221 protein-coding genes, 2 tRNA genes and 5 pseudogenes (1 of these 228 running past the window's edge) are annotated in these 230,686 nt (G+C 40.6%); 118 read left to right on the top strand and 110 right to left on the bottom strand.

From position 1 onward, the window contains the following. Positions 1 to 151: the 3' end of an LPO_1073/Vpar_1526 family protein gene (locus TOL2_RS10905; protein WP_232508126.1), read on the top strand. It extends 926 nt beyond the left edge of the window; only the last 151 of its 1,077 coding nucleotides appear in the window; its start codon lies off the left edge, out of view; it ends in the stop codon at positions 149 to 151. Between the two features lie 93 nt (positions 152 to 244). Here TOL2_RS10905 and ltrA (TOL2_RS10910) read toward each other — a convergent pair whose 3' ends face one another. The 3 genes from ltrA (TOL2_RS10910) to TOL2_RS10920 all read right to left on the bottom strand — a co-directional run bounded on the left by ltrA (TOL2_RS10910) (position 245) and on the right by TOL2_RS10920 (position 4,356). After that, positions 245 to 1,585 carry a group II intron reverse transcriptase/maturase gene (gene ltrA, locus TOL2_RS10910; protein ID WP_014957509.1) on the bottom strand — a complete coding sequence of 447 codons (1,341 nt, stop codon included), beginning with the start codon at positions 1,583 to 1,585 and terminating at the stop codon, positions 245 to 247. 813 nt (positions 1,586 to 2,398) lie between these two features. Further along, positions 2,399 to 3,484, bottom strand: coding sequence for an IS91 family transposase (locus tag TOL2_RS10915; RefSeq protein WP_014957514.1), 1,086 nt, complete (start codon positions 3,482 to 3,484; stop codon positions 2,399 to 2,401). Then, positions 3,481 to 4,356, bottom strand: coding sequence for a tyrosine-type recombinase/integrase (locus TOL2_RS10920; RefSeq protein ID WP_014957515.1), 876 nt, complete (start codon positions 4,354 to 4,356; stop codon positions 3,481 to 3,483). The genes TOL2_RS10915 and TOL2_RS10920 overlap by 4 nt, the downstream gene beginning before the upstream one ends. 1,592 nt (positions 4,357 to 5,948) lie before the next feature. Here TOL2_RS10920 and TOL2_RS10925 point away from each other — a divergent pair. Next, a complete protein-coding gene (locus TOL2_RS10925) occupies positions 5,949 to 6,422 on the top strand; it encodes a hypothetical protein (protein WP_051012347.1) in 474 nt (157 codons plus the stop codon). 288 nt (positions 6,423 to 6,710) lie between these two features. Here TOL2_RS10925 and ltrA (TOL2_RS10930) read toward each other — a convergent pair whose 3' ends face one another. Then, positions 6,711 to 8,051, bottom strand: a complete 1,341-nt coding sequence (gene ltrA / locus TOL2_RS10930) for a group II intron reverse transcriptase/maturase (RefSeq protein ID WP_014957521.1) — start codon at positions 8,049 to 8,051, stop codon at positions 6,711 to 6,713. 402 nt (positions 8,052 to 8,453) lie between these two features. Here ltrA (TOL2_RS10930) and TOL2_RS24875 point away from each other — a divergent pair, with 402 nt between their 5' ends. Next, positions 8,454 to 8,618, top strand: coding sequence for a hypothetical protein (locus TOL2_RS24875; RefSeq protein ID WP_158406100.1), 165 nt, complete (start codon positions 8,454 to 8,456; stop codon positions 8,616 to 8,618). Beyond that, on the top strand, positions 8,611 to 9,564 hold the full coding sequence (locus TOL2_RS10935; RefSeq protein WP_014957522.1) for a hypothetical protein: 954 nt from the start codon (positions 8,611 to 8,613) through the stop codon (positions 9,562 to 9,564). Before TOL2_RS24875 ends, TOL2_RS10935 begins: the two co-directional genes overlap by 8 nt. A 249-nt stretch (positions 9,565 to 9,813) precedes the next feature. Here the strand turns inward: TOL2_RS10935 and ltrA (TOL2_RS10940) are convergent, their stop codons facing one another. The 3 genes from ltrA (TOL2_RS10940) to TOL2_RS10950 all read right to left on the bottom strand — a co-directional run bounded on the left by ltrA (TOL2_RS10940) (position 9,814) and on the right by TOL2_RS10950 (position 13,925). Then, complete coding sequence (gene ltrA / locus TOL2_RS10940; protein ID WP_014957523.1) at positions 9,814 to 11,154, bottom strand: group II intron reverse transcriptase/maturase; 1,341 nt, start codon at positions 11,152 to 11,154, stop codon at positions 9,814 to 9,816. Positions 11,155 to 11,967: 813 nt separating this feature from the next. Next, a complete protein-coding gene (locus TOL2_RS10945; RefSeq protein WP_014957524.1) occupies positions 11,968 to 13,053 on the bottom strand; it encodes an IS91 family transposase in 1,086 nt (361 codons plus the stop codon). After that, complete coding sequence (locus TOL2_RS10950) at positions 13,050 to 13,925, bottom strand: tyrosine-type recombinase/integrase (protein ID WP_014957525.1); 876 nt, start codon at positions 13,923 to 13,925, stop codon at positions 13,050 to 13,052. The genes TOL2_RS10945 and TOL2_RS10950 overlap by 4 nt, the downstream gene beginning before the upstream one ends. A gap of 286 nt (positions 13,926 to 14,211) precedes the next feature. Here TOL2_RS10950 and TOL2_RS10955 point away from each other — a divergent pair, with 286 nt between their 5' ends. Continuing rightward, a complete protein-coding gene (locus TOL2_RS10955; RefSeq protein WP_041279433.1) occupies positions 14,212 to 14,511 on the top strand; it encodes a hypothetical protein in 300 nt (99 codons plus the stop codon). 349 nt (positions 14,512 to 14,860) lie between these two features. Here the strand turns inward: TOL2_RS10955 and TOL2_RS10960 are convergent, their stop codons facing one another. Further along, positions 14,861 to 15,946 (bottom strand): IS91 family transposase, encoded by a 1,086-nt coding sequence (locus TOL2_RS10960; protein WP_014957526.1) that lies wholly within the window; start codon positions 15,944 to 15,946, stop codon positions 14,861 to 14,863. After that, the gene (locus TOL2_RS10965) at positions 15,943 to 16,818 is read right to left on the bottom strand and encodes a tyrosine-type recombinase/integrase (RefSeq protein ID WP_014957527.1); all 876 of its coding nucleotides are present in this window, start codon (positions 16,816 to 16,818) and stop codon (positions 15,943 to 15,945) included. The genes TOL2_RS10960 and TOL2_RS10965 overlap by 4 nt, the downstream gene beginning before the upstream one ends. Before the next feature lie 334 nt (positions 16,819 to 17,152). On the opposite strand from TOL2_RS10965, the gene TOL2_RS10970 reads away from it, so the two are divergent. Further along, the gene (locus TOL2_RS10970) at positions 17,153 to 17,407 is read left to right on the top strand and encodes a type II toxin-antitoxin system HicA family toxin (RefSeq protein WP_014957528.1); all 255 of its coding nucleotides are present in this window, start codon (positions 17,153 to 17,155) and stop codon (positions 17,405 to 17,407) included. After that, complete coding sequence (locus TOL2_RS10975; protein WP_014957529.1) at positions 17,404 to 17,739, top strand: type II toxin-antitoxin system HicB family antitoxin; 336 nt, start codon at positions 17,404 to 17,406, stop codon at positions 17,737 to 17,739. Before TOL2_RS10970 ends, TOL2_RS10975 begins: the two co-directional genes overlap by 4 nt. 241 nt (positions 17,740 to 17,980) lie before the next feature. On the opposite strand, the gene ltrA (TOL2_RS10980) is transcribed toward TOL2_RS10975, so the two are convergent. Beyond that, entirely contained in the window at positions 17,981 to 19,321 is a 1,341-nt protein-coding gene (ltrA, locus tag TOL2_RS10980) for a group II intron reverse transcriptase/maturase (RefSeq protein ID WP_014957509.1), read from the bottom strand. Between the two features lie 402 nt (positions 19,322 to 19,723). Between ltrA (TOL2_RS10980) and TOL2_RS24125 the strand changes: the two genes are divergently transcribed. Next, entirely contained in the window at positions 19,724 to 20,089 is a 366-nt protein-coding gene (locus tag TOL2_RS24125) for a hypothetical protein (protein ID WP_014957530.1), read from the top strand. 338 nt (positions 20,090 to 20,427) lie between these two features. Here TOL2_RS24125 and ltrA (TOL2_RS10990) read toward each other — a convergent pair whose 3' ends face one another. After that, positions 20,428 to 21,768 (bottom strand): group II intron reverse transcriptase/maturase, encoded by a 1,341-nt coding sequence (gene ltrA / locus TOL2_RS10990; RefSeq protein ID WP_014957509.1) that lies wholly within the window; start codon positions 21,766 to 21,768, stop codon positions 20,428 to 20,430. Between the two features lie 402 nt (positions 21,769 to 22,170). Here ltrA (TOL2_RS10990) and TOL2_RS10995 point away from each other — a divergent pair, with 402 nt between their 5' ends. Beyond that, the gene (locus TOL2_RS10995; RefSeq protein WP_014957532.1) at positions 22,171 to 22,362 is read left to right on the top strand and encodes a hypothetical protein; all 192 of its coding nucleotides are present in this window, start codon (positions 22,171 to 22,173) and stop codon (positions 22,360 to 22,362) included. Here the strand turns inward: TOL2_RS10995 and ltrA (TOL2_RS11000) are convergent. After that, entirely contained in the window at positions 22,359 to 23,699 is a 1,341-nt protein-coding gene (gene ltrA, locus TOL2_RS11000) for a group II intron reverse transcriptase/maturase (protein WP_014957531.1), read from the bottom strand. The genes TOL2_RS10995 and ltrA (TOL2_RS11000) overlap by 4 nt on opposite strands. 402 nt (positions 23,700 to 24,101) lie before the next feature. Here ltrA (TOL2_RS11000) and TOL2_RS11005 point away from each other — a divergent pair, with 402 nt between their 5' ends. After that, positions 24,102 to 24,293 carry a hypothetical protein gene (locus TOL2_RS11005; RefSeq protein WP_014957532.1) on the top strand — a complete coding sequence of 64 codons (192 nt, stop codon included), beginning with the start codon at positions 24,102 to 24,104 and terminating at the stop codon, positions 24,291 to 24,293. Here the strand turns inward: TOL2_RS11005 and ltrA (TOL2_RS11010) are convergent. Next, a complete protein-coding gene (gene ltrA, locus TOL2_RS11010) occupies positions 24,290 to 25,630 on the bottom strand; it encodes a group II intron reverse transcriptase/maturase (protein ID WP_014957533.1) in 1,341 nt (446 codons plus the stop codon). The genes TOL2_RS11005 and ltrA (TOL2_RS11010) overlap by 4 nt on opposite strands. Before the next feature lie 402 nt (positions 25,631 to 26,032). Here ltrA (TOL2_RS11010) and TOL2_RS24880 point away from each other — a divergent pair, with 402 nt between their 5' ends. The 3 genes from TOL2_RS24880 (at position 26,033) to TOL2_RS11020 (ending at position 26,894) form a co-directional block, all read left to right on the top strand. Then, positions 26,033 to 26,197 carry a hypothetical protein gene (locus tag TOL2_RS24880; RefSeq protein ID WP_158406100.1) on the top strand — a complete coding sequence of 55 codons (165 nt, stop codon included), beginning with the start codon at positions 26,033 to 26,035 and terminating at the stop codon, positions 26,195 to 26,197. 171 nt (positions 26,198 to 26,368) lie between these two features. Then, positions 26,369 to 26,620 (top strand): type II toxin-antitoxin system Phd/YefM family antitoxin, encoded by a 252-nt coding sequence (locus TOL2_RS11015; protein ID WP_014957534.1) that lies wholly within the window; start codon positions 26,369 to 26,371, stop codon positions 26,618 to 26,620. Then, the gene (locus TOL2_RS11020; RefSeq protein WP_041279436.1) at positions 26,610 to 26,894 is read left to right on the top strand and encodes a type II toxin-antitoxin system RelE family toxin; all 285 of its coding nucleotides are present in this window, start codon (positions 26,610 to 26,612) and stop codon (positions 26,892 to 26,894) included. The genes TOL2_RS11015 and TOL2_RS11020 overlap by 11 nt, the downstream gene beginning before the upstream one ends. A gap of 748 nt (positions 26,895 to 27,642) precedes the next feature. Here the strand turns inward: TOL2_RS11020 and TOL2_RS11025 are convergent. Together TOL2_RS11025 and TOL2_RS11030 are read right to left on the bottom strand one after the other, a co-directional pair. Next, positions 27,643 to 28,728 carry an IS91 family transposase gene (locus TOL2_RS11025; RefSeq protein ID WP_014957526.1) on the bottom strand — a complete coding sequence of 362 codons (1,086 nt, stop codon included), beginning with the start codon at positions 28,726 to 28,728 and terminating at the stop codon, positions 27,643 to 27,645. Next, a complete protein-coding gene (locus TOL2_RS11030) occupies positions 28,725 to 29,600 on the bottom strand; it encodes a tyrosine-type recombinase/integrase (RefSeq protein WP_014957527.1) in 876 nt (291 codons plus the stop codon). Before TOL2_RS11030 ends, TOL2_RS11025 begins: the two co-directional genes overlap by 4 nt. Positions 29,601 to 29,832: 232 nt before the next feature. Between TOL2_RS11030 and TOL2_RS11035 the strand changes: the two genes are divergently transcribed. Both TOL2_RS11035 and TOL2_RS11040 read left to right on the top strand, forming a co-directional pair. Further along, on the top strand, positions 29,833 to 30,027 hold the full coding sequence (locus TOL2_RS11035; RefSeq protein WP_014957536.1) for a type II toxin-antitoxin system HicA family toxin: 195 nt from the start codon (positions 29,833 to 29,835) through the stop codon (positions 30,025 to 30,027). Further along, the gene (locus TOL2_RS11040) at positions 30,024 to 30,359 is read left to right on the top strand and encodes a type II toxin-antitoxin system HicB family antitoxin (protein ID WP_014957537.1); all 336 of its coding nucleotides are present in this window, start codon (positions 30,024 to 30,026) and stop codon (positions 30,357 to 30,359) included. The genes TOL2_RS11035 and TOL2_RS11040 overlap by 4 nt, the downstream gene beginning before the upstream one ends. 106 nt (positions 30,360 to 30,465) lie before the next feature. Here the strand turns inward: TOL2_RS11040 and ltrA (TOL2_RS11045) are convergent, their stop codons facing one another. After that, positions 30,466 to 31,806 (bottom strand): group II intron reverse transcriptase/maturase, encoded by a 1,341-nt coding sequence (gene ltrA / locus TOL2_RS11045; protein ID WP_014957509.1) that lies wholly within the window; start codon positions 31,804 to 31,806, stop codon positions 30,466 to 30,468. 402 nt (positions 31,807 to 32,208) lie between these two features. Between ltrA (TOL2_RS11045) and TOL2_RS24885 the strand changes: the two genes are divergently transcribed. The 3 genes from TOL2_RS24885 (at position 32,209) to TOL2_RS11060 (ending at position 33,111) form a co-directional block, all read left to right on the top strand. Continuing rightward, the gene (locus TOL2_RS24885) at positions 32,209 to 32,373 is read left to right on the top strand and encodes a hypothetical protein (RefSeq protein WP_158406100.1); all 165 of its coding nucleotides are present in this window, start codon (positions 32,209 to 32,211) and stop codon (positions 32,371 to 32,373) included. A 115-nt stretch (positions 32,374 to 32,488) separates the two neighbouring features. Beyond that, complete coding sequence (locus TOL2_RS11055; RefSeq protein WP_041279438.1) at positions 32,489 to 32,833, top strand: type II toxin-antitoxin system RelE/ParE family toxin; 345 nt, start codon at positions 32,489 to 32,491, stop codon at positions 32,831 to 32,833. A 2-nt stretch (positions 32,834 to 32,835) separates the two neighbouring features. Further along, entirely contained in the window at positions 32,836 to 33,111 is a 276-nt protein-coding gene (locus TOL2_RS11060) for a helix-turn-helix domain-containing protein (protein WP_014957538.1), read from the top strand. A 304-nt stretch (positions 33,112 to 33,415) separates the two neighbouring features. Here the strand turns inward: TOL2_RS11060 and TOL2_RS25980 are convergent, their stop codons facing one another. The 3 genes from TOL2_RS25980 to ltrA (TOL2_RS11075) form a co-directional block, all read right to left on the bottom strand. Then, positions 33,416 to 33,679, bottom strand: a complete 264-nt coding sequence (locus TOL2_RS25980; protein ID WP_014957539.1) for a type II toxin-antitoxin system RelE family toxin — start codon at positions 33,677 to 33,679, stop codon at positions 33,416 to 33,418. A 3-nt stretch (positions 33,680 to 33,682) separates the two neighbouring features. Next, on the bottom strand, positions 33,683 to 33,934 hold the full coding sequence (locus TOL2_RS11070) for a type II toxin-antitoxin system Phd/YefM family antitoxin (RefSeq protein WP_014957540.1): 252 nt from the start codon (positions 33,932 to 33,934) through the stop codon (positions 33,683 to 33,685). A gap of 180 nt (positions 33,935 to 34,114) precedes the next feature. After that, positions 34,115 to 35,455 carry a group II intron reverse transcriptase/maturase gene (gene ltrA / locus TOL2_RS11075; RefSeq protein WP_014957541.1) on the bottom strand — a complete coding sequence of 447 codons (1,341 nt, stop codon included), beginning with the start codon at positions 35,453 to 35,455 and terminating at the stop codon, positions 34,115 to 34,117. A 402-nt stretch (positions 35,456 to 35,857) separates the two neighbouring features. Between ltrA (TOL2_RS11075) and TOL2_RS11080 the strand changes: the two genes are divergently transcribed. Continuing rightward, entirely contained in the window at positions 35,858 to 36,049 is a 192-nt protein-coding gene (locus TOL2_RS11080; RefSeq protein WP_014957532.1) for a hypothetical protein, read from the top strand. Here the strand turns inward: TOL2_RS11080 and ltrA (TOL2_RS11085) are convergent. Next, positions 36,046 to 37,386 (bottom strand): group II intron reverse transcriptase/maturase, encoded by a 1,341-nt coding sequence (gene ltrA / locus TOL2_RS11085; protein WP_014957509.1) that lies wholly within the window; start codon positions 37,384 to 37,386, stop codon positions 36,046 to 36,048. The genes TOL2_RS11080 and ltrA (TOL2_RS11085) overlap by 4 nt on opposite strands. Positions 37,387 to 37,788: 402 nt before the next feature. On the opposite strand from ltrA (TOL2_RS11085), the gene TOL2_RS25160 reads away from it, so the two are divergent. The 12 genes and pseudogenes from TOL2_RS25160 to TOL2_RS25985 all read left to right on the top strand — a co-directional run bounded on the left by TOL2_RS25160 (position 37,789) and on the right by TOL2_RS25985 (position 46,797). Beyond that, positions 37,789 to 37,929: a hypothetical protein gene (locus TOL2_RS25160; RefSeq protein ID WP_173391125.1), complete on the top strand. Its 141-nt coding sequence runs from the start codon at positions 37,789 to 37,791 to the stop codon at positions 37,927 to 37,929. Between the two features lie 241 nt (positions 37,930 to 38,170). Continuing rightward, complete coding sequence (locus tag TOL2_RS11095) at positions 38,171 to 38,425, top strand: type II toxin-antitoxin system Phd/YefM family antitoxin (RefSeq protein WP_014957542.1); 255 nt, start codon at positions 38,171 to 38,173, stop codon at positions 38,423 to 38,425. Then, complete coding sequence (locus tag TOL2_RS11100; RefSeq protein WP_014957543.1) at positions 38,422 to 38,841, top strand: type II toxin-antitoxin system VapC family toxin; 420 nt, start codon at positions 38,422 to 38,424, stop codon at positions 38,839 to 38,841. Before TOL2_RS11095 ends, TOL2_RS11100 begins: the two co-directional genes overlap by 4 nt. Before the next feature lie 61 nt (positions 38,842 to 38,902). Next, positions 38,903 to 40,068: pseudogene (locus TOL2_RS11110) on the top strand (IS3 family transposase). A gap of 551 nt (positions 40,069 to 40,619) precedes the next feature. Next, entirely contained in the window at positions 40,620 to 42,227 is a 1,608-nt protein-coding gene (locus TOL2_RS11115) for an IS1634 family transposase (RefSeq protein ID WP_014957546.1), read from the top strand. A gap of 75 nt (positions 42,228 to 42,302) precedes the next feature. Further along, positions 42,303 to 42,635 (top strand): IS66 family insertion sequence element accessory protein TnpA, encoded by a 333-nt coding sequence (gene tnpA / locus TOL2_RS11120; RefSeq protein ID WP_014957547.1) that lies wholly within the window; start codon positions 42,303 to 42,305, stop codon positions 42,633 to 42,635. Next, on the top strand, positions 42,632 to 42,988 hold the full coding sequence (gene tnpB / locus TOL2_RS11125; protein WP_083863578.1) for an IS66 family insertion sequence element accessory protein TnpB: 357 nt from the start codon (positions 42,632 to 42,634) through the stop codon (positions 42,986 to 42,988). The genes tnpA (TOL2_RS11120) and tnpB (TOL2_RS11125) overlap by 4 nt, the downstream gene beginning before the upstream one ends. A 45-nt stretch (positions 42,989 to 43,033) precedes the next feature. Next, complete coding sequence (gene tnpC / locus TOL2_RS11130; protein WP_014957549.1) at positions 43,034 to 44,617, top strand: IS66 family transposase; 1,584 nt, start codon at positions 43,034 to 43,036, stop codon at positions 44,615 to 44,617. A 143-nt stretch (positions 44,618 to 44,760) separates the two neighbouring features. Then, entirely contained in the window at positions 44,761 to 44,964 is a 204-nt protein-coding gene (locus TOL2_RS11135) for a hypothetical protein (protein WP_014957550.1), read from the top strand. A 122-nt stretch (positions 44,965 to 45,086) separates the two neighbouring features. Then, positions 45,087 to 46,085 carry a hypothetical protein gene (locus TOL2_RS11140; protein WP_014957551.1) on the top strand — a complete coding sequence of 333 codons (999 nt, stop codon included), beginning with the start codon at positions 45,087 to 45,089 and terminating at the stop codon, positions 46,083 to 46,085. Between the two features lie 175 nt (positions 46,086 to 46,260). After that, positions 46,261 to 46,527 carry a DUF4160 domain-containing protein gene (locus tag TOL2_RS11145; RefSeq protein ID WP_014957552.1) on the top strand — a complete coding sequence of 89 codons (267 nt, stop codon included), beginning with the start codon at positions 46,261 to 46,263 and terminating at the stop codon, positions 46,525 to 46,527. A gap of 12 nt (positions 46,528 to 46,539) precedes the next feature. After that, positions 46,540 to 46,797 carry a DUF2442 domain-containing protein gene (locus TOL2_RS25985; protein ID WP_041279440.1) on the top strand — a complete coding sequence of 86 codons (258 nt, stop codon included), beginning with the start codon at positions 46,540 to 46,542 and terminating at the stop codon, positions 46,795 to 46,797. Positions 46,798 to 46,925: 128 nt separating this feature from the next. Here the strand turns inward: TOL2_RS25985 and ltrA (TOL2_RS11155) are convergent, their stop codons facing one another. Continuing rightward, complete coding sequence (gene ltrA / locus TOL2_RS11155; RefSeq protein ID WP_014957509.1) at positions 46,926 to 48,266, bottom strand: group II intron reverse transcriptase/maturase; 1,341 nt, start codon at positions 48,264 to 48,266, stop codon at positions 46,926 to 46,928. Between the two features lie 402 nt (positions 48,267 to 48,668). On the opposite strand from ltrA (TOL2_RS11155), the gene TOL2_RS24135 reads away from it, so the two are divergent. The 7 genes and pseudogenes from TOL2_RS24135 to TOL2_RS11185 all read left to right on the top strand — a co-directional run bounded on the left by TOL2_RS24135 (position 48,669) and on the right by TOL2_RS11185 (position 52,467). Next, positions 48,669 to 48,929, top strand: coding sequence for a hypothetical protein (locus tag TOL2_RS24135; protein ID WP_014957553.1), 261 nt, complete (start codon positions 48,669 to 48,671; stop codon positions 48,927 to 48,929). A gap of 108 nt (positions 48,930 to 49,037) precedes the next feature. After that, the gene (locus tag TOL2_RS11165; protein ID WP_014957554.1) at positions 49,038 to 49,436 is read left to right on the top strand and encodes a hypothetical protein; all 399 of its coding nucleotides are present in this window, start codon (positions 49,038 to 49,040) and stop codon (positions 49,434 to 49,436) included. A 17-nt stretch (positions 49,437 to 49,453) separates the two neighbouring features. Next, positions 49,454 to 49,603 (top strand): annotated as a pseudogene (gene tnpB, locus TOL2_RS25990) (IS66 family insertion sequence element accessory protein TnpB); the annotation flags it as partial. Continuing rightward, a complete protein-coding gene (gene tnpB, locus TOL2_RS25490; protein WP_408605416.1) occupies positions 49,539 to 49,790 on the top strand; it encodes an IS66 family insertion sequence element accessory protein TnpB in 252 nt (83 codons plus the stop codon). The pseudogene tnpB (TOL2_RS25990) and the gene tnpB (TOL2_RS25490), both read left to right, overlap by 65 nt. 156 nt (positions 49,791 to 49,946) lie before the next feature. Then, complete coding sequence (gene tnpC, locus TOL2_RS11175) at positions 49,947 to 51,569, top strand: IS66 family transposase (RefSeq protein WP_014957556.1); 1,623 nt, start codon at positions 49,947 to 49,949, stop codon at positions 51,567 to 51,569. A gap of 273 nt (positions 51,570 to 51,842) precedes the next feature. After that, complete coding sequence (locus TOL2_RS11180) at positions 51,843 to 52,196, top strand: type II toxin-antitoxin system RelE/ParE family toxin (RefSeq protein WP_014957557.1); 354 nt, start codon at positions 51,843 to 51,845, stop codon at positions 52,194 to 52,196. Continuing rightward, positions 52,189 to 52,467, top strand: a complete 279-nt coding sequence (locus TOL2_RS11185; RefSeq protein WP_014957558.1) for a helix-turn-helix domain-containing protein — start codon at positions 52,189 to 52,191, stop codon at positions 52,465 to 52,467. The genes TOL2_RS11180 and TOL2_RS11185 overlap by 8 nt, the downstream gene beginning before the upstream one ends. Before the next feature lie 98 nt (positions 52,468 to 52,565). Here the strand turns inward: TOL2_RS11185 and ltrA (TOL2_RS11190) are convergent, their stop codons facing one another. After that, positions 52,566 to 53,771: a group II intron reverse transcriptase/maturase gene (ltrA, locus tag TOL2_RS11190; RefSeq protein ID WP_014957559.1), complete on the bottom strand. Its 1,206-nt coding sequence runs from the start codon at positions 53,769 to 53,771 to the stop codon at positions 52,566 to 52,568. Positions 53,772 to 53,869: 98 nt separating this feature from the next. Between ltrA (TOL2_RS11190) and tnpA (TOL2_RS11195) the strand changes: the two genes are divergently transcribed. The 4 genes from tnpA (TOL2_RS11195) (at position 53,870) to TOL2_RS24890 (ending at position 56,836) form a co-directional block, all read left to right on the top strand. Next, positions 53,870 to 54,190 (top strand): IS66 family insertion sequence element accessory protein TnpA, encoded by a 321-nt coding sequence (gene tnpA, locus TOL2_RS11195; RefSeq protein WP_014956142.1) that lies wholly within the window; start codon positions 53,870 to 53,872, stop codon positions 54,188 to 54,190. Continuing rightward, the gene (gene tnpB, locus TOL2_RS11200) at positions 54,187 to 54,534 is read left to right on the top strand and encodes an IS66 family insertion sequence element accessory protein TnpB (protein WP_014956143.1); all 348 of its coding nucleotides are present in this window, start codon (positions 54,187 to 54,189) and stop codon (positions 54,532 to 54,534) included. The genes tnpA (TOL2_RS11195) and tnpB (TOL2_RS11200) overlap by 4 nt, the downstream gene beginning before the upstream one ends. Before the next feature lie 44 nt (positions 54,535 to 54,578). Next, entirely contained in the window at positions 54,579 to 56,111 is a 1,533-nt protein-coding gene (tnpC, locus tag TOL2_RS11205) for an IS66 family transposase (RefSeq protein WP_014956144.1), read from the top strand. 560 nt (positions 56,112 to 56,671) lie between these two features. Next, positions 56,672 to 56,836 (top strand): hypothetical protein, encoded by a 165-nt coding sequence (locus TOL2_RS24890; protein ID WP_158406101.1) that lies wholly within the window; start codon positions 56,672 to 56,674, stop codon positions 56,834 to 56,836. 78 nt (positions 56,837 to 56,914) lie between these two features. Here TOL2_RS24890 and TOL2_RS11215 read toward each other — a convergent pair whose 3' ends face one another. The 3 genes from TOL2_RS11215 to ltrA (TOL2_RS11225) all read right to left on the bottom strand — a co-directional run bounded on the left by TOL2_RS11215 (position 56,915) and on the right by ltrA (TOL2_RS11225) (position 59,071). Beyond that, entirely contained in the window at positions 56,915 to 57,250 is a 336-nt protein-coding gene (locus TOL2_RS11215; RefSeq protein ID WP_083863581.1) for a type II toxin-antitoxin system PemK/MazF family toxin, read from the bottom strand. Beyond that, positions 57,231 to 57,503, bottom strand: coding sequence for an AbrB/MazE/SpoVT family DNA-binding domain-containing protein (locus tag TOL2_RS11220; protein WP_014957561.1), 273 nt, complete (start codon positions 57,501 to 57,503; stop codon positions 57,231 to 57,233). Before TOL2_RS11220 ends, TOL2_RS11215 begins: the two co-directional genes overlap by 20 nt. A 227-nt stretch (positions 57,504 to 57,730) precedes the next feature. Beyond that, the gene (gene ltrA / locus TOL2_RS11225) at positions 57,731 to 59,071 is read right to left on the bottom strand and encodes a group II intron reverse transcriptase/maturase (RefSeq protein WP_014957509.1); all 1,341 of its coding nucleotides are present in this window, start codon (positions 59,069 to 59,071) and stop codon (positions 57,731 to 57,733) included. A 402-nt stretch (positions 59,072 to 59,473) separates the two neighbouring features. Between ltrA (TOL2_RS11225) and TOL2_RS24140 the strand changes: the two genes are divergently transcribed. Continuing rightward, on the top strand, positions 59,474 to 59,728 hold the full coding sequence (locus tag TOL2_RS24140; protein WP_014957562.1) for a hypothetical protein: 255 nt from the start codon (positions 59,474 to 59,476) through the stop codon (positions 59,726 to 59,728). 415 nt (positions 59,729 to 60,143) lie between these two features. Here TOL2_RS24140 and TOL2_RS11235 read toward each other — a convergent pair whose 3' ends face one another. Together TOL2_RS11235 and TOL2_RS11240 are read right to left on the bottom strand one after the other, a co-directional pair. Further along, on the bottom strand, positions 60,144 to 61,229 hold the full coding sequence (locus TOL2_RS11235) for an IS91 family transposase (RefSeq protein ID WP_014957514.1): 1,086 nt from the start codon (positions 61,227 to 61,229) through the stop codon (positions 60,144 to 60,146). After that, positions 61,226 to 62,101 (bottom strand): tyrosine-type recombinase/integrase, encoded by an 876-nt coding sequence (locus TOL2_RS11240; RefSeq protein ID WP_014957515.1) that lies wholly within the window; start codon positions 62,099 to 62,101, stop codon positions 61,226 to 61,228. The genes TOL2_RS11235 and TOL2_RS11240 overlap by 4 nt, the downstream gene beginning before the upstream one ends. 772 nt (positions 62,102 to 62,873) lie before the next feature. Here TOL2_RS11240 and TOL2_RS11250 point away from each other — a divergent pair. Both TOL2_RS11250 and TOL2_RS11255 read left to right on the top strand, forming a co-directional pair. Further along, complete coding sequence (locus tag TOL2_RS11250; protein WP_014957563.1) at positions 62,874 to 63,422, top strand: transposase; 549 nt, start codon at positions 62,874 to 62,876, stop codon at positions 63,420 to 63,422. Next, positions 63,394 to 63,747: a COG3415 family protein gene (locus tag TOL2_RS11255; protein ID WP_232508128.1), complete on the top strand. Its 354-nt coding sequence runs from the start codon at positions 63,394 to 63,396 to the stop codon at positions 63,745 to 63,747. The genes TOL2_RS11250 and TOL2_RS11255 overlap by 29 nt, the downstream gene beginning before the upstream one ends. Here TOL2_RS11255 and TOL2_RS25495 read toward each other — a convergent pair. The 3 genes and pseudogenes from TOL2_RS25495 to TOL2_RS11270 all read right to left on the bottom strand — a co-directional run. Further along, positions 63,736 to 64,854: pseudogene (locus TOL2_RS25495) on the bottom strand (IS1634 family transposase); the annotation flags it as partial. The gene TOL2_RS11255 and the pseudogene TOL2_RS25495 overlap by 12 nt on opposite strands. Positions 64,855 to 65,459: 605 nt before the next feature. Then, the gene (locus TOL2_RS11265) at positions 65,460 to 66,716 is read right to left on the bottom strand and encodes an IS110 family RNA-guided transposase (RefSeq protein WP_014957566.1); all 1,257 of its coding nucleotides are present in this window, start codon (positions 66,714 to 66,716) and stop codon (positions 65,460 to 65,462) included. Between the two features lie 95 nt (positions 66,717 to 66,811). Next, the gene (locus TOL2_RS11270) at positions 66,812 to 68,119 is read right to left on the bottom strand and encodes a transposase (RefSeq protein WP_014957567.1); all 1,308 of its coding nucleotides are present in this window, start codon (positions 68,117 to 68,119) and stop codon (positions 66,812 to 66,814) included. 154 nt (positions 68,120 to 68,273) lie between these two features. Between TOL2_RS11270 and TOL2_RS11275 the strand changes: the two genes are divergently transcribed. The 7 genes from TOL2_RS11275 (at position 68,274) to lipA (ending at position 74,585) form a co-directional block, all read left to right on the top strand. After that, entirely contained in the window at positions 68,274 to 68,483 is a 210-nt protein-coding gene (locus tag TOL2_RS11275) for a hypothetical protein (protein WP_041279448.1), read from the top strand. Between the two features lie 169 nt (positions 68,484 to 68,652). Next, on the top strand, positions 68,653 to 69,390 hold the full coding sequence (locus TOL2_RS11280) for a hypothetical protein (protein WP_148278101.1): 738 nt from the start codon (positions 68,653 to 68,655) through the stop codon (positions 69,388 to 69,390). A gap of 296 nt (positions 69,391 to 69,686) precedes the next feature. After that, the gene (gene gcvH, locus TOL2_RS11285; protein WP_014957569.1) at positions 69,687 to 70,085 is read left to right on the top strand and encodes a glycine cleavage system protein GcvH; all 399 of its coding nucleotides are present in this window, start codon (positions 69,687 to 69,689) and stop codon (positions 70,083 to 70,085) included. A 6-nt stretch (positions 70,086 to 70,091) separates the two neighbouring features. Continuing rightward, positions 70,092 to 71,426 (top strand): aminomethyl-transferring glycine dehydrogenase subunit GcvPA, encoded by a 1,335-nt coding sequence (gcvPA, locus tag TOL2_RS11290; protein ID WP_014957570.1) that lies wholly within the window; start codon positions 70,092 to 70,094, stop codon positions 71,424 to 71,426. After that, on the top strand, positions 71,426 to 72,910 hold the full coding sequence (gcvPB, locus tag TOL2_RS11295) for an aminomethyl-transferring glycine dehydrogenase subunit GcvPB (RefSeq protein ID WP_014957571.1): 1,485 nt from the start codon (positions 71,426 to 71,428) through the stop codon (positions 72,908 to 72,910). Before gcvPA ends, gcvPB begins: the two co-directional genes overlap by 1 nt. Then, entirely contained in the window at positions 72,895 to 73,677 is a 783-nt protein-coding gene (lipB, locus tag TOL2_RS11300) for a lipoyl(octanoyl) transferase LipB (protein WP_014957572.1), read from the top strand. Before gcvPB ends, lipB begins: the two co-directional genes overlap by 16 nt. A gap of 41 nt (positions 73,678 to 73,718) precedes the next feature. Next, complete coding sequence (lipA, locus tag TOL2_RS11305; RefSeq protein WP_014957573.1) at positions 73,719 to 74,585, top strand: lipoyl synthase; 867 nt, start codon at positions 73,719 to 73,721, stop codon at positions 74,583 to 74,585. Between the two features lie 103 nt (positions 74,586 to 74,688). Here lipA and lpdA read toward each other — a convergent pair whose 3' ends face one another. The 7 genes from lpdA to rsmG all read right to left on the bottom strand — a co-directional run bounded on the left by lpdA (position 74,689) and on the right by rsmG (position 83,845). Beyond that, positions 74,689 to 76,122, bottom strand: coding sequence for a dihydrolipoyl dehydrogenase (lpdA, locus tag TOL2_RS11310; RefSeq protein WP_014957574.1), 1,434 nt, complete (start codon positions 76,120 to 76,122; stop codon positions 74,689 to 74,691). A gap of 146 nt (positions 76,123 to 76,268) precedes the next feature. Continuing rightward, positions 76,269 to 77,690, bottom strand: coding sequence for a pyruvate kinase (pyk, locus tag TOL2_RS11315; RefSeq protein WP_014957575.1), 1,422 nt, complete (start codon positions 77,688 to 77,690; stop codon positions 76,269 to 76,271). Next, positions 77,653 to 78,963: a DNA polymerase III subunit delta gene (gene holA, locus TOL2_RS11320; protein ID WP_014957576.1), complete on the bottom strand. Its 1,311-nt coding sequence runs from the start codon at positions 78,961 to 78,963 to the stop codon at positions 77,653 to 77,655. The genes pyk and holA overlap by 38 nt, the downstream gene beginning before the upstream one ends. Further along, the gene (lgt, locus tag TOL2_RS11325) at positions 78,944 to 79,720 is read right to left on the bottom strand and encodes a prolipoprotein diacylglyceryl transferase (protein ID WP_014957577.1); all 777 of its coding nucleotides are present in this window, start codon (positions 79,718 to 79,720) and stop codon (positions 78,944 to 78,946) included. Before lgt ends, holA begins: the two co-directional genes overlap by 20 nt. Before the next feature lie 4 nt (positions 79,721 to 79,724). Continuing rightward, positions 79,725 to 80,210: a signal peptidase II gene (lspA, locus tag TOL2_RS11330; RefSeq protein ID WP_014957578.1), complete on the bottom strand. Its 486-nt coding sequence runs from the start codon at positions 80,208 to 80,210 to the stop codon at positions 79,725 to 79,727. Between the two features lie 40 nt (positions 80,211 to 80,250). Then, the gene (gene ileS / locus TOL2_RS11335; protein ID WP_014957579.1) at positions 80,251 to 83,046 is read right to left on the bottom strand and encodes an isoleucine--tRNA ligase; all 2,796 of its coding nucleotides are present in this window, start codon (positions 83,044 to 83,046) and stop codon (positions 80,251 to 80,253) included. A gap of 130 nt (positions 83,047 to 83,176) precedes the next feature. Then, positions 83,177 to 83,845: a 16S rRNA (guanine(527)-N(7))-methyltransferase RsmG gene (rsmG, locus tag TOL2_RS11340; RefSeq protein WP_014957580.1), complete on the bottom strand. Its 669-nt coding sequence runs from the start codon at positions 83,843 to 83,845 to the stop codon at positions 83,177 to 83,179. 196 nt (positions 83,846 to 84,041) lie between these two features. On the opposite strand from rsmG, the gene fusA reads away from it, so the two are divergent. The 3 genes from fusA (at position 84,042) to TOL2_RS11355 (ending at position 88,584) form a co-directional block, all read left to right on the top strand. Continuing rightward, entirely contained in the window at positions 84,042 to 86,126 is a 2,085-nt protein-coding gene (gene fusA / locus TOL2_RS11345) for an elongation factor G (RefSeq protein WP_014957581.1), read from the top strand. Positions 86,127 to 86,249: 123 nt separating this feature from the next. Beyond that, positions 86,250 to 87,506 carry an IS110 family RNA-guided transposase gene (locus TOL2_RS11350; RefSeq protein ID WP_014957566.1) on the top strand — a complete coding sequence of 419 codons (1,257 nt, stop codon included), beginning with the start codon at positions 86,250 to 86,252 and terminating at the stop codon, positions 87,504 to 87,506. A 385-nt stretch (positions 87,507 to 87,891) separates the two neighbouring features. After that, positions 87,892 to 88,584: a hypothetical protein gene (locus tag TOL2_RS11355; protein ID WP_014957582.1), complete on the top strand. Its 693-nt coding sequence runs from the start codon at positions 87,892 to 87,894 to the stop codon at positions 88,582 to 88,584. 61 nt (positions 88,585 to 88,645) lie between these two features. On the opposite strand, the gene TOL2_RS25775 is transcribed toward TOL2_RS11355, so the two are convergent. Beyond that, on the bottom strand, positions 88,646 to 88,768 hold the full coding sequence (locus tag TOL2_RS25775; protein ID WP_269764196.1) for a hypothetical protein: 123 nt from the start codon (positions 88,766 to 88,768) through the stop codon (positions 88,646 to 88,648). 8 nt (positions 88,769 to 88,776) lie between these two features. Further along, on the bottom strand, positions 88,777 to 90,942 hold the full coding sequence (locus TOL2_RS11360) for an alpha/beta fold hydrolase (RefSeq protein ID WP_014957583.1): 2,166 nt from the start codon (positions 90,940 to 90,942) through the stop codon (positions 88,777 to 88,779). A 335-nt stretch (positions 90,943 to 91,277) separates the two neighbouring features. On the opposite strand from TOL2_RS11360, the gene TOL2_RS11365 reads away from it, so the two are divergent. From TOL2_RS11365 to mtaB, 3 genes are read left to right on the top strand one after another with little or no spacing between them, the layout of a single operon-like run. Beyond that, complete coding sequence (locus TOL2_RS11365; protein ID WP_014957584.1) at positions 91,278 to 91,709, top strand: 4Fe-4S dicluster domain-containing protein; 432 nt, start codon at positions 91,278 to 91,280, stop codon at positions 91,707 to 91,709. Continuing rightward, positions 91,709 to 92,776, top strand: a complete 1,068-nt coding sequence (gene mnmA, locus TOL2_RS11370) for a tRNA 2-thiouridine(34) synthase MnmA (RefSeq protein WP_014957585.1) — start codon at positions 91,709 to 91,711, stop codon at positions 92,774 to 92,776. The genes TOL2_RS11365 and mnmA overlap by 1 nt, the downstream gene beginning before the upstream one ends. Next, complete coding sequence (gene mtaB / locus TOL2_RS11375; protein ID WP_014957586.1) at positions 92,773 to 94,101, top strand: tRNA (N(6)-L-threonylcarbamoyladenosine(37)-C(2))-methylthiotransferase MtaB; 1,329 nt, start codon at positions 92,773 to 92,775, stop codon at positions 94,099 to 94,101. The genes mnmA and mtaB overlap by 4 nt, the downstream gene beginning before the upstream one ends. Positions 94,102 to 94,111: 10 nt before the next feature. Here mtaB and TOL2_RS11380 read toward each other — a convergent pair whose 3' ends face one another. After that, positions 94,112 to 94,921 carry a TerB family tellurite resistance protein gene (locus tag TOL2_RS11380; RefSeq protein WP_014957587.1) on the bottom strand — a complete coding sequence of 270 codons (810 nt, stop codon included), beginning with the start codon at positions 94,919 to 94,921 and terminating at the stop codon, positions 94,112 to 94,114. Positions 94,922 to 95,122: 201 nt separating this feature from the next. On the opposite strand from TOL2_RS11380, the gene TOL2_RS11385 reads away from it, so the two are divergent. Both TOL2_RS11385 and TOL2_RS11390 read left to right on the top strand, forming a co-directional pair. Further along, entirely contained in the window at positions 95,123 to 95,380 is a 258-nt protein-coding gene (locus TOL2_RS11385) for a hypothetical protein (RefSeq protein ID WP_014957588.1), read from the top strand. A gap of 11 nt (positions 95,381 to 95,391) precedes the next feature. Further along, positions 95,392 to 95,970, top strand: a complete 579-nt coding sequence (locus tag TOL2_RS11390) for a BON domain-containing protein (RefSeq protein WP_014957589.1) — start codon at positions 95,392 to 95,394, stop codon at positions 95,968 to 95,970. Positions 95,971 to 95,973: 3 nt separating this feature from the next. Here TOL2_RS11390 and dnaE read toward each other — a convergent pair whose 3' ends face one another. The 4 genes from dnaE to TOL2_RS11410 all read right to left on the bottom strand — a co-directional run bounded on the left by dnaE (position 95,974) and on the right by TOL2_RS11410 (position 104,022). Continuing rightward, a complete protein-coding gene (dnaE, locus tag TOL2_RS11395) occupies positions 95,974 to 99,495 on the bottom strand; it encodes a DNA polymerase III subunit alpha (RefSeq protein WP_014957590.1) in 3,522 nt (1,173 codons plus the stop codon). 6 nt (positions 99,496 to 99,501) lie between these two features. Further along, positions 99,502 to 100,971, bottom strand: a complete 1,470-nt coding sequence (gene guaB, locus TOL2_RS11400) for an IMP dehydrogenase (protein ID WP_014957591.1) — start codon at positions 100,969 to 100,971, stop codon at positions 99,502 to 99,504. A gap of 252 nt (positions 100,972 to 101,223) precedes the next feature. Next, positions 101,224 to 103,473, bottom strand: coding sequence for a dynamin family protein (locus TOL2_RS11405; RefSeq protein WP_014957592.1), 2,250 nt, complete (start codon positions 103,471 to 103,473; stop codon positions 101,224 to 101,226). Between the two features lie 18 nt (positions 103,474 to 103,491). Further along, positions 103,492 to 104,022: a YqgE/AlgH family protein gene (locus TOL2_RS11410; protein ID WP_014957593.1), complete on the bottom strand. Its 531-nt coding sequence runs from the start codon at positions 104,020 to 104,022 to the stop codon at positions 103,492 to 103,494. A gap of 119 nt (positions 104,023 to 104,141) precedes the next feature. On the opposite strand from TOL2_RS11410, the gene TOL2_RS11415 reads away from it, so the two are divergent. Continuing rightward, complete coding sequence (locus tag TOL2_RS11415; protein WP_014957594.1) at positions 104,142 to 104,621, top strand: hypothetical protein; 480 nt, start codon at positions 104,142 to 104,144, stop codon at positions 104,619 to 104,621. Between the two features lie 50 nt (positions 104,622 to 104,671). On the opposite strand, the gene TOL2_RS11420 is transcribed toward TOL2_RS11415, so the two are convergent. Both TOL2_RS11420 and TOL2_RS11425 read right to left on the bottom strand, forming a co-directional pair. Then, entirely contained in the window at positions 104,672 to 106,093 is a 1,422-nt protein-coding gene (locus tag TOL2_RS11420) for a mannose-1-phosphate guanylyltransferase/mannose-6-phosphate isomerase (protein ID WP_014957595.1), read from the bottom strand. Beyond that, positions 106,090 to 107,022, bottom strand: coding sequence for an ArsR/SmtB family transcription factor (locus tag TOL2_RS11425; protein WP_014957596.1), 933 nt, complete (start codon positions 107,020 to 107,022; stop codon positions 106,090 to 106,092). The genes TOL2_RS11420 and TOL2_RS11425 overlap by 4 nt, the downstream gene beginning before the upstream one ends. A gap of 336 nt (positions 107,023 to 107,358) precedes the next feature. Here TOL2_RS11425 and TOL2_RS11430 point away from each other — a divergent pair, with 336 nt between their 5' ends. Both TOL2_RS11430 and TOL2_RS11435 read left to right on the top strand, forming a co-directional pair. Then, entirely contained in the window at positions 107,359 to 107,790 is a 432-nt protein-coding gene (locus TOL2_RS11430) for a hypothetical protein (RefSeq protein WP_014957597.1), read from the top strand. A 91-nt stretch (positions 107,791 to 107,881) separates the two neighbouring features. After that, a complete protein-coding gene (locus tag TOL2_RS11435; protein WP_041279449.1) occupies positions 107,882 to 108,169 on the top strand; it encodes a DUF503 domain-containing protein in 288 nt (95 codons plus the stop codon). On the opposite strand, the gene TOL2_RS11440 is transcribed toward TOL2_RS11435, so the two are convergent. Then, the gene (locus TOL2_RS11440) at positions 108,156 to 108,512 is read right to left on the bottom strand and encodes a peptide chain release factor family protein (protein ID WP_014957598.1); all 357 of its coding nucleotides are present in this window, start codon (positions 108,510 to 108,512) and stop codon (positions 108,156 to 108,158) included. The genes TOL2_RS11435 and TOL2_RS11440 overlap by 14 nt on opposite strands. Before the next feature lie 132 nt (positions 108,513 to 108,644). On the opposite strand from TOL2_RS11440, the gene TOL2_RS11445 reads away from it, so the two are divergent. Next, entirely contained in the window at positions 108,645 to 108,983 is a 339-nt protein-coding gene (locus tag TOL2_RS11445; RefSeq protein WP_232508129.1) for a phage holin family protein, read from the top strand. Positions 108,984 to 109,117: 134 nt separating this feature from the next. Here the strand turns inward: TOL2_RS11445 and TOL2_RS11450 are convergent, their stop codons facing one another. From TOL2_RS11450 to TOL2_RS25780, 10 genes are all read right to left on the bottom strand, one after another. Then, positions 109,118 to 109,579, bottom strand: a complete 462-nt coding sequence (locus TOL2_RS11450) for a tautomerase family protein (RefSeq protein ID WP_014957600.1) — start codon at positions 109,577 to 109,579, stop codon at positions 109,118 to 109,120. A gap of 128 nt (positions 109,580 to 109,707) precedes the next feature. Beyond that, on the bottom strand, positions 109,708 to 110,142 hold the full coding sequence (locus TOL2_RS11455; protein ID WP_014957601.1) for a PaaI family thioesterase: 435 nt from the start codon (positions 110,140 to 110,142) through the stop codon (positions 109,708 to 109,710). 19 nt (positions 110,143 to 110,161) lie between these two features. Continuing rightward, positions 110,162 to 111,364, bottom strand: coding sequence for a bifunctional phosphopantothenoylcysteine decarboxylase/phosphopantothenate--cysteine ligase CoaBC (gene coaBC / locus TOL2_RS11460; protein ID WP_041279451.1), 1,203 nt, complete (start codon positions 111,362 to 111,364; stop codon positions 110,162 to 110,164). After that, positions 111,364 to 111,867 carry a hypothetical protein gene (locus TOL2_RS11465; RefSeq protein WP_014957603.1) on the bottom strand — a complete coding sequence of 168 codons (504 nt, stop codon included), beginning with the start codon at positions 111,865 to 111,867 and terminating at the stop codon, positions 111,364 to 111,366. Before TOL2_RS11465 ends, coaBC begins: the two co-directional genes overlap by 1 nt. A 115-nt stretch (positions 111,868 to 111,982) precedes the next feature. Then, the gene (locus tag TOL2_RS11470) at positions 111,983 to 113,710 is read right to left on the bottom strand and encodes a hypothetical protein (RefSeq protein WP_014957604.1); all 1,728 of its coding nucleotides are present in this window, start codon (positions 113,708 to 113,710) and stop codon (positions 111,983 to 111,985) included. A gap of 14 nt (positions 113,711 to 113,724) precedes the next feature. Further along, on the bottom strand, positions 113,725 to 114,570 hold the full coding sequence (locus TOL2_RS11475; protein ID WP_014957605.1) for a hypothetical protein: 846 nt from the start codon (positions 114,568 to 114,570) through the stop codon (positions 113,725 to 113,727). After that, positions 114,567 to 115,382, bottom strand: coding sequence for an ABC transporter permease (locus TOL2_RS11480; protein WP_014957606.1), 816 nt, complete (start codon positions 115,380 to 115,382; stop codon positions 114,567 to 114,569). Before TOL2_RS11480 ends, TOL2_RS11475 begins: the two co-directional genes overlap by 4 nt. A gap of 35 nt (positions 115,383 to 115,417) precedes the next feature. Then, positions 115,418 to 116,338, bottom strand: coding sequence for an ABC transporter ATP-binding protein (locus TOL2_RS11485; RefSeq protein WP_158406103.1), 921 nt, complete (start codon positions 116,336 to 116,338; stop codon positions 115,418 to 115,420). A 142-nt stretch (positions 116,339 to 116,480) separates the two neighbouring features. Further along, complete coding sequence (locus TOL2_RS11490) at positions 116,481 to 116,906, bottom strand: hypothetical protein (protein ID WP_041279452.1); 426 nt, start codon at positions 116,904 to 116,906, stop codon at positions 116,481 to 116,483. 65 nt (positions 116,907 to 116,971) lie between these two features. Further along, positions 116,972 to 117,187, bottom strand: coding sequence for a prepilin-type N-terminal cleavage/methylation domain-containing protein (locus tag TOL2_RS25780; protein ID WP_014957608.1), 216 nt, complete (start codon positions 117,185 to 117,187; stop codon positions 116,972 to 116,974). 387 nt (positions 117,188 to 117,574) lie between these two features. On the opposite strand from TOL2_RS25780, the gene TOL2_RS11500 reads away from it, so the two are divergent. From TOL2_RS11500 to glf, 5 genes and pseudogenes are all read left to right on the top strand, one after another. After that, positions 117,575 to 118,462 carry a UbiA prenyltransferase family protein gene (locus TOL2_RS11500; RefSeq protein ID WP_148278103.1) on the top strand — a complete coding sequence of 296 codons (888 nt, stop codon included), beginning with the start codon at positions 117,575 to 117,577 and terminating at the stop codon, positions 118,460 to 118,462. After that, positions 118,459 to 119,544 carry a glycosyltransferase family 9 protein gene (locus TOL2_RS11505; RefSeq protein WP_014957610.1) on the top strand — a complete coding sequence of 362 codons (1,086 nt, stop codon included), beginning with the start codon at positions 118,459 to 118,461 and terminating at the stop codon, positions 119,542 to 119,544. Before TOL2_RS11500 ends, TOL2_RS11505 begins: the two co-directional genes overlap by 4 nt. Positions 119,545 to 119,584: 40 nt before the next feature. Next, positions 119,585 to 120,469 carry a glycosyltransferase gene (locus TOL2_RS11510; protein WP_014957611.1) on the top strand — a complete coding sequence of 295 codons (885 nt, stop codon included), beginning with the start codon at positions 119,585 to 119,587 and terminating at the stop codon, positions 120,467 to 120,469. Positions 120,470 to 120,643: 174 nt separating this feature from the next. Then, on the top strand, positions 120,644 to 120,793 hold the full coding sequence (locus TOL2_RS25505) for a DUF2442 domain-containing protein (RefSeq protein ID WP_232508157.1): 150 nt from the start codon (positions 120,644 to 120,646) through the stop codon (positions 120,791 to 120,793). Positions 120,794 to 120,904: 111 nt separating this feature from the next. Next, a pseudogene (gene glf, locus TOL2_RS11520) lies at positions 120,905 to 122,008 on the top strand (UDP-galactopyranose mutase); the annotation flags it as partial. 23 nt (positions 122,009 to 122,031) lie between these two features. Here glf and TOL2_RS23615 read toward each other — a convergent pair. The 7 genes from TOL2_RS23615 to TOL2_RS23625 all read right to left on the bottom strand — a co-directional run bounded on the left by TOL2_RS23615 (position 122,032) and on the right by TOL2_RS23625 (position 129,628). Next, a complete protein-coding gene (locus tag TOL2_RS23615; protein ID WP_014957613.1) occupies positions 122,032 to 123,444 on the bottom strand; it encodes a glycosyltransferase family 2 protein in 1,413 nt (470 codons plus the stop codon). Next, positions 123,441 to 124,607: a glycosyltransferase gene (locus TOL2_RS23620; protein WP_014957614.1), complete on the bottom strand. Its 1,167-nt coding sequence runs from the start codon at positions 124,605 to 124,607 to the stop codon at positions 123,441 to 123,443. The genes TOL2_RS23615 and TOL2_RS23620 overlap by 4 nt, the downstream gene beginning before the upstream one ends. A 35-nt stretch (positions 124,608 to 124,642) precedes the next feature. After that, positions 124,643 to 125,665: a radical SAM/SPASM domain-containing protein gene (locus TOL2_RS11535; protein WP_014957615.1), complete on the bottom strand. Its 1,023-nt coding sequence runs from the start codon at positions 125,663 to 125,665 to the stop codon at positions 124,643 to 124,645. 15 nt (positions 125,666 to 125,680) lie between these two features. Beyond that, positions 125,681 to 126,475, bottom strand: coding sequence for a 6-hydroxymethylpterin diphosphokinase MptE-like protein (locus TOL2_RS11540; protein ID WP_014957616.1), 795 nt, complete (start codon positions 126,473 to 126,475; stop codon positions 125,681 to 125,683). Next, the gene (locus TOL2_RS11545) at positions 126,472 to 127,167 is read right to left on the bottom strand and encodes an acylneuraminate cytidylyltransferase family protein (protein WP_014957617.1); all 696 of its coding nucleotides are present in this window, start codon (positions 127,165 to 127,167) and stop codon (positions 126,472 to 126,474) included. The genes TOL2_RS11540 and TOL2_RS11545 overlap by 4 nt, the downstream gene beginning before the upstream one ends. Next, positions 127,160 to 128,233: a glycosyltransferase family 2 protein gene (locus TOL2_RS11550; protein ID WP_158406104.1), complete on the bottom strand. Its 1,074-nt coding sequence runs from the start codon at positions 128,231 to 128,233 to the stop codon at positions 127,160 to 127,162. The genes TOL2_RS11545 and TOL2_RS11550 overlap by 8 nt, the downstream gene beginning before the upstream one ends. 171 nt (positions 128,234 to 128,404) lie before the next feature. Further along, positions 128,405 to 129,628 (bottom strand): ABC transporter ATP-binding protein, encoded by a 1,224-nt coding sequence (locus tag TOL2_RS23625; protein ID WP_014957619.1) that lies wholly within the window; start codon positions 129,626 to 129,628, stop codon positions 128,405 to 128,407. Between the two features lie 93 nt (positions 129,629 to 129,721). On the opposite strand from TOL2_RS23625, the gene TOL2_RS25510 reads away from it, so the two are divergent. After that, complete coding sequence (locus TOL2_RS25510; RefSeq protein WP_232508131.1) at positions 129,722 to 130,036, top strand: hypothetical protein; 315 nt, start codon at positions 129,722 to 129,724, stop codon at positions 130,034 to 130,036. A gap of 489 nt (positions 130,037 to 130,525) precedes the next feature. On the opposite strand, the gene TOL2_RS11565 is transcribed toward TOL2_RS25510, so the two are convergent. Genes TOL2_RS11565 through TOL2_RS23630 form a run of 6 tightly spaced genes read right to left on the bottom strand, consistent with a single transcriptional unit; the run spans position 130,526 to position 135,111 of the window. After that, positions 130,526 to 131,194: a cyclase family protein gene (locus TOL2_RS11565; RefSeq protein WP_041279455.1), complete on the bottom strand. Its 669-nt coding sequence runs from the start codon at positions 131,192 to 131,194 to the stop codon at positions 130,526 to 130,528. Positions 131,195 to 131,223: 29 nt separating this feature from the next. Beyond that, positions 131,224 to 132,120 carry an NAD-dependent epimerase/dehydratase family protein gene (locus tag TOL2_RS11570; RefSeq protein WP_014957622.1) on the bottom strand — a complete coding sequence of 299 codons (897 nt, stop codon included), beginning with the start codon at positions 132,118 to 132,120 and terminating at the stop codon, positions 131,224 to 131,226. A gap of 7 nt (positions 132,121 to 132,127) precedes the next feature. Continuing rightward, positions 132,128 to 132,880 (bottom strand): HpcH/HpaI aldolase family protein, encoded by a 753-nt coding sequence (locus tag TOL2_RS11575; protein WP_014957623.1) that lies wholly within the window; start codon positions 132,878 to 132,880, stop codon positions 132,128 to 132,130. Next, positions 132,877 to 133,554 carry an HAD family hydrolase gene (locus TOL2_RS11580; protein ID WP_051012361.1) on the bottom strand — a complete coding sequence of 226 codons (678 nt, stop codon included), beginning with the start codon at positions 133,552 to 133,554 and terminating at the stop codon, positions 132,877 to 132,879. The genes TOL2_RS11575 and TOL2_RS11580 overlap by 4 nt, the downstream gene beginning before the upstream one ends. Further along, on the bottom strand, positions 133,538 to 134,524 hold the full coding sequence (locus tag TOL2_RS11585) for a phosphoglycerate dehydrogenase (protein ID WP_014957625.1): 987 nt from the start codon (positions 134,522 to 134,524) through the stop codon (positions 133,538 to 133,540). The genes TOL2_RS11580 and TOL2_RS11585 overlap by 17 nt, the downstream gene beginning before the upstream one ends. Before the next feature lie 23 nt (positions 134,525 to 134,547). Continuing rightward, positions 134,548 to 135,111: an ABC transporter permease gene (locus TOL2_RS23630; protein ID WP_014957626.1), complete on the bottom strand. Its 564-nt coding sequence runs from the start codon at positions 135,109 to 135,111 to the stop codon at positions 134,548 to 134,550. Between the two features lie 333 nt (positions 135,112 to 135,444). Here TOL2_RS23630 and TOL2_RS11595 point away from each other — a divergent pair, with 333 nt between their 5' ends. Continuing rightward, positions 135,445 to 136,164 carry a Fic family protein gene (locus tag TOL2_RS11595; protein WP_014957627.1) on the top strand — a complete coding sequence of 240 codons (720 nt, stop codon included), beginning with the start codon at positions 135,445 to 135,447 and terminating at the stop codon, positions 136,162 to 136,164. Positions 136,165 to 136,223: 59 nt separating this feature from the next. Here TOL2_RS11595 and TOL2_RS11600 read toward each other — a convergent pair whose 3' ends face one another. Further along, a complete protein-coding gene (locus TOL2_RS11600; protein ID WP_014957628.1) occupies positions 136,224 to 137,552 on the bottom strand; it encodes an ATP-binding protein in 1,329 nt (442 codons plus the stop codon). Between the two features lie 477 nt (positions 137,553 to 138,029). Between TOL2_RS11600 and TOL2_RS23635 the strand changes: the two genes are divergently transcribed. The 7 genes from TOL2_RS23635 to TOL2_RS11635 all read left to right on the top strand — a co-directional run bounded on the left by TOL2_RS23635 (position 138,030) and on the right by TOL2_RS11635 (position 146,240). Then, positions 138,030 to 138,596 (top strand): GspH/FimT family pseudopilin, encoded by a 567-nt coding sequence (locus TOL2_RS23635; RefSeq protein WP_014957629.1) that lies wholly within the window; start codon positions 138,030 to 138,032, stop codon positions 138,594 to 138,596. A 10-nt stretch (positions 138,597 to 138,606) separates the two neighbouring features. Next, the gene (locus tag TOL2_RS11610) at positions 138,607 to 139,314 is read left to right on the top strand and encodes a prepilin-type N-terminal cleavage/methylation domain-containing protein (RefSeq protein WP_014957630.1); all 708 of its coding nucleotides are present in this window, start codon (positions 138,607 to 138,609) and stop codon (positions 139,312 to 139,314) included. A 1-nt stretch (position 139,315) separates the two neighbouring features. Then, positions 139,316 to 139,882, top strand: coding sequence for a type IV pilus modification PilV family protein (locus tag TOL2_RS11615; RefSeq protein ID WP_014957631.1), 567 nt, complete (start codon positions 139,316 to 139,318; stop codon positions 139,880 to 139,882). A 5-nt stretch (positions 139,883 to 139,887) separates the two neighbouring features. Then, a complete protein-coding gene (locus TOL2_RS11620; RefSeq protein ID WP_041279456.1) occupies positions 139,888 to 140,454 on the top strand; it encodes a pilus assembly PilX N-terminal domain-containing protein in 567 nt (188 codons plus the stop codon). Positions 140,455 to 140,489: 35 nt separating this feature from the next. Further along, complete coding sequence (locus TOL2_RS11625; RefSeq protein WP_041279457.1) at positions 140,490 to 145,016, top strand: pilus assembly protein; 4,527 nt, start codon at positions 140,490 to 140,492, stop codon at positions 145,014 to 145,016. A 30-nt stretch (positions 145,017 to 145,046) separates the two neighbouring features. Then, positions 145,047 to 145,394: a hypothetical protein gene (locus TOL2_RS11630; protein ID WP_014957634.1), complete on the top strand. Its 348-nt coding sequence runs from the start codon at positions 145,047 to 145,049 to the stop codon at positions 145,392 to 145,394. Positions 145,395 to 145,532: 138 nt separating this feature from the next. Then, complete coding sequence (locus TOL2_RS11635) at positions 145,533 to 146,240, top strand: Bax inhibitor-1/YccA family protein (protein WP_014957635.1); 708 nt, start codon at positions 145,533 to 145,535, stop codon at positions 146,238 to 146,240. 127 nt (positions 146,241 to 146,367) lie between these two features. On the opposite strand, the gene glmM is transcribed toward TOL2_RS11635, so the two are convergent. Both glmM and TOL2_RS11645 read right to left on the bottom strand, forming a co-directional pair. After that, a complete protein-coding gene (gene glmM, locus TOL2_RS11640; protein ID WP_014957636.1) occupies positions 146,368 to 147,705 on the bottom strand; it encodes a phosphoglucosamine mutase in 1,338 nt (445 codons plus the stop codon). Between the two features lie 41 nt (positions 147,706 to 147,746). Then, positions 147,747 to 148,967, bottom strand: a complete 1,221-nt coding sequence (locus TOL2_RS11645; RefSeq protein WP_014957637.1) for a UDP-N-acetylglucosamine pyrophosphorylase — start codon at positions 148,965 to 148,967, stop codon at positions 147,747 to 147,749. A gap of 141 nt (positions 148,968 to 149,108) precedes the next feature. On the opposite strand from TOL2_RS11645, the gene pgi reads away from it, so the two are divergent. Continuing rightward, the gene (pgi, locus tag TOL2_RS11650) at positions 149,109 to 150,737 is read left to right on the top strand and encodes a glucose-6-phosphate isomerase (RefSeq protein ID WP_014957638.1); all 1,629 of its coding nucleotides are present in this window, start codon (positions 149,109 to 149,111) and stop codon (positions 150,735 to 150,737) included. Here the strand turns inward: pgi and TOL2_RS11655 are convergent. Next, on the bottom strand, positions 150,732 to 151,745 hold the full coding sequence (locus TOL2_RS11655; RefSeq protein ID WP_014957639.1) for a 3-oxoacyl-ACP synthase III family protein: 1,014 nt from the start codon (positions 151,743 to 151,745) through the stop codon (positions 150,732 to 150,734). The genes pgi and TOL2_RS11655 overlap by 6 nt on opposite strands. A 141-nt stretch (positions 151,746 to 151,886) precedes the next feature. On the opposite strand from TOL2_RS11655, the gene TOL2_RS11660 reads away from it, so the two are divergent. The 10 genes from TOL2_RS11660 (at position 151,887) to TOL2_RS23640 (ending at position 160,784) form a co-directional block, all read left to right on the top strand. Continuing rightward, positions 151,887 to 152,819 carry a calcium/sodium antiporter gene (locus TOL2_RS11660; RefSeq protein WP_014957640.1) on the top strand — a complete coding sequence of 311 codons (933 nt, stop codon included), beginning with the start codon at positions 151,887 to 151,889 and terminating at the stop codon, positions 152,817 to 152,819. 107 nt (positions 152,820 to 152,926) lie between these two features. After that, complete coding sequence (locus TOL2_RS11665) at positions 152,927 to 153,310, top strand: response regulator (RefSeq protein WP_014957641.1); 384 nt, start codon at positions 152,927 to 152,929, stop codon at positions 153,308 to 153,310. A gap of 53 nt (positions 153,311 to 153,363) precedes the next feature. Next, positions 153,364 to 154,434 carry a sigma-54 interaction domain-containing protein gene (locus TOL2_RS11670; RefSeq protein ID WP_014957642.1) on the top strand — a complete coding sequence of 357 codons (1,071 nt, stop codon included), beginning with the start codon at positions 153,364 to 153,366 and terminating at the stop codon, positions 154,432 to 154,434. Between the two features lie 117 nt (positions 154,435 to 154,551). Further along, positions 154,552 to 155,727: an ABC transporter substrate-binding protein gene (locus TOL2_RS11675; protein WP_014957643.1), complete on the top strand. Its 1,176-nt coding sequence runs from the start codon at positions 154,552 to 154,554 to the stop codon at positions 155,725 to 155,727. Between the two features lie 98 nt (positions 155,728 to 155,825). After that, positions 155,826 to 156,761, top strand: a complete 936-nt coding sequence (locus tag TOL2_RS11680; RefSeq protein ID WP_041279459.1) for a branched-chain amino acid ABC transporter permease — start codon at positions 155,826 to 155,828, stop codon at positions 156,759 to 156,761. Positions 156,762 to 156,792: 31 nt separating this feature from the next. Then, entirely contained in the window at positions 156,793 to 158,067 is a 1,275-nt protein-coding gene (locus TOL2_RS11685; protein WP_014957645.1) for a branched-chain amino acid ABC transporter permease, read from the top strand. 2 nt (positions 158,068 to 158,069) lie between these two features. Further along, complete coding sequence (locus TOL2_RS11690) at positions 158,070 to 158,843, top strand: ABC transporter ATP-binding protein (RefSeq protein ID WP_014957646.1); 774 nt, start codon at positions 158,070 to 158,072, stop codon at positions 158,841 to 158,843. After that, the gene (locus tag TOL2_RS11695) at positions 158,843 to 159,559 is read left to right on the top strand and encodes an ABC transporter ATP-binding protein (RefSeq protein ID WP_014957647.1); all 717 of its coding nucleotides are present in this window, start codon (positions 158,843 to 158,845) and stop codon (positions 159,557 to 159,559) included. The genes TOL2_RS11690 and TOL2_RS11695 overlap by 1 nt, the downstream gene beginning before the upstream one ends. A 49-nt stretch (positions 159,560 to 159,608) precedes the next feature. Next, the gene (locus TOL2_RS11700; protein ID WP_014957648.1) at positions 159,609 to 159,800 is read left to right on the top strand and encodes an FmdB family zinc ribbon protein; all 192 of its coding nucleotides are present in this window, start codon (positions 159,609 to 159,611) and stop codon (positions 159,798 to 159,800) included. A 72-nt stretch (positions 159,801 to 159,872) separates the two neighbouring features. Next, the gene (locus TOL2_RS23640; protein WP_014957649.1) at positions 159,873 to 160,784 is read left to right on the top strand and encodes a chemotaxis protein CheV; all 912 of its coding nucleotides are present in this window, start codon (positions 159,873 to 159,875) and stop codon (positions 160,782 to 160,784) included. Positions 160,785 to 160,820: 36 nt separating this feature from the next. Here TOL2_RS23640 and TOL2_RS11710 read toward each other — a convergent pair whose 3' ends face one another. Further along, positions 160,821 to 162,230, bottom strand: a complete 1,410-nt coding sequence (locus TOL2_RS11710; RefSeq protein WP_014957650.1) for a sigma-54 interaction domain-containing protein — start codon at positions 162,228 to 162,230, stop codon at positions 160,821 to 160,823. 458 nt (positions 162,231 to 162,688) lie between these two features. On the opposite strand from TOL2_RS11710, the gene trxA reads away from it, so the two are divergent. The 4 genes from trxA to TOL2_RS11730 all read left to right on the top strand — a co-directional run bounded on the left by trxA (position 162,689) and on the right by TOL2_RS11730 (position 168,543). Beyond that, on the top strand, positions 162,689 to 163,072 hold the full coding sequence (trxA, locus tag TOL2_RS11715; protein ID WP_269764197.1) for a thioredoxin: 384 nt from the start codon (positions 162,689 to 162,691) through the stop codon (positions 163,070 to 163,072). Positions 163,073 to 163,103: 31 nt separating this feature from the next. After that, entirely contained in the window at positions 163,104 to 165,206 is a 2,103-nt protein-coding gene (locus TOL2_RS11720; protein ID WP_014957652.1) for an ASKHA domain-containing protein, read from the top strand. After that, positions 165,200 to 166,234, top strand: coding sequence for an arsenic resistance protein (locus tag TOL2_RS11725; protein ID WP_014957653.1), 1,035 nt, complete (start codon positions 165,200 to 165,202; stop codon positions 166,232 to 166,234). Before TOL2_RS11720 ends, TOL2_RS11725 begins: the two co-directional genes overlap by 7 nt. 389 nt (positions 166,235 to 166,623) lie before the next feature. Then, positions 166,624 to 168,543 (top strand): tetratricopeptide repeat protein, encoded by a 1,920-nt coding sequence (locus TOL2_RS11730; protein ID WP_014957654.1) that lies wholly within the window; start codon positions 166,624 to 166,626, stop codon positions 168,541 to 168,543. Positions 168,544 to 168,643: 100 nt separating this feature from the next. On the opposite strand, the gene TOL2_RS11735 is transcribed toward TOL2_RS11730, so the two are convergent. The 9 genes and pseudogenes from TOL2_RS11735 to TOL2_RS11770 form a co-directional block, all read right to left on the bottom strand. Beyond that, positions 168,644 to 169,927 carry an MFS transporter gene (locus TOL2_RS11735; RefSeq protein WP_014957655.1) on the bottom strand — a complete coding sequence of 428 codons (1,284 nt, stop codon included), beginning with the start codon at positions 169,925 to 169,927 and terminating at the stop codon, positions 168,644 to 168,646. A 260-nt stretch (positions 169,928 to 170,187) separates the two neighbouring features. Further along, positions 170,188 to 170,531: pseudogene (gene tnpA / locus TOL2_RS25995) on the bottom strand (IS200/IS605 family transposase). Beyond that, positions 170,532 to 171,782, bottom strand: a complete 1,251-nt coding sequence (locus TOL2_RS11740) for a sensor histidine kinase (protein WP_014957656.1) — start codon at positions 171,780 to 171,782, stop codon at positions 170,532 to 170,534. A gap of 5 nt (positions 171,783 to 171,787) precedes the next feature. After that, on the bottom strand, positions 171,788 to 172,516 hold the full coding sequence (locus tag TOL2_RS11745) for a response regulator transcription factor (protein WP_014957657.1): 729 nt from the start codon (positions 172,514 to 172,516) through the stop codon (positions 171,788 to 171,790). A 100-nt stretch (positions 172,517 to 172,616) separates the two neighbouring features. Further along, positions 172,617 to 175,745 carry an efflux RND transporter permease subunit gene (locus TOL2_RS11750; protein WP_014957658.1) on the bottom strand — a complete coding sequence of 1,043 codons (3,129 nt, stop codon included), beginning with the start codon at positions 175,743 to 175,745 and terminating at the stop codon, positions 172,617 to 172,619. Next, positions 175,742 to 176,890, bottom strand: coding sequence for an efflux RND transporter periplasmic adaptor subunit (locus tag TOL2_RS11755; RefSeq protein ID WP_041279461.1), 1,149 nt, complete (start codon positions 176,888 to 176,890; stop codon positions 175,742 to 175,744). The genes TOL2_RS11750 and TOL2_RS11755 overlap by 4 nt, the downstream gene beginning before the upstream one ends. Then, positions 176,877 to 178,286 carry a TolC family protein gene (locus TOL2_RS11760; protein WP_014957660.1) on the bottom strand — a complete coding sequence of 470 codons (1,410 nt, stop codon included), beginning with the start codon at positions 178,284 to 178,286 and terminating at the stop codon, positions 176,877 to 176,879. The genes TOL2_RS11755 and TOL2_RS11760 overlap by 14 nt, the downstream gene beginning before the upstream one ends. Positions 178,287 to 178,342: 56 nt before the next feature. Further along, entirely contained in the window at positions 178,343 to 179,320 is a 978-nt protein-coding gene (locus tag TOL2_RS11765) for a MipA/OmpV family protein (protein WP_014957661.1), read from the bottom strand. A gap of 30 nt (positions 179,321 to 179,350) precedes the next feature. Then, positions 179,351 to 179,644 (bottom strand): PepSY domain-containing protein, encoded by a 294-nt coding sequence (locus TOL2_RS11770; RefSeq protein ID WP_014957662.1) that lies wholly within the window; start codon positions 179,642 to 179,644, stop codon positions 179,351 to 179,353. A gap of 418 nt (positions 179,645 to 180,062) precedes the next feature. Between TOL2_RS11770 and TOL2_RS11775 the strand changes: the two genes are divergently transcribed. Beyond that, a tRNA-Ala gene (locus tag TOL2_RS11775) sits at positions 180,063 to 180,138 on the top strand. 30 nt (positions 180,139 to 180,168) lie between these two features. On the opposite strand, the gene TOL2_RS11780 is transcribed toward TOL2_RS11775, so the two are convergent. From TOL2_RS11780 to TOL2_RS11805, 6 genes are all read right to left on the bottom strand, one after another. Further along, positions 180,169 to 181,563: a sigma-54-dependent transcriptional regulator gene (locus tag TOL2_RS11780; RefSeq protein ID WP_014957663.1), complete on the bottom strand. Its 1,395-nt coding sequence runs from the start codon at positions 181,561 to 181,563 to the stop codon at positions 180,169 to 180,171. Positions 181,564 to 181,607: 44 nt separating this feature from the next. Next, complete coding sequence (locus TOL2_RS11785) at positions 181,608 to 182,921, bottom strand: dihydroorotase (protein ID WP_014957664.1); 1,314 nt, start codon at positions 182,919 to 182,921, stop codon at positions 181,608 to 181,610. Then, positions 182,905 to 183,843, bottom strand: coding sequence for an aspartate carbamoyltransferase catalytic subunit (locus tag TOL2_RS11790; protein ID WP_014957665.1), 939 nt, complete (start codon positions 183,841 to 183,843; stop codon positions 182,905 to 182,907). The genes TOL2_RS11785 and TOL2_RS11790 overlap by 17 nt, the downstream gene beginning before the upstream one ends. 8 nt (positions 183,844 to 183,851) lie before the next feature. Further along, on the bottom strand, positions 183,852 to 184,475 hold the full coding sequence (gene lepB, locus TOL2_RS11795) for a signal peptidase I (RefSeq protein WP_014957666.1): 624 nt from the start codon (positions 184,473 to 184,475) through the stop codon (positions 183,852 to 183,854). A 25-nt stretch (positions 184,476 to 184,500) separates the two neighbouring features. Further along, positions 184,501 to 185,664, bottom strand: coding sequence for a homocysteine biosynthesis protein (locus TOL2_RS11800; RefSeq protein ID WP_014957667.1), 1,164 nt, complete (start codon positions 185,662 to 185,664; stop codon positions 184,501 to 184,503). A gap of 101 nt (positions 185,665 to 185,765) precedes the next feature. Continuing rightward, the gene (locus TOL2_RS11805) at positions 185,766 to 187,142 is read right to left on the bottom strand and encodes a M23 family metallopeptidase (protein ID WP_014957668.1); all 1,377 of its coding nucleotides are present in this window, start codon (positions 187,140 to 187,142) and stop codon (positions 185,766 to 185,768) included. Positions 187,143 to 187,298: 156 nt separating this feature from the next. Here TOL2_RS11805 and kdsA point away from each other — a divergent pair, with 156 nt between their 5' ends. The 18 genes from kdsA (at position 187,299) to ahbD (ending at position 201,829) form a co-directional block, all read left to right on the top strand. Next, positions 187,299 to 188,111 (top strand): 3-deoxy-8-phosphooctulonate synthase, encoded by an 813-nt coding sequence (gene kdsA / locus TOL2_RS11810; protein WP_014957669.1) that lies wholly within the window; start codon positions 187,299 to 187,301, stop codon positions 188,109 to 188,111. Positions 188,112 to 188,116: 5 nt separating this feature from the next. Next, a complete protein-coding gene (locus TOL2_RS11815; protein ID WP_014957670.1) occupies positions 188,117 to 188,632 on the top strand; it encodes a KdsC family phosphatase in 516 nt (171 codons plus the stop codon). Further along, complete coding sequence (lptC, locus tag TOL2_RS11820) at positions 188,629 to 189,207, top strand: LPS export ABC transporter periplasmic protein LptC (RefSeq protein ID WP_014957671.1); 579 nt, start codon at positions 188,629 to 188,631, stop codon at positions 189,205 to 189,207. The genes TOL2_RS11815 and lptC overlap by 4 nt, the downstream gene beginning before the upstream one ends. Further along, positions 189,167 to 189,736 carry an LptA/OstA family protein gene (locus TOL2_RS11825; RefSeq protein WP_148278217.1) on the top strand — a complete coding sequence of 190 codons (570 nt, stop codon included), beginning with the start codon at positions 189,167 to 189,169 and terminating at the stop codon, positions 189,734 to 189,736. Before lptC ends, TOL2_RS11825 begins: the two co-directional genes overlap by 41 nt. Further along, the gene (gene lptB / locus TOL2_RS11830) at positions 189,736 to 190,458 is read left to right on the top strand and encodes an LPS export ABC transporter ATP-binding protein (protein WP_014957673.1); all 723 of its coding nucleotides are present in this window, start codon (positions 189,736 to 189,738) and stop codon (positions 190,456 to 190,458) included. Before TOL2_RS11825 ends, lptB begins: the two co-directional genes overlap by 1 nt. A 2-nt stretch (positions 190,459 to 190,460) precedes the next feature. Further along, positions 190,461 to 191,903 carry an RNA polymerase factor sigma-54 gene (rpoN, locus tag TOL2_RS11835; protein ID WP_014957674.1) on the top strand — a complete coding sequence of 481 codons (1,443 nt, stop codon included), beginning with the start codon at positions 190,461 to 190,463 and terminating at the stop codon, positions 191,901 to 191,903. Positions 191,904 to 191,915: 12 nt separating this feature from the next. Then, positions 191,916 to 192,470, top strand: a complete 555-nt coding sequence (gene hpf / locus TOL2_RS11840; protein ID WP_014957675.1) for a ribosome hibernation-promoting factor, HPF/YfiA family — start codon at positions 191,916 to 191,918, stop codon at positions 192,468 to 192,470. 8 nt (positions 192,471 to 192,478) lie between these two features. Continuing rightward, positions 192,479 to 192,937 carry a PTS sugar transporter subunit IIA gene (locus tag TOL2_RS11845; protein WP_014957676.1) on the top strand — a complete coding sequence of 153 codons (459 nt, stop codon included), beginning with the start codon at positions 192,479 to 192,481 and terminating at the stop codon, positions 192,935 to 192,937. Between the two features lie 59 nt (positions 192,938 to 192,996). Continuing rightward, positions 192,997 to 193,875 carry an RNase adapter RapZ gene (gene rapZ, locus TOL2_RS11850; RefSeq protein WP_014957677.1) on the top strand — a complete coding sequence of 293 codons (879 nt, stop codon included), beginning with the start codon at positions 192,997 to 192,999 and terminating at the stop codon, positions 193,873 to 193,875. Then, positions 193,872 to 194,285 carry a PTS sugar transporter subunit IIA gene (locus TOL2_RS11855; protein ID WP_014957678.1) on the top strand — a complete coding sequence of 138 codons (414 nt, stop codon included), beginning with the start codon at positions 193,872 to 193,874 and terminating at the stop codon, positions 194,283 to 194,285. The genes rapZ and TOL2_RS11855 overlap by 4 nt, the downstream gene beginning before the upstream one ends. A gap of 49 nt (positions 194,286 to 194,334) precedes the next feature. After that, the gene (gene gap / locus TOL2_RS11860) at positions 194,335 to 195,342 is read left to right on the top strand and encodes a type I glyceraldehyde-3-phosphate dehydrogenase (RefSeq protein ID WP_014957679.1); all 1,008 of its coding nucleotides are present in this window, start codon (positions 194,335 to 194,337) and stop codon (positions 195,340 to 195,342) included. A gap of 21 nt (positions 195,343 to 195,363) precedes the next feature. Further along, entirely contained in the window at positions 195,364 to 196,122 is a 759-nt protein-coding gene (tpiA, locus tag TOL2_RS11865) for a triose-phosphate isomerase (protein ID WP_014957680.1), read from the top strand. A 6-nt stretch (positions 196,123 to 196,128) separates the two neighbouring features. Then, complete coding sequence (gene secG / locus TOL2_RS11870; RefSeq protein WP_014957681.1) at positions 196,129 to 196,416, top strand: preprotein translocase subunit SecG; 288 nt, start codon at positions 196,129 to 196,131, stop codon at positions 196,414 to 196,416. Positions 196,417 to 196,434: 18 nt separating this feature from the next. Continuing rightward, positions 196,435 to 196,519: transfer RNA gene (locus tag TOL2_RS11875), tRNA-Leu, on the top strand. A gap of 315 nt (positions 196,520 to 196,834) precedes the next feature. Then, positions 196,835 to 198,580 (top strand): AAA family ATPase, encoded by a 1,746-nt coding sequence (locus TOL2_RS11880; protein WP_014957682.1) that lies wholly within the window; start codon positions 196,835 to 196,837, stop codon positions 198,578 to 198,580. Further along, entirely contained in the window at positions 198,577 to 199,767 is a 1,191-nt protein-coding gene (ahbC, locus tag TOL2_RS11885; protein WP_014957683.1) for a 12,18-didecarboxysiroheme deacetylase, read from the top strand. The genes TOL2_RS11880 and ahbC overlap by 4 nt, the downstream gene beginning before the upstream one ends. Continuing rightward, on the top strand, positions 199,767 to 200,741 hold the full coding sequence (gene hemB, locus TOL2_RS11890) for a porphobilinogen synthase (RefSeq protein WP_014957684.1): 975 nt from the start codon (positions 199,767 to 199,769) through the stop codon (positions 200,739 to 200,741). Before ahbC ends, hemB begins: the two co-directional genes overlap by 1 nt. Further along, a complete protein-coding gene (gene ahbD / locus TOL2_RS11895) occupies positions 200,741 to 201,829 on the top strand; it encodes a heme b synthase (protein WP_014957685.1) in 1,089 nt (362 codons plus the stop codon). The genes hemB and ahbD overlap by 1 nt, the downstream gene beginning before the upstream one ends. 142 nt (positions 201,830 to 201,971) lie before the next feature. On the opposite strand, the gene TOL2_RS11900 is transcribed toward ahbD, so the two are convergent. From TOL2_RS11900 to TOL2_RS11910, 3 genes are all read right to left on the bottom strand, one after another. After that, positions 201,972 to 204,056 carry a 6-phosphofructokinase gene (locus tag TOL2_RS11900; protein ID WP_014957686.1) on the bottom strand — a complete coding sequence of 695 codons (2,085 nt, stop codon included), beginning with the start codon at positions 204,054 to 204,056 and terminating at the stop codon, positions 201,972 to 201,974. Between the two features lie 24 nt (positions 204,057 to 204,080). After that, complete coding sequence (locus TOL2_RS11905; protein WP_014957687.1) at positions 204,081 to 205,496, bottom strand: GGDEF domain-containing protein; 1,416 nt, start codon at positions 205,494 to 205,496, stop codon at positions 204,081 to 204,083. A 175-nt stretch (positions 205,497 to 205,671) separates the two neighbouring features. Then, on the bottom strand, positions 205,672 to 206,646 hold the full coding sequence (locus TOL2_RS11910) for a bile acid:sodium symporter (RefSeq protein WP_148278105.1): 975 nt from the start codon (positions 206,644 to 206,646) through the stop codon (positions 205,672 to 205,674). Positions 206,647 to 206,862: 216 nt separating this feature from the next. Here TOL2_RS11910 and ftsY point away from each other — a divergent pair, with 216 nt between their 5' ends. Further along, positions 206,863 to 207,819, top strand: a complete 957-nt coding sequence (ftsY, locus tag TOL2_RS11915) for a signal recognition particle-docking protein FtsY (protein WP_014957689.1) — start codon at positions 206,863 to 206,865, stop codon at positions 207,817 to 207,819. Positions 207,820 to 208,125: 306 nt separating this feature from the next. Continuing rightward, the gene (locus TOL2_RS11920) at positions 208,126 to 208,542 is read left to right on the top strand and encodes a YybH family protein (RefSeq protein WP_014957690.1); all 417 of its coding nucleotides are present in this window, start codon (positions 208,126 to 208,128) and stop codon (positions 208,540 to 208,542) included. Here TOL2_RS11920 and ligA read toward each other — a convergent pair. The 15 genes from ligA to TOL2_RS11995 all read right to left on the bottom strand — a co-directional run bounded on the left by ligA (position 208,537) and on the right by TOL2_RS11995 (position 223,453). Further along, the gene (gene ligA, locus TOL2_RS11925) at positions 208,537 to 210,564 is read right to left on the bottom strand and encodes an NAD-dependent DNA ligase LigA (protein WP_014957691.1); all 2,028 of its coding nucleotides are present in this window, start codon (positions 210,562 to 210,564) and stop codon (positions 208,537 to 208,539) included. The genes TOL2_RS11920 and ligA overlap by 6 nt on opposite strands. After that, a complete protein-coding gene (locus TOL2_RS11930) occupies positions 210,557 to 211,324 on the bottom strand; it encodes a nucleoside phosphorylase (RefSeq protein ID WP_014957692.1) in 768 nt (255 codons plus the stop codon). The genes ligA and TOL2_RS11930 overlap by 8 nt, the downstream gene beginning before the upstream one ends. Continuing rightward, positions 211,293 to 211,550, bottom strand: a complete 258-nt coding sequence (locus tag TOL2_RS11935; protein ID WP_014957693.1) for a hypothetical protein — start codon at positions 211,548 to 211,550, stop codon at positions 211,293 to 211,295. The genes TOL2_RS11930 and TOL2_RS11935 overlap by 32 nt, the downstream gene beginning before the upstream one ends. 88 nt (positions 211,551 to 211,638) lie before the next feature. Then, positions 211,639 to 213,714, bottom strand: coding sequence for a glycine--tRNA ligase subunit beta (gene glyS, locus TOL2_RS11940; RefSeq protein ID WP_014957694.1), 2,076 nt, complete (start codon positions 213,712 to 213,714; stop codon positions 211,639 to 211,641). A 1-nt stretch (position 213,715) separates the two neighbouring features. Continuing rightward, on the bottom strand, positions 213,716 to 214,597 hold the full coding sequence (gene glyQ, locus TOL2_RS11945; protein WP_014957695.1) for a glycine--tRNA ligase subunit alpha: 882 nt from the start codon (positions 214,595 to 214,597) through the stop codon (positions 213,716 to 213,718). Between the two features lie 25 nt (positions 214,598 to 214,622). Beyond that, positions 214,623 to 215,669: a GHMP family kinase ATP-binding protein gene (locus TOL2_RS11950; RefSeq protein ID WP_014957696.1), complete on the bottom strand. Its 1,047-nt coding sequence runs from the start codon at positions 215,667 to 215,669 to the stop codon at positions 214,623 to 214,625. After that, positions 215,659 to 216,444, bottom strand: coding sequence for a DNA repair protein RecO (recO, locus tag TOL2_RS11955; protein WP_014957697.1), 786 nt, complete (start codon positions 216,442 to 216,444; stop codon positions 215,659 to 215,661). Before recO ends, TOL2_RS11950 begins: the two co-directional genes overlap by 11 nt. An 11-nt stretch (positions 216,445 to 216,455) precedes the next feature. Then, entirely contained in the window at positions 216,456 to 217,820 is a 1,365-nt protein-coding gene (gene mgtE, locus TOL2_RS11960; protein ID WP_014957698.1) for a magnesium transporter, read from the bottom strand. 32 nt (positions 217,821 to 217,852) lie between these two features. Next, positions 217,853 to 218,794, bottom strand: coding sequence for a SurA N-terminal domain-containing protein (locus TOL2_RS11965; RefSeq protein WP_014957699.1), 942 nt, complete (start codon positions 218,792 to 218,794; stop codon positions 217,853 to 217,855). After that, the gene (locus tag TOL2_RS11970; RefSeq protein WP_014957700.1) at positions 218,775 to 219,530 is read right to left on the bottom strand and encodes a hypothetical protein; all 756 of its coding nucleotides are present in this window, start codon (positions 219,528 to 219,530) and stop codon (positions 218,775 to 218,777) included. The genes TOL2_RS11965 and TOL2_RS11970 overlap by 20 nt, the downstream gene beginning before the upstream one ends. Before the next feature lie 229 nt (positions 219,531 to 219,759). Continuing rightward, entirely contained in the window at positions 219,760 to 220,050 is a 291-nt protein-coding gene (locus tag TOL2_RS11975) for a hypothetical protein (protein WP_014957701.1), read from the bottom strand. Between the two features lie 91 nt (positions 220,051 to 220,141). Further along, on the bottom strand, positions 220,142 to 221,608 hold the full coding sequence (dinB, locus tag TOL2_RS11980) for a DNA polymerase IV (RefSeq protein WP_014957702.1): 1,467 nt from the start codon (positions 221,606 to 221,608) through the stop codon (positions 220,142 to 220,144). Then, positions 221,592 to 221,975 (bottom strand): PilZ domain-containing protein, encoded by a 384-nt coding sequence (locus TOL2_RS11985; RefSeq protein ID WP_041279463.1) that lies wholly within the window; start codon positions 221,973 to 221,975, stop codon positions 221,592 to 221,594. Before TOL2_RS11985 ends, dinB begins: the two co-directional genes overlap by 17 nt. Continuing rightward, complete coding sequence (locus TOL2_RS11990; RefSeq protein WP_014957704.1) at positions 221,944 to 222,678, bottom strand: OmpA/MotB family protein; 735 nt, start codon at positions 222,676 to 222,678, stop codon at positions 221,944 to 221,946. Before TOL2_RS11990 ends, TOL2_RS11985 begins: the two co-directional genes overlap by 32 nt. Further along, on the bottom strand, positions 222,668 to 223,453 hold the full coding sequence (locus tag TOL2_RS11995) for a motility protein A (RefSeq protein WP_014957705.1): 786 nt from the start codon (positions 223,451 to 223,453) through the stop codon (positions 222,668 to 222,670). Before TOL2_RS11995 ends, TOL2_RS11990 begins: the two co-directional genes overlap by 11 nt. 260 nt (positions 223,454 to 223,713) lie before the next feature. On the opposite strand from TOL2_RS11995, the gene TOL2_RS12000 reads away from it, so the two are divergent. The 4 genes from TOL2_RS12000 to TOL2_RS12015 all read left to right on the top strand — a co-directional run bounded on the left by TOL2_RS12000 (position 223,714) and on the right by TOL2_RS12015 (position 228,130). Beyond that, positions 223,714 to 225,603: an extracellular solute-binding protein gene (locus TOL2_RS12000; protein ID WP_014957706.1), complete on the top strand. Its 1,890-nt coding sequence runs from the start codon at positions 223,714 to 223,716 to the stop codon at positions 225,601 to 225,603. 54 nt (positions 225,604 to 225,657) lie between these two features. Further along, positions 225,658 to 226,638 (top strand): ABC transporter ATP-binding protein, encoded by a 981-nt coding sequence (locus TOL2_RS12005; protein ID WP_014957707.1) that lies wholly within the window; start codon positions 225,658 to 225,660, stop codon positions 226,636 to 226,638. Positions 226,639 to 226,828: 190 nt separating this feature from the next. Then, complete coding sequence (locus tag TOL2_RS12010) at positions 226,829 to 227,029, top strand: cold-shock protein (protein ID WP_014957708.1); 201 nt, start codon at positions 226,829 to 226,831, stop codon at positions 227,027 to 227,029. A 135-nt stretch (positions 227,030 to 227,164) separates the two neighbouring features. Further along, a complete protein-coding gene (locus tag TOL2_RS12015) occupies positions 227,165 to 228,130 on the top strand; it encodes an ABC transporter ATP-binding protein (RefSeq protein ID WP_014957709.1) in 966 nt (321 codons plus the stop codon). Between the two features lie 330 nt (positions 228,131 to 228,460). Here the strand turns inward: TOL2_RS12015 and TOL2_RS12020 are convergent, their stop codons facing one another. Next, positions 228,461 to 228,850 carry a hypothetical protein gene (locus TOL2_RS12020; RefSeq protein WP_014957710.1) on the bottom strand — a complete coding sequence of 130 codons (390 nt, stop codon included), beginning with the start codon at positions 228,848 to 228,850 and terminating at the stop codon, positions 228,461 to 228,463. A gap of 184 nt (positions 228,851 to 229,034) precedes the next feature. Continuing rightward, positions 229,035 to 230,606 carry an AAA family ATPase gene (locus tag TOL2_RS12025; protein ID WP_232507931.1) on the bottom strand — a complete coding sequence of 524 codons (1,572 nt, stop codon included), beginning with the start codon at positions 230,604 to 230,606 and terminating at the stop codon, positions 229,035 to 229,037. Positions 230,607 to 230,686: the final 80 nt, after the last annotated feature.

Here is a 230,686-nt window from a genome sequence, read left to right on the forward strand (position 1 = left end):
GGCAATACCAGAGATGGAAAAGATTTTCGATGTTTGGGGCAAAGCATCTTTTAATCGACTTGAACTGACCAGCGTAGGCATCGCAATTGCTCATGCCAATTACAGAAGAAAGACCGGGGACACAATGGATCTTTCTATATGGATAAAATAATTCTATCGGGATAGGACCCCCCATCACTGAGGAGCCCTCCCACACCACCGGACATACGGATCGCGTATCCGGCGGTTCGGCTGATCAGGCAGATTAGTTCCCGGGCAGAAATAATCCAAGAGAAAGGAAATATTTGTTTGGCAGAGCCATGACAACCCATTTAACCCTGCTCATGCGCCAGTGTTTCTTGCGGGAATTTCCGCAAGTGACGGCATATTGAAACGGTATGCCTCGTTTAAGCAGGTTCCGGATTTTCGTTCCGGGATTTTTCCACTGTTTCCATACAACACATCTCAAGCGGCGGATAATCCAGCCGTTCAAGGACTTGAATATGTGTCTTGCTTCGGTGAGACAGTAATAATTCCACCATCCCCTGATGTACATATTCAATTTATCAATGATCTGGGGAAGACTTAGACCACAGTTCCGGTTTGTTAATTCTCGAACCCTTTCTTTGAAGCGCTCGATTGTTTTCCGGTGTATGCGGATCTTGGTCTTGCCGCACATACTGATAAATGTGTAGCCGAGAAATTTGTCCAGCCATGGTCGGCTGACCTTGCTTTTCTCTTCATTGACCTTGAGCCTGAGCTTTACGGTTATAAACCGTGTAACACTTTTCATAACACGTTCGGCCGCTTTCTTGCTCTTGAGATATATGACAAAGTCATCAGCGTATCTGACAAATTTATGCCCTCTTTTCTCCAACTCTTTATCCAGTTCATCCAAAACGATATTTGAGATCACTGGTGAAAGAGGGCCGCCTTGAGGAGTTCCTTCAGCGGCAGATACAACCACCCCGTCGATCATGACACCGGCTGTTAAGTAACTTCGGATAAGCTTGAGAACCCGCTTATCCTTTATTCTTTCAGCCAGACGGCTCATGAGGCGGTCATGGTTCACTCTGTCGAAAAATTTGGAAAGATCCATATTAACAGAGTGTGTATATCCTGAGAGCAGATAAACTTTGCCTTGGAGTATGGCATCATGCTGGGATCTTCCAGGTCTGAATCCATGACTGGACTCAGAAAAATGCGGGTCCCATATTTGCTGCAATATCTCGCTGACGGCTTGCTGGATCAAACGATCCAAAACTGTTGGAATGCCGAGCAGTCTTACTCCGCCATCGGGTTTAGGAATTTCTTTCCTTTTCACCGGTAATGGCTTGTAGTTTCCCTGCAGCAACTTTCCCTTAACTTTGGGCCAGTGGCGTCTGAGGTAACCCGGTAGTTGATCAACGGTCATGTTGTCGATTCCAGGTGCCCCTTTGTTGCTACGGACCCTTTTTAATGCTCTGAACATGTTTCCCCTTTCAAGGATAAACTCCATGAGTCGGGAACTTTCTGTCGGACTTTCGGTGATCTGTAACGCTGTGAACATTTCCATCTGCTGTGGCAATATGTCCATAAGTATACACCTCCTATTTGTCTCTATCATTTACCCGTACCATTCGGTCCGGGCACCGTTCGGGCCTTCACCGGGGTGAGTCCTCCGTGGAATTCACGGCTCGTTTTCCTGCGGCTACTATGCCCTCTGCTGACTTCTTCCATGCGGTCGGAGCAGGTTACCCTGCCCTCAGCCAATTTCTGCCGCACGCGGCATCCCAGGGCAGCATGGAAGATCTCCCGGGGTAAAACACACGTCTTTCAATACGTGGGTGCCGAGTATACGGACATTGCCTATAATGGATAGAGGACTTTACCTTGTGTTGCAGGCTCGTCCCGCAAATGCACGCCTAACTCGATTTCTGTACGTCACCCCGTACTTTTGTGCCACTCCGCCTCGGCGAAGCCACTGCCTTCCGGAGTACCGTCACCGGGACCCCGTTGTGATAACACTATGCCCTTCGCCTCCATCTGGCTGGGCTTGGGACTTGCCTTGACTTCCATAAAGGAAGATGCAGGCTCACCCTTAAGACGTGTGCCGTGCCCGGCACACAACAAATAAAGGATTAGTAACCGTGCCGAGGCACGAGGCTCGGTACTAATCCTATGGTTCAAGAAGCCGCGGATCAATAGGGGGAAAGGTTAACGATTTGCTGGATGTGTTTATGACAAGATGTGATTAAAATATCAAAAGATGGCCTTTATCCTGATGTAAAAATCAAAATTCAGGTCGTTTTCAGCCCTTAAAACCCAGGTCAAAAATTAAAATACCGTCAATTTGGCGTACGGATACTGAAGCATGTCGATAGTCATTTATCAGGCTGTTTTTAAAGTCGAGCAACACCGGGTAGTCAGTTTTGTGAAGTTATCCGGGCCTGCCTCTTGGTTCCGGCTTTGCAAAGAAAATAAATTTCAAATCATGCCCGCAATGGCTGCATTTAATACCCGGTATTTCAAGTTCCGGGATTTTAATAAAAAGAGCAATAATGTCATGGATGAATGAGATGAGTTCACGGATTTTTTCTATGGACAATGCGCTGTTGGGATTGAGAAATCCATAATGTCTAATTTTCATAAACCCTTTGGGAAGAACATGCTGCAAGAATCGTCGGATAAACTCCATGGCATCCAATGCCATAGTTTTCCACTTCTTTTTTTCACGGTCTTTATACAAAAATTTGATGACGCCATTTTCAATGCTTTTAATACGATTATTGGAGATGGCAACCCGGAACACATATCTTGAAAGATAGCGCAGGGAATTTTGTCCCTGCCCCACGGCCTGGCTGTCAATCACCCATTGCTGTTTCCATACTGCGGAATCAATTTTATCGAGCAGCCCGGCTTTTTTTATGGCATCTTTGAATTTGGCTTTAAAAATGACCGCCAGAGGTTTTGTGTGAACAAACAGATCCTGTCTGGAAGAAAGCCATTGGTCATTATCAGATAAAGCACCTCCGGGAATTATTATATGCAAATGTGGATGATACTGAAGCATGCCGCCCCATGTGTGGAGGGCTGCCAGATATCCGATTCGATCAGATCCGATAAACCGTGTATCTTGTGCCAGTTTTTTCAGGGCTTCATTGGTGCATGAAAACAGGGCACCATAAGATAATTTTTGATGAGACCTTACAACATCCCGCAGGCCCTGGGGAAGTGTAATGGTTAACAGGAAATAATAGGTCGGCAGCAGCTTTTTCATCTGCTGATCCAGCCATTGGTCCGCTTTACTCTGCTGACAGTTGGGACAATGACGATTGCCGCAGCAGCAGTGAATAAAATGCAGATTACGGCAGTCATCACATTCATACACCATTGTTCCAAAGGAACCCTTTCTGCAGGCACTGATATCCCGTATGGTTTTTTTATGAGACTTCGGCATTCGATCTCCATAAAGTGTCAGATATTTCGGCCCATACATTTGGAAGATTTTTTGAACAGCACTCATGACAACACCCCCTGCATGACTTTGGAAACTTTGTCATTGGAATCAACTTGGGCCTGTGTGGTCACATGCAGATAAATCATGGTGCTTTTAAGGGTTTTATGGCCTAATATTTTTTGCACATGGCGTATGGGGATATTAGCTTCCAGCAAATGCGTCGCATAGGCATGGCGGAAGACATGAGGGTGAACATGTTTTTTAAACTTCAGGCGTTTCAAAGTAGATCGCAAAACGCCTTGAACCCCACTGTCACTGACATGATTTTTGGCATATTGAGCGTCCTTACCGCCATTGCGGCCCAAAGCAGGGAATATCCATTTTGAATTGCGATGGGTTTTATAGTATTTGCGCAACGTCAACAGGGTTATTTTGGGTAAAGGCACCGTCCTGTCCATGGCACCCTTTCCACCGTGAATATGCACAAGTCCCCTGTCGGAAAGAATATCTTTGACCTGAAGTGTTGTTGCCTCCCTTAAACGCAGTCCCATGGAATATAATGTCAAATAAAATGCATGACTTTGCACAGTGGGAAGGGCATAAATAATCTTTCTGACTTCCTCCAGACTCAGAATAGTCGGTAAGGTCTGCTCACGCTTCCATTTGATGTCGTTGAAAATGTTCCAGGACCGGACCAGCGTTTTGGTAAAAAAATGCTGAATACCAGAGTAACTGATCCGCAGAGTAGCAGCGCTCCAGCCGAATTCATTCTGGCAGCAAAGCCAGTATTGACGGAGCTGTTCTTCAGTGATATCTTCTAATGGTTTATTGTAAAAGCGCTGTAGTCTTAAAACCGAACTGGTATAGGATTGAATGCTCCTTTTTGCATAACCGGCAAGTTGGAGATCTTCTTTAAAACGTTTGATTAAATTGCTCATGGTATCTTCCTTTTTTCTTTAACCTTGTCGGGTGAAGATACCGACCTGCAAGCCGGTAACAAGATACCATGAGCAATGGAATTGAACAATGATGATACGGCTTAATCTGCCGCGCAGCGGCTTACTTGAACAGGCGGGTGAACCGGACAGCAAGGGTCTCCTTCTTTTTAACGGTTGAAAAAACTTTTGAATGATGTGCTTTCAATTAACTTTTTTGGTAACCCTTGCTGCCCGTTACCCAAGCGTTGGGGGCAACCTACAAGCCAGTTGTATCGTTGTAGTTTAATTTTACTGTTTGTGGAACGTGTATAATCACTGGCCACCGACATAAGGCGGAACAATTTGAACCGATTGATGCGAGTCTTCCAGAAGCACCTTATTATACGGAGTGTCTTGGCCTAAAATGGCAGCCTAATCACTAAAATAAGATTATTGATTTTGTAGTAAATTTAGCAGGGCTATTCCTCAAAAAAATAGTTCCAGATCAATTTTCTGGAAGAGGTTTTCTGTCTGTAAATCTTCAAAATAGAGTTTTCCAGAATAGGCTGTGTTTTACAGGATGTCCCGAGTTAAATCAGCAATAATTTTATGCAGATATGCTATTGACCTTTGTAAAAAAAAATAGAACCCTCGGTGCCCCAACCAGCGGGTGAACCGGACAGCAAGGGTCTCCTTCTTTTTAAAGATTGAAAAAACTTTTAAATGGTGTGCTTTCAATTAACTTTATTGGAAACCCTTGCTGCCCGTTACCCAAACGTTGGGGGCAACCTACAAGCCAGTAGTATTGTTGTAGTTTGATTTTACTGTTTGTGGAACGTGTATAATCACTGGCAACCGACATAAGGCGGAACAATTTGAACCGATTGACGTGAGTCTTCCAGAAGAACCTTGTTATACGGAGTGTCTTGGCCTAAAATGGCAGCCTAATCACTAAAATAAGATTATTGATTTTGTAGTAAATTTAGCAGGGCTATTCCTCAAAAAATAGTTCCAGATCAATTTTCTGGAAGAGGTTTTCTGTCTGTAAATCTTCAAAATAGAGTTTTCCAGAATATGCTGTGTTTTACAGGATGTCCCGAGTTAAATCAGCAATAATTTTATGCAGATATGCTATTGACCTTTGTAAAAAAATAGAACCCTCGGTGCCCCAACCAGCGGGTGAACCGGACAGCAAGGGTCTCCTTCTTTTCAACGGTTAAAAAACTTTTAAATGGTGTGATTCCAATTAACTTTATTGGAAACCCTTGCTGCCCGTTACCCCAACGTTATCTTAAAAAACACAAACACATGAAAAATCAGGCTACCGGCGTAAGGCGAGACAGTTTGCACTGGTTGATGAGAGTCTTCCAGCATATAAATCTCAAAAATAGGACCTTCCAGAAGAAGCTTATTCTACGGGGTGTCCCGGCTTAAGAGACGCAGAAAAAAATAACACCACAAAAATTTAATCTGTACAAATGGGGGTATTGACAGTCCATTTTTCAATGCCATAATTTGTGCTGAGACACAGAGCTTATTTTTGTGTAGGTCAAATCATACCCATATGGATGTATTTATTTCTATGTCCCTTACCGTTATGTGATAGGAATGGAATGGAACAAATATTACAAAACATAGCCGACCCTTCATGGTGGTTTACAGGAACCTTCTTTGTCGTTTTCGGAATTGCATTGATAAATCTTCCGAAAGTATGGCGCAAAGCTATGGTCATCATGCCGGCACTAAATCAACAAATTTATAGGTGGAAAGAACTAAAAATTTTATTAATCATAAAAAGAAACAGACAGCATGAAGTTAAAATAATTTGGCTCATTGGGCGGTATTGGTGCCTATCAACTGTCACAATAATCTACATGGGTTTCCTTATAATTTCTTACATCTTATCAGAGCCCCCTTCCGAGGTAATCAATTTTATAAAATTTCACTACAAAACACTAATAAAATATTTCCCAATTGTTGTCCCTGCCTATCTGCTTGCACTATTCACAATGTGGGAAAAAGAATTGTTACGACGAATTATTGAAGAACACATAAAGTGGAAAAATCGTATAAAAACTCACTTGTAAAGGACAGCAAGGGGCCAGTGGTTTTGGTTTTAAAATTATTTTTTTGCAACAGAGGCTTTCAAGGTGTTCTAAAAAGACTTGTTCCACTTGCTCTCTCACAGCTCAAGCGTTAGGGATTCGTTTTTGTGTTGTGGCATCACTAATGGAAAAGTATCGCTCGTAGTTGTTAACAATATGATAAAAATAGAACTAATCAGATATCGGGATAGGACCCCCCATCACTGAGGAGCCCTCCCACACCACCGGACATACGGATCGCGTATCCGGCGGTTCGGCTGATCAGGCAGATTAGTTCCCGGGCAGAAATAATCCAAGAGAAAGGAAATATTTGTTTGGCAGAGCCATGACAACCCATTTAACCCTGCTCATGCGCCAGTGTTTCTTGCGGGAATTTCCGCAAGTGACGGCATATTGAAACGGTATGCCTCGTTTAAGCAGGTTCCGGATTTTCGTTCCGGGATTTTTCCACTGTTTCCATACAACACATCTCAAGCGGCGGATAATCCAGCCGTTCAAGGACTTGAATATGTGTCTTGCTTCGGTGAGACAGTAATAATTCCACCATCCCCTGATGTACATATTCAATTTATCAATGATCTGGGGAAGACTTAGACCACAGTTCCGGTTTGTTAATTCTCGAACCCTTTCTTTGAAGCGCTCGATTGTTTTCCGGTGTATGCGGATCTTGGTCTTGCCGCACATACTGATAAATGTGTAGCCGAGAAATTTGTCCAGCCATGGTCGGCTGACCTTGCTTTTCTCTTCATTGACCTTGAGCCTGAGCTTTACGGTTATAAACCGTGTAACACTTTTCATAACACGTTTGGCCGCTTTCTTGCTCTTGAGATATATGACAAAGTCATCAGCGTATCTGACAAATTTATGCCCTCTTTTCTCCAACTCTTTATCCAGTTCATCCAAAACGATATTTGAAATCACTGGTGAAAGAGGGCCGCCTTGAGGAGTTCCTTCAGCGGCAGATACAACCACCCCGTCGATCATGACACCGGCTGTTAAGTAACTTCGGATAAGCTTGAGAACCCGCTTATCCTTTATTCTTTCAGCCAGACGGCTCATGAGGCGGTCATGGTTCACTCTGTCGAAAAATTTGGAAAGATCCATATTAACAGAGTGTGTATATCCTGAGAGCAGATAAACTTTGCCTTGGAGTATGGCATCATGCTGGGATCTTCCAGGTCTGAATCCATGACTGGACTCAGAAAAATGCGGGTCCCATATTTGCTGCAATATCTCGCTGACGGCTTGCTGGATCAAACGATCCAAAACTGTTGGAATGCCGAGCAGTCTTACTCCGCCATCGGGTTTAGGAATTTCTTTCCTTTTCACCGGTAATGGCTTGTAGTTTCCCTGCAGCAACTTTCCCTTAACTTTGGGCCAGTGGCGTCTGAGGTAACCCGGTAGTTGATCAACGGTCATGTTGTCGATTCCAGGTGCCCCTTTGTTGCTACGGACCCTTTTTAATGCTCTGAACATGTTTCCCCTTTCAAGGATAAACTCCATGAGTCGGGAACTTTCTGTCGGACTTTCGGTGATCTGTAACGCTGTGAACATTTCCATCTGCTGTGGCAATATGTCCATAAGTATACACCTCCTATTTGTCTCTATCATTTACCCGTACCATTCGGTCCGGGCACCGTTCGGGCCTTCACCGGGGTGAGTCCTCCGTGGAATTCACGGCTCGTTTTCCTGCGGCTACTATGCCCTCTGCTGACTTCTTCCATGCGGTCGGAGCAGGTTACCCTGCCCTCAGTCAATTTCTGCCGCACGCGGCATCCCAGGGCAGCATGGAAGATCTCCCGGGGTAAAACACACGTCTTTCAATACGTGGGTGCCGAGTATACGGACATTGCCTATAATGGATAGAGGACTTTACCTTGTGTTGCAGGCTCGTCCCGCAAATGCACGCCTAACTCGATTTCTGTACGTCACCCCGTACTTTTGTGCCACTCCGCCTCGGCGAAGCCACTGCCTTCCGGAGTACCGTCACCGGGACCCCGTTGTGATAACACTATGCCCTTCGCCTCCATCTGGCTGGGCTTGGGACTTGCCTTGACTTCCATAAAGGAAGATGCAGGCTCACCCTTAAGACGTGTGCCGTGCCCGGCACACAACAGGCGGGTGAACCGGACAGCAAGGGTCTCATTCTTTTTAAAGGTTGAAAAAACTTTTGAATGATGTGCTTTTAATCAACTTTTTTTGGAAACCCTTGCTGCCCGTTACCCAAGCGTTAGGGGTTAAAATGAATATACCTGCTCATACATACAGAAAATTAACTGGTTTTGACAATCCAGATACTGCTCCATATATAAGAGCAAAATTGTTTTTATATTTTGTAACCTGTATTGTTGAAATGAGAGGTGAAATGACTCCATCTGTCATAAAGGACAGATTATACGATTGGGGCTATGAAGACATAACTGTTGATGAAATCCAAAATCAATTCGAAAATGATCCAGATGTGCGTCACTCTAGAAACAGACGTGGTACATACGAAATAAATCCTGCATCAACACATGATATATCAGAAAAATATAAATTAAAATCTTATGAATTAAGTGATTGGAGATTCAAAGTACTATCAGTTCCTATGGTTATTACGTCACTTGCCATGTTAATTGTGTTAGCTATAACTGGTTACCATATTGTAATTAAAAGCGTTGAAATACGTGATATCTCATGGGGAGAGTTCAAAGGCAAGACTAAATTTAACGACAATAAAGTATCTGATGAAACAAGGGCAAAACTCATACTATATTTCATAACAGAACATATAAAACTTAGGTATGATATGACCCCTGATGTATTAATTAATCGTTTACACGATCAAGGGTACACAAAAGCAGAGCTGAACAAGTTGATTTCATCTATAAAAAAAGATGACGATTTTTTGCCATCAACCCAGAGACAAGGGGCTTATAGGATAAATCCAAAATCTGTTAGTAAATATAGAGAAATGCTTAGTATTCAATTTCCAAAAAATAATCATCTTACTATTAATTGGTTTATGAAACATATACCTTTAAGTGGTTGGATTAAATTTATTTGCATTTTTGCTTCAATCATATCAGCCTCTTTTGGTGTTGGTTTGGTAGTTGGGTATTTAAAATCAAAAGAATCATAGAAAAACGGCCTCTTTTGTATTTTGGTTTACACTTTCCAGAACAAGACTCCCTCTTTGAGGGACACTATCTCAAAAAAATGTAAAGCACTTTGAGGGTCATATGAAGGATGCCGAAAAACCTCTAAAATAACACGGTTAAGATTGATGCCATAAAAAACCTATCGGGATAGGACCCCCCATCACTGAGGAGCCCTCCCACACCACCGGACATACGGATCGCGTATCCGGCGGTTCGGCTGATCAGGCAGATTAGTTCCCGGGCAGAAATAATCCAAGAGAAAGGAAATATTTGTTTGGCAGAGCCATGACAACCCATTTAACCCTGCTCATGCGCCAGTGTTTCTTGCGGGAATTTCCGCAAGTGATGGCATATTGAAACGGTATGCCTCGTTTAAGCAGGTTCCGGATTTTCGTTCCGGGATTTTTCCACTGTTTCCATACAACACATCTCAAGCGGCGGATAATCCAGCCGTTCAAGGACTTGAATATGTGTCTTGCTTCGGTGAGACAGTAATAATTCCACCATCCCCTGATGTACATATTCAATTTATCAATGATCTGGGGAAGACTTAGACCACAGTTCCGGTTTGTTAATTCTCGAACCCTTTCTTTGAAGCGCTCGATTGTTTTCCGGTGTATGCGGATCTTGGTCTTGCCGCACATACTGATAAATGTGTAGCCGAGAAATTTGTCCAGCCATGGTCGGCTGGCCTTGCTTTTCTCTTCATTGACCTTGAGCCTGAGCTTTACGGTTATAAACCGTGTAACACTTTTCATAACACGTTCGGCCGCTTTCTTGCTCTTGAGATATATGACAAAGTCATCAGCGTATCTGACAAATTTATGCCCTCTTTTCTCCAACTCTTTATCCAGTTCATCCAAAACGATATTTGAAATCACTGGTGAAAGAGGGCCGCCTTGAGGAGTTCCTTCAGCGGCAGATACAACCACCCCGTCGATCATGACACCGGCTGTTAAGTAACTTCGGATAAGCTTGAGAACCCGCTTATCCTTTATTCTTTCAGCCAGACGGCTCATGAGGCGGTCATGGTTCACTCTGTCGAAAAATTTGGAAAGATCCATATTAACAGAGTGTGTATATCCTGAGAGCAGATAAACTTTGCCTTGGAGTATGGCATCATGCTGGGATCTTCCAGGTCTGAATCCATGACTGGACTCAGAAAAATGCGGGTCCCATATTTGCTGCAATATCTCGCTGACGGCTTGCTGGATCAAACGATCCAAAACTGTTGGAATGCCGAGCAGTCTTACTCCGCCATCGGGTTTAGGAATTTCTTTCCTTTTCACCGGTAATGGCTTGTAGTTTCCCTGCAGCAACTTTCCCTTAACTTTGGGCCAGTGGCGTCTGAGGTAACCCGGTAGTTGATCAACGGTCATGTTGTCGATTCCAGGTGCCCCTTTGTTGCTACGGACCCTTTTTAATGCTCTGAACATGTTTCCCCTTTCAAGGATAAATTCCATGAGTCGGGAACTTTCTGTCGGACTTTCGGTGATCTGTAACGCTGTGAACATTTCCATCTGCTGTGGCAATATGTCCATAAGTATACACCTCCTATTTGTCTCTATCATTTACCCGTACCATTCGGTCCGGGCACCGTTCGGGCCTTCACCGGGGTGAGTCCTCCGTGGAATTCACGGCTCGTTTTCCTGCGGCTACTATGCCCTCTGCTGACTTCTTCCATGCGGTCGGAGCAGGTTACCCTGCCCTCAGCCAATTTCTGCCGCACGCGGCATCCCAGGGCAGCATGGAAGATCTCCCGGGGTAAAACACACGTCTTTCAATACGTGGGTGCCGAGTATACGGACATTGCCTATAATGGATAGAGGACTTTACCTTGTGTTGCAGGCTCGTCCCGCAAATGCACGCCTAACTCGATTTCTGTACGTCACCCCGTACTTTTGTGCCACTCCGCCTCGGCGAAGCCACTGCCTTCCGGAGTACCGTCACCGGGACCCCGTTGTGATAACACTATGCCCTTCGCCTCCATCTGGCTGGGCTTGGGACTTGCCTTGACTTCCATAAAGGAAGATGCAGGCTCACCCTTAAGACGTGTACCGTGCCCGGCACACAACAAATAAAGGATTAGTAACCGTGCCGAGGCACGAGGCTCGGTACTAATCCTATGGTTCAAGAAGCCGCGGATCAATAGGGGGAAAGGTTAACGATTTGCTGGATGTGTTTATGACAAGATGTGATTAAAATATCAAAAGATGGCCTTTATCCTGATGTAAAAATCAAAATTCAGGTCGTTTTCAGCCCTTAAAACCCAGGTCAAAAATTAAAATACCGTCAATTTGGCGTACGGATACTGAAGCATGTCGATAGTCATTTATCAGGCTGTTTTTAAAGTCGAGCAACACCGGGTAGTCAGTTTTGTGAAGTTATCCGGGCCTGCCTCTTGGTTCCGGCTTTGCAAAGAAAATAAATTTCAAATCATGCCCGCAATGGCTGCATTTAATACCCGGTATTTCAAGTTCCGGGATTTTAATAAAAAGAGCAATAATGTCATGGATGAATGAGATGAGTTCACGGATTTTTTCTATGGACAATGCGCTGTTGGGATTGAGAAATCCATAATGTCTAATTTTCATAAACCCTTTGGGAAGAACATGCTGCAAGAACCGTCGGATAAACTCCATGGCATCCAATGCCATAGTTTTCCACTTCTTTTTTTCACGGTCTTTATATAAAAATTTGATGACGCCATTTTCAATGCTTTTAATACGATTATTGGAGATGGCAACCCGGAACAAATATCTTGAAAGATAGCGCAGGGAATTTTGTCCCTGCGCCACGGCCTGGCTGTCAATCACCCATTGCTGTTTCCATACTGCGGAATCAATTTTATCGAGCAGCCCGGCTTTTTTTATGGCATCTTTGAATTTGGCTTTAAAAATGACCGCCAGAGGTTTTGTGTGAACAAACAGATCCTGTCTGGAAGAAAGCCATTGGTCATTATCAGATAAAGCACCTCCGGGAATTATTATATGCAAATGTGGATGATACTGAAGCATGCCGCCCCATGTGTGGAGGGCTGCCAGATATCCGATTCGATCAGATCCGATAAACCGTGTATCTTGTGCCAGTTTTTTCAGGGCTTCATTGGTGCATGAAAACAGGGCACCATAAGATAATTTTTGATGAGACCTTACAACATCCCGCAGGCCCTGGGGAAGTGTAATGGTTAACAGGAAATAATAGGTCGGCAGCAGCTTTTTCATCTGCTGATCCAGCCATTGGTCCGCTTTACTCTGCTGACAGTTGGGACAATGACGATTGCCGCAGCAGCAGTGAATAAAATGCAGATTACGGCAGTCATCACATTCATACACCATTGTTCCAAAGGAACCCTTTCTGCAGGCACTGATATCCCGTATGGTTTTTTTATGAGACTTCGGCATTCGATCTCCATAAAGTGTCAGATATTTCGGCCCATACATTTGGAAGATTTTTTGAACAGCACTCATGACAACACCCCCTGCATGACTTTGGAAACTTTGTCATTGGAATCAACTTGGGCCTGTGTGGTTACATGCAGATAAATCATGGTGCTTTTAAGGGTTTTATGGCCTAATATTTTTTGCACATGGCGTATGGGGATATTAGCTTCCAGCAAATGCGTCGCATAGGCATGGCGGAAGATATGAGGGTGAACATGTTTTTTAAACTTCAGGCGTTTCAAAGTAGATCGCAAAACGCCTTGAACCCCACTGTCACTGACATGATTTTTGGCATATTGAGCGTCCTTACCGCCATTGCGGCCCAAAGCAGGGAATATCCATTTTGAATTACGATGGGTTTTATAGTATTTGCGCAACGTCAACAGGGTTATTTTGGGTAAAGGCACCGTCCTGTCCATGGCACCCTTTCCACCGTGAATATGCACAAGTCCCCTGTCGGAAAGAATATCTTTGACCTGAAGTGTTGTTGCCTCCCTTAAACGCAGTCCCATGGAATATAATGTCAAATAAAATGCATGACTTTGCACAGTGGGAAGGGCATAAATAATCTTTCTGACTTCCTCCAGACTCAGAATAGTCGGTAAGGTCTGCTCACGCTTCCATTTGATGTCGTTGAAAATGTTCCAGGACCGGACCAGCGTTTTGGTAAAAAAATGCTGAATACCAGAGTAACTGATCCGCAGAGTAGCAGCGCTCCAGCCGAATTCATTCTGGCAGCAAAGCCAGTATTGACGGAGCTGTTCTTCAGTGATATCTTCTAATGGTTTATTGTAAAAGCGATGTAGTCTTAAAACCGAACTGGTATAGGATTGAATGCTCCTTTTTGCATAACCGGCAAGTTGGAGATCTTCTTTAAAACGTTTGATTAAATTGCTCATGGTATCTTCCTTTTTTCTTTAACCTTGTCGGGTGAAGATACCGACCTGCAAGCCGGTAACAAGATACCATGAGCAATGGAATTGAACAATGATGATACGGCTTAATCTGCCGCGTAGCGGCTTACTTGAACAAAACGCTGCAGCTGACCGGGGGGAGCTAGCGGCTCTTTGAACGTGCTTGGTTTTAGAAAAAACTTGGCTTTTAGAAAGTGCTCGGCTATATGCCCCCCGGCCAGCTGAGCTCCCCGTTATATTCAGATTCAACAACCTTAGAAATGGAGAAACAATGTCAAATCGAATTACACCTATAAAAAAAACCGTTTATGGGTTTGTAATTGCTGCAATTTTAGTTTTAGTCAATTCTGGTGTAGCCATTACAAGCCTCTCCAAATCAAGTAAAGTTATTTCAAAACTGGCAACTATTCAGAATATCGATGAAAGAAATGAAATCACAATGAATCTGATTCAGTTCCAAGCAAACGCAAATAAGAAATTAATCATTTCTTCGATAACATCTGTTGCTGTAATTTTATTAACTGGCACAATGATTGGGCGTGCATTAATTGCGACAGAGAAGAAAAGTTAAATGAGATATGAGATAATTCATCAGCCATTTTGAATATAACAAATAAAGGATTAGTAACCGTGCCGAGGCACGAGGCTCGGTACTAATCCTATGGTTCAAGAAGCTGCGGATCAATAGGGGGAAAGGTTAACGATTTGCTGGATGTGTTTATGACAAGATGTGATTAAAATATCAAAAGATGGCCTTTATCCTGATGTAAAAATCAAAATTCAGGTCGTTTTCAGCCCTTAAAACCCAGGTCAAAAATTAAAATACCGTCAATTTGGCGTACGGATACTGAAGCATGTCGATAGTCATTTATCAGGCTGTTTTTAAAGTCGAGCAACACCGGGTAGTCAGTTTTGTGAAGTTATCCGGGCCTGCCTCTTGGTTCCGGCTTTGCAAAGAAAATAAATTTCAAATCATGCCCGCAATGGCTGCATTTAATACCCGGTATTTCAAGTTCCGGGATTTTAATAAAAAGAGCAATAATGTCATGGATGAATGAGATGAGTTCACGGATTTTTTCTATGGACAATGCGCTGTTGGGATTGAGAAATCCATAATGTCTAATTTTCATAAACCCTTTGGGAAGAACATGCTGCAAGAACCGTCGGATAAACTCCATGGCATCCAATGCCATAGTTTTCCACTTCTTTTTTTCACGGTCTTTATATAAAAATTTGATGACGCCATTTTCAATGCTTTTAATACGATTATTGGAGATGGCAACCCGGAACACATATCTTGAAAGATAGCGCAGGGAATTTTGTCCCTGCGCCACGGCCTGGCTGTCAATCACCCATTGCTGTTTCCATACTGCGGAATCAATTTTATCGAGCAGCCCGGCTTTTTTTATGGCATCTTTGAATTTGGCTTTAAAAATGACCGCCAGAGGTTTTGTGTGAACAAACAGATCCTGTCTGGAAGAAAGCCATTGGTCATTATCAGATAAAGCACCTCCGGGAATTATTATATGCAAATGTGGATGATACTGAAGCATGCCGCCCCATGTGTGGAGGGCTGCCAGATATCCGATTCGATCAGATCCGATAAACCGTGTATCTTGTGCCAGTTTTTTCAGGGCTTCATTGGTGCATGAAAACAGGGCACCATAAGATAATTTTTGATGAGACCTTACAACATCCCGCAGGCCCTGGGGAAGTGTAATGGTTAACAGGAAATAATAGGTCGGCAGCAGCTTTTTCATCTGCTGATCCAGCCACTGGTCCGCTTTACTCTGCTGACAGTTGGGACAATGACGATTGCCGCAGCAGCAGTGAATAAAATGCAGATTACGGCAGTCATCACATTCATACACCATTGTTCCAAAGGAACCCTTTCTGCAGGCACTGATATCCCGTATGGTTTTTTTATGAGACTTCGGCATTCGATCTCCATAAAGTGTCAGATATTTCGGCCCATACATTTGGAAGATTTTTTGAACAGCACTCATGACAACACCCCCTGCATGACTTTGGAAACTTTGTCATTGGAATCAACTTGGGCCTGTGTGGTCACATGCAGATAAATCATGGTGCTTTTAAGGGTTTTATGGCCTAATATTTTTTGCACATGGCGTATGGGGATATTAGCTTCCAGCAAATGCGTCGCATAGGCATGGCGGAAGACATGAGGGTGAACATGTTTTTTAAACTTCAGGCGTTTCAAAGTAGATCGCAAAACGCCTTGAACCCCACTGTCACTGACATGATTTTTGGCATATTGAGCGTCCTTACCGCCATTGCGGCCCAAAGCAGGGAATATCCATTTTGAATTACGATGGGTTTTATAGTATTTGCGCAACGTCAACAGGGTTATTTTGGGTAAAGGCACCGTCCTGTCCATGGCACCCTTTCCACCGTGAATATGCACAAGTCCCCTGTCGGAAAGAATATCTTTGACCTGAAGTGTTGTTGCCTCCCTTAAACGCAGTCCCATGGAATATAATGTCAAATAAAATGCATGACTTTGCACAGTGGGAAGGGCATAAATAATCTTTCTGACTTCCTCCAGACTCAGAATAGTCGGTAAGGTCTGCTCACGCTTCCATTTGATGTCGTTGAAAATGTTCCAGGACCGGACCAGCGTTTTGGTAAAAAAATGCTGAATACCAGAGTAACTGATCCGCAGAGTAGCAGCGCTCCAGCCGAATTCATTCTGGCAGCAAAGCCAGTATTGACGGAGCTGTTCTTCAGTGATATCTTCTAATGGTTTATTGTAAAAGCGATGTAGTCTTAAAACCGAACTGGTATAGGATTGAATGCTCCTTTTTGCATAACCGGCAAGTTGGAGATCTTCTTTAAAACGTTTGATTAAATTGCTCATGGTATCTTCCTTTTTTCTTTAACCTTGTCGGGTGAAGATACCGACCTGCAAGCCGGTAACAAGATACCATGAGCAATGGAATTGAACAATGATGATACGGCTTAATCTGCCGCGTAGCGGCTTACTTGAACAGGCGTGTGAACCGGACAGCAAGGGTCTCATTCTTTTTAAAGGTTGGAAAACTTTTAAATGATGTGCTTTCAATCGACTTTTTTTGGAAACCCTTGCTGCCCGTTACCCAAGCGTTGGAAAGCCTCCTTGCCGATTTTGAGCTATTGTACTATGCAATCATTTTTAGCTTGCACATGCAATCATTATGCGCTATCATATTAGCATGAAAACAAAACACCAAAAAACTTTGGCAACAATTTTCACTGACCCTGTAAATGGGAATATGGAATGGAACAAGATTGAGGCGCTTCTTATCGCACTTGGTTGCCGAGTTATTGAGGGAGCAGGATCAAGCGTTACCTTTGAGAAAAAAGGCATTCGAGCATATTTTCACAGACCACATCCTGAGAAGGAAGCTTTGAGGTATCGCATTAAGGATGCTCGTGAATTCATAAAGAAAATAGGAGAGACACCATGAAAGGGATGAATCATAAAGGCTATTTCGCCAAAGTTGAATTTGACTCTGAGGATCATATCTTTGTCGGCCATATTATTGGCATCCGTGATATTGTTGGTTTTCATGGTGAATCTGTCACCGAGTTGGAAACAGCCTTTCAAGAGGCAGTTGACAACTACCTTGCTGCCTGTAACGAACTTGGCCAAGAGCCTAACAAGCCATATTCCGGCAATCTTATGCTAAGAATTCCTTCCGAGATACATGCGGCAGTGGCTTCTGCAGCAGAAGCCAGCGGTAAAAGCATTAACCAGTGGGCGGCTGGAGTTCTGGAGAAAGAAAGTCACGCCCATTAATTTTCCAAGAGACTCAAGCTTATAGCTTCTAAGTACTCGAACATAAGTTCCGTCCTCTACATAGCAAGGGATTCCGCCGATTGAGAGGCCTTCTTCCAAGCTGAAATCGGAAAAAATTTTAGTCCAGGTGCTTAAGTGGTTCCTGCATTTCCATCGGGATAGGACCCCCCATCACTGAGGAGCCCTCCCACACCACCGGACATACGGATCGCGTATCCGGCGGTTCGGCTGATCAGGCAGATTAGTTCCCGGGCAGAAATAATCCAAGAGAAAGGAAATATTTGTTTGGCAGAGCCATGACAACCCATTTAACCCTGCTCATGCGCCAGTGTTTCTTGCGGGAATTTCCGCAAGTGACGGCATATTGAAACGGTATGCCTCGTTTAAGCAGGTTCCGGATTTTCGTTCCGGGATTTTTCCACTGTTTCCATACAACACATCTCAAGCGGCGGATAATCCAGCCGTTCAAGGACTTGAATATGTGTCTTGCTTCGGTGAGACAGTAATAATTCCACCATCCCCTGATGTACATATTCAATTTATCAATGATCTGGGGAAGACTTAGACCACAGTTCCGGTTTGTTAATTCTCGAACCCTTTCTTTGAAGCGCTCGATTGTTTTCCGGTGTATGCGGATCTTGGTCTTGCCGCACATACTGATAAATGTGTAGCCGAGAAATTTGTCCAGCCATGGTCGGCTGACCTTGCTTTTCTCTTCATTGACCTTGAGCCTGAGCTTTACGGTTATAAACCGTGTAACACTTTTCATAACACGTTCGGCCGCTTTCTTGCTCTTGAGATATATGACAAAGTCATCAGCGTATCTGACAAATTTATGCCCTCTTTTCTCCAACTCTTTATCCAGTTCATCCAAAACGATATTTGAGATCACTGGTGAAAGAGGGCCGCCTTGAGGAGTTCCTTCAGCGGCAGATACAACCACCCCGTCGATCATGACACCGGCTGTTAAGTAACTTCGGATAAGCTTGAGAACCCGCTTATCCTTTATTCTTTCAGCCAGACGGCTCATGAGGCGGTCATGGTTCACTCTGTCGAAAAATTTGGAAAGATCCATATTAACAGAGTGTGTATATCCTGAGAGCAGATAAACTTTGCCTTGGAGTATGGCATCATGCTGGGATCTTCCAGGTCTGAATCCATGACTGGACTCAGAAAAATGCGGGTCCCATATTTGCTGCAATATCTCGCTGACGGCTTGCTGGATCAAACGATCCAAAACTGTTGGAATGCCGAGCAGTCTTACTCCGCCATCGGGTTTAGGAATTTCTTTCCTTTTCACCGGTAATGGCTTGTAGTTTCCCTGCAGCAACTTTCCCTTAACTTTGGGCCAGTGGCGTCTGAGGTAACCCGGTAGTTGATCAACGGTCATGTTGTCGATTCCAGGTGCCCCTTTGTTGCTACGGACCCTTTTTAATGCTCTGAACATGTTTCCCCTTTCAAGGATAAACTCCATGAGTCGGGAACTTTCTGTCGGACTTTCGGTGATCTGTAACGCTGTGAACATTTCCATCTGCTGTGGCAATATGTCCATAAGTATACACCTCCTATTTGTCTCTATCATTTACCCGTACCATTCGGTCCGGGCACCGTTCGGGCCTTCACCGGGGTGAGTCCTCCGTGGAATTCACGGCTCGTTTTCCTGCGGCTACTATGCCCTCTGCTGACTTCTTCCATGCGGTCGGAGCAGGTTACCCTGCCCTCAGCCAATTTCTGCCGCACGCGGCATCCCAGGGCAGCATGGAAGATCTCCCGGGGTAAAACACACGTCTTTCAATACGTGGGTGCCGAGTATACGGACATTGCCTATAATGGATAGAGGACTTTACCTTGTGTTGCAGGCTCGTCCCGCAAATGCACGCCTAACTCGATTTCTGTACGTCACCCCGTACTTTTGTGCCACTCCGCCTCGGCGAAGCCACTGCCTTCCGGAGTACCGTCACCGGGACCCCGTTGTGATAACACTATGCCCTTCGCCTCCATCTGGCTGGGCTTGGGACTTGCCTTGACTTCCATAAAGGAAGATGCAGGCTCACCCTTAAGACGTGTGCCGTGCCCGGCACACAACAGGCGGGTGAACCGGACAGCAAGGGTCTCATTCTTTTTAAAGGTTGAAAAACTTTTCAATGGTGTGCTTTCAATCGACTTTTTTGGAAACCCTTGCTGCCCGTTACCCAAACGTTGGGGGCAACCTACTATCAATTTTAAAGCGACCGACGTAAAAACAGACAGATTGAACCGTTTGAAGATTTTTCAGCATGTAGGATTCAAAATGCAATTTCATAGAAAATCCTTATCCTACCGGGTGTTTCAGTTTAAAAAGGATCATTGATTTTGTTTTGAATTTAACGAGGTTATTCAGTTCAAGGAATTTACCGATAGCACCCTACCCTGCTTTGCCTATCTTTTCTTCAACAATTCCAAATAAATTTGCGAGGGAGAGTTCTTCCGAACGCAAGCCTCAAAAATAGAATCTTCCAAAAGAGTCATATTTTACAGAATATCACAGCTTCAATCAGCAACCATCCGATGAATATATGCCCATTGACCTTTTTAAAAAAAATAGAAACATCGGTGCCCCATCGGGATAGGACCCCCCATCACTGAGGAGCCCTCCCACACCACCGGACATACGGATCGCGTATCCGGCGGTTCGGCTGATCAGGCAGATTAGTTCCCGGGCAGAAATAATCCAAGAGAAAGGAAATATTTGTTTGGCAGAGCCATGACAACCCATTTAACCCTGCTCATGCGCCAGTGTTTCTTGCGGGAATTTCCGCAAGTGACGGCATATTGAAACGGTATGCCTCGTTTAAGCAGGTTCCGGATTTTCGTTCCGGGATTTTTCCACTGTTTCCATACAACACATCTCAAGCGGCGGATAATCCAGCCGTTCAAGGACTTGAATATGTGTCTTGCTTCGGTGAGACAGTAATAATTCCACCATCCCCTGATGTACATATTCAATTTATCAATGATCTGGGGAAGACTTAGACCACAGTTCCGGTTTGTTAATTCTCGAACCCTTTCTTTGAAGCGCTCGATTGTTTTCCGGTGTATGCGGATCTTGGTCTTGCCGCACATACTGATAAATGTGTAGCCGAGAAATTTGTCCAGCCATGGTCGGCTGACCTTGCTTTTCTCTTCATTGACCTTGAGCCTGAGCTTTACGGTTATAAACCGTGTAACACTTTTCATAACACGTTCGGCCGCTTTCTTGCTCTTGAGATATATGACAAAGTCATCAGCGTATCTGACAAATTTATGCCCTCTTTTCTCCAACTCTTTATCCAGTTCATCCAAAACGATATTTGAGATCACTGGTGAAAGAGGGCCGCCTTGAGGAGTTCCTTCAGCGGCAGATACAACCACCCCGTCGATCATGACACCGGCTGTTAAGTAACTTCGGATAAGCTTGAGAACCCGCTTATCCTTTATTCTTTCAGCCAGACGGCTCATGAGGCGGTCATGGTTCACTCTGTCGAAAAATTTGGAAAGATCCATATTAACAGAGTGTGTATATCCTGAGAGCAGATAAACTTTGCCTTGGAGTATGGCATCATGCTGGGATCTTCCAGGTCTGAATCCATGACTGGACTCAGAAAAATGCGGGTCCCATATTTGCTGCAATATCTCGCTGACGGCTTGCTGGATCAAACGATCCAAAACTGTTGGAATGCCGAGCAGTCTTACTCCGCCATCGGGTTTAGGAATTTCTTTCCTTTTCACCGGTAATGGCTTGTAGTTTCCCTGCAGCAACTTTCCCTTAACTTTGGGCCAGTGGCGTCTGAGGTAACCCGGTAGTTGATCAACGGTCATGTTGTCGATTCCAGGTGCCCCTTTGTTGCTACGGACCCTTTTTAATGCTCTGAACATGTTTCCCCTTTCAAGGATAAACTCCATGAGTCGGGAACTTTCTGTCGGACTTTCGGTGATCTGTAACGCTGTGAACATTTCCATCTGCTGTGGCAATATGTCCATAAGTATACACCTCCTATTTGTCTCTATCATTTACCCGTACCATTCGGTCCGGGCACCGTTCGGGCCTTCACCGGGGTGAGTCCTCCGTGGAATTCACGGCTCGTTTTCCTGCGGCTACTATGCCCTCTGCTGACTTCTTCCATGCGGTCGGAGCAGGTTACCCTGCCCTCAGCCAATTTCTGCCGCACGCGGCATCCCAGGGCAGCATGGAAGATCTCCCGGGGTAAAACACACGTCTTTCAATACGTGGGTGCCGAGTATACGGACATTGCCTATAATGGATAGAGGACTTTACCTTGTGTTGCAGGCTCGTCCCGCAAATGCACGCCTAACTCGATTTCTGTACGTCACCCCGTACTTTTGTGCCACTCCGCCTCGGCGAAGCCACTGCCTTCCGGAGTACCGTCACCGGGACCCCGTTGTGATAACACTATGCCCTTCGCCTCCATCTGGCTGGGCTTGGGACTTGCCTTGACTTCCATAAAGGAAGATGCAGGCTCACCCTTAAGACGTGTGCCGTGCCCGGCACACATCGGGATAGGACCCCCCATCACTGAGGAGCCCTCCCACACCACCGGACATACGGATCGCGTATCCGGCGGTTCGGCTGATCAGGCAGATTAGTTCCCGGGCAGAAATAATCCAAGAGAAAGGAAATATTTGTTTGGCAGAGCCATGACAACCCATTTAACCCTGCTCATGCGCCAGTGTTTCTTGCGGGAATTTCCGCAAGTGATGGCATATTGAAACGGTATGCCTCGTTTAAGCAGGTTCCGGATTTTCGTTCCGGGATTTTTCCACTGTTTCCATACAACACATCTCAAGCGGCGGATAATCCAGCCGTTCAAGGACTTGAATATGTGTCTTGCTTCGGTGAGACAGTAATAATTCCACCATCCCCTGATGTACATATTCAATTTATCAATGATCTGGGGAAGACTTAGACCACAGTTCCGGTTTGTTAATTCTCGAACCCTTTCTTTGAAGCGCTCGATTGTTTTCCGGTGTATGCGGATCTTGGTCTTGCCGCACATACTGATAAATGTGTAGCCGAGAAATTTGTCCAGCCATGGTCGGCTGACCTTGCTTTTCTCTTCATTGACCTTGAGCCTGAGCTTTACGGTTATAAACCGTGTAACACTTTTCATAACACGTTCGGCCGCTTTCTTGCTCTTGAGATATATGACAAAGTCATCAGCGTATCTGACAAATTTATGCCCTCTTTTCTCCAACTCTTTATCCAGTTCATCCAAAACGATATTTGAAATCACTGGTGAAAGAGGGCCGCCTTGAGGAGTTCCTTCAGCGGCAGATACAACCACCCCGTCGATCATGACACCGGCTGTTAAGTAACTTCGGATAAGCTTGAGAACCCGCTTATCCTTTATTCTTTCAGCCAGACGGCTCATGAGGCGGTCATGGTTCACTCTGTCGAAAAATTTGGAAAGATCCATATTAACAGAGTGTGTATATCCTGAGAGCAGATAAACTTTGCCTTGGAGTATGGCATCATGCTGGGATCTTCCAGGTCTGAATCCATGACTGGACTCAGAAAAATGCGGGTCCCATATTTGCTGCAATATCTCGCTGACGGCTTGCTGGATCAAACGATCCAAAACTGTTGGAATGCCAAGCAGTCTTACTCCGCCATCGGGTTTAGGAATTTCTTTCCTTTTCGCCGGTAATGGCTTGTAGTTTCCCTGCAGCAACTTTCCCTTAACTTTGGGCCAGTGGCGTCTGAGGTAACCCGGTAGTTGATCAACGGTCATGTTGTCGATTCCAGGTGCCCCTTTGTTGCTACGGACCCTTTTTAATGCTCTGAACATGTTTCCCCTTTCAAGGATAAACTCCATGAGTCGGGAACTTTCTGTCGGACTTTCGGTGATCTGTAACGCTGTGAACATTTCCATCTGCTGTGGCAATATGTCCATAAGTATACACCTCCTATTTGTCTCTATCATTTACCCGTACCATTCGGTCCGGGCACCGTTCGGGCCTTCACCGGGGTGAGTCCTCCGTGGAATTCACGGCTCGTTTTCCTGCGGCTACTATGCCCTCTGCTGACTTCTTCCATGCGGTCGGAGCAGGTTACCCTGCCCTCAGCCAATTTCTGCCGCACGCGGCATCCCAGGGCAGCATGGAAGATCTCCCGGGGTAAAACACACGTCTTTCAATACGTGGGTGCCGAGTATACGGACATTGCCTATAATGGATAGAGGACTTTACCTTGTGTTGCAGGCTCGTCCCGCAAATGCACGCCTAACTCGATTTCTGTACGTCACCCCGTACTTTTGTGCCACTCCGCCTCGGCGAAGCCACTGCCTTCCGGAGTACCGTCACCGGGACCCCGTTGTGATAACACTATGCCCTTCGCCTCCATCTGGCTGGGCTTGGGACTTGCCTTGACTTCCATAAAGGAAGATGCAGGCTCACCCTTAAGACGTGTGCCGTGCCCGGCACACATCGGGATAGGACCCCCCATCACTGAGGAGCCCTCCCACACCACCGGACATACGGATCGCGTATCCGGCGGTTCGGCTGATCAGGCAGATTAGTTCCCGGGCAGAAATAATCCAAGAGAAAGGAAATATTTGTTTGGCAGAGCCATGACAACCCATTTAACCCTGCTCATGCGCCAGTGTTTCTTGCGGGAATTTCCGCAAGTGATGGCATATTGAAACGGTATGCCTCGTTTAAGCAGGTTCCGGATTTTCGTTCCGGGATTTTTCCACTGTTTCCATACAACACATCTCAAGCGGCGGATAATCCAGCCGTTCAAGGACTTGAATATGTGTCTTGCTTCGGTGAGACAGTAATAATTCCACCATCCCCTGATGTACATATTCAATTTATCAATGATCTGGGGAAGACTTAGACCACAGTTCCGGTTTGTTAATTCTCGAACCCTTTCTTTGAAGCGCTCGATTGTTTTCCGGTGTATGCGGATCTTGGTCTTGCCGCACATACTGATAAATGTGTAGCCGAGAAATTTGTCCAGCCATGGTCGGCTGACCTTGCTTTTCTCTTCATTGACCTTGAGCCTGAGCTTTACGGTTATAAACCGTGTAACACTTTTCATAACACGTTCGGCCGCTTTCTTGCTCTTGAGATATATGACAAAGTCATCAGCGTATCTGACAAATTTATGCCCTCTTTTCTCCAACTCTTTATCCAGTTCATCCAAAACGATATTTGAGATCACTGGTGAAAGAGGGCCGCCTTGAGGAGTTCCTTCAGCGGCAGATACAACCACCCCGTCGATCATGACACCGGCTGTTAAGTAACTTCGGATAAGCTTGAGAACCCGCTTATCCTTTATTCTTTCAGCCAGACGGCTCATGAGGCGGTCATGGTTCACTCTGTCGAAAAATTTGGAAAGATCCATATTAACAGAGTGTGTATATCCTGAGAGCAGATAAACTTTGCCTTGGAGTATGGCATCATGCTGGGATCTTCCAGGTCTGAATCCATGACTGGACTCAGAAAAATGCGGGTCCCATATTTGCTGCAATATCTCGCTGACGGCTTGCTGGATCAAACGATCCAAAACTGTTGGAATGCCGAGCAGTCTTACTCCGCCATCGGGTTTAGGAATTTCTTTCCTTTTCACCGGTAATGGCTTGTAGTTTCCCTGCAGCAACTTTCCCTTAACTTTGGGCCAGTGGCGTCTGAGGTAACCCGGTAGTTGATCAACGGTCATGTTGTCGATTCCAGGTGCCCCTTTGTTGCTACGGACCCTTTTTAATGCTCTGAACATGTTTCCCCTTTCAAGGATAAACTCCATGAGTCGGGAACTTTCTGTCGGACTTTCGGTGATCTGTAACGCTGTGAACATTTCCATCTGCTGTGGCAATATGTCCATAAGTATACACCTCCTATTTGTCTCTATCATTTACCCGTACCATTCGGTCCGGGCACCGTTCGGGCCTTCACCGGGGTGAGTCCTCCGTGGAATTCACGGCTCGTTTTCCTGCGGCTACTATGCCCTCTGCTGACTTCTTCCATGCGGTCGGAGCAGGTTACCCTGCCCTCAGCCAATTTCTGCCGCACGCGGCATCCCAGGGCAGCATGGAAGATCTCCCGGGGTAAAACACACGTCTTTCAATACGTGGGTGCCGAGTATACGGACATTGCCTATAATGGATAGAGGACTTTACCTTGTGTTGCAGGCTCGTCCCGCAAATGCACGCCTAACTCGATTTCTGTACGTCACCCCGTACTTTTGTGCCACTCCGCCTCGGCGAAGCCACTGCCTTCCGGAGTACCGTCACCGGGACCCCGTTGTGATAACACTATGCCCTTCGCCTCCATCTGGCTGGGCTTGGGACTTGCCTTGACTTCCATAAAGGAAGATGCAGGCTCACCCTTAAGACGTGTGCCGTGCCCGGCACACAACAGGCGGGTGAACCGGACAGCAAGGGTCTCCTTCTTTTTAAAGGTTGAAAAAACTTTTGAATGATGTGCTTTCAATCAATTTTTTTGGAAACCCTTGCTGCCCGTTACCCAAGCGTTGTACCCCAATTACACATGGCAGCCAGTGTGGAGATATGTCAAGATTTTTTGCTTGAAACGGTTACAAAAAAGACCTATAATAAGACCTAAATATCAACCATTATTAATGGAGGTCTTTATGGAGGCCGTATTAGCTAACTGTTCAGCAAGTATTTCTGAGTTAAAGAAAAACCCCTCAGCATTGATTGACGCATCAGGCGGAGAACCCATTGCTATCTTAAACCACAACAAACCAACCGCTTACTTGATCCCAGCCGACACCTATCAGCAAATCCTTGATAGGTTGGAGGATTATGAACTCGGACTGATCGTTAAAGAGCGTGAACATGAGAAAGCCCAGGCCATTGAGGTAGATATCAATGAGCTATAAACTAAAGTTTCTCCCAACGGCTCTGAAGGAATGGAAGAAGCTGGATAATTCTATTTTGGCGCAATTCAGGAAGAAACTGAAAGAGTGTTTGGAGGTACCTCATGTACCCTCCGGTAAGCTTTCCGGCTTTGAGAATCATTACAAAATCAAACTTAGGGCCAGTGGGTATCGACTTGTGTATGAAGTGATCGATCAAGAATTGTTCGTCCTTGTTGTTGCTGTTGGAAAAAGAGAAAAAGGTGCTGTGTATGAAAAAGCACGAGACAGATCATGAACTCAAATAAAGCCTCCCGAGAGAAGCTAATAAAAAACCTTGGTGGATACGATGGTAGCACCGGACCCTCTTAAGCTGCAAAAGCCGAAATTTTTGCAAGTTGCGTTGAAGATCTTATAAACTCTATTGACAAAAATTCCGAAAAAAGTAGTCTGCTAAGCAGGATCCTTATTTGGCTGAATGTCATTTTGGCTATTGCGACACTGGCATTGGCAATTATTGCCGGAACAGATCTGTATTTGTGCATTCAGGGGGTTGGCAGCTTTCACCAAAGCACTCAGATTTCTACAGATGTGAGCAAATAGTGGTCTATTTGCTTGATACCGTTCTGCTTCAACTTTTTGGTATTCCTCTGCAAGTCTTGGTCGATTAATGAAAAATTGAACTTAAATCAATGAGTTGTTGAATTATTTAATTTCTCCTTATGCGAGGGTACAACAAATAAAGGATTAGTAACCGTGCCGAGGCACGAGGCTCGGTACTAATCCTATGGTTCAAGAAGCTGCGGATCAATAGGGGGAAAGGTTAACGATTTGCTGGATGTGTTTATGACAAGATGTGATTAAAATATCAAAAGATGGCCTTTATCCTGATGTAAAAATCAAAATTCAGGTCGTTTTCAGCCCTTAAAACCCAGGTCAAAAATTAAAATACCGTCAATTTGGCGTACGGATACTGAAGCATGTCGATAGTCATTTATCAGGCTGTTTTTAAAGTCGAGCAACACCGGGTAGTCAGTTTTGTGAAGTTATCCGGGCCTGCCTCTTGGTTCCGGCTTTGCAAAGAAAATAAATTTCAAATCATGCCCGCAATGGCTGCATTTAATACCCGGTATTTCAAGTTCCGGGATTTTAATAAAAAGAGCAATAATGTCATGGATGAATGAGATGAGTTCACGGATTTTTTCTATGGACAATGCGCTGTTGGGATTGAGAAATCCATAATGTCTAATTTTCATAAACCCTTTGGGAAGAACATGCTGCAAGAACCGTCGGATAAACTCCATGGCATCCAATGCCATAGTTTTCCATTTCTTTTTTTCACGGTCTTTATACAAAAATTTGATGACGCCATTTTCAATGCTTTTAATACGATTATTGGAGATGGCAACCCGGAACACATATCTTGAAAGATAGCGCAGGGAATTTTGTCCCTGCGCCACGGCCTGGCTGTCAATCACCCATTGCTGTTTCCATACTGCGGAATCAATTTTATCGAGCAGCCCGGCTTTTTTTATGGCATCTTTGAATTTGGCTTTAAAAATGACCGCCAGAGGTTTTGTGTGAACAAACAGATCCTGTCTGGAAGAAAGCCATTGGTCATTATCAGATAAAGCACCTCCGGGAATTATTATATGCAAATGTGGATGATACTGAAGCATGCCGCCCCATGTGTGGAGGGCTGCCAGATATCCGATTCGATCAGATCCGATAAACCGTGTATCTTGTGCCAGTTTTTTCAGGGCTTCATTGGTGCATGAAAACAGGGCACCATAAGATAATTTTTGATGAGACCTTACAACATCCCGCAGGCCCTGGGGAAGTGTAATGGTTAACAGGAAATAATAGGTCGGCAGCAGCTTTTTCATCTGCTGATCCAGCCACTGGTCCGCTTTACTCTGCTGACAGTTGGGACAATGACGATTGCCGCAGCAGCAGTGAATAAAATGCAGATTACGGCAGTCATCACATTCATACACCATTGTTCCAAAGGAACCCTTTCTGCAGGCACTGATATCCCGTATGGTTTTTTTATGAGACTTCGGCATTCGATCTCCATAAAGTGTCAGATATTTCGGCCCATACATTTGGAAGATTTTTTGAACAGCACTCATGACAACACCCCCTGCATGACTTTGGAAACTTTGTCATTGGAATCAACTTGGGCCTGTGTGGTCACATGCAGATAAATCATGGTGCTTTTAAGGGTTTTATGGCCTAATATTTTTTGCACATGGCGTATGGGGATATTAGCTTCCAGCAAATGCGTCGCATAGGCATGGCGGAAGACATGAGGGTGAACATGTTTTTTAAACTTCAGGCGTTTCAAAGTAGATCGCAAAACGCCTTGAACCCCACTGTCACTGACATGATTTTTGGCATATTGAGCGTCCTTACCGCCATTGCGGCCCAAAGCAGGGAATATCCATTTTGAATTACGATGGGTTTTATAGTATTTGCGCAACGTCAACAGGGTTATTTTGGGTAAAGGCACCGTCCTGTCCATGGCACCCTTTCCACCGTGAATATGCACAAGTCCCCTGTCGGAAAGAATATCTTTGACCTGAAGTGTTGTTGCCTCCCTTAAACGCAGTCCCATGGAATATAATGTCAAATAAAATGCATGACTTTGCACAGTGGGAAGGGCATAAATAATCTTTCTGACTTCCTCCAGACTCAGAATAGTCGGTAAGGTCTGCTCACGCTTCCATTTGATGTCGTTGAAAATGTTCCAGGACCGGACCAGCGTTTTGGTAAAAAAATGCTGAATACCAGAGTAACTGATCCGCAGAGTAGCAGCGCTCCAGCCGAATTCATTCTGGCAGCAAAGCCAGTATTGACGGAGCTGTTCTTCAGTGATATCTTCTAATGGTTTATTGTAAAAGCGATGTAGTCTTAAAACCGAACTGGTATAGGATTGAATGCTCCTTTTTGCATAACCGGCAAGTTGGAGATCTTCTTTAAAACGTTTGATTAAATTGCTCATGGTATCTTCCTTTTTTCTTTAACCTTGTCGGGTGAAGATACCGACCTGCAAGCCGGTAACAAGATACCATGAGCAATGGAATTGAACAATGATGATACGGCTTAATCTGCCGCGTAGCGGCTTACTTGAACCAGTCGTTCCACCGGACTCGCTGAGGCTCGCCGGTGAACTTAACGTTCGCCTCCCAAAGCACATATTGACATTTTAGTATCATATTGATACCATTTTAATTATGCCAAAAAAAATCAGACAACTTATAAAAGATCTTGAAAAAGCTGGTTTTATCAACCGAGGAGGGAAAGGCAGCCATCGGAATTTAATTCATCCCAAAGGAGTAGCCATAACAATTTCCGGAAACCTTGGTGATGATGCTAAGCATTATCAGGAAAAAGAAGTTCAACTTAAAATAAAAAGGTCTAAAAAATGAAGAAAAAAGACCATTATTTAAAAATTGTTGAGTGGTCAGAAGAAGATCAATGCTATATCGGTTCCATTCCCGGTTGGATTGGCAAATGCTGTCATGGTGACAATGAAGAGGATGTTTATCAGCAATTGTGCCAAATATTGGATGAATGGATTGAAATTTATGAAAAGGACAATATTCCTTTGCCTGCAAGCATTTCCGGTAAAAAGTTTTCAGGGAAATTTCAATTGAGAGTTGACAGCGATTTGCATAAAGCTCTAACCATCAAAGCAATGCAAGCGAATGAAAGCTTAAACAGTTTTTGTGGAAAAATATTGCGGAAAACAATCGCATAAACAAACCATTAAAGGCGATCGGGATAGGACCCCCCATCACTGAGGAGCCCTCCCACACCACCGGACATACGGATCGCGTATCCGGCGGTTCGGCTGATCAGGCAGATTAGTTCCCGGGCAGAAATAATCCAAGAGAAAGGAAATATTTGTTTGGCAGAGCCATGACAACCCATTTAACCCTGCTCATGCGCCAGTGTTTCTTGCGGGAATTTCCGCAAGTGACGGCATATTGAAACGGTATGCCTCGTTTAAGCAGGTTCCGGATTTTCGTTCCGGGATTTTTCCACTGTTTCCATACAACACATCTCAAGCGGCGGATAATCCAGCCGTTCAAGGACTTGAATATGTGTCTTGCTTCGGTGAGACAGTAATAATTCCACCATCCCCTGATGTACATATTCAATTTATCAATGATCTGGGGAAGACTTAGACCACAGTTCCGGTTTGTTAATTCTCGAACCCTTTCTTTGAAGCGCTCGATTGTTTTCCGGTGTATGCGGATCTTGGTCTTGCCGCACATACTGATAAATGTGTAGCCGAGAAATTTGTCCAGCCATGGTCGGCTGACCTTGCTTTTCTCTTCATTGACCTTGAGCCTGAGCTTTACGGTTATAAACCGTGTAACACTTTTCATAACACGTTCGGCCGCTTTCTTGCTCTTGAGATATATGACAAAGTCATCAGCGTATCTGACAAATTTATGCCCTCTTTTCTCCAACTCTTTATCCAGTTCATCCAAAACGATATTTGAGATCACTGGTGAAAGAGGGCCGCCTTGAGGAGTTCCTTCAGCGGCAGATACAACCACCCCGTCGATCATGACACCGGCTGTTAAGTAACTTCGGATAAGCTTGAGAACCCGCTTATCCTTTATTCTTTCAGCCAGACGGCTCATGAGGCGGTCATGGTTCACTCTGTCGAAAAATTTGGAAAGATCCATATTAACAGAGTGTGTATATCCTGAGAGCAGATAAACTTTGCCTTGGAGTATGGCATCATGCTGGGATCTTCCAGGTCTGAATCCATGACTGGACTCAGAAAAATGCGGGTCCCATATTTGCTGCAATATCTCGCTGACGGCTTGCTGGATCAAACGATCCAAAACTGTTGGAATGCCGAGCAGTCTTACTCCGCCATCGGGTTTAGGAATTTCTTTCCTTTTCACCGGTAATGGCTTGTAGTTTCCCTGCAGCAACTTTCCCTTAACTTTGGGCCAGTGGCGTCTGAGGTAACCCGGTAGTTGATCAACGGTCATGTTGTCGATTCCAGGTGCCCCTTTGTTGCTACGGACCCTTTTTAATGCTCTGAACATGTTTCCCCTTTCAAGGATAAACTCCATGAGTCGGGAACTTTCTGTCGGACTTTCGGTGATCTGTAACGCTGTGAACATTTCCATCTGCTGTGGCAATATGTCCATAAGTATACACCTCCTATTTGTCTCTATCATTTACCCGTACCATTCGGTCCGGGCACCGTTCGGGCCTTCACCGGGGTGAGTCCTCCGTGGAATTCACGGCTCGTTTTCCTGCGGCTACTATGCCCTCTGCTGACTTCTTCCATGCGGTCGGAGCAGGTTACCCTGCCCTCAGCCAATTTCTGCCGCACGCGGCATCCCAGGGCAGCATGGAAGATCTCCCGGGGTAAAACACACGTCTTTCAATACGTGGGTGCCGAGTATACGGACATTGCCTATAATGGATAGAGGACTTTACCTTGTGTTGCAGGCTCGTCCCGCAAATGCACGCCTAACTCGATTTCTGTACGTCACCCCGTACTTTTGTGCCACTCCGCCTCGGCGAAGCCACTGCCTTCCGGAGTACCGTCACCGGGACCCCGTTGTGATAACACTATGCCCTTCGCCTCCATCTGGCTGGGCTTGGGACTTGCCTTGACTTCCATAAAGGAAGATGCAGGCTCACCCTTAAGACGTGTGCCGTGCCCGGCACACAACAGGCGGGTGAACCGGACAGCAAGGGTCTCCTTCTTTTTAAAGGTTGAAAAAACTTTTGAATGATGTGTTTTTAATCAACTTTTTGGAAACCCTTGCTGCCCGTTACCCAAGCGTTCTCTTTTAATCGTCAAATTTTAATATGCTTGACTAAGTTCACATATTTGTATACTTTATATTTATGAGATTGATATCATTTTACAAGACCACCTCAGGCAAATGTCCCGTTGAAGATCACTTGGAATCACTCTCAGATACTCAGGTCACCAAAATTACTTGGGTTCTGAAATTAATACGAGAAACACAAAACATCTCAACCAAATATTTTAAGAAACTGGTCAACACAGATGATATATGGGAAGTAAGAGTTAGTGTTGGAAAGAATATTTTCCGCCTTCTTGGTTTTATACAGGATCAAGAATTAATAATTTTGACAAATTCTTTTCAAAAGAAAACTCAGAAAACCCCAAGGAAAGAAATTAAATTGGCAGAAAATAGAAAGAAAGATTATTTGAGCAGGAGGTAATTATGGATGACCTTGATAAATATATTGAGAAAAGAAAAAAAGAGAGTCCTGCATTTGCTCAAAACTATGATAAGGGCTATGAGCAGTTCAAAATTGGCGCTCTTCTTAAACAGGCTCGACTTGATGCAGGGCTTACTCAAGCACAAGTAGCAAATAAATTAAAAACTGGCAAATCTGCAATTTCAAGAATTGAGAATCATGCTGAAGATATTCGTCTGTCAACTCTTGTAAACTATGCACAAGCTTTGGGAAAGAGCCTAAAATTAGAAGTGGCATAATCAAACACAAGAGAACAGGCGGGTGAACCGGACAGCAAGGGTCTCCTTCTTTTTAAAGGTTAAAAAACTTTTAAATGATGTGCTTTCAATCGACTTTTTTGGAAACCCTTGCTGCCCGTTACCCAAGCGTTATAATACTTGACGTTTGGAAAAAACAGCTACCGACATAAAGCGGGACAGTTTGAACAGATTGATGAGAATCTTCCAGCGAGTAAGCCTCAGAAACAAGGATTCCAGAAAATCCTTATTCTACGGAGTGTACCGGCTTAAAATGGTAGACGAAAAAACTACCAAGCTCAATGCATCAAAGACCTTTGTAAATATCTTTTCTGTGCCCAACTTTTACAATCAGAATGACTAATTTGTCATCATGAATCTCATATATTATACGATAATCTCCGCTTCGAATCTTATGAAAAGAATTATTCCCTTTCATCTTTGTGGTATTTGGCTCCGGCAAATTCTGACCAAGAGCCTCTATCTTTTTTTTTATGCGGACCAAATCCCTTTTGGGAAATTTCTTCATATTTTTCAATACCACAGGTCGAAACTCTATAGAATATGTCATAAATCAAAGCCCCAATTGCTTCCAGACTTCTTCGGCGGGAATATTATTTCCAGGTTCTGCAAGAGCCCGTTTGGCATCTTCAATATCAATATGGTCTTCAATTTGTTGAAGCAGTTCAAGCTCATCAATAGAAATCAAAGCAGCAACATCTTGGCCTCTGCGTGTCAGAACTATAGGTTCATTTCCATAAGCTACTTTGTTAACAATATCAGCAAAATTTTTTCTTGCATCGGCTGTAGAAACTTTAGTGGTCATTTTACACCTCCAATTGTGTACTTTATGTATATAGCGTACAACAGGTACTTCACAATGTCAATCATAGGCGAAAAAGTAAAAACCGTATTATATCGGGATAGGACCCCCCATCACTGAGGAGCCCTCCCACACCACCGGACATACGGATCGCGTATCCGGCGGTTCGGCTGATCAGGCAGATTAGTTCCCGGGCAGAAATAATCCAAGAGAAAGGAAATATTTGTTTGGCAGAGCCATGACAACCCATTTAACCCTGCTCATGCGCCAGTGTTTCTTGCGGGAATTTCCGCAAGTGACGGCATATTGAAACGGTATGCCTCGTTTAAGCAGGTTCCGGATTTTCGTTCCGGGATTTTTCCACTGTTTCCATACAACACATCTCAAGCGGCGGATAATCCAGCCGTTCAAGGACTTGAATATGTGTCTTGCTTCGGTGAGACAGTAATAATTCCACCATCCCCTGATGTACATATTCAATTTATCAATGATCTGGGGAAGACTTAGACCACAGTTCCGGTTTGTTAATTCTCGAACCCTTTCTTTGAAGCTCTCGATTGTTTTCCGGTGTATGCGGATCTTGGTCTTGCCGCACATACTGATAAATGTGTAGCCGAGAAATTTGTCCAGCCATGGTCGGCTGACCTTGCTTTTCTCTTCATTGACCTTGAGCCTGAGCTTTACGGTTATAAACCGTGTAACACTTTTCATAACACGTTCGGCCGCTTTCTTGCTCTTGAGATATATGACAAAGTCATCAGCGTATCTGACAAATTTATGCCCTCTTTTCTCCAACTCTTTATCCAGTTCATCCAAAACGATATTTGAAATCACTGGTGAAAGAGGGCCGCCTTGAGGAGTTCCTTCAGCGGCAGATACAACCACCCCGTCGATCATGACACCGGCTGTTAAGTAACTTCGGATAAGCTTGAGAACCCGCTTATCCTTTATTCTTTCAGCCAGACGGCTCATGAGGCGGTCATGGTTCACTCTGTCGAAAAATTTGGAAAGATCCATATTAACAGAGTGTGTATATCCTGAGAGCAGATAAACTTTGCCTTGGAGTATGGCATCATGCTGGGATCTTCCAGGTCTGAATCCATGACTGGACTCAGAAAAATGCGGGTCCCATATTTGCTGCAATATCTCGCTGACGGCTTGCTGGATCAAACGATCCAAAACTGTTGGAATGCCGAGCAGTCTTACTCCGCCATCGGGTTTAGGAATTTCTTTCCTTTTCACCGGTAATGGCTTGTAGTTTCCCTGCAGCAACTTTCCCTTAACTTTGGGCCAGTGGCGTCTGAGGTAACCCGGTAGTTGATCAACGGTCATGTTGTCGATTCCAGGTGCCCCTTTGTTGCTACGGACCCTTTTTAATGCTCTGAACATGTTTCCCCTTTCAAGGATAAATTCCATGAGTCGGGAACTTTCTGTCGGACTTTCGGTGATCTGTAACGCTGTGAACATTTCCATCTGCTGTGGCAATATGTCCATAAGTATACACCTCCTATTTGTCTCTATCATTTACCCGTACCATTCGGTCCGGGCACCGTTCGGGCCTTCACCGGGGTGAGTCCTCCGTGGAATTCACGGCTCGTTTTCCTGCGGCTACTATGCCCTCTGCTGACTTCTTCCATGCGGTCGGAGCAGGTTACCCTGCCCTCAGCCAATTTCTGCCGCACGCGGCATCCCAGGGCAGCATGGAAGATCTCCCGGGGTAAAACACACGTCTTTCAATACGTGGGTGCCGAGTATACGGACATTGCCTATAATGGATAGAGGACTTTACCTTGTGTTGCAGGCTCGTCCCGCAAATGCACGCCTAACTCGATTTCTGTACGTCACCCCGTACTTTTGTGCCACTCCGCCTCGGCGAAGCCACTGCCTTCCGGAGTACCGTCACCGGGACCCCGTTGTGATAACACTATGCCCTTCGCCTCCATCTGGCTGGGCTTGGGACTTGCCTTGACTTCCATAAAGGAAGATGCAGGCTCACCCTTAAGACGTGTGCCGTGCCCGGCACACATCGGGATAGGACCCCCCATCACTGAGGAGCCCTCCCACACCACCGGACATACGGATCGCGTATCCGGCGGTTCGGCTGATCAGGCAGATTAGTTCCCGGGCAGAAATAATCCAAGAGAAAGGAAATATTTGTTTGGCAGAGCCATGACAACCCATTTAACCCTGCTCATGCGCCAGTGTTTCTTGCGGGAATTTCCGCAAGTGACGGCATATTGAAACGGTATGCCTCGTTTAAGCAGGTTCCGGATTTTCGTTCCGGGATTTTTCCACTGTTTCCATACAACACATCTCAAGCGGCGGATAATCCAGCCGTTCAAGGACTTGAATATGTGTCTTGCTTCGGTGAGACAGTAATAATTCCACCATCCCCTGATGTACATATTCAATTTATCAATGATCTGGGGAAGACTTAGACCACAGTTCCGGTTTGTTAATTCTCGAACCCTTTCTTTGAAGCGCTCGATTGTTTTCCGGTGTATGCGGATCTTGGTCTTGCCGCACATACTGATAAATGTGTAGCCGAGAAATTTGTCCAGCCATGGTCGGCTGACCTTGCTTTTCTCTTCATTGACCTTGAGCCTGAGCTTTACGGTTATAAACCGTGTAACACTTTTCATAACACGTTCGGCCGCTTTCTTGCTCTTGAGATATATGACAAAGTCATCAGCGTATCTGACAAATTTATGCCCTCTTTTCTCCAACTCTTTATCCAGTTCATCCAAAACGATATTTGAGATCACTGGTGAAAGAGGGCCGCCTTGAGGAGTTCCTTCAGCGGCAGATACAACCACCCCGTCGATCATGACACCGGCTGTTAAGTAACTTCGGATAAGCTTGAGAACCCGCTTATCCTTTATTCTTTCAGCCAGACGGCTCATGAGGCGGTCATGGTTCACTCTGTCGAAAAATTTGGAAAGATCCATATTAACAGAGTGTGTATATCCTGAGAGCAGATAAACTTTGCCTTGGAGTATGGCATCATGCTGGGATCTTCCAGGTCTGAATCCATGACTGGACTCAGAAAAATGCGGGTCCCATATTTGCTGCAATATCTCGCTGACGGCTTGCTGGATCAAACGATCCAAAACTGTTGGAATGCCGAGCAGTCTTACTCCGCCATCGGGTTTAGGAATTTCTTTCCTTTTCACCGGTAATGGCTTGTAGTTTCCCTGCAGCAACTTTCCCTTAACTTTGGGCCAGTGGCGTCTGAGGTAACCCGGTAGTTGATCAACGGTCATGTTGTCGATTCCAGGTGCCCCTTTGTTGCTACGGACCCTTTTTAATGCTCTGAACATGTTTCCCCTTTCAAGGATAAACTCCATGAGTCGGGAACTTTCTGTCGGACTTTCGGTGATCTGTAACGCTGTGAACATTTCCATCTGCTGTGGCAATATGTCCATAAGTATACACCTCCTATTTGTCTCTATCATTTACCCGTACCATTCGGTCCGGGCACCGTTCGGGCCTTCACCGGGGTGAGTCCTCCGTGGAATTCACGGCTCGTTTTCCTGCGGCTACTATGCCCTCTGCTGACTTCTTCCATGCGGTCGGAGCAGGTTACCCTGCCCTCAGCCAATTTCTGCCGCACGCGGCATCCCAGGGCAGCATGGAAGATCTCCCGGGGTAAAACACACGTCTTTCAATACGTGGGTGCCGAGTATACGGACATTGCCTATAATGGATAGAGGACTTTACCTTGTGTTGCAGGCTCGTCCCGCAAATGCACGCCTAACTCGATTTCTGTACGTCACCCCGTACTTTTGTGCCACTCCGCCTCGGCGAAGCCACTGCCTTCCGGAGTACCGTCACCGGGACCCCGTTGTGATAACACTATGCCCTTCGCCTCCATCTGGCTGGGCTTGGGACTTGCCTTGACTTCCATAAAGGAAGATGCAGGCTCACCCTTAAGACGTGTGCCGTGCCCGGCACACAACCAGCGGGTGAACCGGACGTCAAGGGTCTCCTTTTTTTAAAGGTTAAAAAAATTTTGAAGCGATGTGTTTTTATTTAACTTTTTTGGCAACCCTTGGCGCCCGTTACCCCAACGTTGGCAAGTGACAATCTTCATCTCACCTTGTCCAAGCTATTGAACAATAAGATTTGTTGCCATTCCAAGTCTTTTTATTCAAAGCTCAACAATGTTGTTGACACAATAACGTTTGTCAGTTATTGTTTAGACAGTCTAGCCTAAAAATAACAAATAGAGGTGTGATCATGATTGAAAACTATTGGCAACTTCAAGATGCAAAAAACAAATTTAGCAATCTTGTTGAAACTGCGCAGCAGAAAGGTCCTCAAATTGTAACCAAACATGGTAAAGAGGCTGTAGTTATTCTTTCAATTAAAGAATATAAAAGGTTAACCAAACCCAAAATAAATTTGGTTCAATTTTTTAAAAATTCTCCTCTTGCAGAAGAAATGATTGAATTTTCGAGAAACAAAGATATTCCGAGAGATGTCGACTTATGAACTACTTATTAGACACATGTGTTATCTCAGAATTAATAAAAAAACAGCCAAACCCAAAAGTGGTTCAATGGATATCAAATATTGAAGAAGCAAGCTTATTCATAAGTGTACTCACAATAGGTGAACTTCATAAAGGAATAGAGAAATTACCAGAGAGCAAGAAAAAAAATAGACTTCACAAATGGGTTACTTATGACCTAAAAAAACGGTTTGAAAATAAAATTATTGACTTTGATCTCCAAACAGCAACTATTTGGGGTAAAATTCAAGCCAATTCAGAATTATTGGGCCAGACATTACCCGCTATTGATGCTCTTATTGCTTCTACAGGAATATCGCATGGCCTTATTGTTGTAACAAGGAATACTAAGGACATGGAAATCAGTGGGGTAGACTTGCTTAATCCCTGGTTATGAAATATTCATTGTCACTGTTTATAGTGGACCCCGAAAACTGGACAATGTGTTAAGATAAAATATAACAGTCCAGAAAGGGGATATTTTGAAACGAAAAAACTACAGTAAAGAATTAAAAAGCAAGGTCGCATTGGCAGCCATAAAAGGAAATCAAACTGTCAATGAGATAGCCTCTGAGTTCGGCATTCATGCTAGTCTTGTAAATCGGTGGAAAAAGGAAGCCATAGAAGCCCTGCCATTGGTTTTTGGCAATAGCAAGGCAAAACAAACCAAAGAAGCCGAAATTGAGCGAGACCGTCTTTATCAAACGGTTGGTAAACTCCAGGTTGAACTGGATTGGTTAAAAAAAAACACCGGACACCTTTAATGAGTATTGAAGAAAAAAAACAGCGAATTCAATCCAAGCACTCTAAAATCAGTATTCAAAGGCAATGTGAGTTGATAGGACTGCCTCGTTCCAGCTATTACCGTGAAAGCCGGGGGGAACAGGAAACGCCTGAAAATCTTGAGCTAATGAAACTCATTGACATTGAATATACTGATCATCCGTTCTATGGTACCCGCCAAATGCGCAATATTATGAGACGCAAAGGATATAAGATTAACCGAAAACGGGTTCAGCGATTGATGCGGAAAATGGGAATTCAATCCATTGCACCGAAGCCGAATACCAGTAAGGCTCATCCCCAAAATAAAGTGTATCCATATCTTTTGAGAACTTTTGATGTAACCAGATCAAATCAGGTGTGGTCTACGGATATAACCTATATCCCACTTTCTGGTGGTTTCGTTTATTTGACGGCGGTCATGGACTGGCATAGTCGTTATGTCCTCTCTTGGGAACTTTCTATAACCATGGACAAGGAATTTTGTATATCCTCTCTGGAAATGGCACTGCGATGTCATGGGACCCCCTATATATTCAACACGGATCAAGGATCTCAATACACAAGTCACGAGTTTACAAAAGTATTGAAATATAAGGACATTAAAATCAGTATGGATGGGAAAGGCCGGTGTATGGACAATATTTTCATAGAACGGCTATGGCGCAGCGTGAAATATGAAGAAATTTATGTAAACGAATTTCAATCCGTTGAGCAGCTGCGCAAGTCCTTGAAAAAATATTTCAATTTTTACAACCATGAACGACCTCACCAGAGTTTTAACGGGCAAACGCCAGCCGAAATATATTATGGTAAAAATCAGTTGAGGTTGGTGGGATGATGAAAACGATGTACCGAAAAACCCGCTCCAGCGGAAACCAACACCTTCCGACGGGCAGATTTTGGGGTGCCCATTCTCAGGGCCTGGTTTCCACTTCCGCTAGTCGCCGAAGCAAATCTGAACGCCGAACCGTGACACAGAATTACGAACATTTTCAAAATGGAAAATGACGCTTAAATTGAATGAAAAACTGTCTTGACATTGGGGTCCACTATAGTTATTCGATAAAAAAAACTCATACAGTCATGGAAATTGCCAACCAGCGTGTGAACCGGACAGCAAGGGTCTCCTTCTTTTAAAGGTTAAAAAAACTTTTGAATGATGTGCTTTCAATTAGCTTTTTTGACAACCCTTGCTGCCCGTTACCCCAACGTGGGTGTAAATCACGGTTGTTGTGTAAGCGATCAGTAAACCCTATCTTTTAACCTGAGTTCCCGGAAAGTTGTAACGAGCATTACTCATAAGTAGTTAAAAATAAATAATATATATGATTTTCCTTGCATTTTTACTCGTTACGTTTTATGTTGTTGTAACGAGGAAGGAGAAATTATATGACAGCCATCGTGTATCAAACCAATAAAAAGACCGGGGTCACCTACGCTTACGAGTCGATCTCATACTGGGATAAAGAAAAGCAACAGTCCCGGGCAAAACGCAAATGCATTGGCCGGGTAGACCCAGAGACAAAAAAGGTCGTTCCCACCCGTAAAAAGAAACAACGTGTAGTTGAAGAAAAGGCCAAACGGGGTCCAGCGCCTATCACAGCGTCAGCCCGTAGTTTTTATGGGGCTACTTATCTTTTTGACCGCATCGGAAAGAACACAGGAGTGATTGAAGATCTTAAGGCTTGCTTTCCTGATAGCTACCGTCAGATTTTATCCATTGCCTATTATCTGACCCTGGAGGATAAAAGTCCCCTGAGCCGTTTCCCCCGGTGGGCATCCATTCATCGGCATCCCTATGGTGATGTCATATCTTCCCAGAGAAGCAGTGAGTTGTTCGCATCTATCACCGAGGAAGCCAAGCAGCGTTTTTTTCGGCTTCAAGGAAAACGCAGGCTTGAGAAGGAGTTTATGGCCTATGACACCACGTCAGTTTCCAGCTATTCAAAATGCCTCCGACAAGTCCGCTACGGTAAAAACAAAGACCATGAGCATCTACCACAAATCAATTTGGCCCTGCTGTTCGGGCAACAATCCCGTCTGCCTTTTTATTATCGAAAGCTGGCTGGCAACATTTCCGACGTTAAAACTCTGAAAAAGCTACTGGCTGACATGAACACGCTTGGCTATAAAAAATTCAAGGTAGTTCTGGACCGTGGTTTCTACAGCGCTACTAACATCAATGACTTGTACAAACACCATATGAAATTCCTGATCGGAGCCAAATTGTCGTTAAAAGTTGTGAAAACACACCTTGATACTGTTCGGGATACGATGTGCAATTGGACCTATTACAGCCAGGATTACCAGCTTTATGCCTATTCATTGCCTATTGCCTGGAACTATGTCCAGGACCGTCCGTATAAAGGAGATAAAATCAAAGCAAATCGGCGAATGTATCTTCACCTGTACTATTCTCCGGAAAGAGCTTTAGAGGATGAAATAGCCTTCAACAATCGAATGGCCGATTTACAGAAAGAATTGGAAAGCGGCCAACGACATCCAGACCATGAAAAACAGTACGCCAAATATTTTGAGGTTAAAATCACTCCAATCCGAGGTACTAAAGTTGTTGCAATAGAAGAAGCGATGGCAGAGGCAAAACACAATTACGGTTATTTTACCCTTTTGAGCAATGAGATAAAGGATGCTGTCACGGCTCTGGAGATCTATCGGAATAAGGATTTGGTAGAAAAGGCCTTCGATAACCTTAAAGAGCGACTCAGCTTGCGCCGAGTAGCTGTTTCGTCAGAAAAAAGCCTGGATGGAAAAATCTTTGTGCAGTTCATAGCGCTCATCTTTTTATCTTATATCACAAAGAAAATGCAGGAGACCAACCTGTTCAAGAAGCATACACTACAGGGCGTTTTGGATGAGTTCGATATGATTGAATGCTTTGAGGTTCCAGGTCAGCAACTACAGGTCGGGGAAACAACTAAGCGCCAGATGGACCTATACACGAAATTAGACGTCACGCCACCCACCTCGTTACAATAAATCGGGAATTCAGGTTTTAATTGGATTCAGGACATGGGAAGATAACCCAAATCCAAATTCGAGGAGGGTTATAAAATGTCAGACAGGTCCAAAGAAGCCAACCGGAAGCGTACCCAATTCTGGAAGCACCATATAGAAGAATGGTCCAAATCAGAATTATCCCAGAATGCTTATTGTCGAGAAAATGGTTTAAAACCCAACCAGCTCACCTATTGGAAAAATAAATTCAAGCGCCAAAATCTCCCGGCAGAGTTTGCCCAGGTGTCGCCGGTGCAAATTGCTGAGCTGCTCAATTCCCGCAGAGAAAGACTTTTGCTGAATATCGACTCAGGATATCAGATTGAAATACCGGACGGTTTTTCCCATACGACATTGGCGCAGGTACTCCAGGTATTAAGAGGGGAATGATGTTTTCCCCTAAGCAGAATTTAAAAATCCATATTGCCCTTGGAAGTACGGATATGCGCAAATCCATTGACGGACTGTCCATTCTGGTCAGTGAAAAATTCAATCTGGACCCTTTTTCAGGGCACCTGTTTGTCTTCTGCAACCGGAAGCAGACCATATTGAAAATCCTGTATTGGGATCGCAATGGATTTTGCCTTTGGCACAAGCGATTGGAAAAGGATCGTTTTCAATGGCCCCGGTCAAAAGATGCGGTAATGACCATAGGGGCTCATGAACTTGCCTGGCTGATCGACGGCCTTTCAATTCATCAGAAAAAAGCTTATAAACCATTAAGATTTACTAGTGTTTTTTGATAGAAAAAAATATGAAAAACCGAGTGTTTATGCTATGTACAGTGCATGAATATCGAGGTTTTTGCAGACATAAATGATGTTGAAAAATTAAAAGAGAAAATCTTTTCTTTTGCCAAAGATTTTTCCAACAAAGAGCAGAATTATAAAGCGGAAATCAAAATTCTCAATGAGCAGATCAAAAGCCTTCAGGATAGACTTTTTGGTAAAAAAACAGAAAAAATTCATCGGGATGACGACCAGATTTATCTTTTTGAGATTCCCGAGCCTGAATGTTCAGTATCGGAAGAACCCGAGGAAATAACGGTTCCATCCCACAACCGGAAAAAAAAGGGGCGTAAGCCGCTGCCTGAAAACCTGCCGCAGGTTGAAGTTATCCATGACCTTACAGAAGAAGAAAAACTGTGCGGATGCGGGTGCATCAAATCCCGTTGTGGTCAGGAAATATCGGAACAACTTGAGATTATCCCTGCACAAATGAAGGTCATTAAAAATATCCGCTATAAATACGTCTGTAAAAATTGTGAGGGGGTTGAAGATGACGGTCCCACAATATCCATTGCCAGAATGCCAGAGCAGATGATTCCCAAAAGCATGGCAACACCGGGGCTGCTTGCTCATATTCTGACAGCCAAATTTGCAGATGCCCTGCCGTTTTACCGGCAGGAAAAACAATTCAACAGGATAGGCGTTGAACTTCCTCGGTCAACCATGTGCAGCTGGGCAATGAAGGTGGCCCAACAGTGTGAAATCCTAATGGAATTTATGCAGACTCAAATTCTCAAGAGCCCTGTGATTAATATTGATGAGACTACGGTTCAAGTGTTGAAAGTGACGAATCGGTCAAAATGCTATATGTGGGTGTTCAAGGGAGGGACACCGGATAAGCAGATTATCCTGTTCCAGTATCACCCCACACGATCCGGAGATGTTGCATCAGACTTTTTGAATGGATACCAGGGTATTGTTCAGACCGACGGCTATGGAGGATATGACTTCCTTGACAAGGCTTCCGGCATTATTCATGTTGGTTGCTGGATTCATTCTCGAAGAAAATTCGTGGCGGTGACCAAAGCCGCCGGTATCAAAAAAGGTGATCCTCCCACCGGTAATGCTTGCACTGCTTTGAAGTATATCAGCAAGCTCTACAAGATTGAAAAAGAAGCACGAGAGCTGGATTTGTCTGCTGAAGACCTTTACAAAAAAAGGCAGGAAGAAGCAGTGCCCATCCTCGATGAATTTAAAAAATGGTTGGATGCAAGAGTTGAAAAAATTCCGCCTAAAAGTCTTCTTGGCAAAGCAATCGGCTATACCCTTAACCAATGGCATCGTCTGATCCAGTATACTAAAGACGGTCGGGTCGGACCTGATAATAATGTGGTTGAAAATGCCATCAGACCTTTTGTTGTGGGTCGAAAAAACTGGTTGTTCAATTGCACCCCTGAAGGTGCAAGCGCTAGCGCCTGCATCTACAGCCTGATCGAAACCGCCAAGGCAAACGGTCTTGAACCTTACTGGTATCTTAAATACCTGTTTGAAAATTTACCTGAAGCCATGACGGCTGATGAATTTATTGCCTTGATGCCCCAGAATGTTGATAAAACCCTGCTTGAAGGTCCTCCGGCTAAATAATACCCTGTTTTTGCGTTATCGAAAAGGTGCGGTTAACTGATCGCTTACGTTGTTGTAGCAACAGTTAAAAAATCAAAAAGTCCGGGACATTCTCATTCCATTCTGTTAGGGAAAAATAGTATCCTTAACATAAAGAGGGCATCATGGAAAAAAACTGTTATAAAAAGATTATTGAAGAAGTCAGCAACAAATTGGCTCAAGAATTCATATCAAAAGAAAACAACTTGGAAAAACGAGCTACATTAATAGATAGAGATATCGCTGATATTGTTCAAGAGATTGGATTAAAAACATGTAAACAGGTTTTAGAAAAAACACGAGATGAAATAGTCAAAAAAAAAAGATAAATGGATTTTTCATTCATAGAAATCCAACCATAATATTCAACACAATCTTTGGCCGCACAGAGATATCGTCCCCTTATTTATGGAGACCTGGAAAAGATGCATCAAAGCCTGTAAATGATATTATGAAAATTTATCATCAAAGCAGGAGTGAAACCGTCATCCGAGCGTTAAGTGATTTTGGTATTGAAGAATCGTTTGCCCAAGCGGCGATTAGATTCAAAGAACACTATCATTACCACATCAGCCCAAGCACTGCTGCAAGATCGACTAAAAATACGGCTCAGCAAGCGATGGAGTACATAGAAGAAAAATTATCAAACGAACATGCCGAAAATCAAAAGGATAAGGAGCCTGTGGATAAAATGGTTGTAGAATTAGATGGCTGCGAGATTCGAACAGCTCGGTTTGTTCCTGGTGAAGACCTGAAAACTACATCTGTTTACAATAATCCTGTAAAAACCAAAAATATAAAATGGCGTGATGTTAGATTGGGTTTCGTAAAACCATTGAATTCAGAATCAAAGACATATACAGGCAAAATGGATTCATACCAGGCTGTTGTTGCTCAGATGCATAGCGCGGCAGTTCTAAATAATATGACATCAGCAACCCAGATAATAGGGATTGCAGATGGCGGTAATGGGCTCAGTGAAGAGTTGAAAAGACAATTTCCAACGATGCAATTCATTTTGGATAAATCACATCTCAAAGACCATTTTTATGAAACGGTCGAAGAACTCGGATTAAACCAAAAGGATCGACCGGGCTGGGTTAAACCAAGGATTAAAGCTATTTCTGAGGGAGATGTCGAAACTGTCATGAAAAAACTTGAAGAACAATATGAAAAAAATCAGAATGATCGTTTGAAACGTCTAATAGGGTACATCAAGCGATTCTATGACTCATTAAATTACGAAAATTTTAAATCTATGGGCTATCCGATAGGGTCTGGAGAAATAGAGAGTGCCCATAAATCAATTCCACAAAAAAGATTGAAATTTCCTGGGGCAACTTGGAACCCGAATTCAATAAATCCAATGCTTGCCTTGAGAATTTTGAGAGCCAATGATTGGTGGAATGAATTTTGGATGCAACGCGAAGATCAATTAATGGCGGCTTAACGAATAACTACAACAGGAGTGATTTACACCCCCCCAACGTTGTGCGATGCAATTATATGCTCAAATCAATAATGATCGGGCGACTACCGAATTGCATAAAGTTAAAAAAACTGCTATTCTTAATAAAATTAACTGATGTAAAAATTAAGAACAAAAAAAATTTAAAAAGATAATAATGCCTACGATATCAATGTTTTATGGAATCATTATACGAATGTATTTTGCTCCCGACGAGCATCCACCACCGCACTTTCATGTTTATTACGCTGAATACAAAGCAACAGTCGATATCCGCACATGTGAAATCATCGAAAGCAATCTTCCCAGAAAACAGAAGAGGCTTGTCATAGCATGGGCTGAATTGCACCAGGAAGAACTAATTGCAAACTGGCAATTGGTTATGAATGGAGAAAAACCATTCAATATTGAACCTCTTAAATAAGGAAATTATGTTGTGTATCCATCAGTAAAACAAGTTAAGCCCGGTAAAAATTACATTCTTTCAATAGTTTTTGATAACGGTGAGACTGGAATACTGGACATGAAACCGTTTCTTGACTTTGGAGTTTTTCGTAGCCTCAAGGATCATGAAATATTCCAACAAGTCAAAGTAAACTTTGATACAATTGAATGGCCATTCTCTATTGATCTTGATCCCGAATTTGTTTATCAGAAATGCCACAAAAGCCACTCAAATACGAGTTGCCAATAAAGGTAAAAAGTTCAAAAGAAAACACAGCCGTGGACGCACATCGGGATAGGACCCCCCATCACTGAGGAGCCCTCCCACACCACCGGACATACGGATCGCGTATCCGGCGGTTCGGCTGATCAGGCAGATTAGTTCCCGGGCAGAAATAATCCAAGAGAAAGGAAATATTTGTTTGGCAGAGCCATGACAACCCATTTAACCCTGCTCATGCGCCAGTGTTTCTTGCGGGAATTTCCGCAAGTGACGGCATATTGAAACGGTATGCCTCGTTTAAGCAGGTTCCGGATTTTCGTTCCGGGATTTTTCCACTGTTTCCATACAACACATCTCAAGCGGCGGATAATCCAGCCGTTCAAGGACTTGAATATGTGTCTTGCTTCGGTGAGACAGTAATAATTCCACCATCCCCTGATGTACATATTCAATTTATCAATGATCTGGGGAAGACTTAGACCACAGTTCCGGTTTGTTAATTCTCGAACCCTTTCTTTGAAGCGCTCGATTGTTTTCCGGTGTATGCGGATCTTGGTCTTGCCGCACATACTGATAAATGTGTAGCCGAGAAATTTGTCCAGCCATGGTCGGCTGACCTTGCTTTTCTCTTCATTGACCTTGAGCCTGAGCTTTACGGTTATAAACCGTGTAACACTTTTCATAACACGTTCGGCCGCTTTCTTGCTCTTGAGATATATGACAAAGTCATCAGCGTATCTGACAAATTTATGCCCTCTTTTCTCCAACTCTTTATCCAGTTCATCCAAAACGATATTTGAAATCACTGGTGAAAGAGGGCCGCCTTGAGGAGTTCCTTCAGCGGCAGATACAACCACCCCGTCGATCATGACACCGGCTGTTAAGTAACTTCGGATAAGCTTGAGAACCCGCTTATCCTTTATTCTTTCAGCCAGACGGCTCATGAGGCGGTCATGGTTCACTCTGTCGAAAAATTTGGAAAGATCCATATTAACAGAGTGTGTATATCCTGAGAGCAGATAAACTTTGCCTTGGAGTATGGCATCATGCTGGGATCTTCCAGGTCTGAATCCATGACTGGACTCAGAAAAATGCGGGTCCCATATTTGCTGCAATATCTCGCTGACGGCTTGCTGGATCAAACGATCCAAAACTGTTGGAATGCCGAGCAGTCTTACTCCGCCATCGGGTTTAGGAATTTCTTTCCTTTTCACCGGTAATGGCTTGTAGTTTCCCTGCAGCAACTTTCCCTTAACTTTGGGCCAGTGGCGTCTGAGGTAACCCGGTAGTTGATCAACGGTCATGTTGTCGATTCCAGGTGCCCCTTTGTTGCTACGGACCCTTTTTAATGCTCTGAACATGTTTCCCCTTTCAAGGATAAACTCCATGAGTCGGGAACTTTCTGTCGGACTTTCGGTGATCTGTAACGCTGTGAACATTTCCATCTGCTGTGGCAATATGTCCATAAGTATACACCTCCTATTTGTCTCTATCATTTACCCGTACCATTCGGTCCGGGCACCGTTCGGGCCTTCACCGGGGTGAGTCCTCCGTGGAATTCACGGCTCGTTTTCCTGCGGCTACTATGCCCTCTGCTGACTTCTTCCATGCGGTCGGAGCAGGTTACCCTGCCCTCAGCCAATTTCTGCCGCACGCGGCATCCCAGGGCAGCATGGAAGATCTCCCGGGGTAAAACACACGTCTTTCAATACGTGGGTGCCGAGTATACGGACATTGCCTATAATGGATAGAGGACTTTACCTTGTGTTGCAGGCTCGTCCCGCAAATGCACGCCTAACTCGATTTCTGTACGTCACCCCGTACTTTTGTGCCACTCCGCCTCGGCGAAGCCACTGCCTTCCGGAGTACCGTCACCGGGACCCCGTTGTGATAACACTATGCCCTTCGCCTCCATCTGGCTGGGCTTGGGACTTGCCTTGACTTCCATAAAGGAAGATGCAGGCTCACCCTTAAGACGTGTGCCGTGCCCGGCACACAACCAGCGGGTGAACCGGACAGCAAGGGTCTCCTTCTTTTTAAAGGTTGAAAAAACTTTTGAACGATGTGCTTTTAATCAACTTTATTGGAAACCCATGCTGCCCGTTACCCAAACGTTAGGTGTCAGGTGTAGTTTTATAAAAATTTGGAGTAAGGTTTGAGTGATAAAATAACTTGTTTGAATTGTGTCCTTTCGGTTGGCCTGCGTGAATTAATTTTAACAGGATGATAAATTTCGGTTCTAAACTTTATTATACGAGGAGGAACCGATGAAACCAGCGACATCATCAACCACAGATTCTGCACTGGAAGAAGTCAGACAACAGTTCAGTGAATGGCGCAGGACAAAAATTGGAAGAGAACGTATCCCGGAATTTTTATGGCAGTCAGCCATAGGTCTGTTTAATACCGGAGGGTACAGCCTGCATAAAATTTCCAAAACATTAAGATTGAACCACACAGATTTAAAAAAACATGTAAACAAAAACCTTGCCGTCCCACAAGAAAAGACACCTGCCTTTATTGATCTGGAACCGCCGGTATCTGATTCAGAATGTGTCATAGAGATGGAAAATATTTCCGGATCAAAGATGAGGATGTGCTTTCGGGGAAAGCCTGATCCGAATTTGATTGAACTGGGCAAATCCTTCTGGAGGAAACCGGCATGATTCAGGTCACCCCTCATATGAGGATATTTTTAGCCGTGGAACCGGTAGATTTCAGAAAAGGCATTGACACCTTGGCGGCATTATGCCGAACCACTTTAAAGTGTGATCCGTTTTCAGGATGTATGTTTGTGTTTCTTAATCGTCGAAGAACCGCCATCAAAATTTTATGCTACGACGGCCAGGGGATTCTGGATCTGTCAGAAACGTTTGTCCCAGGGGCGTTTCAAATGGTGGCCGAAAAAGGGCTGCGATACGACTCTGACCCTTGATGCCCATGAACTCCAGATGCTGCTGTGGAATGGAAATCCTTTTAATACCCAGACAGCTCCCATGTGGAGAAAAATTCCAGCATAATTTTTTTATTCAATCTGGATTTTTTTGCATACGCTTCAATTGAAAGTGTGCTATATGCAGTTGTCATGGAAAACGACAGCATACTTACATACTGTGGCAAAAATGTAATAAAAAAGATATTGGGTTTACCACACCCATCAACGGAATGACTTGGTCATGAAAAAGATCCAGTTAACTCAGGAGGAGGTTGATGCCCTTTTGGAAAGGGTAAAGGCTAATAATCTCACCAACGGAGATTATGATATCATTAAATCCATGGCTGATGCTGTCACGATTTTAAGCCAGGCTCTTAATAAAAAAGCAACCTCTATAAAACGGCTGTTGACCATGCTGCTTGGTGCAAAGACTGAAAAAAAGGATAAGGTGTTGAAAAACACCACCACTACGAATAACAATAACACCACCGCCAACAATAATGATAAATCTAAAAAGGGTACTGCAGCAAAACCCGGTTCAAATAAGAAAAAAGCGGGACATGGCCGAATACCGGCTTGTGACTACACAGGAGCCGACAGGGTCTCCATATCCCATGATAAGCTCAAGCACAAAGATCCATGTCCCTTATGTCCAAATGGTAAACTTTACAAAATCAAAGATCCCGGTGTTGCGATCAGGATCAACGGTCAGGCACTCTTGAATGCAACCGTGTATGAACTGGAGAAACTGCGCTGTAACCTGTGTGGAGAAGTCTTTACAGCAGCAGCTCCGGATAACACCACCGGAAAACAGTATGATGAAACTGCCAAAGCCATGATCGCCCTTTTAAAGTACGGCTGCGGTTTTCCCTGGTACCGCCTGGCAGGTCTTCAGAAAAGCCTGGGTATTCCTGTTCCGGCATCCATCCTGTGGGAAAATGCAGAATCATCAGCAGACCACATCTATCCTGCATTTGATGAACTCATGCGGCAAGCGGCCCAGGGCAACGTCTTCCAAAATGATGACACCACCATGAAAATCCTGGATTTGATCAAGGAAAACCAGTTTTTGGATAAAAAGGAACGTACTGGAATTTTTACCTCCGGCATCATCTCAGTTTTAGATGATGATAAATGGATCGCCCTTTTTTTCACGGGCCGCTGCCATGCCGGTGAAAATATTGCATCCCTTTATGACCTGAGGAATAAAGAAAAGCCTCCACCGCTTCAGATGTGCGATACCCTCTCCAGGAACATGTCTTCCGAGTTTAAAATTATTCTCATCCATTGCATGGTCCATGCCCGCCGAAATTTTGTCGATGTGGTGACAGCCTTTCCGGATGAATGCCGTCATGTCATTGAAATCCTGGCCAAGGTCTATGAAACTGATGCCATTGCAAAAACCGAACGGATGAGCCCGGAAGAGCGGCTGACATATCACCAGACTCACAGCGGTCCCAAAATGAAAGCGTTACGAACTTGGCTGGACAAGCAGATTAATGAAAAGCTGGTTGAACCCAATTCCGGTATAGGCAATGCCATTGCCTATATGCGAAAACACTGGACAGAACTCACCCAATTTCTAAGGGTTCCCGGCGCACCGCTTGATAATAATATCTGCGAACAGGCCTTGAAACGCAGTATTCTTAACCGAAAAAATGCTCTGTTTTACAAAACTCAGCACGGAGCTTACATCGGAGATATGTTCATGAGCCTTATTCATACCTGCAGTTTAATGAAGGTCAATCCCTTTAATTATCTGGTGGCCCTTCAAAAATATTCTGCCCGGGTGTTTAAAAATCCCTCCCAATGGATGCCCTGGAACTATGAGACAGCTGCAACTCTTGCGGCACAGTCGGCCTGAATTCAGCTGGCTTCTAATCAATTTGGGGTTCATGGTTCACAGCCTCTGGACAAATTCATGCTGAAGGTCATGCTGTATTTAGAACCATTGGTAACATACCCGTAAATAAATTTCACGCAGGCTCACCGAAAGGACACAAACCCTTGCTGCCCGTTACCCAAGCGTTGGCTGTGCGAGTGAGCTTTATTTTGGGCTGTAGAATGAAAATAGTGTCAAAAAACCTCTTAAATTTATTGCGCTTGATATTTGTACCAATTATGGTACACTTTAGACATGAATTTAAATATCATCTTACAGGTTGTATTTTATCGAACTAACGCAGGTTCAGAACCGGTAAGGGAATGGTTAAAAGGTTTGGACAAAGAGGAACGTAAAATAATCGGAGAGGATATTAAAACTGTTCAACTTGGTTGGCCTTTGGGTATGCCCTTGGTTCGAAAGCTTGATAAAGGATTGTGGGAAGTTCGCATCCAACTGAACAGAAAAATAGCAAGAGTTCTCTTTACTACCTACGAGGGAATGATGATTTTGTTGCATGGGTTTGTTAAGAAATCACAAAAAACCCCGACCAATGATTTAAAACTTGCCAAGCAACGTATGGCGACATTAGGAGGTCGAAATGGATAAACATATCGGAAGCAATTTTGATGATTTTTTGGAAGACGAAGGGATTTTGCCTGAAACTGAGGCTGTGGCTGTAAAGCGCGTAATTGCATATCAAGTCTCTCTGATAATGGAAAAAAAACAAATATCAAAAGCGGCTATGGCAAGGCAAATGAAAACTAGTCGGTCAGCGCTGGAAAGACTCCTTGATCCTAAAAACACATCTATTACTCTTCAAACATTAGAGCGTGCTGCGCATGTGATCGGTAAACGGTTGCGCATTGAATTTGCATAGCATATAGCCATCGGGATAGGACCCCCCATCACTGAGGAGCCCTCCCACACCACCGGACATACGGATCGCGTATCCGGCGGTTCGGCTGATCAGGCAGATTAGTTCCCGGGCAGAAATAATCCAAGAGAAAGGAAATATTTGTTTGGCAGAGCCATGACAACCCATTTAACCCTGCTCATGCGCCAGTGTTTCTTGCGGGAATTTCCGCAAGTGACGGCATATTGAAACGGTATGCCTCGTTTAAGCAGGTTCCGGATTTTCGTTCCGGGATTTTTCCACTGTTTCCATACAACACATCTCAAGCGGCGGATAATCCAGCCGTTCAAGGACTTGAATATGTGTCTTGCTTCGGTGAGACAGTAATAATTCCACCATCCCCTGATGTACATATTCAATTTATCAATGATCTGGGGAAGACTTAGACCACAGTTCCGGTTTGTTAATTCTCGAACCCTTTCTTTGAAGCGCTCGATTGTTTTCCGGTGTATGCGGATCTTGGTCTTGCCGCACATACTGATAAATGTGTAGCCGAGAAATTTGTCCAGCCATGGTCGGCTGACCTTGCTTTTCTCTTCATTGACCTTGAGCCTGAGCTTTACGGTTATAAACCGTGTAACACTTTTCATAACACGTTCGGCCGCTTTCTTGCTCTTGAGATATATGACAAAGTCATCAGCGTATCTGACAAATTTATGCCCTCTTTTCTCCAACTCTTTATCCAGTTCATCCAAAACGATATTTGAGATCACTGGTGAAAGAGGGCCGCCTTGAGGAGTTCCTTCAGCGGCAGATACAACCACCCCGTCGATCATGACACCGGCTGTTAAGTAACTTCGGATAAGCTTGAGAACCCGCTTATCCTTTATTCTTTCAGCCAGACGGCTCATGAGGCGGTCATGGTTCACTCTGTCGAAAAATTTGGAAAGATCCATATTAACAGAGTGTGTATATCCTGAGAGCAGATAAACTTTGCCTTGGAGTATGGCATCATGCTGGGATCTTCCAGGTCTGAATCCATGACTGGACTCAGAAAAATGCGGGTCCCATATTTGCTGCAATATCTCGCTGACGGCTTGCTGGATCAAACGATCCAAAACTGTTGGAATGCCGAGCAGTCTTACTCCGCCATCGGGTTTAGGAATTTCTTTCCTTTTCACCGGTAATGGCTTGTAGTTTCCCTGCAGCAACTTTCCCTTAACTTTGGGCCAGTGGCGTCTGAGGTAACCCGGTAGTTGATCAACGGTCATGTTGTCGATTCCAGGTGCCCCTTTGTTGCTACGGACCCTTTTTAATGCTCTGAACATGTTTCCCCTTTCAAGGATAAACGTAAGCGGTAATTAAACCCCATCTACTAAGGCCTCCAGATTTCGCTTAATATCTCTTCTCAAAAAGGAGGTGTGTATTGAGCAAATCGTGGAAGAAAATAAACGAAGAAAAGGCAATATTCTGGAAAACACATATCGATCAATGGACTGAATCCCGCCTGTCCCAAATAGAGTACTGCCGCCAGAATGGCCTGAGGCCGAACAGGTTCACCTATTGGAAGATTAAATTCGGTAAACCAAATCAGCCCACAGGACTGGTTCAGGTTCCTGTGCCGACTCACTTTTGTCAAGCAGGGCTAAAACTGAATATAGGCCGGGAACTGCAAGTGGAAATCCCTGACGGTTTTAAGAAAGAAACCCTTGAGCAGGTGCTTTCTGTATTGAAGGCTGTCCAATGATGAATTTTCCGTCAGACACCAAGGTCTATCTATTCTTAGGCGCAACGGATATGCGCAAAGCTATTAACGGATTGTCCGTCATTGTCAGTGAACAGATGCAACTTGACATATTTTCCTCCAACTTGTTTGTATTCTGCAACCGGACGCAGACCATTTTAAAAATTTTATACTGGGATAAAAATGGCTTCTGTATGTGGCAGAAACGTCTTGAAAAAGACCGTTTCAAGTGGCCGAAAACATCTGACGATGTCATGAATATTACCAGTCGAGAGTTGTCCTGGTTAGTTGACGGCCTGAATATAAATCAGGCACATAAACCCTTGAAATATTCCATGATTTATTGATGTTAAAACTATGAAAAAGCCCGTGGTTATGGTATATACAGTCCATGACTAAAGGCAAGGTAAAAGGTAATCGGAATCTGGATGAAGTGAAGAAAATTGCTTGTGATTTGATTGATGAGAATCAAATCCTTAAAGAGCAGGTTAAATCACTTCAGAATATGATCTTTGGTCGCAAATCAGAGAAAACGCCTAAAGATGACGGGCAAATGTCTCTGTTCGATATGCCTGAACCCGAACTTCCTATCCTGGAAAAAGAGGAGGAAGACGTAACGATTGGTGAACATACCCGTAAAAAACGTGGCCGCAAGCCTTTACCCGCCGATCTTCCCCGTATAGATGTTATACATGAACTCAGCGAGGATGAAAGACAGTGCAACTGCGGTTGCCTTAAGGAACGCATCGGCCAGGAAGAGTCAGAACAACTGGACTATATCCCTGCCAAAGTAAGGGTACTTCGAAACATCCGGTATAAATACGCCTGCAAAAATTGTGAAGGTGTGGAAGACGACGGCCCCACCGTGTCAATTGCCAGGATGCCTGAACAGATTATCCCCAAAAGCATTGCTACCCCGGGCCTTCTGGCACATATTCTGACCGCAAAATTTGCAGATGCCCTGCCGTTTTACCGTCAGGAAAAGCAATTTACCAGGATCGGTATTGAACTTGGCCGGTCGACCATGTGTACATGGGCCATGAAAGTCGCTGACGCCTGTGATATTCTAATCGACATGATGCAAAAGGACATACTGGCAAGCCCGATGATTGGTGCTGATGAAACACCTCTTCTGGTCTTAAAGGGCCCCCGGAAATCAAAATCATATATGTGGATTTTTAGAGGTGGTCCGCCTGATATGCCAATTATTCAATTCCAATATCATCCGACACGATCCGGAGATGTTGCCGCATCATTTTTGAATGGATACAAAGGCATTGTTCAGACGGATGGCTATAAAGGATATGATTTTCTGGACAAAATAACAGATATCATTCATGTGGCATGCTGGACTCACGCCCGCAGGGGATTTAAAAATGTAACAAAAGCTGCAGGGAATAAAAAGAGTTCGTCGGGCAATGCCGGCACCGCTTTAAAGTATATCAGTCTGCTTTATAAAATTGAAAAAGAAGCCCGGGTGCAGGAATTAACGCCTGACCAATTATATGCTCGGAGGCAAAAAGAAGCGGTTCCAATTTTAGAAGAGTTCAAGAAATGGCTTGATGCAAGAGTGGAAAAAGTTCCTCCCAAAAGTCTGCTTGGCAAGGCGATCCATTATACTCTCAACCAATGGCACAGGCTCATCCAATACACGACCGACGGAATCATCAGGCCTGATAACAATCTGGTTGAAAATGCCATCCGACCTTTTGTGGTCGGACGAAAGAATTGGCTTTTCTCGGACACCGTTAAGGGTGCCCGGGCCAGTGCACTGATTTACAGCTTGATTGAAACAGCCAAATCAAATGGGCTGGAGCCATATTGGTATCTCAAATATCTGTTTGAACACTTGCCTGAGGCTATGACGGAAGATGATTTTAAGGCGTTGCTTCCATACAATGTCGATAAAAAACAGTTGGCTTGACCTTCCGCCCCCTGAGTGGGGTTAAAACATCGCTTACGGATAAACTCCATGAGTCGGGAACTTTCTGTCGGACTTTCGGTGATCTGTAACGCTGTGAACATTTCCATCTGCTGTGGCAATATGTCCATAAGTATACACCTCCTATTTGTCTCTATCATTTACCCGTACCATTCGGTCCGGGCACCGTTCGGGCCTTCACCGGGGTGAGTCCTCCGTGGAATTCACGGCTCGTTTTCCTGCGGCTACTATGCCCTCTGCTGACTTCTTCCATGCGGTCGGAGCAGGTTACCCTGCCCTCAGCCAATTTCTGCCGCACGCGGCATCCCAGGGCAGCATGGAAGATCTCCCGGGGTAAAACACACGTCTTTCAATACGTGGGTGCCGAGTATACGGACATTGCCTATAATGGATAGAGGACTTTACCTTGTGTTGCAGGCTCGTCCCGCAAATGCACGCCTAACTCGATTTCTGTACGTCACCCCGTACTTTTGTGCCACTCCGCCTCGGCGAAGCCACTGCCTTCCGGAGTACCGTCACCGGGACCCCGTTGTGATAACACTATGCCCTTCGCCTCCATCTGGCTGGGCTTGGGACTTGCCTTGACTTCCATAAAGGAAGATGCAGGCTCACCCTTAAGACGTGTGCCGTGCCCGGCACACAACCAGCGGGTGAACCGGACAGCAAGGGTCTCCTTCTTTTTAAAGGTTGAAAAAACTTTTGAATGATGTGCTTTCAATCAACTTTATTGGAAACCCTTGCTGCCCGTTACCCAAACGTTGGGAGAAATTCAACAAAGGAAAGGATTATTCCCCATACATATCAGTTATGAGCTTTCGCAATTGAGCGGATTTGGTATTAGACAATTTGTCAATTTTCTTTTTAAGTCGTTGCTTGCTAATAGTTCGGATTTGGTCAACCGCAATTTCAGATTTTTTATTCACGCATTTAATCTGAAGCCGGGTTCTCCATTGTGGATGCAATTTTGAGGTTAATGGGCATACGACAACAGTTTCTAAATGCGTATTCATTTCATCTTGGCTAATTATGACAACAGGACGTACTTTTTTTATTTCACTACCTATAGTTTGATTGAGATCAGCAAAATATATTTCATACCTTTTAATATTCAAAGTCCTCATCCTCCAAGCCGTCAAAAACTGTAGTGTCAAAATCGTCCCAGTCTTCCTTTTCATTAGCCATGGCTTTATATGTATCTTCCCAAGAAAGTTTACAGTCATCTTTTTTGCGGAGAAGCAGCCCTCTGTCTGTTTCTTCAAGCAACAGAGTATTCGAAAGATCATATTTCTGCAGGAGTGCTTTTGGTATGCGAACTCCCTTTGAGTTCCCGATCGGAACCAGTTTAATATCTCTTGAGCGTATTTGCTTTTCCATCCTATCAACTCCTTAATTTACAGTTATTTATGTATGTATTGTAATTACATTGCTCCAAGAAATCAAGAGCGTAAAAAAATAATCATATCGTGTGACATTATGTATATTATTTGCATGATACGAGACCACCAGTACCCCATCGGGATAGGACCCCCCATCACTGAGGAGCCCTCCCACACCACCGGACATACGGATCGCGTATCCGGCGGTTCGGCTGATCAGGCAGATTAGTTCCCGGGCAGAAATAATCCAAGAGAAAGGAAATATTTGTTTGGCAGAGCCATGACAACCCATTTAACCCTGCTCATGCGCCAGTGTTTCTTGCGGGAATTTCCGCAAGTGACGGCATATTGAAACGGTATGCCTCGTTTAAGCAGGTTCCGGATTTTCGTTCCGGGATTTTTCCACTGTTTCCATACAACACATCTCAAGCGGCGGATAATCCAGCCGTTCAAGGACTTGAATATGTGTCTTGCTTCGGTGAGACAGTAATAATTCCACCATCCCCTGATGTACATATTCAATTTATCAATGATCTGGGGAAGACTTAGACCACAGTTCCGGTTTGTTAATTCTCGAACCCTTTCTTTGAAGCGCTCGATTGTTTTCCGGTGTATGCGGATCTTGGTCTTGCCGCACATACTGATAAATGTGTAGCCGAGAAATTTGTCCAGCCATGGTCGGCTGACCTTGCTTTTCTCTTCATTGACCTTGAGCCTGAGCTTTACGGTTATAAACCGTGTAACACTTTTCATAACACGTTCGGCCGCTTTCTTGCTCTTGAGATATATGACAAAGTCATCAGCGTATCTGACAAATTTATGCCCTCTTTTCTCCAACTCTTTATCCAGTTCATCCAAAACGATATTTGAAATCACTGGTGAAAGAGGGCCGCCTTGAGGAGTTCCTTCAGCGGCAGATACAACCACCCCGTCGATCATGACACCGGCTGTTAAGTAACTTCGGATAAGCTTGAGAACCCGCTTATCCTTTATTCTTTCAGCCAGACGGCTCATGAGGCGGTCATGGTTCACTCTGTCGAAAAATTTGGAAAGATCCATATTAACAGAGTGTGTATATCCTGAGAGCAGATAAACTTTGCCTTGGAGTATGGCATCATGCTGGGATCTTCCAGGTCTGAATCCATGACTGGACTCAGAAAAATGCGGGTCCCATATTTGCTGCAATATCTCGCTGACGGCTTGCTGGATCAAACGATCCAAAACTGTTGGAATGCCGAGCAGTCTTACTCCGCCATCGGGTTTAGGAATTTCTTTCCTTTTCACCGGTAATGGCTTGTAGTTTCCCTGCAGCAACTTTCCCTTAACTTTGGGCCAGTGGCGTCTGAGGTAACCCGGTAGTTGATCAACGGTCATGTTGTCGATTCCAGGTGCCCCTTTGTTGCTACGGACCCTTTTTAATGCTCTGAACATGTTTCCCCTTTCAAGGATAAATTCCATGAGTCGGGAACTTTCTGTCGGACTTTCGGTGATCTGTAACGCTGTGAACATTTCCATCTGCTGTGGCAATATGTCCATAAGTATACACCTCCTATTTGTCTCTATCATTTACCCGTACCATTCGGTCCGGGCACCGTTCGGGCCTTCACCGGGGTGAGTCCTCCGTGGAATTCACGGCTCGTTTTCCTGCGGCTACTATGCCCTCTGCTGACTTCTTCCATGCGGTCGGAGCAGGTTACCCTGCCCTCAGCCAATTTCTGCCGCACGCGGCATCCCAGGGCAGCATGGAAGATCTCCCGGGGTAAAACACACGTCTTTCAATACGTGGGTGCCGAGTATACGGACATTGCCTATAATGGATAGAGGACTTTACCTTGTGTTGCAGGCTCGTCCCGCAAATGCACGCCTAACTCGATTTCTGTACGTCACCCCGTACTTTTGTGCCACTCCGCCTCGGCGAAGCCACTGCCTTCCAGAGTACCGTCACCGGGACCCCGTTGTGATAACACTATGCCCTTCGCCTCCATCTGGCTGGGCTTGGGACTTGCCTTGACTTCCATAAAGGAAGATGCAGGCTCACCCTTAAGACGTGTGCCGTGCCCGGCACACAACAGGCGGGTGAACCGGACAGCAAGGGTCTCCTTCTTTTTAAAGGTTAAAAAACTTTTAAATGATGCGCTTTCAATGAACTTTATTGGAAACCCTTGCTGCCCGTTACCCAAACGTTGTCGCGCCGAGGAAAGCTTGGCGTATCTTGCAGGGTGAAAGTCCCTGTCGGGAGGAAATCAGTAATGATTTCTGTAAGGATTAGCCACCCACCCGTATCGAGCCTTGGACCCATGGCGGAGTTGTATGAATGAATGCAGCGAACAAATAAAGGATTAGTAACCGTGCCGAGGCACGAGGCTCGGTACTAATCCTATGGTTCAAGAAGCCGCGGATCAATAGGGGGAAAGGTTAACGATTTGCTGGATGTGTTTATGACAAGATGTGATTAAAATATCAAAAGATGGCCTTTATCCTGATGTAAAAATCAAAATTCAGGTCGTTTTCAGCCCTTAAAACCCAGGTCAAAAATTAAAATACCGTCAATTTGGCGTACGGATACTGAAGCATGTCGATAGTCATTTATCAGGCTGTTTTTAAAGTCGAGCAACACCGGGTAGTCAGTTTTGTGAAGTTATCCGGGCCTGCCTCTTGGTTCCGGCTTTGCAAAGAAAATAAATTTCAAATCATGCCCGCAATGGCTGCATTTAATACCCGGTATTTCAAGTTCCGGGATTTTAATAAAAAGAGCAATAATGTCATGGATGAATGAGATGAGTTCACGGATTTTTTCTATGGACAATGCGCTGTTGGGATTGAGAAATCCATAATGTCTAATTTTCATAAACCCTTTGGGAAGAACATGCTGCAAGAACCGTCGGATAAACTCCATGGCATCCAATGCCATAGTTTTCCACTTCTTTTTTTCACGGTCTTTATATAAAAATTTGATGACGCCATTTTCAATGCTTTTAATACGATTATTGGAGATGGCAACCCGGAACACATATCTTGAAAGATAGCGCAGGGAATTTTGTCCCTGCCCCACGGCCTGGCTGTCAATCACCCATTGCTGTTTCCATACTGCGGAATCAATTTTATCGAGCAGCCCGGCTTTTTTTATGGCATCTTTGAATTTGGCTTTAAAAATGACCGCCAGAGGTTTTGTGTGAACAAACAGATCCTGTCTGGAAGAAAGCCATTGGTCATTATCAGATAAAGCACCTCCGGGAATTATTATATGCAAATGTGGATGATACTGAAGCATGCCGCCCCATGTGTGGAGGGCTGCCAGATATCCGATTCGATCAGATCCGATAAACCGTGTATCTTGTGCCAGTTTTTTCAGGGCTTCATTGGTGCATGAAAACAGGGCACCATAAGATAATTTTTGATGAGACCTTACAACATCCCGCAGGCCCTGGGGAAGTGTAATGGTTAACAGGAAATAATAGGTCGGCAGTAGCTTTTTCATCTGCTGATCCAGCCATTGGTCCGCTTTACTCTGCTGACAGTTGGGACAATGACGATTGCCGCAGCAGCAGTGAATAAAATGCAGATTACGGCAGTCATCACATTCATACACCATTGTTCCAAAGGAACCCTTTCTGCAGGCACTGATATCCCGTATGGTTTTTTTATGAGACTTCGGCATTCGATCTCCATAAAGTGTCAGATATTTCGGCCCATACATTTGGAAGATTTTTTGAACAGCACTCATGACAACACCCCCTGCATGACTTTGGAAACTTTGTCATTGGAATCAACTTGGGCCTGTGTGGTCACATGCAGATAAATCATGGTGCTTTTAAGGGTTTTATGGCCTAATATTTTTTGCACATGGCGTATGGGGATATTAGCTTCCAGCAAATGCGTCGCATAGGCATGGCGGAAGACATGAGGGTGAACATGTTTTTTAAACTTCAGGCGTTTCAAAGTAGATCGCAAAACGCCTTGAACCCCACTGTCACTGACATGATTTTTGGCATATTGAGCGTCCTTACCGCCATTGCGGCCCAAAGCAGGGAATATCCATTTTGAATTGCGATGGGTTTTATAGTATTTGCGCAACGTCAACAGGGTTATTTTGGGTAAAGGCACCGTCCTGTCCATGGCACCCTTTCCACCGTGAATATGCACAAGTCCCCTGTCGGAAAGAATATCTTTGACCTGAAGTGTTGTTGCCTCCCTTAAACGCAGTCCCATGGAATATAATGTCAAATAAAATGCATGACTTTGCACAGTGGGAAGGGCATAAATAATCTTTCTGACTTCCTCCAGACTCAGAATAGTCGGTAAGGTCTGCTCACGCTTCCATTTGATGTCGTTGAAAATGTTCCAGGACCGGACCAGCGTTTTGGTAAAAAAATGCTGAATACCAGAGTAACTGATCCGCAGAGTAGCAGCGCTCCAGCCGAATTCATTCTGGCAGCAAAGCCAGTATTGACGGAGCTGTTCTTCAGTGATATCTTCTAATGGTTTATTGTAAAAGCGCTGTAGTCTTAAAACCGAACTGGTATAGGATTGAATGCTCCTTTTTGCATAACCGGCAAGTTGGAGATCTTCTTTAAAACGTTTGATTAAATTGCTCATGGTATCTTCCTTTTTTCTTTAACCTTGTCGGGTGAAGATACCGACCTGCAAGCCGGTAACAAGATACCATGAGCAATGGAATTGAACAATGATGATACGGCTTAATCTGCCGCGTAGCGGCTTACTTGAACAAGATGGGTTAAGCGTAGGCAGAGAATTTTGTAGGCCGTAGTGGTGGTCGCGCACCCTGAAGTGCTGGTACAGCTTCGAAATGGTAATTACGGATGCCGAGGGTTTTAACGTACACCGAAGGCAACACAGAAGCATTCGTTTAATGGCAAGAATGTGGAGGTCCGCCGGAGTCCACAGGCCGTGGCATGCAAAAAGAGATACGCTTTAGAACTCGGGAAGCCCCAAAGGTTCCAGGAGATTATGGCACATTATACCAGTGAAATGTTGGAAAATAATTTCTGGTGGGAGGAAAGTCGGGATGCCGACGGACCTCTACACGCCGATGGGGTGTCTTATCAGGCATACTACTCAGAGGTGGGGAAAGCCCACTACACGGGGAAGGACCTGACGGAAGTATGTAGCCCGCAAAGGAAACTCGTACCGGACAATGTAGGGCTGGAACAATGCGAGCAAACCTCACTACGGGGAATAGCAATTAAAGCAAAAGCAGATGGAAAACACCGTTTTCAAGACCTGTACCGATGTCTGAATGCCCCATTTTTACACACCTGTTGGAAGGACTTGAACAAGAAGGCCGCCAGTGGCCCCCTGTGTCAGGATAGATGTCGCCTCAATTAAAAATTAAATTTGGGGCATTGAGGTGATAAATATAGGATATTCTATTCAATTAAAAGAAGCTGTGTTAAAAAAGGTGTTACAGGGAAACAAACCCCACCATGAAATTGCAAAAGAATTAGGTGTTGGCCGGTCTACAATCGGTAAATGGTTAAGAGAATACAAACAAAACGGAAGCATAAAATTGAAATCAAAAGAAAAACGCCCCAAAGACTGGACAGCCGAAGAACGTATTTCAGCAATAATTAAAATAGGTTCCATGACTGCTGACGAACGCACTGCCTGGTGCCTCAAAAATGGTATTTTTATACATAATTTGGACCAGTGGAAAAAAGATGCCATATCAGCAATAATCCCGAAGGCGAATAAAGAACAAATTGAAGAACACAAAAATCTTAAAAAAGAAATCGTTGCTCTAAAAAAAGACCTGTCCCGTAAAGACAAAGCTCTGGCAGAAACAGCAGCCTTGCTGGTTCTTAAAAAAAAGCCCAGGAAATCTGGGTGGAGTCAGAGGACGATTGATCAGTCAAGAAGACAAAAAAACTGTGCTGAAATTGATTTCAGAGGCCTGTAAATCAGGGGCACGAAAAAGCAAGGCAGCCCAATTATTGGGACTGACCATTCGAACCCTTCAGCGGTGGAGTAAAAATGGCCTATTGGACAGCCGAAAAGGCTCCCGAGCCGACCCTGGTAACAAATTGTCTGATGATGAAAAGACCCGGATAGCCAATGTATTAGAGTCGCCTGAATTTGCTGAGTCCAATCCAAATCAGATCGTACCAATACTTGCTTACCAGGGAATTTATCTGGGTTCTGAATCAACCATGTACAGAATTCTTAGCCCATCTTTTCGACCTAATGTTAAAATCTACTATAATTACAGCTTGTTATATTTTTAATTTGTTCGTTATGGCACTACTTTTATTGATTACTCTTTTAACCGTTTCTCCCGGATGAAAACTGATCCCCAAGGCAGAATAAATTTCCTGTTGCCTTGGTTCGGGGCGGCTACTCTTTCTAACATGCACGATATCATCATTTTTACAGCGCATTGAAACGGTGGTTCTATTTTGGCCTGCCAGCTGTTCTCTCAATCCAGACCAACCAGTGTCAATATCGACCTTTTTAAGCCGGTATCGGATACAATGAACCAAATGATAGGCCAAGACGCTTATAAAAAGATGACCTGTTATACGTTCTGTCACCTGATGAAAAACAGGCCTCATTCCCAGTTCAGATTTTAATGAACGAAAAACAGATTCCAGGTCCGTCAACATTGTATAGGTTCGCCAAAGCGTATTTTCATCCAGATCCTTGTGACTCGTTCTAAGGCAATATACTCCGGGAAATCCATCCTTTGTATCTGGCTCGGCTTTGCGGGTCCAACTGAGTTTTACTGCATTACCACTTTTGTCGTCTTTGGAAATATCTATTTTATAGAGCTTGGAAGCTTTGGAATATTTTTGCTTCAACCGACCTGTTTTTTCCAAAACTTTATCGTATTTCTTCAGCCGGTCCTTGATATGCAGCCCAGCCTCAAGGTGTTTGAGGGCCTCTTCAAATCGTTCGGTAAAACGATTATTTATAGCCAGCTCCTTTTTTGCTCGCTGTGTTGAGTGACAATACAGCAGCACTTCATTTTTTTCTGAATCAATTACCTTTTGCGCTTTTACGGTGTATCCATGGTCTTGCTTGACCACAACAGCCTCGTCTTCATCGAACTGCCGATGGCGCTTACGGCTGACAACAATATATGGATATTTATTCTCCTTGAGCCACTCAATATTGTCATCGGAGGCAATTCCGGCATCCATCACAATCGTTGCTTTTTTCGGCTCAAATATATTTGGATTTCGGCCTTTTCTTTCCAGCCCTTTGATCATTTTTTTTAAAGTTGACGACTCGCTTACATTACCCTCAAATACTTGGCTTGATTTTGGGAAACCGCTGCTATCAAGCATTAAAGCCAACGTCACCAGAGGGCAATCCGTCCTTTTTTCTTTGGAACGACCATATTTATCACCTCAATGCCCCAAATTTAATTTTTAATTGAGGCGACATCTATCCTGACACAGGGGGGTATTGGCACACGCTGATTTTATATCGAGTACCTTTTTAGTTGGGTGTGTCCCACCTTTTACATATCTATATAGAGGTTTTTTCCATAATGTTTTGTTCTGTACCTGAATTTATGAACTCAGTAACATCAGCCGACAAATATTTTATTGCCTGATAAATTTTTTATATGTAACACTACCCCCGAAAAAGGGAATAACGCTCCATCGGTTTATGGTTTTACTCCAAAAACACTTTGATTGATTTCCAAGTTTGAATTATCCAATCGATAAAGTATTTTCCGTCAAGTTAATAATTCAAGCACAGAAGGTAATTTCTTAAATTATCAGTAATGGCCAGCTTATTTAAATAAGTTTTATATACGTAGTTCCCTTGGCAGGGACTAACAGTTCGTTGTGCAAAAAACCGACCAGTCATGTTATATTCGCGCTCTAAGGCTTCACTTTAACATCCGACTTTTTTTACTGAATCAATAATCTCTTTATCTGCTGTACTCCTTTAAACAATATCTGCATAAAGCCCTTTGCTAAGTCAATTAACCTTCACAAGGCACGAGTTTCATTCCTAATCCATCCGCCTTTTTGGCCAAATTTTTCAACATTCTTTGCTTATTGGGCTTGCTTAAATACTCTTCTCCAAGGTCTTTATACCTGTCGCCATTTTTGATGATGCTGTAAATGGCTTTTGCCATCCTATGGGCTATGGCAACAATTGCTTTTCTGGCACCCCGTCTGGACTTCAGTTTATAATATTTGGCCTTGTAGTATGATCCCTTTTTCTTAATCGCTGCCCATGCAGCCTGGACTAAAATCGTTTTAAATGGATGATTTCGAACCGCGTTTCGGCCACTTTTCCTTTTACCTGCGCTTTCATTGTTTCCAGGGCACAATCCCGCCCATGAAACAAAGGCTGACATGGTTTTGAATTCAGCCAGTGTAATCCCGACTTCTCCAATAATGGATTGTGCTGATTTTTTATCGATTCCGGGAACTTCATCTAATCTTTCCAGCAAATCATTGTGGTCTCGTGTCAGCAATTCCAGCCTGGCATTAATTTGGTCAATCTGCCGTTGAAACATATTAATGGCCTCCATCATGCCAATCAGTTGAAATTGATGGTGATCTTTAAAATACCCATGGAGGCTTCTATACAATTCAGGAATCTTCTTTTTAAGGCTTCCTTTTGTGCATTCCTGAACCTTTTCCAGAGTCAGTTCATCGTTTTTACATAACAACTCAATGAGATTCAGGCCGGTAAGGCCAAATAGATCAGAAACGATTGAATCAATTTTAATATTTGCCGTAATAAACAACTTATGAACACGTCGCTTATAATCCGCGAGAGATTCGGTATATGTCTTTCTTAATCGGGATAATTCACGCCATTCCCGGACATGTTCAGGAGGAATAAAACTACCTTTTACCAATCCGTGACGAAGAAGCCCGGCAAGCCATTTACTGTCACAAATGTCTGTTTTCCTGCCAGGGACATTTTTAATATGCCTGGCATTCACCAAAACAACCTCCATCGTATCTTCAATGGTATTATAAACCGGATGCCAATATACTCCGGTACTTTCCATTGCCACGATAGGACAGTTATTTTCAATTAACCAGGTTTTCATTTTCTGAAGATCTTGAGTAAATGATGAATACTCTTGTATCTCGTGTTGTTCTTTTCCATTATCATCTACAGTGATTAAACAAACCGAAATTTTATCTTTATGAACATCTAAACCGCAACAAATTGGGTGAACAATTTGGATTAATGTGCTATTTGATCTCTTGGTCATGGCTCTCCTCTTTCTAATTTCTTGGTCGAAAAAAAAATTGGATAGTTATGACCATTTTTCAAATTTTGCAAGTGTTTCATGCTTCGTTGTGTCCTCTAGGACATGGGTGTTATATAGTGTTTTCGTGTTGCCGCCGACCTTATGCCGTCATGATTTTTTTCCAGACGTCTGAGAAGCCTCATACCCGATTCCGAATTTGAGGCGCGCCGATATTTGGCCAACCCTCTTTTCTTCAGGTACTGCATGGCAGCATCCCAGTGATCAGAAAAAAACTTTGTTATCTTACCCAGATAACTGTTTTCGAGTTTTTCAATCTGATTTTTCAAATTTTTCAGTTTGATTTTTGCCTGAATTTCCGTATTTGAATGATCAAAAATATTTGCAATTTGACCGATTATGGAACGAAATTTTGAAATAAAGCCGCTGTCTTTCTTTTCAAGCGCCTCTATCTTTTCACGTTCATTTTCAGTCAGGTTGGAAGGCTTTTTCAGCAGTATCCATAGCAGTTTCCAAAGCTCTGAGGCAATTTCCAGCATATCTTCATCCTTATTTTTTTCACCTTCCGCTTTCAGGTTCCTTCTGTATTCCAGAAGGCATTTCTTTAAATTTTTCCATATATTTTTCGCCGTATAAAAATGATCAGCCTGAAATTTAGCATCAGGAAATACTTCTCTTATTGCTTTTACATAGCTGTCTGAATAATCTGAGAATGCCGAAGTAACTGTCATTCCACATTTTTTTATCTTTTGTAAAAATTTAATGGCATCATCACCGTTTTCCGAAGCGGCCTCATGAGTAATAAGAATCCGATCCGATTCATCTTTTATAACCATCACGCAGTTGTCTGTCCCCATGGGATAATAACCGTCAATATGACACTGATACGGTTTTTTCAGTTCTATCAGCTGTTTCAAAATCCCTTCTTCCGAAGGAAGGCTGCTTCCGATTGTGTCAATCCACCTTTTTACAGACGATTTGCTTACAGGAATCCGAAACAGAACTGTGAATATTGTTGTAATATTCCTCAGAGTCACCCCGCAAACAACTGCCAGAAAACATGCCAAATGCAACACACATTTGCTCACATGCTGTTGTGCTGATACCTCTCTGAGCTTCGGGGTAAAACAGATTTGTCTGTTATGGTCATCATAATACCAGGCCTGAGCTAATATGAACCGGTAAATAATCGGATTATGAAATACTGAAAATTCGTGTATATCTACATTATATGTCTTTTCCGGCCAGTAAACTTCATGGTTTATCCCGGCTTCTTTCTGCCAATCCCGCTTCCTCATATCAAATTCGATAATTGTATTCTCTCCTTCTGTATATGAACGGGTGAATACATCCAGATTTGCTTCCAAAACGGCAGAATTGAACTGACTTTGAATTATTACAGGCATTTTTTATCATCCTTCCCTCTTAATTTGATATTGCGCCTTATGTAAAAGGTGGGACACACCCACATTTGTTCTTTCTCAAAATGAAACAGTGGTGTCCCATGGAAGAGCGGTTTTACTGGGTGATCATACCTGTGTCCCTAAGGATGGACGTCAAATGCCATGCGTGGTTACCATGCATCAGCATTCTGAAACTCAGAGCAAACCATCTTATTTCCGAGGTCACTATTGGGGGGCAGTCGGTATGCTGATTGGCTCCATGACATCACCTTTTTGCATACCACTATCCCTTGGGATTCATCAGGGCCTTGTTCATGTAAATGAAAAGGATAAAAAGGAAGAGACCAACGAAACTATGGGCACATGAATTGTGCAAATGGGGTTAGACTTTGCCATATAACACGATATACCGAGCATCCTTGTACTGGATGCTTTTTTCCCCTGGGAAGTTGATTTTCAAACTGGCTAAATCGGTGTGGTCCATCAGGCACCGTTGCCATCTGCTTACGCTGATCATAAGAGCAAAAAAGAACTGTGTGGGTTATTTTGAAGCGGAAGAGCCACGAAGAAAAAGTCCAGGACGTCCGCGTAAATATGGTGAACAAATAAAGATATATGAGTGGTTTGAGCATCTGGAGCTTTTTGAAAGGTTGGAGTGTACCATTTATGGAAAAGTAGAGGTGGTTTCAATTACTTCTCTGGATTTACTATGGAAACCAACAGCAGGCCTGATCCGTTTTGTGCTGGCGGTTACCAAACGTGGACTTGTTATATTGATGTGCAGCGATCTAAATCAGGATACTGTTGGCGCTCTTGAGCTTTATTGCGCCAGGGTCCGCATCGAAACCATGTTTGATATGCTCAAAAATCTCATGGGTGTTTTTCGATATCGCTTCTGGACCGAAGGCCTACCACGCCACTCCAGGAAGCCCCGAAAGAACAAATTTTTAAAAAAACCGATGAGCAGTAATCAGATAAAAAAAGTAAAGTGTTGTTTTGCTCTATATGAACGTTTTGTGATGACTGGTGCCATTGCATTGGGCTTACTGCAATTGGTGTCAGTTAAATATGAAATTTCCGTATGGAAGGAATTTAAAGGCTATCTGAGGACAAAATCTCGGAATTTACCGTCGGAGCGGACGGTTAAATTCGTTGTTGCCAATTTACTTGTCCGAGATTTATTCAGTCTCACTCCTGGCGCGGTAATACATAAAATTCAAGAATACGTTTTTAAGAAAAACGCGGTTGAACCAGAATGTCAAGAACCAATTTAAAGCCGGAACTGGAAACAACTGACATTGATACCTGTGAGAGCTTCTTTGAAGAGTCTTAAATGACTATTGAAATGAAATTTCAGGGAGACATACGCTTAGTCCTCCCAATAAAACTTATGACTCACAAGTAAATTATGCCATTTTTAATGGTTTCAAAAAAAAATAAATCTGATATGCTGTTGACTAATAAAAAAAAGATATAGATCACCATTATGTGGCCTATATCAGACCGGATCAAAAGGTAAAAAACGGTAAGAAAAAATATTTAATATTTTTATTTAACACTGGAGGTTCTTATGAAGGAAATAAATGATCTTAACTTAGCAGATGACGTAAAATATACAAAAGACCATGAATGGGCAACATTATCAGGCGATACGGTAACCATAGGAATTAACGATTACGCCCAGGATCAGCTTGGGGAAATTGTGTTTGTTGAACTTCCTGAAATCGGTGACACTTTTTCCATAGGAGATGAATTTGGAAGCGTGGAATCGGTAAAAGCGGTTTCAGAAATTTACATTCCAATCTCAGGGGAGGTTGTGCAGATCAACGAAAGCCTTGAAGATGCACCTGAACTGGTAAATGAATCCTGTTATGATAACGGGTGGATTATCAAAATTAAACCCGATGATGTTTCACAACTGGATAACCTTATGGACAAAGCTGCATACCTTGAAATGCTGAAAGGATAAAATCCTATGCGCTATCTTCCCCATACCAAAGAAGATATTGAAAGTATGCTCAAGGTAACAGGCAATTCTTCGCTTGATGACCTGTTTGACTGCATACCGGATAATCTGAGGACAAAGGACAAGATTGATATTCCGGAAAGCCTGTCAGAGTGGGAACTCAATACCCATATGGAAGCGCTTGCATCCGCCAATATCGCCTGTAAAAACTACAAATGTTTCATCGGTGCCGGCAGCTATGACCATTATATCCCGGCCATTGTCCCCTATTTGATTTCCCGGTCCGAATTCATGACCGCCTACACACCCTACCAGCCTGAAATCAGCCAGGGAACATTGCAGGGTATTTATGAATTCCAGACCATGGTTACAAGGTTGCTGGGAATGGACATTGCCACGGCATCCCATTATGATTGCGGAACTGCTCTTGCGGAATCCGCCTTGATCGCCTTGAAAAAAAACAAAAAAACAAAAAAAATAGCCGTATCTTCCCTGGTTCATCCCAGTCACCGGCAGATAGTTCACACCTATCTTGCCCCTGCAGGCTATGAAATGGTTGAGATCTCCTATACAAAAGAGGGACTCACTGACATCACCGCTATTGAAGCCATGGGAGATCTTGCAGGCATTGCTGTTCAGTCTCCGAATTTTTTCGGCAACATAGAAGATTTAAGCGCCTTTAAAGCAATTGCAGATGCAAAAAAAGGGTTGTTCATTGTCTCTTTTACTGAGGCCATGGCCTATGGTCTTTTGAAAAGTCCCGGCAGTTTTGGTGCAGACCTGGTTGCAGGTGAGGGCCAGAGCCTGGGAATCCCCAAATCATTTGGCGGCCCAGGCCTGGGATTGCTTGCCGGAACCAAAAAGCAGATGAGAAACCTTCCCGGTCGTTTTGTAGGGAAAACAAAGGATACAAACGGAAAGGACGGATTTGTTTTGACCCTTGCTACCCGGGAACAACATATCAGAAGAGAAAAAGCATCTTCCAATATCTGTTCCAATAACGGGCTAAATGCCATGACCGCCGGGATTTACCTTGCCACGGTTGGAAAAATCGGCATACAAGAAATTGCACAGCAAAATCATGACAAAGCCCAGTATATGAAAAACAGCCTGCTGAAATCAGGGTTTGAACCCGGATTTAACTCCCCGTTTTTCAATGAATTTGTTTTAAAAGCACCAAAAGGATTTGAACAGAAAAGATCCGCCATGATTCAGGACAGCTGTATTTTTGCAGGGCTGAACCTTGAAACCTTCTATCCTGAACTCAAACAGCATTATCTGTTTTGTGCAACCGAAACAATTTCAAAAGATGACATTGATCAATTGGCAAAGGAGGTGCAATAATGAGCCAGCAACCTGGAACAAGCGGTCTTGTGTTTAATGAACCGCTGCTGTGGGATAAAAGCCGTGAAGGAAGGTGTGCCGTATCTCTGCCAAAGCAGGATGTTGAACGTGCCGTTCTGGATAAAAGCCTCACAGGTGATGCACCAGAACTGCCCCAGCTGTCTGAACTGGATGTGGTCAGGCATTACACCCGCCTTTCCCAGTGGAACTTTGGAGTGGATTCAGGCATGTACCCTTTGGGGTCCTGCACCATGAAGTACAATCCCAAAACCAATGAAGTTCAGGCGGCTCGCCAGGGATTTGCCGGTGCCCACCCCTTTGCAGGGGAAGAATTTTCCCAGGGCGCTTTGGAGATGATGTATAACCTTGAGCAATATCTTATCCGAATAACAGGATTTGATGCTGCAACCCTTCAACCGGCTGCCGGTGCCCATGGGGAATTTGCCGGCATACTCATGATCCATGCCTATCATGCAAAAAATGGAAAACAGCGTTCCAAAATAATCGTCCCGGACACGGCACACGGCACCAACCCTGCCAGTGCAAGTCTTTGCGGGTATAAATCCGTTAATATCAAATCCGGAAAAGACGGCATCCTTGAGCCGGAAGCGGTTGCAGCCGTCATGGATGAAGATACGGCCGGTATAATGGTAACCAATCCCAATACTTTGGGACTTTTTGAATCCAATATCAAGGAAATTGCAGAGATCGTACATTCCAAGGGCGGACTTGTGTATGGAGACGGTGCCAACATGAATGCCATCATGGGGATTGTAAAACCGGGGCAAATCGGTATTGATGTCCTTCATTTTAATCTTCACAAGACCTTTTCAACCCCCCATGGCGGTGGCGGACCAGGATCTGGACCAGTAGCGGTTGTCAAAGCCCTTGAACCCTTTTTGCCCATACCAAGAGTGGTCAAAGAACTTGATTCCTACAGGTTTGAGACAAACTGCCCGGATACCATCGGCAGGCTCCATACCTTTTACGGACATGTCGGCGTCATGATCAGAGCCTATTCCTACATTCTTTCCATGGGAGGCAAAGGACTCAAGGATGCCAGCACACTTGCCGTTCTCAATGCCAATTATATCAAGGAAAGCTTGAAAGGCACGCTAAACCTGCCCTATGACAGGCCCTGCATGCACGAATGCGTGTTTAATGACGAGAAGCAGCAAGAAAATCAATATTCCGGTTCAATACCCCAAGTTCACATTACCACCATGGATATGGCAAAACGACTTCTGGATTACGGATTTCATCCCCCCACGGTCTATTTCCCACTTGTGGTGGAAGGCGCGTTTATGGTGGAACCCACGGAAACCGAATCAAAAGAGGATATTGACCAGTTTATTGACGCTGTCAAATCCATTGCCAAAGAAGCTGTGGAGGAGCCTGAACAATTGAAAACCGCTCCTCATCTGTCCAAGGTTACAAGGATGGATGAAGTGACGGCAGCAAGGAAACCATGCCTGAAAGGATAAACTCATCAAAGCGCTCTGCCGTATTTACAGATCTTGGTCTGATGGATTACAACAGGGCGCTTGATCTTCAGATAAAAACCTTGGAATCAAAGGTTGATAACCATCTTATTGAAGACAGGATTTTTTTTGTGGAACATCCTTGTGTATTCACACTTGGAAAAAGGGGTGGAGAAGAAAATTTAACTGTTTCAAGAAAATTTTTAACTTTGAAAAATATTGACGTTGTTCAAACCGATCGAGGCGGGAACATAACCTATCATGGTCCCGGCCAGGCCGTCATGTATCCCGTTATTGACCTTGAGAAAAATAAAATCGGTGTAAAGGATTTTGTCCACGGTCTTGAAGAGATCATGAAGCTTACTGCAATGGAGTTTAACATTGCTGCAGACAGAAATCCGAGAAATCATGGTATCTGGGTGGGAAATTCAAAAATCGGCAGCGTCGGGTTATCCGTCAAAAAAGGTATCTGCTTTCATGGACTTGCCATGAATATCAATACGGATCTTGAACCTTTTTCATGGATTAATCCTTGTGGGCTTACCAATGTATCCATGACATCCATTAAAAAAGAAATGGACATGTCCAATACAAGACTTGGTGAAAGTTCCAATAACAGCTCCAACAAAAAAAATGGTACTATTCTTGGTACAAGCCCTGGTAAAAATCATGATGATATCTCCATGGACCGGATAAAGAAAGCTTTTGTAAAATATTTTTCATTTGTATTTGATTATTCAATTACAATTGGGCAAGAGGACAGATTTTAAACCTGTTCCCGTCATAATCCATTATCTTAAAAGGAGGAGCGATGCAGTCTCGAAAAAGACAAAAAAAACCTTCGTGGCTTAAGAAAAGCCTTCCCAAAGGCTCAGATTATCAACGAGTCAAAGGCCTTCTGTCAAATGCGGGTTTGCATACGGTGTGCCAGGAAGCCAACTGTCCCAATATGTTTGAATGTTTTTCCAAAAACACCTCCACATTTATGATTTTAGGATCTGAATGTACTCGAAACTGCAGGTTCTGTAATGTTGCCTGCGGCATCCCCTTGCCGGTTGACCCGGATGAACCGGCAAGGGTTGCCAGGGCCGCCCTTGATTTAAACTTAACCTATGTCGTGGTGACATCCGTAACAAGAGATGATCTTGAAGATGGCGGTGCCGCCCATTTTGCAGAGACTATCCACGCCTTAAAATCCACACTTCCGGGCAACCCGAAAGTGGAAGTTTTAATCCCTGATTTTCAGGGAAATGTTGAAGCATTAAAAATTGTATTATCTGCAAACCCGGACGTGTTGAACCACAATATTGAAACGGTTCCCTCACTGTATTATCGTGCAAGGCCAGAAGCCGATTATCAGCAGTCCCTTGATCTTTTACGCAATGCCAAAGCCATAAACATTTCAATACCAGCAAAATCCGGTATAATGGTAGGGCTTGGAGAAACAATCAAAGAACTTGAGCAAACCATGAAGGATCTTTTTCATCATGGCTGTGATATCATCACCATAGGACAATATCTTCAGCCCACAAGAGAGCATCTGGAGGTTCAAAAATATTATTCTCCCGAAGAATTCAAACTGCTTGAACAAAAAGCCAGGCAAATCGGGTTTAAAAAAGTAGCTGCCGGGCCTTTTGTTCGAAGTTCCTATAATGCACAGGATTTATTTGAAGCCTGAACAGTTCTAATAAGTCATATTAAGACCACGGACAGGGGACAGGCCCTGGATTTTATACGGGTTAGACCGCAACACAGGAAACACAATACCCATAAACCCAAATCTATCCGTGAATCGGTATACCGGCAGCCTTTAAAGATACTTCTCCCATAATTTCAGCCAGGGTGGGATGGGCATGGATGGTATGGGCGATATCCTCGGCACTCAACCCTTTTTGGATTGCAAGGGTTGCTTCGGCAATAAGATCGGTTGCATGGGCACCGATCAAATGAACACCCAGCACCTTGTTGGATTTTTTTTCAACAATCATTTTTGCTATTCCTGCCAGTTCATCTATGGCCTGGGCTTTGCCAAGAGTCCTGAAATTAACACTGAAAGCTTCCACCTCATACCCTTTTTTCTTGGCTTCAACCTCACTCAATCCAACCGTACCTATTTCCGGCATGGTAAAGATACCTCCCGGAATGACATCATAATTCATGACACTGTCTTTGCCCATGGCATTTTGGGCAGCAACAATCCCTTCATGAGATGCCACATGGGCCAGCATTACTTTTTGAGGCCCAAGGATATCTCCTATGGCATACACTCCTTTGATATTGGTTTCCAGGCGCTCATTAACATCAATCCATCCTTGTGCTGTTGTATTCAGATCAATATTTTCCAGCCCCAAATCAGAAGAGAGTGCAGACCTTCCTATGCAGACCGCCATTTTTTCAGATTGGATAACACTTGTTTTTAATTTCTTGGGTTTTGGGTTGTCTGTAAACGGGGATATGTCAAGATGGATAAAAATTTGATCATCTTTTGTTTCTGAAGATTTGACAATGGTATCACAGAATACAGAAATTTTTCTTTTTTTCATTTCTCTGAGCAGCAATTTGGAGCAGTCTTCATCAACTGAAGGCAAGGGAAGCAATCGTGACATGGCCTCAACAATGGTCACCTTGGACCCTAAAGCTGAAAACATGAACGCAAACTCGCATCCAATCACCCCGCCCCCGACAATTACCATGGATTCAGGGATGTGATCAATCTGCAACAGATCATTGGATGATATAACCCGGTCATGATCAAAAGGAAAATCCGGCACATTTAATGGCGTTGTTCCTGTGGCAATAATCAGCTTGTCATATTCAAGCTCTTTTTTATTGCCGTCATCAAAAATAATTTCAACGCTTTTTAATGATTTTATAACCGCCCTGCCCATTTCCACGTCAACACCATTTTGTTTTAACAAGCCGGCTATCCCTTTTCTCTGGGTGTCCAGAATTTTATTCTTTTTTTTCATCAAGGCCGGCATATCAGGGATTATTTTGCCTTGAACGTTGATGCCAAATTGTTCTGCTTTGAGAAATTTAAGAAAAATATCTGCTGAATTTTTTATAATCTTTGATGGAATACACCCCCAGTTCAAGCAGGTGCCGCCCAGATTTTCTTGTTCAATGAGTGTGACATTTGCTCCAAGAGCAGCTGCCCGAAGTGCAGCAACATATCCGCCGGGACCTGCCCCGATGACAATAAGTTTTGTTGTCATAAAAACCTCCAGTTAAATCATGATTATTTTAAATCAAAATTAAATCAGAAGCATCCTACGATTTTATAGCTTTCAATTAAAGAAAAAAATCAGGTTTGGTCACAATGTCAGCCACCCGTCACATTTGGTGAACCTTCCTTATATCTTTAACTGCATTTTTCCTTAAAATTTTTGGCAGTACTGATTTCCATATAGGAGGCACCCTTCTCAACACCGAAACTACCAGCAAGAACAATAATCAAATCGTCCGCTTTAAACTGTTTTTCATCCAGCAACCGGCAAGTGGCTGTCTTTAAAGGTTCCGTACTGGTCATACCCATAACAATAGGAATATGATCGGCAAACACCCCGAAGGAAATAGACAATTGCCGCATTAACCGTTTGTCGTATACCTGGGCATATATGGGGCTATCCCCCCTGTAAGCGGCAAGGGAAAGAATGGTTTTTCCCGATAGAGAATCCGCTACAATCGCTTTTGTATTCAGCCTCAAAGAGGCTTTAACTGCGGATTTGGCAAGATAAGCGGTTATCTTATTTTCAAGGGTATAAGGGACATTCAGAAAACTGCTTTTTTTACTCTCCACTTCCTGCGCAATCTTTGCCATGGTTTCGACAGCTGTTTTTGGATATTTTCCATTGGCAGTTTCCCCGGAAAGCATTAGGGCATCCGTATGATCCAGGCAGGCATTAGCCACATCCGACACTTCTGCCCTTGTGGGCCTGGGTGATTCAATCATGGAATGCAGCATCTGGGTGGCAACAATCACTGGTTTGCGTTTTTCAATGCAGGTACTGACGATTTGTTTTTGAATCAGCGGGATCTGCTCTGTTGGAATTTCAACGGCCAGATCCCCTCTTGCAATCATCACCCCATAAGCATGATCAAGAATTTCATCCAGATTTTCTACCCCTTCGGCATTTTCTATTTTTGCAATGATTTTTATGGCGCAATTTTTTGTATCCAATATCTTTTGAACTGCCAGTACATCATTTTTATTTCTCACAAAAGAGTGGGCAATAAAATCCAGATTATTATCAGCTGCAAATTCAATAAATTTTTTATCTTTTTCACTTAAAGCCGGCAGTTTTACATGAACCGAAGGAATATTGATGCTTTTCCTGGCATTGATCACCCCGTCATTTTCCACATGGCAGCTCAAATATTCATCATCTTTTTTCATGACCGTCAAGGCGATATATCCGTCATCAATGAGTATAAAACTGCCTACGGGAATATCTTTGACAAAATCCTCATAAGACACACAGATGATATCATCCATTGATGTTTCACCAGGAGCCCCCTTGATTTTTACCATGTCACCGTATTTTACGGCCAGGGGGGTGTTATTTTTACAGGTCCGAATTTCAGGGCCTTTGGTGTCCAGTAAAATTGCTATTTTATCCGACACCTTTCGTGTGTTTTCAATCACTTCCAGCGCATCATCATGTGTCATGTGGGCCGTGTTCAGTCGGACAACATTCATGCCTGCCTTATAAAGCCCTTCAATAAATTTTGGTGAACAATTTAGATTAGATATGGTGGCGACGATTTTTGTTTTCCTGGGCATATTCAAATCCTCCTTTACTGCAACTTTTGATGATAAAGCATTCAATTTTTGTTACTGCGTCAACCGATGAAGATTTTAGCTGGTAATCCAGGTCGCTTAAAAAAAACAGTGCGTGATTGAGTTCAATAAAAGAAAAATTTTCAGACTTTTGAAATACCTGGAAAACAGGATATGGATTTTTGGAATTGGGTGCAAGGAAAAGATCGTTGGATGTCTCTTTTTTTTTCTTTAAGGGCTTTTTATCGTTTGGATCTTGTTTTGATAAATACTCATTTCTGGCTGTAATGTCTGACTTTGTCCGTTCATCATGCTGGATGACTTTTGGCATAACAGTTTGTTTGAATGAATTAAAATTGATGTTTTTAAAATTAATGGTATGATTTTGAGAAAATTGCCGGGTAAAAGATTTTACAAGGATAAGCTTGCGAATCAGGTTTTCAAAGGATTTCAGGATCTGTAGAGGATGAAAACCCTCATTAAAAAGTGAATTTAAATAAAAAAGTGTTTTTGTAACATTTTTTTCCATAAAAGCATTTGTTAAATTAAAAATCGGATCTTTTTTATCTCTTATAATCACAGCTTTTACATCTGTGATTGAAACTGTTCTGTTGTTCCCGGAATAAACAACCAGCTTTTCAAGATTTTGAGCAAAAAGTTCCATGTTAAACCCTGTCAACTCCACCAGAGAGTTGAAGGCCTGATTATCCATGGTTTTTTTATAGCGCGTTAAAATCTTGCCGGCAACAGTTTGCAAAACAGATCTTTGCTCATCAACATCTGCTTTTCTTGCTCCTGTTGCAACAGAACCGTCTATAACCAAGCCCATGTCAGCAATAGTTTTATAGATCTTTTTTCTTTTATCAATATGGGGAGTTGTCAAAATCAAAAAATGATTTTCAGGTATCCCTTTTTCAATAAAATTCATGAAATGATCAAGGTCTGCCGGAGAAAAACCTATTTCCGGGCCACCCTGCTGTGCCTGAAACAAAGGAATATTTTTGACTGCCACAATTTTTTTGGAAACAAGGAATGAAAACGTGGACACCTGCTCAATGATATCACCCATGGAAACAGATCCGCCTTCAAGGGTTTCTATAGCAAACCGGTTCTGTTCAGATCCAAGCAAAAAGGCAGATATTATTTTGAATGACTCACGGATCAGATAAGGCTCCCCGTAAATAAGAACCAGAGGGGGGATATCATTTTGATTAACAGAACTTAGAAAGGATTCCAGTTCATAAAATTTAACATTATTATTTTTCTTTTGGGCCATAAAACAGGTTTGACCGTTTAAGTATAATAATAAGGGCAATCACAAAGACAAAAAATCCTATTCCCTGTGACATGGATATAAAATTAAAAAAGAAGGTTCCCCGAAAATCCCCCCGGAAAAATTCAATAATAGACCGGAACAAAGAATAGAGCATAATATAGCTTAAAAATACCATGCCGTTGAATTTTTTTCTTTTTTGCAGCCACAGGAGAATAAAAAACAAAATCATGTTTGAAAGCACCGAATAAAGCTGGGTCGGATGCAGATAGACCCCAATGGGAGCCAATGATTCCGGGTTTGTAAATTTAACAGCTATGGGCAGATCGCACTCTTTTCCATAGCAGCATCCGGCAAAAAAACAGCCGATTCTTCCCATGGCATGGCCAAAGGCTGCGCCCGGTGAAATGATATCTGCAATTTTCCAGATGTTAAGATTTCTCATTTTAAGATAAACAGCCGTAACTATTACGGCGGCAAGAAATCCACCAAAAAAAACCAGCCCCCCGTTCCAGATCTTAAAAATATCCAGCCAATTGTTTTTATATGCGTCAAAATTGATCAATACATATAAAAACCGTGCGCCGACAAGTGCGGACACCAGGATAATAAAAAAGACATCTGTAATGGTCTGATCGGATATGTCATGGGATCTTGCATTTTTCTTTGAAATCCAGATAGCAGTCATGAAGCCGATGGCAACAAAAAGCCCATAGGTGTAAAGTTTAAAACCGTAGATTTGAATTAAAATAGGATGCATAAGTTTAAAAATCAGGAATTTTGTTAAACAGAATATGATAAATTAATATGCCCATCCCAATGCTGATGGCACTGTCGGCAATATTAAATGCCGGCCAATGGGCGGACCCAATATAAAAATCAAGAAAATCCAAAACCTTTCCATATCGGAACCGGTCTATCAGATTTCCAATGGCACCACCGAAAATCAAGGCCAGTCCATAGGACAGGAAGACAAAGTTTGCGGCACACCGTTTGTAAAACCACAAAACAAAAAGCGCAACCAGGGATGACATGAACAGAAAAATAAATTTTCTGATTCCAGGGGACTGGGATGCAAAAAAGCCAAAAGCACCCCCCGGATTAAGTATATGCGTCAGGTTGAAAAATTTTTCAATAACAACGATATGATCATAAAAAGCTAAATTCAGCTTGATCATATACTTGGTGACCTGGTCAGCGACAACAATGCCACCACTGACCAGAATCAATCTAAGCCATATGTTTTTCAAGGCTTTATCACCTGTTTTGTTTGAAAAGCTGATATTCAATTTACACTATCTTTTTTAATGCTGCAGAACACCGTTCGCAGGCAGTTGGATAATCCGCATCAGAGCCGATACCTTCGGCAAACCGCCAGCATCTCTCACACTTGACGCCGGTTGCCTTATTGACCTTGATGGCAAGACCGTCAATCTCCTGTCCCTGATATGAGGCATCATCAAGGGACTCTACCAGCACTGCATGTGAGACAATAAAGATATCACTGAGATTTTCATTTAATTTTTGAATTTGCGCTTTCAATTGTGTATCAGGCAGTTTGATTTCAAGAGCTGCATCCAGGGGATGACCTATCAGCTTATTTTTCCTTGCTTCTTCCAGGGCTTTTGTCACTTCCCCTCTAAGGGTTCTGATGTTTTCCCAAATATCTGCCAGCTCTTTGTCTTCCCACTCATCATTGAGTTCAACCATGGAATCAAGGTGAATACTCTCTTTATGATCCAAGCCTTTAGGAATATGCTGATAAATTTCATCGGCTGTAAACGGCAGAATCGGGGCCATGATTTTTACAACGGCATCCAGAATAATAAACATGACCGTCTGGGCATCACGCCTTAACGGGTCAGACGCAGGGGAGGTATACAGTCTGTCCTTAATAATATCCAGGTAAAAAGAAGACAGATCCACCACACAAAAATTATGCAGAGTGTGATAAATTGTATGAAATTCATAATTATCATAGGATGAAAGAGTTCTCTTTACCACATGATGAAGCCGGTGAAGAATAAACCTGTCAAGCCCGGACATCTCTTTGATTGGTCTCAAATCCTTTGCAATATCAAAATCAGAAAAATTGCCCAGCATGAACCTGCAGGTATTTCTGATTCGCCGGTATGCGTCTGACAATTGTTTGATAATGTTATTGGAGATGCTCACATCTCCCCGATAGTCGGCCGAAGCTGCCCATAGTCTTAATACATCCGCACCATACTGCTTGATAACCGAATCCGGTGCCACAACATTTCCCACGGATTTGGACATTTTATGCCCTTTTTCATCCACAACAAATCCATGGGTGAGAACAGCCTTATACGGTGCTTTTCCGGTTCTTCCAACGCTGGTCAGCAACGAAGAGTGAAACCATCCTCTGTGCTGGTCACTTCCCTCAAGATACATGTCAGCAGGTCTTTGAAGGCCTTGCCTTTCATCCAGAACAGCCGCATGACTGACGCCGGAATCAAACCAAACATCAAGAATATTATGATCTTTTGTAAACTCAGTCGATCCGCATTTTTCACATTTTGCACCCTGGGGCATCAAAAATTTTGCATCCTTATCAAACCAGATATCAGAAGAGTGTTCAGTGAACAATTCATGTATTTTATCCACAGATTCTCGTGTAACATAAACTTGCTTGCAGTCTTTGCAATGAAATACCGGAATGGGAACTCCCCATGACCGCTGCCGTGACAGACACCAGTCCGGTCGGTTTTCGATCATGGCATAAATTCTTTCACGGCCCCATGACGGAATCCAGTGAACATTGTTTATTTCATCAAGGCTTTTTTGCCGAAGGGCCATTTTATCCATGGAGATAAACCATTGAGGCGTTGCCCGGTATATTACCGGTTTTTTACACCGCCAGCAATGTGGATAAGAATGAGATAGGTTTTCATTTTTCAGCAAAAGATTCAAGCTTTCAAGCTTTTCATTGATGCTTTTATTAGCCTTGAAAATAAATTCACCGCCAAAATATTCTACATCTGTTGAAAACACCCCATTGTCTTCAACAGGTGAATAGCATTCCAGTCCGTATTTGTTGCCTGCAACATGATCATCTGCGCCATGGCCGGGTGCAGTATGAACACAGCCAGTTCCGGCTTCAAGCGTTACATGGTCACCCAGAATAATCAACGAATCTCTGTCATAGATCGGGTGTTTGCATTTTTTGTTTTCAAGTTCTCTGGAAGAAATCTCTTTTATAATGGTATAATTTTCAACTCCAACTGTTTTCATCACCTGGTCTGCCAGTTCCCTGGCAACGATCAGAACCCCGTGATTTTGAGTTTGGACTGCCGCATACACAAAATCAGGATGAAGGCACACCCCTAAATTGGCTGGAATGGTCCAGGGAGTTGTAGTCCAGATCACAACAAATATATCATCTTCAACATCCGGGAGAAGGGCTGACAGATCATCTTTGACTGGAAATTTTACATAAATGGACGCAGAGGTATGATCATGATATTCAATCTCGGCTTCGGCAAGGGCAGTCTGACAATTGCAGCACCAGTAAATGGGTTTTTTGCCTAAAAACATATCCCCGGACAATGCAAACTCTCCGCACTCTTTGGCAATCCTGGCTTCATAAGGGTAGTTCATGGTAAGATAAGGATTATCCCATTCTCCCATAACACCAAATCGCTTGAATTCATCTCTTTGAATATCAACAAATTTAGCTGCATAAGATCTGCATTCTTGTCGAACCTGGACGTCTGTCATATCTTTTTTCTTTTTGCCCAGTTTTTTGTCCACGTTATGTTCAATGGGCAGGCCATGGCAATCCCAACCCGGAACATATGGGGCATTAAATCCGGCCATCTGCCTGGATCTGATTATAATATCTTTTAAAATTTTATTGATTGCATGTCCCATGTGCAAATGACCGTTTGCATACGGAGGGCCGTCATGGAGAATAAAAGGAGGTTTGTCTTTGGATTGTTCCCTTAATTTCTGATAAATTTTCTTTTCTTCCCATTCTTTTAATTGCTGGGGTTCGCGTTGTGGCAGATTGGCCTTCATGGCAAATTTTGTTGAAGGCAGATTCAAAGTTTTTTTATAATCCATTATTCCTCCGATATTCGGATCAGTTGATTTTCAATAATTGAACTTTTCTTTGTATGGCTAAACCGGTAAAATGTCAAGAAATAACACGCGAACGCAGCATGAGAAAGGATATTTTTATAAATTTTGGGTGTCAGGATTTTGCAGATAATTTAATAACATAACGATTTGATTTTTCAAAAGGCAGCCGGTAATGATCCGTTGTTAAGTTGTATTGTTCTAATATTTCGGGAGTAATCTCCTGATCTGCATTTTTTCCCTTCATGGCATAGATTGCACCCTTTTTATTTAAAAAAGGAGCCGCTAATTTCACAAACTTTGAAAGGTCTGTGAAAGCTCTTGATATAACAGCATCAAATTTATTTTTATAAACATTGTTTTCATGGAGATCTTCAACTCTTGAATGGATCGCATCAATCGTATCAAGATCCAACATGCGTATGATATGCTTGAGGAAATTTATTTTTTTTCGGGAAGAATCTATGAGGACAACATTCACAGAGGGATTCATAATCTTAATTGGAATGCCTGGAAATCCCCCGCCTGACCCCAGGTCAATAACGGACTGTTCATTTCCAAGAAAAGAGGCGGCGGCAATGGAATCAATAAAATGCTTTTCTGCAATTTGCAAAGGTTTCTTAATGGCTGTCAGATTTATCTTTTTGTTCCACACCATCAGCTCTTTTGAATGCACCAGCATCTGTTCTGATTGATGATCGGACACCTTGATTCCCAAAGCATTTGATCCGTTTATTAAATGATGTTTAAATTCCCGGACGGATTGTTCTGATAAAATAGTCACGATTAATAATTTTCACTTGACAATTTAGTAGGTTAAATATATAATACGCGCTTTCATGAGCTAAGTTGAACTTCGGATTCACATTAACAAAATCGTAATAATTTAGCAATATAAAAAATATGGCAAAGCCTTTGCCAATAATTGCGTTTTTAATTTATGCAAAGGCAAATTTTATATTCATAAGGATGACTTTAAAATGATCAGAGATCTAGAAAGAGTAAGAAATATCGGAATCAGTGCCCATATTGATTCCGGTAAAACCACATTGACCGAACGAATCCTTTTTTACACTGACAAAATCCACAAGATCAATGAAGTCAGGGGTAAAGACGGTGCAGGTGCGATAATGGATTCCATGGAACTTGAAAGAGAAAGGGGCATTACCATTGCATCGGCTGCCACCTATTGCGAATGGAACAAACATAACATCAACATCATTGACACCCCGGGCCATGTGGATTTTACCGTTGAGGTTGAGCGATCTTTAAGGGTTCTGGACGGGGTTGTACTGATTCTTTGTTCCGTATCCGGTGTTCAGTCCCAGTCCATTACGGTTGATCAGCAGATGAAACGCTATCAAGTTCCATGCATTGCATTTGTGAATAAATGTGACCGATCCGGTGCCAATCCCGTCAAGGTAAGTGGGCAATTAAGGGATAAGCTGGGTCATAATTCCGTCATGATGCAGCTTCCAATAGGACTTGAGGATAAACATGAGGGCGTTATTGATCTTGTTGCCATGAAAGCCTATTATTTTGAAGGTGATAATGGTGAGAAGGTTGTCACTAAAGATATTCCGGCAGATATGATGGATGATGCCCAAACAGCAAGGGAAGAGATGATTGATGCAGTCTCTCTTTTTTCAGACGAATTGACTGATGCCATTCTGGAAGAAAAAGAGATAACCAAAGAATTAATCATGCCTGCAGTTCGAACAGGAACCATTTCAAGACAGATGACCCCCGTATTCCTGGGATCTGCGTATAAAAACAAAGCTGTTCAGCCTTTGCTGAATGCGGTAATCGACTATCTTCCAACCCCGCTTGACATTGAAAATGAAGCCATTGATCTTGATAATAATGAAGAAACCGTTATCCTTGAAAGCACTTTTGACAAACCCACCGTTGCGCTTGCTTTTAAACTGGAAGACGGTCAATACGGCCAGTTGACCTATATCAGGGTCTATCAGGGATGCATTAATAAAGGCGATACGCTTGTAAACTCAAGGGATGGCAGAAAATTCAAAGCAGGCCGTCTGATCAGAATGCATTCTTCCCAGATGGAAGAAGTAGAATCTATTCCGGCCGGACATATTGGTGCCATGTTTGGAATTGACTGTGCGTCTGGAGACACATTTGTATCTCCAACAATCAATTACTCTATGATTGCCATGCACATCATGGAACCGGTTATCTCCCTTTCCATAGTCCCCAAGGACAATAAGGCCCAGATCAATATGTCAAAGGCATTAAACCGCTTCACCAAGGAAGATCCTACATTTAAAACCTACGTTGATCATGAAACCGGTGATACCATTATCCAGGGCATGGGTGAGCTTCATCTTGAAGTCTATGTGGAGAGAATGAAAAGAGAATATGGTGCAGAAGTGGAAACCGGTCAGCCAAGGGTTGCCTACAGGGAAACCATTACCAAAAAAGCTGTTTTTAATTATACTCATAAAAAACAGACTGGTGGTGCCGGGCAATTCGGCCGCATATCCGGGTTCATGGAACCGGGTGAAGAAGAATTTGAATTTGTAAACAAGATTACCGGCGGCAGAATACCCACACAATATATCCCGGCATGTGAAAAGGGTTTTGAAGCGTGTATGGATAAAGGTCCCAAGCTTGAGTTCCCTGTAACCGGCATTAAAATTACAATTGATGACGGTGCGTTTCATGCTGTCGATTCGTCGGAGATGGCTTTTAAAGCCGCAGCCAGAGGAGCTTTTCTTGAAGCATATGCAAAGGCAAAACCGGTTATCAATGAGCCAATCATGAAAGTTGTGATTGAAACTCCCAATGAATTCCAAGGTGCCTGCATGGGCCTGATCAACCAGAGAAGAGGTATTATTCAGGGGTCTCAGGAAGAAGGCGTGATGTCTGTTATTGAATCCCAGGTACCCCTATCTGATATGTTTGGATTTTCCACCGTCCTTAGATCCGCCACACAGGGAAAAGCTCAGTTTACAATGGAATTTTCAACATACAAGCAGGTGCCGCAGTCCATTGCAGAAGAGATTGCCAAGACAAAACAGGAAGAAAAAACAAAAAAACAATAAGACCTTTTATATAACACCCATGTCCTAGAGGACACAACGAAGCATGAAACACTTGCAAAATTTGAAAAATGGTCATAACTATCCAATTTTTTTTTCGACCAAGAAATTAGAAAGAGGAGAGCCATGACCAAGAGATCAAATAGCACATTAATCCAAATTGTTCACCCAATTTGTTGCGGTTTAGATGTTCATAAAGATAAAATTTCGGTTTGTTTAATCACTGTAGATGATAATGGAAAAGAACAACACGAGATACAAGAGTATTCATCATTTACTCAAGATCTTCAGAAAATGAAAACCTGGTTAATTGAAAATAACTGTCCTATCGTGGCAATGGAAAGTACCGGAGTATATTGGCATCCGGTTTATAATACCATTGAAGATACGATGGAGGTTGTTTTGGTGAATGCCAGGCATATTAAAAATGTCCCTGGCAGGAAAACAGACATTTGTGACAGTAAATGGCTTGCCGGGCTTCTTCGTCACGGATTGGTAAAAGGTAGTTTTATTCCTCCTGAACATGTCCGGGAATGGCGTGAATTATCCCGATTAAGAAAGACATATACCGAATCTCTCGCGGATTATAAGCGACGTGTTCATAAGTTGTTTATTACGGCAAATATTAAAATTGATTCAATCGTTTCTGATCTATTTGGCCTTACCGGCCTGAATCTCATTGAGTTGTTATGTAAAAACGATGAACTGACTCTGGAAAAGGTTCAGGAATGCACAAAAGGAAGCCTTAAAAAGAAGATTCCTGAATTGTATAGAAGCCTCCATGGGTATTTTAAAGATCACCATCAATTTCAACTGATTGGCATGATGGAGGCCATTAATATGTTTCAACGGCAGATTGACCAAATTAATGCCAGGCTGGAATTGCTGACACGAGACCACAATGATTTGCTGGAAAGATTAGATGAAGTTCCCGGAATCGATAAAAAATCAGCACAATCCATTATTGGAGAAGTCGGGATTACACTGGCTGAATTCAAAACCATGTCAGCCTTTGTTTCATGGGCGGGATTGTGCCCTGGAAACAATGAAAGCGCAGGTAAAAGGAAAAGTGGCCGAAACGCGGTTCGAAATCATCCATTTAAAACGATTTTAGTCCAGGCTGCATGGGCAGCGATTAAGAAAAAGGGATCATACTACAAGGCCAAATATTATAAACTGAAGTCCAGACGGGGTGCCAGAAAAGCAATTGTTGCCATAGCCCATAGGATGGCAAAAGCCATTTACAGCATCATCAAAAATGGCGACAGGTATAAAGACCTTGGAGAAGAGTATTTAAGCAAGCCCAATAAGCAAAGAATGTTGAAAAATTTGGCCAAAAAGGCGGATGGATTAGGAATGAAACTCGTGCCTTGTGAAGGTTAATTGACTTAGCAAAGGGCTTTATGCAGATATTGTTTAAAGGAGTACAGCAGATAAAGAGATTATTGATTCAGTAAAAAAAGTCGGATGTTAAAGTGAAGCCTTAGAGCGCGAATATAACATGACTGGTCGGTTTTTTGCACAACGAACTGTTAGTCCCTGCCAAGGGAACTACGTATATAAAACTTATTTAAATAAGCTGGCCATTACTGATAATTTAAGAAATTACCTTCTGTGCTTGAATTATTAACTTGACGGAAAATACTTTATCGATTGGATAATTCAAACTTGGAAATCAATCAAAGTGTTTTTGGAGTAAAACCATAAACCGATGGAGCGTTATTCCCTTTTTCGGGGGTAGTGTTACATATAAAAAGAGAGAGGAAACATGCTAAAAAAAGATCTCATGCTTAAAAGTCCGGTTTCAAAAACCATTGGGATTGAAAATTTAAAAGACGGCGGGTTCGGTGCTGTTCTTTCACGAGCCGGTGTTGGAAAGACCAGGTTTCTTGTGCAAATAGCACTCACACAACTTTTAAGCGATGAAAAGATACTCCATGTAAGCCTTGATGACCCGATAGAAAAAATAAATTTAAGATATAGCGAGGGATACACTAACCTTGTGGACAGTATCGGGTATGTTGATCCCCAGAAAGCTGTCAGGCTCTGGGAAGATATCAATCTCAACAAGGTGGGAATCAGCTACAATGAATCCACCTTTGATACGAACAAGATCAGGGATTATCTGAAAAGTTTTAAAAAAGCCGACATTCCCCTGCCCTCGATCATGATCATTGACGGTCTTGATTTTGATACTGATATTTCAGACACCCTTGAAAAACTTGAAGCCCTGCACCGTGAATTTTCCGTTTTCATCTGGTTTTCCATGAAATGTCACAGGGAAGAAAACCTGTGTGAAGACGGATTTCCAATCCAGCTTGAAACTTATAAAGACAGTTTTGACAAAGCTGTCTTTCTTCAACCGGTTGAAGATAAAATAGAGGCGGTTATTTTAAAAGACGGCGACAGAACTGATCAAAGATACAGAATGTATCCTGCCACAATGACTATAATTGAATAACGGCCATGCCAGATTAAGCTGCCACAACAAACTTGGACTTAGCAGATCCGGATTTAGAGAATTAAATCAGGCTTGTTTTATTGTAATTTTTATCAAAAAATATCACCAAACAGATAAAAGCATACAATAATGCAAGCCTGATACCCACCATAATAACCACATCAACTTCAATAAAAATCTTCATTTCCTCCATTATTCAATAAATTGTTCAATAAATTGTTCAATAGCCTTATAAATTCTTTGAACGTCATCACCTGTTAAGATCCCGTGCCTATCATAATCAAAGATATAATATTCTTTATTATCAGATCCCAATTGTTCAAATAATTTAAGGGTTCCCTTTGGATTTACAACAGGATCTTTTCTGGATTGGATCACCAATGTCGGCTTTGTGATGGTTTTTAATTTCGGCTCAAGATATTCCATGAGTTTTTCAAGCTGATGGATACCCGAGACAGGATTTCTTTGATAGTTGATATGGGAATTCTCAGGATGATTTTCAATAAACTCTTTTGCAATGGTGTTCAGATGAATCTTTTTTATCATGGCATTCCATGCATCAATAGCAGGGACAAAATATGATCCTAAATCCTGAAGTCTCATAGGCGGTGCAACGGCAAATACCGCAACAATATCCTCTACCCTTGCGGACAATTCCAGAGCAAGTCCGGCACCGGTTGAAAAACCGCCGACAATTATTTTTTCACAAGAATGCCTTAAAATGATAAATGCCTCTTCCACCGATTCTATCCATTGTTCATAAGTTGTTTGGGCAAGATCTTCAGGCGCTGTACCATGCCCTTTTAGCCTGGGTACATAAACCGTAAAAGAATTTTCATACAGATAGTTTGCAAAGGGTTTCATCTCTTCAGGAGCTGCCATATATCCATGAATAAGCAGAACCCCTGCGATTTCACTTTCATGCTTTAAAAATATGGGGCTTCCTATTTTTTTTCTTTTAGACTCCCCTACAATATAATGGTCATTATAATCCCGGGAAAAATCATTTGCAGTCTTTTCAATAATCTTATCTTTTACACGGCTGATGATTTCATCATAAGAGGTCTGAGCAATTTTTTTTAAAACCGCCTCAACCTCTTTAAGGGGTTCAACCTCATTGACCATGACAAGAATGGGATTTTCAATCCGTATGTTATGAAAATTTGACCTGGTCAAAAATTTGGTCTGATCTTTAAAAATTTTGTTGTTTTTTAGGTTGATAACTCCTGTATTTTCAGCAATAGTTAAAAAATTTACAAATCGGTTGAACCTGTCGTCAATTAAAAGATGAATCTGGTTCTTATAAAATTCCTCAGATACAAAATATGTTTTATCCGAAACCAGTCGGCAAATAGCAATATACACCTTGCATTTAAATTCATAGATATCAATACCCTGTTTTCTATAAGGAAAATGTTTCAAGATGCATGCCAGAACATGGTCATAATTCAAGCATGTCATGGCGTATACGGCCGACATATATTCTTCCATGATGATGTTGGAAAATTTTCTTGTAAGCTGTTTTGAAATGATATCATCATCGAATTTAACTTTGCGTTTGACTGTAAGCATGCTTTCAATATAGGGATCATTTAAATACCCTTTTACCTTAATTGGTTCTCCGAATCGAATATTGATACTCACATCGGAAAACAGCATGCTGCCTTCTGTCATCAATTCCTCCATCACCCTTTTTGAGGGGGCTTTCATTATAATCTGGGCAATTTTACTTAAAATATTTTCCTTTGGGCTTGCTGGATAATATGTAATGTTAACCGGAACAATATAGGTTTGCCCGGAGAGAACCTTGTCGATGTTTTTGATTTCAAATTCATGAATCAGCCGGTCAAATTCAGTCACCCCCATGTCTTTCATCCTTCTGAGGCGCTCCCGGTAAAATTCACATCGCAAAGCTGTTATGGCGGCACCAGTGTGTGGTCGGCTTACGGACGCATCATCAATCAATGCAAACCGATTTTTTCTGATCAGTTTTTTGTTTTTTACCATCATGCCTTCGGGAAATATGACCCATTGCACGTTTCCGGAAAACAATGTTTTTAAAATAAGATCATCCCTGTTCGGATCTTTGGTTGATACCGCCCCTAATTTATCTAAAACACCTTGTAAAATTGGTACATTGAATAATTCTTCACTGGCAAGGGACCAGACCTCTTTTTTGGTGATATTATGAATATGATAGGGCAAAAAAACAGTTTCTATCCTTGTAAAATGGTTGGCTGTAAAGATAACGGAACCATTCGGGATATGATGTTCTCCAAAAATTTTAATCTGTGATTTTGAAAATCCGGAAACCGTTTTAAAAGTGTAGCCGGATAATGCAAATGCAAATTTATTCATGGATTATCACCTTTAAAACAACATTGTTTATCTGTTTAAATTATTATATAACTGCCATGGGCAGACTTGGCCATTTTATACTACAATCTGGTCACCCGGGTTTGCCCATAAAAAAAGGTTGAAAGTCTGTGCGTGAATTTTTAAAGACTTTCATATAAAAGATTTAAGCGATACTAAAACAAATGGGCATGCACACAACATGGGGCCAATGCCCCTCCCAAATGCCCGACATTGTGATCAAGCTCAAATAAATCTTGACCTGATAAAAATAATACTTAGTATGAAGGTTTTGTCAAAGAGAATTATTTGTATCGGTTAAAAATCGGAGGTTTAAATTGTATTCAAAGATAATCATACTGAATTTCCCTGCAGAGGTTACTCAAAAAGCGATAGTATGCCAGTTAACAAAAAAATATGACCTTTTGTTTAATATTTTGCGTGCCCAGATATCCAATAAAAAAGAGGGATACATGGTTATGCAGATTTCATCAGAGTCCAAAGCTGCGTTCAACAAAGGGGTGAAATTCCTTAAAGATCAGGGAGTCTCAATTTCCAGCCCGGAACATCAAATTTATAAAAACGAGGAAATCTGTACCCATTGCGGGGCTTGCACAGCAGTCTGCCCGACTGACGCTCTTTATATCAAACGACCTGAGATGGAAGTTATTTTTGATAAAGAAAAATGCAGCGTATGCGAGCTTTGTATTGTAACCTGCCCAACACGGGCAATGGGACTTTTCTCTGAAGAAACCCAAGCACTTGTCTGATGAAGCATCCTGTTATTGCAATTGCTGTAAGCGGCGGGATTGATTCTCTTGTTTCCGGCTATCTTTTAAAACAAAAATACAAGCATGTTTTCGGCATTCATTTTACAACCGGATATGAAAAAGACTTGGCAGATATGGCACGGCTTGAAAAACAGCTTGGGTTTCCAGTGACCTGCATTGATCTTTCAGATGCGTTTGAAAAAAAAGTTGTTGATTATTTTATCCGGACATATCTTGAGGGCAAAACGCCAAATCCCTGCATTATCTGCAACAAAGAAATAAAATTCGGGGAACTGCTTAAGCACGCCCAAAATATGGGAGCGGATTTTCTGGCCACAGGACACTATGCCACCATAATCAACCCCATCTGTTTTCCAGATAAAACGATTTGTCATTGTTATCTTAAAAAAGGGATGGATTCGTTAAAAGACCAAAGTTATTTTCTTTCCCTTTTATCTGCAAGCCAACTTGAAAAAATTATTTTTCCATTGGCAGGAATGACAAAAAAAGAGGTTAAACAATTTGCCGACTCAAAGCATCTGATCCCCATTCACCCCAGTGAAAGCCAGGATATCTGTTTTATTCATGACAACGATTTTTCCGGTTTTATAACTGATAAAACCGGTCATCATCCCAAACCCGGCAATATTATAAACCACCACGGAAAAATAGTGGGCCGTCACAAGGGACTGCATAAATTTACCATAGGACAAAGACGCGGCATAGACTGCCCTGCAAAAGAACCCTATTATGTCAAAAAGATTGATGTTAAAAATAATATTCTCGAGGTCTGTTTTAAAGAAGATCTGTCTGAAAAAAAAATGATTGTTGACCAGATAAACTGGAATGTTTCAGATCAAAAAAATATCTCCAATATTACAACTGATATGATGGCCAACATTATGACTAAAATCAGATATAGCCACAAAGGCGCCTTGTCCAGTCTCTCTTTGAAAGGGGCTACAGTAAAAGTTGTGTTTGATGAACCCCAGAATGCGATTACTCCCGGACAGGCAGCCGTATTTTATAAGGATGCCAGGGTCCTTGGAGCCGGCATTATTCAATGAAAAAATTTTATATCCAAACATTAGGCTGTAAAGTCAATCAATATGAAAGTGATGGCATTGCGTTAAGCCTTGAAAAACAGGGCTGGCAAAAAGCCAAAAAAAAGCAGGCTGCAGATGTTTTCGTCATCAATACCTGCGCTGTTACATCCAAGGCAGGCATGCAGTCAAGGCAGGCCATTCGTAAAATTATCAGAGAAAATCCAAATGCAACCGTAATTGTAACAGGATGTCATGCCCAGACCGACCCTGATCAGATAAACAAAATTGAGCATATGAGTAAGACCGGTCACATTGTCTGCCATAAAGACAAGACCCTTATTGCAAAGCATATTACGGACATTTGTGAGAACGCATCCCCCCTGACATTTAAAAAAACAGATCACAACAAAGCAAATATTTTTCACGGGTTTGATCATGCAGTAAAAGGGGAAATGACACGGGCATATCTTAAAATCCAGGATGGGTGTAATGCATTTTGCACCTATTGCATTGTCCCCCATGCCAGGGGAGCTTCCGTGAGCATGCCGGAAAAAGAGGTGTTTAAACATTTAAATGAGCTTGACCGTTCGGGATTTAAAGAGGTTATCCTTACAGGAATACACACTGGCATGTACGGCCTTGATCTTGAAAAAAAATCATCGCTTGTGCAATTGCTTGAGAAAATCAATGATCAACGGCCTGTTCACAGGGTAAGACTCAGTTCCATTGAACCTGCAGAACTCAATGATGGGATTATAAATCTTGCCGGACAGGGAAATATTTTATGTGATCATTTCCATATTCCCCTGCAGTCCGGAGATGATGATATTTTAAAAAAAATGAAGAGGCCCTATGATGTTGGTTTCTTTAAAGAAATCATCCATAAAATTCATGAAACCATACCCAACGCAGGCATTGGGATTGACACATTGATCGGATTCCCTTCTGAAACCCAAAAACAATTTGAAAACACTTATAATCTTCTTGAAGCACTTCCCATATCCTATCTTCATGTTTTTCCATTTTCCGCCAGGAAAGGTACTCCAGCCTATCATTTTGATGACAAGGTTGATGCCGGTGTCATTAAAAAACGATGTGTGGCAATGAGAGAGCTTGATAAAATAAAACGAAAGGCCTTTATTGACGCCAATCTGAACAAGAGGCTCGAAGGTCTTGTGCAACACAAGCCTGATATGAAAACAGGTCTGCTCAAAGCAGTAACGTCAAATTACCTCACTGTTTTTTTAAACAAAAATCATGCTAATCAACTCAAAGGAAAAATAATTAACCTTGTCCCTGAACAATGTGATAAACATATGAACATTATGGGGAAAATTATAGAATAGGAAAAAATGCCTATAGCCGCCGCTCCTTTTTTATATGGTCATAAGCTTCCTGGATTTCCTTAAACTTGTCATTGGCAAATTTTATAAATTCTTCAGGAAGCCCTTTGGATTCAATTTTATCTGGATGGTATTCGGTAACAAGCTTTCGATACTGTTTTTTTATCTCTTCATTGGATGCGCTCTCATCACATTTCAAAACATTGTAATATTTATTGGTTTCTTTGACATATTTTGATTTAAGCCTTGCATAGTCTGTATCAGAATAATTAAAAATCCTTGTGGCTGATAAAAGCATGGTTTCTTCCCGGCTGGAAATGCTTCCGTCTGCGGCAGAAACCCTCAGCAATACATCCATCATCAACTCGATGATACGGGGCTGGGATCTGAAGACCGAATAAAACTGAAGGGCAAAGGCATCAAAGCTTTCAGAAGAATGAACCGCCTGTCTGAAAATATTCTGGGCGGTTTGTTGACTGTTGAAATCAAGCTGAAGATCGCGTTTCATAAATGTGTCAATTGCAGAAATTTCATTTTCGGTTACAGCGCCGTCTGCTTTACAGATTTTAGCCAGCATGGAAAAGGCGGCAGTAAAAAAAACAAGCTGAGCCTCTTCATTGGAAGAGAGTGTGTCCTGTGATCCATATTGTTGTGATCCAGGTCTTTGAAAACCTGATCCATGAATATTGGGTCTTGATGAAAGATATGCCTTTTCTTTTTTGTCCACAAACGTATGCCCGAATGCAGCCCCTGCCACAGCACCCAGAGGACCACCCAATGCAAACCCAATGGTTCCCCCGATCATTTTGCCAAGCCAACTCATTTGCTTTCCTTTCAAATAACTGTCAAGGGCAAACCTGGTATCTCATTTAAGATTTGCCCACAACAAAGTATAAAAGTCTGTGTTTGAATTTTTTAAGACTATTATATAAAAAAAATCAAAAACCTTGTTTCCTTTTTAAAGATTATATATAAACACATTTGCTTTATGCGTCAAACGATTAACCAAACAAAGCTGAAGGATATGCTGCCTAAAAAAATCATTGAAATAATAATTTTTCTTAATATAGCAGGTTTTGGATTTTTACTTTATATTGTTGGTATTATATTAAAAGATAAGTTTTTTCAAAAGAGAAAAGACATCGAGGTTCGACAAGCTCCTGTTAAAACTGAAAAAAAGCCTTCTATTGTTAACGATAATATCATACAGGATGAAGATGATTTGCTCAAGGATATGGATTTATCAGATCTTGAAGACCTTGATTTTAAAGATTTTGACTAAGGAGGTATGCAATGAATTTTCAAAATTTGATTTTATTTTTTGTATTGACAATCGCCCTGATTCTTACCGGATGTGGTGCTGCGGTCGTCGGTGGTGCTGCATATGGAGGGTATAAGGGCGTGACGGACAAACGCTCCATAGGTACTATGGTGGATGATTCAGTGATTTGTACAACCGTTAAATCCAAAATGATTGCAGATGAATTTGTAAAAGCCCGGCATATTGATGTGGATGTACTAAAAGGGGTGGTATACCTGATCGGGGTTGTTGAATCTTCATCTCAAAAAAGAATGGCGGCAGACATTGCAAGAGGAGTTGAAGGGGTTCAACGGGTTGAAAACCAGTTAATTATAGGTAGAACAAGCGCAGGTCAGGCTTTTGATGATACTGTTCTGACAAGCAAAATAAAAACCGAACTTTTAAAAACACCTGAGATCCGTTCAACAAATATTGACGTTGACACAAATAATAATGTGGTCACACTGACGGGGATTGTTAAAACACAAAGAGAAAAAGACAAGGTTCTTTATATTGTATACAAAATTGCCGGAAACCGGCAGATAGTTGACAATCTGTCAGTGAGCAATTGATTTTCAATTTTTATTATTAAGCCAGGGTTTGTTTTTCTTTTGTTTTTCTTTAACCGGGGCACACCTGGTTTCAATGGAACCCTTGCCCAGCAGGTCGCTTACTCTGCCGAAAAACGAGGGATCAGAACAGGTATTGTATTCATCCGAAAGTTTAACCAGTACCGGCGGCTTATCATCAATTTCTATTTTTAAACAAGCGGTACACTCTCCAGGAAATGTTTCAATAATTGATTTAAGTTTTTCAAGCGTATCTGAAGACGCATCCTGCGCATTAACATTGATCAATACGCCATTGGTCCATTCGCTAGAGGCCAGCTCAATTGGAACAATTTTTTCCGCTATAAGCTTTGTAATATTTTCATTTTTTTGAACCTCTGCTTCCAGGATAACAATATTATCACCAGTCAGAAGAGTGTGGCTTTTTGCATAAAGATTGGGAAATACCACAACCTCAATGCTTCCGAACTGGTCTTCGATGGCTGAAAATGCCATCATGTCCCCTTTTTTGGTTTTATGAATCTTAAGGATTTTTAAGGCACCGCCCATACGAATCATTTTTCCATCAGCAACATCATTAATATTAACTGAGTTCACAGTGGTATATTTTTGAATCGTATCTTCATATTTATCAAGAGGATGTCCGGTAATATAAAATCCCAAAGACTCTTTTTCCAGGGACAAAAGCATATTATCATCCCATTCTTCAATATCCGGAAGCTTTGGCGTACTCACGGGAAGTGCAGTCCCCATATTTGAATCTGCAAACAAATCCATTTGTGAATCAGCTTTTTCCTTTTGAATTCTGGAGCCGTGATCAAGGGCATCTTCAAGAATTGCCATCATCTGGCTGCGCCGAGTACCGGTTAAATCAAAAGCCCCGCACTTGATCAATGCTTCAAGGACTTTTTTGTTAACCTTTCCGACATTAACCCGTTCGCAAAAATCATAAATGCTTTCGTAACCAGCGTCTTTTTCTCTTGATTCAACAATCGATTCAATAGCTGCTTCACCAACATTTTTCACGGCTGCAAGACCAAACCGGATACATCCGTCAGATACGGTAAAATGAGCATCACTCTGATTTACATCCGGCGGCAGCACCTTTATTTTATGGCTACGGCACTCATCTATATACTTGATAACAGCATCGGAATTGCTTCTTTCACTGGTCATTAACGCAGCAATAAACTCAATGGCAAAATTAGCCTTTAAATAAGCGGTCTGGTAGGCAATGAGGGCATAAGCCGCACTATGGGATTTATTAAAGCCATAGCCGCCGAATTTTTCCATTAAATCAAATAGTTCACCAGCCTTTTGAAGATCATGGTTATTTTCTTTTGCCCCTTTCAGGAAAAGTTCGCGATGCTCTTCCATCATGGAAACAATCTTTTTCCCCATGGCTTTTCTAAGCCCGTCCGCATCCGCCATGGTATAATTTGCCAATACGCCGGCAATTTTCATGACCTGTTCCTGGTAAAGAATCACCCCATAGGTTTCTTTTAATACCGGTTCCAGTTCATCAAACAGATACACAACTTCTTCGCGGCCGTTTTTACGTTCAACATAGGAGTCTGCCATGCCACTGTCCAAAGGTCCAGGCCGGTACAAGGCAACCAAGGCGACAATATCGGAAAAACTTGCAGGCTTGAGCCGTAAAATCAAGTCTTTCATACCTGAACTTTCAAGCTGGAACACGCCTGTTGTATCAGCACTCTGTAACAACTCAAAAGTTTTTGCATCATTGTAATCAAGATTCAAAAGATCCGGGGGAGTTTTCCCTTGCTTTTTAATCAATTCAATACAATTTTTGATAACAGTAAGGTTTCTTAATCCCAAAAAATCAAATTTAACCAGACCAAGCTTTTCAACATAATTCATATCAAACTGGGTCACGGTTTCTCCCTCTTTGCCTTTGTACAATGGGAGATATTCGTTCAATGGTTTGTCGGCAACCACAACACCTGCCGCATGGGTGGAGGCATGCCTTGGCAATCCTTCAAGAAGAAGGGCAACCTCAAGCATCTTGGTTTTTTCTTCAGATTCTGCACATTTGTCCCGGATTGCCGGAACTTCTTCAATGGCCTTTGTAAGGTTCTTGGCATTATCAGGAATCATTTTGGCAATTTCATCCACCTCGGACAAAAGAACCCCTATGGCCCTTCCTACATCCCTGATAACAGCCTTGGCTTTAAGCCTTCCAAAAGTAATAATCTGACAGACATACTCAGGGCCGCCATACCGGTCAATGGTATATTTATAAACCTTGTCCCGGCCTTCAATACAAAAATCCACATCAATATCCGGCATGCTGATACGGGACGGATTTAAGAATCTTTCAAAGATTAGGCCGTGTTCTATTGGGTCCAGGGCTGTAATTCCCATGGCATAGGCCACCATGGAGCCAGCGGCAGAACCTCTTCCCGGACCTACCGGCACATTGATTTTTTTTGAATGTTCTATAAAATCTGCAACAATAAGAAAATATCCGGGAAATCCCATATCAAGGATAATGCCGATCTCATAATCAATTCTATCCCTGTACATTTGCTCGTCAATGTCCGGGTTGGATTGCTTTATGAGTTTGAGCCTTTCTTCAAACCCTTCCAGGGCTTTTTGCTTGAAAAGGTCATCTTCAGACTCATCTTCAGACTGGGCATAACGCGGAAAATGATAGGTCTTGTCATCAAACTCAACATTGCATTTGGCTATGACTTCGCGTGTGTTTTCAATTGCACCCGGATACTTGCCAAATGTTTGGATCATCTCCTCAGGAGATTTGAAATAGAGCTGGTCTGAATCAAATTTAAACCGGTTCTGATTGTTAAGGGTATCTCCTGTCTGTATGCACAGCAAAATTTCATGGGCAACATCATCACCCTTGGAAAGATAGTGGCAGTCATTGGTGGCAACCATGGGAATGGACAGCCGGTCACTGATATCAAGTATGCCTTGATTTACCTTATGCTGAATATCCATTCCATTTTCCTGGATTTCCAGAAAAAAATTATCCTCGCCAAAGGTGTTCAAATAAAACCTGGCCGCATCATCAGCCTCATCCATCTTGTTTTGGAGAATATGCTTGGGAATATCCCCTTTAAGGCAGGCTGAAAGCCCGATCAAGCCTTTGGAATGGTTGACCAGAAGCTCTTTATCAATTCTGGGTTTATAATAAAAGCCCTTGAGCTGGGCAATGGAAACAAGTTTGCAAAGATTGGCATATCCTTCCCGGTTTTTTGCCAGAAGAACCAGATGGCTCAATCCCTTATGATCCATCTGGGTTCGGTCATTCAAGGTTCTTGGGGCAACATAGACCTCGCACCCGATCACGGGTTTTATGGATTGCTTTTTGGCCTTTTCATAAAACTCTGCAACACCGAACATGGTGCCATGATCTGTCATGGATACGGCATCCATGCCATATTCATGGCATTTCTTGAATAAGGAGTCCAGTCTTATGGCACCATCAAGCAATGAATACTCGGTATGAAGATGAAGGTGATAAAATGGTGACGTAGTGTTGCTCATTTGAGATTAGTGACTTTCAATTCTGTAATTTGGCGCTTCTTTGGTAATAATAACATCATGCACATGGCTTTCTTTAAGCCCTGCCGAACTGATTTTAATAAATTTGGCCTTTTCATGAAGCTCTTTGATAGTAGCGGCTCCCAGATATCCCATTCCAGCTTTAAGTCCGCCGATCATCTGGGTAATATTTTCTTTAACCGTGCCCCTGTAAGGAATTCTGCCGACAATACCTTCGGGAACCAGTTCATCGTCTTCACCTGTATCTTTCTGGTAATAACGGTCTGAACTGCCTTTTTTCATTGCTTCAACTGATCCCATTCCCCGATAGGCTTTGTAGGACCGCCCCTGATAAAGAACAATTTCACCCGGGCTTTCCTGTGTACCGGCAAGAAGTGTTCCCAGCATAACGGAATCAGCACCTGCGCCCAGGGCTTTTGCAATATCTCCGGAAAATTTGATCCCTCCGTCGGCAATAATGGGAACTCCGGTTGTCTTTGAAATCTCTTTACAATTTTGAATGGCAGTCAACTGAGGCACACCAACCCCGGCAACAATACGGGTCGTACAAATGGAACCAGGGCCAATCCCTATTTTAACCGCATCGACTCCCGCATCAATCAAGGCTTTTGCACCGGCTTCCATGGCCACATTTCCCGCAATAAGCTGGCAATCAGGAAAAGCATGTTTGATTTTTTTGACTGCGTCCATCACATTTTTTGAATGACCATGAGATGTATCAATGACAAGAGCATCGGTTCCTGCCCTTAACAATGCTTCCACCCTTTCCATCATGTCAGAGCCCACCCCAATGGCAGCACCCGCCCTTAGCCTGCCCAGCGAGTCTTTGCAGGCATTTGGATATTTCTTGATTTTTTCAATATCTTTTATTGTGATCAAGCCTTTGAGCTTGCCTTCTTTATCAACAACCAGAAGCTTTTCTATTCTATGCTTGTGCAGCATGATCTTGGATTGTTCAAGAGTACATTTTTCAGGAACCGTCACCAGATTTTCACTGGTCATCACTTCTCTGGTAGGCTTTTCCAGTCGGGTCTCAAACCTCAAATCCCTGTTGGTCACAATACCTACAAGTTTATCCCCTTCCGTCACAGGAATTCCTGAAATCCTGTATTTTGCCATAATCTTCAATACTTCTGAAATCGGAACATCCGGATGAATGGTAATGGGATCAACAATCATTCCGCTTTCTGATTTTTTTACCCGGTCAACTTCAATGGCCTGCTCTTCTATGCTCAGATTTCGATGAATAAAACCAAGCCCCCCTGCCCGCGCCATGCTGATGGCTGTCAATGCTTCTGTGACAGTATCCATAGCCGCACTGACAATGGGAATATTCAATTCAAGTGCTTTGGTTAATCGTGTCCGGGTCTGAACTTCATCGGGCAGGATAGCAGAGTAATCAGGTAATAAAAGGACGTCATCAAATGACAGTCCTTCCTCGGATAATATATTTGACATAAATTATAACCTCCAGAAAGGAAAATGTTTATTGATACTATTTAGGCTGGCAATCTAATGAGGAATTAAACCACCAGCCCTATTTGAAATCAAATCAGTATATAAACACGCACTTTTACCAAATATCTGTTTTTTTGGCAAGATCAATATTATTGGACAAGACAAAAGCATGCAGCCGTAAAATTTTAAATTCATTATGGGAGCAAAGAATTGAAAGACGTTTTCACTCAATGCTTTGCGATCATACCAATTCTATTTCCATGTTATTTTTGAATAGGATGCTATGTCCCCGGCAACCCTTTGAATTTGTTGTTTTATGAATAATAATTTCTTTTTTTGATCTTTTTTTTCAGACCGTTTTAAAGAAAAGAAATGCTCAATTTCTTCTTTAAACGAATGATACCTGTTGAACCGTTCATTTATTTTTTCTTTAAACTCTCTTGTGCCTGCTTCAATCAACGGGATAAAATAGTTGGTTTGCAGGCTCATATGATACTCTTCAAATTGATCTTTTATGAGTTTTTGATGTTTCTTTTTGATTTTTAAAGCTGCTTTTTCCAATCCAGGAGAAAATGAAAATCCTGATTTTCTATCAAACATGCATGAAAGTATTTGCACCAAAGTTTGCAGCCCAAAATCAGCAAACACATTTGCCTTGATTTTAGAGGTATATTTTGCCTCAAACATTGCGGTGGGCAATTGAAGACCCAGGATTTTTTTTATTTTATCAATATCAACAGGATCTATAAAGTCACTGTATTGCGTTGTTAAATTTGACATGTTTTCAAATTCAGAATAATGATCGGCTTTTAACAGGTCAATCTGGTATGAATCAAACAAAGATTGAAAATAAGAGGTGATTCTTTTTTCCTGTGCCTCAACAATTTTTTTTAATTGAGGGTTAACCTGTTCAATACCATATAAATCCAACTTTCGTTTAAAATCCTGAAACAGCAAATATAAAGTTTGATTAAACCCTGATTCCTTTACCACTAACCTGTATTTTTCAACATCAATGGAAGCTGTCCTGATGTACTCCCCGGCCTTTTTTAAAATACCCAGTTGATCTTGAACAAAGGCTTTTTTTAAATTCAAATCTATTTCATCTTTTAACCCCCTGACAGCGCCTTGTATGGAGTTAGCCACAATGGATTCCAGGCGTGATGCATTTTGATATAAATGCTTCAGGGTCTCTAAAGCTGCTTTTTCCTTTAATTTGTCAGAGGACAGCAAATTAATAAAAATATTTGTTCGTTGATCCAATTGATCAATGATAATGCCAAGGCGCTTCAAATGGTTTGAAATCAACAACTCAAATCTATTTTTATCAATTTTCTGTGTAAAAAAGGATTCAAATTCCCGGGTTTTCAAATCACAGTATTGAACCATTTTTTTTTCTTCCTGCCATAATTTTAGGCGGCTTAAATCTTTTTTAGTTAATTTTGATTCAAGCTTTAGAAAAAGATTATACAGTGAAGAAAAAGAAAAAATTCTGGGTTGAATATCTAAAAATTCAAGGTTGGCACAAATACTGGTTTCTATTTTAATCAGATCATCAAGATTCTCATGTTCTGTCAGGTCACAATTGTTGATAAAAAGAATATTATCCAGAAGCCCCAGATTTTTAATTCGTTTTAAAAACGTCATGTCCGACTGCCTTAAACCGGTTCTGGAACTGATGCAATATATAATCAGATTGGATGATTCAAGATAGGTTAAAATTTGAGCCAACTGAGCAGGATCGGTTGAATCCGCTCCCTGGCAATCGGCAATTTCAATATTGGGATCAATTATTTTGCCAAAGATATTAAGACAGACATCCTTGATATAAAACGCATTATCAGGATCAGAGGTATATGGTTTGTGCTTGTCAAACTCTTTTGATTCAAAACAATAAAGGGTTTCATCAGCCTGAACCAGATCCTTACACATATCAAATCCTTGAAGCGCATGCCGGATTAAAATGGTTTCAGGCATGATCTCATCATTTGTAACTGAAAAATCATTGATAAGAGTTTGATATGCTTTTTTCAGATAAATCCGATCTTTTTTTCGTCTGATATCAAAGTCATCTTTTATGGCTGTCCCAAATCCGTTATTATCTGATTCATCATTTCCTGATTCGTTATCGGGAAATAATATCAACGCTTTTTGAAGTTGAGAATTAATGTCATCCCATGATTTAAAATAAAGATTTGCCTGGTTTTTTTTCCCTTTTCGAATTCTTGTGGTAATTGATGTGAGAACGCCTGCTCCTCTTTTCACCAGTTCCTTTCCAACCAAAGAATTGACAAAAGTGCTTTTCCCCGATTTAACAACACCAACAACGGCTATTTTCAGCCAGCCGGCCCGAATATACTCAGGAATATTCCGGCAAAGTGTTTGATACTCCTTACATGAAGTATCGGTCATTTGCGGGAGTTCTTCGATCAGGTGAAGAATTGTCAACATATCATTAACAATTTTTTCAATGGAATTTAACCGCGTTGTCGTATTTGTCATTATATTGGCAGGAGAAAATTAATATATCATCATCATCGCTTTATCATATTTCAATTCAGTACTGGTCGAAAAAAGGATATCTTCTGATATTGGGCAGGTCAACCAGGCTGAATCATGTAGTTCATTATCAAGTTGCATTGGTCCCCATCCTGCACATCCCAGAATGATCATAAAAAATTTAGGACCTTTTTGAACTGCAATTGCCTCAAGTATATCTCTAGAATTACTCAAGGCAAGCCAGTCTGCAACTTTCAAACTTTCATTCCAGTCAAAGGGAGGTCCATGGAGAACAAACACACCGCTGGGCTGAACCGGCCCGCCAAGATAAATTTCAAGCTTATCAACACTTTTGTCACACTTAATACCCAAATCATCAAACAATTCCCTTCCGGTTAAAAGAGGATGCACTTTATTAACAATAAAACCAAGGGCACCGGATTCGTTATGCTCACACATACACGTCACGGTCTGGGCAAAATTGGGATCAGGTAACCCGGGAATAGCAAGTAAAAATTGTCCCTTCATACTTTGCGAGATGTAATCAGTCATGAACCAGCTCCGTAATTAATCTTGACATTACAATTATAGTTTACATATATTCAGTAAAACGATAGTTTTAAATATTTTTGTTTGATTTGCAATACTTTTTGTCATCAAAGGACAGCTTTATGAACGAAATAAATCCCAAAACAGCAAGCATTAATAAGATATCCTCAGTTGTCCCCCGGATAGTACAAAAAAATTCTTTCCAAAAACCGGGTGGTTTATTCAATGAACTTTTGACCAGTCAACTCGAAAAAAACGGTAAGGAAAGCACCTTAAAAGAGGTCACAACCCTTCCTGAAATTCAAGGCAGTTTCAAAGCACAACAATTGGACTTTTCACCTGATCAAACTCAATTGACTCAAAAACTGGAAGATTCTTTGGATTTGTTTGAAACATATGCATCCTGGCTTGGAGATCCTGAAAAAACCTTAAAGCAGACCCATGGACTCCTTGAACAGGTATTGAGCAGCACAAAGGCCCTGGCACTGGATGTTAAAGAACATGGGACTTCCAGCACGGATTTAAACCAAATCCTTACCCAATTGATGACCACGGCACAGGTGGAGCAGATCAAATTGAACCGGGGTGATTATTCCGGTTGATATTGTTGCCATAATCTTATATTCCACCATTGCTGCCATCATGTCTTTTCTCAACTTTCTTTTCTTCCGTAAACATCATCAAATCTGACAATATCATCCTCTCCCAGGTAGGAACCGGACTGAACTTCGATCAGTTCCAGTGGGATTTTACCCGGATTTTCCAAGCGATGTGCAGTTCCCAAAGAGATATATGTGGATTCATCTTCTTTGAGAAGTATCTGTTTTTTTCCTTTGGTTACAATTGCCGAACCAGAAACCACTGTCCAGTGTTCTGCGCGATGAAAATGCTTTTGCAAAGAAAGCTTTGCCCCGGGTTTAACCGTAATTCGTTTCACCTGGAACCTGGCTTCAATGTCAATGGTTTCATAACTGCCCCACGGCCTGTAAACTTTCCGGTGAGTAACAGACTCCTCCCTGTTATGATCCTTTAATTGTTTAACAATTTTTTTAACATCCTGAACCCGGTCTCTCGGAGAAACCAAAATAGCATCCTTTGTTTCCACAATAACAAATTTTTCAATGCCAACCGCTGCAATCAGGCTGCTTTCGGACTTAATATAAGATTCTTTGACATCATGGGTCAAAACATCTCCTTTTATGACATTCAAGTCTTCATCTTTTTTACCCGTCTGCCACAGAGCATCAAATGATCCCAAGTCATTCCACCCCGCTTCAAAGGGAATAACAATGCCTTTGAAAGTTTTCTCCATGACCGCATAATCAATTGACTCAGACTCAATATTTTTAAACCCGTCAAGGCTTAACCGAAAAAAATCAAGATCCTGAACTCCCGTGGAGATAACCTCTTTACACGGCATCATAATATCCGGTGCATGGGCCTCAAGTTCCTTTATAATAGCAGACGCCCTGAACATGAACATTCCTGAATTCCAGCAATATGATCCTGATTTCAGATATTTCCGGGCTGTATCCAGGTCCGGTTTTTCAACAAATTTTTCTATTGTAGCGGCACCGGTATCAGTTTCCAGCACCGCTCCTTTTTTGATATATCCATATCCTGTTTCAGGAGAATCCGGAATAATTCCGAATGTTATCAAATTGTCTTTTTTTGCATATTCCAGGCCAGCCTTTATGGCGGCATGAAAATCAGCAATCTTTTCTATTACATGATCTGCCGGCAATACCAGAAGTATTGGATCATCACTGTTTTCCATAGCCTTTAATGCTGCAAGGGCAATGGCGGGTGCCGTGTTTCTGCCTACAGGCTCCAGAATAATGGCATTTGGTTCAATCTCTATATTTCTGAGCTGTTCAGCCGTCATAAACCGGTGTTCTTCATTACATACGACAATGGGAGATCCAAGCATTTCAAGCCCTTCAAGTCTTAATACCGTATTTTGCAGCATGGTATGTTCATTGTATATGTTAATCAGCTGTTTTGGATAAAGCTCCCTTGATAACGGCCAAAGCCTTGTCCCTGATCCTCCTGCAAGTATTACCGGAATAATCATCGTTTCTCCTTGAATGTTTGTTTTTTTGCCGTGAACACATTAATCGTCAATCCGTGATTTACAGGATAAGACTCAATTGTCTTAAGATGAAAACCTGTATCCGTCAACCAGGTTTTTATTTTTTCTTTTTCAAATCCAAGCCATGATCCGCCCATGATATCCTTTATTTTTTCCTGATTATGTTTTTCAAAATCGGACAGGATAAATATTCCTCCAGGTTTAAGTACCCTGTATACCTCGGCAATTGATATTTCCGGCTGTGAGATGTGATGTAACACCATATTCATTATGGCGGTGTCAATTTCTTTGTTTTTCATTGGAAGATGCTCTATTTCACCCAGTCTCAACTCGGCATTGTCTGTCCCTGAAAGTCTTAACCTTGCCAGTTCCAACATTTCAGGAGAACTGTCTATACCAATAAGGTTGTGTGACACTTCAACCGACAAACTTTCAATAAGTTCCCCTGTCCCACAGCCTAAGTCTGAAATATTGCCATGAAAAGATATTTTTTTCATAATCATGGAGTTCAGATCAAAATTACCCAACACTTCTTTTTTCAATTGGTCCCACTGAGGCGCTACAGTTTTGAAGAACCGCTTTGTTTTGTTTTGCCGGATTTTAATCATTTCCCGGGCTTTTTTAACATCCTGACCTGTAAGTTTTTCTTTTTCAAGACTCTGGTCAATCAATTTTATAAAGGTTTTTATATTTTCATTTTTGGCCGCAGAATAATAAATAAAGCTGCCGTCTCTTCGAGAGGTCAGGAGTCCCGATTCCATAAGGATTTTCAAATGCCTTGAAACACCCGACTGTATCATGTCCACAACCAGAACAATTTCATTTACATTGAGTTCATATTTTTGCAACACATACAGCAGCCGAACACGGGTTTTGTCAGACAGAGCCTTAAAACATTTTATCAATTCCATTTTAACAATACTTTTCAATTATACTTATATGTTTATTTTTGACACAAGTTTTAAGATTGACAGCTTAAACACTCCTTTTCAAGCTTTTTCAAACTATTGTTTCACTTTTTTTATATAAAAGTCTTCAAAAAACCAAACAAAGACTTTTAATCTTTGTTGCGGGCAAACCAAGCTGAAAGACCAAGTCTGCCCGTGGCAGTTATTGAAAACTTGAGGATACAACAAAGCCTGAAAATATTTCATTTGTTAATACTGATAAATATACTTTATTATAGCTCAGAATTCGTTTATATATAAATATAGCAACCAATAACAAGAGTCAAACAGGATGGTATTATGGGACACGAAGACAAAGGACATTTTGCAGCAAAGCATCAAAATAAAAAAATCGATAAAACCATAGCTGAAAAAATACAGGCGCTGGCCGATGACAATTGTTTAACTTGTTCTGCTGCCCATCGGGCAGGCAAGGCTCTTAACGTATCGCCTTCTGAAATAGGCGTGCAGACGGATCTTTTAGAATATCAAATTACCGAGTGTCAGCTCGGATTATATGGTTTTAGTGATGGAGAAAAAAAAATTAATCCAAACATTGAAATTTCTCCTGACTTGAATGAGCAACTTGATAAGGTAGCTGAAAACGACAGAATATCCTGTTTGGAATGCTGGAATATTGCAAAAAAATTAAAAATGAAACGCATTGATGTCAGCTCGGCTTGTGAGAAAAAAAACATCAAAATAAAACCGTGTCAACTGGGTGCCTTTTAGCTTTTTTTCATATAAAAACCCAGCTCAATTATGATGTAATAATTAAACCTTCTGAGTTAATAAATATTATTGTGGACAAAGTAATTTGACTATGATTGTTGGTACAGGCAAAATTAAATTCAGATTATTCCATATAAATTCTTTAAAAGAAAAACGCAAAATTGTTAAATCAATTGTTCATCGAATAAAGAACAAATTTAATATTTCAATTGCTGAAACCGATTTGAACGACAGTCATGACTGGGCACAAATCGGTTTTGCAATTATTGGAAATGATTCAAGGCTTGTAAACTCAAAATTAGATAAGGTGATCAATATGGCCGATGATTTAGGCCTTGCCATGATAGCAGACACCCATATCGAAATCATTCATTTGTAGCAAGTTTTTTTTGAGTTTTACGTTTTCTTCGTTGTTTTTGTTTTTTTATTCGTTCTATCTTTTTTTGTTCTTTGTCAGAAGTTCCGCTCAGATGCGCTTCTATTTTTTCAATCAGTTTTCTTAATGCCAAAAATCTGTTTAAATGTTGGGATCTTGCTTTTCCGCACTTTACTGACAAATTTGTTTTTTTATGTTTCAAAAATACGGCAGAATTTGATTTGTTAACCTTTTGCCCTCCCCTGCCCGAGGACTTGATAAATTTTTCTTCAATATCTTCTTTTTGAATTCCCAGGGCTGCCATTCTCTTTTCAAGATCTAATATTTTTTCTTTACCCGGACCCATTTTCCTCCTATATGTTCCATCCCATCGGCTTTTTTTTCGGCACCTGTATTATAATTTGTCCAGGCATGAAAATTCATGTATAGTGTTTTTTCAAATAAGATGCGTTGACATGAATTCAAATTGAATGGAGCGATGATGACCCTTATTCTAAGTTTCTTATTTAAAAGTCTGGCCGTTTTTATTGTGGCAAAGATGCTGCCCGGAATACATATAAAAAATTTTGGAACTGCTGTTCTTGTTGCAGGAATTTACAGTTTGATTAATTTGCTTCTGGGAAAAATTCTGTTCTTTTTAGCATTCCCAGTGATTTTTATTACATTCGGACTGTTTGCTTTTATCATTAATGCATTTCTTTTGTGGATCACGGATAAAATGATTAAAGATTTCAAAATTGACCATTTCGGTATAACCATTTTAGCAGCATTCCTGATAATGGTATCAGACAAGCTGCTTAACTGGATTTTTTTATAACTGCCACGGGCAGACTTGGTATTTCACCTTGATTTGCCCACAACAAAACATGAAAGTCGCTGTTTGAATTTTTGAAGACTTTCATATAAAAATAACAGATCTGTCATAGCAGATGTACGCCAACCCCCCTATATTTATAAAACCCTTCTGATTGCAACAGATCTTTCTTCCCTTTCAGCATCTGACAATTCATTCCAGGGTGTATCAAAAAAACTGTCAAAAGATTCTGGGTTATCCTCCAGTTCAAGGTCTAACCATGACATGGCATTAAAATTACCGGATATATCGTCTTTTTCTGCAAGTTTTGCTGCTTCTCTGACATGTTCCATTAAACTTGTCATGACTTCTTTTTTATCCGCTTTTTTAAAAAAAGAATCGTCTTCCGGTTTTTTATAAAGTATTCCCTGGCCATTAATTATATCCGGCTTGTAAACCTTTTCAGCCCAGTCAATTGGTTCGATTTCTTCAAAGGATACGGAAACAGATGCTTCTTTGCATTCCGCAATTTCAACAACATTTTGCACTATTTTCTTGGTAAGTTTTATTTTTTGCTGTTCTGACCTTCCGGGATAAAGCTTTACAATTATATGTGGCATATGGTTCTCCTTAAAAATATCTTTATTTATACAAAAAAATATTTTTAATTTTATATAAAAGTACTTTTAACCTGCTGAAATTAAATCTCTTTCATTTCTTGTTGTGGCAGAGTGATCTGCCATGGCTGTTATTTATAACCTATTTTATCTGATAAAGGTATTTTGCTTCTAACAAAAATACCTGTTGCTCTTGCAATCTCTTTGTCGTTGGAATCGAACAAAACCGACTCACATATAAACTGGGACCGGTTCTGATTAACAACCTTGCCGATTGATTTTACAACACCCTCTGATACCGGCCGGGTAATGTATGTTGTAAAACTGGTTGTCAGTACAAAAACATCCTCGACCAAAGAATTGGCTGCAAAAAATGCTGCATTGTCTAATGCAAAAAAAGATAGCGTACCGTGCATGGCACCTACGGCATTGAAGAACTCCTTTTTTACAGGCAAGGTGATGTGTGCCTCACCTTGCTTGACACTCACTTTTGCATCAACCAGTCGTGAAAACGGTGAGGAATGCATCATATTTTCCAATTTTGTGTAATGATCACTATTAATCATTATTCATCTCCATTTGAGTCTATCCCATTTTTTTTATGACCTGATCAATAAGAATATTGGCCACCTTTTCTTTTTCCATTAACGGGATATCAAATAAGCTACCGTCCCTGAAAAAAAGTTTTACCTTGTTGGTATCTGCCTTGAATCCTGAATCGGATGATCCCACCAGATTGGCGGCAATCATATCAAGATTCTTTTTTTTGATTTTTAACAGGGCGTTTTTTTCAAGGTCATCGGTTTCTGCGGCAAACCCGACAACAAACTGATCTTTTGTTTTCTTTTCCCCAATGAGTTTTAAAATATCAGGATTTTCCGTCATGGAAATACAAAGGTCTTTGTTATTGTTGTCTTTTTTCTTTATTTTGCTGGTTTTCGGATCTATTGGTTTATAATCTGCCACTGCTGCAACCTTTATAATAATATCCGCCTGATCAAGATTGCTAAGCATTTGAGATGCCATCTGTTCACAGGTTTCCACGTCAATGCGCTCAATCCCGACAGGCGCATCAAGATTAACAGGCCCGGATACCAAGGTCACCGTCCCCCCTCTTTTTTCTGCTGCTCTGGCAATTGCATACCCCATCTTCCCGGAAGAGTGATTGCTGACAAACCTGACCGGATCAATAGGTTCAACTGTGGGACCTGCAGAAACAAGAATTTTTTTACCTTTTAAATCCTTTCTGGTCAAAATGGCTTCAAGCCTGTCAAGAATAAACCATGGGTCCGGCAGCCTTCCGGCACCCACAGCTTTGCATGCCAGTACACCGGAATCAGGATCAATAATATGCCATCCATCTGTTTCAAGAATATCAAGATTTCTTTGCACCCGGATATTTTGATACATATCAGTGTTCATTGACGGGCAGATCATGACCGGAGCTGTGACCGCAAGCAAGGTGGTGGACAATGCATCATCTGCAATACCATGGGCAAGCTTTGCAATGGTATTTGCCGTTGCCGGGGCAATGACTGCAGCATCAGCCCAGGTTGCAAGATCAATATGCTTTACCAAAGATTGTGTGTCAAAATACAAATCCGATAAAACCGGGTTTTCAGATAACACTTCAAAAGTTGTTTTACCTACAAATTTAAGTGCGCTTTTTGTCACAATGACATTTACATTAGCACCGGCCTTTTTCAAAAGTCTTAAAAGCTCAACCGCCTTGTATGCGGCAATTCCACCGGTAACCCCCAGCAGTATGTGCTTGTCTTTAAACATCATTATTCCACCAGCCCTGATTCAGAAAAACCGGATTCGCCCGTAATAGTAGGGGCCACGCCGACCTCAACATAGGTATAAAACTGCTCGTCACGAATGGTAATGACCGAAGTTCTTGAGGGTTTTTGAAACACCATGATGGTGGTGCCTGGGGATTTGATCTGGCTAACAATACTCCAATTATCTTTTTGCATGTTATTGTTAAAAAAATCAAACAAAGATTGTCTTTCAACCCGGCCCTTGAGTATAAGAATTCCCGAGGTAAATCCGGGTGTTGATATGATAACTGTTTTGTCGCTTACAACTGAAAGCTCCATGGGGATCAATACGTCTTCAAAATCATGGTATATGGCTGTTGTTTGTTTGGATACCGCCTGATCGATCGATATCTGATCAGCTTCAGTTTTTTTTGAAACCTTACTGCCCAAACATCCGGAAACAAACAATACCAGCAACACGGTTGCCGATATAGTTACAATTGATTTAATATTACATTTTGGTTTCATCTTTTCTCCTAAAAGCCAAGGGTTTCAATTTGAATTAAGACTCATATCTTCTAAAACTATTTATTTTAAATGTCAATTGTGTGATTTGATTCTAAAAAGTTGAAAACAGTCCTATTTAATTGTTAAATTTGGATAATATGTATTTTGCAGCTCTTGATCGTGGAAATTTTTCAATCAACATTTTTGAATATTTTTCAGCATTCTTCTCATCATTCAAGCTCTCAAAAATTCGAATAATATTTGAAAGATCTACAGGCTTTGGCTTTTTCTTATAAGCCAGTTGGTAACACTGAATCAGCAGTCTATTATATTTATCTTCTCTAAGAGATTCATCTTTAATTATCTGTTTTAATATCCCTGCTGCCTGATAACAATTTTGTCTTTCTGAATTAATTTTAAGCGCTTCTTGAATTAAGTCGTATGCCTTATTGTAATTAAGCTTATTTGCTTCATCCTGGGCTACAATTAACAACGAAAAATCTCTCCATTCATTGTCCTTTGCATGAGCAACAGCAAATTTAAAAAAAGGCAACCCCTTTTCTGAACCAAGGATAGATCCATATTTGTAAAGTACTTTACCATGGGTCAAATTTTTTTTATATGTATCTGCCCAAATGCTCTCCTTACTTTTCCATATGCTAATTCTCTGAATTGTTACAATAGTTAACCCAAGAAAAAGCAGACAAATAATAATTTTAATCCTCTTAGAGTGAGAAGTAAATTTTTTCAAATTTTTGAGATACAGATCCCCTGCAAAAAGGCAAAGCAAAGGAACAGTCATATAAAGGTAACGTTCAGCATACATAGTCCAGGCAATATCAGCAAGCGCAACAGGTAAAGCCGGTAAAAAGGCTATGATGATAAATAAAAGCCAAAAAGGAAATGCAAATTTCTTTTTTTTCAATAGTAGTATGTTCAAGACACACAATACACCTGACAAGGCAGAATACAATACTACATTTATTTGGGATATGGCAAAATTCAAAGGGAGTGGGATAAATATTTTCTTTATGTAAAATCCAATCACTGCAGGCAGCAAATAGAAGTTGGAAAACATTTGGTTTAAAGAAGAAAGCCCAGGTTCAATAAAATCCCCCTTAATCGCTGCTGTTGGCATCTTGGCATCAAACAGTCCGAAACCATTAAACCGTAGAAATGAATATATAAACAAAGGAATAATTAAAATTGTTACCCACTTCAAAACAGTTATCAAAGTTTGTTTAAAATCTTTAGATGGGTAATTTGATACAAATTCATAGAGAACTATGATTGGCACAGCGCAAATGGCATTCTCCTTGGCTAACATCCCTAAAAATATAGACAAGGGTACAAAAATAAAAGAATAGTGTTTTTTTAAAAGATAAAATAGAAATGCCAATAAGGAAAAAAAAACACTTAAAATATCGGTCCTTCCTGATATCCAGGCAACCGACTCAATGGTTAACGGGTGCAGCACAAATAATACAGACAGAAAAAAAGCGATGTATTTATAATTCAACTCATTTTTGAATAACTTCAGTACGATTAGATAAAAAATAAGCGCATTCAAGGTGTGAAAAATAATATTTGTCAAATGATAACCAGAAGGTTCAAAAGCCCATATTTTACTGTCAACAACAAAAGAATGCATCAATAAAGGTCTATAATACCTACCTGCATTTTTCGGCCAGTATAATTTTTTAATTGAAAAATTTTCATCAGAGGTATTAAGTTTTAAAATCATACTTGTGTCATCAAAATCAATAACACCAGCGTCTAAAAGGGGATAAAAACAAGAGAAGGAAACACAAAGGATTAAAATAATAGCATAGCTTTTTTTGTTAAAGACATCGAAGACATGCAACGGTCATTATCCTGTTATTTCATTTCTTTTATAAGCATATTGCTAGTTGTATAAACACGATTATTTTGGAGGATCATAAACTTACCCCCATACGGGTCTTTAGGAATATTATCAATAATCCCCTTTATGACAAGGTCTTCCAGTGATGCGGGGTACACGCCATATTTTTCGTAATAGACTGTTATTTTACTTTCAAGACTTTCCATAATTTCAAGAGTGATCATTCTCATTTTAAACCGATCTCTGATGGTTTTGTTCCGAGTATCCTTGAGCATTTCCCGTAAAAACATGATACCATCCCGGTGCTCAAATGCATAGACCGACAAACGGGCTGCAAGATTTGCCACATAAGGTGAGCAACCCGGAAGTTTGGATGCCTGCATAAGGTATTTGCTGCCTTTTTTATTGTCCTTTAAAAAATAAAAATGATTAAATCCCAAGTAATAATACAGACGTGATTTTTTGGGCAAATATCGAGTTCCTTTTAAAAGAAGCCTGTTGGCCTCATAAATTTTTCCCGCTCCCCAAGCCAAAAACATTTCTGAAAAAAGGTATGCGTCCCAAAAGTAAGGGTCAAGGTCAGTGATAGTATCAAGAGTTTTTATTAAATTGTCCCATTGTTTCGAAGAAATTTCAGATTGTTCAGCTGCTTTTTCTCCAACAAATGTCATAAATTTAAACAGAAGATAGTCTGAGGTAAGTCCTTTAAATTCAAGAGATGCCGGACCTATGATTTTTGACGGAGTTGTATATTCAACAAAATTAGATTTGACAAATATGTCACGCTGCTTTTCAAGATTAACTGAAAAAAGGACAAAAACAGCAATCAACAAAAAAGAAATGCTTGCATTTTTTATCATTTTAACTCACGTCTATTAAAAATCAGGGAGGCAAAAAACAATAGCAATATTGAATAAATAATACTATATCCAAAAATTGTCAGGGTATTTTCCAAGGACATCAATTTGCCATGACTTGAAAAAATTTTAATATCAAATGCGGACAGATTTGGAAATATATACTGTATAAATTGAATAGCAACCTCATTTATGGGAGAAGACGCTTTGTACAACAAGGCTTCTTTTTTGAAAAATATGACTACCTCTTCAATACTTTGTCCAGCTATATACACACATAAAGAAAAAATAAGTGTCAGAAATGAACTGGTTGTAATGCTGGAAAAAAAAATAACAATTGCATTTAAAAGAAAAAACATCATCATTTCATAGCTGAATGCCTGAAAATAGCAGACCCATGAAAAATCCTGAAAATATTTTGCAGGGGCAGTGTTTTTAGTCATCAAAATTATGGCAACACTGAATAAGCACAACAAAGACAACGCTACAAAAACCAATAAAATCAATCCCAGATATTTACCGATAACATACTCGGTTCTTGAAATGGGTTTTGACAATACAGAATAAATCGTACGCTTATCAATATCTTTTGCCATCAGATTGATATTGATAAAAAAAGTCAGTAACAAACCGGCCAACGCAATGGTGGAAAGACATAGATCAACCATTACCTTGCCAAGTTCATGGCCGAAAAGGTTGGTCAGCAGGATCACTGTCATAAGCATCAAAAGAGCCATAACAGTGATACCATGCAATGCTCTGTCCCGCATTCCTTCTTTAAACGTCAATATTGTCAGTGCTTTGATTCTTTGCATTTAATTTTCAACCCTTATTTTTAATAACAACCTTACTAAACCGATTCATCAGAAATGGTATCCATAAATAATTTTTCTAAGGGATGCGTAGAAATGTTCAACTCTTCAACTCTAATACCATGTTTTAATGCCATATTCACGCTATCTTTGAGTTGGTTCCGAGAACATGAAATAATGGTTGCATTTCCCTCTTTTGCATATCGAACTCCAAGGATGTCCATATCATCCGATAGTTCTTTGGAAAAAGTTTCAAGGCGAATGCAGACCTGGTTTTCCTGGTCTATCAAATCCTTGCGGTTTAATATTTTTTTCAATTCCCCATTATGCATGATGGCGATCCGGTCACAAAGACGTTCAACATCATTTAAAATATGAGAGCAAAAGAGAATGGTCTTACCTCTTGCTTTTAAATCCAGCACCAAGTCAACCAGAAGTTTTCTGCCAACTGGATCAAGGCCGCTCATGGGTTCATCCAAAATAATCAGTTCAGGGTCATGAATCAGTGCAAAACAGATTCCTGCCCGCTGAACCATGCCTTTTGAATACCCACGAAGTTTCCTGTTTCCGGCGTGTTCTATGTTCATAAATTTGAGCAGGCGTATAATTTCTTCATTGGTTTTTTTTGGGTCAAGCCCTGAAACCTCCGCACTAAAGCGCATCAATTCAATGGCGGAAAGATGTTCATAAAAACAAGGATTTTCGGGAAGATAACCTAACCTGGACCTGCATTGAGGATTATCCGGTGACTTACCCAGAATGCTAATTTTGCCGAATGTGGGTTTGATAAACCCCATAAACAGTTTTAAAAGTGTGCTTTTTCCAGCCCCGTTGGGCCCGATAATTCCAAAAACATCTCCTTGATTAACGCTAACGGAAACATCTGAAACCGCTTGAACAATTTTTCCTCTAACACCAATTCTAAATTTTTTAAACACATGATCACATAAAATACTCACAAAAGAAAAGACCTCCGCAAGATAGAAACATACAAATAAAAGAGAGCAAAACCAAGCCATTCTTGGTTCTGCTCTCTATAAGTTCCATATATACCTGTCTGTTTTTACACTTTAATTTTGTTTTTTTTATTAATAATAGGGATTAAGAATCACCTCTGACAACCCAACCGACAGCTGATGTGGGATTCAAAGCACCCGGATCCGCAATATTTGTGACACTAGGAATTGCGCCAACCAAATCCTGATACACTTGATTATCTTCGTTGTTCTGACTGCCTCTCATACAGAATTGAAGGGCGATAGCAGCTGTTGCACCTGTGCTTGCAGAAACCACTGCCCACTGATTGTTAGCACCTAAAGAATATCCACCAGCCCCACTGTCGGAAGAATACCTCACAACTGCTTTATTTGAAAGATCAACTGGATCCATTGAACTAGTACCAGTAGCATCATTATCCAGATCTATCTGATGGCTGCTGTCTGATGCAACGGTAGCTGCCATTGTCGTAGTTGTAGTATAAAAACATACTGCCGAAACTATCATAATTATATAAATTATTTTTTTCATGGATTACTCCTTTATCTTTTTTACACATAAGAATAGTAAGTTTTACCAGATATTAAGACTTGTGTTTAGGGAAATTTACTCCATTCAGCAAAGTATCCGCCTGTCTCATTCTTAATGATCCGGGCATCAGCAATGGCTTGAGTATTGAACGATCTTGCCCGATACTTTGAGAATTGAGGTACAGCAATCGCTGCAAGGATACCTATAATTGCAATAACGATCATGAGCTCAATCAGGGTAAACCCCTTCTGGTTTCTTCTTTGTTTTAGCCAATTAAACATTTGTCACCTCCATTATTTATGTTAATAAAAAACACTTTTGACTTATCCTGCAAAATTCTTTTGTAACTTTGACTCTTACAAAAAGAGTGCCATGAACTTTAAAAAAAATACACATCGCATAACCTACTAATTTTAAAACATCATTTATATTTAGAAGAAAAAAAAACATCGTTCATAACCGGAACAAATGCAAGCAAATAACAATTTTTGATTTTTTTTTCCAAATTTTGTCATTATGAATCATTATTGACCTTTTAATATTCAGATAATCCGCTATATTGTAAAATTTTCGAAAAACACTTTTCAATATCTGAAATATAATGATAAGACTCTGTGGTCTTGTCAATTGATATCAGAGCCATAATTTTGAAAATTTTAGAACCATTTATGACTTATAACACATCAACCTTTCAATCTGATTTGAAAAATTATAGTGTTCTTCTACGTCCTTATCAATGGATTAAAAACCTGCTATTGTTTTCCCCCCTGTTTTTTTCCGGAAATTTTGTCAACAGATCGTTATTATATATCACGGGTATAGGTGTTTTTGTTTTCTGCCTGACATCCGGTCTTGGATACATCGTGAACGACTGGATTGACAAAGAGAATGACAGATTCCATCCCATCAAGAGACACCGCCCCTTTTGCAGAGGCACCATAACCGGTCTTAAAGCGTTTTTTTTATCCGGCTGCATTCTGCTTATCATCATAATTTGTATACGTTTATTCCCTTTTCCTTTAGAGTTTATTTGTTATCTTCTTGCATACATGATCCTGACAGCAAGTTACAGTTTGTATTTAAAACAGATTGTCATCCTTGAAATATTTTCTGTGGCCTTTGGATTTGTTTTAAGGGTTCTGGCTGGAGGGGCGGTTTGTAATATTGAAATTTCAAACTGGCTTTTTTTAACCGTCTTTTTCATTGCCATGATGATTTCCATTGCCAAACGGCTGACTGAGTTAAAAGAATTGGGAGAAAAAAATGCCATTCTCCACAGAAAAAGCCAAATCGGATATTCCTTGACGTATTTGAACAGCATGTTCTGGACTTGCGGAAGTGTCACATTAGTGGTCTACTCCCTTTATGCGGTTGAACATGGAAGCCTGGTGATTTATTCCGTCCTGCCTGCTTCTTACGGCATTTTCAGGTTTATTTATCTGACCGACCTTGGCCGGGGCAGCGACCCCATTAAAACCCTTTTTTCCGACAAGCAGCTTTTATTGACAACCCTGATATTTTTATTCGTTTTAACTTTGGTGATATACTGGCCATGATACATTCCATTCAAATAATCAAGCAAATTGATCGCATTCTGGGTCCGGTTCTGCTCAAAATTTTTCCCAGAGCGCTCAAAAAAAAGAAAAGAAGCCCTCACCCCAATAAGATATTGATCATCAGACCCGGTGGTATGGGGGATGCGATTCTTCTGATTCCTGTTTTAAAAGCTGTTTCAAAAAAAATAAAACCTGCAAACATCGACATTTTATGTGAACCGAGAAATCAGGAAATTTTTCATGCAGTGCAGTTCGTTAACAATACCTTATCTTACAAAAATCCAACCGATCTTATCTCAGTTTTTAGAAAGCAGTATGATATTATCATTGATACGGAACAATCTCATTTTTTAACGGCTATTATTACACGACTGCTTAAGGCAGACTTGAAATCCGGATTCCATGTCAATGGACGACAAAAAATGTATACAATATCAATACCTTACCGTCATGATATTTACGAGGCTGACTCATTCTGGAATCTGATAGCCAAAACATTGGATTTCAAGGAATCCTTTTCATGGGATTTTCCGTATTTCAAACAGGAAAAAAAAAACTTTATCTCCGACATTTGCTTTGAAAAATATATATGTGTGTTTCCCGGGGCATCCATTGATGAACGATTATGGCCTGAAAAATCCTGGGCAAAGGTTATTGATCAACTGACACAATTTGGCTGGAAATGTGTTCTTCTCGGCAGCCACAAGGAAATTAATCAATGCAGGACCATTATTAAATATTGTAAAACCCGGGATATTATAAATCTTTGCAGCCAACTGACAATCCTTGAAACAACCCTTGTGCTGAAAAAATCATCCTTATTAATCAGCACGGATTCAGGTATCCTTCATCTTGGCGTTCTCAGTGATGTTTCCACTGTTTCTCTGTTTGGACCCGGCATTGAGGCAAAGTGGGCGCCCAAAGGACACAATCATCTTGTCATTAATAAAAACCTTGACTGCAGCCCCTGTACAAAATTCGGAACAACACCGCCGTGCGGAAATTTTAAATTGTGTATGCTTAAAATCACCCCTATGGATGTGATAAATAAAGCAAAAAAACTGATTACACTTAATGAATAGGCATACTGTGTTTAACCATCTTAAACTTCAAGGAACAACTTTGCGCGAAAAAATTCTGAAATCCATATTAAAAACCTGCCCGGAAGGTGACCTGAAAAGCCATGAAAACAACCAATATCGCTTAAGCTGTGTTTTTATTTTTTTTCAGCGGTATCACCTGATGGACAATATCCTTCATTGCCTGAATTCCCAATCCCTCAAAAAAGACAAATTTCAGATTGTTTTAGTGGAAGATAAGTGTGGGTCCATTGAAGGAGCTTCATTAAAGCAAAAATTTCCCGGATTAAAGATTGACTATTTTGCCCCGGATCATGGCTGGGGCAAAATGGGGTTTATGAGAAATTACGGATTATCAAAGGCTAAAGGAGAGATCATTTTATTCCTTGATGATGATACCGTACTCATGGATACTGATTTTTTAAAAAATCTTATTGATTTTTTTGCTGCCGATCCATCCCTTGATGCTGTCATACCGGAAGGGTTTGCCTCCCACGCTTTAATAAAAGGGCAATATGAATATCATGATCCTTTCTTTTTTACCAATCGCTGCATGGCCTATAGAAAAAATTGCCTTTTAGAACTCAAAGGATTTGATTCTAATTTTATCGGCCAGGAAGATGTTGAGTTTGCCATCCGGTTTACAGCAAAAAATTATAACGTGTTAAAGACACCATCGCTTCAGTATTATCACCCCCCCCTGGTTTATGAGGATACTTCAAAAGGACATGCTGTTGGCGCGTCCTTTGCAAGATCAAAATACAATATGATCATTAAATGTTTTTTATTCATTAATGGTATCAGATGGCTTCCGTTATATTTTTTGCCTGGACTAAAAAACAAATTTATGGCACGGTTTGCTCTTGGATTTTTAAAGGGATTTGTTGGAAAAATCTTTAAAAAACATAAAAAAGTAGATTATCGATAGATAACTGTAGATGTTCTGAAGGAATTATCAAGAAATAAAAAAAATTGATCCATTAGATTAAGAGGGGAGGCAAATATGTGGAATATGAATGATGTAAAACACATCGAATACAAAGGTAATTATATATTCCATATCACTTTTGATAACAATGTATAAGGAGATATAGATTTTTCAATTTACTTAGATAAAGGCCCTGCATTTAGCCCACTAAAAGACCTTGTTTTTTTTAAACAGGCGTTTATTGAGAGAGGAACAATTGTTTGGCCAAACGGTGTGGATATGGCTCCTGAACGTTTATATGAAAAATGTGAGCAACAGCATTAATATGGGAAATACACATTTTATTCGATTGGTTTCTGATGCATGGATAAGTACCACCTCCAATCAATATTCAATTCTTGAAGAACTCTTTAAAAAAAACAAAAAGATAGCTTATCAATGAAAACTGTAGATATTCTGATTGTGGGGGCTGGAATCACCGGGATCACAGCGGCCAGTATCCTTGCCCGTGAAAAAAACAAGACCGTGTTGATTATTGAAAAGAGACATCACATTGGCGGAAATTGTTACGACTGTTTCAACGAAGACGGAATTTTGATTCACCTTTATGGTCCCCATATTTTTCATACCCAACATAAGGATGTATGGGATTATCTTTCCCAATTTACTGACTGGCTGGATTATGTTCACCATGTCAAAGCCTTTGTGGATGGGAAATATATTTCTTTCCCCATTAACATTAATACGTTTGAACAGCTTTTTGAAAAGTCGTTTACAAAAGACGACGTCTTAGCATATCTTGAACAAAAAAAAATTGATCTGCCGGAAATCAAAAATGCCGAAGACATGGTGATTTCCCGCATGGGAAAAACGATTTATGATAAATTTTTCAAAAATTATACCAGAAAGCAATGGGGGGTTGATGCAAAAGATCTTGCACCTGAGATCACTGAAAGGATTCCCATCAGGTTTGACCGGGATGAACGATTTTTCACTGATCCGTATCAGGGAATGCCTGAAAAAGGATATACCGAATTGTTCAAAGCCATGCTGGATCATGAAAACATACAGGTAATTACTGGGAAAGACTATCGTGATATAAAAGACCAGGTTAAATTTGATAAAATGATCTATACCGGACCTGTTGATGAATTTTTTGACTATAAATATGGGTACCTGCCCTACCGGGGGATCAACTTTTCCTTTAAAACTTATGATCAGGAAAACTGTCTGCCTGTGGCTGTGGTGAACTATCCCAATGATCATGACTATACCAGAATTACTGAGTTCAAACATATGACCTTTCAACAACATTATAAAACCTGTCTTTGTTATGAGTATCCGGCACCTGCTAAAGCCGAAAAAGATGAACCGGTAGCCTCTTACCCTGTTTTAGACAAAAAATCTTTAGCGAACTATTTGAAATATAAAAATGAAACGAATAAACTGATAAATGTTGATTTCATAGGGAGATTAGGAGAGTTTAAGTATTTAAATATGGATGCGTGTGTAAAAAATGCGATAGATCTCTGTGGATAATTTAAAGACGTTTACTGTTCTGCTTATAGTTCAGGTGATTTTGAATTAATTTTCTTTGATGCCCATAATAATCGAGGGAGAGAAAAAAGGGCTGCGAGTTCTCCAAGAATAAATGAGGGTAGCAGTTTCCATATTGCTTTTCGATTATAGTTTGAATAAAAAAACTTAGAGTTGTCTTGATCATAAATCAAACTGATTTTAAGTGCCAACGGATAAAATGGTAATATTACATTTTTTTGAACAAAAACTCCGACAACTGGGGATGAAAACAATAATCTTATCAAAGTTTTAATAGTGGAAATAAACGACTCTCGTTCTCCTTTATAATAAAAGAAATGATCAAAACAGGAATTGTTATTTATTAATTTTGCTCGTTCTTTTTGTATCATTATTGTGACTTTATTATCAGGGGATAACGCTTTTATATGTTTGGCACAATCAATCATTTCATAGACTGTGCCGTAGGGTAAAATCAAAAATTCATTATAGTTACGGGCATTGTCAATCATATTAAAACGATTTTCAAAAGATTCGTCTGGTGTTTTATACCGGAACTTTTTAAAATCACCGGAATAAAAGTCTTTTAATGCGTAATTAAATATCTGATACGCTTTTCTATCATTTAATAATTGTGCTAAAATTTTCCCCTTAAAAATTTTTTTTGCCTGCATATATAATATCAATATTTTTTTCAATCCATGAAGATGGCGACTCATTGTTAACAATGCATTTCGAAAATTATAATATATATATATTGTCGGGCTCTGTTTTTCAGCATAGTGATAAACAACTGATTCTTTGGTTGAAACAACACGATAACCTTTTTTTTTAACTCTAAGACAAAATTCAACATCATCCCAGTGAATAAACATCCTACTATCAAAAAATCCAATCTGTTGTAAAACATCTATGCGTATCAACATTGAGCAAGCTGCAACATAATCAACATCTTTTATATCTTCTGTAAGTTGGGAACGTTTTTTGTTCAAATACCAGGCCTTCCACAAACCCTGGTTCCAATCCACCCAACCGCCTTGTTCAATAACAATATCGGGCTTATCCGGATGGCAAATCAAAGAACCGACCACGCCTATGTCATTATTTGATTCCATAACATGAATCAAGCCTTTCAGGGTTTCTGACTCAACAATAGCATCATTATCCAGCAGCCATATATAATCATATTTCTGTTGCTTCATGACTTCATGCATGCCTGAATTAAAGCCGCCTGTTCCACCTAAGTTTGACGGATTTAGGATGAGAAAAATAGCAGGAAAATTTTTTTTTATTGCCTCAACAGAATCATCAGTAGATGCATTGTCCACTACGTAAACATCGAACAGAGGATCTGAGATGTTATTCAACTCTGATAGTAGTGTAAGAACATCCTTTTTTTTATTCCAATTTACAATTACAACCGCAATTTGTTTTATCATATTGTTTTATTTGATTTATTGTATTTGATCAGAGAGACACAAATATTTTTCAAATAATGAAAAATATAGATGAATAATTCTCTTTTTTCCCAAACATCAATGTTTGGTTTTGTTAGTAACCCGATTATAGATTTTATTAAACATTTCCGGTTTAATGCTGAGTCACAAGTTCCTTTAATCAATTCATCAAGATTATGTGATATTTCTTTTGAATATTTAACATTTTTAAAATCAGGATGAACTAAAAAAGATTTGATACGGAAATAAAATAATAAAAATAATACATCCGGTATGATTTTTTGAAATTTTTTTATGGCCTCATTTATACTCATATAGGCTAATTTCATTAGCTTAAAATCATTGGGTAGGTTAAGTTTGTTTAATAAAAACGCTGTTCGTACCACACCTGAAGAAAAAGCCAAAAGCCCTTCAAACCGTTTCCCTAAAGGAAATTTAGAATTTTTTTTCAGAAGATCCATCACCCTTTCATGAAGAATAACATCATGGTGGTATTGGTTCTTCAGATTTGATGACATGCTTTTGGGATGACGTCTATAATATACCATACCTTTTGGATTATAATACGGGATATGTCCTTCTATTGATAAGCGGATCCATAAATCATAGTCTTCGCAGGCCGTTAAAGTTGTATCAAACCCTTTTGAATTTTTTATAATTTTACTTTTGAAAAAAAAAGCATGAGGAGGTGCGATATTTAAATGACAAAGATGAATATCAAGGTTACGCTTGAATAATCTCCACGATCCAAATGATTTTGGAGAGTCACTGGCATCTGTTTTATGAAATAGCCTGTTTCGACAAACAGATATATTGATTTCGGGATTATTGGTTAAATACTCAACCTGACTCTGAATCAAATTTACACCCAACAAATCGTCAGCATCTAGAAACAACATATACTCACCAGTTGCGTGTTTTATACCGGTATTGCGTGCCGTAGAAAGCCCAGAGTTTTCTTGATATATGTATTTAATTTGATCTTTATAAGAATCTACTATCTGTCTTGTGTTATCTGTTGATCCATCATCAATAACGATTATTTCCATGTTTTGATAGGTTTGCTTTAATACGCTATCAATTGAAGCAGAAAGAAAATCGCCGTAATTGTAAGTCGGTATGATAATAGAAACTTTGTTATGCAAGGGGGCTTCCTCGATTAGAAACTTTAATTCGTCTTTTATCCACCAGGTGAAATACATTTTTTACAAATAAAGTCAGGTTTCGAAGGTTCTACTCCAATACCACTCTTAATCAATCGAATATATCCAGGTGAATTAAATATTTGATTTAGGTTATTATCATTAATATTTCCAAATACGGTTTTTTTATGGTAATCCATACAACATAAAATAAGTTCGCCCGTATAAAGAAAATGAGCCCATTGGTCAAATCGGCAACAATAAAAATTTTCAAGATTATTTCGATAAATCGATGAAAAATTGATTTCATTTCTTTTTATCTGACCAGCCCGATCATGATAGGTAAAATAGTTAAGTCTTGGCTTTTTTTTAAACCCGTTTTTAGCAAATTCATTTTCCCAAAAAGAATCAAATTCCTTTTCATCAAACCATTCCGGCATTTCATTGCGCTTTTTTCTTGATTGCCCAGAACCTCTGATAATTATATTTATATTTGAATCTTGTGATTTTTCAATGAGTTCCAAAACATTGTTTTTTGTTTTATCAAAATCCAAACCCATTATGGCATTATAAGATTCCTTATTTATACCATGAAAGCTAATCCATATTTCATGATTAATTGGATTAAATAGTTTAATAATATTATCAATTTTTGAACTATTTAAAAAAGAGGCATTTGTTGCGACTTCCAATTGTCTGCAATTTAGCCTTGACACTCCGTATTCAATTCGATCAAAAATTTTTTTATCGGCAAACGGCTCATTTTCAAGATAAGGGCAAAATTTGCCAATTGTATACTCAGATAATTGATTCACAATTGATTCATAGGTGTCATCATCCATACCACCTGGATTGAGTTTATGCCATGATTCCAGATAAGGGCAAAAATAGCATTTTGCATTGCATGAAGATGTAGTTTGTATCTGAACATTAAGTGGATATCTGCCAATTATGCTATGGCCGCTTTTTAAATTAGCAGAAAGTTCGCTATATTTTATTTTATTATCAAATTTCGAAACAATATTTTTCTTAAAATTTACAATATTTTTCTTTATTTTCATATTTTCACACTTTAACTAAAACAGACTATCATAGTCAATTCTATCGAAAATTCTTAATTTACCACCGACACCTGCATTAAAAATTTTGATATTGTGTTTCTTTAATGCAGTTTTTGCTTTTTTATATGCCATTTCCATTCTGTCAACTCTTGGGTCATGATACCTGAATCCCGGGCCAAAGTAATCCGGATGAAAGTGATTTTGATCATAAGACTTTGATTCAATAACAGCACCATCAACACAGATATCTTTTTCAGGAATAGTATAGTCATGATCAATTCCAATGAGATAAATTTCTTTTGCCCCCAAGTAACACGCAAGCTGGATGTTCAAATAAGTAACCGTACCTCCCCAGTAAACCATATTTTCACAATCAAAAGAAAAATCAGGGAACCCTGGATAATTTCTTATAAAATTTATGAAAATTGTATTTTTATCAGGTTTTAAGCAATATCGCAGATCATAAGGCAATATTTTTATAGTGTTTTGAAGATTATTAATAATATTCCTTCTGTCCTCAGCAACAAGATTATCCTCCACTGTATAAAATGCCGGAGCAAATCCCATTTCATCAAATTTTAAAAAAAGTCCATTACATCCAATGGTAATCTCATTTTTAAGATGTTTTAAATTCATTTCATTGAGACTCGGACCATTGCCGATAACAAAAACACGCTGATTTTTATATTTGTTTTTTAAAGAGATAAATGTTTTTTCATTTTTAAATAGAGGTCTGCCGTACTTCTCTTGAATAATTCCAAGTAGCCTGCCTTTAGTTCTGTAATAAAACCGTACAATTCTGTTTTTCATTGAAGATTACCAATATTATATTTTGCAATCAGTTCAGCGATTTTCCAATCATTTTCATTATCAATATCAATAGACTCAAGTTTGTCAATGATAAACATATTAGGTTTTATTCCGACTCTTTTCTTACCTGCATCATTAAAGGATTGTTTGGAAAATATATAAATATTAGAATTTTCTTCATATAACGGTTGCAAATCCTGTGTTCTTTTCAATTCATTTGGATCATGGTTAAATGGTACCATTGATTCAGTATAAAATCGGCTTTGAATCTTTGTCACAGAAAACAAACTGTCATATAAGGAAAGGTTTTCAAAATAATGATTGATTGATTTCTCTAAGGTTTCCCTTTTGAGGAGTGGGTTTGTGCTGTGGGTTTGAATAAAGTGTTCGGACTTGATCATATTAATATCATGATCAATAATTTTGTTCATTGAAACAAAATCACCCCTTAAATGTTCCGGTCTATTGATAATTTTTACTTTTTTAAAATTTTTCACAGCGTCTTTAGCGATAAAATCACTATCCGTATTGATCCAAATAGTTTTAATATAATCAGACTTCTCAAGTGTTGATGTAACCCAATGATATAATGGTCGATCTATAAAAATTTTAAAGTTCTTATTTGGAACCCGCTCTGAATGGGCTTTCATTGGTAATAAAACATCCAGTTTAAAGTTCCGTTTATCAATCATTATGTTTTTTTTCCTTTATAATTTTCAAACCAATCTTAAAACCATTCATTGCAGATTTTATCCATCGGATACTATTGACGTTTGAAAACGGCATCAATTTATTAATAAAATTTAATATAATCAATTTGACTATTATTACTTTACACTTTCTGATACTTTTAAATGCATTATAGCTTAAAATTGTCATGCATTTGAACCTGTTTTGTTCTTGAATATATACATCTCTTTTGCCGTGCCTACTATCTGTTCCATGTAATAACCAAGTGTTCGTATCAATATAATTGGTATATCCATTTTTAACAGCTCGAATACAAAAATCCACATCTTCATATCCATAAGGATTAAAACATTCATCCAAATATCCAATTTCATCAATAAGGCTTTTTTTAAAGGCTTGACAGCATCCCGGAACATTTGAAACATCATATTTATCTATACCTTCTGCAACTAACTTTTCATAGTATAAATTCTTTTTCAATTCTGGATGTACGTCCAGAGGATATCTTAAAAAACAAAGCAGTCTGTTGAATAATTCAAAATAAATCAACTTGAATGAAAAATATGTATAATAATAATTATGGCGAGTACCCATATGAAACATTCGCATTGAAAAATTCATACCGATTAATTCCTTTTTAATTTCATTGCTTGTAATATGGCTTGTCAACCCACCCCAAACACCTTTTTCATTGAAAGATTTTATTATTCCATAGGTTGAATAATTGATATCCGCAGTCATTGCACCAACAACACCAGCATCTTTTTGATGAATTAAAAACGTTGTTAGTCTTTCAACATAATCGACAGGGGTAATAACGTCATTATCTAAAAATAATATGACATCAGAAGCATTACACTCATCAGTTTTAAGCAAAAAATTCCGACCACCTGCGACGCCTAAATTATCTTTTGATTCATAATATTTGAGATTCTTAATTTTGGAAAATTTTTCTTTTAATTGCAGACTTGTGCCGCCATTTTGAAGGATACTGATTGTTGTATTTTCGACATTATTATTAAATAAAGATTCTATAGTCGTCAAGGTCGGTTCAATTTCAGACGGCATGAACAGGATCAGAATGTTAATTTTATAGTTTTTTCCAGATATTTTCATATTTGATTATTGATAAAAAGTCCTGCTAAATATCTTCAATAAGTTTAAATCTTACAATTAAAAAGAACATGTAATTTAAAAAGTCATATATTATTATCATGGACTAATCATTTTATTGATGAATTATTCAAAAATCCAATCATGCTTTGGTGTGACAAACCCAAAGCTGAATGGTATATTTTTCACTGTAAAGTCGTGAATGAAATTTCTATACAGATATTCTTTATTATCCATAACAACAAAAATAGATTTAAACCTTCCCGGATTGAACATCATATCAGGAATTCTTAATCTTCCTTTTAAAATACCGTCTTTCGGGATTGATATAGTTCCAACGATATTGTCTGTGTTAAAAGCGGTTATGAGATTGGCATTTTCATCCCAAATAGGAACACCAATAATAAGATTGTTAACGGGTTTTAATAATTTAAATGAAAAATTCAGATATAAAATAGTATTATGATCAATAAACTCTACTTGTTGATTTGCCTTATCACACCAATAATGTTGAATATCAATTATTTTTTCATTTTTATTAATTAGCTTACCAAAAATATTTACAGGTGGTTGTTCACCAATGTTTTTGAGTGAGGTTGGACTGTTATGGTAATATGAAACAGCATGTTTTGTTTCTCCGGCAAATACAACATGTCCACTTTCAATAACAATTGAATTATCACATAACATCATTAAATCTCTCATATTATGAGAAACTAAAATGATGGATGATTGTTTTTTGATTTCATTTATTTTTTGGGCGCATTTTTGTCTGAATTGGAAATCCCCAACAGCGAGGACTTCGTCGATGAGCATGATATCAGGATTCATTTGTGATGCTATTGCAAACCCTAAGCGAACTTTCATTCCCGAACTATAATTTTGTACAGGAGAATCAATAAAATCATTTAATTCGGCAAATTCAATAATTTCATCTAATTTTCTTTCAATTTCTTTTTGTTTAAATCCTAAAACAGAACCGTTTATATAAATATTTTCTCTTCCGGTCAGAAGAGGGTTAAAGCCGGCTCCAAGTTCGATAAGAGCACCTACCCTGCCTTTAATTTGTATGTAACCGCTATCCGGTTTGATAAGCCCATTTAATATTTTTAATAAAGTGCTTTTACCGGCACCATTCCTACCAATGAGACCTATACATTCTCCCCGTGATAATTCAAAAGAAATATCACGTAACGACCAAAACTCCCCTGCCCTAAGTTTATTTTCCGTTTTCTTGTATCCAACAATCTCTTTGGCAATATCATTTATTCCATACCAAAGAGATCTTTTTAAATCCTTACAATATTTTTTAGAAATATTATTAACACTTATTAAGGGACTTTTATTCATTTTTTTATTTTCTAAATTTATGCACTCATTCTTTCAATGATATGGGGCATGGCGATCCTGTAAAGTATCCAACTTAAGAGCAAAAATATTATCATGATAAAGTTAATTAATATAATTTTTTCAGTTTCAAATGACTTAATTCCGGTAAAAGCATTTCTTGCAAAATCCAACAGAGGGGTTACGGGATTAAAATCACAAATAATTGATGCAGGCCATTTAGTCGGCGCAGGGTATACCACCGGGGTTACAAAAAACCATGCCGAAGTAATAATGTACAACCCTTTTTCGATATCTCTGTATAATGCTCCGACTGGAAGCAAAAGCAGACCAAATACCATACCAAGACAAAGTAATGAAATAATTCCAAGAGGCGCATATAAGATCAACATTGATATTTTGATATCATAATATATGATGACAAAAAACAATAACACCAGCCTGATAAAAAAATTAAAAATTACCTCGGCCAGCCCAGCAAGAAGTAACGACTCTCTTGGAAAATTTGCTTTTGCCAGCATAGATCTGGATTGGTTAAAACTTCTTAACGGGCTATTCATGGCATCCACAAAAACCTGCCACAACAAAGTTCCAAGCAATATGTATGCTGGATAAGGTATGTTAGTTTCACCTACATGGAATATTTTTTGTGAATTTAAAAACGTAAATACGAGTGTTGTAACAATCGGCGGCAAAAAGGCCCAGATATATCCTAAAAATGTTTGTCTGTACATGGCACTTATGTTTCTGATAAACAGTCTCCATGCAAGTTCTTTAGATATCAACAAATCCCGGTACATTCCCAAAAATAATTTTTTCGGATGTCTTAACAACGGCTCAGAAGAATATATAGTGATATTCGTGTCTTTGTTATTTTGCTTATTCATAATTGTTCATTTATCAGTCTGAAACAATACCAAAAACAGTGCATGGGGAACCATCAGCATGTTCCACAATGACGGGTGCCACTATAACCTGTTTCAGTCCACCTTTAAAATTCAACCTCATATCTTCAATTAATAATACAGGCGCCCCTTGTTCCGGGGCTAAAAAAGCTTTGTGTGCCTTTCTTCCCTCATCCCGATTACAGAAACTTGATATTGAAATAATATCCATGCCGATACAACGCACTGACGGATATTTGTTTTTTAACCAGCAATAAACATTTTCAGAAAATCCCGGCGGGGTTAGGGTATACCTGTCAGTTCCTCTGAATTTGCCATAACCAGTTTGAAAAAGAACAAGTTCTGGTTCACTGGTATAAAAATCGGGAATTATCCCGGGTTCTATTATCTGGCAGTCATGAACAGAATTTGAAATATCGACAACCTCTATCCGGTTAAAAATCCAGAACTCGGGAGGATAATCAGTAACAGTTCTGCCACTTAAAGAAAAGTGCCTGGGAACATCCACATGGGTCCCTGTATGATTGGAAAAATTCCAGACCATTGTATTGCAGCCATCACCTTTGGATTGATGCTGATCTGGTTTTATTTCAATGCCAGTAGCATTTCCATATAATGGCGTTTTTTGAGAAACCGGATAAGACAAATATATAGCTGTGGACATATAAGCGGGCCGTAATGGTTTTATAAACTTTAAATTTTATTAATTTCCGGATGTAATTCCCGGTATATAGTTTCAACCTGATGAAGCAGTCCCTGGCCCAGATCCACCTGAAGCGAAGGAATAAATTTTTTCCCGAGTTTGGGACTGTAATTATGTGGGGTTAGTACATAATGAGCTGTTTTTTTATTATTTGATTTATAATTAATTGTTATTTCGTCTGGAATGATTTCCTTTATCATACCAAGCAACTCCCGGACTTTAAAAACCTGTGAACCGGTAAGTACTATGTGTTGATTTTCAAATTCCGGCTTTAAAATATCAACGCACGCCTTGGCAGCATCCTCTGTGTGGATGTACTCACGCTGGTCTTCCCTGTTGCCTTCATAACTGATACTACCGTTTGTCAAGGCTTGCAAGACAAATCTGTAAACAGCATTGCGCTTATCGGAACGGGGGCCGTAAAGCGTCCCGAAACGCAGAATAGTATACTTTAAGCCATACATTTCATGGTATGCTTCAATATAGTTCTCACAGGCCTGCTTGCTTACCCTGTAGAACCCCCCGGATTTACTGTAGACATAAACAGAACTTGCAAAAATAAAGCGGTTTATTTTTTCTTTTCTGCAAGCGTTCAGAATGATCGTGTTTCCAAGTACATTATACTGTATGGTCTCTATTGGTAGATCCTTTGCTTCATCAATATCTGCAATTCCTGCAAAATTAAAAACATACTGAGAGCCTGAAACTGCATTCCTTACTGCTTCTTCATTTAAGATATCTCCAATCATCATTGTTTGATCAGTTCGTAGATATGGTGATTTACGGATATCAAAAATAACGACATCATAGCCGGAATCAGAAAGTTTATCACAAACATGGGATCCCAGAAAACCCGAACCTCCGAAAACTATAATTTTTTTCATCATCAATTTATCACCCTGTCACAACCGGGCATTCCACCGCGTTATAGAGGAAAACAGCATCAATTCCGTATGCAATAAATTTATACCCTTCCTGAATTTTTTTACAGAGTACTTCAGGATCAGGTTGAACTATATGTGAACCCATAGGAACCCCTGAATTTTCAGCTTTTATTTTAATTTTATCCATTACCGATATAAAATCAGGATTATCAAATTCTGCTGTAATACCCATTGATGCCGACAAATCATACGGTCCAACCATAATTCCATCAAGGCCTTTCACCTCTAAAATTTCATCCAGATTTTGAACTGCTGTAATATGTTCTATCTGAGCAATTATTGTCAAATCCTTTGAACTCTCAGGTACGGTTTTATCAAATTTCCGGCCGAAAAGATTAGCTCTGGAATATCCGACACCGCGAGATCCGTAGGGGGGGTATTTAGCCCATGAGATTCCATTTTGCAAATCTTTTGCAGTCTTGATCATAGGTAAAACAAGACCTTTGACCCCGGCATCAAGGGCCTGCTTAATATCTTTTGGATTTACCTGTGCGACCCTGGCAAAAGGTATTGTACCGCCCTTTTCCAGAGCAAGACAAATCAAACCTATCATATCAGGTGAGAAAAAACCATGCTCCAAATCCATAGCAACCCAGTCGTATCCTGCATTTCCTATAATTTCAGCAACAGAAACATTCGACAATTGAAGCCATGTTCCGATTGAATATAAACCGTTATTTAATTTGTATTTAACTTTATTCATATTAATTTCATAAAATCATCAATTGAATTGCATGAGATATTCTTAAACAAAACTTCATTTTCCGGTGTCTTTCTTAATAAAAAATTGATTTTTGTTTTTTTTGCAGCATTGTAGTCTGTTAATGCATCTCCAACCATAAGGCAACTTTCCGGCTTTAAATCATATTTTTCTATTAAATTGGAAAGAATTTCTATTTTTGTTTTTGGAGCACCATAAACTCCAAAAAACATAGACTGTATATCTAATTTATTAATAATCCAGTTAATATCTTCTTGTGGAGTACCGGTTACAACAAAAAAAGTCTGGCGAGTACAATTTAATTCAAGATATTTTCTGACACCAGGCACCCACTCGGATTTCAAAACAGCATATTTTGTAAATTCACCATATTTGAGACAGAGTTCCTGTATTTGTTCAGCTGATAATTCTGTTTTAAGATATTTTTTATAATACAACGGAATTTTTTCAAAACGAGATACTCCACCATGCTCAATATGATGTTGAAAAATTTTATTTTTGATATGGGTTCCATATGAATCGAATAATTGAATATAGCCTTTCGTTTTTGCATTTACGGAGTCTTTGATAACGCCATCAAAATCCCAAAAAATCACTTGATACCCTCCAATATCCATTCTAAGGCCCTCATAAACCACACTACTGCTGATATTCATATTCTTCCGGGGGAACTTCATTTTGTAATTGCTCCCCTTTAAAAAACCGGATAAGATCTTCTGTCGCTTGCAACTCCATATCATATCGGCAATCATATGAACATGAACCCATGTGCTGAGTCAATAAAACATTGTCAAGTTCAATCAGTTCACCTGAATACGGCTCATCAATAAAGGTGTCAACAGCTGCTCCAGCGATACTTCCTTTTTCTATGGCTAAATATAAATCATGTTCATTAATGATACCACCACGCGCATAATTAAGTATAAAACTATCTTTTTTAAACTTTGATAATGTGTTTCTGTTAATTAGATTGTTAGTTTGTGGAGAAAAAGGAACATGGAGTGATATAATATCAGAATTTTTATAAATTTCTTCTTTTGAAACTTGTTCAATATTCAGGCCTTGTTCCATTAAATCACAAATTGAGTCTTTTTTATCTGTAATATCATTTATTAATACTTTGTTAGGATGAAACGGAGTCAATAATCTTGCAACGTTATATCCTATTCTGCCAAACCCGATTAACCCAATAATTGATTTCCCGATACGTTTACCCATTAATCGATTCCACTGCTGATTTCTGATTTCTCGATCTGCTATATATATATGCCTGTAGACACTGATCATGACCCCTATTACCATTTCAGCTACAGCCATTGTAACAGCGTCAGGAGTGTATGTTACAGTGATACCGAGTTGTTTGCACTTTATTAGAGGTACTGAATCAAGTCCAATACCTACTCGTGATATTATTTTCAAATTTGAATTTGCTTCTATTAAACCTATTAGGCTTTCTGTACCTGCAATAATACCATCAACACTTTTAGCATACTCTGCAACTTCTTTGGGATGTAATTTCCTTCCCAACGGATTTTTAATAATTTCAAAACCATTTTTTTTTAAAAGCATCAAAGGTTTTTTATTTATTTCACAAAACGGTACAGTGGATATAAATATTTTTGCCATTTTTAATATTGTCCATTAATAAATTACCTTACCGCAAGCCAGTTATTAAATCCCAGCCGTTTTAAACCTGATGCAAGCCTAATATCCCGGTAGAATACATTAATAACAGTAAGCAGCAAGCAAACAGAATCTGTGAATAACAATAATAAACCACACAATGGAATCACCCATAAAGAGTTTAATGTAAACGGTATGTTATAAAGAAAAAGCATCACTGCAAGCAGCATGCCTGATATTAAAAAATCTGCAACAAATACGCTGACTTTGGAAAATATAATCAGCTCTCTTGGAAAATAAATTTTAGTGATTAAATCCCTGTGATCTGTCAGGGAATTAATTGATGCATTGACAGAAGCAGAAAAAAGCGTCCAAGGCACAAGCCCTGCAAAATAAAACAATGATCTTGGATAGCCGTTTGTATTAATATTCAGGACATGACCAAATACAATTACAAACAAGACCATCATGCTTAAAGGTTGAATCAGAGCCCATAGTACACCGATGGCAGTCTGTTTATAACGGATTAATAATTCACGCCATACAAAAATAAAAAACAGATCTTTATAGTTCGATAACCGATTTATCATTTTTATGAAATCACTTAACAATTTTGTCGCTATTTAATGTGCATACATCCAATAATCTATTTAACAAAACAAGTCAAATAAAGCACAGATTCAATTTGAGTTTTGTCAAACGATATTTTTTTAATGCCAGGTTTTCAATTTCTTTCGGGGATGCGCATTAAAAAAACAATTCAAGCGCTTCTTGGAGGTTCTTCTTTGCCTCACTCCTTGAAAATCAAATATAAATCACACGGTTTGTTTTTTCTTTCATCATAGAGTAAAATGCAAAATTCATGCAATTCAATTGCAACGGACAATGTAACATATCAATAAAAAGTGTGGATGTTCTGATTTATGAAACAATCTAAATTATCGAATCGCACCCTGAAAGAAACTCGATGGGGCATGAAACCCGACAAACCAAAAGCAATAATGCTTGCTAAACGTCAATTGGTTGAATTTGTATGTGACGCGGTGAACCTGGAGGGAATTAATTTCACCCTGTCGGAAATCCAGACATTATTAGATGGAATTACAGTTGGCGGGCATAAAGTAACCGACCAGCAGATAGCTCTGAATCAGGCTTATACATGGCGGGCCTTATTAGAATTAATAGAAAAAAATCAGTTTGAGATCACGATTGAAACAGTCTGTGACCTTCATCGAACCGCTGCCGGGAACGAAGCTTTGGAGTGGGGAAAGTTCAGATCCGGAGGGGTTACTATTGCGGGAACAGCCTATATGCCGCCACAGGCGAATTTGCTGCCGGAATTGTTTGAAAGGATGGTGAATGAGGCATCCAGGATATCAGACATTTATGATAGTGCCATCCATTTTTTTCTTACAATGGCAAGATGCCAATTCTTTTATGATGTAAATAAACGTATGGGGCGTTTTATCATGAATGGGTTTTTATTGAATTGTGGATACCCTGCCATTAATCTTCCTGCAAAAAGACAACTGGAGTTTAATCAATTAATGCTGACCTTTTATGAAACAGGTAATCAGAAACAGATGAATACTTTTTTACGTTCCTGCCTGGATGAAAGAGTTATAAAAATTATGAAAGAATGAAAACAATAAGGCGGCTCAGCCGCCTGGAACAACATATTATATGTCAAAAACGGACCAAATCACGATAACAAAAGCCATTTAACAATATTTTTCTTATATACTGAATTTTCCTTAAAAAAAATTTCCTCTTCATGAGCATCAAGTGTCAAAAGAAAATTTTCCCCGGCTTCAAGGTATGTGTCTTTCAAATTAAAGGAAGATAATTCCCGTTTATGATTTTCATTGGTAAGTGTTTGACAGACTTGAAATTTCTGGTATTTTTTATTTTTTTGCTGAACAATAAAATCTATCTCCTTTCCAGACTTGAGAGCACCAAAATATACAGGGCATCCTGATCTTTTGAGCTTCAAAAAAACAATATTTTCCAATTGACTTGTAAAATCATTTACTGCCCCTTGATATAAATTGATCAACCCTGTATCCACGGAATAATATTTTCGGGTAGTCTCAAATAATCGGCCTAACTTCCAATCAAATTTTTGAGTCTCATACAAAGCAAAGGATTTCAATATATACTGAACATAATCAATCAAAGTTTCCTGTTTAACTTTAATCCCAAGTGGCTTTAAATAATTCATTATTCGTTTAAAAGAGATGATATTTCCAACACCGGATAATAAATAAATTAATACTTTTTCAATAACAGCAACATGCTTTACCTGGAAACGTTCAATAATATCATCCAGAATGACTTTGCTTACAACACCTTCAATATATGAAAACCGAGCAGAACCATTGGATATTGTGAAAGTTTCAGGTAAGCCTCCAAACTTTATAAAATCTACAAAAAGTTTTTGAATCTCATCATAATTTCTAAAAAATTCAACATCAGAAGCAATTTCAATATCCCTGTATTTCAAAAATTCTTTAAAATCAAAAGGAAAAATTGAAAATTCAATAAATCGTCCGGCAAGGTTACTGCCAATTTCAGAAGACAATAGTTCAGAGTTTGAGCCAGTCAAAATAATCTCAATATCATCCTCCAATTCATAAATGGTTCTAACGAAACGATCCCAGGCAGAGACATTTTGAATTTCATCAAAAATCAAAAGTTTTTTACCACTATCAGCAATATTTGATTTAAATACCTGATAGATCCCATTTAATTTTTCAGGAGTATTAATTTCAATTAATCGAAAATCCTCAAAATTAAGATACAAAATATTATCTATAGCGAATCTTTGATCTTCAACCAATTTCTTTGCAACTCGCTGAGTTAAAAAAGATTTTCCGGATCTTCTGAACCCCGTGATGATTTTGATTGGTTTTGATCCCATGGTGGACAAAAGAACTGACTCATAGTCTCTTTTAATCCCTTTAATTCGCAAAATATGGTTTTGCCATTCTGTTATAACTTGGAGTATATCTGTATTTTTTATTCTTTTCATCCCTTCACAAAGGAGTGATTTGCAGTCTTTTATTCCGTTATAACAAATTATTTGCGTTTTTCAAACTAAAAATAACATATGAATGTGAGCATAAAAAACATGCTCAACTTCATTAAAAAGGCTTAGTATTTTTTTTGTATTCTCATGAAGCAATATAAATTACTGAACTGCATCAGATTACATCGGGTCAACAGATTTTTTTTAATGACATTTTTTGTACCGCCAACTAACATTTTTTGTTAAAAATTCCCTTTATATATAATTAAGCAACAAACTTATTTTAATTTTTTATTCAATAATTTAAAGCCTTATCATAAAATTATGATACATACACAAATCAAACAGCATGATACTTGCATAATACTTTTATTTATATCAATTCAAAAAGGAATAAAACAAAAGCTTTGAGTCGTATGGAAAAAATTTTTGTTCTAATAAAAAAGGGGTTGCTCAAACAATCTATCATGGGGAATTTAAATGTTTGAAACACCCAAAGATATAAAAGGGTTCACCCTTATCGAACTGATGATTGTTATTGCAATCATTTCACTCCTTGTTGTTGTTACACCCAATTTTGGTCGAATCCTTGCAGATCAGAGATTAAAAGGCTGCGCAAGAGATATTTATTCAAAAATGCAGAAAGCCAAATCCGAAGCAATAAAACGAAACACAACGGTTGGTATTAGTTTTACCCCGGCCGCCTTTGTACCCGATGGAAGAGCCGGAACTTACACAGTATTCATTGATAATGGTGGGGTTGGGGGGGGGGCAGATGACCTGATACATGATACAGGGAACCCCAATCCCAGTGATGATGAAGCTACAATAGCCTTTGTAACCATGCCCAAAAATGTAAGCTTGGTCAATGCCAATTTTAGCGGGACATCTGTGGCAGGGTTTAATAGTCGCGGTCTTCCGGCAAGGTCAAGAATTGGAAATATTCAAGTCCGAAACAGCACACGATGGTATAAAATAACATTATCCATTGCCGGTAATCTTCAGATGCAGATCAGTGGTGATGGTACTGATGGTTCCTGGCAATAGAGGATTGATTATGAAAAAAAACAAATATCATCAAAAGGGATTTACCTTAATCGAAGTCATGATTACAATGGCCATATCGACCTTTATTTTAGGTGGCATTTTTCTTACTTATTCAAATCAGCAAAAGACATATGTCAGCTCGGACCGGCTTGCTGAAATGCAGCAGAATCTCAGATCGGCTATTATGATAATGTCATCTGAAATAAGAGAGGCTGGCTGTGACCCCACCCAGAAGGCTAATGCCGGTATCATATCCGCCACATCAGTACAGCTTCACTTTACCAGAGATATTGCCGGGCATGCCTTAAATAAAGATAACCGTGCTGATGGTGAGCTTGATGATGCCAATGAGGATATTACGTTTGGATTCTCATCCACAAATGATGCAGATTCCAATGGAATTGCCGACACAGGTGCTGCCAATCTGGGAAGAGATACTGGCGGTGGATTTCAACCCATTGCTGAAAACATTCAGGCAATTGAATTTAACTATATCCTTGATGATGGAACAACTGCACCGAATCCTACTGCATCTCAACTGTCTGAAATAAGGGCGGTTCAAATCTCCATCCTGGCAAGGGCATCTGCCAGTGACCCTAATTTTATGAACGCTGCCACATATACAACCAGCGCAGGAACTGTATGGGGACCGTTCAATGATAATTTCAAACGTAGATTTGTGGTTGTTACAATACAGTGCAGGAATTTAGGAATATAACATGCTGATAACAAAAAACACTGAGGGGTTTACTTTAATTGAGGTTATGATAACCATGCTTGTTTTGACCCTTGGCCTGACAGCAATGGCTGTTATGCAGATGCAGGCCATGAAAGGCAATAAAACCGCATTTTCCCGTACAAGCGCAAACTCAATTGCATTGACTTTCCTTGAAGAACTCAAACGCCTTCCATTTGATGATACCAATCTGGACACAGCAGGAACACCACTTTCAACAATTGATTCAGACCTTGATATAGGTATAACCCTTGATTCTGCTGGAAATACCCTGAGTCCGGCTCCAAATCCAGCCCTTGCCGATCACCAATATATTCCGGCAAATTTCCCTTCTTTTTCAAATATGTTCCAGGTGAATGGGAATAATATAGTCGACAGCACCGGCAATGAATTTCAATTATTCTGGAATGTCAATAAAACCCCTGTCAGCTTTGGTGGGAATTCATATACACCTTTTTGCACATTAAGATTATTTATGTATTGGAATACACCAATGGGAAATAATTCCCTGTCTATCACCACGATTAAATTTAATAACACCGGGGCTTAGAGAGTATGTGGAAATCTTCAATATCCAATAATAATGGTTCTATTTTAGCAATTGCAATGTTCTGCCTGCTTATTTTAAGCATTTTCGGTACTTTTGCTTTAAACACATCTGATTATGAAATCAGTATTGCCGCAAATCAGCAACGATGGGAAAAAAATTTTAATGCATCTGAAGGCGGAGCAAACAGAGAAGGCTCCGGTGTTGGATATGCAGGGGTTAACGGTCTCTATTCCTGGTATACCATTGCTGACCCCGAAACTTATAACACCCATCTTTATCCATCCACCTTGGCAAACTATGATCCGTCAGGAACAGACATGCCTGTGGCAGGGACTTTCCCCGATAATTTTGATGCGGACGACCCTAATTCCTGGCCCCGGCAGAATCTGATGAATGATACTACAGATAATGACTATGATTACGCATACCTTGTTACCTATCTTTATCCTGATGTGCCTCCCAAAGGAATGGATGCAACAAAATTTTCATCTTACAAATTCAGGATTAACGGGCAAAGACAGGTTATTATTGAAATTGGGGGGATAAAAGTTGGTGTTAAAAATCCATTATAATGTACAGACGGTATAATTTTATAAGGAGAGCCTTTATGGTGAACAGCAAATTAAAAAAAATCAATACTATTCTCATCAGTACGACTCTATTTATCATCCTGGTGGGCAGTTTTTCTCCTCTAAATGCAAAAGACACTGAAATTTACCAAGTCAATACAAAACAAAACTGCTATGTCCTTCTGGACAACTCAGGATCAATGGATTTTGGCGTTTATGAGCAAAATATTGACTACGGGGCTATGTTTGATTACCTTTTTACCCTTAATGATGCAGGCAGCCAAAGTGATTATATCTGGGACACTATTGTAACGTGGAATCCTGCGTATTTCTATCAAAATCATGAAGAGAGAAGAAAAATTTTTCTATGGAAAGGTCAGATCGGTGTCACCATTGCAACAGTGGATGGGGTAGACACAGCGTTTACCGGAGATGCAGCTGACCCCAATTACCTTTGGTATACAAACCACTTGGTTGATACCCATACCCTGATTGATTCTGACGGAAATCTGACTGGTGAGGCAAACGAAACACAGCGGCTTACAACGGACGCAGATGGTCACATCCTGTTTGACGGTCAAAAGCTTCCCCTTAATCTGGATATAAAACTCAAAGAAATGCAGACTCTTTATGATGGAAGTCAGGTTGATATTGGCTTTGGTGGCCTTTTGAATGCGCCGGGGTATTATTTTTCAGGATATAAAGGAGTTGTATCCGGCAGCTTGGACACGGCTGAAGATGGTGACCAGGATATTTATTTTTTTGTGACTGGAAACTGGGTGAACATGCAGGCTATGTATAATCTTCATTATACGACCAATAATCCAGATCCTGCAGGTGCATCCAAGGGTGATCCTGCCTGGAAGTACGAATCTGTTCAACAAGCACCATCCAGCTGGTCAGAACTGTCCCACAGCCTTCAATATCCAGCAAGTGGGCAATATGCCAACAGCTTAAAAGAGAATGAAACCATACAAACCATTACCCATCCAGGTTCCACTCAGATCCAGGTTCATTTTTCTGCATTTGATGTCGATGAAAACGGCGACTATGTTGTTTTATATGACGGTTCCGGAACCCAGGAAATTAAATATGATAACGATGACTTCCCGACAGGGAGCGGCTGGTCTGAAACAATTAATGATGATACCATCAAAATAGCTTTGGCATCAGATAATAAAGACAAGGGTTCCGGCTATATTATCGATAAAATAAGGGTTTCCTATGACGGAGGTTCTTATTTAATGCAAAACCGCCTGGATGTAGCCAAGGATGCTCTTCTTTATGTGATTGATGAATTCCATGGGAAAATGAACTGGGGATATGCCAGCTTTCAATATTTAGGAACATCAGGGAATGGTGCCACTATTAACAGCGCCTTAAATCCAAACCTGACCGATGATGTAAACCGGGCCGCCATTAGAAATCATGTTGAAAACGAATCTCCGCAATATGGAACACCCTTGGGAGAAGCCCTGCAGGATGTTTTTGAAGAAGGCTATTGGACCAAAAGACATGCCCTGGACAACCTGTTATGCAGAAAAAATTATGTTATCTCAGTAACGGATGGATTTCCAACTGATGACACCGATTGGAACAGGATTTCCAATGCAAACAGCGATCCACATCTACCCTTCACAGACTGGGATGGTGATGGGTGGACTTCAGACCCATACCAACCCCCGATAACACCCAATTATTATGATGATGTAGGCCACTGGATGTATACCCATTCCTGGGTAGATAAAACAGAAGTAACAGATCCTGCCAATTCCTATGTTAACGTGACCACACATCATATTGCCTTTGGTGCAAACCACCCTTTGCTGAAAGATGCTGCCGGAGAATCAGGCGGAGAATATGTCGTGGCCTACAATAAGGAGCAACTGGTTGCTGCCTTTTATTCTCTTGCCCTGCTTATGACTGAAGCTGTATCCTTTACATCGCCGGTTGTCTCCATTGATGCTGCCAATAAAATTCAAAATGGTGATGACCTTTACTTAGGCCTTTTCCTTCCCCAGGACAATCAATCCTGGGTTGGGAATGTGAAAAAATTCAAGCTTGGTGATGGAAGCACAGACAGGCCTTATATATGGATGCTCTATGACGGAAATGATAATGAAGCCGTTAATGATGATGGAGAATTTCTTGATAATACAGGTGCCTTCTGGGCGGATGATAATGATTCCAATGATTCTGACAATTACGGCAGTTCTGATGTAAAAGAAGATGGGGTAGGAGAGGTTCTACAGGAAAGGGTGGAAAAAAACTTTAATGATGGAACATCCGATGCTGACGCATATTGGGAAAGACCTATTTATACCTATAGCACAACTTCTACGTCCATATTAGAAGTTAAATATGATACCATAAAAGCTTCAGATCTTGGAGTTGCCGATGATCTGACAAGAGATAAAGTTATCAATTACCTTTACGGATACACATATGATGCCGATGCCGCGACCCATGCTCCTTTAGCGGTAAGAGACTGGGCTTTGGGAAGTATTGTTCATTCCAGGCCTGTTGTGATTGACTATTATGATCCCATTAATATATTACTGAAACGCTATATCGTTGTGGGAGCAAATGACGGAATGCTTCATGTTTTTGATGATACAGACCCGGATGGTGACGGTCCTCTTAAAGCCAGCGGCAAAGAAGTGTTTGCTTTTGTTCCGGAAGATATTCTGCCCAATCTTTATAATATTTCACAAAATCCTTTTATAGATAGTGTTGACGGTCCAATCGCTTTATACCGTTCAAACAAAGCCCCCAAATATCTTATTTTTGGAGAACGCAGAGGGGGTAAAAAATACTGGTGTCTTAATGTTTCTGATACAAATCCGTTAAACTGGACTGTTGCCTGGAACTATGAAAACAGTGAGATCGCTCAAACCTGGTCAGAACCGATTGAAGCATCCATACCTGTCTCTGTTGATGCATCCACCGGGGAAAGGACATTTAAGGATGTTCTTATCTTCACTGGCGGGTACGACACAGAAGAAGACAACTATCCTGAACCGTTCAACGATCTTGATAACAATGGAAATCCATATAAGGATGCCAACAAAACAATTGACGGAAGCAAGTGGGATAAAAATGATATCGCACAGGATGTCAACAGCAATAATTCATATGACTTGTATAATCTGGATAAAAATGAATACGGAAGGGGAATATTTATCGTTGATATTGATAACCCCAACGCTGTAACGAATGACGGCTCAGGCAAGCAGATTCTTCCATTTTCTGCTATATATGGCGCAGCAGATACGACGGACACCAATGGAGCTGTTCAAACATTATCTTCAATGAAATTTTGTTTTCCTGCCTCCCCTGCGGTTGTTACAACTACATTTCCGTATATATACAAAAGTGGCGGCAAAACTATTGAAGGTCGAAAATCAAACGTAATCAGTGCTATTTATGCTACGGATATTTATTCAAACATTTACCGGGTTAATTATAACTTTGACGTTGACCCTGATGATCTTACTGATGTAACCAACAAATGGACAGTTACCAAAATTTTTTCAGGCAATCCAGGCAGTAGCAGTGACAGTGGGGAAATGGGTCAGGGTGATGATACCGATGACCAGGGCAGAAAAACATTTTACCCACCGGCTATTTCATGGGGAGGGGCGTGTACCTATTTTGATGCCGGAAATTACAGGTTCTCAAACACAGAATTTTCCGGAACCGATAAAATAGCGTCATTGTATTTCGGTACCGGTGACAGAGAACATCCCACTTATACAATGATACGAAACCGCTTTTATGCCATATACGATGATTCATCTGTTACCGGCATTGATAACCAAGGGACTGATTCTGATGCTGATGATACACCTGTCATTGTTTCAACGGTTCCTTATACGGAAGATAATCTGTTAAACCTTACCTGTGATGAGCTGGATACGGGAACCACACTCTCTGGAATAACAAAAAGTGGTTTACAGGAAATACTAAGGGACGATCCTTCATACACCAATGCCAGCGATGATAACCTGCTTGAAAATGGGGCAGCAAATGAAGATGATGCAAAGGGATGGTATATTGTTTTGGAAGACCAGGGCGATTCAACTGAATGCAGTCATTGCGCATATTCCGGAAGTGTGGCAGACGCGACTACAACATCAAGAGATAACCATGAAGGGGAAAAAATACTCAACAAAGTCAATCTCTATGCCGGAAATCTATATTTCACTTCTTATCAGCCATCTATTGCAGATCCATGCAATCCCCAAGGAAACGGGTTTGCATATTCTTTGAATTATTGTGATGGTTCTGCCTCGTATAACCTTAATATATCAAATGATTCCATTTCTGATAACAACTATGATGTGACCGATAGATATCATAAAGTAACTGGTATTTTTGGTATTCCTTCTGACTTTGCGATTGTAACAAGACAGGGACAGGCAGGAGCAATGTCCATGATGGGTGGGGATATTATCGGACCCAAAGGTGTGCCTGGACCTTTACCTGGACCTGATTTCACAATTGATGGTCCTGAATACGGTCTTGATTTATATTACTGGCGGGAAGGCAATAGCCAAAAATAATTTTTTAACCTGAAAAAGGAAAACAATCAAATGACCTTTAAAAAATCGACACATAATTATCTTTATATTCTGACTATTCTATTATTTGGAATATTTAGTTCAACACTTACAGCAAAGGTTTTTGTTGTCACGGAAATTGTATCCGGGCAAGTCGTATCCATCACAAAAGAAAATACAATTAAGATGGATGATGGATTTTTGTATTATCCTGGAAAAAAAAACATGGTTCTGTCTATCAAGCCTGGAGAATACATTTCAATAAGATATTATATTGATGGTAATGATGAAAGAAAATATATAGAATGTACACCTGGAAAAAACAGCCTGAAAGCAACTCCTGTTCCTGAACGTACAACAAAACCCAAAAATATGCTATAGCTTGATTCAAATAAATTTAGTTCGCTCATGCACGCAACTTTTTAGCCTGCTGGCACATAGTCCGCTTGAAATCTTCCCCTTTCGTGTTATATTAAAGGGCAACAGCTAATGTTTAATCACTTTTTTTGGAGGAACAAAATGGATTCATACACTTCTTTTTCACAAAACGCTACGCTTGTAAAAACAAATTCATTTATTAGAAGCGTATACAACTGGATGGCCATTGCTTTGGCTCTTACAGGTTTTACCGCATATTATGTCTCTCACAATGAGGCCATGGTTCAACTCATATACGGAACCCCGGGTTTGATTATAATTCTTATTGTTGCAGAGCTTGGATTTGTATTCTTTTTGAGCGCCCGGATTCAAAAACTGCAAGCCACGACGGCAACAGCCTTGTTTACCATTTACTCTATTTTAAACGGTGTTACGCTCTCTTATATTTTCCTTGCCTACACTGCCACATCTATTGTTTCTACTTTTATGATCTGTTCGGTTACATTTCTTGCCTGCAGTGTTTATGGAATGGTCACCAAAAAAGACCTGACATCCCTTGGCGGATTCATGTTCATGGGCCTTATCGGAATTATCATCGCCTCTGTAGTTAATATATTTTTACAAAGCTCAGCCATGCAGATGATCATCTCTTATATCGGTGTTGTTGTCTTTATAGGTCTGACAGCTTATGACACTCAAAAATTAAAGACCATGTCAACCACTATTCCCAATAATGCAACCGGCGCAATGATCCGCAAAGGCGCTTTAATGGGTGCCCTTTCACTATATCTTGATTTTATTAATCTTTTTATTATGATGCTTCACATTTTTGGCGGCAGTAGAGACTAAATTTTTAACATAAAAATCCTGGTTCTGACTTAAGGTAAGGATTTCGACGTAAGACTAAATTTAAAAAACGGGCATTTGATTTTAATGCCCGTTTTTATATTGTTTTTAATATGACTTGATCTTAATTTTAAATATTATCCTTTATGCTTTGGCATATCTCCAGGCAATAGTTTGTGGTTAATTCCTGGTCCGGACCTTCAACCATAACCCGAAGCAACGGCTGTGTTCCTGAATAGCGAACAAGTACCCTGCCCTTATCCCCAAGCTTATTTTCAACAGTTTGAATTTTGTCTGCAACCGGTTTTATTTTCATGAAATCAGGACGACCTTCATTCACATCTACATTCATCAAGACCTGTGGATATACTTTCATAACAGCAGCAAGACTGGAAAGAGACTGATGTGTTCCCAGCATCACTTCAATCAGTTTTAAAGCTGAAAGTATGCCGTCTCCTGTAGTGTGATGATCCAAGAAAATCATATGTCCCGAGTCTTCTCCCCCCATAACAGCCCCGGATTGCTTCATTGCTTCAAGGACTTTTCGATCTCCTACGTCAGATTTGATATGTGAAATTCCAATACTTTCAAGAGATTTTGTCAAACCAATATTGCTCATTATTGTGCTGACAACAATATTTTTTGCAAGGGTGCCCTGTTCTTTTGCAAATTTTGCACAAACAGCAAGAATCGTGTCCCCTGTTATCTGGTTGCCGTTTTCATCCACCGCAATCAACCGGTCGGCATCCCCGTCAAAGGCAAGGCCCATATCAGCATTTTCCTTGATAACAAGCCGCTGCAGCTCCTGGGTATGTTGTGATCCGCACCCGTCATTAATGTTTTTTCCATCAGGGGAATCATAGATAAATTGAGCATCAAACAAGGATTCTTTAAAGACACTGTGTCCGATTCTTGACGCAGCTCCGTTTGAGCAGTCGATAATTAATTTTAATTTTTTATCATATTCTTCAAAGGAAAACTTATTCAATAAGAAATCAGAGTATTGTTTCAAACTGTCTGAAACAACGAAAATTTTGCCAATATCTCCCTGTGGCACAGTCTGGTTATTGAGGATATAATCTTCAATCCAATTTTCCTGTTCATCCGTCAGTTTTTCCCCGCCATGGTTAAAAATTTTAATTCCATTATCCTGGTAGGGATTATGAGAGGCTGATATGACAATTCCCGCACCAGCATCTTTAAACAAAGAACACAAATATGCCACACCCGGCGTAGGTATAACACCTGACAGCATGACATCAATGCCGGTTGATGAAACCCCTGCGGCAAGGGCCGACTCCAGCATATCCCCTGAAATCCGGGTGTCTTTTCCAATAATTACCCTTTGATACCCTTGTTCTCTGGTAAAAACTCCAATGGCACGCCCTGTTTTTAATGCTACTTCACAGGTTATGGGGTAGGTGTTTGCTATACCTCTGATTCCGTCTGTTCCAAAAAGTATTCCCATGTATTGTTCCTGATTTATAGTTTTGGATGTATTTGTTTCAGTCAGATTAGTAATTGTTCAACCATATTTTGTTCAACATCAAACAGCCATTGAATACCTTTTTTACTCTCATCCGGACTCAGGCTTTGAATTGTTTTTATGTATTTTTTCCCAGTCTGTTCTATTTTTTTTTCAACAGCAAAAATAAACGCTTCTCCATTTTTATTTATTTTTTTATTGCCCACCTCTGCGTTAAAAATCTGGGAGGCAAGCTTAAATTTATCCATGGCTTTATCATGGATTAGAATTGCTTTTGAACTCTTATCATTTGTTTTTGAGAGGAGGATTTCTTTTGATAAATTTAATTTTTCACAAAAAATTTTAAATCGATGGATTCTTTCTTTAATACACATATCCAGATTTTTCTGCATTCCGTTGATCAATGCACGGGAAAAATCATCATACACAAAAAGAGGCCGGATGTGTTTGTACCAGGATTTTAATGAAATAAGCCCTGCAATATAGTGAATGTTATTATTAAAAATATGAGAAATATTTGTGTAAACATCATATTGCCGTGGAACTGAAACCTCTTTAAACGCCCCTCCAAGCACAAGACGACCCTGCTTTAATTCGTTTTTTCGAATAATGGACCCGGCTGCCGTGATGCAGCCGTATCCGATCCTGACAGGCCCCACAAGTCCGCCCTGCCCGCCTAAAAAAATCGGTTTTGAATTCAGCATGACTCCCTGATGAACATTTCCCATCATGGAAGGCGTGGCTTTGTCCTGGTTGGGTGTATAATTAAAATGAATAAAAGAAGAACCCACTTCAGAGTGGTCTTTACGGCTGGTTCCTCCGGCCATTAAACAGTCGCAGAAATTAATCAGACTGCCTAGCGTAACAAAGGGAAATAAAATTGTCTGCTTCAGCCCTACAGTATGCGCCGCATTGGACTGTTCTTCCAGTATAGTGCCGTTTCTTACATGAGCGCCAGAACCAAATGAATTGTCACCTGCAAAAACAGCATTGGTAAAAAAACCACCCTTTAATTTTGTATTTTCACCAACCAATGTGTTCTCAAGTGTTACCGGTGCTTCATGCCCGAGTTGAGAATTTCTCATCACCAAGGATCTTTCTCCGATGATCTTGCAGCCGGTATGAATGGTAACATTTTCACCTGAAATTCTGTCGGGATTGACATCATCTGATATATAAACGGACTCAGGATTGGGGATTTTTACCCCTTTTTTTATGAGTGTCTTTATTATAGCATTTTCCATGACGTATAATTAATTGCCAAAGGGTTAAATTGTCAAGGTATTTTCTCAAACCGATCTTGACCCAAGGTAAAGGTTTGCGTATGATAATCAAACTGTTCAGGCAATGTTTAAAAAATGCGAAAATTTCAATGGGAGAATAAAATGGTTCAGACACGATTCAATGACCTTAGCGCCTGTAAAAATCTAAACCGTCTTGCCAAAAATTTTAATGAAGACAAATTTCATTTGAAACATATGATTCAAGATAAAAAAAGACTTGAAAACTTTTCATTAAAATTTGATGGATTTTTCTATGATTTTTCCAAACAACGGATAGATGATCGTGTGATGGAAGAGTTGTTGAATCTTGCAAAACAAGCTGAGGCAAAAAAAAAATTTTCCCAAATGATATCTGGTGAAATCGTTAATATAACGGAAAACAGGGCAGCTCTTCACACTGCTGCACGGGGTTTTATCCCTGATCCTGCTAATTTGACTGACATGGATGTCATGTCTGAAATTAACCGTGTAAACAGTCAAATCAAAGAATTTTCTGCAAAAATTCATACCAGTCAAATCAGAAGTGATAGTGGAAAATCGTTTAAGGATGCGGTAGTTATTGGGATCGGCGGGTCTTATCTTGGGTGCGAGTTTGTTTATACGGCATTAAAAAATTGTATTGAACCGAATATTAATCTTCATTTTCTTTCCAATGTGGATATTGATAATTTCGGACAGGTCATAAAAGCCATTGACCCTGAAACCTGCCTTTGGATTGTCATCTCAAAATCATATACCACAACTGAAACCATGGCCAATCTTAAACAGGTTTTATTGTTTTTAAAAAACAATAACCTTGATCCGTCCAGCCATCTTGTAACGGTTACCGCCAAGGGCAGCCCCGGGGATAACCCTGCAAATCCGGTTCTTGATTCTTTTCATATGTTTGATTTCATCGGTGGGAGGTATTCTGTGACTTCAGCCGTCGGAGGTCTTCCGCTGAGCCTTGCCTTTGGATTTGATATCTTCACACGCTTTTTAAACGGTTGCCATGCAATGGATTTACATGCCGTAAATACCCCGGAAAAGGAAAATATCCCTTTAATTTCCGCTTTAATCAGCATATGGAACTCCAATTTTTTGCACTATCCGGCACAGGCGATCATTCCCTATTGCAGCGCCCTGTCCGAACTTGCCCCCCATGTGCAGCAATTGTACATGGAAAGCCTTGGCAAAGGTGTTACATTTGACGGGAAACTTATAAATCATAAGACCGGCGTTATTATCTTTGGAGAGCCAGGCACAAACGCCCAGCATTCATTTTTTCAACTTGCCCATCAGGGCAGTCCGTTTCCCGTTGAATTTATAGGGGTTGTAACACCGGTTTACAATAAGGATCAGGCCGGATCAAACGGGGTTTACAACCATCAGGAATTATGGGCCAATATGATTGCACAGGCCAAGGCGCTGGCAATGGGAAAAAACGATGATAACAAGGCAAAATATTTCACAGGGAACCGACCTTCGTCCACCCTGGTTATCAATAATCTGACACCCGAGAGTCTCGGCATGCTTTTGGCCTTTTATGAAGCAAGAACCGTATATGAAGGATTTATACTGGGAATAAATCCCTTTGACCAGTTCGGTGTTGAACTGGGCAAAATTCTTGCTTCACAGATCAGGGATCATATCAAACAAAAAAACATGGATGAGTCTTATAATTTTGATTCCATTGACCTTGATCCGGCAACAAAATTTTATCTTGATACTTTATTTAACGGGTCATTATAAAAATTTATAAATTACGCTGCCCCATGTGAGTCCGGCACCCAGGCCCGCAAAAAGAACGATATCTCCTGATGCACCTATACGGCCCTGTTCCATTGCTTCATGGAGTGCAATCGGGATACTTGCTGCCGTAGTGTTCCCATATTTTTGAATATTGTGAAAAATTTTATCGTCATCCAGTTTTAAGAATTGTCCAAGGGCTTGATTTATTCTGATATTGGCCTGATGAGGGATGATCAGATCAATATCATCCAGACTGATCCGGGCTTTTTTAAGAGATTCGTTTATGACTTTGGGCAGCAGTCTCACCGCTTTTTTAAATATGGCCGGCCCATCCATGATTGGATAATATCTGGGATCATCAAAAGACGCATCCGGCGGAACCCGCAAAGGAAGTCTTGAGGCCGGAAGCTCTACCATTAATGCTTCAGCCAAATTGCCATCTGCGTGCAGTGAAGAGGTGATCACACCGGCTGTTTCATCGGTTTCAACACCTTCAATGCAGACAGCGCCTGCGCCATCACCGAATATCACAGTAACATCCCGACCCCTGGTTGTTTTGTCAAGGCCCGAAGAGTGGACTTCTCCACCCACAAGCAGGATTTTATTGGCAAGTCCAGATTTTATATAGGCATCTGCCGTGGCAAGGCCATAAAGGAATCCCGTACACTGCTGTCTGATATCAAGTGCAGGTGTGGAATCAAGACCCAGTTTTGCCTGAAGCAGGCATCCTGAGCCGGGGAACATGATATCCGGGCTTAGTGTTGCAAAAATGATAAAATCAATATCCTTCGCTGTCCAGCCTGCATTTTCCAATGCCATTTTGGAAGCTTCAAACCCTAAATCAGATGACCCGGTCGCACCCTCCTGATCAATCCAGTATCTTTGCTCGATCCCTGTCCTTTGCTTTATCCATTCATCAGAGGTGTCAATCATTTTTTCAAGGTCATGGTTAGTAATGACATTTGGCGGAACAAACATCCCCGTGCTTTTGATGATGCTTTTTTTCATCGCGTCTTCCTTATCCGAAATTCTAAATTATCATATTGCTAAATCATTCTGCGTGCTATATTATGCACGCCTTATAATATTAATTTAGAACTTTGGCAAGAACCTTAAGCATAACCCGAAAAGGATATTAGGCATAATCAATTGTTTTTACAAGCATTTATACTAATTCTTGGCCTGTTCCTATTGTATGCCGGATCATGGCTGTTAGTAGAAGGAGCAGTTTCAACCGCTGTCATGTTTGCCGTCAGACCGGTTGTCATTGGCCTGACCATTGTCTCACTTGCCACTTCCGCACCGGAACTGCTGGTCAGCCTTGTGGCTGCATATAAAGGGTCAGGCGGCATATCAATTGGAAACATACTGGGCAGTAATGTGATCAACATTGCTCTTGTGTTGGGAGTAAGCGCTGTTATAATGCCTGTTGCCATAAAAAAACAGGTGGCCTTATTTGAAATTCCCTACCTTATTTTTATCTCTTTGGTATTCTGGTTGCTATGCATGGATTCATATATAGGGCGAACCGATGGATTGATCTTGATCTTTTTATTAATTATTTTTCTGATATATGGTTTTATCACTGCAAAAGATAAAAACAACAAAACCCCTATTGTCAGACCAACCCTTCGGAATATTATTAAAAATATTTTATTCGTCATCATCGGTATTGTTACGCTTTCTTATGGTGCAAATTTTGTTGTTCAGGAAGCCATAAAAATTGCCACAAAGATTGGTCTTTCTCAAACTTTTATAGGAATTTCTGTTGTTGCGCTGGGAACATCCCTGCCCGAACTTGCCACATCAGCTGTCGCAGCAGCAAAAGGCGAAAGCGATATTTCCGTGGGAAACGTTGTCGGTTCAAATCTTTTTAATATCTGTCTTGTTATGGGAACTGTCGGTATTTTCAATCCAATGGCGACAGATGGACATCTTCACTTTTTTCAATTTCCTTTTATGATCTTTATTTGTGTCTTATTGGGACTTATAGCCTTTATGAATAAAGGCATAAGCAAAAGAACCGGTTGTATGTTCATAATCTTATTTGTTGCTTATATACTGGTTTCGTATATAAAATAGTGGTGATAAATTCATAACTATTTTATTTTTTTCTTGCAAGGGCCAACAAATTTATTATATTTAATAACTAATACAATACTTTCCTTGTAAATTTTAAAAGGTATCTAATGGCAGATGCAAAAAAGCTTTTAATCGTTGATGATAATGAAGACATTTTATCAACATTTTATGATTTTTTTAATTCAATGGGGTATGAAGTAGAAACTGCTGTTGATGGTTTTGCCGCCTTAAAATTGATCAAAAGTACCTCCATTGTTTTTAATTGCCTTATTACTGACCTTGTTATGCCCAATATCAGTGGTGTAGGGCTGATTTCCATTATAAAAAAAGAATATCCTGATATTAAAATTATCGCAATGACAGGATATGGCGATCAACCGGGGGCACTGGCCTCTGAAGCCAAAGCAGATATCGTTCTTTTTAAACCGGTCGATCTGTTCAAAATTGAAAATATGGTTTCCGGATTAATTAACCGGGAAACCGACAAATAATAGATAGCGACAAGTAACAAATTACTGATAAACAAGAGATTAAGATAATACTTATGACCATACCTTTGATCGGCATAAGCAAACCGATATTGAAAATAAAAGAACTGATCAGCCATGTGGCCAATACATGTTTAAATGTGCTGATAACCGGCGAAACCGGTGTAGGAAAGGAAGTCGTTGCTCAAAATCTTTATGCTGAATCTACAAGATCTTCAAAAAAATTTGTAAAAATCAATTGTGCTGCCTTGCCTGAAACACTACTTGAAAGCGAACTCTATGGGTTTGAAAAAGGCGCTTTCACAGGAGCTCATAAAAAACGTCCCGGAAAATTTCAGACAGCAGACAAGGGCGTTCTTTTCCTTGATGAAATTGGTGATATGCCAATGGCATTACAGTCAAAAATGCTTCATGTGCTTCAAAGCGGTGAATTTTCTCCCCTTGGATCAGATCAGGAATTTAAAACCGATGTGTGGGTCATTGCAGCCACCAACCATAATCTTGAACAATGCATGCTACAAAAGACCTTTAGAGAGGATTTGTTTTATCGGTTGAATATTATTAAAATTGATATTCCACCGCTGAGGGAAAGAAAAAAAGACATTCCTGCACTAATTGAATATTATTTCAATCTCTATAAATCAGAGTATCCTGAAAATCATGGCAGTAAACCCGACTCAGATACCCTTATAAAACTTTGCAATTATCCATGGCCTGGAAATGTTCGGCAGCTACAAAATTGCATTAAAAAACAAATGGTTATAAATTCATGGGAAAAAATTTTTAACGAGCTTCCAAAAAACAACCATGACATAACACCTCATACCCTGGAAGATAACAAATTCAATGCAGATCAAATTTTTGAGAATAATGAGTTTGTGTCTGATCAATCCGATATTATTTCCGAATTTGTCGGTTTACCCACAAGTTCGGATAAATTATTTGAAGACATCTCATTGAAAAAAATCAAAAAACTGGCTTCGGATAAAGTCGAAAAGGAAGTTATAGCGTTTGTTTTGGAAAAAGTTGGCTGGAACAGATCACGGGCTGCAAAAATACTTAAAATCAGTTATAAAACCCTGCTTTATAAAATGAACGAATTTGAAGTACACCCTCCTGTAAAATAAATTTACCCCCACACTATTATCCTTTCTTTACTTGATTATCCTTTACTTAAGCTCTGTTTTTACATATAAATTAACCTTATCTGGTGTTTGAAATATTTAATGTTTAAAGGAGGGGAAATGCGAAAAATTGTTTGTTTAGTAGTTGTGTCCTTTGTTTTTGCCATGATATTTTCTTCACAATGTTTTAGTGCAAGAAAAACGATTATCAAAATTGGTATTAATGCACCTTTGACCGGAGATATTCCAAAAGTTGGAGAAGGCACCAAATATGCCGCAATGATGTGGCTTGAAGATATTGAAAAATCAGGTGGCCTTGAAGTCGGCAATAAAAAATATGAAGTTGAACTTGTTATCGAAGATAATGAGTCAAAAGCAGAATCAGCCGTAAAGGCAAACACGAAAATGATCACCCAGGATGATGTCTTGGCCATTGTCGGCCCCCAATCTTCAAAACAGGCTGTTCCAGCCGGTGAAGTTGCCAATAAATACAAAACCGTTATGATCAGTCCCTGGTCTACCAACCCTAATACAACCCTTGACAGACCTTATGTTTTCCGTGGCTGCTTTTTAGATCCGTTCCAGGGCCCTGTTGTGGCAAATTTTATCACTGAAGAATTCGGCTTTACAAAAGCTGCTGTCCTTTATGATGTCGCCTCTGATTATCCAAAGGGATTGGCCGAAGTATTTAAAGACGCATGGGAGAAAAAACATGGTGCAGGATCTGTTGTTGCTTATCAAAGCTTTACAACAAAAGATACGGATTTTTCTTCACAGTTAACCCAGATTGTTAAATCCGGTGCCCAGGTTCTGTTTACCCCTCAGTATTACAATGAAGTCCCTTTGATCGTCAAACAGGCCCAGGACCTTGGCTGGAAAGGGCCAATCGTGGGATCAGACTCATGGGGCTCTGCGGAAACCATAGAGCTTTGCGGGAAACCTTGTTATGGACAATTTTTTTCATCACATTATGCAGCAGCAGGTGCCAAAGGTGCTACCAAGGCATTTATCGACAGATATACGGACACTTACGGCTACACTCCCGATGATGTGGCAGCTCTGACATGGGATGCGCTGCGTCTTGCTCAGCAGGCTATTCAGGATATTGGAAAACTTACCGGCAGAATTGAAAAAGACAGGACAGCTGTCAGGGACAGTCTTGCCAAAATCAAAAATTTTGCGGGTATTACAGGGAATATGACCTTTACCGACGAAGGTGATCCGATCAAATGTGCTGTCATCGTTAAAATCAGCGATAATGGTGAATATGAATTTTATAAATCCAGTTGTCCTTAAATATCTAAAAAAATATAATACCCTTTAATTTATTGTCTGGCTGCTGTGCCGCTCGTGTACAGCAGTCTTTCATGTTTAATACTGACAGGAGTTGATGAATGGAATCTTTGATTGAATTTATACCGTATATTCTTCAAAACCTGATTAACGCCCTCCAGAGAGGAAGTTTCTACGCTGTTATATCCATTGGTTATTCAATGGTCTATGGCGTTTTAATGCTTTTTAATTTTGCCCATGGTGATATTTTCATGCTGGGCACTTATATCGGCTTTGGGATTGCAACCCTCTTTATTGCTTTATTTGCGCCCTTTTTACCCGGACCTCTGATCTTTATTGCCACAGTTGTTATTACCATGTTTCTTGCATCCTGGATCGGTGTTTTTGTTGAAGTTGCAGGATACAGGCCCTTGAGATCAGCTCCCAGGGCATCTGCTGCCATTACAGGGTTGATGATCGGTATTATTTTTGAAACAAGTATCCTGATCTTGCTGGGTGCGAAAAGATTAAGCTTTCCGCCATTGATGGAATCTGTTGCCTATAATATCGGTGGTGTTTATTTTACAAATGTAAAAATACTCATTATTATCCTGTCGCTTCTCTTAATGCTTGCCCTTCATGCGTTTATCCAGAAAACAAAATGGGGGATGGCTATGAGGGCAATGTCATATGATTTTCTTGCCGTCCCTTTGATGGGGGTGTCCCTCAATATTATGGCACCGCTGACATTTGCCATAGGTGCAGGTCTTGCTGCGGTTGCCGGAATTTTGTATGGACAGGCTTACCCGATATTAGATCCGTATATGGGAGTTCTTATCGGCTGGAAAGCTTTTGTTGCCGCTATTCTGGGCGGCCGGGGGTCCATAAAAGGCGCAGCGCTTGCCGGATACCTGTTGGGATTTATCGAGATATTTGTTGCCACGATTTTCCCGTCAACCTTAAGAGATTTAATCGCCTATTCCATTATCCTTCTTATCCTGACATACAGACCAAGGGGATTTTTTGGAATGGAACACAGCACAAAATTAAGGCTTTAATTCTTTAACCGGACAGATACAGGAAAATTAAATGCAAATAATAAAAAAAATCAAACTTATGTTTTCAACTGTGCCGATACTGGGCTGGTTGCTGGGTATTCTTGCAGCAGTACTCATAGAGTATTACTGGGGCTATGATTATATATCCTATTATCTGGGGTTGCCTAAAATACCGGTTTTATTCGGCGCTTTGATTATGCTTAAAAAACCGATGATGATACCGGGTGCTGTCGGGTATGATCTTGTCGTATATGTTATTCCGGTTCTTTTGATCGCAAAAACCACAACTTTTTTCACCAACCCCATAGCAGCCATGATTGAAAAAACTCCGGTATGGCTTTCTGCCGTTATCCATTTGATTTTTTTCTATGGAGTGCTTCATCTATGGGCAGGCATTAATGACTACAGGATTCTTATTGTCAAGCTGACGCTGATTTCCATCATCTTAACCGTAAGTATCAACGTTATTAACGGATACCAGGGGGAATTTTCCTGCTCTCACCCCGGATTCATGGCACTGGGTGCATATGTATCTTCCATTTTAACCCTTTATTTTTTTGTGAATGACAAAATTTTTGGGACAGCTGTTTTATCGCCTGCCCTGGGTCCATGGCTTTTTCCCTTTGCCCTGTTAGCCGGTGGATTTGCAGCTGCACTGGGCTCGCTGCTTGTGGCGATTCCTTCTTTTAGAACCAGAGGAGACTACCTGGCCATTATTTCTCTTGCATTCATGTTTATCGTGAAAAGTGCCGTAGAAAACCTCAATGTTATCGGCGGTGCCAGAGGAATGGGGGGGCAGCCTGATTATGCACCTCTGCCTATTATTTTTATCTGGACCATGCTGTCCATCTGGATCATACACAATTTTGTCACCTCGATTATGGGAAAAGCATTAAATGCCGTTCGAGATGATGAAGCTGCCGCAGAATCCATGACAGTAAAAACCCGTAAAACCAAAATGACAGCCTTTATGTTTGGTGCATTCTGGGCCGGTATTGCCGGTGGATTATTTGCCCATGTCCTTGCCTATATCAATCCGGGCATGTTCAGCATCAACCGTCTTGCTGAAATTCTTGCCATGGTTTATTTTGGCGGGCTCAACTCCATTGTAGGCTCCATTGTGGGTGCTGTCAGCATCAATGTCCTGGGAGAGGCTTTAAGACCGCTTGAGCTTTTTAAATGGATTATCATACCACTGATTTTAATCCTTGTTATGATTTTCCGTCCTTACGGTCTGATCTCCTTTACTCAGATCAACGCCAAAAAGCTGTTGAGATCCAAACACAAAAGAGAACAAGGAGTCTGACCATGTCCGCATTGCTCAATGTAAATAATATGACGCATTATTTTGGTGGTCTCAGAGCGGTATATGATTATAACCTGACCATTGAACCCGGGCAGATCACAGGTCTTATCGGGCCCAATGGTGCGGGTAAAACCACGGTGTTTAATTTGATTACAGGTGTTTATACACCCACAAAAGGCTCCATCACCCTTGAAAATGAAAACATCAAAGGGCTTGAAACCAATGAAATTGCCGCCAAAGGCCTGGGCAGAACATTTCAGAATCTTGCGTTGTGGCGGCACATGAGTGTTCTGGATCATATTAAAATGGCCCATTATTCACAATTGTCCTACGGGCTGATCGGATCATTTTTTAATACCCGCAAATGCAGGCAACAGGAAGCCAGGATTGAAGAAAATTCCTATCGTCTGCTTGAACTGTTTGATATCAAGCAGCATGCTCATCAAATGGTAACCAACCTGCCCTATGGGGCACAACGGCGGGTTGAAATGGCAAGGGCCATGGCCACCAACCCCAAAATTCTTTTTCTTGATGAACCCACGGCAGGCATGACACCTGATGAGCTGGTTCAAATGATTAAAATTATTCAACAGGTGCATCGAAATTTTAAAATAGCTATTTTTTTGATAGAACACAGGATGAAATTTGTAATGGAATTATGCCAGCATATTCAAACCCTGGTATTTGGAGAAGTTATAGCACAGGGGCCGCCTGAAGAGATACAAAATAATCCTGAAGTAATTGAAGCTTATCTGGGCAAGGAGGATTTAACCTGATGCAGCAGCTTACCATAAAAAATTTAAGGGTTTCCTATGGAAATATAAAAGCTCTTCATGGAATAGATTTTTCTGTCGAAGCGGGTGAAATTTTAACCATTATCGGAGCCAATGGTGCGGGCAAAAGTACTACTTTGCGGGCAATTTCCAGGATGGTTCCGGCTGAACCGGGATCTGTTCTTGAATTTGAAGGAGAAAATATCCTTAAATACAATACTGATAAGGTCGTCTCAAAACTCGGCATATCCCATGTACCTGAAGGAAGAAGGGTTTTTGGCAATCTTACGGTAACGGAAAATCTCACCCTGGCCTGTTTTGCAAGAAAAGACACAGATCAGATCAAAAAAGATAGAAGGTGGGTATTTGATCTGTTCCCCCGACTTGAGGAGAGAAAAGACCAGCTTGCCGGAACATTGTCCGGTGGCGAGCAACAGATGCTGGCTGTTGGAAGGGGGTATATGAGCGCACGGAAAATCATGCTGCTTGATGAACCTTCCATGGGGCTTGCCCCTCTTCTCATGCTTGAAATGTTTGAGGCTTTAAAAGAAATCAATAATCTGGGAACCACCATCCTGCTGGTTGAACAAAATGCCCGGCTGGCCTTAAAATTTGCCCAGAGAGGGTATGTGATTGAAAATGGATCTCTTGTCCTTGAAGGACCTGCAGATGAATTGCTCAACAACCCTGATGTAAAAAAAGCGTATCTGGGAGCGTAAAAGATACATGAAAAACAAATCTATAATCTGATATGAAAGGATAGCTGTTATGCCGATTTTTGAGTATACCTGCAATCAATGTAAACAAGAGTTTGAAAAACTGGTTTTTGCAGGTGAAGAAAAAAATATTTCCTGCCCTGGCTGCAACAGCAAGGATGTGACAAAAAAAATGAGCGCTGCAAGCTTTATGGGAAACAGTATGGGCAAGTGTGCGACAAGTTCACCCAAAGGCTTTTCATGAGCAAGTTAATATTATCCTTCAGTTTGAAGGATCAATTTTAAAAACCAACTTTGAAAATTAAAGGCAAATAAAATGAATAAACAAGATACAACTTTTGGAACAGGAACCAAAGAGATGGAGCTTCTAACCATACTGGTAGATGATCAGCTTTTTGGCGTTAATGTCGACAAGGTACAGTCAATTGTAATGTATGATCCCGAGCTTGTTACGTCCCTGCCGGGAACGCAGTCCGGGATATCCGGCATGCTTTTATACAGGAATAGAACCATTCCTTTGCTGGATCTTTCCCAGATACTTGATATTGATATTAAGCAAAAATTTGACAAAGAAATTATCGTTGTAACGGAATTTAATAAGACCATAAACAGTTTTAAAGCTCAAGGTGTCAACAGAATATACCGGCTGCCCTGGAAAGAATTTATTCCTCTTGACCACTTGTTTGAGGACAATTCTTTTTTTACAGGTTCCGTTAATGTCGATGATACTCAGGTATTGATTCTGGATTTAGAACACATTCTGGCTGAATTTTTTCCTGAAACGCTTATCGAACAAATCTCACAGGAAAATTTAGATCAGGCAACATTCGTCCAGCGGGAAAATTTGGAAATTGTTTTTGCAGAAGATTCTCCCACAATGCGTAAAGCCGTTGTCAAACAACTTCAAACAGCTGGATTTCAAAACATAAAACCGTTTGTCAATGGTGGTCAAGCACTTGATCATTTAATTCAGAAGTATAAAAACAATTCAGACAGAAACATAAAAAATGTTGTGTTGATATCCGACATTGACATGCCTGTTCTTGATGGATTAACCCTGTGCCATCAGGTAAAAACCGATCCGGATCTAAAAGATATTTATGTGGTGATGTTTTCCAGCTTGATCAATGAACAGATGATCACAAAATGCAATAAAATCAATGCCGATTTCTGCATCAACAAACCGGAAATCAATCGGCTCATCAACATTCTGGACAAAAGATGCTGATATCAATTGCTTTTTCATTGCGTTATCAACAGTTTGTTACAGCTTTTGCAAGGGGATATTCCATTTTTTCATGTACTTCCACACAGAGGTCCGGCTTTTTTGAATTCGTCTGCCAACTTCTGCTTTATTCCAATGACACTCTTCCAATAAGGTTAAAAGATCTTGTTTTGTCAACTTGACCTGGTTTTGCGTTCCGTATGAACCGGTTTGGACCGGGCGGGTAAGCTCAAAACCGGTTTGCGGATATGCATGGTTTTCCCGCACCTCCACCGGCAGATCAGCAAGTTGAATGTGGTTTGAATTGCAAATAACAAAAGCATGTTCAATTGCATTCTCAAGTTCTCTGATATTTCCGGGCCAAAGGTGTTCCATCAATCGTTTCATTCCTTGTGTGTCAACGCCTTTTATGTTTTTGTTTTCCCTTTTATTGCCTTTTTTAATGAAATGACTTACCAGCAATGGGATATCTTCGCGGCGCTCTCTTAACGGGGGAACATGAATTGGAAAAACCTTTAATCGATAAAACAGATCTTCTCGAAATGTTCCTTGTTGAGTGAGTTCATACAAATTTTTATGGGTTGCCGCCATAATCCTGATATCAATCTTTCTTTTTTTGGATTCCCCTACCCTTTCGATTTCTCTTTCCTGGATGACTCTAAGCAGTTTTATCTGCATATAGGGCGTTAATTCTCCTATTTCATCAAGAAAGATGGTACCACCGTCCGCCTCCTCAAAACGGCCTTTTCTATCCCTGTGTGCCCCGGTAAAGGCACCTTTAACATGACCAAAAAGTTCACTTTCCAGGAGGGTCTCGGAAAGTGCCGAACAGTTGACAGTAATCAACGGACCCGAGTCATTGTTGCCGTTATAATGAATGGCCCCGGCAACCAGTTCTTTTCCGGTTCCGCTTTCACCCTGGATAAGAACTGTGGCACGGCTGTTTGCAGCAGACCGGATCGCATCAAATACAGTCTGCATCACAATGCTTTTTCCAATAATATTTCCAAGCCTGTAGGCTTTTTTTAGTTTTCTCTGGGCTTCTTCAGCAGATTTTTTTATCTGTTTTAGTTCGGTCAAATCGGTAATAGTTTCAACAATGCCAAGAATCTGACCATTTTCATCCCGGGCAAGCCTTGCATTTTTTATGACAGGGATATCATAACCGTCTTTATGCCGGATGAAACATTCCTTGGCTTCGGTTTTCCCGTGTTGAATAACTCCGCACTTATTGATATCAGCAGGGCAGGTTTGACCAAAACACCTGCTGCATTGGATCAGGCGGCAGGTATTCCCAACAGCCTGCTGTGCCAAATAGCCGCTTATTTTTTCCATGGACCTGTTCCAGGACGTGATAACTCCCTGATCGTCCAGGGTAAACAAACCTTCCGCCATGGTATCAAGAATCTGGTTTAAAAAATTAACATTCCATAATTGATAGGTTTTCATTTTAATAGTTGAGATTTCTCCTTTGTTGTCTTTTCTTTGTCCTTTTGATTGTCTGTCACCTGACAGGCATCTTTCATTCATGTGGAGATTCCCATTTTCGGAAGTATATATACCTGCAAAAGGATATACACCCCTAAAAATATAAGAATATAAACCATTTCCTTCATGCTTTTCCTCCATGTTTTATTTTTTCATATAACTGCCATAGGCAGCCCTGGTCTTTCACCTTGGTTTGCCCACAGCAAAGATTGAAAGTCACTGTCTGAATTTTTCAAAACTTTCATATTGCATGATATGAAATATACACTCAACCGGTACAATGCGCAACCCAATTAACGGTGTAACGTTACTTTATTGAGTTGTCTTTTTGTTGAGACAACATCCTCTTAAAAGATTTTTAAGCTTTTTATTTGCTTTATTTTCAATATATTATAACTTTTTAAGACTTCTGTTAAATTGTGAAATTGTTGTCCGGCATATTTTTTGATTATATTCATTTTCATAATTGCTTTTTTACCCAAATTATTAATGGAGGTGAACAAATGAGAACAGATAAACTCTGGGAAAACATAGAACAGGGTGTTGTTCTGATGGATTTCAGTGCGGACTGGTGTGCGCCCTGCAAAGCACAGGAGCCCATCATAAAAAAAATAACAAAAACATATCTCAATCGTGCTTCTATTGTTGAGGTAAATATTGATGAAAATAAAAAATTAGCAACAAAATACATGGTACAAAGTATTCCCACTCTGATACTTTTTAAGAATGGAAAAGAAATTAAGCGCTTTGTCGGTCTTCAACCTGAAATCACCATTACAAAGAGCCTGGATGATGCACTATAAAAATTGAATCATTAAAAAACGGAGGTTAAAAATGGGTAATTGTATCAATCACCCTGATCGAGAAACAAATTACATCTGTATGAAACACAATATTTTTCTTTGCGAAGAATGCCTGGAATGTCGTGATCCTGATATTTATTGCAAGTTCAGACCCTCATGCCCCATTTATTTTATTACAAAAAAAGGGTTTGAATCGTCTGAAAATGAAACCGAAAAAAAAGAATATACCGTTATTTTTGAACCAGGAAAAAAGAAAGTGACTGTCAGTGCCGGAACCAATCTTTTGAAAGCTTCCCAAAAAGCGGATATTTATGTTAATGCGTCATGCAATGGCAAGGGATCATGTGGTAAATGCAGACTGATCATACAATCAGGTAAAGTGGATTCTAAAAAAACTTCTTTGTTAAGTGACAAGGAAAAAGAAAAAGGATATGTTCTGGCATGTCAATCAAAGATTTTAGAAGATATTATTGTCAAAATTCCCGAAGAAACCATTGAGAAAAAGCTTAAAGCAGCGGGTATGGGGGAACAGGCCACAAAAAAACTTTCAGGCCTTGTGGAAAAAATTGAACCCATCGTGGAAAAGATTCCTCTGCAGCTTGATCTGCCAACACTTGAGGACACTGTCAGTGACCTTGACAGATTAACCCGGGCGCTTAAAAAACTTGGATATGACATCTCCAAAATGAGTACCAATATCAGGGTAATGCGTCAACTGACAGCGTCTGTCAGGAATGATCACTTCAAAGTTGTTGCGTCTGTTCTATGGAAAAAATGTTCTTCGGAAATCGTTGACGTCTCTCCTGCAGCCCATGATGAAAAAAAATCCCTTGGAATGGCCGTGGATCTGGGAACCACCTCCATTGTCGTTTATATTGTGAATATGGCTGATGGTGCAGTTCTCAGTGCTGCCTCTGGTCATAACAGACAGGCTGCGTGTGGAGATGATGTGATTAACCGAATCATATGCTCTGAAAAAGACGGGGTTGGAAAATTAAAAAAAATGGCAGTTTCAACCATCAACAATCTGACAAAACGAGCCCTGGATTCAATTGAGGAAGACCATAAGCAGGTGGAAAATATCGTAATATCCGGGAACACAATCATGACTCACCTGCTGTTGGGAATAGAGGCAAAATACATTAGAAGAGAACCTTATATTCCTACGGTTTCTCAATTCCCCATTATGAAAGCCGGGGAAATCGGTTTAAAGGCTGCACCTTATGCAGGTGTTTTTGTCATGCCCGGACCTGCCGGCTATGTTGGCGGAGATATTGTATCAGGTGTTCTTTATACAGGGTTTCATCAATTGGAAGAGTTCACCTTGTTTATTGATATTGGGACAAATGGGGAAATCGTTCTGGGTAATAATGAGTTTCTTATGACTGCAGCCTGCTCTGCAGGTCCGGCCTTTGAGGGCGGCGGCATCAGATGGGGAATGCGCGCTGAAGACGGGGCTATTGAAAAAATAATCCTTGCTCCTGATTCGTTTGAACCGGCCTATTCAACTGTGGAAAATAAACCTGCAAGGGGTATTTGCGGGTCAGGCATGATAGACCTGCTGTCTGAAATGCTGTTAAAGCAACTTATTGGTCAGGATGGAAAATTTATAATGGAACCGGATCATCCAAGATTTACACGATTTAATGATGAACCGGCATTTATCATTGAATTTGGCAAAAATATTGATTCAGAAGAAGATATTATTTTTACCCAGTCTGATATAAAGAGTCTGATCCTGAGCAAGGCAGCCGTATATGCAGGATTCAGCATTCTTCTTGAACAGGTTGGAATGGATTTTTCTTCTGTTCACCAGATGATTATCACCGGCGGTTTCGGACAATATCTTGATGTTGAAAAGGCCATAACCATAGGATTGCTACCCGATATTGAAAGAGAAAAATTTAAATATATGGGCAACAGTTCCATAGCAGGCGCTTATATGGCGCTTCTTTCCAATACCTTTCGAAGCCGGGCCGTCGCCATTTCAAACACAATGACATATCTTGATTTTTCAAGTAACAACGGGTTTATGGAAGAGTTTACCAAGGCCCAGTTTTTACCTCATACCGATGCAAATTTATTTCCAAACATTCACAAAACCAAAACAAGAAAGGAATCTGTATCATGCTGAAAATATTATCATTCATACAAAAAAATTTAGTTTGGGCTATTCCTGTCTCCATGATATTCGGATTGATCTACGGATATTTGTTTGACGCATCATCCTTAAAACAATTTATTATCCCGGTGACATTTATAATGGTTTACCCCATGATGGTGACATTAAATGTGAAAACCATTTTTAAAGGCCATGATGGCAAACTCCAACTGGTTACACAGCTCATTAATTTTATATTTATTCCTATAATTGCATTTTTCATCGGGAAAATATTTTTATCAGGCGAGGCTGAAAAATTCGGACTCTGGGCTGTTGGGCTGTTTTTGATCGGCGTTCTTCCAACATCAGGCATGACCATATCCTGGACCGGGTTTGCAAAAGGAAACAAGGAAGCTGCCATTAAAATGGTTGTATTCGGCCTTGTCATAGGATCTCTTGCCGCGCCGGTTTTTACAAAAGTATTCATGGGTGCAACCATTGAAGTTAACATGCTTCATATGTTCAAACAGATTGCTATTTTCGTGTTTTTACCTTTAGTTGTAGGTCTTTTTACCCAGTTTTTCGGAATGAAAAAATATGGAACAAAACATTGGAATGAAAAAATAAAACCTAAATTCCCTCCATTTTCAGCACTTGGGGTGGTTTTGATTGCATTTTTGGCCATGTCTCTTAAGGCCAGGCATATTATTTCAAACCCCGGAGATATTGTTACCATACTGGTTCCTTTGGCTGTTTTTTACCTGATATCATATGTGTTCTTAACTGTGATCGGTCGATTGCTGTTTAAAAGAGAAGATGCCATTGCCATGGTTTTTGGTGTCGTGATGCGGGATTTATCCATTGCCCTTGCCATTGCCATGACAGCCTTTGGCAAACAAGGAATGACCATTGCACTGCTGATCGCCCTTGCCTATATTATCCAGATCCAGTCGGCGGCATGGTATGTCAAATTTATTAATTTTATGTTCGGCTCTTCTACAGCAAAAAAAGAGATGGCATCAGAACCTGATAAAACTGAAAAACTGACCGTACCTTTATAAAAGTCTTGGCATATAAAAAAAAGACCTGGCATATAAAAATCTGCCATAAAATCCAGGCATAAGGCCCAAGTATATCGAATAAATATGAGCCGTTGAATTGCAATCTCTCCAACGGCTCGTATTTGTTTTATCGGCTGTATTACAATTTCGGCCATTCAAAAGAATCAATTGAGATCAAGTCAAAGAGTCTCAAACCCCATTTATGAATAATTAGTCTTCTTTATGGGCAACAAACTTCACAGGGGTCGGCTTTCAAGAAGAATATTGATTGCACAAAAAAACGACCTGTGATAGGCAATTTATCTGACAATAAAAAAATAAGAGATTGTCTTACTTACCTGAATTAAAATGTTTAAATATAATATTGTTCAAAACAACAAGGAGGAAACATGGGATTAAAAGAAGAGTTGGAAGAAAAAGCCGAAGAGTGTGATGCTCCGGAAGAATATATTGCCGTGGCAAAAGAAATTGTGGACGGACTTTCTGATAAAGAGTGGGCGTCCGAACTTTTGCAAGAAGGTGCTGACTGGGCCGAAACATTTGAAGACGCAGTCGTATATGCCAAGGCCAGTCTTGATTTGCTTCAGGATACGGATGCTGCTACCGCCCTTCTGGAGCAGGGTAAAAACCTGTGCGGTTCAACAGAAGATTTTTTAAAGCTTGCCGCAGCGGCCCTGGAGCTTAAGCTTGAAGATGTATCAAAAGACATTATCGGAGCTGCAAGTTCAAAATGTGTCAAAGTAACGGATTTTTTAGAATTAAGCGATCATATTGCCAAAGTTCTCAACGACAAAGAGCTTGCTGAACAAACCATTGACAAAGCCTTTGAAAAATGTTCAAAAGCCGATGATTATGTGGTTTTTGCAAAGTCTGTTCTGGACATGTTCAAAGACAAGGACAGGGCCAAGAATGTGTATGAAAAAGCAATGACAAAAGCATCAAAGGCAGATGATTTTATAGTGCTTGCGGCCGGTGTTACAACTGACCTTCAAGACAATGACCTTGCCCGAAAAATTTGTGAAAAAGCCCTGGCATCACTTGAATCCGGAAATGAGCTGCTCAAATTTGCCGAAACCGTAAAAAAACAGCTGGATGATACTGATTTTGTAATGTCTGTTTATAAAAAAGCGGAAACAGTTTTTAAAGATTTTTCAGATTATCTGAAACTGGCCAAGGCCGTATTTGACAACACCGGTGATGCAGCCTTTGCTTCTTTAGTTTATCAGAAAGCGGCAGCCACTAATCCGGACTGCGGCCAACTGGTTGCTCTGGCCATTTCCATGGCAAAAGATCTTAAAGATACGGATGCGGCAGTTCAGGTTCTCAAACAGGCTGAAGGGGCCGTAAAAACCAATGCAGACTTTATCAAAACAGCCAAGGCTATCCAGGAGATTGTCACCGATGACGAGACCTGGACATCGGCAATTTCCTTTCAGCTGGAAAAACGGGAAGAATTTAAAGCATTATATGCGGATTTTATTTTAAGAGAACAGGAAACCAAAACCTGCTCTCCCATGCGGACACTTGCCCATGAGGTGTTTGAGAAGACAGGAGACAAGTATTACGCAGCCAAGCTTTACAAGCTTGCAAAAGCACTTACCGTTAATTTTAACGATTTTATAAAACTTACTGCCGGTATTCATTCGGACTTAGGAGACGAAGCCCTGGTAAGGGATATCTATTCAGAACTTCTGGATAAATGCACCAGTCTCAGTTTCTATGATGAACTGACCCGTGCCATTGCCGATACACTTAAAGATGAGGCCTGGATTCGTGAGATATATGTCGGTATTGAAAAAAAGAGTTCCAAAAACAGTGATTTTATCAAACTTGCGTCCATTGCAGTAAAAAAATTCAATGACAAGGAATGGGCAGCAAAGCTGCTGAGCAAAGCCGAGGAAAAATGCAGCAGCCTGTCTGATTTTGCGAGTATTGCCGGAGCTGTTTTTAACTGGCTTGAGGATAAAGATTGGGCTCAAAAACTCTATGGCTCAGCAGCATCACTCTGCCAGTCCCAACGGGATTACGGGCAATTGATTTGTCTTATAAAAAATCAGACATCCGAACAGATATTCTTGTCAAATATTGTGTCTTCAGCTCGCAAAAAACTGACCTCCTTTGATGATCTTGTGTTTTTGGCGGAAACTGCTTTACTGCAGATGAATGACCCTGATATTGCTGCAGAAATTTATGCGGAAGCAGAAGAAAAAGCTCAGTCCAATCATATGCTTTCCAAACTGGGTACGAGCCTGAGCAGACGAATGGATGATTCCAAATGGTCCTCCAGAGTCTTGCGAAAAATAAAATAACAAAAAAATAATTTATATTTTTTATAACAGGGGTTTGTAATGAAGATAAAACATTACAAGCCCCTGTTTTTTAGAGGAGCATGTCTTCCAAAATCATTATTTAACGATAGTCTTTTTTCATGGCAAGGGTTTCGGTCGTAAAGGTGTAGCAAACACAAATAACCGCAAGGCAGATTCCGCAGAAGATAAAGGCACTTTTGAAAGCTGAAAAGCCCAGAGAGGTTCCTGGATAAAGAAATTTCATTAAAAAGCCCAGTCCCTGTAAGAAAACAGCAACTCCGCCCATGGTAAAAAAATTAATTGCTGTCATTGCCATGCCTGCATTTTCATGGGGAACTTGTTCTTTTATATGTGCATACATTAGCTGTCCTGAACTGCTGAACAAACCAAAACAAAAAAAGAGGACTGACAAAGTCACTTTTCCTGATTCCCCGGGAAGAAACACAAGAATTCCTAAAATAACAGACATCCCGAAGAGACCGAAGGTAATAACCTTTTTTCGAGATGTAAAAACAATATCAGATAAATGCCCTGTCACGGGACTGCCGATGATCATGCCGATACTCATTAGCAGGATAATATTACCTGCCGTAACCGGTGAGAGTCCAGCCACCTGTATAAGATAGGGGCCTGCCCAAAGCGCCTGAACAGAAGCAAAAATACCATAACGACAAAATGTGGAAAACGAAATGATCCAGAAATCCCGTTGGGAAAAAAGGATTTTAGCCCTTTGCAGAGTATCTCTTACCTTAGGACGGGAAGCTCCCTGGTTTTCCGAAATAATTTGGTTGCCGGGCCGGTCGTTTACCAGGAAAAAGAAAAGAATCACTATAAAAAAAGTGACTCCGCTCATTGTCACAAAGCTGTTTCTCCATCCAAGCGTTTGTACCATTAATGCGAGGGGGGTAGCCGCCGCTATATTGCCGGCAGTGCCAGCTGATAATATAATAGCTGAAAGTGTTGCAAACTGTTTCGGACGAAACCAGATCGTGATTAGTTTTAAAGTTCCCATAAAATTGCATGCCATACCGATTCCCAAAAACACTCTGCCTATGGTCAGCGAGTAGTAGGATTCTCCCATGGAAAAAATCAGTGCGCCTGCCACGGCAACCAACGTGAGCAGGGTCATGGTTATCCTGGGGCCAATGCTGTCAAGAAAAAGCCCGACAGGAATCTGCATCAGGGCAAAGGCATAAAAAAATGATGCCGATACAGTACTAAGTTCCCAGGCATCAAGTTTTAAGTCATGTATAAGGTTAGGAGTAATCACGGCTACGGATGAACGGTAAAACTGTGACAGGATGAACAGGGTTCCGGCTATTATCAATATCAGCCAGCGGCGGGATGATTTTATGATATCAAATAATATATTGTTATTGTTCAATTTTCTAAACTTCCTCTTTTTTTAATATGAAAGTCTTCAAAAATCCAAATAGTGACTTTCATGTTTTGTTGTGAGCAAATCTGAGCGAAAAAAACAGGTTGCCCATGGCAGTTATATAAAAAGAGGAAGAATACTTATCGATATTTTTTATGTCAAGTGTTTCATTAACTGTGAAACCGCCTGGGGTGTATTGGGGATAAAGGGAATAAAGAACCCCTACCAAGAGGGCAGGGTTTTGAAGTGTCCCTATCCAATTTATATTATCGTTCTAATTGTTTTTCTTTGTTTTCTTGATATTTGACATACTTTCTAATTTTTTCTTCATCAAGACCGACATTATCAACACAGTATCCTTTAGTCCAAAAATGATTACCCCAATAGGGTTTGTGTTGAGATGCCTGAATTTATTGAAGACACGAATTGCAGATCTACCCTTCAACGTTCCAATAAAGTTAGAGATTGATACCTTGGGTGGTACCATGACAAGCAAGTGTACATGATCAATTTGTACGTTCAACTCAAAAATTTCACAGCCCTGTTGCTCTGAAAATGCCCTGATACAACGATTGACCTCATCAGCTACTTTGCCAGTCAGAATCCTCAGCTAAGCATTAAAAGAGGAATCCGGGGTGAAAATTAAATCCACCTGTGTGCTATTTCCTGTATTTTGTTGTTTGATGAACTGCCAGTTCATTTTATCGCACAGGCGTTCTACGATGGTCAGGCCAATACCCGGTTTTGCACAGGTGTCAAACCCTGGGCCACTATCCTGAACGCTGACACCGCCTTTAAAGATATTAATGACGACCCTGCCGTTTATTGTGTACTGGAAGGCATTTTTTACAAGATTGCCAAAGGCGATTTCAACCAACGTCACAGGTGCGATCAAAGGGCTGGACTCTGATACCCGCACCTCGACTTTTACGGGTTTTGAGCCCAGGATATAGAGGTACTTGTCAACAATGGAGTCAGCGATTTGCTTTAGGTTGCAAAAATCATTTCTGACCGGGTCCTGTCTTTCCCTGGCCAGCATCAGAAAGGTGCTGATAAGCGACTCAATATCTGCAATGGATCTGCTGATCCTTTCCAGGGGGCCCCGAAGCTTTTGATCTGTCTTTTCAATTCTCTGGTACAGAAGCTCAACAGCACTTTTAACGACGCTCACGGGTGTTCGAAGTTCATGGCTTGCATGGGATGTAAATTCCCGCTCGCGGGATGTGAAATCTGAAATTTTTCTCAGCAGCTGATTTATTTTTTCTGTCAGCATCCCGATTTCATCTTGAGAAGCAACATACGGTAGCTCAATGGAATTCCCATCCAGGGGGAGAGATTGAACTGCCCCGGCCAAATTGGAAATAGGGTTAAGTATCCGGTTTGAAAGGGAGCGGGCTATTCCCCATCCTAACAATAAAACCAGCAGACCGATACCCCCTGCCAGCAGGCTGATATACATTTGAAACCAGTCTGTGGCCTCAATTGACGCTACATGGTAGAAAATGTAAAGGTGCCGACCACCTGAGTCAACCGGAACAATGGCGGCATGGGTATCCAGATCGTCGGTTATCTCAAAAATTCCAGGGGGCTGGTCTAAAATATGTTTTTTTAACGGCTGGGGTATTTTTGAGATATCTGAATATGCTGTAATGTGCATGGGCAGGTTTTTCGGTATTTTCCCTTCCTGTTGGTATTTTTCCAGAACAATGTCTGAAATTTCTGACAATTGCCTGTTAAAGGCCCAGTCTTCTGACAGTTTCAGCATTCCGGAAATCGCAATCGAATAAACAAAAAGCAGAATGGCCAGATACCCACAGAAATAAAAAATGATTCGGGATTGAAGTGTTTTGGATATTTTCATTGTCTTTATCTCAAACTGAAGCCCACGCCGGTGATGGTTTTAATACATGATGGCTGCCCGGGTGTATCCAGCGCCTTTCGAATGGCGTAAATATGTGTCCTCAAAGAATCACTGGCCGGTTTCCACTCCCCCCACAGATACCGCTCCAGGTCGCGTCGCGTTACAACCTCGGGGGCACAGCGGATCAACTTTTTGAGGATACGAAAGCATGTGGGTGTCATTTTAACCGGTTTTCCTTCAACCGTTACCTTCTGGTGGCTGATATCCAGGTGAATTGCTCCAAATTCAAAGCTTTTGGCTGATTCATAATGGTCCGGCCGCCGGATCAATGCCATCAGGCGTGCTTCAAGTTCTTCCAGTTCAAACGGTTTGACAAGATAATCATCCGCACCGGCATTGAACCCTTCAAGTTTATCCTCTATTGTATCCTTGGCCGTGAGCATGAGTATCGGGTTTGATTTTTCTGTCTCTTCTCGAAATCTCCGGCATAGCGTCATCCCATCGATTCCCGGCAGCATGATATCTAACACAATGACATCAAACGGAAGGGTCAGTGCAAGGTGTAAACCGGAAACGCCATCCATGGCATAATCGATGACGTGGCCTTTATCTTCCAGGAAATCTCCGATATTTGCAGCCAGATCTACATTATCTTCGATTATTAATACCCGCAGTTTCCTGAAATGGCGGGCAGTGTGCCCATTCATTTTTTTCGTCGATTCGTTGGCCTTCATAATAATAGTGTCCTTAAAAAAGTGGTTCATCAACAATGAGAATGACATTTGACTTTAATTCAGCTTAATTCATATCGCTGTTATGATGTCAAGCAGAAAATCAGTTAATGAACAGCCTTTTTATTAAAAAATCTGTATTGCTTATCTTTGGCTGTTTTTTTTCAAACAGCCAGAGAAAACCCGGCATCATGACCAGGGTGATAACGGTTCCGAATACAAGGCCAAAACTAATGGATATCGCCGCCGGGATCAGGAATTGTGCTTGTTCTGAAGCCTCCGTCAACAGCGGTACCAGACCGAAAAAGGTGGTCAGAGTAGTGAGCAGAATCGGGCGGAAACGATGACAGGCAGCGTCCACAATGGCCTTAAACGGGGGCTGTCCAGATGCCTGGTACCGGTTATATGTTGTCACCAGCACCAGTGAATCATTTACCACCACACCGGCCATGGCAATGATGCCGATGACGGACACAATGGACAGATCGCAACCAAGGATAATATGACCCCATATCGCACCAATAAGGCTGAATGGGATTGTTGATAAAACCATGACAGGCTGGGTAAAGGAATTAAAATAAAAGGTCAGCACAAGAAAGATGATACCCAGGATAATTAAAAACCCATTGCCCAGGGATCCTAAGGCTTCATCATTTTCCTCATCCTCTCCACCAAAGTGTATTGAAACACCTGGAAAATCCGACAATACCTGCGGTACAATGGCTTCCTCCAGCGCATCTTCCACAAGATCATCATCAATGCCGAATCCGATGTCTGCAGTCACCGGATAAATCCGTTTCCCATCCCGCCGGGCAAGGCTTGTATAAGAGCGGTCCTGGGTGATGTCAGCAACTTCCTTGAGGTTTACCAGTTTTCCTGAAGTGGATCTGAGTTGAATATCCTGCAGCGAGCTTATACTGTTTCGTTCCGCCTGAGTTAACCGAACCATGGTTTTTACCTCACTGCCGTCCCTCACAAATCTGAGCGCCTCGGCACCATGGTATCTGTGACGAATCTGCAGGGCCACCATTTCTGCGGAAAACCCCATTTGCTGGCCGGACTCTTTAAGCCGTATTGTCAATTCCGGTTTGCCGGCCCTGACACCGTCATCTATTGATGTCAGTCCTGAAATGGTTCTCAGTCTCCGGCCCAGGGAAAGGGCTGCGCTGCGTGACACTTCCGGATCCGGGTGAAAGACTTCCAGCATGATCGGTTCACCACCGGTAACATTTGTTTCACCCGTAAAATTCAAGGATTCCAATTCACCGGGGTCACCAAATGCCTGCTGCCAGGCGGCGGCAAACTGCCTTCCGCTCAAAATCCGCTCCTCTTCCGGCGGAAGTGCCATCAAAACAGAAATATAGTGGAATCCGGCAAGGGATTCAACTTCCACCTCACCCTCTTCAAGTCTTGTGCCGATAAGCGAAAACACCCCGGGGGATTTCATGTTGTTCTCTTTTAGAACGGTGTTTGCTGCCTCTACCAGTTGCTTCTGAATTTTGATGGATTGTTTTTTAGGTGTTCCATATGGCAATGTTGCCTGGGCAATGACCGTATCTGATTCGATTGTCGGTGTGAAATCAAAATCAAGATATTCTGCAGCAATGGCACCTATGGTGAGCAGCAGCAGAACAAATGCCATGGCAAACAGGGTGCCTGTATTCCTCAGGCTGGTCTGGATAAAGGGCCGGAATCTGTTTTCAATAAAATGTTCCAGCCAGGCATTTACCATCTGCTGAGGTCGTGCCAGGGTTTTCAGCCACGACCATTCCGGGTGTCCCACGGAAAGATGTGCGCTGAGTATGAATACGGATTCAAACAGGGAAACCAGAAGAACCGCAATCACAACAGCTGGGATTTGATAGAAAAGAACACCCATTTCACCTGGAACAAAAAACATGGGCATAAATGCAATAATCGTGGTTGAAGTGGCAAGCAGCACAGCCCCTCCCATTTCCTCGAGCCCCTGGGCAGCTGCTTTCAGAGGAGGCAAACCGTTTTTAAGCTGAACATGGATGGCTTCTCCGATCATGATGGCATCATCCACCACGACCCCAATGGTTACGATAAATGCAAAAAGCGACAGCATATTAAGTGAACCGCCAAAAACAGGCAGCAGAACAAGCCCTCCGAGCAGGGATGTGGGAATACCGACCATCACCCAGAAAGCAAGGCTGGGGGTTAAAAAAAGCCCCAAGGTTATGAGAACCAGGGCCAGACCGATCAGTGCATTGTCTATGAGCAATGCCATCCGGCTACGATAGGCAGATGCCTGATTCTCAAAGATGACGACCTGGATCCCATTGAATTTTTTAGGCACAATAGTTTCAATATATTCCTGAACTGCGGCTTCAACTGATATCGGGGATTCATCTCCCACTGCATAAACATCAATCTGAACCGCTGGCAACCCGTTAAACCAGGACTCAATTTCAGACACGCCAAATCCGTCTTTCAGTGTGGCGATATCAGATAAATGAATCGGTATGCCTTCGGTTGTCCGGCCAATCACAACACCTTCAAATTGCGATGCCCACTCCCGGCGTTCCGACGTGCGCAGTGTAATATCCACTTCATTGGTGAAAAGGGTGCCGCCGGGCAGGTTGGGAGAACTTTGTTTGATTTTTTCAGCCACATCAGAAAGTGTCAGCCCGTATTGCCGCAACGTGTGCTCTGATAATTCAATGGAAATTTCCTGTTCCCGGGGGAACGCAAGTTCCACATTTTTCAGGCCCTTTAATGTACGCAGATCGTCACGAACGGTTTCTGCATTTTTTTGAAGCCACATAACAGGCTGATCGCCGAAGACAATAATGGAAAGCGCTTTTTCAACATGAGATGGAATACTGATCACGGGTTTTTCGGCATCTTCAGGCAGGGTCTCAATCCGGTCGACAGCATTTTTGATATCCCCCAGCATCTTTTGCGTATTAACATGTTCCAGCAACGTGAGTGTTATGGTTGCCCCCCCCTCACGTGCCCTGGAATCCACCCGTTTGATGCCGTCCATTCCGCGCACAGCATTCTCGATGACCATCAGGATGGACGTATTCATCTCCTCCGGGGAGGCACCGGGCAGATCTACGCTGAGTTCTACCATTCGGGTTTCCTGTGCCGGCATCAATTCCTGACGGATGGTCATGGCGCTGAGCGCCCCTCCAATCATGATCACTACCATGATGGTATTTGCAAAAGCCGTCCGTTTTAAAATAAAATTTAAAAAAGCCTTCATTTTTCTGGCTCTCCAGGTGTAATTGAATGTTGATATTTCGCCACTTTATCAGACAACTCAGACAGAATCATTCCTTTCAGCGGGCTTGAGATATGGGTGATAATAATTTTGTCATACAATGTGATACCGCTACCGATCACCAGGTTTTCCATATCCCTGGCAAGAATCGTCACGGTTCTGACATCCAGTTTGTTGTCTTTATCCAGCACCCAAACTGTTTTTTCCGGACGAAGTGCTTTTTCAGGGAGCAGCATTGCCTTTTCAAAAAAAGGACCGGGAAGCAATAGTCTTGCATATTCCCCAATGGTGACCTGCCTGCCCTTGAACTGCACAAGTACCTGCCTTTGGCGGGTCTGCGGATGTATATGAGAAAAGACCGACTTGATAATCCCCTCATACTTTTCCGAACGGGTGGTGATCTTGACACGGTCTGATTCAGGGATAATTGAATATCCGGCAGAAAACAGGGCGTTTATCTGGTAATTATCCGTGCAGGCGATGGTTAATCCAATATCTCCGTTGTCCAGTATACGACCACTGGCAATATCTTCGGAAAGAATAATACCGTTACAGGGCGAATGGATTCGTGTGCGTTCAAGATCAAGCCTGGCTTGACCTTCTTTTGCGGCAGCGATCCGCACTGCGGCTTCCCTTTCTTTGAGTTGAGGCTTGCGCAGGGCCAGAGAGTTGTTTTTAGCACCCTGCCGTCTGGATTCTTCCAGCAGGCCCCATTCAGCCTTAGCAATTGCCTGACGGCCTTTTTCGATCTCAAGCGCCTGTAATTCAATATCCTTGGCAGCCGTTGCCCGGGCCAATGAATTCTTATAATTTTGGTCATCAATCGTGAACAGCAGATCCCCCTTTTTTACATGGGCGCCATTGAAAATATAATCCGATACCACTTTAATCTTTCCAGGTACTTCGACACGGATATTGATGATTTCTTCCGGTTGGATAAACCCCCAGGCAGGTATCTGGATCTGATAATCCTGTACTCTGGCATATATTGTTTCAACGGACATGGGGGGTATGGAAGCGGCCATCATCGGTTCCTCTTCTTCAAAGGCAATCATCAGGGTGGTGAGTGTGCATCCGATCAATAAAACCAGAGCGGGAAGCAACATTCGTATGTTAAAAATTTTCATGTGATTCACTCCATTGTGCACTGAGGGCTTTTAAAAGATGACCTCGGTTAATAAGCAGGTCCTGTTTCAACTCAATGTCACTTTGCTGAAGGTCTTGCAGCTTTACCAGCGCCAGAAGGACGGACAAAAAAGACTGTCGACCGTTAAGGTATTGAAACTTGGCTCTGTCAACGGTCTCCATCGCAATAGAAACCTCTTCATTAAGCAGGCATTGTTCGTCGAACAAAGCGTTTTCTTTCACCAGCACATCTTCCACTTCCTGGAATGCATTGAGTACGGATTGTTCCAGGATTGCCAGGTTTTCAAACGCCTGGGCCTTTTTAACAGAGACGTTGGCCTTCAGTCGGCCGGCATCAAAAACAGGCACCAGCAATCCTGAGATAAAACTAAGTTCTCTGGCTCTTCCGATATCAGCAATTGTCGGGCCACCCAGGGTATAATTCAAGGAGATTGATATACGGGGCAGTCGATCTGCAATGGCCTTTGCGACCTCATGATCAGCAGCCTGCAGCGCATAAAAAACAGCCCTTAAGTCCGGGCGGTGTCCCAGCAACTCCCGTGGACTTGAAATGGCTGGTATCTTTTCCAGGACCGGCCATTCACCACCCGGCTGATGGCCTTCATCCGGCAGGTTGCCCAATAAAACAGCGTATGCATGTGAATATTGCTTTTTTTTTGATATCACATCCGGAAGTGCCCGGTTAATATGCGCAATATGTCCCTGTTGCTGGAGAACATCCAAGGCATTTCCATCGCCCTGGGCCAAACGCAATTCGATTAATTCCAAAATTTTGTTATTGGTTTTTCTCTGGTCTTTCAATACCTTTTCCATCTGGACGGCCCCATGGTATTTAATCCAGGCCTGGACCAGAAGAAACTGTAAATCCAGTGCAACCTGATCAACCATTGCCTTTTTTTCTTCTATGGAAAGAGACGCAGCAGCCTGCCCTGCCCTCAGCCGGCCCCAGATATCCGGCTCCCAATGCAATACCGTTCCGATATCAATGTGACTCCGGGTGGTTGACGAACGATCGGTTGTTTCCTTAATTCTGGACCGCTCATAACCTGCACTTGCATTCAAAGACGGCACCGCCAGTGATTCTGCGATATCAAACGCTGCAATGGCCCTTTTCATCCGGGCCCTGGCGGCTTCAATCTGATAATTTTTTTCAATAAGCATCAGCACATCTTTTTTGAGCGAATTTGAGGGAAAACTGGTTTTCCAGTATATCCTGGTGCCTGGATTTTGGATTTCGAGATTGACAAACGTCTCGGGCAGCCTTGATTGAATGGTTTCGCGCTGTTGGACCTGAATGGTTTGACACGAATAAATCGTCACAAGGCTGCCGACAAGCAGGATATGCATCAGCGATATGCGTTGCAAGAACTTTAACATCTAACACTCTGCCTTTATATCGTTAACAAAATGGATTGAAACACCGGATTCTCTGCTTAAAAAGCGTACATAATGCCAAAACCCACCTGAGTTGAGTAATCCTCATCCACAATGGGGCTGTCCGTGATATCGCCTCCAAATGTTGAAATGCCGATAAACCCAACAGCAGAAAAGTTCCCAAAGATGAGACGCTCTACCATGAGTTCTGCACCGATTTCATAGCTTGATCCGGGTGAGTAAGCCTTACGGTCAGCCCTGGCTTCCTTTGAAGACACACCGTAAAAATAATCGACTGTGCGCCCACTCATCCAGATCAGGCTCACGTTTGGCCGGAATTCAAAGCCTGCCGCACTCCATTGGTATTCCAGAGCCAGTTCTATTTCCTGGCCATCATGTTCTCCGCTGACATCCTGTAAAACTTCCAGGCTGATCTCCCACCCGGCAAACTGTTTTTCAAATCCAAGACCCGTATAAAACAGTGTGTCCAGTTCCTCCATACCTTTTAAATAGGTGCTGTCATCAGGGTCATACCCCTCATCAAACAGGACTGAGCCCCTTAATGCCACACTGAACAGCTTTGTATCAAATAATTCATATGAGACATCAATAGCGTCCGTTGTCATTATTTCGAACGGTCCGTTTTCATATCTTAAAAACACTGCCGGCTGAATTTCATCATCAGCGCCTTTGTAAATTTCTTTTTCCGCAAAGACAGCCAGGCCAATTGATAATTCTCCTCCTATCCAGGGTAGTCCGTCGTCTTCTCTTTTTGCTTTCAGTATCCTCCCGTCATTGGAGACATATACTTCATACGGGTTGCCGTTCTCATCAACCAGTTCAACTTCAGTCACGGTCTGTCCCTGGTAAGATTCTTTACTGATGTCAGTTATTATAGCATTGGGAAAGGCCTGATCAATCGCCTCACTCACGGCCGGGGGCAGCTCCTGGACCCCGGCGTTCCATGCCACGCCCAGAATAAGATATAAACTCAAGAACAATGCTGTACCTAAATGGTTTGATCCAAATTTTTTCATTTCGATTATTTCCTTTTTTTTTAATGTGAATTATTTAAACCAGAGGAACCCCTCATCTTCTTTTTCGATCTTGAGCACTTTGCCGTCTTTTGAAAGATAGACCTCATAAGGCGTCCCATCCTTGGCCACTAGTTCAACTTCCGTTATTGCCTGGCCCTGATATCTTTCTTCTTCTGTCTTCGTGATTTTGGCGCCGGGAAACACCTGCTCTATCTTGTCCTGAAGGTGTCCCGGCAAATCAACAGATGCCAGTGTTGCCACCGGCATCATGCATAAAAAGCAAAAAAGTGTTACATTGAACAATTTCAACCTGGGATGTTTCATAATGCTTAGCTCCTTTGTTTTATTGTAAGTGAACCATATGCCAGTCACTTTTATCCGGTTTCCAGCCCTTTTAGATGTACCGCACTTCAACTGGAAACCCGGCTTTAAAATCCAGCACACCGTTTCGGGAAAAATGATAGTATCAGAACCGTTGTCAAAAAGATGTGAAGAAGATGTCAAAAAGAAGTGAAAATTTTACACACCCAAATTCAGCATACCTGGTTTCTCCCTGTGTCAGGATAGATGTCGCCTCAATTAATTAAAACTGAAAATGTGGCAGAATTTGAGTTCAAGGAAGCCGATCAAGGACTTATGAAATCAGCATAAAGGCTGAACTTTTTCATTTGCTTGTAATAATTTTTATTTTTTTTGTTGACACAAAAGGTTCAATCTATTATTAAAGTACTGCTTTTGATGTGGGGCTGTAGCTCAGCTGGGAGAGCGTACGGCTGGCAGCCGTAAGGTCAGGGGTTCGATCCCCCTCAGCTCCACCAACTATCAATAAACTTAGATAGTTACAATTGCTATTCGTCTTCTATTTTGTCAAGACGGTAACGCATGGATCTTAAACTGAGGTTTAAATACTCGGCACCCTTGCTTTTGTTACCACCGGCAAGTTCCATGGCTTTTTTAAGATAAGACTTCTCAATGGTTGACAGGATCTTATCCAGATCCACACCCTGCTCAACATCATCCAGATCAAACCTTTGACCTTTGATCCCTTCAACCCATCTGCGTTTTTTGTGCATGGAGATGGTCAGGCTTTCGGGCAGGATGATATTGGTGGAAGAAAGGGCAACGCTTCGTTCGATAAGATTTTCAAGCTCCCTGACATTACCGGGAAAGCTGTAGCTATTCAAAAAATCAATGGCATAGGAAGACAGCTTGACAATATCCTTTTTCATTTTTTTGGAATATTTTCCAGCAAAATGCTTGGCTAAAAGCGCAACATCCCCTTTTCTGTCCCTTAACGGCGGAACTTTAATGGGAATAACATTCAGCCTAAAAAAAAGATCTTCCCTGAAATTTCCGTCAATAACCTCCTGCTCAAGTTTTTTGTTGGTAGCAGATATAATCCTGACATCCACATCAATGTCTTTTGTTCCCCCAACAGGCTTAAAAGAGGTTTCCTGTACCGCGCGCAACAGCTTGACCTGTAAGATGGGAGACAATTCACCAATCTCATCTAAAAAAATAGTTCCAAGATTTGCTGCCTCAAAAAGCCCCTGTTTGTCATTTACGGCTCCTGTAAAAGAGCCTTTAACATGACCAAAAAATTCACTCTCTATCAACGTATCCGGGATACCACCGCAATTGACAACTACAAAAGGATTATTTTTCCGATCGGAATTTTCATGAATCGCCCTTGCAATCAATTCTTTTCCTGTTCCGCTTTCCCCGGTGATCAACACATTGGTTTTTGTCGAGCTAATTTGTTCGATTCTTTTATAAATTGCCATCATTCCGGGACTTTTCCCGATAATCCGGTCAAAATGCATATTATCCCGAAGCTCTGATGACGTCCTATCTTTTTCCTGGTCAATGGTTTTTAATTCAAGGGCTTTTTGGATAGTATGCTTCAATTCCGTGTTATCAAATGGTTTGGGGACAAAATCATAAGCCCCTTCATTCATAGCCTCAACAGCAATTTCCGTGGTTGAGTAAGCTGATATCATGATAACAACCGTATCCGGATTTTTCTTTTTTGCCTCTTTTAAAACGTCCAGGCCGACCATGTCTCCGAGACGAATATCAGACAGGACAAGATCATAACCATTTTTTTGAATCATCTTGATGGCTTGTTTACCGCTTCCGGCATCCGACACTTTATATCCTTCTTTGGATAATAAAACATCAAGAAACTCTCGCATGCTTATTTCATCATCAACCACAAGTATATGATGTGTCTTTTTATTCATGATTAATGATCCTGCTGTTCAATCAAATTGTTCAATACAATCGTTTAATCCCTTTGATACACAACCCTGCCATTGACCATGGTTAAAAATGCACTGCCCTTGACCTTAAGTCCGGAAAAAGGGGTATTTCGGCTTTTGGATTTAAATGTTTCAGGATCAATTTCATAGGCATGATCAGGATCTATAATGGTCAAATCTGCAAGATTTCCAGGCTTGATGTCATTATTAAGACCAATAATTTTTGCCGGGGTCTTTGCCATTTTATTGACAAGCGCCTCAAGTGTTAAAACTCCGTTATTAACCAGTTTTAATGACAAAGACAATGAGGTTTCCAATCCGACAATACCAAAAGCTGCCATGTCAAATTCCACATCTTTTTCCATCACGCTGTGAGGGGCATGATCTGATGCGATCACATCAATTGTCCCATCTGACAGCCCCTGGATAACGGCCTGCCTGTCTTCTTCTGAGCGCAAGGGTGGATTCATTTTAAAATTAGTATTATAATCTTTCACATCCTCATCTGTCAGCGTAAAATAATGGGGTGCTGTCTCACAAGTAACCCTTGCCCCTCGTTTTTTTGCCTGCCTGATGGCTTCCACCGACTCTCTGGTGCTGATATGGCAGAAATGAACCCATGCGCCTGTAAGTTCACAAAGCGCTATATCTCTTACAACCATAATCGTCTCTGCTGCGTTGGGAATTCCTTTTATGCCCCAGGCTGTGGCAAACGGGCCTTCATTCATCGAGCCGCCGTCTACAATGCTTAAATCTTCCGCATGGACAAAAACCGGCATGTCCAAACCCTTGCAATATTCCAGAGCCCGCCTCATCAGATTGGAATTTTCCACTGGTTTTCCATCATCAGTGACCGCAACAATACCAGCCTTTTTCATATCATATATTTCAGCAAGGGTGTTTCCCATTGAACCCTGAGTTATAGCCCCGGTGGGATATACTTTTGAAAGCCCCAATTCATTTGCACGATGGATAATAAATTGTGTCACTTGTCTGTTATCGTTAACAGGGATTGTATTGGGCATGGAACACACTGCTGCAAAACCTCCCCTGGCAGCAGCAGCAAGACCTGTCTCAATGTTTTCCTTATATTCTTGCCCCGGCTCTCTCAAATGGACATGAATATCAATTAATCCGGGAACCACGATCATTCCTGTAGCATCTATTACGTTAATACCAGATTCGGTTTTATTTTCATCCAAATCTGCAATCTGATCAATAGTCGGGTCAACAATAGGATCAATAATAGCTTCAATAAGATTATTTTTAATGAGAATATCTTTTTTCTCATCTATCTTTCCCGGATCAAGAACCCGTGCCCCTTTAATCAGAATCTGCATGCCTGTTACCTCCTGCTACCAGATAAAATAATGCCATCCTCAAAGCAACCCCATTGGTGACCTGCTCTAAAATAACAGAACACTGACCATCTGCAACATCACTTGATATTTCAACACCCCTGTTCATGGGTCCTGGATGCATGACAATGACATCTTTTTTTGCCAGAGCCAGTCGGGTCTTATTCAGCCCGAAAAGCGCTGCATATTCCCTTTCCGTAGGGAAAAGTATGTTTCCCTGTCTTTCTTTTTGAATCCGGAGCATCATAACCACATCAGCCCCCTCAACACAGGTTTCGATATTAGGTGATACTGTGCATCCTAATTTTTCTATTCCCATGGGAATCATGGTTTCAGGCGCACAGATGGAAACCGTTGCGCCCATTTTTGAAAAACCGATAATATCTGATCTTGCCACTCTTGAGTGGGCAATATCCCCTATAATAGAAATCTTTAACCCTTCTATTTTTCCTTTTTTTTCCCGGACACTCATCATATCCAACAGCGCTTGGGAGGGGTGTGCATGGATTCCATCTCCTGCATTAATCACAGAAGCATTGACATATTTTGAAATCAAATGAGGCGCTCCGGATGATGGATGACGCAGGACAATAACGTCCGGTTTCATGGCTTCCAGGTTTTTAGCTGTATCAATTAAGGTTTCGCCTTTAACGATACTCGATGAACTCTTTGAAATGGAAATACTGTCTGCGGAAAGCCTTTTGGCTGCCGTGTCAAAGGAAAGTTTTGTTCTTGTCGAAGGTTCCTGAAAAAAAAGGACAATGGTTTTTCCTCTTAATGTGGGTACTTTTTTAACAGGCCGTTCTGAAATTTCTTTCATGCCTCGGGCTGTATCAAGGATCAATGAAATTTCGGAAGGTTCAAGAGATTCGATATCCAGAACATCCTTTTTTGTAAACTGCATATTGCTCCCTATATTAATAAATCACCAATTCTATTCCATCTGACTCCGAATTTATTCTTATTCCATGACCAGTAAATGATAAATGCTTCTCCCCGGACTGCCTTTAGATCAACAAAACCCCAAAATCTGCTGTCATGACTATTGTCACGGTTATCACCCATGACAAACAAATTATTTTCAGGGACAGCGGTTTTTTTTAAATTATCTCTTTTGCTGACAATTCCAGGATATATGATGCTGGTTTTATAAACAGCATAAGGCTCATTTTCAATTAGCCTGTCATTTACATAAAGTTTTTTATTAACAATTTCCACGGTATCCCCGCCTGTGGCAACCACCCTTTTAATAAAATCCTTGGATGGATCTTCAGGATACTTGAATACAACGATATCACCTTTTTGAGGATCTTTAACCGGGATCAGTGTTTTTCCGTCCGTAAACGGAATTTTTACTCCATAAATAAATTTATTGACCAGGATATGGTCTCCGATTTGAAGCGTTTCAAGCATGGAACCCGATGGGATCTTAAATGCTTGAACAATAAACGTTCTGATAAACATGGCAATAACTATTGCTATAATGATTGCCTCTATATTTTCCCGCAAAGAACTCTTAGGTTTCTTTTCCGCCATTTTTTATCCTTAAATTATTTAACCTCTAATAAAACATATGTTGTGGTTGACCTAAAAAGAACTTTGCTTTCTGGATGGATTTTTTTAAAATATCAGCTATTTTTCGTGCCTTTATCATTGAAGATAATGGAACTGTTGGGATTTTCCTTCCTTTGATCATAATCGAACCGCTTTTCAGTTCTGCATAGCTTACCTGGCCATAGGATTTTGAAATGCCTTCTGGATAATCATATCCATAATCAACAACCTGAGTAAAAATATCTTCATCGCAAACCGAAGTATATTTAAGGATCTCTTCATTTAGAATAGGGATCGGAATTCCAAAGCCAACGGACAAAGAAACGCCGTAGCCTCGAATACTCTGGCCGACAAGCCACTCGGGAGACATCTGCTTTAAATCCCCCATTACGGCAAGGGTCCCAGCAGGTGTCACAGGCACGCCGTTCAATCCTCTTTCAACCTTATTCTTATGCTGGGTGCCGGTCCATGTTACATACCCTTGTGCGCCTCCCAGAAAAATCCGGGTTCCCACACCAATTGTTTTCAAATAAGGATCATTTAAAAGCGGACTGAGTTCACCTGATGTTGAATAATTGGCATTGCCCATGTCCGATTTTAAGGTTCCCATATAAGTATATTTAATTTTATCGGATTTATTGATTGCGCAATTATAATTTTGATAGGCATTTCGAGGATTACACAACATGGCATTTGGCAACTCTTCCAATGTGACCAGCTTTTCTATTTTTCGATTGGGGTAACAGTCCGTGCCATAACTTTCCGCACGTATATGAACTTGTTTTCCGGCAACCAGATCCTGGATCACATGTCCGCCGCCATAATTAAACTCACCTGGATGACGTTTGTTTAACGGGTCATCCTCACAGGTCTGGGTAGCACCCAGATAACAGTCTACAGCTGCTAAGCCTGAATATGCCTGCACATTGTTAATCCAGGTTTTTGTTGTCCTGACAAGGGGTTTGGACTGGCCGATATTGATAAACGCCCCGGAAGAACACATGGGTGCAAATGTTCCGGTGGTTACCACGTCAATTTTTTTTGCCGCTTCAACAATGCCTTCTTTTTTAGCAATATCGATAATTTCTTCTGCAGTCACAACCACAGCTTCGCCGGCCGCAATTTTTTTATTTATCTGTTCAATTGTTTTATTAACTTTGTAATCACTCATAATAAACCTTATCGTATCGGGTACAGATTTAGAATCTGTGCCCACGTTTCTTGATCAGGTGCAGATTTAAAATCTGCACCCACATTACTGTCCCCTCGTTGCTAATCAATCTGCTTCACAAAATCAATTTTTGATGTAATATTATTTTTAATCCATGAATCATCCCACCATTCAACGGGATTTACAAAAACATTATGTACAATCATTGAAAAATGAAGATGATCGCCGCCGGCAAGGCCCGTCAAACCAGTGGAACCAATATCATCACCTTTTTTAACCATATCCCCTTCGTTTACTGACATATGGTTTAAATGAGCATAAAGACTGCAAAGCCCGAATCCATGATCAATCATAACGGTATTGCCGAATATGCCGATAAATTTTGTCAGAATCACCTTACCCGAATTGGCAGCTTTCACTTGCGCATTGGACGTTGAAGCCAGATCAACCCCTAAATGAACCGCCCTGTCAATTTCGTTGCCCTTATATTTATAAGTTCGTCGATCAGCGAATCCAGCTCTCCTTGCAGATCCATTAAGTCTTGAAAACATTCCGTCCCAGTATTTTTCATTTTGCGTTACTTGAGGAATCTTTAATATGGTTTCAACATTATTTTTTCTGACCTCACCATTGATATATAAAAATTTTTTAAGCAAGGAAGGTTCTTGTTCTTGAAAAAAACCATTTTTGTCATCCACATCAAAATCATAAACTTTTTGTTCCAGAAAACGATCGGAAATATTCAAAACGTCTGTTTTAAAATTTTTATCCCTTATATAATGATAAAATCCTCTTTTTGTAATGTTGCCTGCCATATCTTCTGCAATGACGGAAAGCTGAGTGCCAGTACCCTGCATGTGGCTTAAAGCAAAAAAAGCAGCATAGATCTGTTTATCTTCGAACAAACCGGCATGACCCGGGAAAAAATTATCCCCCACTTTAACACCGCTTTTTAAATTTTCTTCAAACACTCTGTAAATAACAAGACCGGAACCGCCACGTTCAACATTGTGACGTTTCGTTAAGACCCTCACTTTGGGAGGTTTTGAATCAATAACGACCTTTTTTTCGACATAAAAAACATTACCCTTGTTCCAGCCTCGCCATGAATAGTCAGAAACCATTATCCGGATAACTGCTTCACCATCTGTCATACCATATTTCCAGAACAAAACAGGTATGGTAAAAGTCTCTTGCGTCTTCTTCACTTCAGGAAACAACCCTAAAAAAGTTGAAGAAGCATATTGCTTGTCCAGCAAAACCTTTTCTTTACCCTGCTGCATTATGGATACCATAATCTTGCGCAGACCTGTTTGACGATCTGTAATGTTCAGTGACATTTCATAGGATTTTTTCAAGTATATAGACGGTATTGTAATATCGACAATTGGTTTTTTGCTTTCAAATTTATGAACAAGCACCCAGACAATGGGAATAAAAACAACAAAAAACAGAACAAAAAAGACAAATCTTTTCATCAATAATACCTATCTTTTCAGGAGGTTAGTGTGTGAATAAATAAATTTACAGTAAAATAGCAGCTATGGTCGAACTTATCAAGCAATTTTCCATTCTTGACTTTTTTGACCTCAAAATATAATTTGGCTCCAAAACCTTTTATTCAGGACACAATTATGGACAATTTTTTTTTCAATTTAGTCGATAGACCAGACCCGGGATTTTTTCTCATTGCCGGTCCTTGTGTGATAGAAAGCCATGAAATCACTTACCGTATTGCAAAACATTTAAAAAAAATCACGGAACAACTTGATATTCCCTTTATTTTCAAGGCATCCTTTGACAAAGCAAACCGTACTTCCGTTCACTCTTTCAGGGGCCCTGGCTTTAATGAAGGATTAACCATTCTTGAAAAAATCAAAAAAGATCTGGATATTATGGTTATTTCAGATATTCATTTGCCTGACCAGGCTCAAAAAGCGGCAAAGGTTCTGGATATTATCCAAATACCGGCATTTTTGTGCAGACAGACTGATTTAATCATGGCAGCCTGCAATACAGGCAAACCGGTCAACATAAAAAAAGGACAGTTTTTATCTCCTCTTGACTGTAATAATATTATCAACAAGGCAAAAGAATCCAAAAATACCCATATTTGTATTACAGAAAGAGGCTCCTCATTCGGTTATAATAATCTTGTTGTGGACTTTAGATCCATACCGATTATCAAAAATTTAGGCGTACCGGTTGTCTTTGATGCGACACATAGTGTTCAACTTCCCGGAGGTGCCACAGATTCTTCTGCCGGAGAAAGGCAATTTGTCCCTACTTTATCAAAGGCAGCCATAGCAGCAGGCGCAAACGGATTGTTTATTGAAACCCATCCGGAACCCGACAAAGCCCTGTGCGACGGACCCAATTCCATGCCGTTAAACGATATGAAAAATCTTTTATCCACCCTTGTGGCAATCAAACAAGCAGTGGGATAATACATATGAAAACCAAGCTTGCCAATATTGATCTTTTGCTGCTGGATGTGGACGGGGTATTAACAGACGGAAGCATAACCTATTCAGACTCGGGAGAACAGATAAAAAGTTTTCATTCACGAGACGGCCTAGGGCTGCGACTGCTTATGGATGCAGGAATTGGCGTCGGCATCATCACCGGCCGCAAATCAAAGGCCTTGGAATACCGGTGTGAAAATCTTGGGATAACCTTGTTGTTTGACGGTATCAAGGATAAATCAAAAGCCCTTGACAGCATCACTGCCCTAACAGGAACAGCACTTGAAAAAATAGCGTTTGTCGGAGACGATCTGATTGATCTTCCCGTCATGAAAAGAGTGGGACTTTCTTTTTGTGTCCCCGAAGCACCAGAAGAGGTAAAAAAGCATTCAGATATTATTACAATCCAAAAAGGAGGCCGGGGAGCTGTCAGAGAAATTTGTGACAACATCTTGAAAGCAAAGGGATTATGGGACATCATCCTTAATCAATACCTGTTATGATATACGTTTCAAAACACAAACTGACCTATCCTTTGATAGGCCTGTTGATTTTAATGATTGTCATCATCAGCGGCTTTTTTTATTTTGACAAACTGCTTTCCACCCCACCGCAAATTAACGATATTAAAATAGACTCCAAAGCCGCTTTGAAACTGAACTTTTTAAAGCAGATTTCAAAGAAAAACGGGATAAAGGAGTGGGAGCTGAAAGCTGGCTCTGCAACTCTCCTAAAAAATGAAAACAAGGCTGTTCTAACTGACGTTTCAGTCTTTTTTTTCACAAAAGACAATAAAAAAGTTCACCTGACATCTCAAGAAGGCATCCTCCAGACAAAGACGCATGACATGACATTTTCCGATAATGCGGTTGTAACCTATGAAACTTCTGTCCTGAGAACTGATAAGTTGCATTATAACAAAAAAGAACATATAATCTATTCCAACACTCACGTGAGGCTTGAAAAGGAAAATTCCTTTATTGAAGCAGATTCAATGAAAACGGAACTCAATAATAATATGATAATTTTAAATGGGCATGTTAAAGGAAATTTCAGTGAAAAATTTGTTATTCAATAAATCAACATGCCTTTTTTTTGTGCCTTTTTTTATTTTTTGCTTTACAGGGCTATTGCAAATAAAAATTGCCCACTCCCAAACGCAAAATACTTTCAAAGAAGCTCCTATTCGCGTTGAATCCGATAAAATGATTGCACAAAAAGACACCTCAATGATTGAATTTATCGGTAACGTCAAAGTCACAAGAGCGGATTTTATTGTTTTTGCTGATTCCATTCAAATTTACTTTATGAATGACAATAAAAACAAGGATGCTCAAAACAATATCAAAGAAATCATTTCGACCGGAAACGTCAAATACATTGCCGGAGAACGAAAGGCATTTGCTGACAAAGCTGTCTATACAACCAAAGAAGGGATATTGGTTCTAACCGGCAAATCTCCTAAATTAATAACAGGCTCAAGTTTTGTTACCGGAACAAAGATTACTCTTTTCAGAAATCAAGATAAAGTACTCGTGGAAAGTGACGGTAAAAAAAGAGTTGAAGCGCTTTTTAATCCTGAAGATAATATCACTGAAAAACAATAATGACACAACTTGCATTAAAAAATCTTGTAAAAATCTATAACGGCAAAAAAGTTGTGGATCATGTCAGCCTTAAAGTGAAACAAGGCGAAGTAACAGGTCTTTTAGGGCCAAACGGAGCGGGCAAAACAACTACATTTTACATGTCGGTTGGATTGGTCAAACCCGATCAGGGTGAAGTTTTGATTGATAATGATGATATTACGCAATATCCAATGTATATAAGAGCAAGAAAGGGAATCGGATATCTTCCTCAGGAATCAAGCATTTTTAAAAAGCTGACGGTAAAACAAAATATTGCTGCCATACTTGAAGTGTTGCCCCAAAACGGCATTGATATTGAACAAAAAACCATGGGCCTGATGAAAGAGCTTGGCATTATAAATCTTGCCGGGCAAAAAGCCGGTTCCCTTTCAGGAGGAGAAAGACGGCGGCTTGAAATTTCAAGAGTCCTTGCCACAAACCCATTGTTTATACTTCTGGATGAACCTTTTGCAGGGATTGATCCTTTGGCGGTCATTGATATCCAGCAAATAATTTATCAGTTGACTAAAAAAGGAATCGGCGTTTTAATATCGGATCATAATGTAAGAGAGACCTTGGGAGTTTGTGACAATGCATATATTATGAACCGGGGCAAGGTTATTGAATCGGGGAATCCTGATAAAATCATTTCAAGCAAATTAGCTAAAAAAATCTATTTGGGAGAAAATTTTAAACTATAATTATGGAACTTGGATTACAACAAAGTTTAATCTTAACTCAGCAACTGGTCATGACGCCTCAACTTCAGCAGGCTATCAAGTTGCTCCAGCTGTCGCGCCTTGAGCTTGCCGAGATGATTCAACAGGAAATGGAACAAAACCCTGCTCTTGAAGAGGCCGGTACAGAAGAGCCATCTGACAATAATATTACTGCCCTGGAAAATGAAATCCCCTCCTCTGAAAAAGAGGCCCCTTTAAAAGAAGTCACCATTGAAGAAAAAGTAAGGTCTGACACAGACTGGGAAAATTATATTAATGAATATAATTCTACAGGAAGAGTCTATACGGAATCGGAAAATACAGAGGCTCCGAATTATGAAGCTTTTACTTCTGAAAAAAAGACACTGCAAGCCCATCTTCAGTGGCAGTTAATGCTCCATGGACTCAGTGAAGAAAAAGAAAAAATCGGTCATATGATTATCGGGAACCTGAACAGGGACGGCTATCTTTGCAGTGATATTGAAGAAATTGCCGAGACTTCCGGTGTTGAAATAGAAGTTGTTGAAGATCTGCTTTCAGTACTTCAGACCTTTGATCCGCCCGGTATTTGTGCCAGAAACCTTCGTGAGACCTTGCTGATTCAAGTTCATCAACTGGGTATTGATAATCCCATCATAACTGAAATCATAAACAACCACCTGAAAAATCTTGAAAACAGAAACAGCAAAAAAATTGCCAAAGCATTGAAGATATCCCTTGATGATGTCAGGGCAGCCGTAAAAATCATTCAATATCTTGAACCTAAACCCGGTCGAAAATTTTCCACTGAAGAACCTGCATATATCACGCCTGATATCTATGTCTATAAGCATGAGGATGGTTTTAAAATTGTAATGAATGATGATGGGCTTCCCAAGCTTAAAATCAACAGATTTTATAAAAATGCCATTGCCAACGGCCATAAAATATCAAAAGATACAAAAAATTACCTCAATGAAAAAATGCAGTCTGCATCTTGGCTGATAAAAAGCATACATCAGCGTCAAAAAACAATATACCTTGTAATGGAAAGCATTCTAAAATTTCAAAATGAATTTTTTGAAAAAGGGATTGCATATTTAAAACCACTGATTCTAAAAGATATAGCAGAAGATATTGAGATGCATGAATCAACAATCAGTCGGGTGACAACCAATAAATATGCCTATACCCCCCAGGGACTTTTTGAGTTAAAATACTTTTTTAACTCTTCAATCGAGCGAACCGGCGGAGAATCCATGGCATCTGCAAGTGTAAAAGAAAGAATAAGACTTCTTATAGAAAACGAAAACCCTGAAAGTACTTTAAGTGATGAAAAAATAGCCAGCATTCTTCAAAGCTCAAATATCCAGATTGCCAGAAGAACGGTCGCTAAATACAGGAAAGTACTGAACATACTTCCTTCTAATAAACGCAAACAGCTTTAAGGAGGTTTTTTTATGCAAACAACCGTTACCTTTAAAAAAATTGACACATCTGTTGCCTTAAAATCTTATGTTCAAAAAAAACTTGATAAATTTGATAAAATGCTGGACAGCCCGGCTGAAGCACATGTTGTGCTGTCTGTTGAAAAAATCAGACATATAGCTGAAATCACACTTACTTGCGACAAATTAAAAATTCATGCCAAAGAAGATTCCGAAAGTATGTATTCCTCTATTGATGCACTGATGGATAAAATAAAACCCCAAATTAAAAAACACAAAGAAAAAGTCAAACAGCATCTGTCAAGAAATAAACAGAGCATTAAAAATGAATCTGCTCAATTGAATTTATCTGCAGAATCATTTGACAACCCTATGACAGACCAGATGGTAGACACGATAATTATTGAAACAGTTGATACTAAACCCATGGATATTGAGGACGCAGTGATTGAATTAGATTCCGGAAAGCAATCTTTTTTTGTTTTCAACAATGCCAGGACAGAGCAACTCAATGTTCTATACAAACACAATAACGGTAAGCTGGGATTAATCCAGCCCATAGGATAATTCATTAAATGAGAATCAGCCGGCTTCTTAATAAAAACTCTATTATTGCAAACCTTAATGCCAGTGACAAAAAAGGGGCTATTGATGAACTTGCCTCAGCAGTTTCACAAACAACAGATGCATCAGCCAAAGATATTGCCACTGTTCTCATGGAAAGAGAGCAGTTAGGCAGCACTGGTATTGGTGGCGGCATTGCAATTCCCCATGGAAAACTTGATTCGGTCGGATCAATTATTGTCGGTTTCGGACTCAGTCCAAAAGGGATTGAATATGAATCCCTTGACAATAAACCCGTCCATATTTTTTTCCTGTTATTGACAACACAAAACTCTACCGGTGATCATCTTAAAGTATTGGCCCAGATTTCCAAACTTTTAAAAATGGATCATTTTAAACAAAGACTGCTAACCGCAGAATCCGTTGATGAGATTTACAATATCATTATGGAGCAGGATGAAGACTTTTAACCTTTGGGTCACACATAATTTAAAGGTAACAAGCAACCTGAAGGTCATAATCAAGTAAAATGCAAAAGTTTTATATCATAACCGGCCTTTCCGGGTCCGGAAAAACAACGGCTGTTCAAGCATTTGAAGATGCTTCGTTTTATTGTGTCGACAATATGCCCATAGAACTTTTGCCTAAATTTCTGGACCTGCCGTTAAAAGAGAGTCCTGAAATCAAGGGACTGGCGTTTGTGATGGATATGAGAAGTAAAAATTTCATATCAAATTATGCACAAGGCATTGCCTCAATTGAGGATCATTTGAGTATGACACCCCGGATCATATTCCTTGAAGCCGCTGAGAACAAACTGTTACAAAGATTCAGCCAAACCAGGCGGCAACATCCCCTGACAAATGAAAAAAGTCTTTTGGACAATATTCAACTGGAAAAAAGAATGATGGCACCCATCAAAAAAACGGCACATCATATTATTGATACGACCCATTTGAATGTTCATCAGCTGAAATCTCAAATCCTTGACCTTATTCATGATGGGGACAAATCCATCAGTCTGACAAAAATAAATATTATTTCATTTGGATTTAAATATGGGATTCCCAATGATGCCGATCTTGTTATGGACATGAGGTTTTTGGCCAATCCCTATTTTATAAAGGAACTTAAAAGCCAGGATGGAGAGTCCGAAGCGGTTAAACATTTTGTATTATCACAAAATGAAACCCGGATTTTTCTTGAAAAATATTTAAACCTGCTTGATTACTTAATTCCTTTATACAAGATGGAAAACAAGGCATATCTCACGATTGCCGTTGGATGTACAGGCGGCAGACATAGAAGCGTGGCCATTGCAAGAAGTATTTATGAACATTTAATTAAAAAAAGACTTAATCCCGGTCTGATCCACAGAGACATTGACCGGGACATAAAGGAAACATGACAGGCATACTTTTAGTCACCCATGCAAATTTAGGAAGTTCACTTGTTGAAACTGTTGAATTTATTTTAGGAAGCAAACAGGACAACCTGTTTTCCGTTTCCATTAATATCCTTGAAGATCCGGATAGCTTAAGAAAAAAAATTAAAAAAGGAATTTCAAAAGTCATAACAGACAATGGCGTTATTATTTTTACGGATATGTTTGGAGGAACGCCTTCAAACTTAAGTTATGCTTTCCTGGAAGAAGGACGGGTGGAAGTCATTTCCGGTGTCAATCTTCCTATTCTCTTAAAAGCAGTCAAATCAAGATCCAAGATGGATATGGAAAAATTAACCTCATCCCTTATAGAACATGGGAAAAAAAGCATATCCCTTGCCAGCGAGATTTTAAAGGGAACAAAAAGGGCATAATTTTTTTCTTATCCATATTTTTAGCAGGTATTTTAAAGGAGAACGAAAAATGACTATCAAATTAGGAATTAATGGATTTGGCAGAATCGGCAGGATGGTCTTTCGTGCAGCGTTAAATAATCCAGATGTGGAGGTGACGGCTGTCAATGATCTTACAGACACAAAAACCACAGCCCATCTGCTTGAATATGACTCTGTTCATGGTGCCTTGAAAACCAAGGTTTATGCAAACAAAGATTCAATTATTGTTGACAATAAAACAACCAAAGTTACGTCCTTTAAAGATCCTGGACAAATTCCATGGAAAGATACAAATGTGGATATTGTCTGCGAATGCACAGGGTTTTTCCGAGATCGTGACGGTGCTTCCAAACATTTTGTAGGAGGAGCTAAAAAAGTTATCATTTCTGCGCCTGCAAGCAATCCTGACATTACAATCGTGATGGGCGTTAACCATGACATGTATGATCCTGCATCCCATAACATCATTTCAAATGCGTCATGTACAACCAATTGCCTTGCTCCGGTTGCAAAGGTTTTGCTTGAAAACTTTGGTATTATCTCAGGCATGATGACAACCATTCATTCGTACACAGGTGATCAGCGTATTCTTGATTTTCCACATAAAGATTTAAGACGGGCAAGGGCTGCCGGCCTTTCAATGATTCCAACAACTACCGGGGCTGCAAAAGCCGTATCATTAGTTCTTCCGGAACTTGACGGCAAGCTCAATGGTTTGTCTGTACGTGTACCAACCCCCAATGTTTCCATGGTGGATTTTGTTGTAATTACTGAAAAAACAGGCCTTGGAAAAGAAGATATAAACCTGGCTTTGGAAAGAGCATCCAAAGAACATCTTAAAGGCATATTGGGGTATTGCAATATCCCCCTGGTTTCAATTGATTTTAATTCAAATCCACTTTCATCAATTGTTGATGCCGGTTGTACGGATGTCATTAACGGCAACATGGTAAAAACTTATTCATGGTATGATAATGAGGCTGGTTACTCCAACAGAATGATTGACCTGGCCGTAATGGTGGGAAAATCCTTATAACTGATCCGGAGGCACAAAATAATGAGTAGAACCCCTTTCATAGCCGGCAACTGGAAAATGTATAAAACCGGTCCGGAAGCTGTAGAAACAGCCAGGATACTTACACAACTTTGTTCGAATGTTCAAGAAATTGATGTCATGATTGCACCAACCTTTCTTTCGCTGCCCCTGGTTGCAGCATCCCTTGAAGGCAGTAAGGTAAAAATCGGGGCACAAAACCTTTATTTTGAAAAACAAGGCGCTTTCACCGGTGAAGTCAGTGCAGATATGATAAAAGCTGCCGGTGCGGAATATGTCATAATCGGGCATTCCGAAAGACGGCAGTATTTCGGTGAAACCAATGCCTTGGTATGCAAGAAAATTAAAGCTGCCATTGAAGTCGGCCTGAAGCCGATTTTATGTATTGGAGAATCGGAAAATCAAAGAAATAAAGAAAAAACATTTTTGACACTTGACAAACAGGTGTCAGATGGGTTAAAAGGCTTTGGTCTTGATGAGCTAAAAGATTTAGTTGTTGCTTATGAACCTGTATGGGCTATTGGCACTGGAAAGACAGCCACAGTCGATCAGGTTAAAAAAGTTCACCAGTACCTACGTTCTTTGCTTGAAAAATTATTTTCAAAGGACTTTGCTGATCAAACACGTATAGTGTATGGTGGTTCAGTCAAACCGGAGAATGTAAAAGAGTTAATGGGTATTGAGGATGTAGACGGAGCTCTTGTTGGTGGAGCAAGCCTTGATGCAAACATATTTATTAACATTATAAATTATGACATTTAATAAATTATGACAACTTTAGTAGTTACATTACATGTTAGCGTTTGCATCCTGTTGATTCTGATTGTATTGCTTCAAAGCGGAAAAGGTGCGGAAATGGGAGTTTCTCTTGGCGGCGGAGCCGGCCAGACACTTTTTGGCGCGGGAGGGCCTGCAACCATCCTGACTAAGATCACAACAGCCGTTGCCATTATCTTTATGGTAACATCCCTGACATTGGCTTATTTATCAGGCCATCAGTCAGAGACATCGGTGATGAAGGGAAATACAGTACCTGTTGAACAGACGACCGAATAAAATATTAGGATAAAAAATGCCGAAGTGGTGGAATTGGTAGACACGCACGCTTGAGGGGCGTGTGGGGCGACCCGTGGGAGTTCAAATCTCCCCTTCGGCACCACAAAATATAAAAAGCCGCGAACAATAGTTGTTCGCGGCTTTTTTTTTAAAATTTTATCTAAAATCAGTTATCAAACTTCAGGTGTTACATGTCAAAAAATTATAGAAGAAATTGTCTTAAGTGTGAATTCTTCTATGTCACATGGAATCCGCAACATCCGAATGGATGCAAGGCAATGGGCTTTAAAACCAAACAATTGCCTAGCGTTGTCGTATTTCAATCTTCTGGAAAACCATGTGCGCTTTTTAAAGAAAAAACACTAAAGAAACCCAAGTCATCTTGAATTATTTTCAACCTTGTTTATATTAGACTATTATGACAGATAAAAAAAACATTAGATCGCAAGATCCTAAAAAAATAGAAAAGGAACTGGGTGAGTTTCTAAATAAAAAATTTGGTGGCAATGTTAAAATTATTTCCCCGTCTGTTCTTCCGCATCAGGAACCTATTTCGGGAAAACCGGCTGATAACAGAAGAAAAAACCTTATCAATTTTAACATCAAACCTGAGGAACTTATTGCATATCTTGACCAGTATGTCGTAAGACAGGCAAAAGCCAAATCCGTTCTGGCAACCAAGATATGCACCCACTTTAACCGGATCAGACACTCCCAAACTTCGGGAGAAGAGATGTCAAAGATCACCGGTAATATAAAATCCAATATTTTAATGTTAGGTCCCACTGGAATTGGAAAAACATATCTGATCAAGCTGATTGCCAAAAAGATCGGGGTGCCTTTTGTAAAGGCAGATGCAACAAAATTTTCTGAAACCGGTTATGTTGGCGGGGATGTAGAGGATTTAATCCGGGATCTGGTCAAGGATGCCAATGATGACATTGCGCTTGCCGAATGCGGCATTGTTTACATTGACGAGATTGATAAAATTGCCGCCAGTCCCAATGTAATTGGGGCACAAGTATCACGGACAGGCGTTCAAAGAGCTTTGTTAAAACCCATGGAAGAAACCGATGTTGACCTGAAAGTACCCCATGATCCGGTTTCCATGATGCAGGAATTGGAAGCCTATCAAAGAACCGGGAAAAGAAGCCGGCGACGTGTCAACACCTCAAATATTCTTTTTATTGTCAGCGGTGCGTTTGGCGGACTTTCCGATGTCATCAGAACACGATTATCAAAACAGAATATCGGGTTTGGTTCAAAGCTTGTAAAATCTCAAAATGACAATGACCTGTTAAATAAAACCAAAGCCGAGGATCTGGTTAATTTTGGCTTTGAATCTGAATTCATAGGAAGAATTCCTGTTAGATGTATTCTTGACCCCCTGAGTGAAGAAGACCTGTTTTCAATTTTAAAAATGCCCAACAATCCGGTTACACTGAGTAAGCGCCTTGATTTTAATGCATATGGCATAAAAATTGTTTTTACAGATGATGCATTAAAATTTCTTGCCCAAAAAGCTTCCAAGGAAAATACAGGTGCCCGGGGTCTTGTAAGTGCGGTTGAAGAAGCCTTGCTTGATTTTGAAGAAAAGCTGCCGTCGCATAACATTTGTAAATTTGCAGTCACAAAAAAAGTTCTGGAAGATCCAAAAAACCATCTTAACGACCTTATATCAAAACAAAACCTGGCAACTTGGGACATGCTTTATGAAAAAGCTTTTCTTGACCATAAAACGTATATATCAAGCTATATAAAAGACAATTGGAAAACATTTTCAATAGGACATGGCCTGAACCTGTCGGAAAGCCTGTGCAATATGATGGCGCTTTGCTTTTGCAATACTGTCATGGAAATTGAAGATGCTGTAAAAAAAATCAAAAAACTCCATGATTCAGTAAAAGAAATTGAGCTTGAAGTATCAAAAAGCTATAACCTGAATATTGTTTTTGAAGAAGATGCCATTGATTTCCTGATTGAACAGTTTATCAAGCACAATGCAACCAGTGAAGAAATATTAACCAAAATCTATGACAACTACTATGATGGATTTAATCTGATCCGGGAAAAAACCGGAAAAAACAGATTTTTTCTGACCAAAAAAGCCTTAGTTGACCATGAAACATACCTTAACGACCTTATCAGGAAAGAAATAATATGATTGGAATTTCAAAGCTTTATTGCGCAACTGTAGAACCATCAGATGCATTAAGATACTCAAGGCAATCAGGACAACTGCCCTCCCATCTTTTGCAGTTTTCAAAGGATAAAAAGCCCGTGGTTGTCTGGAATATGACCCGGCGCTGCAATCTTAAATGTGTTCATTGCTATGCCAGATCGGAAGACATTTCCTATGACAATGAACTTACCCATGAACAAAGCCTTGCCATGATTGATGACCTGGCTGATTTTGGTGTGCCGGTCCTTTTGTTTTCAGGAGGGGAACCTCTTGTGCATCCACGACTGGTTGAATATGCACAATATGCAGTCAGCAAAGGAATGCGAGCTGTTATTTCCACCAATGGAACTTTGATCACCAAAGAAAAAGCAAAAGCCTTAAAGGAAATCGGATTGTCCTATGTAGGGATCAGCCTTGATGGTCTGGAAGAAACCCATGATAAGTTCAGAGGAGTAAAAGGATCTTACAAAAAAGCCATGGCAGCGATCAAACACTGCCAGGAAGCAGGTATCAAAGTAGGGTTAAGGTTTACCATAAATAAAAGAAACGTAAAAGATATCCCTGGAATTTTTGACCTTCTTGAACAAAAAAACATCCCCAGAGCCTGTTTTTATCACCTGGTATATTCAGGCAGAGGTTCTGAAATTGCCAAAGAAGATCTCTCCCATGAGGAAACCCGCAAAGTTCTTGATCTGATCATGGACAGAACAAAAGACCTTCATGACAGAAATATGCCCAAAGAAGTTCTCACAGTGGACAATCATGCAGACGGACCCTATGTCTATCAACGACTGCTGGACGAAGATCCAACAAGAGCGGCAGAGGTGCTTGAATTGCTTGAAATGAACGAGGGCAACAACTCGGGAAGAGGCATTGGATGCATCTCCTGGGATGGAGAGGTACACCCGGATCAATTCTGGCGTGAAAAAAGTCTGGGCAATATTAAAGACACCCCTTTTTCCAAAATATGGACCAATGTTGACAATGATTTTTTAATGAAACTCAAAGAAAAGAAAAATCATGTTAAAGGCAGGTGTGCAGGCTGCAGGTGGCTTGACATTTGTGGCGGAAATTTCAGGGCCAGGGCTGAATCCGTTGCTGATGATCCCTGGGACAGTGATCCTGCCTGCTACCTGACAGATGAAGAAATCAAAAAAAAGGAGTCATAATGCTTTTTCCCGATTTTCGAGGACGAAGATTAAGAGCAAATAAAAATTTTCGACGCATGATAAGAGAAACAAAGCTGTCCTGCGATGATTTTATTCTTCCTTTATTTGCCATTGAAGGCAAGTCCGTAAAAAAACCCATTGATTCAATGCCGGGACATTTTCAACTGTCGTGTGACCATATTGTCACGGCAGCCAAAGAAGCATGTGACGCAGGTGTTCCTGCTATTATATTATTCGGTGTTCCGGATAAGAAAGATCCTTTAGCCACCCGGGCATATGCGTCCGACGCCATTGTTCAAAAAGCTGTTCAAGCGGTAAAAGAACAGGTTCCTGATATCACGGTGATAACTGATGTCTGTCTTTGCGCCTATACGGATCACGGGCATTGCGGGGTTGTGGAAAACGGAATTATTGATAATGATGCATCCCTTGATCTGCTGGCAAAAACCGCTTTGTCCCATGTCCAGGCCGGGGCGGACATGGTTGCGCCATCTGACATGATGGACGGCAGGGTCGGGGAGATCAGACAGACCCTTGATGAAGAGGGATTTTCTCACATTCCCGTAATGTCCTATGCAGTCAAATACAGTTCGGCATTTTACGGGCCTTTCAGGGAAGCTGCTGAATCAGCGCCACAATTTGGTGACCGCAAAACCTATCAGATGGACCCGGCCAATTCTCTTGAAGCCATAAGGGAAGCCACCATGGATGTTGAGGAAGGTGCGGACATTATCATGGTAAAACCCGCCCTGTCCTATCTTGATATTATCTATCGTTTAAAAGAAGAAATTGATCTGCCTATTGCGGCATATAATGTGAGTGGTGAGTATTCAATCATTAAAGCCGGAGAGATGATGGGCTGGGTCAATGCCAAGGACCTTATTATGGAAACTCTTTTATCCATAAAACGAGCCGGTGCGGATTTGATTTTGACCTATTCCGCAATTGAAGCGGCAAGGGAGTTGAACAAGTAATGAATCATCCACACGGACATCCGCATGCAACCGGACAACAGCAAAACACCCTTCGCCTGGTTGCATGGGAAACCACCCGACGCTGCAATCTTTCCTGCAAACACTGCAGGGCTGGAGCAGAAGATCATCCCTATGAGAATGAACTCGATACCCGGGCATCCTTTAAATTACTGGATCAAATAAAGCAGGTCGGTAATCCCATTATTATCCTTACCGGGGGAGAACCTCTTTTAAGGGATGATATCTTTGATATCGCAGCATATGGAACAAAATTAGGGCTGCGCATGGTCATGGCACCCAACGGCACCTTAATCACCAAAGAAACAGCCAAAAAGATGAAAGATTCTGGTATCAAACGGATCAGTGTCAGCCTTGACGGTTCAACTCCTGAAACCCATGATACGTTCAGAGGGCTTGAAAATGCCTTTGAAAGCTCTATTCGTGGGATCAAAATCGCCAAAGAGGCTGGTATTGAATTTCAAATCAACACCACCATCACAAAAACAAATCTTGATCAGATCCCAAAGATACTGGATCTTGCTCAAGATTTGGGGGCTGTAGCCCATCACATATTTCTCCTGGTTCCAACCGGACGAGGCAAATATATTGTTGACACTGAAATCAATGCCAAAGAGTATGAACAAACTTTAAACTGGTTTTATGATCAAAGAGAAAAAGTCAATCTTCAACTCAAGGCAACCTGTGCGCCCCACTATTACAGGATATTACGGCAGCGGTCCAAAAAAGACGGTAAAAGCGTAACCTTTGAAACCCACGGCCTTGATGCGGTCACAAGAGGATGTCTTGCCGGGACTGGATTTTGTTTTATTTCCCATGTGGGACGAGTCCAAACCTGTGGTTTTCTTGATGTGGAATGTGGTGACATTACCAAACAAACATTCAAAGACGTCTGGGAAAATTCTCGGGTGTTTAACGAGCTGAGAAATTTTAATAATCTTGAGGGCAAGTGCGGGCTGTGTGAATTCAAACGAGTGTGTGGCGGATGCCGGGCCCGGGCCTATGAAGCAACCGGAAGTTATCTTGCCGAGGAACCTTTGTGTTCATATCAACCTGGAAAAACCAAATAGAACCAATTCAAATCAATTCAACAGGTTTAATCCAGCTGATTTAATCCAACCAAGTTAATTTTTTAAAAAAGAGGCTGAAAAAATACTTTCAGCCTCTTTTTGATATATTCAATTTATACCATATTCAATTTTTATATCATGGCTAAATGGAATTGAGCCTTAACATAATGGGGCTGTCATCTTCCGTATTTCCCGTAAACCTAACCGGTCCTGGACGCCTGTACCGGTCCTGGTTGGACTCTGCAGCCTGCCATTCATCTCTTAAAGTTTTAAAAACCCTGAAAGCATTGGAATTCAAATCTACCAGGCTTTTTTCAATCACAAGTTCAAGCTTTCCATTTCTTTCTTCAAGATGCATCAGTTTTGCGATTGGAATACCTATTGGCTCCCACTTATCAAACTTTTTTTCAAGATTTCTGATGGCCGCCATTTGTCCCGTAGCCCCGTTTGCAATCAGATGAAACGCCGTCATGCCAAGATTATAGGTATAATTACAGTCAAAATGGGTAGGATCAGCCCCCCGTCCATCATATCCGTAAAAATGGGTTTGTGTCTTGAATTTGGGATCTGATTTTTTAAATATTTGAATAATGGACTGTGGAACGGCATCATCAGAACCGATCAACTCACTGTTGACCAAAGCCTGTTTCAAAGTTTTTAATGAAATAATAGATTCTTTGATAATAAGATATTCAGCCTTTGGATCTTTAAAAATGGCTGTTGCAAATTTATCCGGTATGATATTGGCCAATTGCATTGTTGATTTAAAATAAGAGTGTTCGATTCCAACCTTGTATTTGCCCTGTTCTTTTAATATGGTTAAATATTCCTTGACCATATCCATGATAATATTTTCGGTTTTCACCTGTGAAAATTGAAAATTACCATGTGTATCTCGTTCAACCAACAGTCCTTCCTGAAAAAATGAGGGCAATTGATCAAACAGATCATCATCCCTTAAGTTCCATATTGGAAATTTATCTTTATCTCCCATGCCCCTTGTCAGGCGTCTTAAATATTCAAGTTTGTCATTTAATGTTGGAAACGAGGTATGAAAATTAATGTCATGTGTATGATTATACTCGGCAATAATTTTATTCAATTTAATAATAAACACCTGAATTTCATTGATAAATTCAAGAACACCTTCCGGTATGATCATTACACCGAAATTTTTCCCACTGGCAGCTCTTCTCACAATGGTATCACATATCACCCGGGACAAATGGCGCAAGGTCATGCCATATGCCGTATAATCCACCGTGCCATTTTCCCGTGCCTTTTCAATTCGCTGCTGGTCCGTATAATCAGCCAGTTCCTCACCAATCAAGGTCAAGTTTGCATGGGTCTGAAAAGCACATTCCAAGGCCAAGTGACTGGCAACCCTTCCCATTACCTTGCAAATATGCCAGTATTTTATGGCTGAGCCTGCATCGGTTGTCAAATTACTGATATTTTGTGAAAAAGACATTGCCGCAGAATGAAAACCAAAGGATATGGCACACAGTATCCGGCTGTCATCTGTTTTTACCTGTATATCGCCGTCAATTGTTTTGGGAACACCAATCACCTTTATCCCGGAACCAACAAACTGCTGGGCAAGAAAGGCGGCATTTGTATTTGAATCATCCCCGCCTATCACCACCAATGCATCCAGTTCAAGCTCCATGCAGGTTTTTAAAGCCAATTCCATTTTGTTTTTGGAATCAATTTTGGTTCTCCCGGTCTTGATCATGGAAAACCCGCCCATATTACGGTATGTGTCCACAAGACTTTGGGTAATTTCAATATATTTTGATTCCAGTATACCGTCAGGCCCTGAAAGGAATCCAAAAATTCTGGATTCAGGATTATATTTTTTAGCCTCGTCATAAAGCCCTGCTATTACATTATGTCCGCCCGGTGCAGGTCCCCCGGAAAAAACCAAACCTATATTCCGGCGTATTGCAAAAGCCCGTTTGGCACTTTCACTCTTTTCATCTCCTGGAATAAGCCGTTGAACATTATTCTTTATAATATCAGGCAGCAGTTTTTCCGCTTCCGGGTCATGTTTAAATTGATATTCATGACAATCCTCAATAATTGAATACTTTGATGAAAAAATCTTAATTTTCTTTGGAGAAAATGACCGCCTTTCAATGGTTTCCGTATTTACATCAGATGTAACACGACCTGTTTTCGGATGATTCAATAAAAATTCAAGTGATTTAAAATTCTGATTTTCCATATTGGCTCCTGTTATCCATTCAGATCAATTGACTACAACCCGGTTCCTTCCTTGTTCTTTTGCCTGGTAAACAGCCATATCCGCACGTTCAAAAATCTGATGATGACTTTTGTCCCCTTCTCTTGATTGCGATACACCAATGCTGACAGTTACGGTTACTTTATCTTTTTTATAAATAAATTCTATATTTTCAATAGTATGCCTGATTTTTTCAGCTGCTGTTTTTGCGCCCTTGGCGTCAGTCTCCGGCATAATTACCAGAAACTCTTCTCCACCATATCTGGCCAGCATATCGGTTTTACGCAATAACGGAATGGTTCTGTTTATAATTTCTTTAAGGCATCTGTCACCAATGGCATGACCATAATTATCATTGATCAATTTAAACTTATCAGCGTCAATCAATAACATTGAAAAACAAGTTCCATACCGTAAAAACCTTGCCATTTCCTCTTCAACTCTTTTATCATATGCCCGCCTGTTAAACGCTCCTGTTAACTGATCCAGGTTCAGTTTCTTTTCAAGTTCTTCCGAATATTTTGTCGCTTCCTCAAGTTCTTCTTGCAATTTTACAAACCCGGATTTAAAGGCATTTTTGTTTTCTTCAACAGCCTCCCTGATGAACCTGTCATCTGCCTGTTTTTTATCTAATGTGGTCTCAATATAAGCCAGTCTTTCAGCCACTTTGATTTTCAAGACATCAATGCTCGAAGCGACATCGGTTGCTTGTTTAAGCTCAATTAATTCAGAACTCAATACAGACTCAAATCCCTGGTTGGACTGAAACATGGAATCTGTCTGCTGATAGGTTGTCGCAAGTTTGGATTCAATATCAAGGATTTTACCCACAATCTCCCGGATAAAGGCATTAACTTTTCCACGATCCTGATTTGTATCGGAAATATAAACAAAAACCAGGCTGAATACTCTTTCACGAATTTCACTGATATCATTTGTATCACTTGCCGCATTTATTCTCTTTGTAATATTATCAAGCTTGCCCGCATATTTTTGATCCAGAGTGGACCGAAGAGTATTGACCACTTCATGATAGCTTTGTTTATATTCATCAACAAATGAGTCTGAACCACCTTTTATTAACGAGGCAAACAGGCCTTTTTTCTTACGGCCAAAGACAGCAGGAGTGATATCCTCTTTGAGTATAGCACTTTTTAATTGTTGAAAAAGATATTCGATCTTGCCTTGGGATTCACCTTTTTTAAGTGCCGTGCTTAAATCTTTGCAGACCTTTGAAAACAAATTGTCGCCTTTTGCAACAGAGTCAATAATCAACGGAAAATATTTGCGATACAATTGATTTGTTCTTTCAGATTGCTCTTCAAGCGTATTAAGTTCCTTTAATAATGTGTCTTTCTGGGATTGAAGTTTTTCCACTTGATTCTGTAATATGATTAATTTTTCTTCTTGAGCAGAATCCATCGGTATTATATCCTTTTAGAAATTAATAACTGCCACGGGCAAGCATAGTCTTTCATCCGGTTTTGCCCACAATAAATAATAAAAATCTCTGTATAAATTTTTGAAGACTTTCTTATAAAAAAATTAATATAATTACTGTAGTTTTAACCACAGACTGATGGAAAGTAAAGTCTCATTAATGATTTTTTACCATAAGACGACGGTTCATCTTCACACTCAAATACCCATCAATCATCAAATGAACAATATGATGACTGACACACACCAGCAAGGCAATTCCAAATTCATTAAAATAGGTCACCTGAATCATTACCGATAAGGCTAAGGTCTTTTGAGATCCCATAAAAATAATACTTTCACAACGGCCTTTTTCAACCCGGAAAATCTTTACAAGCAAAAAAGATACTCCCAAAAGCATCAAGTGAAAAACACTTACCACAATCAATATAGAAAAAAAAGCCGGACCTTTGCCTAAAAGCACATGCTTTGCCCCTGCAAGGGAAATAAAAACAATACCGATAATCATCCACTGGTTGATGACCTGCAGCTTGAATTTATCCAATGTTTCCGGATTAAACACCTTGGACCTTAACACTATACCTATCATCAGGGGAAAAAGAACCAGCAGTATCAATTTGGTTATGATGGCTCCCTGATCAATCACAAGTTCCTTTTCCTGGTGAAGAAATGACAAAAGAATGGACAGGATAATGGGAATGGAAAAAATACCGATAAAATTAGATAGAATCGTAACAAAAAGGGCGTGGGCCATGTTGCCTCCTGCAGCACCTGTCATTACAATCCCGGAAGACAAGGTTGTGGGCATTACCGCTACAATGAAAAGCCCGACGGCCACACCGGTATCAATGGGGAAAAGGCAAAGCAACCCGGCAGCCATGGGAGCAACAAGGATTATGACTGTCAAAGCCAAAACAGTAGATTTGATATCTTTAATGCCAGCTTTTATCTGATCACTTTCTATCAAAAGACCTGAAATGATAAAAATTAAAAATATCATGCCTTCAGGGCAGTTATTGTCCTTTAAAAATATCCCTATTTTTACCAGGCTGTCTGATTGATCAAAAATAACGGCAACAAAAACAAGAACCAGACTGAGTAAAAACCATTGTTTTTTAATTGTCTGCATCATAAAAAATTTTCTTTTCTGTAACTCAACTTTTGGCCTAAGCCAACCTAAATGTATCAACTCCAAAAGTTGAACGGTTAAAATAGATAGGGATACCTATGATAAATTTGGATTTGAGTCAATATTTGCTTTAAGTTTTCTCAGGGACAATCCTTGATTCTGATTCAATAAAAATGGTAAAGAGCATACAAACAAAATCAAATTTAAGGAGCAACAAAATTGGTGGAGAATAAAAAAGAGGGAAAAGGTTTTTTTTCAAAACTGAAAACCGGACTGGCAAAGACAAGGAAGGTTCTGACCACTGACATAAATGAATTATTTGGTCCTGGCAAGGCCATTGATGAAGTGCTGTTTGAAGAATTAGAAGAGCTGTTGATCACATCTGATCTTGGGATTGATATTACCATGGAAATGATGGAAAGAATAAAGAAAAAGTCCAAAAAACTTTCCTCTGCTGAAGAACTCAAACAGGTTTTAAAAGAAGAATTGATTGACCTGTTCCCAAATACGTCAACAGATACTTCAACAGGCACGTCAGATACAGCAAAAGAAAAACCAGTCACAAAACCCCATGTCATAATGGTTGTAGGCGTTAATGGAACCGGCAAAACAACGACCTTGGGAAAGCTTGCAATGAAGTTCACATCCCAGGGAAAAAAAGTCCTCATTGCAGCAGCAGACACCTTCAGGGCCGCTGCAATCGAACAAGTGGAAATCTGGGCAGACCGGTCCAATTCCTCCATTGTCAGACATAAGGCAGGAGCTGATCCGGCAGCCGTTGCCTATGATGCGGTTGAAGCATCCATTGCCAGGGATATTGATATTGTCTTGATTGATACGGCCGGCAGACTTCATACACAAAAGAACCTGATGGAAGAACTTAAAAAGATAAAGCGCTCCGTTAATAAAAAAATGCCGGGGGCTCCCCATGAGGTATTAATGGTTCTTGATGCGACCACCGGTCAAAATGCCATTTCCCAGGCAACCTTGTTCAACCAGGCTGTTGAACTCACCCAGATTGCCCTGACAAAACTTGACGGCACTGCCAAAGGCGGTATTGTCGCGGCTATTTCAAGCACCATGAAACTGCCGATAACCTATATTGGTGTGGGAGAGAAGATAGAAGATCTTCAGGAATTTGATGCAAGTCGCTTTGTTACTGCGTTATTTGATTAACATTGTTTGATTAAAATCTTTTATACCGCTTTGGCAACCCCAAATCTTTTTAAAAACTGACACAGGCATACCTGGTATTTCTCCTTGGTTTGACCACAATAAAAATTGAAAGCAAATACTGGATTTACAAAGGTTTTCATATAATATCTTGACAAAAAACCCAGTATTTCAGACAGTAAGAGTGGGCAAGGTGGCTTCACAGCATAACAAATGAAGCATACGGCATATTGACTGTTAATGGATCAAAGACTCCACCGATTAATAAAGTATGCCACAGACTTAACCAACGGGGTTATAGGTGAAAAAATGAAACTGACACGCAATGAAATCAAACAGCTGTTACGAGGATGGAACCATGCCTGGGCAAGACATGACCTTGATATGGTCATGACATTTTTTCATGATGACATTTTTTTTGAAAACTGGACAGGTGCCTGTATAAAAGGCGTCAAAGCACTCAGGAAAGCCTGGGAACCATGGTTTATCAACCATGGTAACTTCAGGTTTCTTGAACAGGAAACATTCATTGACGAACAGCACCAGAAAGTTCTCTATCGATGGGTTCTTGAATGGCCCTCAACCGAACCTGGGTTTGAAGACAAGCAGGAAATAAGGAAAGGGGTTGATGTGATTCATTTTCAGGACGGAAAAATCATCAATAAGCTGACATATACAAAAACAACCATTGAAATTGATGATAAAAGACTGCCCCTGCATTTATAAGCAGTCTTTGAGCAAGGCAACAAAACCGTTCTCATCCAGTATTGCAACGCCCAATTTTTGAGCTTTTTCAAGCTTGCTGCCTGCTTTTTCACCTGCAATTAAAAAATCGGTTTTTGAACTGATACTTGATATAACGCCTGCGCCCAGTTTTTCAAGCTGTTTTTTGGCTTCACTGCGTGTCATGGTCTGTAATGTGCCGGTCAGTACAATTCGTTTATTGTTAAACGGGTTATCCTTTAATCCCGACTGTGAGGATTGATCATTGGTGATCATGACACCTAAACGTAAAATCTGTTCGAGAATAGCCCTGTTTTCAAGGTTTGAAAAAAATTTATGCACGGCAAGAGCTGTTTCAGGACCGATTCCGTGTATGCGTTCCAAGTCTCTTTCAGACGCTGCCATGATATCATCAAGGGTGGAAAATTGTTCTGAAATCAGTTTTGCTGCATTTTCTCCTGTATGATCAATTCCCAGGGCATAAACAAACCGCCTTAAAGAGATCATTTTTGATTTTTCTATTGATACAACCAGATTGGTTGCCGATTTTTCAGCCATACGGTCAAGATCCGCAAGTTTATCCGCTTTAAGCAAAAAAACATCTGCAAAAGATCTGATCATATCTTGATCCACCAATTGGTCAACACTTTTTTTTCCAAAACCTTCGATATCAAAGGCCTTTTTGGAAACAAAATGTTTGATCCTCTCTTTTAACTGGGCCTGGCAGGATGCATTGACGCACTTGTTAATACAGGATTTATCCAGTTTAAATTTTTCAATTTTACTGTGGCAGACCGGACAGTGATCCGGCATTTCAAAGGGAACTTCATTTCCTGTTCTTTCAGATTCAATAATTTTTACCACCTTGGGAATTACGTCCCCTGCCCTCATCACAAGAGCTTTATCTCCAATCCTGATATCTTTTCTTTTTATTTCATCTTCATTGTGCAAGGTTGCCCTTGAGACCATTGCTCCGCCTATATTGACACTTTCCAATATTGCGACAGGAGTCAGAGTCCCGGTTCTGCCTACCTGAACAATAATGTCCTTTATGGTAGTGGTTTTTTGCATGGCAGGAAATTTATAGGCAATGGCCCATCTCGGGCTTTTAATTTTTTCGCCCAATTGCCGTTGTGATAAGATATCATCCACCTTGATCACCATACCGTCAATTTCATAGGCAAGACCGTCTCTCAACTCTTCCAGTTTTTTATAAAATTTTAACACCCCGTCCAGGGTGATCCCGGTTTTAATATGGGGGTTGACCGGAAACCCAAAGCCTTTGAGTACCTCCAGCATTTGAGACTGGCGTTGAAACGACAGCCCCTGCACAAGGCCTGTTCCGTACACGAAAATATCCAGAGGCCTTTGGGCGGTTATTTTTGAATCCAATTGCCGCAAAGCCCCTGCTGCTGCATTTCTCGGGTTGGCAAAAACCTGTTCTTGATTTTCCAGACGAAGTTTATTTAATCGCTCAAAATCAGACTTTCTGATGATCACCTCACCCCTGACTTCAAGCAGGGAGGGCAGTTCGCTGTTTTCCCCATGCAATTTTAACGGAACAGACCTGATGGTCCTGACGTTTTGTGTGATAACTTCACCAATGATACCATCGCCCCTGGTAGTGGCCTGAACCAGTATCCCGTTTTCATATGTCAATTCCACGGCAACGCCATCCAACTTGGGCTCGGCAATGTAGAAAATGTCTTCCCTGTTTAGATTTTTGACAATTCTGTTGTGAAACTCCGCAACATCCTGATTATTGAATGCATTGTCCAGACTCAACATGGGAATGGAATGGGGGGCCTGTTCAAATGAAGCCAGAGGCGGCGCCCCTATCCTTTTGGTCGGTGAATCCGGAACAGACAACTCAGGAAATTCATCTTCAATTTCAATGAGCCGTTTGAGCATCATATCATATTCAAAATCTGAAATAATCGGATTATTCAGGACATGATACCGATGGCTGTGATCGGTTAATTGTTTTTGCAGTTGTCGGGCTTCTTTTTTTATGGTTTCATTCATTTTCACACAAGGCCTTTGCAAAGGTCATAACGGATTTACAGGCGTTCTGCCTTGCCCGTTTAAATTGTTTTTTCCTGAATCCTGGGTCCCAGTCTTTTGACGCAACACTGTCTGACACAACAAGGAGTCCGGCAATGCCGACCTTTCGATACTCTGCAACAGAAAACAGGGCGGAACATTCCATTTCAACAGCCCTTGCCCCCAGTTGTCTGAAATACGCCACTTTGTTGTGCGTTTCCCTGTAAATGGCATCCGTGGTCCATATGGTTGCCCTTTTAAAATCAATCCCTTCAGCAGTCAGTTGATCTGCCAATTGATCAGTCAAAGCCACATCAGGAATTGAATGAGGCATATTTTTATCCAGAACCTTGTAATTGGCAGAGGTTCCCTCATCCACAATGGCCATAGAAGGCAGGATGATATCTCCCACGTCAAACTGATCTGTCACAGCCCCGCACCATCCAACGACAACAATCTTATCCGCACCTTTGGCAATTAAGGATTCCAGCAGCATTGCAGCATAAGGCGCACCAATAAAAGGCCCGGTAATGCAAGCACCCTTATGAGATCCGTTAAGGGTCATAAGGGTACTTGTAAAAAAAGGAACCGCCTTTGCAATTGCAACATTTGATTTAATGAAACGAAGATCCGGCTCACAACTGATCATCACCGCTACAGAACCTATATCATGAGATCTGTATGACCCCAGAGGCGGAACTATGGATTCATTATTCAGGTCCGACCAGGTCGGATAATTCATCCTTTACCTCATCAATAATATCATACACCCACATAATGTCTTCAATGGAAAGCCGACCCGCCTTTGAAGGTGCCCTGTCAGATCCGTCTTTTTTTTTCAGAATTCTGGGGCCCAGCTGGACTTTTGGTTCTCCTTCTCCATACTGATGGATCGAAATGAGAAGTCCTGTTTCTTCATTTTTCCACTCTTTTAATTTTTTATCCTTTTCAGGATCATATCCTGCCATAACTCTTTCCTCCACTGCTTTCAAGTTTCAAATCACTGCTTTAAGATATTAAATCGTTGCAGTTAATATTAAATCACTGCTGTTAATATTAAATCATGGAAAAATCCGCAATATTTTCAAACAAGCCGGACACTGATGACAATAATGCTATCCTGTTCTGTCTTAATTTTGTATCTTCTGCCATGACCATTACATCATCAAAAAAAGAATCCACCTTGGGTCTCAAAGTGGCAATATGCGAGAGTGCTGTATCATAATTTCCCTCTTGAATCAAATCATTGACAAGCTGACGCACTTCATTTGTGGCACTGAACAACGCACTTTCCGAAGGATCTTCAAAAAGATTCTGATCCACGGACAAATCCTCTGTTCCTGCAGTTTTTTTAAGAATATTTCCAACCCTTTTAAAGGTAATGGAAAGAGGTTCAAAGTCCGGCTCTTTTCTCAAAGAATCCAGTGCCCTGACCCTTAAAACAACATCAGGTATATTGTCAAAAGATGCCCAGAGTGCAGAATTCACAGCTTCTTTTGAAAAGCCCATATCAGTTAAAATATTGATCATTCTGTTTTTGAAAAAATCTTTGATTTTCAAAGCAGTCTCTTCTCTTTTAGCGGCATCATCCATATACGCTTCCAGCCCTTTATCAATCATGGCTGTCAAAGAGACGTCCAGATTTTCTTCCAGCATAATCTGGATGATACCAATTCCCTGGCGCCTCAATGCATAAGGGTCAGCTCCGCCGGTGGGGATCAGGCCCACTGAAAAACACCCGCAAATGGTATCGAGTTTATCTGAAATTGCCAAAAGACAGGCTGTCGGGTTTTCAGGCAGTTTTCCGCCGGAATAGACCGGTCTGTAGTGCTGCTCAATGGCAAGGGCAACATCTTGTTGTTCACCGGCTTTTTGTGCATAAGCCCTGCCGATAATTCCCTGGAGTTTTGTAAATTCAATCACCACCTGACTGACAAGGTCTGCCTTGCAGATCTGTGCCGCCCTTGCGACATTCTGCTTGAGCGTCTCTTTATCCTCATAAGATGAAACCATGGCAAGATATTCAACCAGAGTTCCGATCCGCAGCGTTTTTTCATACACTGTTCCCAGTTTTTCCTGAAAGGTTACGTTTTTAAGCTTTTGGGCAAATTCATCCAATGAAGACTTGCAATCCACTTCATAGAAAAATTTTGCATCGGACAGCCTTGCCCGCAATACTTTTTCATGACCTCTTGCCACAAGCTGCATATCGTTTGCTTTAGTATTGTTAACCGCAATAAACAAAGGTTTCAAATTGCCTTTTCCATCCACAAGAGCAAAATATTTCTGGTGTTCTCTCATGGCAGTAATCAATACCTCATCAGGTACTTCAAGAAATTGTTCATCAAAGCCACCAACAACAGGGAATGGATATTCCACAAGGTTTGTAACAATATCAATCAAGTCATCATCCTCAAGGATGTGGGAGTGATGCTCTTTTGCACAGGCTTCAATGGCATTTGTCAGCAGCTCTTTTCTCTTCTCAATATCAGGAACCACACCTGCTTTTTCAGCAACTGCTATATAATCATCTGCTGATTCAATTTTATGTTTACCCGGACACATGAATGGATGCCCGAAGATTCGAGGAGAGGATTTTATATTTCCCACTTTAAAATCAAGAATCTTATCCCCCAAAAGTCCGACCAGTGAAATTATGGGCCGGGCAAAACTGATGGAAAGGTCTCCCCATTTCATGCGTTTTGGAAAAGGAATGGATAAAATTTCATGTTCAAGTATAGATTCCAGGATAGAGACCGAAGATTCGCATTTTTCTTCTATAACTGCGGTCAGGTATCTTCCTTTTGGGGTTTCTTCCACTTTGATTTGATCCACTGCCACCCTGGCTTTGGATGCAAATTTTTCAGCAGCAAGAGTTGGATTGCCGTTTTCATCAAACCCGACTCTTTCGGGGGGACCTGTAATGGTTGATGTGCGTGCAGTCTGCATATCTGCCAGATCTTCAATTATTAATGCAAGACGCCTTGGGGTTCCCAGGGTATGGGCAATACCATGATCAATTCTTGATTTATCCAAAGCTGAAAGGATGTTTTCCTTAAAGGCATCCAATGCAGGGATAATATAACCGGCCGGGATCTCTTCACTGCCAATTTCAATTAAAAGTGTATTCATTTTAATTTTCCCCTCCCCTGTTCAATAGCGGATGTCCCATTTCTTCTCTTTGTATGATATATGCTTTGGAGCAAGCCCGTGCAATATCCCTGATCCGTTTAATGTACCCGGTTCTTTCCGTCACACTTATGGCCCCCCGTGCATCCAGGAGATTAAAAGTATGGGAACATTTCAGGCAATATTCATAGGCAGGCACAACCAGTCCATGTTTGATGATCTTATGAGCTTCGGCCTCATATTTTTTAAACAGATCAAACAAAAGATCCACATCCGCAATTTCAAAGTTATAGGTGGATTGTTCGACTTCCTGCCGGTGATATACATCCCTGTAGGTGATGTCATTGTTCCATTTGAGATCAAATACATTGTCCACACCCTGCAGGTACATGCAGATTCGCTCAAGGCCATAGGTCAGTTCAACAGACACGGGTTTGACTTCCACGCTTCCTGTCATCTGAAAATAGGTAAACTGGGTGACTTCCATGCCATCCAGCCAGACTTCCCATCCAAGGCCTGAAGCTCCAAGAGTAGGTGATTCCCAGTCATCTTCAACAAAACGGATATCATGTTCAAGAGGATCAACACCCAGAACTTTCATGGATTCCAGGTATAATTGCTGAACATCAGGAGGAGAAGGTTTTAATATAACCTGGTATTGGTAATAATGCTGAAGCCGGTTCGGGTTCTCTCCATAGCGCCCGTCTGTAGGACGTCTTGACGGCTGTACATAGGCCACTTTCCAGGGTTCCGGTCCCAGAGCCTTTAACAAAGTTGTGGGATGAAAGGTTCCCGCTCCCACTTCCATGTCATAGGATTGTATGAGAACACAACCCCGCTGAGCCCAGAAATTATTCAGGTTTAAAATTACATCTTGAAAATTCATTTTACTCCACTTTTTTTATAAAAATTTATGGTTTATGTATGATAATACCTTTGGTTTCAATTTTTGTGTCAAGAATTTTTGCAGCCTCAACCGGTTCAAGGATTTTCTGCCAGACAGATCTTAAATTTTTTATATCCCAAGCTTCGCCGACAGCCCAAAGGCACCCGCCGCCGCCAGCACCAGTAAACCTTGCACCACAGTCACAATTTACAGCTTTTTCAAACAATTTTTTCCCGGTATTGTCAAGCACATCAGGTGTCATTTCAAGTCTTAGTTTTGTCTCTTGATTCATAAACTCGGCTGCTGCCTTGAAATTTTTGTTCTTTACAGCCTTTGAAAAATTTTTTGTCAAATCTGCAATTTTTTCAAAAATCAATCTTGTTTCACCGCGAACAAAAGATTTAACCCATTGTTGATTAATATCTTTTGACACATGGGGAATTCCGCAATAAGCAATGAGTATATTCAAATTAAATTGTTCAATATCTTGGTTGGTTTCAAGGACAGGATTTTGTTCAAATTCAGGTGAACCCTTTCCCATTTTCCAGATCCATTGATTTACCCCTCCAAAGGCCGCTGCAAGCTGGTCCTGCATTCCACATGGAACCCCGGCCACACTGGCTTCCGTATAATGGGCAAGCCAGGCGATCTGTTTTGGGTCAATGGGGTTGGCAAGTGCTTTAAAAAATGCAGCTATAATTGCCACTGCAGCAGCAGATGATCCTCCCAGGGCACTTTTGGGAGGTGAAGCCGATTCAATATGGATATGAACCCCATGGGCGTCAAAATACTTTGCCACGGCAAACATAAGCCCCATAGGATGATTGAAAGGTGCTTCATCTTTTTTAAAAACCGCAGCTTCAAACCCCCTGGATGAGACCTTGACATATCCTTTTTGCCATGGGGAAAGACAAACAGCGGTTCTGAGATCAAGAGCTATATTAAAGGTTGACGGCAATCTGTGAATCATTGGCAGATAAAAGGTACTGATATCCAGCGTACCACCCAAATCCACCCTGCAGGGTACAGATGCATGTATTTTTTGATGCTCAAGTATTTTTTTAAAATTCATTGTCCTGTCTTAACCGCCTGAGAAATTGTAAACTTTTAAATTCCCTTCCAATATGAAAGGAAATAAAGGCTTCCAAAAGCATTTCACCCTCTTTTATGGCAAAGCTTGAAAACTTTATTCTGTCAGCCCTGTTAATATCATTGTTGTTTATCCAAAAAAGCTGTTTTAAGGTGCCTTTTGAAACCGTCATACCATATTTTGATCTTTTTTTAACACAATTTTGACAAATAATTCGACCCTCCTGAAAATCAAACCGAACATTTTTTTGTTCCATCCAATCAACCGGTGTTTTACACACAGCACAAATCTCAATATTGGGAGAAAACCCGGATATGCTCATAAATCTGATCTGGAAAAGAAGGCTTGCAACTTCTCCTGACAAGCTTCCGGTATTTAACGCATCAAGGGAAAAAAGCAGCAAGTCATATAAATTTCTTTGAACTTTGCCCTCCTCCAGCCATGACTGAATCAATTCAACCCAGAAACTTGCATAGGCTGTTTTAAATACATCATACCGGATATTTGCAAATGGATTCTCAAGATCAGTCTGAGACAATATGATCAGGGCATCTTTTTTTTTTTTAGGAAAGGTGCAGTGAATATGATTAACTGAAAAAAGATCCAATGCGCCTGAAAAACGTCTAATACTCTTTTTCGCATTTTTGGCAATAACCGATATTTTTCCTTTGGATTGGGTCAGGAAACTGATGATGAAATCATGGTCGCCATATTCAATTTTCCTGAGCAATATGGCATCTGTACTGAAACCCGGCATAGATGACAGCCCTAAAGATTCAGAAGATGACCGGCTATCGTGAAATAGCAATACACACTGACAATATCAATGGAAGTTGTGACAAAGGGTCCGGTTGCAACAGCAGGGTCAATATTGAGTCTCTCAAAAATAAGCGGAACCATTGAGCCCACAAGTGCTGCAATTGACATGGAAGATATTATGGCAAGCCCTACGGAAAATGCCAGGGGCAAAGAAAACGGCTCTGATGCAAAGGTTAATTTGGCGATAACCCCTATGAAAACCCCGTATATGACTCCGAGAATCACACCAACAGCCAGTTCTTTTGAAACAACTTTGAAAAAATCCTGGAGGTTGATTCTTCCGGTGGCAATACCCCTTACCACGATTGTGGAACTCTGAGTACCGATATTTCCACCCATTCCCATAATAACAGGAATAAAAGCGGCCAAACTTGTGAATTTTACAAGATTTTCCTCAAATCCTCCGATAATGAAAAATGCGGCAACTCCACCCAAAAAACTTGCAAACAACCAGGGCAGACGAATTCGTGTTCCCCTGAAAACAGTCTGGGTTTCAATATATTCCTCACCCACACCGGCCATTTTCAAGATGTCTTCGTCTGCGGCTTCATGGAGGATATCAATAACATCATCAACCGTTACAATTCCAACGATCCGATTATCATTATCCACAACAGGAACCGCCAGATAATCATACCGTGACACCAGGCGGGCAACTTCCTCCCTGTCCGTATAGGGTTTTACTGAAACCAGATCTTTTGCCATGAATTCTTTTAAAGGCAGTTGAGGGTGTACAACAACCAATTGTCGTAAAGAACTGACCCCGACAAGTTTTCCATATTCATCCACCACATAGATATAAAAGGGCATTTCAACATCCAGATACTTGTTCTGTAATGCTTCAATCACCTGTTTTGCCCCCATATCCTCTTCCAATGCGATAAAATCGGTAACCATAAGGCTGCCGGCAGTATCTTCACCATAGCTCATCAACTGCTCGACATTGTCTGATTCTTCTTTCTGCATTTTTGAAAGAATTTGATCGGAAAGCTCTTCATCCAGAAGGTTCAAAAGGGATGCCGCATCATCAGACGGCATGTGATCAAATATATCCACAAGCTTGCTGAGTTCTACATTTTTTACAAATTCCAAAAAAATATTTTCATCCAGCATGGAGAAAAGAAGACCTATCTGTTCCGGATCATTCATCAGCCTGAACAGCCTTTCCCGGTTATCTGCAGACAATTCTTTAAAGGCAGTGGAAAGATCAGCCATGTGGGTTTTTTTTAAAATATTCAGCAACTGTTTGGTTGCCCCACGCCGTAACAGTCTTTTTAAACTGGCTGTCAAAATTTTTATCTGTTCATTGTACATGGTCTTCCCCGTTTAACACTACAAACTTTTGATCAAAGCATAATTTTTATGTGAGCCTTTTTTTTTAAGGATTCGAGCCAGGTCTTGAATTGTTCCTCAACCTGTTCACGGTATAGGATTCCGCGAATCTCATCATGGGCTTGTTCATATGTTTTGCGACCCTCCAAAACAATGTCTTGGATATAAAAAATTTGGAATCCCTGGGCGGTTGAAATAACATCTGTATGCTCCCCTTTAGTCAACCTGGATATGCTCTCTTTGATCGTTTCAGAAAAATTATGGATGTCAAATATTCCAAGATCCCCGCCATCGGATGCATTAGGTGCAAATGAGTATTGTTTTGCAAGGGGGACAAATTCTTTATTTTCATCCAATTGTTTTTTAATTTTTTTAATTTCATCCTCATTATCCATAAGGATATTTCTCAAATGATATTTTTTTTTGCCTGAATATTTGTCCGCATCAATTTCATATCGTTTCTTTATATCAGATTCAGTTATCACAACCTTTGATTTTACAGCATAGTTTATTAACCTGGCTTGCAATATCTGCTTTTTAATGGTTTCACGATATTCAGTTAAAGTTAACCCCTCCTGACCCAAAGCGTTTTCTAATTCTTCCAGGGTCAGTGCTTTTTCTTTTTTTAAATTTTCCACTGCATTATCAATCTCATCATCAGATACCATGATTTGATATTTTTTGGCTTCCTGCTGGGTTAATGAGCTGTCAACCAACCTGTCAAGAATCTTTTTAGTGACATCTTGCATCATCTCTTGTTTCTTTTCATCCGAATACCCGGAAGATTCAATATTTTTTATATATGGCAAAGACTCTTTATTCAGCTGTACCAAGGTGACAATATCATTATTCACAATGGCAACAATCCTGTCGACAACATCTGCTGATACAGATCCACAAAAACTAAAACTTATTATAGCCAAAGAAAAAACAAACCTATTGATTATCTTTTTCATTTTTCTTTTCCTCGCTTTTTTCAATATCAATTAACAAAGTTTTCAGTTTGTCCTCATCGATTTTAACCGGATAGTCTTTTTCAAGCGCTTGTATCCATTCATCGTAATGGTCTTGGGTCTTTTGCATGCGAAGAAGGGATACCAGTTCTTTTTCATCCTCAATCTGATTTGAAACCAATGCATTTTCATCACTGTTCTGGATGTCGACAATATTATGCTTTTGATAAAACTCCACAATATCTTGGGATGTAATTTTAATTTTTTGTTTAAGATCCTGATCAATGAGTTTATCCATAATCATATTTTTTTTAAATCTTTTTTTCCAAAACAAATAAGATACAGCATTTTTTAACAAAAGCTGCTCAAAACTGTCACCGGGATAATCTTTTTTAAATTCAGCTTCGGCAGACTGAACCTCCTGGTCTGTAACAGTCACTTCTTTATCGGCAGCAGCACTGAGAAGAACAATCTCCTGAGAAAGCATTTTTACAAGATGAATCACCATCTCATTATATTCTGCAGGGTTATTATTAATATTGTATGGATAAGCTGCTCTTTTAAGATCAAGTTCTTCTGAAAAATCTCCAATCGTAAGTGTCATTGATGGTGTTTTGATTAAAAATTCCGGGGCTGCTTTTTTTTCCGGTTCACCGCAGCCGGTAAAGCATAAAGCCGCGCACACAAAAAACCAACAAATCTTTTTTTTTTTAAAAAAATCAGTCCATAAATCAGTCAAATTTTTTATCCCAGTCTCATTTTAAATTCAAAAACGACCCGTTTAACAAAGTTGACAAAAATAGCATTACAATTCAGTTTGTGCAAGGAAATTCAAGTCCTGAATCAGAGGAAGCGCATGAAAAGCAAACATCCTGGCCCTGAGGATGATCAGGTCATAGGGCCAAGGTTTCTACACCGGACTAAAATAGCACAGACCCTCAATCTTTTTTTTAAAAAAAGGATGAAACTTATCTTTTCTTTCCGGATAAAACCCAGACAATTGACCAGCAAAGAAAGACAGGAAGAATTCCATAGGAAATATAGACAATAAAATTGTCATTCCATGGTTTTAGATAAAGGGCCATAACCACAGGGTAGATAATGGTGAGGATAATTGAGAACCGTGTTTTAGCCCCAAGCTTTGTTATTTTTTTTGAAGAAGCCACTTTTCTTGCAGGTTCACCCTTCAGCAGTCTTGGCAGAATCAAGATGCAGGTAATCAGCAGTACTAAAACAAGAATTTCACTTATCCCGGTCAAAAGTTGTTCCCTTAATATTCCGGCTATGATTTAAATTGTAGTTTTATTTCAAACATTGCCGGATTTGTCAAATGTGTGTTGTTTTTATTTGTTAATATCGAATGTCAAAATTTTCAAACTTCGACAAGTTATTTGTCTTTTCAACCTGGACATGTTCAACATTTGCTGCTGAAGGCCCTTGATGGCACCATTCGATCATCTGAGTGACTATTTTTTGATCTCCTTCAAACACGGCTTCTACGGATCCATTGGAAAGGTTTTTAACATATCCTTTGACGCCAAACCGGTCAGCGGTGTTTTTTGTTTCAGCCCGGTAATAAACACCTTGCACTCTGCCTTTGATATTCACCTTTACCTGGATTTTATTTTTCATGTGATTTTTTCTCCTGTGGCTTGATTGGCATAATTGGTTTAAAGATGCTTTTTTAACAATATGATTGCCAAATTTTTTTGATATTGAATCTACTGCCTTATCTACCGATTCCCATTGTATTTTTTGCCTGTCCTGAGTTTTTATCAACAGCATCTGAACCGGGGTATCTTTGTCTTTGAGTCCTGTAACACCAACACCGATAAGTCTTATTTTCTTTTTTAACCGGATTTTTTTATACAGGTCAAGTGCTTCTTTAAAAATGGCTGATGAAGAACAAATCAATGTATCAAGCTTCCTGCTCCTGGTGATCTGGGAAAAGTCGGAAAATTTCAGTTTAATAAATACATTTTCACATACCAGTTTCTTTTGTCTTAAGTCCTTGCCAACAGTCTGGCATCGGTCCAATATCTCATGTTTTACAGCTTCAAAATCAAAAATATCTTTCGAAAGAGTGATTTCGCTTGAGATAGACTTTCTGGTGCGATCTGTTTCAACCTTTGACGGATCAATGCCGTTTGCAAGTGCTAAAAGTCGGGGACCCATTTTTCCGAATTTTCGGGTCAATATGTCAAGATCATATTTTTTTATGTCCCCAAGGTTTTTGATCTGTAAATAGTCCATCTGTTTCATCGTGCTTTTTCCAATCCCCTGAACTTTTTGAATGGGCAGAGTACAAATAAAATCTTTTACCTGGTCTTTTGTAATTATTGTCAATCCATCGGGTTTGTTCATGTCAGATGCTATTTTAGCCAAAAATTTAATGGGAGCAATTCCCACGGAGCTGGTCAAGAACAGCTGTGTATAGATGCTTTTTTTTATGGCACAAGCAATCTCCTGTGGCGAGCCGAACAGCCTTTCACAACCGGTAATATCAACATATGCTTCATCAATGGAAACCGGTTCCACCAAAGGGGAAAAGCCAGAAAGAATTTCCATAATTTTTTTGGAATCAGCCTGATATTTTTTTATATTTGCCGGAATTATAATCAGGTGATCACATTTTTGCATAGCCTGGAATACCGGCATGGCGGATCGGATACCAAATTTTCGCGCTTCATAACTGGCCGTTGACACAACGCTTCTTTTCGATTTGCCGGACACAATGACAGGTTTGTTTTTAAGAGCCGGGTTATCTCTTTGCTCAACCGCTGCAAAAAATGCATCCATATCAATGTGCAAGATCATTTTTTTGCATCTCAAGAACGTATTTGTGGATCAGTTCATGCTGTTCCAGTGAGCAGTGTTCAAAAATACAGTGACAGATTTTTTTATTGTCAATTCTTAATACCCGCAATCCTGAATAGAAAGTCGAATTACCCTTAAAGTTTGGGATATCAAGCGTGAAGGTAATAAAATCAAAGTCAAACAGCTTAAAACCATTATTATTAAATGCTATTCCACCTGCACTTATATTAAGAACCCACACTTTTTTTTCTTTGAACGTAATTTGAAACCCTTGACCCTGTTTGAAATTGTATCTATAGGATTGTCTCTGGTCTTCTGACTCATGAATGATGACGTCAGCTTCTGGGTTCTTTTTTTTCCAGAACAAATTCGACCCTCCTGTTTTGCGCTCTGTTCTCTTCAGAAGTGTTTGGCACCAAAGGCATGACGTCTCCATATCCAGTGGCAGTCAGCCGCTGGGGGCGGATTCCTTGCAATACAAGATATTGTAAGACAGTGGTGGCCCGAATAGCAGACAGTTCCCAGTTAGAAGGAAAAATGGGTGTGGAAATTGGGATGTTGTCCGTATGACCCTTGATGTTAATGTTATATTCAGGATAATCATAAAGAATTTGAACGATTTCATCAAAAATAAGAATAGAAGCATTGTTCAAAGAGGCTGATCCAGAATTGAACAATGCTTTTCCTTTAATGGTCACAATAATTTTACCATCCAGAATTCTGGATGAAATGTTTTGTTTTTGTTCGCTGGATTGTACAAATTTAGTAATGTTGTTGAATAATGATTTTTCCCTTGAATGGAGACCTGTAATATCCTCAATAGTGATTTGTGTATCAGCGGTTTCCGGTATTTCCATCAATTCCATCAAACCGATCAGGTTCTCATTTTCTTCCACCTGTACTTTGATTGTTTCAACAGCCTTTCTGTATTGTTCCTTTTCAAAAAATGAAAGGGTATACAGCAGGACAAAAAAGACCAGAAGGATGGTCACAAGATCGGCATAGGTCACAAGCCATGTTGCATCATCATCATCGGCAGGAAATATGCTGTCATATGTGTCATGTCTCATTCTTTTGTTTTAAATTTGCTTTCTTTATGGGTTTTCGTAATCTTGAAGAGATAAAACTGGAAAGTTTTTCATAAATAATAACCGGATTGTTGTTTTTAATAATTGAAATAGAGCCTTCCAGTTTGATTTCAAGATTAATGATTTCAATCACGGTTCTTGATCGCAGTTTTCCTGCAATGGGAAGGAAAAACAAAGTGGACAATAAAGAACCGTAAAACGTCGTCAGCAAAGCCACAGCCATTGCCGGACCTATTTTTGAGGGGTCCTGGAGACGGCTTAGCATTTGTACAAGACCGATTAATGTTCCCAGCATGCCAAAGGCCGGGGCATATAGCCCCATTTTTTTAAACACGTCTTGAACAATGAAATGCCGCAATTGAAGGGATTTAATTTCAGTGGTCAGTGCCGCCCGGATCACTTCCTCGGAGGAGCCGTCTGCCAGAAGCCCACAGGCCTTTTTTAAAAAAAGAGAGTCGGTTTTAACTTTACCAAGTTCAAGAAGCCCCTGGCGCCTGCTGATATGACTGAGCTTTATCATTGTTTCAACAGCTTCATTGGGATCTTCCTTGTCTTTGGAAAAAACAAAATAAGCAGCCTTAAAGGCAGCCATCACATCCTTGAATTGAAAAGTGATCAATGTGGTGGCAATGGTTCCCCCAAAGACAATCATCAATCCCTGGATATTTACAAAATTGTGAAGGTCCCCGCCTATATAGATGGCACTGATGATTAACGAAAGGCCGGAAACAATACCAGTAAAAGATGCCATATCCATATTAAATTATTTTATCCTCACAAAATTATCCATGTCCTTTAAATATAATCATCATGGCGATTTATGCCCATGCTATATGATAAAATTTCCATGGTCAAGATTTACTTGTACTCAGAGATTACCGACCGGTTGGTTCTCTTATTTAAACTGAAGATTGAACAAAAAAGAAACATTGATTGTCAATGCTTTAATTTGATATGATCCCCTATCAAACAAGCAAAAAAAGATCTGAACTTTCAACTTGGAATACCGGAGAAACAATGAAATTTAAGCTGATTATGGGTATCGTGCTGATGGTGTTTTGCTTCCTGACGGGTTGCCGGAATAATAATGATATAAAAAAAAATGAAAGCCAAGACCCGCCCGTATTAGACCCTCCAGGATTAGAAAATAAGATCACTTTCAGGGAAAAAAATACTTATGCGGTTTTACCGAATACGATTCACTGGCTGACCAATGATTCAGATCCGGTTTTTTCGTCTAATAAGGCACAAAAAGGCGGAATATTTCATACCGCCATCACCAGTTTCCCCATGACCTTCCGGGTGGTAGGGCCGGATTCAAACGGCTCGTTTCGAAGTGCGATCCTGGATAATCAGTTATTTTTGATCAGTATCCATCCCAATACAGGCCGTATCCTTCCGGAGTTGGCTACCCACTGGGCCTTTGGGGAGGATAAAAAAACCATGTACTTCAAGCTGGACAAAGATGCCAGGTGGTCTGACGGCAAGCCTGTTACTGCCTGGGATTATGCTTATACCCTTGAATTTATGCGTTCTGAGCATATTATTGCACCCTGGTATAATGATTATTACACAAAAGAGATAGAAGCTGTAATAATTTATGATGAATATACTATTGGTGTAAAAAGCACTAAAGCCGTGCCTGAGCTTTACTTGAAATTAGGGATTGCCCCCACACCGGAACACTATTTTGTAAACCTTAATGACACATTTGTTCAACGCTATAATTGGGCGATTGTTCCCAATACCGGTGCCTATCAGATCAGCGAATTTAAAAAAGGAAAATTTATTAAATTTAAAAGGAAAAAAGACTGGTGGGCCAAGGATAAGAAATATTTTAAAAACCGATTTAATGTTGATTATGTTGTGTTTGACGTGATCCGGGATTCCAACCTTCAATGGCAGTATTTTAAAAAAGGCAAACTTGATACATTTGGTTTGACGATTCCCAAATACTGGCACGAAAAATCAAACATTTCCTTGTTTCAAAAAGGATATATCCATAAGATCTGGTTTTTTAATGACCATGAGAGATCTGCCATGGGGATGTGGTTGAACCAGGATAAGGAGATATTCAAAGACCGTAGGCTGTGTCATGCATTTGCACATGCAATGAACATTGAAAAAGTTATCAACAACGTATTAAGAGGTGATTATTTCAGGCTTTCCCAGGCATTTGCCGGTTACGGGGAATATACCGATGACGACATAAAACCAAGACAATATGATATTGCAAAAGTGGAAACATTAATGCGATTTACAGGATGGCAAAGAGGAAATGATGGTATCTGGCAAAAGGGTGAAACAAGGTTTTCCGTCAAGGTTACGTATGATCATGAGGACTATACTCCAAGGCTTGTGGTGCTTAAAGAAGATGCATTGAAGGCAGGAATTGAACTTTTGCTGGAAAGACTTGATTCCACGGCCATGTTTAAAAAATTTTTAGAAAAAAAACATGACGTCGCATGGATGGGATGGAGTACAAATATCAGACCCGCTTACTGGCAGGGGTGGCATTCCGACAATGCCCATAAACCACAGACAAACAATATCACCAATACGGATGATCCTTTACTGGATGAGCTGATTGATAAATACCGGGCAACCTTGAACCAAGAAGAAAGAATAACTCTTTCATTAAACATACAGAAGGTCATTCATGAAATCGGGGCCTTTGTGCCCACTTTTATGGTTCCCTATGTAAGACAGGCGTATTGGAGATGGCTTGAACTGCCTGAATTTCATGGAACCAAGCGATCCGACAGTCTTTTTGATCCTTTTTCAGTTACAACAGGGGGACTTTTCTGGATGAATACCGATAAAAAAGATCAAACCCTGAAAGCCATGAAAAACGACATACAATTTGAACCGGTTGTTATCCTGGACGAACAATTCAAGAAGGAGTAAAGACACAAAGTGCCTGACAAAAAAGAGACTGAACCAAAAAAGACTGAGAAGGAAGTGACTGACCAAATAATATTGGATGTCAGGAATCTTAGAGTAGAGTTTCATACCGAACAGGGAATCGCCCGGGCAGTTGATCAAGTTGATTTTAAACTCAAAAAAGGGAGAATTCTCGGCATTGCCGGGGAATCAGGATGTGGTAAAAGCGTTACTGCGCTAAGTATCATGAGGCTGTTGCCAAAACCTGTTTCAAGAATTGTTCAAGGCAAGGCAATGTTTAACGGAGTAGATATTTTTAATCTTTCGATAAATGATATGCATCATATAAGGGGTAAAAAAATTGCCATGATTTTTCAAGAACCCATGACAGCCCTTAATCCGGTTCATGGAATCGGCAAACAGATTATTGAGATTTATAAACTTCATTTTTCTGAATTCTCCTCTTACGAAATGACAACGGCTGCCGTTACCATGCTGGAAAAAGTCGGCATTCCTGATCCTGACAAGGTGATGAAAAAATATCCCCACCAGCTTTCCGGGGGAATGCGCCAGCGGGTAATGATTGCCATGGCATTGGCCTGTGAACCTCAAATTCTTATTGCGGATGAACCTACAACTGCTCTTGATGTCACTGTTCAGGCCCAGATTCTTGATTTAATTAAAGAATTTCAAAAAAAATCAGGAATGTCTGTGATATTGATTACCCATGATTTAGGTGTGATTGCGGAAAATTGTGATGATGTTGTTGTAATGTATGCTGGAAGAATTGCAGAAAAAGCAACGGTTACAACACTTTTTAAACGTCCCGTACACCCTTATACAAAAGGATTGTTAACATCAATTCCGTCTCTTTCTCGGAAAGCCAAAACCATCCTTCCGACAATAAAGGGAAATGTGCAGTCAGTATTAAATTTGCCGGAAGGTTGCAGATTTGCACCCCGCTGTCCGTTAGCTGCGGATATCTGTAGAAAAATGATACCCCGGGAACGAAGGATGGATAAGAATCACACGGCAGCCTGCCATTTAGCTGATATATGAACATATAAAAAAACAATTCTATTTAAAATAATCCTTGATTTTTTAACTCAAAGTGAATATGACAAAAAAAAAGCCTCTTGGAGAAAGGCCTCGCAAGTTTCGTTCTAAAGGGAAAACCCATCTGTTAGAATGGCAAGACCTGAAGTTTGAAACTACAATTTTATTCATTTTAAGTAAGGAGAAAGTCATAATGGCAAATGGGATAGTAAAATGGTTTAATGATTCTAAAGGATACGGTTTTATTGAGCAGGAAAATGGACCGGATGTATTTGTTCATCATTCCGGTATCGAAGGAACAGGTTTTAAATCGCTGAATGAGGGCGATAAAGTAACTTTTGATGTGGAAGAAGGACAAAAAGGCCCGGCTGCAGTTCATGTGGTCGTTCAATAAGATTTTAAAAGGGTTTTTCTTCAGAAGAAAAACCCTTTTTTTGCGTCTTTTTTTTGACAACCGGTTTAATCTTTATAAACTCTATACAGGCCTTTTTCAGAAGAGTCCTCCCTTTTTTGTTTTAAGAAAACCAACATGACGATTCTCGAAGTAAAAAATCTTAAAAAATATTTTCCTGTGAGCGGCGGTGTGTTTTTAAGGCGTACCGGTTGGGTTTATGCACTGGATGGCGTCTCTTTTGCTGTAAACAAAGGAGAAACTCTGGGTATTGTGGGCGAATCAGGATGCGGTAAAACGACTTTGGGAAGATGCATTATGGGTATTTATGAACCATCTGACGGAGAAGTTGTTATAAATGGTCAGAGTGTTTTCAAACTCAATTCGCAGCAGAGAAAAAAACTTGCTTTAAACTTACAGACGATTTTTCAGGATCCTTTTGAATCATTGGATCCCAGACAGACCGTCAAAGAAATTTTAGAAGAAAAATATATTATCCATGGCAAAAAAAGAGAGAACTTAGAGACGGAAATCAACAGATTGATTGAAACGGTAGGTCTGTTGCCTGATACCCTGTCTAAATTCCCCCATGAGTTTTCAGGCGGCCAGCGCCAGAGAATTGGTATAGCCAGAGCAATCAGTCTTGAACCGGAAATCATTATTTGTGATGAACCAGTGTCTGCTTTGGATGTTTCCGTTCAATCCAAAATCCTGAACCTTTTACTTAAACTCCAGCAGACAATGGGGCTGACCTATGTTTTTATTTCCCATGATTTGTCTGTTGTAAAACATGTCTCCGACAGGATTGCGGTCATGTATCTGGGGAAAATTGTTGAGATGGCAGATGCGAACGAAATATATGAGAATGGCCGGCATCCTTACACCAATGCATTGTTGTCTTCCATTCCCATGCCTGATCCAGAATCGAACCGGAATCGTATAATCTTAAAAGGAGAGGTGCCTTCCGTGGAGAACCCTCCTGCCGGATGCCGGTTTAATACGCGATGTGAATATGTTCAAAATATCTGTCGTGACAAGGAGCCTGAACTGCTGAAAAACGAAAAAGATCCAAGTCATTTGACTGCATGTCATTTTTTCTTTTGATTTGCGTCTTTTATTCTGGTCTCATTTGAGTTCACAATAACGACCATGGCAAACTGATCTGCCACAACAAGAACTGAAAGAGATTTGATTACAACAGGTTAGAAGTTCTTTCATATAACTGCCACGGGCAGACTTGGTCTTTCATCCATGCTTGCCCACAACAAAGATTTAAAGTCTCTGTATGAATTTCTTAAGACTTTCATATAAAAGTGCGGGAGTTTTATTAAACCAATAAGTCAAAATTTTTTATACAATTTCTTCAAAATGGAACATCAGGACTTGCAATCTTAGGGTTAATTTATATTTTTAAGTTTAGCTGTTTTCTCATTATCACTTGTTTATATTTATAAATTCGACAGATACATTTTTTATCTTAGTTTCCTTTTCAATATTTACAGCAATCTCAAAGGCTCCCGTGCGGTAATGATTTATAGGTAAATTTTTATTTACCGAAGTTTCTACAAATCCCATATCAATATTGTCGACATCTTGAAACCTTACAATAATATATCCTTGAATAGGATAAAATGAAGTATTTCTTATTTTTCCTGAAACATAAAGAAGGCTATTGTCAGAAAATGTATCCGCAGCTAAATCAATCACTTCATATTGAACCGTTTGAATAGATTTTTGGTTATCAATTCTATTGCTGTTAGCTGATGCTGTGCAATGGTATAAAAGCGTACACATACTGAATAAAACCAAAAAAAAATTACGCATAGAATATTCCTTACATGTTCATTATTTTTTTTAATTTTATATCATGATATTTTTCTATTGAAAAGCCTTTGAAAAGGATAATTATATTTGCTCTGCACATTGAATCAAGTCAAATATAATTTGATTGTCTCACAACCCATATTATCTAAAGCAAACATTATTCACATGTATAGCGCAATAAAAATTATTTTTCTTTAATAATTTCAATTTCAACGCGCCTGTTCATTATTCTCCCTTGTGCGGTATCGTTACTTTCAATAGGATTTTGACTTCCTAAACCCCTGATCTGTATCTGCTCTAATTTAATTCCTCTGCCAAGAAAAAAACTCCTGATAATATTGGCTCTGAACTCGGAAAGTTTCTGATTATAACTTTGATATCCTTCTGAATCCGTATATCCTGAAATTAAAATTTTAGTCTCAGGATATAAGAACAAGGCATCTGAAAATTTGACCAGTTGCTTAAAACCTTCTTCTGTAAAATCATTGGTATTATGCTTAAACCTGATAACTATTTTTTCATTGGGCAATGGAAAAGTTTTTTTATTAACATCACTATCTATGGAATTGTCTGAAGATTCAGGATATTTATTTCCCCGAACATATAAACTATTATTAATTTCTTTCGTATGCTGGCGGTTTTCAAGGCTATTTTCTCTGGTAATTGTTTTTAATTCAAGCGCATTCTGTGGTTGAATCATATGTCTTATGACCTGATTTTTTTTTATTTCTCCTTTGTTTTCAGCCAGCTGATCTGTAAAGGCAGGATATGATTCCGAATCAATTCTAAAAATCTTATCTTTTAAAGTCAGCACACTTTTGTTTATATTTTCCATGGAATCACTGCAATACTTTGGAAGCAGGTAAAACCCGACAAGAAAAATCAATAAAAGACCAACGATTCCACTCAAAAAAGACCGAAAGACTCTTTTTCTTCTCTTGATTCCAATCTTCCTCAGTTGAGATGTATATGCCTTGTGCGTTGCAACAGGCAGCTTCCTTTTATTTTGGCTTGCAAAACCATTCAGATCCCGATTTTTGATATGTGCCGGGATTTTGAGTTCTCTTGCACATTCTTTTACAATGGCTTCATTTATTATTTTTTGTTCTTTGACGTATCCGGATAAAAGGCAATGATCACAAATCACATTAATTCTTCTCGGAAACCCACCGGAATACATAAAAACCTCCTGTATTGCGAGTACATCGAAAATAGGAGCAGTACCCCCTGCAACACTTAATCGATGTTTTATATATTCACCTGTCTCGTCCGAAGTTAGTGGATCAATATTGTAATTTAAGGTTAATCTTTGCCTTACCGCTCTGTTTTGTTCTCTGTTGAGAATTTCGTTAAATTCATTCTGACCTATAAAAAAAATATTAATAAGCTTGGCATCTGTTTTTTCGATATTTGATAATAGACGAATCTCTTCAAGCATTTCTTGTGTTAAAAGCTGAGCTTCATCAATGATGAGCAGTACTTTTTTGTTGTCGTCACTGGCCTTGATTAAAAAATTTTTAAAATGTGCGAGAAAAACACCTTTTGTGGAAAATTCCCGATTGATTCCAAATGCGGCAGCAATATAATTGAAAAATTCCAATTTTTCAAGACCCGGGTCCGGAACAGCCGCACAAATAACATCATCACCCAGGCTTTGAATGAGCGCATTGATCAACGTCGTCTTTCCGGTTCCAACATCACCTGTCAACAAAAGGAATCCCTTATTGTCCAGAATACCATATTTGAGAGTAGCCAAGGCTTCTCTGTGCTTTTCTCCAAACCACATAAAAGCAGGGTCAGAGCTTATCTGAAATGGTTTTGTGTTTAAATTATAGA

The sequence above is a fragment of the Desulfobacula toluolica Tol2 genome (assembly GCF_000307105.1).
Classification (GTDB): Bacteria; Desulfobacterota; Desulfobacteria; order Desulfobacterales; family Desulfobacteraceae; genus Desulfobacula; species Desulfobacula toluolica.

Bases quoted from the DNA above. Each gene is read 5' to 3' on its own strand.
- TOL2_RS11905 (WP_014957687.1), bottom strand. From the start codon at position 205,496: ATGGATTCTGCTCAAGAAGAAAAATTAATCATATTACAGAATCAAGTG.
- TOL2_RS10945 (WP_014957524.1), bottom strand. From the start codon at position 13,053: ATGAGTGCTGTTCAAAAAATCTTCCAAATGTATGGGCCGAAATATCTG.
- pyk (WP_014957575.1), bottom strand. From the start codon at position 77,690: ATGCCCAGGAAAACAAAAATCGTCGCCACCATATCTAATCTAAATTGT.
- tnpB (WP_014956143.1), top strand. From the start codon at position 54,187: ATGATGAATTTTCCGTCAGACACCAAGGTCTATCTATTCTTAGGCGCA.
- TOL2_RS11765 (WP_014957661.1), bottom strand. From the start codon at position 179,320: ATGAAAAAATTTGGATCAAACCATTTAGGTACAGCATTGTTCTTGAGT.
- TOL2_RS11015 (WP_014957534.1), top strand. From the start codon at position 26,369: ATGGAGGCCGTATTAGCTAACTGTTCAGCAAGTATTTCTGAGTTAAAG.
- TOL2_RS11385 (WP_014957588.1), top strand. From the start codon at position 95,123: ATGCTGCCTAAAAAAATCATTGAAATAATAATTTTTCTTAATATAGCA.
- TOL2_RS11740 (WP_014957656.1), bottom strand. From the start codon at position 171,782: ATGAAAATATCCAAAACACTTCAATCCCGAATCATTTTTTATTTCTGT.
- TOL2_RS11950 (WP_014957696.1), bottom strand. From the start codon at position 215,669: ATGAATTTTAAAAAAATACTTGAGCATCAAAAAATACATGCATCTGTA.
- ltrA (WP_014957509.1), bottom strand. From the start codon at position 48,266: ATGATAGAGACAAATAGGAGGTGTATACTTATGGACATATTGCCACAG.
- TOL2_RS11455 (WP_014957601.1), bottom strand. From the start codon at position 110,142: ATGATTAATAGTGATCATTACACAAAATTGGAAAATATGATGCATTCC.
- TOL2_RS11035 (WP_014957536.1), top strand. From the start codon at position 29,833: ATGCCAAAAAAAATCAGACAACTTATAAAAGATCTTGAAAAAGCTGGT.
- TOL2_RS11480 (WP_014957606.1), bottom strand. From the start codon at position 115,382: ATGCAAAGAATCAAAGCACTGACAATATTGACGTTTAAAGAAGGAATG.
- lipA (WP_014957573.1), top strand. From the start codon at position 73,719: ATGCAGTCTCGAAAAAGACAAAAAAAACCTTCGTGGCTTAAGAAAAGC.
- TOL2_RS11845 (WP_014957676.1), top strand. From the start codon at position 192,479: ATGAGAATCAGCCGGCTTCTTAATAAAAACTCTATTATTGCAAACCTT.
- TOL2_RS11215 (WP_083863581.1), bottom strand. From the start codon at position 57,250: ATGAGGACTTTGAATATTAAAAGGTATGAAATATATTTTGCTGATCTC.
- TOL2_RS11390 (WP_014957589.1), top strand. From the start codon at position 95,392: ATGAATTTTCAAAATTTGATTTTATTTTTTGTATTGACAATCGCCCTG.
- ileS (WP_014957579.1), bottom strand. From the start codon at position 83,046: ATGGATTATAAAAAAACTTTGAATCTGCCTTCAACAAAATTTGCCATG.
- TOL2_RS11540 (WP_014957616.1), bottom strand. From the start codon at position 126,475: ATGAAAAACAGAATTGTACGGTTTTATTACAGAACTAAAGGCAGGCTA.
- ltrA (WP_014957533.1), bottom strand. From the start codon at position 25,630: ATGATAGAGACAAATAGGAGGTGTATACTTATGGACATATTGCCACAG.
- TOL2_RS11425 (WP_014957596.1), bottom strand. From the start codon at position 107,022: ATGGAATTGATAAAATGTTTTAAGGCTCTGTCTGACAAAACCCGTGTT.
- tnpB (WP_083863578.1), top strand. From the start codon at position 42,632: ATGATGTTTTCCCCTAAGCAGAATTTAAAAATCCATATTGCCCTTGGA.
- TOL2_RS12020 (WP_014957710.1), bottom strand. From the start codon at position 228,850: ATGCGTAATTTTTTTTTGGTTTTATTCAGTATGTGTACGCTTTTATAC.
- TOL2_RS25160 (WP_173391125.1), top strand. From the start codon at position 37,789: ATGCCCTTCGCCTCCATCTGGCTGGGCTTGGGACTTGCCTTGACTTCC.
- TOL2_RS10960 (WP_014957526.1), bottom strand. From the start codon at position 15,946: ATGAGTGCTGTTCAAAAAATCTTCCAAATGTATGGGCCGAAATATCTG.
- tnpA (WP_014957547.1), top strand. From the start codon at position 42,303: ATGTCAGACAGGTCCAAAGAAGCCAACCGGAAGCGTACCCAATTCTGG.
- TOL2_RS11265 (WP_014957566.1), bottom strand. From the start codon at position 66,716: ATGACCAAGAGATCAAATAGCACATTAATCCAAATTGTTCACCCAATT.
- TOL2_RS11900 (WP_014957686.1), bottom strand. From the start codon at position 204,056: ATGGAAAATCAGAATTTTAAATCACTTGAATTTTTATTGAATCATCCG.
- TOL2_RS11430 (WP_014957597.1), top strand. From the start codon at position 107,359: ATGGGACACGAAGACAAAGGACATTTTGCAGCAAAGCATCAAAATAAA.
- TOL2_RS24890 (WP_158406101.1), top strand. From the start codon at position 56,672: ATGCCCTTCGCCTCCATCTGGCTGGGCTTGGGACTTGCCTTGACTTCC.
- tnpC (WP_014957549.1), top strand. From the start codon at position 43,034: ATGAATATCGAGGTTTTTGCAGACATAAATGATGTTGAAAAATTAAAA.
- TOL2_RS11935 (WP_014957693.1), bottom strand. From the start codon at position 211,550: ATGGCAGGATATGATCCTGAAAAGGATAAAAAATTAAAAGAGTGGAAA.
- TOL2_RS11665 (WP_014957641.1), top strand. From the start codon at position 152,927: ATGGCAGATGCAAAAAAGCTTTTAATCGTTGATGATAATGAAGACATT.
- TOL2_RS11060 (WP_014957538.1), top strand. From the start codon at position 32,836: ATGGATGACCTTGATAAATATATTGAGAAAAGAAAAAAAGAGAGTCCT.
- TOL2_RS12010 (WP_014957708.1), top strand. From the start codon at position 226,829: ATGGCAAATGGGATAGTAAAATGGTTTAATGATTCTAAAGGATACGGT.
- TOL2_RS11755 (WP_041279461.1), bottom strand. From the start codon at position 176,890: ATGAAAATTTTTAACATACGAATGTTGCTTCCCGCTCTGGTTTTATTG.
- TOL2_RS11500 (WP_148278103.1), top strand. From the start codon at position 117,575: ATGACTTATAACACATCAACCTTTCAATCTGATTTGAAAAATTATAGT.
- TOL2_RS11565 (WP_041279455.1), bottom strand. From the start codon at position 131,194: ATGTCCACAGCTATATATTTGTCTTATCCGGTTTCTCAAAAAACGCCA.
- TOL2_RS10970 (WP_014957528.1), top strand. From the start codon at position 17,153: ATGAAAACAAAACACCAAAAAACTTTGGCAACAATTTTCACTGACCCT.
- TOL2_RS10950 (WP_014957525.1), bottom strand. From the start codon at position 13,925: ATGAGCAATTTAATCAAACGTTTTAAAGAAGATCTCCAACTTGCCGGT.
- mtaB (WP_014957586.1), top strand. From the start codon at position 92,773: ATGAAAAAATTTTATATCCAAACATTAGGCTGTAAAGTCAATCAATAT.
- TOL2_RS11700 (WP_014957648.1), top strand. From the start codon at position 159,609: ATGCCGATTTTTGAGTATACCTGCAATCAATGTAAACAAGAGTTTGAA.
- lptC (WP_014957671.1), top strand. From the start codon at position 188,629: ATGATATACGTTTCAAAACACAAACTGACCTATCCTTTGATAGGCCTG.
- TOL2_RS11785 (WP_014957664.1), bottom strand. From the start codon at position 182,921: ATGCAGATTCTGATTAAAGGGGCACGGGTTCTTGATCCGGGAAAGATA.
- gcvH (WP_014957569.1), top strand. From the start codon at position 69,687: ATGAAGGAAATAAATGATCTTAACTTAGCAGATGACGTAAAATATACA.
- TOL2_RS11005 (WP_014957532.1), top strand. From the start codon at position 24,102: ATGCCCTTCGCCTCCATCTGGCTGGGCTTGGGACTTGCCTTGACTTCC.
- TOL2_RS11095 (WP_014957542.1), top strand. From the start codon at position 38,171: ATGATTGAAAACTATTGGCAACTTCAAGATGCAAAAAACAAATTTAGC.
- TOL2_RS25980 (WP_014957539.1), bottom strand. From the start codon at position 33,679: ATGACATATTCTATAGAGTTTCGACCTGTGGTATTGAAAAATATGAAG.
- TOL2_RS11570 (WP_014957622.1), bottom strand. From the start codon at position 132,120: ATGATGAAAAAAATTATAGTTTTCGGAGGTTCGGGTTTTCTGGGATCC.
- mgtE (WP_014957698.1), bottom strand. From the start codon at position 217,820: ATGTACAATGAACAGATAAAAATTTTGACAGCCAGTTTAAAAAGACTG.
- TOL2_RS11355 (WP_014957582.1), top strand. From the start codon at position 87,892: ATGCTAAAAAAAGATCTCATGCTTAAAAGTCCGGTTTCAAAAACCATT.
- TOL2_RS11185 (WP_014957558.1), top strand. From the start codon at position 52,189: ATGGATAAACATATCGGAAGCAATTTTGATGATTTTTTGGAAGACGAA.
- lipB (WP_014957572.1), top strand. From the start codon at position 72,895: ATGCCTGAAAGGATAAACTCATCAAAGCGCTCTGCCGTATTTACAGAT.
- TOL2_RS11635 (WP_014957635.1), top strand. From the start codon at position 145,533: ATGGATTCATACACTTCTTTTTCACAAAACGCTACGCTTGTAAAAACA.
- TOL2_RS23625 (WP_014957619.1), bottom strand. From the start codon at position 129,628: ATGAATAAAAGTCCCTTAATAAGTGTTAATAATATTTCTAAAAAATAT.
- TOL2_RS23640 (WP_014957649.1), top strand. From the start codon at position 159,873: ATGAATAAACAAGATACAACTTTTGGAACAGGAACCAAAGAGATGGAG.
- TOL2_RS11475 (WP_014957605.1), bottom strand. From the start codon at position 114,570: ATGATAAAAAATGCAAGCATTTCTTTTTTGTTGATTGCTGTTTTTGTC.
- TOL2_RS23630 (WP_014957626.1), bottom strand. From the start codon at position 135,111: ATGATAAATCGGTTATCGAACTATAAAGATCTGTTTTTTATTTTTGTA.
- TOL2_RS11115 (WP_014957546.1), top strand. From the start codon at position 40,620: ATGACAGCCATCGTGTATCAAACCAATAAAAAGACCGGGGTCACCTAC.
- TOL2_RS11405 (WP_014957592.1), bottom strand. From the start codon at position 103,473: ATGACAAATACGACAACGCGGTTAAATTCCATTGAAAAAATTGTTAAT.
- TOL2_RS11040 (WP_014957537.1), top strand. From the start codon at position 30,024: ATGAAGAAAAAAGACCATTATTTAAAAATTGTTGAGTGGTCAGAAGAA.
- kdsA (WP_014957669.1), top strand. From the start codon at position 187,299: ATGGACAATTTTTTTTTCAATTTAGTCGATAGACCAGACCCGGGATTT.
- TOL2_RS24875 (WP_158406100.1), top strand. From the start codon at position 8,454: ATGCCCTTCGCCTCCATCTGGCTGGGCTTGGGACTTGCCTTGACTTCC.
- TOL2_RS24880 (WP_158406100.1), top strand. From the start codon at position 26,033: ATGCCCTTCGCCTCCATCTGGCTGGGCTTGGGACTTGCCTTGACTTCC.
- lgt (WP_014957577.1), bottom strand. From the start codon at position 79,720: ATGCATCCTATTTTAATTCAAATCTACGGTTTTAAACTTTACACCTAT.
- TOL2_RS24885 (WP_158406100.1), top strand. From the start codon at position 32,209: ATGCCCTTCGCCTCCATCTGGCTGGGCTTGGGACTTGCCTTGACTTCC.
- TOL2_RS23615 (WP_014957613.1), bottom strand. From the start codon at position 123,444: ATGATAAAACAAATTGCGGTTGTAATTGTAAATTGGAATAAAAAAAAG.
- TOL2_RS11140 (WP_014957551.1), top strand. From the start codon at position 45,087: ATGAAAATTTATCATCAAAGCAGGAGTGAAACCGTCATCCGAGCGTTA.
- TOL2_RS11690 (WP_014957646.1), top strand. From the start codon at position 158,070: ATGTCCGCATTGCTCAATGTAAATAATATGACGCATTATTTTGGTGGT.
- ltrA (WP_014957559.1), bottom strand. From the start codon at position 53,771: ATGTTCAGAGCATTAAAAAGGGTCCGTAGCAACAAAGGGGCACCTGGA.
- TOL2_RS11420 (WP_014957595.1), bottom strand. From the start codon at position 106,093: ATGATTATTCCGGTAATACTTGCAGGAGGATCAGGGACAAGGCTTTGG.
- ltrA (WP_014957509.1), bottom strand. From the start codon at position 1,585: ATGATAGAGACAAATAGGAGGTGTATACTTATGGACATATTGCCACAG.
- rapZ (WP_014957677.1), top strand. From the start codon at position 192,997: ATGCAAAAGTTTTATATCATAACCGGCCTTTCCGGGTCCGGAAAAACA.
- tnpC (WP_014957556.1), top strand. From the start codon at position 49,947: ATGAAAAAGATCCAGTTAACTCAGGAGGAGGTTGATGCCCTTTTGGAA.
- TOL2_RS11595 (WP_014957627.1), top strand. From the start codon at position 135,445: ATGAAACAATCTAAATTATCGAATCGCACCCTGAAAGAAACTCGATGG.
- ltrA (WP_014957509.1), bottom strand. From the start codon at position 21,768: ATGATAGAGACAAATAGGAGGTGTATACTTATGGACATATTGCCACAG.
- lpdA (WP_014957574.1), bottom strand. From the start codon at position 76,122: ATGACAACAAAACTTATTGTCATCGGGGCAGGTCCCGGCGGATATGTT.
- tnpC (WP_014956144.1), top strand. From the start codon at position 54,579: ATGACTAAAGGCAAGGTAAAAGGTAATCGGAATCTGGATGAAGTGAAG.
- TOL2_RS11710 (WP_014957650.1), bottom strand. From the start codon at position 162,230: ATGAAAACCTATCAATTATGGAATGTTAATTTTTTAAACCAGATTCTT.
- TOL2_RS10920 (WP_014957515.1), bottom strand. From the start codon at position 4,356: ATGAGCAATTTAATCAAACGTTTTAAAGAAGATCTCCAACTTGCCGGT.
- TOL2_RS23635 (WP_014957629.1), top strand. From the start codon at position 138,030: ATGTTTGAAACACCCAAAGATATAAAAGGGTTCACCCTTATCGAACTG.
- TOL2_RS11070 (WP_014957540.1), bottom strand. From the start codon at position 33,934: ATGACCACTAAAGTTTCTACAGCCGATGCAAGAAAAAATTTTGCTGAT.
- TOL2_RS11240 (WP_014957515.1), bottom strand. From the start codon at position 62,101: ATGAGCAATTTAATCAAACGTTTTAAAGAAGATCTCCAACTTGCCGGT.
- TOL2_RS11655 (WP_014957639.1), bottom strand. From the start codon at position 151,745: ATGAAAAAAAGCATCATCAAAAGCACGGGGATGTTTGTTCCGCCAAAT.
- ltrA (WP_014957521.1), bottom strand. From the start codon at position 8,051: ATGATAGAGACAAATAGGAGGTGTATACTTATGGACATATTGCCACAG.
- TOL2_RS11180 (WP_014957557.1), top strand. From the start codon at position 51,843: ATGAATTTAAATATCATCTTACAGGTTGTATTTTATCGAACTAACGCA.
- TOL2_RS11920 (WP_014957690.1), top strand. From the start codon at position 208,126: ATGAAACTGACACGCAATGAAATCAAACAGCTGTTACGAGGATGGAAC.
- TOL2_RS11610 (WP_014957630.1), top strand. From the start codon at position 138,607: ATGAAAAAAAACAAATATCATCAAAAGGGATTTACCTTAATCGAAGTC.
- TOL2_RS11695 (WP_014957647.1), top strand. From the start codon at position 158,843: ATGCAGCAGCTTACCATAAAAAATTTAAGGGTTTCCTATGGAAATATA.
- TOL2_RS11545 (WP_014957617.1), bottom strand. From the start codon at position 127,167: ATGATTGATAAACGGAACTTTAAACTGGATGTTTTATTACCAATGAAA.
- TOL2_RS11670 (WP_014957642.1), top strand. From the start codon at position 153,364: ATGACCATACCTTTGATCGGCATAAGCAAACCGATATTGAAAATAAAA.
- TOL2_RS11800 (WP_014957667.1), bottom strand. From the start codon at position 185,664: ATGAGTGATTACAAAGTTAATAAAACAATTGAACAGATAAATAAAAAA.
- TOL2_RS11680 (WP_041279459.1), top strand. From the start codon at position 155,826: ATGGAATCTTTGATTGAATTTATACCGTATATTCTTCAAAACCTGATT.
- TOL2_RS12000 (WP_014957706.1), top strand. From the start codon at position 223,714: ATGAAATTTAAGCTGATTATGGGTATCGTGCTGATGGTGTTTTGCTTC.
- TOL2_RS11465 (WP_014957603.1), bottom strand. From the start codon at position 111,867: ATGAAACCAAAATGTAATATTAAATCAATTGTAACTATATCGGCAACC.
- TOL2_RS11600 (WP_014957628.1), bottom strand. From the start codon at position 137,552: ATGAAAAGAATAAAAAATACAGATATACTCCAAGTTATAACAGAATGG.
- dinB (WP_014957702.1), bottom strand. From the start codon at position 221,608: ATGATCTTGCACATTGATATGGATGCATTTTTTGCAGCGGTTGAGCAA.
- guaB (WP_014957591.1), bottom strand. From the start codon at position 100,971: ATGTCAAATATATTATCCGAGGAAGGACTGTCATTTGATGACGTCCTT.
- TOL2_RS25780 (WP_014957608.1), bottom strand. From the start codon at position 117,187: ATGTTTAATTGGCTAAAACAAAGAAGAAACCAGAAGGGGTTTACCCTG.
- hemB (WP_014957684.1), top strand. From the start codon at position 199,767: ATGCTTTTTCCCGATTTTCGAGGACGAAGATTAAGAGCAAATAAAAAT.
- lepB (WP_014957666.1), bottom strand. From the start codon at position 184,475: ATGGCGGAAAAGAAACCTAAGAGTTCTTTGCGGGAAAATATAGAGGCA.
- TOL2_RS11815 (WP_014957670.1), top strand. From the start codon at position 188,117: ATGAAAACCAAGCTTGCCAATATTGATCTTTTGCTGCTGGATGTGGAC.
- TOL2_RS11220 (WP_014957561.1), bottom strand. From the start codon at position 57,503: ATGGAAAAGCAAATACGCTCAAGAGATATTAAACTGGTTCCGATCGGG.
- TOL2_RS11790 (WP_014957665.1), bottom strand. From the start codon at position 183,843: ATGCAGTTTACAAAAAAGGATGTTCTGGATATCGAATCTCTTGAACCT.
- TOL2_RS10975 (WP_014957529.1), top strand. From the start codon at position 17,404: ATGAAAGGGATGAATCATAAAGGCTATTTCGCCAAAGTTGAATTTGAC.
- glmM (WP_014957636.1), bottom strand. From the start codon at position 147,705: ATGGGAATACTTTTTGGAACAGACGGAATCAGAGGTATAGCAAACACC.
- ltrA (WP_014957509.1), bottom strand. From the start codon at position 59,071: ATGATAGAGACAAATAGGAGGTGTATACTTATGGACATATTGCCACAG.
- TOL2_RS12015 (WP_014957709.1), top strand. From the start codon at position 227,165: ATGACGATTCTCGAAGTAAAAAATCTTAAAAAATATTTTCCTGTGAGC.
- TOL2_RS11165 (WP_014957554.1), top strand. From the start codon at position 49,038: ATGAAACCAGCGACATCATCAACCACAGATTCTGCACTGGAAGAAGTC.
- ltrA (WP_014957531.1), bottom strand. From the start codon at position 23,699: ATGATAGAGACAAATAGGAGGTGTATACTTATGGACATATTGCCACAG.
- TOL2_RS11100 (WP_014957543.1), top strand. From the start codon at position 38,422: ATGAACTACTTATTAGACACATGTGTTATCTCAGAATTAATAAAAAAA.
- TOL2_RS11360 (WP_014957583.1), bottom strand. From the start codon at position 90,942: ATGAATAAATTTGCATTTGCATTATCCGGCTACACTTTTAAAACGGTT.
- gcvPB (WP_014957571.1), top strand. From the start codon at position 71,426: ATGAGCCAGCAACCTGGAACAAGCGGTCTTGTGTTTAATGAACCGCTG.
- tpiA (WP_014957680.1), top strand. From the start codon at position 195,364: ATGAGTAGAACCCCTTTCATAGCCGGCAACTGGAAAATGTATAAAACC.
- glyQ (WP_014957695.1), bottom strand. From the start codon at position 214,597: ATGAATTTTCAAGATGTAATTTTAAACCTGAATAATTTCTGGGCTCAG.
- gap (WP_014957679.1), top strand. From the start codon at position 194,335: ATGACTATCAAATTAGGAATTAATGGATTTGGCAGAATCGGCAGGATG.
- TOL2_RS11145 (WP_014957552.1), top strand. From the start codon at position 46,261: ATGCCTACGATATCAATGTTTTATGGAATCATTATACGAATGTATTTT.
- TOL2_RS10995 (WP_014957532.1), top strand. From the start codon at position 22,171: ATGCCCTTCGCCTCCATCTGGCTGGGCTTGGGACTTGCCTTGACTTCC.
- TOL2_RS11965 (WP_014957699.1), bottom strand. From the start codon at position 218,794: ATGAAAAAGATAATCAATAGGTTTGTTTTTTCTTTGGCTATAATAAGT.
- mnmA (WP_014957585.1), top strand. From the start codon at position 91,709: ATGAAGCATCCTGTTATTGCAATTGCTGTAAGCGGCGGGATTGATTCT.
- ltrA (WP_014957523.1), bottom strand. From the start codon at position 11,154: ATGATAGAGACAAATAGGAGGTGTATACTTATGGACATATTGCCACAG.
- TOL2_RS11535 (WP_014957615.1), bottom strand. From the start codon at position 125,665: ATGAAAATAAAGAAAAATATTGTAAATTTTAAGAAAAATATTGTTTCG.
- TOL2_RS11445 (WP_232508129.1), top strand. From the start codon at position 108,645: ATGATGACCCTTATTCTAAGTTTCTTATTTAAAAGTCTGGCCGTTTTT.
- holA (WP_014957576.1), bottom strand. From the start codon at position 78,963: ATGGCCCAAAAGAAAAATAATAATGTTAAATTTTATGAACTGGAATCC.
- TOL2_RS11805 (WP_014957668.1), bottom strand. From the start codon at position 187,142: ATGAAAAGATTTGTCTTTTTTGTTCTGTTTTTTGTTGTTTTTATTCCC.
- TOL2_RS11550 (WP_158406104.1), bottom strand. From the start codon at position 128,233: ATGCCGTCTGAAATTGAACCGACCTTGACGACTATAGAATCTTTATTT.
- TOL2_RS24125 (WP_014957530.1), top strand. From the start codon at position 19,724: ATGCCCTTCGCCTCCATCTGGCTGGGCTTGGGACTTGCCTTGACTTCC.
- coaBC (WP_041279451.1), bottom strand. From the start codon at position 111,364: ATGATGTTTAAAGACAAGCACATACTGCTGGGGGTTACCGGTGGAATT.
- TOL2_RS11855 (WP_014957678.1), top strand. From the start codon at position 193,872: ATGACAGGCATACTTTTAGTCACCCATGCAAATTTAGGAAGTTCACTT.
- TOL2_RS25775 (WP_269764196.1), bottom strand. From the start codon at position 88,768: ATGAAGATTTTTATTGAAGTTGATGTGGTTATTATGGTGGGTATCAGG.
- TOL2_RS11435 (WP_041279449.1), top strand. From the start codon at position 107,882: ATGATTGTTGGTACAGGCAAAATTAAATTCAGATTATTCCATATAAAT.
- TOL2_RS11350 (WP_014957566.1), top strand. From the start codon at position 86,250: ATGACCAAGAGATCAAATAGCACATTAATCCAAATTGTTCACCCAATT.
- gcvPA (WP_014957570.1), top strand. From the start codon at position 70,092: ATGCGCTATCTTCCCCATACCAAAGAAGATATTGAAAGTATGCTCAAG.
- TOL2_RS10965 (WP_014957527.1), bottom strand. From the start codon at position 16,818: ATGAGCAATTTAATCAAACGTTTTAAAGAAGATCTCCAACTTGCCGGT.
- pgi (WP_014957638.1), top strand. From the start codon at position 149,109: ATGGTTCAGACACGATTCAATGACCTTAGCGCCTGTAAAAATCTAAAC.
- TOL2_RS11780 (WP_014957663.1), bottom strand. From the start codon at position 181,563: ATGAATAAAAAGACACATCATATACTTGTGGTTGATGATGAAATAAGC.
- ahbC (WP_014957683.1), top strand. From the start codon at position 198,577: ATGATTGGAATTTCAAAGCTTTATTGCGCAACTGTAGAACCATCAGAT.
- TOL2_RS11990 (WP_014957704.1), bottom strand. From the start codon at position 222,678: ATGAGACATGACACATATGACAGCATATTTCCTGCCGATGATGATGAT.
- TOL2_RS11745 (WP_014957657.1), bottom strand. From the start codon at position 172,516: ATGAAGGCCAACGAATCGACGAAAAAAATGAATGGGCACACTGCCCGC.
- ahbD (WP_014957685.1), top strand. From the start codon at position 200,741: ATGAATCATCCACACGGACATCCGCATGCAACCGGACAACAGCAAAAC.
- TOL2_RS10915 (WP_014957514.1), bottom strand. From the start codon at position 3,484: ATGAGTGCTGTTCAAAAAATCTTCCAAATGTATGGGCCGAAATATCTG.
- TOL2_RS11750 (WP_014957658.1), bottom strand. From the start codon at position 175,745: ATGAAGGCTTTTTTAAATTTTATTTTAAAACGGACGGCTTTTGCAAAT.
- secG (WP_014957681.1), top strand. From the start codon at position 196,129: ATGACAACTTTAGTAGTTACATTACATGTTAGCGTTTGCATCCTGTTG.
- TOL2_RS10955 (WP_041279433.1), top strand. From the start codon at position 14,212: ATGTCAAATCGAATTACACCTATAAAAAAAACCGTTTATGGGTTTGTA.
- ltrA (WP_014957509.1), bottom strand. From the start codon at position 31,806: ATGATAGAGACAAATAGGAGGTGTATACTTATGGACATATTGCCACAG.
- TOL2_RS11080 (WP_014957532.1), top strand. From the start codon at position 35,858: ATGCCCTTCGCCTCCATCTGGCTGGGCTTGGGACTTGCCTTGACTTCC.
- TOL2_RS11825 (WP_148278217.1), top strand. From the start codon at position 189,167: ATGTTAAAGGAAATTTCAGTGAAAAATTTGTTATTCAATAAATCAACA.
- TOL2_RS11380 (WP_014957587.1), bottom strand. From the start codon at position 94,921: ATGAGTTGGCTTGGCAAAATGATCGGGGGAACCATTGGGTTTGCATTG.
- TOL2_RS25510 (WP_232508131.1), top strand. From the start codon at position 129,722: ATGATAAAGTTAATTAATATAATTTTTTCAGTTTCAAATGACTTAATT.
- glyS (WP_014957694.1), bottom strand. From the start codon at position 213,714: ATGAATACACTTTTAATTGAAATTGGCAGTGAAGAGATCCCGGCCGGT.
- ltrA (WP_014957509.1), bottom strand. From the start codon at position 19,321: ATGATAGAGACAAATAGGAGGTGTATACTTATGGACATATTGCCACAG.
- rpoN (WP_014957674.1), top strand. From the start codon at position 190,461: ATGGAACTTGGATTACAACAAAGTTTAATCTTAACTCAGCAACTGGTC.
- TOL2_RS11235 (WP_014957514.1), bottom strand. From the start codon at position 61,229: ATGAGTGCTGTTCAAAAAATCTTCCAAATGTATGGGCCGAAATATCTG.
- TOL2_RS11030 (WP_014957527.1), bottom strand. From the start codon at position 29,600: ATGAGCAATTTAATCAAACGTTTTAAAGAAGATCTCCAACTTGCCGGT.
- TOL2_RS11615 (WP_014957631.1), top strand. From the start codon at position 139,316: ATGCTGATAACAAAAAACACTGAGGGGTTTACTTTAATTGAGGTTATG.
- dnaE (WP_014957590.1), bottom strand. From the start codon at position 99,495: ATGAGCAACACTACGTCACCATTTTATCACCTTCATCTTCATACCGAG.
- TOL2_RS11135 (WP_014957550.1), top strand. From the start codon at position 44,761: ATGGAAAAAAACTGTTATAAAAAGATTATTGAAGAAGTCAGCAACAAA.
- TOL2_RS11730 (WP_014957654.1), top strand. From the start codon at position 166,624: ATGGGATTAAAAGAAGAGTTGGAAGAAAAAGCCGAAGAGTGTGATGCT.
- fusA (WP_014957581.1), top strand. From the start codon at position 84,042: ATGATCAGAGATCTAGAAAGAGTAAGAAATATCGGAATCAGTGCCCAT.
- TOL2_RS11625 (WP_041279457.1), top strand. From the start codon at position 140,490: ATGGTGAACAGCAAATTAAAAAAAATCAATACTATTCTCATCAGTACG.
- TOL2_RS11930 (WP_014957692.1), bottom strand. From the start codon at position 211,324: ATGAATTATCCGACCTGGTCGGACCTGAATAATGAATCCATAGTTCCG.
- TOL2_RS11450 (WP_014957600.1), bottom strand. From the start codon at position 109,579: ATGCCACATATAATTGTAAAGCTTTATCCCGGAAGGTCAGAACAGCAA.
- ligA (WP_014957691.1), bottom strand. From the start codon at position 210,564: ATGAATGAAACCATAAAAAAAGAAGCCCGACAACTGCAAAAACAATTA.
- TOL2_RS11580 (WP_051012361.1), bottom strand. From the start codon at position 133,554: ATGAATATCAGCAGTAGTGTGGTTTATGAGGGCCTTAGAATGGATATT.
- TOL2_RS11055 (WP_041279438.1), top strand. From the start codon at position 32,489: ATGAGATTGATATCATTTTACAAGACCACCTCAGGCAAATGTCCCGTT.
- TOL2_RS11020 (WP_041279436.1), top strand. From the start codon at position 26,610: ATGAGCTATAAACTAAAGTTTCTCCCAACGGCTCTGAAGGAATGGAAG.
- ltrA (WP_014957509.1), bottom strand. From the start codon at position 37,386: ATGATAGAGACAAATAGGAGGTGTATACTTATGGACATATTGCCACAG.
- ltrA (WP_014957541.1), bottom strand. From the start codon at position 35,455: ATGATAGAGACAAATAGGAGGTGTATACTTATGGACATATTGCCACAG.
- TOL2_RS11025 (WP_014957526.1), bottom strand. From the start codon at position 28,728: ATGAGTGCTGTTCAAAAAATCTTCCAAATGTATGGGCCGAAATATCTG.
- TOL2_RS11490 (WP_041279452.1), bottom strand. From the start codon at position 116,906: ATGAAAAAAATAATTTATATAATTATGATAGTTTCGGCAGTATGTTTT.
- TOL2_RS11275 (WP_041279448.1), top strand. From the start codon at position 68,274: ATGCCATGCGTGGTTACCATGCATCAGCATTCTGAAACTCAGAGCAAA.
- recO (WP_014957697.1), bottom strand. From the start codon at position 216,444: ATGCCGGGTTTCAGTACAGATGCCATATTGCTCAGGAAAATTGAATAT.
- TOL2_RS11910 (WP_148278105.1), bottom strand. From the start codon at position 206,646: ATGATGCAGACAATTAAAAAACAATGGTTTTTACTCAGTCTGGTTCTT.
- TOL2_RS11630 (WP_014957634.1), top strand. From the start codon at position 145,047: ATGACCTTTAAAAAATCGACACATAATTATCTTTATATTCTGACTATT.
- TOL2_RS11880 (WP_014957682.1), top strand. From the start codon at position 196,835: ATGACAGATAAAAAAAACATTAGATCGCAAGATCCTAAAAAAATAGAA.
- TOL2_RS11585 (WP_014957625.1), bottom strand. From the start codon at position 134,524: ATGGCAAAAATATTTATATCCACTGTACCGTTTTGTGAAATAAATAAA.
- TOL2_RS10925 (WP_051012347.1), top strand. From the start codon at position 5,949: ATGGAACAAATATTACAAAACATAGCCGACCCTTCATGGTGGTTTACA.
- TOL2_RS11415 (WP_014957594.1), top strand. From the start codon at position 104,142: ATGAACGAAATAAATCCCAAAACAGCAAGCATTAATAAGATATCCTCA.
- TOL2_RS11575 (WP_014957623.1), bottom strand. From the start codon at position 132,880: ATGAATAAAGTTAAATACAAATTAAATAACGGTTTATATTCAATCGGA.
- TOL2_RS11505 (WP_014957610.1), top strand. From the start codon at position 118,459: ATGATACATTCCATTCAAATAATCAAGCAAATTGATCGCATTCTGGGT.
- TOL2_RS11645 (WP_014957637.1), bottom strand. From the start codon at position 148,967: ATGGAAAATGCTATAATAAAGACACTCATAAAAAAAGGGGTAAAAATC.
- TOL2_RS11685 (WP_014957645.1), top strand. From the start codon at position 156,793: ATGCAAATAATAAAAAAAATCAAACTTATGTTTTCAACTGTGCCGATA.
- TOL2_RS11725 (WP_014957653.1), top strand. From the start codon at position 165,200: ATGCTGAAAATATTATCATTCATACAAAAAAATTTAGTTTGGGCTATT.
- TOL2_RS24140 (WP_014957562.1), top strand. From the start codon at position 59,474: ATGCCCTTCGCCTCCATCTGGCTGGGCTTGGGACTTGCCTTGACTTCC.
- TOL2_RS11270 (WP_014957567.1), bottom strand. From the start codon at position 68,119: ATGCCTGTAATAATTCAAAGTCAGTTCAATTCTGCCGTTTTGGAAGCA.
- TOL2_RS11995 (WP_014957705.1), bottom strand. From the start codon at position 223,453: ATGGATATGGCATCTTTTACTGGTATTGTTTCCGGCCTTTCGTTAATC.
- hpf (WP_014957675.1), top strand. From the start codon at position 191,916: ATGCAAACAACCGTTACCTTTAAAAAAATTGACACATCTGTTGCCTTA.
- TOL2_RS11410 (WP_014957593.1), bottom strand. From the start codon at position 104,022: ATGACTGATTACATCTCGCAAAGTATGAAGGGACAATTTTTACTTGCT.
- lptB (WP_014957673.1), top strand. From the start codon at position 189,736: ATGACACAACTTGCATTAAAAAATCTTGTAAAAATCTATAACGGCAAA.
- TOL2_RS11760 (WP_014957660.1), bottom strand. From the start codon at position 178,286: ATGTTAAAGTTCTTGCAACGCATATCGCTGATGCATATCCTGCTTGTC.
- TOL2_RS11440 (WP_014957598.1), bottom strand. From the start codon at position 108,512: ATGGGTCCGGGTAAAGAAAAAATATTAGATCTTGAAAAGAGAATGGCA.
- TOL2_RS11620 (WP_041279456.1), top strand. From the start codon at position 139,888: ATGTGGAAATCTTCAATATCCAATAATAATGGTTCTATTTTAGCAATT.
- TOL2_RS11720 (WP_014957652.1), top strand. From the start codon at position 163,104: ATGGGTAATTGTATCAATCACCCTGATCGAGAAACAAATTACATCTGT.
- TOL2_RS11770 (WP_014957662.1), bottom strand. From the start codon at position 179,644: ATGAAACATCCCAGGTTGAAATTGTTCAATGTAACACTTTTTTGCTTT.
- TOL2_RS24135 (WP_014957553.1), top strand. From the start codon at position 48,669: ATGCCCTTCGCCTCCATCTGGCTGGGCTTGGGACTTGCCTTGACTTCC.
- TOL2_RS11675 (WP_014957643.1), top strand. From the start codon at position 154,552: ATGCGAAAAATTGTTTGTTTAGTAGTTGTGTCCTTTGTTTTTGCCATG.